This window comes from Nocardioides humilatus (genome assembly GCF_008373755.1).
Taxonomy (GTDB): Bacteria; Actinomycetota; Actinomycetes; order Propionibacteriales; family Nocardioidaceae; genus Nocardioides; species Nocardioides humilatus.
Genome location: NZ_VUJV01000006.1, coordinates 1 through 224,852, shown reverse-complemented (window position 1 = coordinate 224,852; position 224,852 = coordinate 1). Strand labels below are relative to the sequence as shown.

The following is a 224,852-nucleotide window of genomic DNA, read 5'->3' as shown; positions in this document are numbered from 1 at the left end:
CAGGGCACGGTCGCGGTGCTCGACGTCACCGTCGACGACCTTGACCACGCAGGTCCCGCAGAAGCCCTGTTGACAGGAGTACGCCAGGTCGGGAACCTGGTCGCGCACGGCAGCGAGCACCGACTGGTCGGCAGCGACCGGGATCGTCACGCCGCTGCGGCGCAGCTCGACGTCGAACGCTTCACCCCCGATTACCGGGGGCGCGGAGAACCGTTCGGAGTGCACTTCGAAGTCGGGGGCAGCGAGCCGGGTCCGGGCCGTGTCGAGCATGGCAGGGGGCCCGCAGACGTAGACCGCGTGCCCGCGGGGGACGTCGGCCAGGATCTCGTCCAGGTCGGGGATGCCGCACTCGTCATCCGGCCGCACATCGAGGGCGCCTCCGCGCAGTGTGGCGAGGCCGTCGAGGAACGGCATCGAGGCGCGGCTTCGCCCGGTGTACACCAAGGTCCAGGGCCTTCCCGAGGCCTCTGCAGCCTGCACCATCGGAAGGATCGGTGTGATGCCGATGCCGCCCGCGACGAAGAAGTACGCCGACGCCTCCGCCAGTCGAAACGCGTTGCGCGGACCGCGGATCGTGATCACGTCGCCGACTTCGAGATCGTCGTGGATCTCGCGTGATCCCCCGCCACCATCGGCCAGCCGGCGGACGGCGATCCGGTAGGAACGCCGGTCCGACGGGTCACCGCACAGCGAGTACTGACGCTGGCGTCCCGAGGGAAGAACGACGTCCAGGTGCGACCCCGGCTGCCAGGCGGTCAGTTCACCGCCGCCAGGGCAGCGCAGGGTCAGGCTCACGACGTCGTCAGCGACCGGGGTGATCTCGGCAACGACGACCTCACGCTCGAACCCGGTGCGTCGTACGGGTCGGGACCGGGCGAGCATCGGCTCCAACGGGCCGGTGACGACGCGCTTGTAGACCTCGGCGACGGCCAGCCCGGCACGCACGGCTGGGTGCGCCACCCGGTCATCGGGAAGCGGCGTGTCGCCCCGCACCACTCCTGCGGAAACCATGGCCGCCCCCTAGCGCTGTTCGGCCGCGCGCGCGGCCGGGGAGGTCGCCAGGTAGGCGATCGCGGCGTCGAGGCTCCCCATCTGGCTGGGGTGGAACCCCGGCCGGAGGTAGCTCGGCAGCTCGCCGACGAAGAACCAGGGGCCTGGGAGGAGCCGCTTGCGCACGGAGTTGAGCATCTGGACGGGCCAGGGCTTCCACCAGCGACTTGTCGGGTCCTGCCGCATCAGGTAGTCGGCAGTGATCATCCAGGACGCGAACAGGCCGAGGCTGGCCACCACCGACATCCGCACCCGTCGCGAGTAGCTGCCGTCGACGTGCTGGTAGACGTCGAACAGCACGTTGCGGTGCTCGACCTCCTCCGCGCCGTGCCAGCGGAGGAGGTCCTTCATCATCGGGTGCATGCCGACCTCGTCCCACGCCTCGGCCTCGAGCATCCACTGACCGACGACGGCGGTGAAGTGCTCCGCGGCCGCAAAGAAGGCGAGCCGCTCCTTGAGCCAGACTTCCTTGGCCCGGCCCTTCAGCTGGTGGTCGCCGAGGAAGACCTGCAGCAATGTCTCGAGGTTGCGGACCACGGGCTCGATGTCGATGCCCTCGGCCGCCAGGTGCTCGTGGTAGCTCTCATGGGAGGCCGCGTGCATCGACTCCTGGCCTATGAAGCCGACCGCTTCCTCGCGCAGTCGAGGGTCCTCGATGTAGGGAAGAGCTTCGGCGAGGCACCCGGCCATCATCTTCTCGCCGAGCGGAATGGCCAGGTGCATGATGTTCCAGAACTGGGTGGCGAACGGTTCCCCCGGGATGTAGTGCAGGGGCACGTCGGACCAGTCGAACTCGACGTCCCGCGGACCGATCACGTGAGCTTCCTGGGTGTACGGCGTCTTTGCCGCGGTCTTCTTAGCCATGGATCGACGGTAATGCTGCAACACTTCTTATTGCAATGTTGCACATCACAAAATCGAGAATTTGTTGCAGTAGGCTGTTCTCATGACGTCTCGCCTGTCCGACCTGATCGAGGCGCCCGCGGCCGACCCCGCCACGACGGAGATCTTGGATGCCGCGCTGGCGATCTTCACGACGTTGGGCATCAGGAAGACCAACATCGAGGACATCGCCCGGCAAGCCGGCGTCGATCGGGTCACGGTCTACCGCCGCCTGGGCACGAAGAACGACATCGTCAACGCAGTCCTCGCCCGTGAAGCCCAGCGTGTATTCGAACGGGCCGCCGCATCGGCCGGCAAGAGCGGCGACGTCGACGAGCGGGTTGCGCTGATCTTCACCGGCCTCGTGGGCGACCTCCGCGGAAACGCGCTGTTCAACAAGCTCATGTCGATCGAGCCCGACACCACCTTTCCCAAGGTGTCGAGGGGAGCGGGAGACCTGCTCAGGCTCGCCGTCGACTTTGCGACCACCATCCTGCTTCCCGATGTCGAGTCCGACGATCCGGACGCCCTGACCGCTCGGATCGAGATCGTCGCCCGCCTGGTCCACTCCCTCTTCCTTACCCCGGACGCCGCCGTGGAGCTCAAGACGCGTCAGCAGCTGCTCAGGTTCGCGCGGAAGTACGTCGTCCCGATCGTGACCGGGTGACCTGACCGATCCGTTCGTCGTAGGTCCGGCGCGCGTCGCGGTCCACGTCGAGGAACGCTCGGTCGCCGCGGAAGGCCCTGGTGAGCAGGTCGTTGGCGAATCCGGGGAGGTTGTCGTAGAGCCGGACGTTGTGCCGCAGTGAGGCTGGCGCGTAGGCGATCGCGTGGTTGCGGCGCACCGCCGTCACGACCGACCGCGCGACGTCCTCGGGCTCGAGGTTGCGGATCCCGCGCAGGCCCTTCGTGCCGGTCACCAGGTCGGTGTTGGTGAACGACGGCAGCACGGTCGAGACCCGGACCCCCTGGGACGCCAACTCTTGGCGCAGCGACTCCCCCAGCGCCAGCACGCCGGCCTTGGTGGCCGCGTAGACAGCGCCTCCCGGCGGAGGGCACTTGCCAGCGATCGAGGAGATGTTGACGATGTGGCCGCTACCGCGCTCCGTCATCCCGGGGAGGACTGCGCGGACGCCATTGAGGACGCCGACCAGGTTGACGTCGACCGTGCGGCGGTCGGTATCGGCGTCCAGGTCCAGGAACTGACCGATCGGCATGATGCCGGCATTGTTGACGAGCAGGTCGACTGCGCCGAGCCTGGCCTCCACCTCCTTGACGAAGCCGGCGAAGGATTCGGGGTCGGTGACGTCAAGGTGTCCCCCGACACCGCTCGCCGTCAGACCGATGGCAACGTTTTCAGCGAGATCTCCATCGAGGTCGCCGATCGCGATGCTGTACCCCTCGCGCAGCAGCGCGGCGGCGGTGGCCCGGCCGATGCCGCGGGCTCCTCCGGTGACGATCGCGACGGGCATCTCAGTTTCCTCCTGTGAAAGGGCCGCGAGGCATGTCCGCGGCGGGGAGCGCGATGCGTTCGAGGTGGACGGGGAGCCCGTCCTTGACGACGGGCATGGCGGTCAGGTCGAGCGGCCAGCGGTAGTTGTCGGGGACCGACCACGAGAAGCTGCGGAGCAGTTGGTGGAAGGTCGCCTTGACCTCCATCCCGCCGAAGTAGAGGCCGATGCACTTGTGCACGCCCCCACCGAAGGGCTCCCACGCGAGCCGGTGGGCCTTGTCCTCGCGGCGCTCGTCGGAGAAGCGATCGGGGTCGAATCGATGCGGATCGGGCCAGATCTTCGGGTCGTAGTGGTTGGCATAGAGCGGCACGACCAGATGGGTGCCCGCCGGGATGTGGTGGCCGAGCAGGACGGTGTCCTTCACCGCCTGGCGCGGGAGCAACGGAACAGGAGCGTGGAGCCGCAGGGCCTCCTTCATACACCGATCCAGGGCAGGTAGGGCGTCGAGATCAGACAGGGAGGTGACCTCGTCGAGCGAGTTGGCCTCGTCGCGGAGGCGCTGTTGCCACTCGGGGTGCCGGGCCAGGTAGTAGGCCATCGTGGCCATCGTGATGGTCGAGGTGTCGTGCGCGGCCATCAGCACGAAGATCATGTGGTTGACCACGTCGTCGTCGGTGAAGGAGTTGCCGTCCTCGTCCCGGGCCCGGCACAGGTTGGCGAACAGGTCGTCGCCGCCGGCGTTGCGCTTGTGGTCGATATGGGTGTGGAAGAACTCCTCCAGCACCTTGCGCGCCCTCAGCCCGCGGTCCCAGCCCAGGCCGGGCACGGGCTTGCGGATGATGCTGGCGCCGGCGCGGACGGCGGCGATGAAGGCCTTGTTAAGGCGGGCGGCCTCGGAGTCGGTCAGGTGGACTCCGACGAAGACGTCGAGCGCGATGTCGAGCGTGAGTTCCTTGAGGTTGTCCTGCATCCGGAAGGACGGGCCGCTGCTCCAGCGACGCAGTCGCTGTTGGACGGTGGGGATCATCCGGGTGAGGTAGCCCTCGAGCTCTTGTCGGCCGAAGGCGGACTGCATGACGCGGCGGTGGGCGTGGTGCTCGTCGAAGTCCATGAGCATCACGCCGCGCTCGAAGAACGGCCCGATGTAGTACCCCCAGGCGGGTGCGTTGGCGAACGCCCGGTCGCGGTTGACGAGGATCTGCTCGGCTGCGTCGGGTCCCTGGGCGACGACGGTGGTCAGGCCCAGGTTGTTGATCAGGGACAGGTCGCCGTAGGTCTCCCGCAGCCGTGCGTACTCCCGGAGCCGGCTCTCGTGGGTGCGGAACCGCAGTGCCTGGGTGACCAGGTTGGTCCCGTCCCCGCGAATCGTCTTCAGCCCGCTGCCGGCTGGGACGTCGAGTGCGATGCTCACCGTGCCGCCCTCGTGGTCGTCATGCCTCGGCCTGCTCGGCGTACCGCGCCCGCAGCTCGCGCTTCAGGATCTTGCCGGCCCCGGAGATGGGGAGCTCGTCAACGAAGTCGACGCTCCGTGGGGTCTTGTAGCCCGCGATGTGCTCCTTGCAGAACGAGGCCAGCTCCTCGGCGGTCGCGACGGCGTTCGGGGCGAGCACGACGCAGGCGTGCACCCGCTCGCCCCACTGCTCGTCGGGCAGCCCGATCACCGCGGACGCCAGCACGGCGGGGTGCTTGCTCAGCGCCGTCTCGACCTCGGCGGAGTAGACGTTCTCTCCCCCGCTCACGATCATGTCCTTGATCCGGTCGACGACGTAGACGAATCCGTCGTCGTCGAGGTAGCCGCCGTCCCCGGTGTGCATCCATCCGTCTTTCAGCGCCGCGGCGGTCTCCTCGGGTTTGTTCCAGTAGCCGAGCATCACGTTGCCGCCGCGCACGCAGATCTCGCCCACGGTGCCGGTCGGGACCGCGATGCCGGACTCGTCGCGGATCTCGACCTCGGTGTGCGGCGCGGCTTTGCCGGCGGAGCGCAGGTAGCGCCCGTGGTGGTCCTCGTGCGTCAAGAGCGTCGCCGCCGGCGCCAGCTCGGTCATGCCGTAGGCCTGGATCATCTGCACGTTCGGCAGCACCTCCATCGTCCGCCGCAGCACTCCTTCGGCGATGGAGGAGCCGCCGTACATCACCCGCTCGAGAGAGGACAGGTCGTACTGGCTGATGTCGGGGTGGTCGACCAGCATCTGGATCATGGTCGGCACCAGCAGGACGTCGGTGACCGAATGGGCCTGGATGGCGTCGAGGACCGCTTTAGGCTCGAAGAACGGCACCATGACGTGGGTGCCACCTCTCGCCGTCTGGGACACCCAGGCGGCGAGGTCGGCCAGGTGGAACATCGGGGCGGCGTGAAGGAAGACGGAACCGGGCGGCAGGAACCTTCCGGTCGTCATGCAGCCGAACGACGAGGTCACGAGGTTGGCGTGGCTGAGCATGACGCCCTTGGGGAATCCGGTGGTGCCACCGGTGTAGAAGAGCCCAGCGAGATCGTCACCCTCGCGCCGTACGTCGGGAGCCGGGCTCGATGAGGCAACGAGCTCCTCGTAGGACACCATTCCCTCCGGCGTCGGACCGTCCCCGCAGTGCACGAGCGTGGCGAGCTGGGGCCACTCCGCGGTCAGCGCCGGCACCATCGGCGAGAACGCGTCGTCGACGAGCAGCACCCTGGTGTCAGAGTCCCGGAGCGAGTAGGCCACCTCGGTGGCGCTCCAGCGGATGTTGACCGGGTTCACGACCGCCCCGGCCCACGGCACCGCCAGCAGGTACTCGGCGTAGCGGTCGCTGTTCATCGCGAGGATGGCCACCCGGTCACCCTCGGCGACGCCCAGCGATCGGAGACCGGACGCCAGCCGCGCCACGCGGTCCCCCTGCTCGGCGATGGTGCGGACCCGGTCGCCGCAGATCGTGGCGATGGCTGCCGGCTTCGCCTGCAGCGCCCGGTGCAGTCCCTGGGTCAGATACATCGAGGTCCTCCTCTGTTGGGGGCGCTCCCGCCCTCATGAGAGCCAATGTAACGCTGCAACACTTTCTGTTGCAATATTTCCTGCAACATTTCTTCGCAAAACGTTGCATGCTTGCTAGGCTCGCTCCGTGGCCTCCCCCAGTTCGAAGTCCCCCATCGGCGACGGCGACCTCCCCGAGGGTGACCCGACGGTCGACCGGATCCTCGATGCCGCCCTCGAGCTTTTCGCCGAGGTGAGCGTCCGCAAGACCACGCTGGAGGACATTGCCAAGCGCGCCGGAGTCGACCGGGTCACCGTCTACCGGCGACTGGGCTCGAAGAACGACGTGGTCCAGCACGTCATGGCGCGCGAGTCGCGACGGATCTTCGAGCGGATCGCGCTGACGGCCAGCTCCGTCGAGGACCCTGCCGAACGCGTCGCTCGCGGGTTCGCCCAGATCGTCGTCAGCCTGCGCGACCACCCCCTCTACCACCGGATGATCCGCACCGAACCCGAGGCCACGTTGCCCAGGGTGACCAGAGAGGCCGGCGATCTGCTGGCCATGGCAGTCACGTTCGCCGCCGAGCACCTGGTGCCCGAGCAGCCCGGCCCCCGGGACCTCGACGCCCAGATCACCCGCATCGAGATCGTCGTGCGGGTCATCCACTCCTTGGTCATGACCCAGCTCGCCGTCGTCGACCTGTCGTCGGAGAAGAAGCTCGCCGCTTTCGCCCGCGACTACATCGCCCCGATCGTCAACATCCCTTCCCGGTGAACGACCACGCGGAGCCCGCCCTCAGCGACGGAGCCAGGCTCGGACTGCAGCTGACCACGGTCGACAAGGCCGTGTTCGCGGCGCTCATGGCGCCCCTGCGCCTGTGGTCCTCCCCAGTGTTCGAGGGGATGCAGCGCCTGCCGGAGACCGGGGCCGCCCTCCTCGTCGGCAACCACACCATGTACGGGATGCTCGACGCCCTCGTCTTCGCCGAGCACGTGCAACGCCGCCATGGCCGGGTGATCCGGGTGCTCGCCGAGGACGTCCACTACACCGTCCCCGGCCACCGCGACGTGATCACCCGCTGGGGTGCCGTCCGCGCGAGCCGCGAGAACTGCCGCACCATGCTGGCCCACGACGAGCTCGTCATGGTCTTCCCCGGAGGAGCGCGTGAGGTGACCAAACGCAAGGGCGAGAAGTACCGGCTGATGTGGAAGGGCCGCACCGGCTTCGCGCGGATGGCCGTCGAGGCTGGCTGCCCGATCATCCCCGTCAGCTCAATCGGCGTCGAGGACAGCTTCGACATCGTGCTCGACGCCGACAGCCTGGCGCTGCGCCCGCTGCGGCGGCTCCTGGAGTCGCGCGGCTTCCGCTGGAGCGAGCTGGCCGTGCCGATCGCGCGCGGCATCGGCCCGACGCCGATCCCGAGGCCTGAGCGCTACTACTTCAGGCTCGGCGCACCGATCGACACCAGCCGGTACGCCGGCCGCGCCGACGACGCGGCGCTGGGCGCCCTCCGCGACGAGGTCCACGGCGCGGTGCTCGACGGGATGCACGCCCTCTTCGCTCAGCAGTCCACAGACCCGGGTCGGCGCTTCGCCGGCCGCGCCCTCGAGACAGCCGCTATGCGCGCCAGATTCGGTCGCCGGAGCGCGTGACGGCGATGTTGGGCACGGTGGCGACGGCGGACATGCGGGTCAAGGCGAGCACCAGCTCAGCGATGTCGCCGACGGCAAGCATGTCGGCGGGATGCAGCTCACCCCGCTTCCAGGCGGTCATGTCGGTGTCCACATAGCCGGGAGAGATCGCCGTCGCACTGACGTGCCGAGCAGATTCCTCGATCGTGACCGACTCGCAGAACGAGATCAGCCCAGCCTTGGTGGCGCCATAGGCGGCCAGTCCGGGCTCGCTCACCACGCCGGAGAGAGATGCGATCGCCACGATCCGTGCCCCACGGTCCGGATCGGCCGAAGCGGTCGCCCGCAGCAGCGGTAGGGACTCCTGGACGAGCGTGATCGGCCCGCGGAGGTTCACGTCGAGCATCAGGTCGAGACCCTTCTGGTCGATCTCGCCCATCGGCCTGCTGACGCCGACACCGGCGCCGATCACCAGCAGGTCGAGGCGCCCGAACCGTTCGTCGTGCGCGTGCACGAGCTCGCGAACCTGGCGCGAGTCCGACATGTCAGCGGCACGGGTGTGAACCGCGCCGGGACCGCCAAGGTCTGCAGCCACGTCGGTCAGCGGTGCCGGACTCCTCGCGGCGAGTGTGAGATCGAATCCTTCACTCGCGAGCCGGAGTGCGATCTCACGCCCGATTCCGCGCGAGGCTCCGGTGACCAGCGCTGCGCGCCGCGGCTGCCGATCCTTGTCCACGGTCGTCCTCGTCCCGATCGTGTTGTCAGAATCCGTCGGCGACACGGACGACCGTGCGGCCAGTGAGCTGGCCGCGCAGGATGGAGCGAAGCGCCGTCCCGACCTCGCGCACGTCGACCTCGGAGATCAGGTCGTCCAGGTGCCGCGGACGCAGGTCGGTGGACAGCCGCTGCCAGAGGGCCCGTCGGGTGGCGATGTCGGCTTGGACGGAGTCCATGCCGAGCAGAGCGACGCCGCGCAGGATGAACGGCAGGACGGTCGTCGGAAGGTTTGGGCCGCCGGTCAGGCCGCTGACTGCCACGGCGCCGCCGTACTGCGTCGTGCTGAGCACGTAGGCCAACGTGTCCCCGCCGACGCAGTCGACCGCGCCCGCCCACTGCTCCTTGCCCAGAGGACGAGCAAGGGCACTCGGGTCCTCCGGCAGACGCCCGATGACCGAGGCCGCGCCGAGCGTGGCGAGGAGGTCGGCTGCCTCTGCCTTGCCGCTCGAGGCGACGACGTCGTACCCGAGTGACGACAACAGGTCGACGCTGACCGAGCCCACGCCACCCGACGCGCCGGTGACCAGCACGCGTCCCTTGTCGGGGCTGACGCCGTGGTCCTGGAGAGCGGCGACGCTCATCGCCGCGGTGTAGCCGGCGGTGCCGATGGCCACGGCTTCCTTCGGCGTGAGGCCGTCGAGGGGCACGACCCAGCCGGCCGGGACGTGGGCCAGCTCGGCGTAGCCCCCGTCCTGGCTGATACCGATGCCGTAGCCGTGGGCGAGCACCAGGTCGCCGGGACGGAAAACCGGGTCGCTCGACGAGACCACCTCGCCGGCCAGGTCGATGCCGGGCACCAAGGGGTACGACGACACCGCGCCTCCCTTGGGCGTGACTGCCAGGGCGTCCTTGAAGTTCACGCCCGAATAGTGGACCCGGATCACGACGCCTTCGCCGGGAAACGACGACTCATCGAGCTTCTCGTGGTTCAGGGTGATGGCGCCGTTGTTGTCGCGCGCGACCATTGCGTTGTACATGCGATTGCCTTTCGACAGTGGTTACAGGGATTGGACGTGGATAGGGAGGCCGTCGCGGACCTGGGGAAGTCCGGTCGTCGCCCAGCGGAGCCGGTAGCCGACGGGCAGCGACCATCGGCTGGTCCGCAGCAGCTGGTGGAGGGTGGCCTTGATCTCCATCCCGGCGAAGTACATGCCGATGCACTTGTGGGCCGAGCTGCCGAACGGCACCCACGCGTTGCGGTGACCCTTGTCCTCTCGGCGCTCCTCGGAGAAGCGCTCGGGGTCGAAGTCGTAGGGGTTGCTCCAGTACTCCGGCATGTGGTGGCTGAAGTGCGGCAACAGGCCCACGATGGTGCCCTGGGGGATGAACCGGCCCAGCACCTGGGTGTCCTTGACCGCACTGCGGAACATCATGGGGATCGGCGGCGTCATGCGCAGCGACTCCTTCATGACCAGGTCGAGGGAGGTGAGCTGCTGCAGCTCGTCGTACGTCGCGTGCTGGCCGAGCGCCAGCGACTCGGCCCGGCAGCGCTCCTGCCACTCGGGATTCCTGGCCAAGTGGTAGGCCATCGAGGTCATGGTCGCCGTCGAGGTGTCGTGGGCCGCGAACATCAGAAAGACCATGTGGTTGACGATGTCCTCGTCGGTAAAGACCTCGCCGTCCTCGGACTCCACGTTGCACAAGACACTGAACAGGTCGGTCCCGTCCGAGGCCCGCTTGGAGGCGACCATGCCGCCGAGCTCGGACTCCAGGAACTGACGTGCCTTGATGCCGCGGGACCACTCGGTGCCGGGCAGGCCGTAGCGGGCGCCCGGCAGCGGCATGCGCACCACCGCACCCGCGGCGACGACGCAGTCGTTGAAGGCGCCGCCCATGGCCTGCGATCGCTCTCCGGCCTCCATGCCGAGGAAGGTCTGGGTGGCGACGTCGAGCGCGAGCCGCTTGAACGCGGGCGCCGCCTTGAGCTCACCCTGGGCCTCCCAGATGCCGAGGTGCTGTTCGATGGTGGGGTTCATTCGGTCGAGGTAGCCGACCAGGCGGTCCCGAGCGAACGCCGCCTGCATGATCCGGCGGTGGAACAGGTGCTCTTCGAAGTCCAGCAGCAGGACGCCGCGGTGGAAGAAGCGCCCGATCACGGGCTCGTAGCCGGGGCCGTTGGCGAAGGCCTTGTCCTTGTTCTGCTGGATCTCGGTCCACGCGTCGGGGCCTAGTGCCATGACCATCTTGCGACCGAGGCCCCGGCGCCAGGCGACCGGGCCGTCCGCTTCGTAGACCTCGCGGAGGTAGCGGTCCGGGTTGCGCAGCAGGGTCAGGGTCTCCCCCACGACCGGGATTCCCCCGGAGTGACCGGGCACGGGCTCGAGCCCGCTTCCTCGGGGCGGCATGGCCAAGGGGCGGTGCATTCCGGTGCTCATCGCGCGACCTCTTGAGGAGTCGGTGCAGGACGGTTGTGCAGCCGGCGGGGGTCGACGCCGACACGCCGCCAGCCGGCCGCCGCCCACGGCGTGTACAGCACGCGCAGCGGAAGCCGGTTAAACAGGGGGTTCAGCGCGCGGACGATCTTGGCGAAGCGTTGGAAGCTCCGCTCCTTGCGGTCGTCCCAGGGCAGGTCGCAGATCTGCCGCATCTGCGGCGGCACCGTCCCGACCACCACGATCTGGAGGTAGGCGTTCAGCGGAGCCGACAAGAACCGCCAGAGGAACTTGGGCATCCACCGCGGGCCCGGCACGCCCTTGCGCAGGTAGCCGGTGGCGTAACGGATGGTGGCGTTGGGCCGGAAGTGCTCGAGCATCGACTCCCAATAGGCGCAGAACTCCGCATAGGTCTGCGGCTGGCTGCGGGCGCTGACGCCGTACAGCTCGTACCAGGTCTTGCTCTCCTCAAAGATCTGCGCCTTCTCCGCCTCGGACAAGCGGCGGATGAAGGTGTCGGTCGTGTAGAGAACCTGGTCCACGAAGGTCGCGTGGCCCCAGTAGAAGAGCTCGGGGTTGAGAGCGTGGTAACGCGAGCCGTCGGACATCGTGCCCTTGATGTGGCGATGGAAGTCACGCACCTTGCGCCCCCACCCGTACGGGTCCTCGCTGTACACCGCGCTCAGGATCGGCGGACCAGTGCGCTTGGCCCGCCCGATCGTGTCAGTGAAGAAGATCGAGTGGTCCTCTGTCCCTTGCGCGAGCTGCTCGATGGAGTTCTCGGTGCCGGCGACCCGCTGGAAGCCGAACAGGTGCGTCCGCCAGTCCCCGAAGAACTTCCAGATCAACGACTCCGCTCCGAGACACGGCGCCGATCCCAGGTCGTCGGGAAGATCGGTCGGCATGGCAACGCCCTCGCGCACACCCTCGTCGAAGGTGCGCGGCGCATCGGGTCCGGTCGTCGTTGACATACCTCAACGCTAGGAATGCCGGCCCTCGGACTGAATGACCCGAGAAACCGCGAATTTGATACTTTCCGCCAATGACCGTCCGCCCCGACTGGGACTTCCCGCGCAGCCCCGCGGCCACGCGGGACGTCGTCCATGTCAGCGCGGCGTACGGCGTCCCGGAGGTGACCGTCCTGGGCGGCACCGGCCTCACGGTCGACCAGCTGCAGGACGCCGGGCTGCTCGTCGAGGCCGAGCAGGAGCTCCGGGCGATCCGCAACCTCCTCTGGGAGCTCGGCGACCGCCCCGGCCTCGGCCTCGAAGCGGGTCGCCGATTCTCCATCGGAAGCGCCGGAGTGCTCGGCTTCGCCCTCCTGTCGAGCCCCACCGCACGGGACGCGACCCGGATCGTCGTCCGCTACTCCACCCTCAGCCCGGCGTACGCCGACCTCACCCTCGAGGAGAACCCCGACGGCGCCGTCTTCCGCTACGACGTCACCCAGGTCCCGCCCGACGTCGTCGACTTCCTGGTCGAGCGCGACCTCGCCGCCCTGTCCAACATCCTGGGCATGATCGCCGGACCGCTGATCGGCCTGGTCGTCGGTCGGATCGACGTCGCCTTCAGCGAGGAGCGCCGCCGGCTCGTCGCCGAGCTCCTTCCCGCCTTCGAGGTCGTCGGCGGCCAAGCGCACACGTCCATCTGGGTACCTCCCGGGGTGCTGGACTTCGCACTCCCCCAGGCCGACCCGCACACCGCCGAGCTGTGCCTCCAGCAGTGCGCCGAGCTCGCCGAGCGACGCCGGTCCCGGCGCGGCGTCGCGGCGCAGGTGCGCACGTTGCTCCTCCGCTCACCGGGCGAGATGCCCGACCTCCCCGAGGTCGCACGAGAGCTCATGCTCAGCGACCGCACGCTCTACCGCCGGCTCGAGGAGGAAGGGACGTCGTTCCGGGACCTGCGCAACGAGGTCCGCGAAACCCTCGCCACCGAGCTGCTGACCCGTGCCGGTCTGACCGTCAACGAAGTCGCCCAGCGACTCGGCTACAGCGAACCGGCCGCCTTCAGCCGTGCCTACAAGACCTGGACCGGCGACGTCCCCTCGCGCGTCCGTGCCCCATGAACCGTGGCAGAAACCATCAAGGAACTGGTCGAATCTGCCCTTCGGGTCGAGCACTGCTCCTGCGTAGCGTGAGGCTGGCCCCTCACCGCCGAGCAGAATCCCGGAGTGAACGATGACCACCACCGTCAACACCCTGACCGGTGTCCGCTACCACGCCGCTGATGGCATCGGCCGGATTACGCTGGCGCGGCCCGAGGCTTCCAACGCCGTCGATCTACCGACAGCATCATCGCTGGGAGAAGCAGTCCGGGCGGCCGTCGCCGACCCGGACGTCCGCGTGATCCTGATCGACGCTGAGGGCCCGCGCTTCTGCGCCGGCGGCGACGTCGCCGCCATGGCCGCAGCCGACGACAAACCGGCGGCCGTCCGCGAGCTGGCCACAACCTTCGACGCTGCCCTGCGCGAGCTCGACGCGGCCGAGAAGCCCGTCGTTGCCGTCGTCCGCGGCGCAGTGGCCGGCGCCGGGCTCGGAATCATCCTGGCCTGCGACCTCGTCGTCGCGGCTCAGAGTACGAAGCTCCTCACGGCGTACACCTCGGTGGGCATCACCCCCGACTGCGGCGTCTCCTGGCTGCTGCCTCGTGCCGTCGGTCAGCAACGAGCGCTCGAGCTCGTCCTGACCGGCAGGCCGTTGTCGGCCGATGACGCTCAGGCATGGGGACTCGTCACGACGGTCGTGGAAGACGCCGCGCTCGAGACCGCAGCGGAGGAGGTCGCGTCGCGCCTCGCGGCGCTCTCACCCTTCGCAGCAGGACAGGCACGCCGCCTCATCCGCTCGTCCTGGAGCGCCACCAAGGCTCAATCCTCCGAAGACGAGATTCGTACTGTCACCGAAGCGATCAGCCGCGTCTTCTCGTAGCTCTCCGCGTGGTCACCAACGTGTAAGCCGCCCGGAAGCACGAGCGTGTACTGCCTCAGTGGTCCGGTGCCCATGCTCGTGAACATTTTGGCTGGCGCACCTGAGCCTGCGCGGCGCGGGGTTGCGCCGTCACACGTCTTCACCTTCGTTCACCCGCTCCGCGGTCCGCAAACTGGTCCGCAAGACGTCCACAAAGTGCTCTCGCCAACTAACGGTCGAATCCGCGTTTGCGCAGGTCAGACCGCATATGGCTCCCATCAGCTAACGCCACTAGCGCCGCGGGAGTAGTCCGAGCTCTACTACGACATCTAGGACACAACCTGCCTCTGACCTGGGCGAATAGGTCGGAGGTGGACGCAAGTCCGTTGGAAGGGCCGCCGAGCATCACGCTCGGCGGCCCTTTCTGTGTCTAGCTCCGTAACGCTTTCCAGACGTCCCGGGCCTAGACAGGTGCCTGTGACGAATATGGATGGGCACGATCGGCCACAGGCTTCGACGACCTCGTTGCACCGCGCCGGGTGGTGGCTCATCGCGCACGCGGCGCTCATGGTCGGCTACCTGGTGCTCGCCTCGACCGCCGGTGCTGGCTACGAGCGGGCTTTGGAGGCCGCGGCGGAGCACGCAAGGGTTCCGGTCAACACGATCCCCGCGTCGGCGACCGCAACAGTCGTCCAGGACTTCCCGCTCTACCACCTGCTGAGCGTGCTCTACCTCTTGTTGCCGCCGGTGGCGATCGTCCTCGCCTCCCGGCCCCTGCGTGCCATCGGCGTTGCCGGCCGGGTCTCGTGGCGTTCGGCCCAGACAGGCCTGGCCGTCTGGTGGGTCTTCATGGCCTTGAACCTCGGCACCTTCGCCGACCCCGACCGGCTCCCCCCGCTGGTGCGCGACCTGGACGTGCTCGCGGTTCCGTTGCTGACGGTGATGTCGATGCTCGTGGCAGTGTCTGTCGTCGCTGACGGCGAAGCAGCTCGCACGGTCGGTGTCGCCCACACTGCCGCGCGGGTGTCCACGGTCCTTGGTGTCGTCCTCACTGTTCTGTTTGCGGTGACGCTGGTGACGAGCGGATTCGACGAGCCAATCCCTCCGATCGTCGCGGTGATCCCGGCATTCGTCCTCGGCGTCGCACTGGTGCGCGGCCGGCGCGGGGCGAGCGCGGACTGACGGCGTCGGTCCGCTGTCAGCGCGGTGGTCGGCGGTTTGCTGAGTGCCGCACGTTTGCGATATCGGGAGGATGATGGCGTAGCGTCGCTAGTTCCACGGCCGACCCGGGTCAGCACACCCCCGGTTCTTGCTCGGCTGGGAAGGACTCGGGAACATGTTGAAAGATCCGCCCTTCACCCGCGCAGTTTCTGACGCCGGGCCTGCGGCACCATTGGACGCCGATACTGCGGTCCTGGAGTGGCGTCGCAACGGCGACATCCTCGAGGGCTTGGTCGAGATCGAATCCGACGGGGAGACCGTGCGTGAGTGGTTGCCCGCCCTCGACATGGCGCCCCACGACATCTAGGTCGCACCCAGGTCATCGAAGATTTCTTCGCCACGCCCCGACTCGCGTCGCGGTGGAGGGGTATCGGCACTTCGAGGCGCCCCACCCCGGTCGAGCAAGAGCCGGGGTGGGGCGTCTGCGATTTGTATTGCAACCCGGGTTGGATTCTGGAAAATATGTGCAAGCGGCCCCGGACCGCTTGCTCAGGTCCGGGGTCGCTTCTACGACGTCGGGTTCACGTTGCCCGCCAATGCGTCGACGTACGGGGTCGGCGAGGCGATGGGCGCGGCGCGGTTGTTGAAGGCGTCGGGCTATCCCGGCCCGTGACGCCACAGACCATGTCGTGGTCGGCCACGCCGGCCAGCAGCGACTCTTAGTCGCCCGCGACCTTGTGCGTCGAATCGCACCAGGGCGCTCGCTGGGTCAGGCCGCACAGGCACACGGCGACGACCGCGCGGCCGACCTCGTGGCGGTTGCCGTCCTCGTCGCGGACGAAGCCAGCGCCGCGCACCAGCGCCGGACCGCCGGGCACCACCGTGATCTCACACTCGCTCACGCGACGTTCTCCCCTGCCTCCGCCAACAGCGTGGACTGCCCGTGCGTCCAGGCATCCACCATCCGCTCCGCCACCACCGCATCGAGATGGACGCAGGCGGCGGCACCGAAGAGCACATCGGACTGCAGGTCGGGCTCGGCGCCGACCAGCGCCCCGCAGATCCCGCGTGACGCGAGGTGCTCGTGCACGGCGTCCGCCTCGACGTGCTCGTCGAAGTAGTGTCCGACCGCCTCCGGCAGCTCCAGCCGGTCTGCGCCCTGGAGCAGTCGGCGACACGGCAGCGAGCTCGTCATCTCAAACGCTGCCAAGTGACCCATGGCCGCACCCCGGAGCCGCCGGTGCAACCCGAACAAGGACATCGCGTTGTTGACCGCCAACGTGTACGACGGGACGCGGTTGACGTAGGCGCCGAAGGACGACTCGAGCCCGGCGGCGGCGAGCGCCTCGGCGAAGAGCCTGCTGTGCAGGCGTTCAGGCCGACCGCCTCCGAACTCGTCGTACTGCAGCTCGGCGAGCGCAACCTTCGCCGGGCCGTCCAACCGAGGCAGTGCCCACGCCTGCGGATCGCTCTCCTTGAGGTGGTAGAGGCTGCGCTGGACGAGGAACTCCAGGTACTGGTCACGCGTCGCCTCCCGCTGGAGGAAGAGCGGCAAGGAGGTCCCGCTGTCGAAGGAGGCGATGGCCGCAAGCTGGTCCGGCACCCCATCGGCCTGCTCGGCGCGAGCGACGAGTGGAGCGCAGGCGCCGCGCAGCTCCGCTTCGAACTGCTCCTCGAGCGCGCGCCGCAGGGCCAAGAGCGGCGGCGACCACTCCAGGGAGTCGTCGACGCCTTCGAAGCTCCGGTAGTGAAGCTCGTAGAGGAGCCAGAGGCTGAGGTGGAAGTCCTCCTCGTCGGTCGCCTCCACGTCCCGACGCACCTCGCCGTCGGCGCGCAGCGCGCGCACGACATCGGCGCTCAATGGCCCCCTCGGTTCGGGAAGTATCACGGCCGCTCCCTCACGCACGCACATCACCCACCTGTCGCCCCGTTTCAACTGCGGCCCGGCAGGACCGCGTGATCCCCTGTTACCCAATCCGCGGTACGTCAAGTCGTTCGCGGCCGCAGGCTCGCGGCACACGTGCGCCGTATTCGTGAGGCTCCCTCGGGTACCCGCTGGGCATGCGTACTGACCACTCGACCACGGCCTCCGGGATCTTCGACCTCGTCGCCGCCGTCGGCCAGCGCCACGTCGCACGCAGCGATCTGCCTGCCGAGCTCCAGCCCTTCGTCAGGGAGGCGCTCGGTCGTGGCCTGCTGGCCGAGGACTGCCGCGACCACCTCTTCGCCTTGATCTGAGTCAGTGGCACAGACAGCACGGAGGGCGAGGCCTCCCGGACCCCGCCCTCCGCGGCCTCGGTCAGGCCTCGATCGCCTGGCGGTCGTCGCGGTCCAGCCCGTTCGCGGAGATCGTGATCTTGCGCGGCTTGGCCTTCTCCGCCACGGGCACGAGCAGCCGTAGGACGCCCGCGTCGTAGCTGGCCTCGATCCGGTCGAGGTCGAGATTGTCACCGAGGACGAGCTGACGGCTGAAAGCGCCACGCGGTCGCTCCGAAGCCAACAGCTCCCAGTCGCCGTTGCGGGGCATGCGCTCGGCGCGGACGGTGAGGACGTTGCGCTCGACGTCGAGGTCGATCGATTCCTTGGCCACGCCCGGCAGGTCGAACTCGATGACGAACCGGTCGCCCTCCCGCCAGGCGTCCATCGGCATCACAGCAGGACGAGTCGCCGTGCCGAGCAGGCTCTGGGTCAGGCGGTCGAAGTCACGGAACGGGTCGGTGGTGCGCAGCAACATGGCGTTTCCTCCTGGTCTGTTGGTATGGGTTCGACGGGATGTCTTACCTCTATCGCTTGTTATAGATATCCTGATTCGTGGTTGTCAAGATCAGGAGGAGAGCGATGAGGAGTGATCCGCACCGCCGAGGGGTGTTCGCGATCTCGGTCGCCGCCGACATGGCGGCGATGAACATCCAGAACCTGCGGGTCTACGAGCGGCGCGGTCTCATCGATCCCGCCCGGAGCGCCGGTGGTAGCCGGCTGTACAGCCCCGCCGACATCGAGGTGCTGCAACGGATCGGCGAACTGCTCGCCGACGGGCTCAACCTGGCCGGCATCGCCCGGGTGCTCGAGCTCGAGACGGCAGTCGCGCGGCTGGAGGAGGACAACGCTCGTCTGCGGCGCCGACCGCGGCCCGAACCTGCCTAGTGGCCCCGGCATCAGTCGCCGGGCCGGGATGCGCCCCCACGTGAGCGGGTATCTCCCGTTGGTGGAAACTACTGATGCCCTCGAACCCGAGTGTGAGACCGAGCCTGGAGCGACGACGGAGGTCGCTCTGTTCGGCGGCATCGAGGTCACCTGGGATCCCCGCGTGCTGCGCCCGCGTCCGTGGACCACAGCCCAGAGCCACTGGGTCGCTGCCCTCTCGCCGGCATGCCCGGACGGGCCGATCCTGGAGCTGTGCTGCGGCGCCGGTCAGATCGGCGTCCTGGCCGCTTCGTTGACGGGCAGGACCCTCGTGCAAGTAGACCGTCACCCGGTGGCCGCCACCTACGCCCGCCGCAACGCCGGCGCCGCCGGAGTGCTTGCCGACGTTCGCGAGGCGTGGATGCAGGAGGCGCTCATGGAGGACGAGCAGTTCGCTCTGGTGATCCTCGACCCACCCTGGGTCCATTCCGCGCGCGTGGACGACTTCCCGGACGATCCGGCCGATGCCATCGACGGCGGGGTCAACGGCACTGCCCAGCTCGTCCTCGGGCTGGGGATCGCACTGCGGCACCTTCTACCTGGAGGCCACGTCATCGCCCAGGTCGGCGATCACGAGCAGGTCGACGTTCTCCGGGCGGTCATCGAAGGTCAGGCTGGCGCGCATGTGCGGTGGGCGATCCACGAGGTGCGCGACTACCTACCCGGCGGACTGCTCGTCGATGTCGGGCCGCGGCGGGTCAACGAACCACCGATGGCGCCTTCGACGACGACAAGGTGATGCGCGAGACCGCTTGGCAGCAGTTGCCGGCCGCGCAGCCACGACCGGAGGTCGGCGGAGAGATCGAAACGGTCGTGGTCGGCGGCGGCATCACTGGACTGTGCGCGGCGCTCGGGCCGACTGCCCGAGCGGACCCCTCGATACGGTGGTCCCGTGAGGGCATTGCTATTGGAGAACATCCACCCGGCCGCGGTCGAGGTGCTCGAAAGCCGCGGCTACGAGGTCGACCTGCGCCCCGGGGCCCTGGCCGAGGACGAGCTGGTCGCCGCGCTCGCCGGTGTCACCCTCCTGGGGATCCGGTCGACGACGACCGTCACCGCGCGGGTCCTCGAGGAGTCGCCCGACCTCCGGGCGATCGGCTGCTTCTGCATCGGCACCAACCAGGTCGATCTCGCGACGGCAGCGGGACGGGGCGTCGGCGTCTTCAACGCGCCGTACTCCAACACCCGCAGCGTCGTCGAGCTCGTGATCGGCGAGATCATCGCCCTCGCCCGACGGCTGCCGGAGAAGACCCAGCGGATGCACGACGGCATCTGGGACAAGTCGGCTCGCGGCAGCCACGAGGTGCGGGGCCGCACGCTGGGGATCGTCGGCTACGGCAACATCGGCACCCAGCTGTCGACGGTCGCCGAGGCCCTCGGGATGCGGGTCGTCTTCTTCGACAAGGCGGACCGTCCGGCCCACGGCAACGCGCGCCGGCTGACGTCGCTGGCGGGCCTGCTCGCCGAGGCCGACGTCGTCAGCCTCCACGTCGACGGGCGCCTCGGCAACGCCGGTTTCTTCGGAGCCGACGAGTTCGCCGCGATGAAGCCGCGCTCGCTCTTCGTCAACGCCTCGCGCGGCATGGTCGTCGACTACGAGTCGTTGCGTGACCACCTCGAGTCCGGTCACATCGCCGGCGCCGCCGTTGACGTCTTCCCCGCCGAGCCCAAGGCGCAGGGAGACCCGTTCGACTCCGTGCTCCGAGGCCTCGACAACGTCATCCTGACGCCGCACATCGGCGGATCGACCCAGGAGGCCCAGGAGGAGATCGGCTGGTTCGTCGCCGAGAAGCTCGCGAGGTTCGCCCTCGAGGGCAGCACCGCGCTCTCGGTCAACCTGCCCGCCGTCGTCCCGCCGGCGTTGACCGAGGGGCACCGGCTGGGGCTCCTCCACCACAACGTCCCCGGGGTGCTCGCCGACCTCAACGCCGCGCTCGCCTCGGCCGGCGACAACGTTGTCGACCAGACCCTGTCGACGCGCGACCAGCTCGGATACGTCGTCACCGACACGTCGGCGCCGCTGTCGACCGAGGTCGTGGAGCACCTTCGCCGCACCGACTACTGCGTGTGGGCGCGCACCTGGTGACGACCCCTCCCAGGGGAATCGCGGCCGTTGAGCGTTGAATGTCACGGATCGCGCACTTGGTGCGATAGTCACTGAACCATGACATTCACTCAATGTCATGTTACGATGACATTCGTGGACAACTACATCATCAACGACTGGGCCAGGATCGGCCTCGTCGTGCGCGACGTCCGCCGCGCCCGGAAGGTCACTCAACGCGACTTGGCAGAGGCCGCCGGCGTGTCGCGCGGGTGGCTGATCCGGCTCGAGGCCGGTCATCCGAACCCTGAGGCGGCGAGCCTCATGCCGGTGCTCCGAGCGCTCGACCTCGAGCTCGTCGTCCGACCGACAGCCCGGAGCACGCAAGATGTCGAGGACGAGTCGGCGCTCGAGGAGATGCTCCGTGGCGACTGACCGTCTCCACGTCCTTCTGGACGGCACGACGGTCGCGCAGGTGGAGCGGGGCGCCCGCGGGGGTCTGCGGCTCACCTACAGCGACCCGGCAGCCATGCGTCATCCGCTCACGCCCGCGCTCCTTGTCAACGCAGCGGCCCATCGCGGCAAGCCGGTCGAGGCGTTCCTCGAAGGTCTCCTCCCCGACGACGCCGCCGTACGCCAGCGGTGGGCAGCCGATCTCGCTGACAGCCTGGGGCGTCCCGTGCCACCGACGGCGTTCGACCTGCTGGCGTCGATGGGTCAGGACTGCGCCGGCGCCGTCCAGTTCGCCGACGACCACCTGCTGCCCGACCTGCAGGCCCGCACAGGATCCTACGAACCGGTCGACGACCAGAAGATCGCCGCTCGCCTGCGATTGCTCCGCGACGACACGAGCGGGTGGACGATGCCGGCCGAGCACTGGAGCCTCGCCGGCGCCCAGTCCAAGTTCACGCTCGCGCTGCTCGACGGACGTTGGCACGAGCCGCACGGCTCGGTCGCGTCGACCCACATCGTGAAGCCCGGCGTCGCACGGATGCGCCATCAAGCCGTTGTCGAGTTCGCAACGATGCGTCTGGCAGCCAGGTTGGAGCTGCCCACGGCGTCGGTCACCCTCGGCGACTTCGGCGACCAGGAGTCCGTGGTGGTGAAGCGCTTCGACCGTCGGGTCCTCGACGACGGAAGCGTCCGAAGGCTCCATCAGGTCGACCTGTGCCAAGCCGCCGGACGTCTGCCCAGCGAGAAGTACGAGGCCAGGGGCGGTCCGAGCAGCCGCGAGCTCGCCCAGCTCATCAGGCGCGTGTCTTCAGACCCGGAGCATGACGTCCGACGCTTCAGCGACGCCCTCCTCTTCAACTACCTCGCCGGGTGCCCCGACGGCCACGCGAAGAACTTCGCTCTGCTCTACGCGGGCGCGACCGTGCGGCTCGCCCCCTTGTACGACCTCGCCACCGGACTCCCCTACGCACGGCTCGACTCCGACACGACCGCCGCGTTCCACATCGGCGGCGTTCGTCGGTTCGGCGAGGTCTACGAGAAGCACTGGTTGGCCCACGCCCGCGAACTGGGCCTCGACCCGGCGGAGCGACTGGACCGCGCACGCACCCTGGCGCAACGGATCCCCGAGGAGCTCCGCGCCGTCCTCACCGACGAGGTCGGCGGCGACGTCGGCCGCCGTCTGTGGGCCAGGATCTCCGGGAGGCCGGGCAGGCTCACATCCCGAGCGCGCGAGGCGGTCCGCAGGACGAACCGGTGAGCACGGCGGGCTGGAGCTCAGTCAGTTGATGATCTCGGCCCGCTCGGCGGTCAGGACTGTGATCCGGTCGCGCCACGCCTGGAGCTCCTCCGGCGCGAGCCGCGGCCAGTCGGAGACCTCGCCGACGACCTTGATCGGCTCGGCGCTGCGGTAGGACCGGGTCGGGTTGCCGGGGAACTTCTTGTCGGTCACGTTGGGGTCGTTCTCGAACTCCCCCGTCGGCTCGACGAGGTAGACGCGCGGTTCGGCGTCACCCGCTGCCAACTCGGCCGCGAGGCCGGCGCCGCCGACGAGGGCGGTGAAGTAGATGTGGTTCATGACGATCTCGGGTCGGTAGTTCGACCGGAACCCCGCGGTAAGCAGGTCGCCCTCCCGCAGGTCCGCCTTCGTGCCGTGGAAGAAGGGGCCCTCGTCCAAGACTTCGCTCACGGCCCCATCGTAGGAGTCAGGTGGTGCGGTCGAACGGTACGGCGATCCGCGTCGGTTCGACCTTGCCGCGCAGGACGACCGGCTCCGACTCCGTCCAGCCTGCCGTCGCGGCGTCGTCGGCCTGGTCGAGGAGGGCGGCATTGGCGATCACCCGGATCCGCAGCGACTTGGCGATGTCGGTGAGACGCGCGGCCTCGTTGACCGGGTCGCCGATCACTGTGTACTCGTAGCGCTCCGCGGTGCCGACGTTGCCCGTGACGACCTTGCCCCCGGAGACGCCGATCCCCGCGAGCACGTCGGGCAGCTCCTCGTGGAGCCGGGTGTTGAGCGTCCGCGCCGCGGCCAGGGCCAGACCGGCGTGGTCGTCGACCCGGAGCGGTGCGCCCCACACGGCCATCGCCGCGTCGCCCTGGAACTTGTTGATCCAGCCCTGGTGCTCGTGCACGACCTCGATCACGATCTCGAAGAACCTGTTGAGCACAGCGATCGTCTGGTGGGGGTCGCCGGACTCGGCCAGGGCCGTCGACCCGATGAGGTCCACGAAGAGCACGGCGACGTCGCGCAGCTCGCCCTCGAAGGACGGCGACTCCGACAACGCAGCGGTCGCGACGTCGGTGCCGACGTGCTTGCCGAAGAGATCGCGGATCCGCTCCCGCTCCTCCAACCCCGACGCCATCGCGTTGAAGCCGGCCTGGAGCACGCCCAGCTCGGTGGAGTCCCACACCCGCACCCGGGCGTCGAGCTCACCGACCTCGACCTTCCCGAACGCCACGATCAGGTCCTCCACAGGCTCGGCGGTCGCCCGCGCCACCATGAAGGTCGCGAGCAGGCCGGCCAGCGCCACACTCACGGCAAGGATCAACGTGGTCTGGGCGAAGCCGCGCAGGTCGGTCACGGACGGGCGTGAGATCACGATCAAGCTGGTGAGGGCGAGCCCCAGCAGACCGGTGCCGCTGCTCATCAGCCAGGTGAAGACCAGCCGCTTCGCCAAGGCGCGGTCGAGGCGGCGCCGCGGGACCTGCTCGGCCAACGCTCGGCTGGCCATCGGGCGCAGCGCGCGCTCGCCCGCCAGGAACGTGACGGTCGAGGCGAACAGCCCTGCCAGCGCAAACCCCAGACCGACCGAAACACCGATGAGTGCGTCGTAGGAGCCGGCGTACAACGCGGCGATGAGTGCCCCGAGGAGCCAGAGCCCGGCGATGCGCTGGGCGAAGATCAACGGTGCGTCGAGGAGCCGGCGCTGGGTCTTCACGTCCGCGGCGCCGCCGTCCGCGACCCACGCGGTGACCGGCGCCAGGATGCGCGAGCCCATCCGGATGCCGTAGACCGTCGCGAGGAAGGCGTAGGCACCGGCGAGTGCGGTCGTGCCCCAGAACACCTCGGGCGACCTCGCCTCCGGCGGGAGCGGGAGCACGAAGAGCACCAGCATCCCGGCGACGGCGGCGCTGACGACGTCGATCCCGACGAGGAGTAAGGCGGTCGAGTAGCGGAACCGGCGGGTGACCTCGAGCTGTCGAGCAGCCAGCGAACCCAACAGGTTCGGCCGCGGGATCATGCCCTGACGGTAGCGGTAGCCCGCCGGTGAAGATCGCCGGTTCGGCTAGCTCGCGAACGCTTCGTCGTACTGCGCCCGGAGCTCGTCGGTCGCCAGGCCCGACAGCCCGCAGATCGACACCACGCCGTTGGTGGCGCCGACGATGTAGGTCTGGCCGACGGCGAAGTCGACGGGGACCTCGCTCATGTTCATGTCGGGCTCGTCGACCGTGACGAGGTCGGTCTCCGGGCTGGTGTAGAAGTGCGCCGCCTCCAGCGTCACCACGCCGTCCTCGATGCTGGTCACCGTGCCCTCGAAAGCCACCTCGACGGCCCTCACGTCGCTGAGATCCGGGGCAGCGCACTTGGCGGCCGGCCCGGCCGCGAGCGCGAGCTCGGTCACGGTGGGCTTGGCCAACGGCGCGTCGTCGCCCTTGCGTCCGCCGTCGCCGCCGTCGTCATCGCCGAGGAGGGCCACACCGGCGACCGAGCCGCCGACGATGACCGCCGCAGCAGCGGCATAAGCGAGGTAGCGACGGTTCGAGCGCGGGCTGGTGGTCGGGGTCTGGTTCACGGATGCCTCCAAGACTGCGGCCAGCCGGTCAGGTGTGATCGGCGGCAGGGCGTGAGCGGGGTCGGACGCGTGCAGCACGTGGCGGGTCGCGTCGTCCGGCGTCGAGCCGGGGGTGCTGTCCGTCATGTCCTTCTCCCTTCTGTCACCCGTTCATGTCCGGGACCGGCACCTGGCTTACGCAGCTGCTCCTCGAATTTCTGCCGCGCCCGGTGCAGGCGGACGCCCGCAGCATTGGGATTGATGTCGAGGACCACGGCGATCTCCGTCGGCGTCAGCTGCTCCCACGCCCAGAGCCGCAGCAGCTCGGCGTCCGCAGGCCGCATCCGGGCAAGCGCGTCGTGGACCTCGTCGAAGGACGGCTCCTCAGGGGAGGCCTCCCTGGGTGGGTCCACCGCAGCGATCCGGGTCGCCAACCGGAGCTGACGCCGCGCACCGCGCTGAGCGTTGGCCAGGCAGTTGCTCGCGACCCGGTAGATCCATGGCGCGAGGTCGTCCGGCGCCTCGTCGAGGCGTCGCCAGAGCACGAGCATCACCTCGGCGAACACGTCCTCGGCCGTCGCGTGGTCCGTACGACGGGCGAGGTAGCGCCGGACCGGCTCGACGACCTCGAGCGCACGGCGCTCGAACAGCGCGTGGCGCGCCGTGGTCTCCATGGTGCTCACTCTGGACTATGTCCGGCAACGGCACGCTTCTTACCCCCGGGCTCCGCTAGATTCCCGGCGTGTCGGCAAACGCGGCAGCCGCCGCTCCTCTGCGCCAACCGCGCATCGCCATCATTGGCGCCGGCATGTCCGGCATCTGCCTCGGCGCGCTCCTGCTGAAGGGCGGCATCAGGGACTTCACCGTCTATGAGAAGGCCCCCGCGGCCGGCGGCACCTGGCGCGACAACACCTACCCCGGCATCGCGTGCGACGTCCCCTCGCGCTTCTACCAGTACACCTTCGCGCCGAACCCCGAGTGGAGCCGGTCGATGGCTCCCGGCGCCGAGATCAACGCCTACTTCACCAAGGTCGCGCGCGACACGGGGGTCCACGACCGGATCCGCTTCGGCGCCGAGGTCTCCGACATCAACTGGCTCGACGGGCAGTGGTCGGTGACCACCGCCGACGGCACCAGCGAGACGTACGACTTCGTGGTCTCGGCGACCGGGATCCTGCACCACCCGCGCTATCCCGACCTCGACGGCCTCGACACGTTCGGTGGAGCGATGTTCCACTCAGCGCGCTGGGACCACTCGGTGCCCCTCGACGGACAGCGCATCGCCATCGTCGGCACCGGGTCGACCGGCGCCCAGATCGTCAGCGACCTCGCCGGTCGTGCCGAGGAACTGGTGGTCTTTCAGCGGACGCCGCACTGGGTCATGCAGCTGCGCAACCCCGAGTTCTCCCGGGTGACCCGCTGGCTGCACCGGCGCTCGGCGGCCTACGACACACTGACCTACCACGGCAGCCGGCTCTTCATCGAGTCCTTCTCCCCCGCGCTCCTCCACCCGGGCCGCGCCCGCAGGTTCGCGACCTGGCTGATCAGACGGCAGCTCAACAAGATCGAGGATCCGGTCCTGCGCAAGCAGCTGACGCCGGACTTCGAACCGATGTGTCGCCGGTTGATCATCTCCACCGGCTACTACGACGCGGTGCAGCGTGACGACGTCCAGATCGTGGCGAGTCCCATCGATCGCGTCGAGCCGGACGGCGTACGGACCACCGACGGAGTGCTGCACGAGTGCGACGTGCTGGTCCTGGCGACCGGGTTCGACTCGCACGCCTACCTCCGCCCGACCGCGGTGACGGGGCCGAGCGGTCACACTCTCGACAAGGCGTGGGCCGGCGGTCCCCGCGCCTACCGGACCGTCGCCGTCCCCGGGTTGCCCAACTTCTTCATGTTCATGGGCCCGAACTCACCGGTCGGCAACTACTCGCTGGTGGCGATCGCCGAAGCCCAGGCCGGCTTCATGCTGGCGTGGATCGAGCGGTGGCAACGCGGCGACGTCGACACGATGGCACCGTCGGCCGAGGCGACCGATGCGTTCTACCGCGACGTCGACGCGGCGATGCCCGACACCGTCTGGGCCACCGGCTGCACCAGCTGGTACGTCGGCCAGGGCGGCCGGGTCGAGCTCTACCCCTGGGCGCCGAAGCAGTTCAGAGCGATGCTCGCGAAGATCGAGGACGAGGACTTCGAGACGACCGCACGCTCGTGACGCTCAACAGGTGGTCGACTGCACGCGCCGCGGACTGGCAGGCACCCTCCATGGTGATGGTCCAGCCGGTCTGCAGCCAGTCGCCGGCGAGGGCGAGGCCGTCGACCTGCGTCTCGACCCCGGGGCGGACGCCGAAGCTGCCGGGGTGCTGCGTGATCGTCGACCGCGGCATCCGAACGACATGCGAGTGCAGCACCTGCGCGTCGCGAGCCTCCGGGTAGTACCGCCGGAGCATCTCCATCTGCCTTCCAGTGATCTCGGCGTTGCTCAGTCCGATCAGGTCGTAGGACGCTGACACCGTGGTCGAGTAGAACCAGCTTCGCTCCGGGGAGCGGCCATGCATCCGCTGGCGGTCCCAGACCTGCTCGAGCACGCCGAGACCGTCGTACAGGACCTCACCCCACTCCTGCATGCCGATCGACCGGTCGAGGTAGAGGTTGACGCTGACGATCGGTACCGGCTGCAGGATCTCGGCCGCCCGGTAGACCTCCTCGTGGCCCGGCACCTGGTCGAGCAGACCCCTGATGCTCCAGACCGGGACGGCACAGATGACGGCGTCGGCCGGCACGCGTTCACCGTCGGTCAGGGTCACCCCGGTGACGGCGCCGTCCTCGACGTCGATGGATCGCACAACCGCGCGGTGCCGGACGTCGACACCGCGCTCGGCGAACACGCGGCGCGCCCCGGCGAGGTAGAGCGTGTCGAGGTCGACGGTCGGGTAGCCGATCGAGATCGGCGTGCGCAGCTTGAGCGCTTGCTTCGCACCCGTTGCCATCAGGTCGGCCAGCGGCTTCGCGGCGCTGAGCTCGGGTTTGTCGCCGGTCAGGCCGATGGTCATGCCGTCCCACAACGCGTGCTGCACCGACCGGGGCATCCCCAGCCGGTCGAACCACTCGGCCGCGGTGATCGCGTCGAGGTCGTGTGGCTGCCGGAGCGACTGCGCCATGAGTCGCAGGGTCGCCGCCGCCGCGCGCAGTCGCTCGCCCACCGTGATCCCGGGCACCCGTTTCAGGAACTTGTCGACGTTGTGGAGCGACGTGCTGGTGGTGTCGTCGCCAGGAAAGCGGTAGCCCAGCCGACCCGGAAAGCAGACGTGCTCACGGGTGCCGACGCTCTCCAGGTAGCGGAAGACGTTCTCGTAACCGCTCGCGAAGACGTGCTGGCCGTTGTCGGGAACGTCGTCGACCGCGGGTTGCGGCATCGCAATGGTTCGACCGCCGAGCGAGCCGCGCCGCTCGAGAAGCGTGACTCGCTGCCCGGCCTCGGTGAGCCATACCGCCGAGGCGAGGCCCGCCAGGCCGCCCCCGACGACCACGAAGTGACGCTGCTCGCCGGTCATGCCTGCTCGCGGCCCCTGGCGATGACCGCCCGGCGGTTGGCCTCGAGGTCGGTGACCTGCCCGCCGCTGACCCATGCTTCGGCCACGGCCGACTCGTTGAGCCAGGAGTCGTGCCCGTCGAGGAGCTCGTTCTCGGCGTACGTCTTCAGGATCCGGCGTACGGCGGCCTGGTTGCCCGAGACGATGTCGGCCGCCAGTCGTCGGGCGACTCCCAGGAGGTCGGCGTGGGGCACGACCTGGTTGACCAGGCCCCACTCCAGTGCAGTCCGCGCGTCGATGAAGTTGCCGGTGGCGCTCATCTGGCGGGCTCGACGAACACCGATCGCCTGCGGCAGCAGCACCGACAGTCCCCACCACGGCTGGAGGCCGACACGAGCGTGGGTGTCGGCGAATCGCGCGTTCTCCGACGCGATCAGGAAGTCACAGGCGAGCGCGATCTCGAATCCACCGGTGATCGCGAACCCGTTGACCGCACCGATCAGCGGCTTGTCGACCGTGCCGAACGGGCCACGGTCGGGCACCGGCATGTCCGACGTCGGAGCCGTCTCCATCAGGCGCTTGTCGCCGGCAGCCACGGCCTTCAGGTCGAGCCCCGCGCAGAAGGCCGGGTCGGCACCGGTCAGCACGAGCACGTCGACCCCGTCGTCGGCATCCATCGCCGCCACCGTCGAGGTCAGCGCGTCGAGCAGGTCGCCGTTGAGGGCGTTGCGGGCGTCGGGCCGGTTGAGGGTGATGGTCGCGACCCGGTCAGCGACCTCCAGCAGCACCAGTTCAGTCATCAGCGGTTCCTCCTCGCGCGGGCCAGCGTGACGGCCGGCTCGGAGTCCACGAACTTCGCCTTGGCGAGCGTGGCGACCCCGTTGGCGTAGACGCCGGCGTCGTTGATCAGCGGGTCGACCGCGTCCGGCATGACGAGCCGGCCACAGGCGCCGCGAGCCAACCGATCGACGTCGGCCGGACCGTCGTGCCGGAGCGCGTCGAGCGCGAGCTCCCAGGTCAGCGAGTCCCACAAGGACCCGCCGTGGTGGACGATGCGCAGCGGACAGACGTCCTGCAGCAGCACGTTGGCGGCGCCGTCGAGCGCGGCCGTCGCAGCCGGCTGCACCAGGTCGTCGACCAGCGAGTAGATCGACGTGACGTCCACGTCGCCCGGCGTCTCGTCCCCCGCGTTGAGAGCGGTGACGAAGTCGGAGCCCTTCGCCATCTGCCACGCCGCGGCCGGGCACAGCCGTGCGACACAGATGCCCGTGGCCGTGAGGGTGCCGTGACCGGGACCGGAGAGCAGGATCTCGTCGTCGGTGATCCGACGGACCGACGCCCACCACTTCACCGATCCCCGCTGCTCGAGCGTGCCCTGGCTGTGGCCGATGGTGTCGACGTCGCGGCCGGTGAGGCGGTGCAGCTTCTGGACGGCGTAGGCGACGTACTCGGTCGCGACCTGGACGTCGCCCCACGACGCGGCCGGCAGGGTCACGACGCAGGCGTCGTAGCCGGCGGCCGCGAGGGCGGGCACGTAGTTCCAGCCCCAGTTCTGCTGGCCCGTCTGCCCGGTGCCGTGCACGAGCAGGACCGGGTCGCGGCGGGGGTGGCTGAACTTCGGGCAGTCCAACGCAGCCGCCAGCTTCGCCACGGGCACCGTGAACGCAGGGTCCACAGGAGCCCGCCGCGCCTCACCCGGAGCTGCGCCGACGACCGACCCGAGGAGCAGTGCCACCGTGGCGAGGACGAGGGACGACCGTCGGCGCATCACCGAGGTGACCTCAGAGGCCCATGCTCTTGGCGATGATCAGCTTCATGACCTCCGACGTACCTCCGTAGATACGCGTCACGCGGGTGTCGGCGTAGAGGCGGGCGATCGGGTATTCGTTCATGTAGCCGTAGCCGCCGTGCAGCTGCAAGCAGCGGTCGATGACCCGGCCGGCGACCTCGGTGCAGAACAGCTTGGCGGACGCGGCGTCGACGGCGGAGAGCTCGCCAGCGTCATGGGCCTCGATCGCGCGGTCGACGACAGCCTCGGCGGCGTCGACCTCGGCCTGGCAGGCGGCCAGCTCGAACTTGGTGTTCTGGAACGAGGCGACCGTGGTGCCAAAGACCTTGCGCTCCTCGACGTAGGCCTTCGTGAAGCCGATCGCGGCCTTCGCCTGGGCGTAGCCGCTGACCGCGATGCCGAGGCGCTCCTGCGGGAGGTTCTGGCCGAGGTAGGAGAAGCCCTCGTTCTCCTCGCCGAGCAGGTCCGCGGCCGGGATCCGGACGTCGGTGAAAGCGAGCTCGGCGGTGTCGGAGGTCTTCAGCCCGAGCTTGTCGAGCTTGCGACCGACCACGTAGCCCGGCGACTTGGTGTCGACGGCGAACAACGAGATACCGAACCGGCGGTTGCTCTCCAGCGGCGGCGAGGTGCGCGCACACACGATCACCCGGTCGGCGTGGACGCCGCCGGTGATGAAGGTCTTCGCGCCGTTGAGCACGTATTCGTCACCGTCGCGCTTGGCGGTGGTCTGCATGCCCGCGAGATCCGAACCGGCGCCCGGCTCGGTCATCGCGATCGCCCACATCTCCTCACCAGCGATGAAGCCCGGCATCCAGCGCTGCATCTGCTCGGGCGTGGCGAGCTTCTGCAGGTAGGGCAGGCACAGCTCGAGGTGGACAGCGACGCCACCGAGCTGCACACCGGCGCGCGCGGTCTCCTCGGTCAGGATCGCCGAGAACTTGAACGACTCGACGCCGGCGCCGCCGTACTCCTCGGGGACCTCGATGCCGAGGACGCCGAGGTCACCGACCTTGGCATAGAGGGACCGGTCGACCAGGCCCGCGTCGTACCACTCCTGGTAGTGCGGGACGACCTCAGCCTCGATGAACTGCCGCATGGTCTTGCGGAAGTCCTCGTGCTCCTCGGTGAAGATGCTGCGACGCATGGTGCTCCTCTCACGACGGATGTGCGGGGCCATCCTGACACCATCACTGTCACAATGGGGAGCCGGTGCCCTCGGACACGTGCTTCGGCTCGCCAGCGATCACCTCGCGCGCAATGTCCGCGAGCCGTCGGTTGGCGCCACGGGCCCGTTCCCGCAGCCGCTCGAAGGCCACGTCCATGTCGACGCCGCCTTGCTCGGCCAGCACGCCTTTGGCCTGCTCGATCACCACCCGGCTCGCGAGAGCGCCCTCGAGTTGGGCGACGACGATGACGCTCTCATGGATCGCACGCTCCTGCAGCAAGCCGATGGTCGCGACGTCGGCCAACCCCTGGGCGATGTGCCCGTCGTCCTGCGACAGTGTGCCCGGGCGGGTGTTGAACAGGTTGAGCGCTCCGATGGTCACCTCACGCAGTCGCATGGGGAACGTGTGCACGGCGCGGTAGCCGACCTCCAGAGCCACGGGGGCGAACGTCGGCCAGCGCTCCGCGTGGTCGGCAAGGTCGTCCACCGACAACGGCACGCCCGTGCGGTAGCAGTCCAAGCACGGACCTTCCCGGGACTGGATCTGGAACAGCTCCAACAACTTCGTCTGCTCGGTGGTCGAGGCCATCACGTGCAGGCTCCCCCGCTGGTCGCTCAACAGCAGACCTGCCTCGGAGACATCGAGGAGACGGACCGTGTGACCAACGAGCCGGTGCATCAGATCGGCGACGTCGTAGTCGGAGACGAGCGTGTCCGCCAGGTCGACGAAGGCACTGGCCAGGGCGTGTTCTCGGTTCATGCTTCACTCTTCTCGTACAGGCCCACCGGGCCCAGGTGGGTCGGGATCAAGCCTGAGTCGTCGTTGGACGATGTCAGTTGCAACGGCATACACGGTCTGTCCGGTCGTGTAGGCGTGAGCGCGGAGTCGGGCGAAGGCGTCCTCGACACCGACCCCCAGCTGGACGACCAGCATCCCGGTGGCCTGGTGGACGTCGCGAGACCGGCTTCCTTCGAGGTCACCGGCGTCGTCGTGGTCGTTGGCGCCCGCCCGGAGCGAGAGCAGCGCGAGCGTCGCGGCGTCCACGGCCCGGAGGAGGGCCCCGAGGTCGTCAGCGGAGAGTGGCCGAGTCGCCCATCGGTAGGAAAGGCACACCCCCGCCGTGATGGCACCCACCTGCATCGGGATGGCGAACAAGCCCCCGACCGGGAGGTGCGCGATCTCCTCGCTGAACACCGGCCACCGGGCCGTCGCCCCGCTGTCGGCCAGGTCGGCCACCAGCACCGGGCGGCGGGCGAGGAACGCGTCCTGGGTCGGTCCCTCGCCGAGGCTGTACTGGATCCGCTCGAGCTCATCGACCACGGGATCGCTCGCGCACCAGATCTCGCGGGTCTGATCGGACAACATCTCGGTGAAGGCGGCGCCGTCGATAGGAGCGGAGTCCACGAAGGTCCGGCAGATGACGGCGACCGCAGGACTGTGCCCGGAATCCTCATCCTTGGCCACCGCCGTACACCTCGATGTAGGTCGTACCGCTAGCGACATGTGCGGCCTGGACACCGCAGTGTCGGAGCTGCCGCCCAGGTGGGCGGACCTTCCATTGGACATTAGGTGCCACCGGACTACGCTGTCCAACAACGGCCGGCGCACATCCACCACCGGCTTGGTCGATCGCCCCCGGACCCCGGGTGACGTCCTTCCCCCTTCGGGAGCGTCCCCATGCAACAGGTCCGCAGCACCCCCACCGCCACCCGAACACGGTTCAACGTGCGCATCGACGCCCCCGACGGAGGGTGGTCGATCCTGAGCGTCGCCGGCGACCTCGACCTCAGCGCCGCACTCGGACTCCAGACCTTCCTGGCGACGCAGGAGGACGCCGGCCGAACGACCCTGCGGCTGGATCTCAGTGAGGTCACGTTCATGGACTGCTCGTGCCTGCGGGTCCTTTCGGACGCCCACGTGCGGTTGTCGGCGCGTGGCGGCGGACTCGAGATCTTCGAGGCCAGCAGGTCGGTCAGCAGGCTGCTGAGAGCCACCGGCCTCCTGCGACTCCTCAAGATCGGCGACACCAGGTGACCGCGACGACGACCGAGAGACGTGACTTCACGATCGCCTACACGGACCTCGCCCGCGACGTGGCCGACGCCGGGCTGCTCGGCCGACGCCACCTCTACTACTGGGCCGCGATGGGCGCCGCCGTCGCGGCGTTCGTCGGCGTATGGGTCGGTTTCGCGCTGCTCGGGGACTCATGGTTCCAGTTGCTGATGGCGGCCGCCCTCGGGCTGGTCGTGACCCAGTTCGGGTTCCTCGGCCACGACGCTGCCCATCGGCAGATGTTCGCCTCTCCCACCTGGAACGCCTGGACGGCTCGCATCCTCGCCGGCGCGTTCGCCGGCCTGAGCGTCAGCTGGTGGCGGACCAAGCACAACTTGCACCACAAGGGACCCAACCGCGAGGGGACCGACCCCGACATCGCCGCCGGTGCGATCTCCTTCACCCCGGCCGCCGTCGCTGCCCGGACCGGCACCTCCGCGTGGTTCGTACGCCGCCAGGGCTGGTTGTTCTTCCCGCTCCTGACCTTGGAGGGTGTCAATCTGCACGTCGCCAGCATCCGGGCCACCCTCGACCGCACATCTGCCGAACCCTGGCGGCGCCTCGACCTCGGCTTGGTCGTGGTCCGGCTGGGGTCCTACGTCGCCGTGCTCGTCCTGTTCTTGCCGATCGGAATGGCCGCTGCCTTCCTCGCCGTCCAGCTGGGGGTGTTCGGCTTCTGCCTCGGCGCAGCGTTCGCGCCAGCCCACAAGGGCATGCCGATCGTGCCGGCAACCATGATGCTCGACTTCTTCCGACGGCAGGTGCTCGTCTCGCGCAACGTCCGCGGCAGCTTCGCAGTCGACATCTTCATGGGAGGTCTCAACTACCAGATCGAGCACCACCTCTTCCCGAACATGCCGCGCTGCAACCTCAAGCGCGCGCGCCCGCTCGTGCAGGCGCACTGCGCTCGAGCCGGGATCGCCTACGTCGAGGTGGGTCTGATTCGCTCCTATGCGCTCGTCGTCGACTACCTCAACAACGTCGGCCTTCGCGCTCGCGATCCGTTCGACTGCCCGCTGGCCGCCCAGTTGCGCGGCTGAGCGGCTGAGCGGCTGAGCGGTGCCTAGCGGTGCCTAGCCCCCGAGCGGATAAGTTGGGTACTCGACCCCCGAGATGCTCTGCACGACCCGGACGACCTGGCACGAGTAGCCGAACTCGTTGTCGTACCAGACGTAGAGCATCGCCTGGTCGCCGTCGACCAGCGCTGCGTTGGCGTCGATGATCGAGGAGGCACGGGAGCCGACGAAGTCGCTCGACACCGCGTCATTGGCGGTCGTGTAGTCGAGGCAGCGGCTGAGCGGACCCTCGAGCGAGGTCTGGCGCAGGTGCGCCAGGACCTGGTCGCGATCGGTCGCCGTCTTCAATTGCAGGCTGAGGATCGCCATCGACACGTCGGGCGTGGGCACCCGGATCGAGTTGCCCGAGATGCTCGCCTCGAGGTCCGGAAGGACCTTCTTGACGGCCGAGGAGGCACCGGTCGCGGTCAGCACCATGTTGATCGGCGCGGACCGGCCGCGCCGGTCGGCCTTGTGGTAGTTGTCGAGCAGGTTCTGGTCGTTGGTGTAGGAGTGCACCGTCTCGACGTGAGCCCGGATCAGGCCGAACTGGTCGTCCATCGCCTTGATCGTCGGGACGATCGCGTTGGTCGTGCACGACGCGCAGGACAGGATCTTCTCGTCGGCGTCGACGCCGAGGTGGTTGACCCCGTGGACGATGTTGGGGATGTCGCCCTTGCCGGGCGCGGTGAGCAGCACCTTGGCGATGCCGGGGCGCAGGTGGCGCTCCAGGCCCGCGCGGTCGCGCCAGACACCGGTGTTGTCCACCAGGATCGCGTCGTCGATGCCGTAGGCCGTGTAGTCGATCTCGTCGGGCGAACCCGCGTAGATCACCTGGATGGCGGTGCCGTTGGCGATGATGATGTTGTTGGCCTCATCGACCTGGATGGTCCCGTTGAACTGTCCGTGGACCGAGTCACGGCGCAGGAGCGAGGCGCGCTTGGCGAGGTCGCCCTCGCCGCCACCGCGGACCACGATCGCGCGCAGCCGCAGGCCGTTGCCGGCACCGGCCTTCTCGACGAGGAGCCGGGTCACGAGCCGGCCGATCCGGCCGAAGCCGTAGAGGACCACGTCCCGCGGCGCGGCGCCCCCGGGCTTGTTGTCGCCCGCGATGTCGCTCAGGGCGTCCGCCACGAAGTCGGGGATGCTCAGCCCGCGGCCGTCGGCGTCGTAGGCGGCATGGAGCCGCGCGAGGTCGATCTTGACCGAGCTGATGTCGAGCGCGCTGACCGCCTCGAGGAAGGGGAACGTGTCGCGCACCGACAGCTCCTCGCCGCTGACGCGACGGGCGAAGCGGTGGGTCTTGATGATGCGGATCGCGTCCTTGTCGACCAGCGAGCGGCTGTGCAGCACGACGGTGACGCCCTTGTCGCGATTGAGCGCACCGATCAGCGGGATCGATGCCTCGGCCACCGCCTCCCGCTCGTTCCAGTCGGCAAGGGTCTCTTCGTACGTCGGCATGGCGCGCATTCTTCCATTCCTCACCGGTGCCCCTCGTCGCCTCCTGCTGAGCCTGAGATCAACGTCACCGCGCTGACGTGGCGCCTGGCACTTCAGGCCGCCGGGCGACATCGAGCACCGGCGCGACCACCTCCACCACGCCGACGATCTCGGCCCCAAGACCGATCCAGATGACGCCTCGGTCGTTGCGGAGCACCAGCCGCCCGAACTGCCGGTCGACCACACCGGCGACGAGGACGCCCTTCTCGCGGGCGACCACGACGTCGGTCCGCAGCGGTCGGCGAGTCGGATCGAGGACGACCTCGGTCCCGGCCAGCCAGCCGCGGGTGCGGACCAGCTCGCCACCCAGCCGGATGGTCAGCGGACGATCAGGGTCAGCGGCAACACGACGGTCCTGGTGAGGCCGGGGCGACCCGGCCGGCGCGTCGAACGGCAACGACTCCTGGCCCGCAACCTCGCCATGCGAACGCATGTTCGAATGCTAGCCGATCGCGCGGTCCTCCTCCTCGGCGCGGCCCAGCAGCAACATCTGCTCGCTCTCGTTGCGCGTGAGCGCCGCGGCGTCACGGAAGGCCGCGGCCGCTTCGAGGTGGCGCCCCGCGCGCGCCAAGAGATCACCGCGGACGCTCGGCAGCAGGTGGGAGCCGGCCAGCGCACCGTCCGGGATCGCGTCCAGGACGGCCAGGCCGGCCTCCGGGCCGGACGCGCGACCGTGAGCCACTGCACGGTTGACCTCGACGACGGGCCCGGGAGCGGCACCGGCCAGTACGTCGTACAGGCGGGCGATGCCGGGCCAGTCGGTCTCCTCCGGGGTGGCTGCCCGTGCGTGCCGCGAGGCGATCGCGGCCTGCAGGTAGTAGCGGCCGACCGGTCTGCCGCGCGCGGCGAGCGCCTCTGCCCGCGCGAGCGCGGCGAGTCCCCGACGGATGAGCAGCTCGTCCCACAGGCTGCGGTCCTGGTCGTCGAGGAGTACCGCCCGCCCCTCAGCATCGGTGCGGGCCGCACCGCGCGAGGCCTGCAGCTCCAGCAGGGCCTGGAGACCATGGACCTCCGGCTCGTCGGGCACCAGGTCGGCGAGCATCCGGGCCAGCCGGATCGCCTCGTTGGTCAGCTCAGGGCGCATCCAGTCGTCGCCAACGGTCGCGGTGTAGCCCTCGTTGAAGATCAGGTAGATGACAGCCATCACGTCGTCGAGACGCTCGGTGCGCTCCTCGCCGACGGGCAGCTCGAACTCCGCGCGCGCCTCACTGAGCGTCTTCTTCGCTCGCGAGATGCGTTGGCCCATCGCCGTCTCGGCGGCGAGGAACCCACGTGCGATCTCCGTGGTCGTGAGGCCGCCGACCAGCCGCAGGGTCAGCGCGGCGCGCGACTCGGGAGTCAGCTGGGGGTAGCAGGACAAGAAGATCAGCCGGAGGACGTCGTCCTCGATGAAGTCGACCTGCGAGCTGAGGTCGGGCATGCCGTCCTCCTCTGTCAGGGCGTGACCGATCTCTTCGGTCTTGCGGCGCAGGTTGTCGGCGCGCCGGAACGTGTCGACGGCGCGGCGCTTCGCGGTGGTCATCAACCACGCGGCCGGGTTGGCGGGGACGCCTTGGGACGGCCACTGCTCGAGCGCGCTCACGAGCGCGTCCTGGGCCAGGTCCTCGGCGAGGTCGAGGTCCCGGGTCATCCGGGTCAGGGCGCCGACCAGGCGACCGGACTCCTCCCGCCAGACGGCGGTGATGGAGTCCGTGGTCGGGTCGGGCATGCGGCCAGCCTAGAAGGCTGGCCGCGCCCGTCCGTCGTACGACTCAGGCGTCAGCCGGGGTCGGCGGCTCGTCGGAGATCTGCCGCAGGGTGGCGACCATGTTGCACTCGGGCCAGTACTTGGCGTGCAGCTCGGCGAACTCCTGCTGCCCGGCGATCGCGTCCTCGACGGTGTCGTACTGCAGCAGCGCCCAGCCACCGACGACCTCCTTGGCCTCGGCGTAGGGGCCGTCGACCCGGGTCGTCTCCCCCGTGCGCACCACGAAGTTGACCGTGTCCTCGGTGCCGTAGAGCCCGCCCCCGTCGAGGAAGTGGCCCTTGCCGGCCTGCTCGCCGATGTAGACGTCCATCGCCTCGAACAGCGCCTGGGGCGGCATCGGGCCGCCCTCTTCCATCCTCACGAATCCCATGAACCGCGGCATTGCTTGCTCCTCATCGTTGGGGCCTCCCCTTGCTCGGTGGCCGTCTCACCCCCACGTCGAACTGCATCCTTGCCTTTCGACATCGCTCTCGAAAGTTTTTTCCGGCGTCGCCAGCGATCGGACTTTCCGGGCCCCTCTTGAATAATATGTAGACTGGTCTATTGTTGAACCATGAAGGCAACCACGAAGGGCGACGCGGCCAAACAACGGTTGGCCGCGTCGATGCTCGAGCTGATCCAGGTGCACGGCTACGCGGGGACCGGGCTCAACGCGGTGCTCGAGCACTCCGGTGCGCCACGGGGCTCGCTCTACTTCCACTTCCCGGAAGGCAAGGAGCAGCTCGGTGAGCGGGCCCTCTCCCTCGCCGCCGACCACTTCGAGGCGTTGATCGTCGGCGCGCTCGAAGGCGCCGGACCCGATCAGGGCATCGGCGAGATCATCGAGCAGACCCTCGACGGGCTCGCGGAGCTGCTGCACGCCAGCGACTACCGCATCGGCTGTCCCGTCTCGGTCGTCGCGCTCGAGATGGGTTCGGAGAGCGAACGTCTCCGGTCGGTGTGCGAGCAGGCCTACGAGTCGTGGACCGCGCCGCTGCAGCGGTTCCTTCTCGCCCGCGGCCACGACGAGGCCTGGGCGCGGACGACCGCGTCATCCACCATCAGCCTGGTCGAGGGAGCGCTGATCGTCTCCCGGGCGCGGCGCGACACGCAGCCGCTACGCGATGCCGCGCACACGCTTCGGGCCGTCCTGGACGTCGCACCGGCTCCGACCCAGGCACGTCGATGACAGCCGGCGTGCGGCGCGCGCTGGTCTTCGGCGCGACCGGATTCATCGGCCGGTGGCTGGCGCTCGAGCTGCTGTCTCAGCAGGTGCCGGTCGTCGCCGCCGTACGGAGCGAGGCGTCCGGCGAGCAGCTCGCCGCGTGGCTGCGCGACCACGGCATTGCGTCCGAGGTCGAGGTGCTCCTCGTCGACTTCTCGGCCGAGGACCTCGGTCTGGACCTGCAGGCCCTCGACGGGGTCACCGAGGTCCACAACCTGGCGGGCGCGTTCCGCTTCGGGATGACAGCCGAGGAGGCCTACCAAGGCAACGTCGTGTCAGCCCGGCGCATCGTGGAGCTCGCGTCGCGCCTCCCCGGCCCGCCGCGCGTCGTGCACGTCTCCGGCTATCGCGTCGGGAGCCACGGCGAGCCGCCGACCGCTGCCGAGACGGAGGCCGCCTATCGCCGGCTCGGCGCCTACGAGGCGTCGAAGGTCGAGGCCGACGTCGTGGTGCAGCAGACCGCCCGCGAGCTCGGCGTGCCGTTCACGATCGTGAACCCGTCGACGGTGTCGGGCGAGAGCGCCACCGGTGAGTCCGACCAGTACCTCGGCCTGGCCACCACGCTGCGCGACCTGTGGCGCAGCGCCCTCCCCGCCCTCCCCGGCAACGCGGACACCTTCATCCCGGTGGTCACCGTCGACCACCTCGCACGGTTCATGGCCCTGGTGCCGACGGTGCCCGAGGCGTCCGGCACGTCTTACTGGGTGCTCGACGACGACACCCCGCAGCTGCCCGACCTCCTGCGCACCGTCGGCGGTCGCTACCAGGTCAAGGTGCCGACGATGTCGATGCCCGTCGGCCTGATCAAACGGCTGCCGAGGCGCCTTACCGGCGCCGACCCGGAGACATTGAGCTTCCTCGACACCACGCGCTACCCCGTCGACGAGGCCGAGGCGCTCGCCGCCGAGCACGGGTTGTCCCATCCCGAGACCGTGCCGGCGCTGCTGCGCTGGGCCGACCACCTCGCGGCGTACCGTTTCGGCGAGGTGTCCCCTGGCGGCCCGGCGCGCGGCTTCGCGTCGTACGCCGGCATCCACACGTTCATGCTGGGCGAACCGACCGCGGGCACCGTGGTGCTGCCGGCGCTCCCGGTCAACGCCGACACGTGGGCGGACGTCATCGCGATGAGCGACCTGCAGGTGCGGGCCCTGGACCTCCCCGGCCTCGGCATGAGCTCAGGCGGCGAAGGTGACTGGCTCAGCTGGCTCGACGCGGTGGTCGGCGAGGGGGTCGACCACCTGGTCGGTCACTCGGTCGGCGCCGGGCTCGCGCTCGAGTTCGCCGCGGCTCACCCCGACCGGGTCGGCCGCCTCACCCTGGTGGCGCCTGCCTTCCTCCAGTCCCGATCTGGTCTTCTCCAACGGTGTCGACCCCTCGCGACGGCCTTCCTGCGCACCGCCAGCGCACCCAAGCTGGCGCGGACCTTGCTCGGCGATGTCGGATCGAGCGACCAGCTCGCGACCAGCGCCGCCGACCTCCGACGGCGCGGCGTGGCCCGGCGGGTCGCCCGACTGCTCTCCAGGGGCGCATCGAGTTCGCGTCGATCCCACCTGCGGAAGTCGCTGCGGGACTACCCGGGCCAGGTGCACCTCGTCGTCGGCGAGCACGACCCGTTGGCCCCCGACGCCCAGGAGGGCGCCGGCCGAGTCGACATCACCACGATCCCTGGCGCAGGCCACTACCCGCAGCTCACCCATCCGGCTCAGCTCATCGGCGCCCTGGAGGCCGCAGTCCGGACGTCCTCCTGAAGGTCCTTGCGATCCCCTTGCGAGTTCGCAAAATCAGGGTCATCCCGCTACTGGACGCGGCAGTTGATCAATAGCCTGAAGGCATGGACGGCGACGTCGAGTTCACGACCGTGGGCTCCGCGCGGGTCGGGTTCGCAGTGCACGGCACCGGCGACCTCGACATCGTCTACGCCGCAGGGCTCTCCAGCCACCTCGACGTGACGATGGAGCAGCCGCGCTACCGGCGCTACATCGAGGAGCTGATGGCCTACGGAAGGGTCATCCGGTTCGACCGACGCGGCACGGGAGTGTCCGACGCGGTGCCGCACGACGTCGAGCCAACGTGGGAGACCTGGGCCGACGACCTCGCCGCCGTGCTCGAGGCAACGTCGAGCACGCGCGCGGTGGTCATCGCCACCAACGACGCCGGCCCGGCAGCGATGCTCTTCGCCGCGACGCACCCCGAGCTGATCGTCGGCCTCGTCCTGTTCAACACCACCGCGCGGTTCCTCGCGGACGACGACTACCCCGGCCACACTGCCGAGACCGCCGACTTCGTCGTGCAGGTCCTCCAGGACACCTGGGGCTCCGAGAGCTCCGTCGCGATCGTTGCGCCGAGCCTCGTGTCCGATGCTCCGTTCTGCCGCTGGTACGCCCGCTTCCAGCGCTCGGCCTGCTCCCCCGGCGAGTTCGCGCAGAGCATGCGCCGGGTCCTCAACATGGACTCCCGGGCGGTGCTGCCCGAGGTCCACTGCCCGACACTCGTGCTGCACCGTAAGGAGTACTTCACCGTGCCCATCGAGCAGGGAGAGGCGCTCGCGAGCCTCATCCCCGGCGCCGAGCTCGCCACCGTGCCCGGGGGCGATGCGCCGATCTGGGCGCAGAACATGCAGGAGAGCACCGAGCGGATCGGCGCCTTCCTCGGTCGTGCGCCAGCCAGCCAGCCCGACAACCGCGTCTTCTCCACCGTGCTCTTCACCGACATCGTCGAATCAACGCAAGCCGCCGTCGAGATGGGCGACCACCGGTGGCGGCAGATGATCGACGCCTACGACGCCGTGGCCCATGACGCCGTCGAGAACCACGACGGGCGGTTCATCAAGGCCACCGGGGACGGCACGCTCGCGACGTTCGACCGACCGACGCGGGCTCTGCAGTGCGCCTACGAGCTGAGCGAGCGGGCAGCCTCGCTCGGCCTGCTGCTCCGCTCCGGCGTCCACTCGGGCCCCATCGCCATCCGGGAGGACGGCGACATCAGCGGAGTGGCCGTCCACGCCGCGGCGCGGGTGCGCGACATGGCGCACGCCAACGAGGTCCTCACCTCCGAGGTGCTGGTCGACCTGGTGACCGGCGACGACTTCGAGTTCTCCCCTCGCGGCGAGCACGAGCTCCGTGGCCTCGACGGCACCTGGCCGCTCTACGCGGTGGCGCCCACCTCTTAGGACGGCGCGGCGATACGGTGCGAGCCATGACTGGTCGCGCCGGACTGCTGGACGAGCTGTCGACGCTGCTCAGGGCCGACTCCATCAGCGAAGGCATCGACACCCCCGGGCGGGCCCGGCTCGCGCGTGCCGTCATCGCAACGGTCGTCGTCGTCGCCAACGTCGTGGGCGCCGCCATGGTGCTCGCGCTCACCCTGGTGGTCATCCCGCTGCCCGAGGTCGACGACGTCTCCCCCTTCTCCTACGTGCTCGCTGCAGCCGCCTACGTCGTCGTGGCCGTGGCGATCGGCGTGGTGGTCGGCATCCGCGGCCAGCAGGAGATCATCGCGTGGCTGGCCACCGGCGGACCGGCCTCCCCGGCGGTGCGGGCCAGCATCCTCGGGATGCCGTTGAGGCTCTTCCGGCTCCAGCTCACCCTCTGGTTGGGAGGCGCCGTCGCGTTCGGGACCTTCGTCGCGACCCTCGGCGCCGAGCGCGGTCTCTGGGTGGGACTCATCGTCGCCCTCACCGGTCTGACGACCGCCTCGCTCGCCTACCTCCTCGTCGAACGGCTGACCCGACAAGTGGCCGCGCGGGCGATGGTGGGCGCGGAGCCGAGCGACCTCGAAGGTGGGCGGGGTGTCGCCGTACGAGGCGTCCTCGCCTGGGCTCTCGGCAGCGGCATCCCGGTCGCGGGACTGCTCATCCTGGCGGTGCGGACCTTGCTGCCCTCGGAGGTGACGCGCACCGAGCTCGCCGTCGCGACGGTCGTCCTCACCGGGACCTCGCTGGTCGTCGGCCTGCGGTCCGTCACCCTTGCCGCTCGCGCGACCGCCGACCCGGTGGTCGGCGTCGCTGCCGCGATGGCACGGGTCCACCGAGGCGACCTGGCGGCGCGAGTCCCCGTCTACGACGGCACCGAGATCGGTCGCCTCCAGCTCGGCTTCAACGAGATGGTCTCCGGCTTGGAGGAGCGCGAACGGATCCGTGCAGCCTTCGGCACCTACGTCGACCCGGCCATCGCCGAGCACGTCCTGCGCGAAGGGACCGACCTGGCCGGCGAGGAGCTCGAGCTGTCGATGCTCTTCGTCGACATCCGCAACTTCACCGGCTTCGCCGAGCAGACGACCGCACCTGAGGTCGTCAGCACGATCAACCGGCTCTTCGAGCGCGCGGTGCCCGCCATCCGCGAGCACGGCGGCCACGTCGACAAGTTCGTCGGCGACGGCCTGCTCGCGGTCTTCGGCGCACCTCGCCGGCTCGACAACCATGCCGACGCCGCGGTCGCCGCGGCGCTGGCCATCGCGGACGCAGCGGAGGCCGAGTTCGCCGGATCGCTGTCCATCGGGATCGGCGTCAACACCGGCACCGTCGTCGCCGGCAACGTGGGCGGCGCCGGTCGGTTCGAGTTCTCCGTGATCGGCGACCCGGTCAACGTGGCTGCGCGGATCGAGTCCGCGACGCGGCAGACGGGCGACACGATCCTCGTCTCGGCACGCACCTGCGACCTCCTCGACGCCACGGACATGCAGGTCGTGGAGCGTCCGGCGATCGAGCTCAAGGGCAAGTCCGGCGCCGTCTCGCTCTTCGCGATTACGCGGTCGGCGTGAGCATGTGAGGGGAAGCACGCTGTCGAGCACTTGAGGCGAGGGGTACTGGGATGGTCACCTTGTAGCAGCACATCCAGCGCGACCAGGAGCCTCCCATGCCTGACATTTCCGACCTGACCAGCAAGGGTCAGGACTTCGTAGCCAAGGCCGTCGGCGCGGCCGACTCGATCGTCGACGCTGCCCGCGACGCCGTGAAGGACAAGGCTCCCGCGTTCGAGAAGGTGGCCGACCTCGTGCCGGCTCCCAGCGACGTCGTCGACCAGGTGACGGCCACCGCCAACGAGCTGCTCGATCTCGCGATCGACGTCCAGAAGAAGGTCGTCAGCGCCCTCACGGCCAACGCCTGATCCTTGTAGGTTCCTCGGCATGACCGAGGTGACCATCACGCACATCGGCGGGCCGACCGCTCTCCTCGAGTTCGGCGGCTGGCGGATCCTCAGCGATCCCACGTTCGACCCGCCGGGCAAGCGTTACTTCTTCGGGTGGGGCACGACGTCGCGCAAGCTCGTCGGCCCGTCGATCGCCGCTGCCGACCTCGGCCCGATCGACGCCGTGCTGGTGAGCCATCACCACCACGGCGACAACCTCGACCCCTCGGCCGCTGCGCTGCTCCCGACGTGGGGCACGACGCTCACCACGAAGAAAGCAGCCGCCAAGCTCGGCGCGCACTGCCGTGGCCTGGCCGCGTGGGAGACCACGACGCTCGAGGCACCCGGCAAGGAGACGATCACCGTCACGGCCACGCCCTGCCGGCACGGTCCTGTCGGCAGCGATCCGATCACCGGCCCCGTCGTCGGTTTCTCGCTCGCGTGGGCCGGACAGGAGCACGGCGAGCTCTGGGTCACCGGCGACACCGTGCTCTACCCGGCGCTGCGCGAGGTGCCGTCCCGGTTGAAGGTCGGCACGATGCTGATGCACCTCGGGTCGGTCCGGTTCCGCTACCTGTCCGGCTGGTTCCGCTACACGATGGACGCCCGCGAGGGCGCCGAGCTGATCGACCTGGTGCAGCCGACCCACGTCGTGCCCGTCCACTACGAAGGCTGGTCGCACTTCCAGCAGGACCGCGACGCCGCCGAGCCGGTCATCGCCGCATCACCGCACGCCGACCGGGTGCGGTGGGTCGACCCCGGTGCATCCGTCACCCTTCAGGCCTGAAGGCCGGCAGCACGAAACGCTCGACCAGGTCTCGCTCGTCGTTGGCGTCAGCGAGCGGCCAGGTGACCAGGCTGAGGACGACCCGCACCAACCACGGACCGGCGAGCGGCCCGTCAGCCTCGACGCCACCGAGCAACTGCGCAGTCTGGGCCATCGCCGTCGACGAGCCGAAGTAGTCGTCGGCTCCAGCAGTACGACGATGCGCCAGCCACTCCCGGAGGGCGGCATCTGCCCGGATGGCATCCACGGCCGCGAGGACCGCCTCCACCACGCGGGCCGCGCCGTCCAGTCCCGTGGTGCGCGCCTCGATCTGCCCGAGCACGCTCACCGACGCGTCCGCGACCACCGCATCGAGGAGCGCCTTCGAACCGCCGGTGATCCGGTAGAGCGTCGCGCGCGAGCAGCCGGCCCGGCGCGCGACCGCGTCGGCCGTGAAGCTGTCGACACCTCGGTCGACCAGCAGGCTGCGGGCGGCCGCGCGGATCCGGGTCTCGGCAGCATCGCGCCGACTGCCGCCGGTCAGCCAGTCTTTTGCCTCGGTCACCACGCTCGATCCTCCCGTTTCAATTCGTCTCACTATGAGACGGTCGTCAGTCTGGTCGAGATCGTTTCTGAGCGTCAACGGATGCTGATATGAGACGGTGGAACGTACGCGGAGCCCACGTGAGTCCCACTTCATGCCAGGGCCTTGTCGCGGCCGTCCGGACTCCCGGATCATCGTCGGCGACAGGAGGACCCATGCTGCCGACGCCGTCGATCGACGACCTGCTCTCCCCCGCCCACGTGCGGGATCCCTACGAGCTCTTCACCGCACTGCGCACCACGGCGCCCGTCTTCCGCGTGCCCGACAGCGACCTCTACCTGGTCTCGACGTGGGACCTCGTCGAGGAGGCGTCGGCGCGGACCGAGGACTTCTCCTCCCACCTGGTGGAGGTGATGGTCAGCGACGGCGGCACCGTCGGCTCGCTCAACATGGACGGCCACGGCACGCTGGAGCACGTCTTGGCGACCGCAGACGGCGCCGCGCACAAGCAGCACCGCACGTTGGTCCTGCAGACCCTCGGCAAGCGGATCCGGGCACTGACCGCGGCTGTCGACGACCTTGCCGGCCAGCTGTGGCAGACCTACGCCACCGACGGCAGCATCGACTGGGTCGAGGCCGTCGCGGACCGACTTCCTCTCGCGATGGTCGCGCAGCTGATCGGGCTGCCCGACGAGGACCTGCCGCAGCTCCTTTCCTGGGCCTACGACAGCACCGAGCTCCTCGGCGGCCTGGTTCCGGCCGACCGGGTCGACGCGCTGGCCCTGGCGTCGATCGAGCTCTACACCTATCTCGACCAACAGATGGGCGAGGCGATCCGCGAGCCGCAGGACGACCTGCTCGGCACCCTGGCGCGGTCGTGTATCTCCGGCGAACTGGAGTCGGCGACCGCCGTACTCATCTTGCTGCAGCTGGTCGGAGCAGGAGGTGAGTCGACCGCCGGGCTGATCGCGACGGCGGCCCGCAAGCTCGCCGAGGACGACGCGCTGCAGGAGCGACTGCGGCGTGAGTCCGAGCTGCTCGACCGCTACCTCGACGAGTGCCTCCGGCTCGAGTCACCCTTCCGCGGGCACTACCGCCACGCGGTGCACGACACCAGCCTCGGCGGCACGGCGATCCCGGCCGGGAGCACGCTCCTGCTGCTCTGGGGGTCCGCCAACCGCGACCCGGAGCGGTTCGCCGACCCCGAGCTGCTCGACCTGGACCGCGAGGGGATCCGGCAGCACCTCGCGTTCGGCAAGGGCGTGCACTTCTGCGTCGGCTCCTCGCTCGCGCGGATGGAGGCAACGGCCACGCTACGCGTGCTACTTGACCGCACGGAGTGGATCAGCCTCGACCCGGACCGCCCACCCGCATGGGTGCCGAGTCTCTTCGTCCGACGCCACGCGAGCCTGCCGCTGCGGTTCCGCTAGCGACCGGCTCAGCCAGCGTGCGGCCGATCAGTGCGAGGCGACGCGGGCGTTGACCGCGCGCAGCACCCACCCGGGCGCCATGTCGCTGGCGGCCAGCATCGTCTTGGCCTGGCGACCGACAGCCCGGTGCACGCCCCGCGGCAGTCGGCGACGCGGCGCCGTGATGGCAGCCAGGATCGCGTCGGCGACGTCAGGCGCGGTTAGGCGGACCCCGAGCGACCGGCTGCTACCGATGTCCATGCCGTCGACCATGCCCGTGTTGACGAAGAGCGGCCACAGCGCCGTCAGCCGGATGCCCTGGGCGCGCCACTCGAGGTCGAGTGCCTCCGTCAGGCCCCGCACGGCGAACTTCGTCGCCGAGTAGGTGGCGAGCTCGGCCTGCCCGTAGATGGCCGACGCCGAGCAGAGGTTGATCACCTGGGCCTGCCCGGAAGCGACGAGGTAGGGGTGAGCGGTGTGGCAACCGTTGAGGACGCCCCCGACGTTGACGTCGACCATCAGCCGCTGCTTTGCGAGCGGGATGTCCTCGAACGGGCCGGACGACAAGATGCCGGCGTTGTTGATGAGGACGTCGAGCGCGCCGCCGCTCGACGCGGTGAACTCGGCCAGGCGGGCCGCCCACTCGTCGGCATCGGTCACGTCGAGGCGTCCGGTGACGAGCAGGCCGTCGGCCACGGCCGCGCCGTGCTCCTCGGCCAGTGAACCCAGGCCGGCGACGTCGACGTCGTAGGCGCCGACCCGATAGCCCTCCTCGAGCAGTCGCTGCACCGTGGCGCGGCCGATCCCGGCCGCCGCTCCCGTGACGAAGACAGACGTGGTCATTCACCCTCCCGAATTAGTGAACACATGTTCGCTGAAACTATCGAGGTTCGCGTTCGTCGCGGTCAATGACCGGCGCCTGTGACACCGCGCACTGATGCCTGGTCCCGGCGTTGGGCGCGGATGGTCAGGTAGGAGGCAATGGCCGCGAGGACCGCACCCACCGTGCTGCCAGCAGCGAGCAGCCAGCGACCCACATCGCTCGCGCGCTCGCTGGCGGAGCCCGCAACGGCGAAGGTGACGTCGTAGGAGTTCGTCTCGATCGCTTCCTCCTCGGGTTCCGAGACGGACAGTCGAGCCACGGGGAAGATCTCCAGCGTCGCTTCGGCCGTCCCCGCTTCCTTGCCCGTCACGATCCATGTCCAGGTCGTCGGCTCGGAGGGGCTGTAGTTGAGCTCGCGCCACCCGGCGGGCGAGATCGTCACCGTCCCGTCGCCGACGGAGAGGCGGGTCTGGACGTGGCACTTGACGCCGACCCCGTCCTGCTTCGGGCCAACAGATGACGGTGCTCCGGGAGCGCTGAGCGAGACGGTGAAGCGATATTGGTCGCCGACCTCCAGCGAGACCTGGTCGTCGAACCGCACGATCGCCGTGTCGACATCCTTCAGGGCCCCTCCGCACCGCCGCTTGAGGTCGTCGAGCGTGTTCGGCCCGTCCCCCGTGGCCAACGGGCTCGACGGCGTCGCGTCCGGACGGGGGTCAGGATCAGAGTCCCCGGCCGTCCCGGCCAGCAGGATCGCCGCGACGAGAAGGAACGCGGAGAGCACCGCTGCGACGACACCCACGGCGAGGCGCGCCCCACCCCCGGACCTGGGCGGCCCGGCCCCGAGACCCTGGTGAGACGGCTGGGTCACGTTGCACCCCTGGAGCTGAGAGGTAGATCGAGGGTATTGCCCCCGAGGCCGGGCGTCAGCCCCGCATCTTCGCCAACCGGGCGCGCAACGCATCGCTGCGGTGGGCGTTGCCCAACAGATCGACGTAGGTGTCGCCGTAGGCCCAGAGCAGCGCGTCGTCCAGGCGGCGTACGGCGCCGGGCGGGTAGCGGTAGTCCATCGCGGCCTTCAGCGCCTCCGCGTCGATCGACCGTACGACGTCGCCCAGCTCGGTGAGCGAGCCGATCCCGAGCTCGAGGACCAGTGCCGAGATCCACGCGTAGTGGTCGGTGCGGGACCAGTCGGAGTCGGCGTACTGCCCGGCCAAGAAGGCGGCCAGCTCGCGCGGCGTGATGCGGGGGTCGTCGTCGGGCTCGGTCGGCGCCGCGTCGCCGGCGCCGCGTGCGCGCAGCCGGTCGCGGATCGTGGAGAACTCGCGATCAGCGAGCTCGAGCAGACCGGCGGCGAGCGTGAACCGGCGGTCGAAGTCGGAGGCGTGCTCGTCGGGGATCGAGCCCTTGTAGCGGATGTCGTGCTCGAACTCCGCCCACGCGTGTTGGAGAACCGTCCGGATCTGGATCTGCGCCTGCCGCCCGACGAGCGACTCGAAGCCCGCCTGCCCCTCCTTGGAGGGATCGAGACCGACGAGCAGGTGCCGGCTCGCGTAGCCGAAGCGGCCCTCCCCCGCCGTCTCCCGGCCGAGGTCGCGGTCGTCGTGGACGACGACCTGGTCGGCGAGCAGGTCGGCGACCGCCTGGACGTCGCTGTGCACGTAGGTGATGACGCGCAGGCCGATCTGGTCGGTGATGTCACGCAGCGGATCGGGGTAGACCGGCCGGCCGCCGACCTCCCTGGCCGCCTTCGCCGCGAACGACGCCACCGACTTGGCCCGGCCACTGACGGTCAGGTAGTTGATGCCCGCCTCGTCGAGGACGGAGGTGACCAGGTCGACGAACCGATCGGTCGCCTCCTGGAGCTCGGGCTGGATCTTGCCGTAGTCGCGCGCGGCCGCTGACGGCTTCTGGATCCACTGCATGCCCCCACCCTGCCCTACGCGGCACCGCTGAGGAGAGCGGCCCGGTTGCGCCACGACCAGCGCAGCACCGTCAGGGCGAAGATCCAGGTGACCACGACGATCGCGGCCTCGAACGCGCCGCCGAATCCCTTCGCGAAGATGCCGTGCTCGAGGTCGTAGAGGAGGTCCATGCAGCCGAGGTAGAGCGCCGCCGACCCGGAGCAGAGCAACCAGAAGAGCGCGGCCGGCTGCCGTCGCGCGAGGGTCACCAGAGCGGCTGCGCAGGCGATGCCGAGCCAGAGGTCGGCCAACGGGAAGGCGTTCTCGAAGTCGTAGTAGGCCTGGTTGTGCTCGCTCGCGATGGAGTCACGATCGACGAACCACAGGGACCAGTAGGTGATGTCGAGGATGACCGCGATGACGAGCATCCCCTGGATCGTTCGGCGCACGTGGCGAATCTAGCGGCCCTTCCACACGGGTTGGCGGTGCTCGGCGAAGGCGACGACGCCCTCGGTGGCGTCCTCGGACAAGACGGCACGCGTGGCGAGGTCGAGCTGGCGCTGGAACTCCTCCTCACGGCTCCACCCCGGCGCCTGCTCGATGATCTCCCGACTGACCGCGACCGAGATCGGTGCGTTGATCACGATCTGCTGCGCGAGGTCGAGTGCGGCGTCGAGGACCTTCCCCGGTTCGGCGATCCGGTTGACGAGCCCGAGCTCGGCCATCCGCGCCGCGGGCATCGGGTCGCCCGTCAGCGCGAGCTCGACCGCCACGTTGCGCGGCAGCCGCTGGCTCAGCCGCAGCACGCCGCCCGCAGCCGCGACCAGGCCGCGCTTGACCTCCGGGATGCCGAACTGGGAGTCCGACGACGCGACGATGAGGTCGGCGACGAGCGCGAGCTCGCAGCCGCCAGCCAGCGCGTGACCCTCGACCGCGGCGATCACGGGCTTGCTGATCGGCTGCGCGGCGATGCCGAGGGGTCCGCGCCGTTCGGTGATCGCGAACTCCCCCATCGCCGCTGCCTTCAGGTCCATGCCGGCGCAGAACGTGCCGCCGGCGCCCGTGAGCACGGCGACCCGGACGGAGTCGTCGTCCTCGAAGGCGTCGATGACCTTCTCGAGGAGCTGCGCCGTGGCCAGGTCGATGGCGTTGCGGCGGGCGGGTCGGTTGAGGGTGATCACCCGCACCTGGCCGCGATCCTCGACGAGGACCGTCGGCTCGGGACACGGCGGCACCTCGTGCCGATCGCGGTCCTCGATGGTGACGTCCGAACCGGCGACCGTCACCTGCCACCCGATCGGATCGGCGCTGGCGAGCTCGACGGCGACCGAGGCGTCCTTGGTCCGGACGAGCGCGCGGGCACCGTCGGGCGTGACCCCGCTGACGATGGCCGCGACCGGCTGGCCGTCGCGGTCGTACTGGACGGTCGCGGCCTCGATGGTCGCGGGGCCCTGGTAGCCGACCAGGGCGCGACGGGTCGGCTCCGGCGGGACGACCGGCGCGAGCGCCCGGTAGGGGTGGGCGGGCGGCGTCGCGGAGTAGATGCCGAGGGCGTGCTTGGTGAGGTACCAGCCCAGCGAGGTCGACAGGCCATAGCTGTCCGGGTCGTCGCGGAGCCGCTGCACCAAGGTGGCGACCGCGTGGCCGCCGTAGTTGTTGCCGGGCCCGCCGGCGAAGGTCAGGCCGCCAGTGACCGAGAGCGGCCGCGCCGGGTCGCCGACGGGAAGCCCGAGCTCGTGCGCTGCGATCTGCACGGCCGACGGGAAGCAGGAGTAGAGGTCGACGTGCTTGACCTGGTCGATCTGGAGGCCGGCTTCCGCGAGCGCCGCCTTGCCGATCGCGCGGATCGCCGGTGACGCGGTGAGGTCGCCGCGCTCCGAGACGAACCACTCGTCGTAGGCCGCCGCACCGGCGTGCAGGAAGACCCACTTCTCCTGGGGTACGCCGGCCGCCTCCGCCGCCGCGGCGCTGGTCATGATCAGGCCGCTCGCGAGGTCGACCTGGAGGTTGGCGCACAGCAGCTTGGAGTACGGCGCCGAGACCAGCCGGTTGCTGTCGCCGGTGTCGGCCAGCTCTTCTGCCGTCATCGCGGTGGGCTGCCAGGCGTAGGGGTTGTCGGCAGCGATCTGCGACAACCCCGCCCAGAGCTCGGTGATCGTCGCCTGATGCTCGGCGATGCTCGCGCCCGATCGGGCCCGCAGCGCCGACTCGATCAGCCCGTAGGTGTAGACGGGCGCTCCGAGGCCAGCGTCGGCCTCCGCCTGGTTGTTGGCCTCGCGCTCGCTCCCGAGCACGCGGGTCGGCGTCACGTCCGCCGCCTGCTGCGGCCACGTGACCTCGATGCCCGACTTCTGAGCAGCCGCCAGGGTGGCGCCCGCCTCGGCGCCGCACACGAGGACCACCGACGCGTCACCGTCGGCGATCGCCTGACCGGCGGCGTTGATGAGGGCCTGTCCGGCGTCGCCCCCGAAGCGGGCCGACTGAATGGTCTCCTGGGGCTGGGCGCCCACACGTTCGGCGACGAGGGCCGCCTGGTCGCGGTAGGTCCACGACGTGGTGGCGACGGCGTAGACGGCGTCGGCCCCGCTGAGCAGACCAGCGCCACCCGCGTCGGCCTCGGCCGCGCGCAGTGCCTCCACAGCCAGCTCGACCGGGTCCTTGGTCGGGTCGGGCACCCGCTGGACGACCTGGCCGGCTCCGACGATGACCGGGGTCCGCGGGTCCAGGACCGCGCCCGATGCGTGGTGGACGATCCCGGCGGCAGCCCGGGCGCTCGCATCGACCTCGGTCGTCGCGAGCCGGGCGAGTGCGGCGAGCGAAGCCTCCAGTGCCTCGCCGATGCTGGTGGACACCGATCCACCCATGGGGCCACGGACCGGGTCGCCGCTGAGCCCGCAGTCGAGCGTCACCGCGGTGCCGCCCTCGGCCGGGTCGAGCGCGAAGCTCATCACCAAGACGATGCCCATCGGACCCTCGCCCGTGATCGTGATCCCCTCGGCGTCGGCGCGATCGACGGTCCAGGCGACCTCCGCCGGGATGCCCATGATCTTGACCTGCTCGACGAACGTGAGGCCCTCGACCGCGGCCGCGGGCGGGGTGCCACGCCACCCGGCATGCATCTCCATCCAGGCGGGCAGCTGACCCAGGTCACCGAGGAGCGCGCGCACCCGATCGGGATCGGCTGCGACCAGCACCTGCGCGCGGACCTGTCGGTCGTGGCCTGCCACCGCATCGGCCACGGGCCGCTCGTCGTACGTCATGCCGCCCACCCTAACCACAAACAGTCAGTCGTGACTGTTTCTTCTGTCACGTTCGCGTCGGGACCCGCCGGAGGTCGAACCGTCCACGCCCCTACGATCACTGCCATGACGATCGACCAGATGTTCCGTCTCGACGGGAAGGTCGCCGTACTGACCGGCGCTTCCTCCGGCCTCGGCGTGGCCTTCGCCCAGGCGCTGGCCGAAGCAGGCGCCGACGTCGCCCTCGGCGCCCGCCGGGTCGACCGGCTCGCCGACACGGCCAAGCTCATCGAGGACGCCGGTCGCCGCAGCGTCTCGGTCGCGACCGATGTCGCCGACCCCGACGCCTGCACCGCCCTCGTCACGGCGGCGATGGAGGAGTTCGGCCGGGTCGACATCCTCGTCAACAACGCCGGCGTCGGCACCGCCGTGCCCGCCACCCACGAGACCCCCGAGCAGTTCCGCCAGGTCATCGACATCAACCTCAACGGTTGCTACTGGATGGCACAGGCCTGCGGTCGCGTGATGCAGCCGGGCTCGAGCATCATCAACATCTCCTCGATCCTCGGCATCACGACCGCCGGACTCCCGCAGGCCGCCTACGCCGCGTCGAAGGCCGGCCTGATCGGCATGACCCGCGACCTGGCCCAGCAGTGGACCGGCCGCAAGGGCATCCGGGTCAACTCGATCGCGCCGGGCTTCTTCGCATCCGAGATGACCGAGCAGTACCCGCCGGGTTATCTCGAGTCCCTCATGCCCCGCGTGCCCGCCGGTCGCAAGGGCGACCCGCGCGAGCTCGCCGCGGCGGTCATCTTCCTCGCCTCCGACGCAGGTGGCTACGTGACCGGTCAGACCATCGCGGTCGACGGCGGCATCACGATCACCTGAGGGATCACAGCACCTGGGTGCCGTACATCTCCCCCAACGGGTCGGCGATGAGCTCGATGCGGGCGCCGTCGGGGTCCTGGAAGTAGACCGACACCTCGCTGTGGATCACGTGGTCGACACCTGCCGCGGTGAGGCGGGCGACGATCGCGTCCCACTTCGAAGGTTCGACGGAGATCGCCATGTGGTGGAGCCCGCCGAGGACCTCCGCATAAGGACCTACCCCGAGACGCGGGAAGTCGAAGAAGGCGAGCAGGTTCTGGTTGCCGATGTCGAAAAAGAAGTGCGTCGAGCCCGGGTAGTCGCGGTTCTCGATCAGCTCGGTCAGCGGGAAGCCGAGCAGGTCCTGGTAGAAGGCGATCGTGCGCTCGACGTCGCTGCTGATCAGGGCGGTGTGGTGCACGCCCCGGGCCGTCGACGGCGGCCGCTGCCCCAGGGGCCGCAGGTGCAGCTGACGGAGCCGCTCGCGCTCGTCCGCGAACGCCTCGAGCTCTGCTGCGCTGTGTCGCGCCTCGTCGGTCATGACCGGTTCACCGCCACAGCCGAGCGGAAGAGCGCGACGAACGCGTCGTCATCGAGCTTCTCCCCCTCGAAGATGTCGATCGCGCGGCGGGTGCCGCCGTCGAGGCTGGAGTTGTAGAGGCCGGTCGGGTCCGGGACGGAGGCGCCCTTGGCCATCGTGACCTTGACCTTGTCCTTGTAGGTCTCGACCGTGCAGATCAGGCCGTCGGCGGAGAAGGTCGGCACCCCGTCGGGGTTGGACGCCTTGCGCCACTTCGCCTCTTCCACGACGTCGGGTACGGCCTCCTCGATGAGGCTGCGCACCTTGTCGACCGTCTCGGCCCGCCAATCTGCATCCATGAGATCGAACCTACTGACCCGGCTGCTCGATCCGGAAGACCGACCCCGAACCGACCTCGATCCCGCCCCGCATTTCGGCATACCAGTCGACGCGCCGACCCCGGACCCGCACCACCTTCGACGCGAGTGGATCGACCCTCGTGACGCCATCGATCTGCTCGATGAGGAAGTTGCCCCAGTAGAACGTCACGCGGCCGTCGTTGGGGTTCGTGATCCGGATCCGCCCCGGCCTGGCCGCCTTCACGACGCGGACGTTCTTGAGGTGGGTGATCGAGATGGTGAGGGTCCCCGGCACCATCGACTCGTAGTCGCAGGCGAAGTAGGTGATCGTGATCTCGTCGGGTGCATCGGTGTCGATCCCGACCCGCAGTACCCCTCGGTCCTCGTCGAAATACACCCAGTACGGCGCGTCGTCGGGGCGCGGCGCGAGGCGACACACGGTCAGGTCTTCGTCGCCGTCGGGGTCGGAGTCGTTGCGGAGCACGTCGACCGGGCGGGACTCCCCCTCGCTCATCGCCACGTGGTCGTCGACGGTCACCGGCGGTTCGGCCGACGCCGGCGCCGCGAGCGAGAGCCCGCTGGCGGCGAGCGACAGCGCCAGAAGGCGGACGGTCCGGCGAGGGGTCAGCAAGGCGGCTCCCGAGGTACGACGATCAGGCTGGACACGCTAGGTGAGCCGCCACCGTTCGCGCCGGAGAACGGCGAGAGTGGTCACTCCCGGATGCGACTCAGAGGAACGCGTGCCCTTCGCCCCGGTAGGTAGGGACCGTGCCGACCACGTTGCCGTCGGCGACGAGCGCCAACGACGCGACACGCTCGCACAGCTCGCCGGCCTTGGCGTGGCGCCACCACACCCGGTCACCGAGCGCGAGACCGTCGGCGACGGCACCACCCGCGAGCGGCGTTTGCGCTTCGCCGGCACCCTCGGCCGGCAGCAGCGACAAGCCCTCGGGCCACACGGGGACGGGCTGACGGTCAGCGCCGGGCGGGCCCGATGCGATCCAGCCGCCTCCCTGCACCGTGACCATGCCCGGGGCGGGCCGACGGACGACGGCAGTGGCGAAGTACGCCGCCGGGGCCGGTTGGAAGGCCCGGTAGTTGTCGAAGAGCGTCGGACCATAGAGTCCCGAGCCGGCCGCGACCTCGGTGACCGCGTCCTCGCTGACCGTGCGCTCGATCGATCCGGTCCCGCCGCCGTTGACGAACTCGAGGTCGGCCACGGACCGCACCGCCGCAACGGCCGCGGCACGCCGCCGGGCCAGCTCCCAGGCCGAGGCAGCCTGCACCAGGCGCGTCGGTAGGCGGCGCAGCCGGTCGGGCCCGTCGTCCCCCAGCCCGGCGATCTGGCCCTCGTAGCCCATGACCCCGACCAGCCGGAATCGTGCGTCGCGGGCGACCTCGCCAGCGAGGGCCCCCAGAGCACCCGCGTCGTGGGTCGGCGAGCGCCGCGCCCCGAGGTGGAGGCGTCCCAACCGGAGCGCTGCATCGAGCTCGAGGCAGATCCGCACCGGCGCGGCCGCTGGCGGGAGGTGGACGCGCAGGAAGTCGAGCGACTCGATCGAGTCGACCATCAGCGTCACCCGCGCCGCGAGGCGTTCGTCGGCCGCCAGGTTCTTCAGAGCCGAGCGGTCGGCCGTCGGATAGCCGACGACCACGTCGTCGACGGTCTCCGCGAGCCAGAGGGCTTCGGGCAGCGTGAGGGCGAGGACGCCGGCGTAGCCAGGCACGCGAAGGACTTCGTCGATCACCCACCTGCAGCGCACGGACTTGGAGGCGACCCGGATCGGCTTGCCCGACGCCCGCACCACGAGGTCGTCGGCGTTGGCGCGCAGCGCGCCGAGGTCCAGGACGGCGAAGGGCGGATCGAGGTGCGCCGCCGCCCGGTCCAGGACGTCTGCCGCTGCCTGCCCGGGCCGGACGGCGGCCAACGAGGGCAACGTCTTCGTCGTCATGGATCCAGCATGACTCCTTCCAGGACAGATGTCCAGGTCACTTGACCTGATAGGACTTCACGCCTCATCCTGGGACGACACGAGAGGAGCCGACGTGACCTGGACCAATTGGGCGCGCACCGAGACCGCCACCCCTGTCCGCATCGAGTCACCGGCCAGCACCGACGAGGTCGCTGGGTTGATCAAGTCCGCCATCAGCGACGGCCTCGCGGTCAAGGCGGTCGGCTCCGGACACTCCTTCACGGGTGCAGCCGTCGCCCCGGGCGTCCAGATGCGCCTCGACGCCCTCGACCGGGTGCTCGAGGTCGACCCGGCGACCGGCCTGGTCACCGTCGAGGCGGGCATCGCGCTGCACCGCCTCAATCCCCTGCTCGCCGAGCACGACCTCGCCATGGAGATCCTCGGCGACATCGACCGCCAGACGATCGCCGGTGCGATCTCGACGGGCACGCACGGCTCCGGCACCGAGTTCCGCTCGATCTCCCACCAGGTCCGCGCGCTCGAGCTCGCGCTCGCCGACGGTTCCGTGGTGACCTGCTCCCCCACCGAGCAGCCCGACCTGTTCGCCGCCGCCCGCGTCGGGCTGGGGGCGTTGGGTGTGATCACCAAGGTGACGCTGCAAACCGTTCCACTGTTCGCCCTCGAGGTGCGGGACGCTGCGATGCCCCTGACCGAGGTCCTCGACCGCACCCATGAGCTCGCCGGCGCCCACGACCACTTCGAGTTCTTCTGGTTCCCGTGGACCGACACCGCGCTGACCCGGACGTTCACCCGGCTGCCCGGCGACGCGTCGCTGGCACCACTCGGTTGGTGGAGCCGCGAGGTCGACGACAAGCTGATCACCAACGTGGGGCTCGAAGCGCTGTGCCGGGTCGGCGCGCGTTACCCGTCTCGGGTGCCGACCCACAACCGCCTCATCACCCGGGCAGTGTCGGACCGGACCTTCACCGACCTGTCGTTCAAAGTCTTCGCGTCCCATCGCAACGTGCGGTTCCGGGAGGGTGAGTACGCCGTCCCGCGTCCCGCGCTGGTGCCGACGCTCCGTGAGCTCAAGGCGTGGATCGAGAAGCACGAGGAGTTCGTCGCCTTCCCGTTCGAGGTCCGCTACGGCCGGAGCGACGACATGTGGCTCTCCCCCGCCCATGAGCGCGACGTCGCCTACATCGCCTTCCACCAGTACCACCGGATGCCGCACGAGCGCTTCTTCGCCGCCTGCTTCGACATCCTCGCTGCCGCCGGCGGACGCCCGCACTGGGGCAAGATGCACGACATGGCAGCTGCCGACCTCGCCGAGCGCTACCCGCGGTTCGCCGACTTCGTCGCGCTGCGCGACCGGCTGGACCCGAACGGCGTCTTCGCCAACCCCTACCTCGACCGCGTCCTCGGCCCGGCCGGGCGATGAGCACTCCCCCGCGCGCGGCGCGCCGTGCCGCCCTCGGGGCCTTCTCGATCCAGGGGTTCACGTTCGCCTCGCTCGCGACGCGGCTGCCCGAGGTCAAGGACGACTTCGGACTCGAGGACGCGCACATCCTGCTGCTCCTCGCGGCGGTGGCCGTGGCATCGGGCCTGGGCTCGCTGCTCGCCGGCCTCTACGCCGGAAGGCGCGGCAGCGCGGCAGCGCTCCGTCACGCGTCGGCACTCGCGTCAGTGACGGTCGTCCTGCCCTCGCTGATGCCCGACGTCGCGACGCTCGTGCTCGCGACCTGCGTCTACGGCGTCTTCCTCGGCGCGGTCGACGCGGCGATGAACATGCAGGGCGTCGCCGTGCAGGACGCCTACGGACGGCCGATCATGACCGGCTTCCACGCCATGTGGAGCGGGGCCGCCGTCCTCGGCGCAGTCCTCGCATCGGTCACTCTCGAGCTCGACCTCGGGCTGTTCCTGTCGATGGCGCTGGTCTCGCTCATCGGCCTCGCGGTCAACGTCGCGCTGCTCGGTGCGCTGCTCCAGCACGCCCCGATCGACGAGCCAGCCGTCACCACTGCCGATCGCCCCGCGCACCACGTGCCGTGGCTGCCGATCGTGCTGCTCGCCGTACCGACGACAGCGATGTGGCTCGCCGACTCGGCCACGTCGGTGTGGAGCGGGATCTACCTCACCGACGGACTCGACGTCGCCGCGAGCGCCGCGCCGATCGCCTATGCCGCCTACCAGCTCGTCCTGCTGCTGGTGCGGTTGGTCGGCGACCGCCTCGTCGCGCACCACGGCGCGGTCCGCGTCATCCGCGTCTGCGGGATCGCCAGCACCTGCGCTGCCGCCCTGATCGTGTGGGCACCGAACCTCGCCGTCGTCTACGTCGGCTTCGGCCTGCTCGGCGGTGGGCTCGCGCTGGTGCCGCCGCTCTCCTACGTCGCGGCTGCCCACCACGACGTCGAGGGTGGCGCCACAGCCATCGCCCGGGTCAACCTCGCCAACTACGCCGGTTATCTGTTGGCCGCGTTCACCATCGCGCTGGTGGCCGAGGTCGCCGGCAACAGGTGGATGTTCCTGGTGCCCCTCGCTGTCGTACCGCTCCTGCCCTTGATGGCGGCGCGGTTCTCCTCGCAGGTAGCGAGGCCGAGTGGGGCAGGCCGTGAGATCGTTCGGCCGTGACTGAGCCGACCTGGACTCCGGACGGGGTGTCGATCTACGCATTCCTCCGCAGCCAGTCCGACGAGGTCGGACGACTTCCCGACGGGCTCTCGCTACCCGACGAGCGACCCACACCGGGAGCCATCTCCTGGGCGCCGGGCGCCATGGACGGCGTCATGGGCCACCACGCCGGCGCCGGTCAGGCGACGCGCCAGGCAGGCTCGATCGCCGAGCTCGTGGTCAAGGCCTGCGGCCGACCGACCAAGGCGCGGCTGCGACGGCTGTACCGGGCCATCGACGATGCCGACGTGCTCGCGGTACTCGACCCGACGATCGAGCGCGTCGTCGCCGCGAAGCCCCAGCGCCACCAGCTCCACGACGTGGGCCGCTGGCTCGCCACCACCGCAACCGATCGCGGTGCTGTCAAGGTGGGCATCGCCCTGCTCGGTGTCTCGGGCCTCGAACGCGACGTCGACGTGGTGCGGGTCCTCGGTGCCCACGATGAATTCACGCTCTACGCCGCCGTCGCGCTGAAGAACGGTCTCGTCGACCCCGACTCAGAGTTGTGGGCACTCGCCGCGATCGTCGACGGCTGGGGTCGGATCCAGTGTGTCGAGGCGCTCAGCGCGACCGAGGATCCAGCGATCCGCGGATGGATCCTTCGCGAGGGCTACCGCAACTCGATCATGTACGAGTACCTCGCCTACATCGCTGCGACGACGGGGGGACTTGTCGCGGCGCTGCAGACGGTCGAACCCGATCGATCGCTTCTGACCGCCGCTGGCGAGATCCTCGGCGCCCTGGTGATGGGCGGCCCAGCGCGTGACCTCCACGACTACGAGCAGGGAGCCGAGGCGGTCGAGGCCTACCTGTCGCTGATGCGCACGCGCGCGGAGACGATCGGTGACTTCCAGACCGTCACGGCCCTTCACGGTTTCCTCGAGGACCAGGACGACTGGGACGACCTGACGGCGATGGGCTGGACCGCGACGCGCCGATCCGCGTTCGAGGCGTGGTGCGATGCGATCCTGGCCGACCCGCGCTGGGACGACCTGATCACGGTCGGGTTGCTCTCCACAGATTCTGGTGAGTTCCATCGTGCCGACGAGGCTGCACGCCGCAGGGGCATCGACACCTACGAGATCCACAAGCGCCGGATCATGACGGATCCACTCGGGTCGTCGTGGTTCCGCGCGTGGCAGCAGGCTGACTCGGACCGCGCCGCCGAACTGGCTCAGTTGGCTGTCGATCTGCTCCCGCTCGAGGAGATTGCGTCGGGCCCCGCCGACGAGCTCGGCCTCGGCCAGCCCTGGCGAGCACACGGCGCGCTGGACTGGACGCTGCAGGCGCTCCGCGACCACCCAGGCGTCGGCCAGGACCTGGTCATGACCGGCCTCCGGAGCCCGGTCACGCGCAACCGCAACATGGCTCTCCATGCACTGAAGGAGTGGCCGACCAGCCTGTGGCCCGTCGAGTCCGCGGCGGCGGTCGCCGATCTGCGTGCCACCGACCCGAACGCGAAGACCCAGGAGTTCGCCGGCGAGATCCTCCAGCGACTCGAGAGCGGGTCATAACCGCCAGTCGACGGCACTCTCCGGGTCGGGCTCGTAGCAGCACCTGAGTCCGGTGCGGACGTAGGTCGTCAGGTGCCGGGCCACGACCGGGTCGGCGGCGTGGATCGCATCGAGCGCCGTGGCGATCGCCTTGCGCACCGTGACCCGCGCCCGTTCCGCGCCGCTGCCGGTCACCCGTGCGCGGCCACCGAGACCGGTCGCGGCAGACACCTCGGCGAGCAACGCCTCGCGCTCGGCCGTCAGCTCCTCGCCACGGGACGCGTCGCCCCAGGTGTCGGCTTCGTCGAGTTCGCTGTCGATCTCCTGGAGCCGGCGACGGTACGACGCCAGGGCCTGTGCGTCGACGACCTCACCGAGTCCGCCCTGGTCGACGGTCTCGGCGCCGCCGGCCAGGCGCAGCGCCTCCAGCTCGACACCGGGTCGCGACACGAGGGCGTGGAGGTGCTCGAGCCCGCGGCGAGCCGGAATTGCGGTCTCCTGGTCACCCCGGCCGACCAACCAGACCCCGGCGGGACCCGGACGCAGGGTCATCGTCGTGGACCGGACGGCGTCGGGTGCCGCGGCTCCGCCGGTCGCCTCCAGCCGCTCGCGCCACCAGGTCGCACCGATCCGGCGGTAGGTCGCGAGCGCCTTCTCCCTCAGCGCCGCACCCCGCTCGTGATCCCCGAGCCGCTCACACGCGCGGGCGAGGGTGTCGTCGGTGACCCCGTGGAAGACCAACGCGCCGGAGTTGATCACCGCACGACCGGCGTAGGGCATCAGCAGCGGCGTGACCGTCTCGACGAGCTCGAGGAGGTCGGTGCGCAGCGCCACGTCGAGCAGCAGCTGGAGCACCAACAGGTAGTTGTGGTCGCGAGGCAGCTGGGCCAGCACCCTCGCGTCGAAATGGGCGGTCAGACGGCGCGCCTCGTCGGGCAAGCCGAGGCCGAGATAGATCCAGGCGATCTCGGCGAAGATCTCCCGGATGCCCTCCTGCTCGGCGATCTCCTCGCCGGCCCGCGCTCGAGCCAGCACCGGGTCGCTGCGGTCACCGGACTGAACGGCGGAGTAGCCGATCGCCGCACTCAACGCGAGCTCCCCGTCGGGCAGCTCGTCGGCGGTACCTGCCGCCATCGACACCAGGGGTTCGATCGTGTCGGTGCGCCCGCGCATCAGGTCGAGCATCAGGCGGCGAGTCGCCGCGAAGAACAGGGACCGGCGTGACTCCTCCCCCAGCCGCTCGAGCGCTCGCAGCTGCCGATTCAGCTCGGAGACGTCGAGGGTCTCGGCTGCCACGGTGAGCAGCCACAGGTGGGCCGTCGTGCGCGCGTCGACGTCGCTGAGGTGGGCGGCCGCGTCGGCGAGCTTGTGGGCGAGGTCGACCCGGACCTCCAGCTCGTCCGGCCCCCAGTGGGTCGCGAGCGCGGCGTCGAGGGCATCGGCGAGGACGATCGGATCACCGGAGGCCTCGGCGTGCTTGACGGCCGCAACGGCGAAGGGAGCCGCCCGGTTGCGCTGACCTGCATAGGCCCACAGGCGCGCGAGAGCGGCACCCAGGAGAGCGCGGTCACGATCGGACTCGCTGGCTTCGTAGGCCTCGAAGAGCACGGCGGGGATGTGGCCAGGCTCGGTGCCGAAGACGTAGGTACCGGCGAGGTCGAGCGCCGCACGGGTGCGCGGGCCGACCTCGCCGGTGTCCATGACCGTCATCGTGGCATCACGGGCGGAGCAGCGACACTGCCTCGCCGTGGCGCGCCACGAGCGCCTCGTCCCAGTCGCCGGTGCAGTAGACGCTGAGCTCGGTGACGCGGCCCTCGTCGTCGAGGTCGACGAGGAACGCCTCGCGGCAGTACCACTGCTGCCCGCCGTCCTCCCAGCGCTCCTCGACCTTGAGGGTGTATCCCGTCGGGCCGGCGAGGACCTTCTCGACCCGGGTGCGGCCGCCCGGCGGGTGCATCCCGTTCTTGGCCGAGATCAGCGCCTCGGCGCCCTGCACGTGGATCCGCCAGTGCGGGAGGGTGATGTCGGCGAACACGTCCGGCGCGAACAGTCCTTCGGTGGCTCCCGTCTCGCAGTAGGCGACGAAGCGTCGGACGCTCTCCTGGACCCGGGCGTCGGCCTCGGTGGCGACGGCGGTCATCACACGGCCCCGGCGGCAGCGAGGTTGCCCTCGACGACGGCCATCGTCGCCTCGAGACCCTCGGTGGGGCTGAACTCCACGAGGCTCGTGCCGGCCGCGATCAGCGGCAGGTGACCCGGGCCGGCGTAGTAGGCGTCGCCGGCACCGTAGGTCTCCTCGTGGTCGGCCCAGCGGAAGGTGATCTGGCCGCTCTGCACGACGCCCCAGTGGGCGCACTGGCAGCGGTCGTCGGGGAGGCCGGCGAAGAGTGGACCGGGGTCGACGTCCTCCGGATAGGACTCGAAACCGACGGTGTAGCCGTCGAGGTCGGCGTAGCGACCCTGGAGGACGGGCAGGTCCACGCTCACGGGCGTGGTCATCTTGTTGGCACTGGGCATCACTGCCTCCTTGGGGAGTGGGTTGGAGTGGCTCTCAACCAGGAGGCGTGACTTCCGGAGTCACATCGTGACGTGGGCCCTCGCGAGCGTGACGAGCTGCGCCTCGACGTCGTCGAACGGCTGCGTCGACCGCCTCGCGCGGGCCTGGACGAGGGCGCCCTCGACGGCGCTGATGACGAGACCCGCGAAGGACGGCGCGGCACCGCGCGGCATGCCCGAGGACACGAGCGCATCGGCCAGTGCGGCCGTCCAGGCGGCGAAGACCTCCCCGGCCGCGGCGACGACCGCCGCGTGCTCGGGACCCGCGGTGGCGGCGGCCACGACAGGACAACCGAGCCCGAAGTCGCTCTCGACAAGAGCGCTCCTCGACGACGCCACCACGAGGGCGACGATCTCGTCCGGCGTCCGAGGCTGAGCGTCGGCACGGAAGGTCATCACGTCTCCGGCGAGCCGCACCGAGGCCTCGACGAGCTCGTCCTTCCCGCCCGGGAAGTGCTGGTAGATCGACCCGCGGGCGGTGCCGCTGTGCGTGAGCAGCTCAGCCAGTCCCGTGCCCGCCACACCGTTGCGGCGCACCAGCTCGATCGCGCCGATGACCAGCCGCTCGCGTGGACCAGCTGTCACGAAGGTCACCTCCCCGAAGCGACCGATCTCTTGTACGGTCGATCTCAGCAGCATAGACCAATCGGTCTATCGATGAGCGGAGTCAACGATGAGCCTTGTTCCCCCACGCCTGTCCCGAGCCCTGGTGGCGACAGCCAAGAAGCCGATGGACGCGTCGATGGACGCGTCGGCCTTCGACGTCGTGGACCGCCCGGTCCGCGACGGCGACTTCGACGTCCTCGCCGGCCACCGGCACATGCTGCTCGTCACCTACAAGCGCGACGGCAGCGCCGTACCGGCGCCGGTGTGGTTCGCGCGCGAGGGCGAGCGGCTCTACGTCTGGACCGAGGTCAACGCCTACAAGGCCAAGCGGCTGCGCCGCGACCCGCGAGCACTGATCGCGCCGTGCGGCCCGACCGGCAAACCGCTCGGGGATCCGGTCGCCGCGACCGGGCGCGTGCTGGAGGACGAGGCCGAGCGCGCCCATGCCGCAAAGGTGATCCGCTCGCAGTGGTCGTGGTGGCAGCGCGCGTTCGAGCGAGTGAGCCGCCCGATGACGGCGGTGCACTACCTGGAGCTCACCGCCGCCACCGATTGAGGCGCCGCCCCGTCAGCGACCCTGGTGAGTCCTGGGCGGCGGCGACGGCTGGGTCGAGATCGGGCCCGTCGCGTCCCCCACGGCTGTGGCCATGATCGTGATCTCGTAGATATCAACGGCTCCGGCGACGAGACCGCACTCGACCTCGATATCGCCACCGCCAGTCGCCAAGAGACCGTTCAACGTGATGGTCGCGTTCTTGATCGGCGTCATGACGTTCGCGAAGCGATCTTGCCCGAAGTAGCCCCCGCTCGGCGTCCGCAGGTAGCAGTTGAAGTAGCCGTTCGAGGAGTTGTTGTAGCCCGAGAGGGAGGCCTCGACAGCGTAGTTCCCAGCGGGCACGGTCAGACTGCCGACGGTGCTGGTGCCGACGAGCGTGGTGTAGGTCGGGTCTTGGGAGTAGAAGACCGCGGGCATTGCCGGCTCCGCCCAGGCTGCGTCATCACCGCCGACGTTCGTCAGCACCTGACCATCAGAGCCGCCGATCCCGCTGATGTCGTCGGCCTCGACCTCGGTCGAGTAGCCGTTGATCGTGGCCTTCACCTTCGCCTTCGCTGCACTGCTGTTGACGAAGGCGACCTGGTTCTTCTGCCCGATGTCCGTGGTGATCGTCGCAGTGCTCGTGCCGCTCGGAGCCCAGGACACCGTCTGGCCGCTCGAACCTGCCGGGTTGCCCGACGGGTAGAAGCTGAGTGTGCCGCCCGCGGCGCCCGTCACGGTCACCGTCATCCGGACCGTCGTCGCGTTGGTGGGCACCGTGGTGCTTCCTCCCGACACGGTCACGAGCTTGGTCGCGCTCGCGTTGACGCTGCTGTTCAGCACCTGTTTCGACGGCACGAGCGGGGTGAAGTGGACGTCGACGCTCGGCGAAGAGGCGTCCGAGACTCCGACCAACAAACCCGCACCTAGCGCGATCGCTCCGACGGCCACGCCCCGGCGTGCCCAAGTTCCGCTACCTGATCCACCTGCCCGGCGCGCACGCCGACCCAACGAAAACCCCATGATGCGACCTCGGTCCGATCGCCGGGCCCGGATGGCCCGGGATACCTCCCAGTGCAGACCTCCTTACTCAAGGGGTCAATCCGTCGGCCGGACGATTCTGCCCGTCACGGGCCATCGACGGCATAGATCCGCCACTGGTCGGGGATGCCCTTGAGCACGTGCTCACCTCGGTCGGCGAACCCGATGCCGGAGCCGGCGACGAGGTCCTTGACCGTGCCGGAGACCAACACCTCACCGGCGCCGGACAGCGCGCCCACCCGTGCGGCGATGTGGACCGCGATGCCCGCGACGTCGTCGCCGACCAGCTCGACCTCACCGGTGTGCAGGCCGACCCGCACCTCGATGTCCAGAGCCCGTACGGCGTCGGTCATCGCCGACGCACAGCGGATCGCGCGGGCGGGACCGTCGAAGGTCGCGAGCATGCCGTCCCCGAGGGTCTTCACCTCGTTGCCCCGGAAGCGGACGAGCTCGCGGCGCAACACCTCGTTCTGCGCATCGAGGAGCTCACGCCACGCCCGGTCGCCCATGGCCGATGCCCGCTTCGTGGAGTCGACGATGTCGGTGAACATCACCGTGGCCAGCACCCGGTCCACCTCCACCGTGCGGCGGCTGCCGGTCAGGAACTCCTCGATCTCGTCGATCAGCGCGTCCCCGTCGCCCGCGAAGATCGCGTGGTCGATGCCGTCCAGCTCGACGTAGGTCGCCCCGGGGATCTGGCCGGCCATCCACTTCGACGCCTGGTAGTTGACCGCCCGGTCGCCGCGCCGATGCAGGACCAGGGTCGGCACCTCGACGGTCGGCAGGATCGCCCGCACGTCGATGTCGAGGAACATCCGGAAGAGCTGGTCGAGCATCGCCGGCGTCGCGGCGTAGCGCTGGAGCCGCGCGTAGAGCTGACGAGCGAGCGGGATGTCGGCGAGGCTCGGCGCCATCACATCGAGGATCGCGCCTTCGTAGAGGAAGGGCGCCATCTCCTGCGACGACTCCATCAGGTCGTCGACAGGGGTGGCCCAGGGATAGTCGGGAGCCCAGGTCGAGCGAGCCATGCCGCCGTACAGGACCAGCGCGCTGACCAGCTCGGGGTGGGACGCCGCGAACAGCACGGACATCGGCACCCCCTCGGAGATGCCGATGATCGCGGCCCGCTCCGAGCCGGCGGCCTCCATGACCGCGCGTACGTCGTCCATCCGCTCCTCGAGGGTCGGCGCTCCGACCACGGGGTCGGAGAGTCCGCTCCCCCGCTTGTCGAAGAGGATCAGTCGGGCGAAGGTCGAGAGCCGCTCGAGGATGTGGACGGCCGTCGGGATCTCCCAGATCAGCTCCACGTGGGAGACGAACCCGGGCACGATCACGATGTCGATCGGCCCCTCGCCGACCACCTGGTAGGCGACCGAGACGTCGCCGGACCTGGCGTAACGCGTCTGCGGCGTCATCAGGCGCGGCTCGGCCAACCGTTGTCGCCGATGTAGTAGGCGGCCGAGGTCAGCACCGCGGCGATGAGCAGCGTGAAGAGCAGCCCACCGGCGAGCGGGAGGAACCAACCGGGTGCGCGCTTCGAACGTACGGCGACGATCTTGACCACGATCGCGCCGAACACGATGCACCCGAGGATCTCGTGCACGATCGTCCGCGCCGGCACGTGATAGCCGGTGTCGGTGACGCCGGTCTCCCAGCCGACGGACCACAGGCAGTGGTAGCCGACGAAGACGGAGAGCAGCAGGACCAGCGTGCCTCCCGCCCGGTGCGCCTTGCCGAGCCAGCTCGGCGCCTTGATCGGGAGCTTGCCGTAGATCCAGAGCGCTCCGATCACCTGACCGACCGCCAGCACCCCGATCACGACGGCGACCACCGTCTTCATCGCGAGCACGTTGCTGTAGCCGAGGGTCGTGGTGCCATCGAGCGTCGGGTCGTGCACCTTGCTGAAGATGCCGAGGAGCAGGGCCACCACTCCACCGACCGCGAACGCGGTCAGCGGGACAGCCATGCTCTTCGGCGCGGTGGGAGGTGCCGCGGTGTCCGCCATGGGCACAGGATGCTCTGATCCGCGTCCGTTGGGAATGGCCCGCAGTCGCTCAGGTCTCAGGGGCTCACCAGGGTCGCCTGCGCGGTGGTGAAGCCGACGGCGACGGAGATCCCGTCGTTGACTCCGTCACTGCCGGGCAGGCCGTCGGCCCCGACGAGGTCGACATCAGGCAGGAACACCCCGCTGAAAAGCGCGTTGCTACGGAGCTCGTCCGCCGTGACGACCAGATCGTCGTCGGCGTCGAAGAGCTGTTGAACGGTGGCGCCGGGCCCGCTGCAGGAGGCCGGTCCCGGGCCGGGGCAGTCACGATCGACGACGACTTGGAAGAACTCAGCGAACTTCGGCACGACGATCGCGTCGAATCGCGCGGCGCTGATGCCACCGTTGATCTGCCCACCGATGCAGCCGCGCCGAAAACACTTGGCGGCGATCACGGCCTTGGTCAGCCGGAGCCGGAACGGCCCGGTGCCGAAGTCGAGGCGGACCGGGACCCGGCCCGGGACCGTCTTCACGATGTGGTCCTGGATGACGGCCGCCAGCCGCCGGGAGTGCAGCTGGTCACTGGGCAGCACGAACGTCCCAGCACCCGAAAGGTCCGGATCGGGCGTCGGATCGCCGTACCAGACCTGCCAGTGAGCGGCATTCGAGTCGGCCAGCGAAGCGGTCCGCAACGAGTGCAGCATCACGATGTCGCCGTGTGCCAGGTCTGCCGCCAACACGTCGTCGACGGCCAAGCCCGCCCCCGACAGCGCCGCCATCGCCCGGCCCATGGCGTTGTCACGATCGCCATCGCCGTCGACGTCGACCGCGAGGCCATCGGCCTGGGCGACGGTGGTGCCGACCCACATCGAGTCTGCGACCATCCCGCGGCCGGGTTGTGGGGGCTTGGCGGCAGCGACGTCGGCGCGCGCGTGGCCGAATTGGGCCGCGACGAGTGCGGCGAGGAGGGTTGCGGTAGTGATCATCCGTCCGGGCATGGCATCCCCTTGGTCTCTCCTCGAGAATTCCACAGAATCATCCGCAGGGCGAGAGGGACGATCGTCGGTGCCATGCTCACCTCATGAAGCTCCCCTCGCTGCCCAGCCAGCGCGACGTCTTCCTCAAGACGCTCGACGCCCACCAGGCCGTCTACGAGAAGAGCCACGGCGTGCTCGGCCACCGGCTCCTCGCCGGCATGCCGACGCTGCTGCTGCGCACGACCGGCCGCAAGACCGGCCAGACCCGCACCACGGCGCTCGTCTATGCGAAGGACGCCGGCCGGCACCTGGTCGTCGGGTCCAACGGCGGCCACCGGCGCGACCCCGCCTGGATCCTCAACCTCGAGGCGAAGCCGGAGGTCGAGATCCAGGTCGGCGTACGACGATCAGCGGTGACGGCGAGCGTCGTACGCACCGACGACCCGGACTACGAGCGGCTCTTCGCCCTCTGCAACAAGGCCAACCGCGGCACGTTCGCGAAGTACCGCACCCGCACCGAGCGGCCGCTGCCGATCGTGGTCCTCACGCGCCGCTGACGACGGCGCCATCCCCGGCTCAGGTGAGGTGGATGCCGAAGACGTCGAAGTCGAAGAAGATCAGCGCCGGCCACGCCGCGACGTGTAGCGCGTAGGTCGCCATCTTCTCGATGCCGATCGCATGGACCGTGTCGGCGTGACCGTCGGCCCAGAACAGACCGATCAGCACGTAGAACGCGAGGATGAATCCGGCCGCGCTGATCCACTCACCCAGCGTCATCGGCTTGTCGTCCGTCGCAGCGGCGGCCCTGGTCTCCGTCTCCATGACCGCGGAACTTACTACAGTGCTGTAGTAATTGCTAGCGCGCCTTGATGGAGGCGTAGAGCGCCCGGATGTCGTCGCCGAGCTCGGCGAGCTCGACGTACGGCGCACCCCAACCGGCGCCGTCGACGTAGGCGAACGACATCATCCCGCCACCCATGACACCCTGCTGCACGATCTCCATCCCCGCCGCTCGAGCACGCTCGATCGATGCGGCCAGGTCGGGCGTCTCGAAGCAGATGTGGTGCAGTCCAGGCCCTGATCGGGCGAGGAACTCGGTGTAGATGGACTCCCCCGCCACCGGCTGGATCAGCTCCAGCTGGAGGTCGCCGATGTAGGCCATCGAGACGTGTGCGGTGAAGTCGGCCGGCTGCCCACGGTAGGTCGCCTCCTCAGGACCGAACCTCACGTCGGGGATCCGCAGGAACGGCCCAGCGCCGAAGTGCTCGCGGTGGAAGGTCTCGGCAGCAGCGATGTCCTCGACCACCCAGCACACCTGGATGATCGGACCGGAGGCGATGGTCATGCGCTGACCCTAGAGGGATCAGATCGCGGCGGCGCCGCTCTCCCCCGTGCGCACCCGGTGGACCGACTCGATCGGGCTGACCCAGATCTTGCCGTCGCCGATCTTGCCCGTGGCTGCGGAGTTGCGGATGGTCTCGACGATCTGGTCGACCTCGGGGTCCTCGGTGACGATCTCGATGCGGACCTTGGGGACGAGCAGCACGTCGTACTCGGCACCGCGGTAGACCTCGGTGTGGCCCTTCTGGCGGCCGTAGCCACTGACCTCGGTGAGGGTCATGCCCGTGACCCCGAGCAGCTCGAGCGCCTCGCGCACAGTCTCCCAACGGTGGGGACGGATGACGGCGGTGATCATCTTCATGGCGTGATCCTGTCGCTTCAGTTGGGTCCGCCGCCACCGAAGTGAGGACGGCCGCCGCCGCCGGCGGCGGCGTGCAGGTCATAGGCGGTCTCCGCGTGGATCACCAGGTCGACGCCGGAGGACTCGTGGTCCGCATCGACCCGGAAGCCCATCGTCTTGTCGAGGATCCAGACGATCGCCGCGGTCATGGTGAAGGAGAAGACCAGGGTGGCCCCGGCCGCCACCAGCTGCTTGCCGAGCTGGTCGGCTCCCCCGCCGTAGAGGAGGCCGTCGACCGACGTCACGTCGGAGGAAGCCAGGAAGCCGATCAGGATGGTGCCGACGAGGCCGCCGACGAGGTGGACGCCGACGACGTCGAGCGAGTCGTCGTAGCCGAACCGGTACTTGAGACCGACGGCGACCGCACAGATCGCACCCGCGGCAATGCCGATGACCATCGCCCCGAGCGGCGTCACCGTGCCGCAGGACGGCGTGATCGCGACCAGGCCGGCGACCGCGCCCGATGCCGCGCCGAACGACGTTGCGTGGCCGTCGCGGACGCGCTCGACGGCGAGCCAGGCGAGCAGGCCGGTGCAACCGGCGAGCAGGGTGTTGACGAAGGCGACGGCAGCGAGCCCGTTGGCACCGAGCGCCGAGCCGGCGTTGAAGCCGAACCACCCGAACCACAGGAGGCCGGCGCCGATCATGACCAGGGTCAGGTTGTGGGGCTTCATCGGCTCACGGCCGAAGCCCAGGCGCTGGCCGAGCACCAGCGCCGCAGCCAGGCCGGCCGCACCGGAGTTGATCTCGACCGCGGTGCCGCCCGCGAAGTCGAGGGCGTGCAGCTGGTTGGCCATCCAGCCACCCACATGACCGTCCGAGCTGAAGTCGAAGATCCAGTGCGCGACGGGCGCGTAGACCAGGACCGTCCACACGGCGCAGAAGACCAGCCAGGTGCCGAAACGGGTGCGGTCGGCGATCGCGCCAGCGATCAGCGCGACGGTGATCACGGCGAACAGGCCCTGGAAGATCGCGAAGAGGATCGTCGGCAGCTCCACGCTCTCGACATCGACCAAGCCGTCGAAGAAGAGGTACTGCGTCGGATCGCCGAAGAGGCCACCGACGACGTCGTCGCCGAAGGCGATCGAGTAGCCGACGATGACCCACACGACGGTCACGACGGCGAGCGCGCCGAAGACCATCATCATCATGTTGAGGACGCTCTTGGCGCGCACCATGCCGCCGTAGAAGAACGCCAACCCTGGCGCCATCAGGAGCACGAGGGCGGAGGACGTGAGCAACCAGGCGGTGTCACCTGCGGCAGTCGGATTCACCGGAACAGATTCGGGGGCGCGTGTTTCGTCCTCGTAACAGGCTCATCGCTTGTGTTACGTGTGCGTTAACAGCCGTCCGCGAGCTGACCGGCGGCGTCCGCCAGCAGCTCGACGACCTGGACGCCGAAGTCGATGCCCAGCGGATGAGGAGCGCCTGAAGCGGCCGCGGCCACCAGTTCACGCACCGCCTCACCGAACGCGTCGTGCAGCGCCCCCTCCGGCCGTGGCGGCATCGGCAGCACGCCCGCATCACCCCACACCGCGGCGTCGAAGCCCGCGGCCGCGGGCGGCGCGAAGACCGACAGCGTCGCTGTGCTGGTCGCTCCACCAGCGTGAGCGAAGGTCAGGATGACCAGGTCGGCGGGACCGCCGCTCGCGCGCACGGACTCGATGGGCCCGAGTGCGGCCGACAGGGTCGAGACGGCGTGCGGGCCGATGTCCCACAAGGCGCCCTGTTCCTGGCGCCACTGCGAGGCGCCGAACGGATTGCCGTCCGTGTGCAACGCACTGAACCAGCGCAGCCAGCCGCCCCGCCAGCCGCCCGTGCGCTGGACCTCGGCGAACCACGCCTGCTGAGAGCCGATGAACCGGTCGGTGAAGAACACCACCGAGGAGACGCCCGACCCGTCGACGGCGTCACGGAGGCTCCGTGCGCGATCGGGATCGGTGGCGACCGGCTTCTCCAGGAGCAGGTGCCGACCGGCCCTCGCGGCCCGCGCCGCGAGCTCGGCCTGGACGCCAGGCGGTACGGCGAAGGCGACCGCCTCGACGTCCGCGATCAGCGCGTCGACGTCGGGGTAGGCAGGCACCCCGAGCTTGCTCGCGAGCATCGACGCCCGCTCCGGCGACCGGCCCCAGAGCCCGACGAGATCGACGCCGTCCAAGCGCGCCAGTGCGGGGCCGTGGACCTTGTCGGCCCACGGCCCCGTACCGATCAGTCCGAACCTCATGGCAGCACTCTGCCTCAGGGCCCGGTCTCAGCCGGCGTCAGCCGGTGCGGACCTCCAGCGTCTCCGGGTCGACGGGGACGAAGTCGACCTTCTCGCGGACGCCGCAGTCGGGGCAGCACCAGTCGTCGGGGATCTCGGTCCAGGCCGTTCCAGCCGCGAAGCCCTCGTGCTCGTTGCCCGCCGCGACCTCGTAGACGTAGCCGCAGCCCGGGCACTTGGCCGCGAGGATTTCAACCTGGAAGTCCTGGACGGTGATGTCGGCATCGACCTGGACGCCGTGCTCCACCGCGCCGTACTTGGCGAAGTACTTGGCACGCTTGCGCGGCGCGATGTTGGCCAGCGTGACGTCGCCACCGAGGTGCGCGACGACCTTGTCGTCCATCACCGCTCGCCAGACCGGCGGGAAGAGCGCCATCACGATGCAGCCGGCGTAGCCCATCGGCAGGGTCGGCGACTCGTCGAAGGCGCGCAGCGTCTGGTAGCGCCGGGTCGGGTTGGCGTGGTGGTCGCTGTGGCGCTGCAGGTGGTAGAGGAACACGTTGGTCACGATGTTGTTGCTGTTCCACGAGTGCGTCGGGTTGACCCGCTCGTAGCGCTGCTTGCCCTCGGGACCGACCTTCTGGCGCAGCATCCCGTAGTGCTCGAGGAAGTTGACGACCTCGAGGAGGGAGAAGCCCACGACGGCCTGCAGGACGAGGTAAGGCGCGATGCCCCAACCGAACACGGCGACCAGCCCACCGAAGAGGACCACGGACATCAGCCAGGCGTTGAGCACGTCGTTGCCCAGGTGGAACGGGTGGGTGTCCTTGCGGCGGTAGCGCTTGGACTCCAGCTCCCACGCGCTCTTCAAGGAGCCACTGACCGTGCGGGGCCAGAACTGGTAGAAGTTCTCGCCCAGTCGCGAGGACGCGGGGTCCTCGGGCGTGGCCACGCGGACGTGGTGACCGCGGTTGTGCTCGATGTAGAAGTGGCCGTAGAAGCTCTGTGCGAGGGCGATCTTCGAGAGCCAACGCTCGTTGGCCTCGCGCTTGTGGCCCAGCTCGTGGGCGGTGTTGATGCCGATGCCGGCGATGCAGCCGATCGACAGTGCGAGACCGACCTTGTCGACGACCGAGAGGCTCAGGTCAGCGACCAGCTTCGGGCTCAGCGTGTCGGCGATCCAACCCGTGGCACCGACGAGGTCGGCGACCCAGGTGACCGGGTTGACCCCGGCGATCATCGCCATGGCAGCGACCAGGCCGGCGTACTGGATCGGGAGGTAGGCGTAGGTGATCCACCGGTAGTACTTGTCGTTCTCCAGCGCCTCGATCAGGTCGTCCGGCGGGTTCTCGGAGTCGAGACCCAGCACCACGTCGAGGATCGGGATGATCACGAAGACCAGGATCGGACCCAACCACAGGGCAGCGCTCCAGCCCAGCAGCGTGTAGCCGGCGAACGCGAGGAACGCGATGCTCGGCACGACCAGGCCGAACAGCCACAGGTAGCGCTTCTTGTCCTTCCAGCCCGTGCCGTCCACCTCGGGGACCGCCATGACCGGGTCGGTGCTCGAAGTCGTCATCGACTCTTCGCCTCCTTCGTCCGCCGCTTCCACGGCATCTCGATCGAACTTGACATCAGGCTAGTATTTGTAAACCTCGTTTGACAAGAAGATGTGATTTGTAAAACGTCGTCGATTCCTTTGCCGTGTCCATCGGTGACTTTGTCCGCGATCGAGCGTTGGGGGTCACAATGAGTCACATGCACGCCAGCAACGCAGAGCTCCTCCACGCCGTCGACCTGACGGCGCTCGGTGCGCGTCTGCGTGCGGCGCGGTTGGCGCGTGGCTGGACCCAGACCGACCTCGCCGGCGGCGAGGTCTCGGTCGGCTACGTCTCCCGCATCGAGAGCGGCACCCGACGGCCCAACCTGGCTGTGCTCACCAGCCTCGCCTCGCGCCTCGGCACCCCGATCGAGCAGCTCCTCCTGGGCATGAGCGCGACGCAGTACGACGACATCCGGCTCGGTCTCGACTACGCCGAGCTCGCGCTGGAGACCGGCGAGGCGGTCGACGCCGAGCGCCAGGCTCGGGAACAGCTGGCCGTCGCCGAGGAAGCATCCCTCGCCGACCTCAGCCACCGCGGCCGCTACCTGCTTGCTCGCGCGCTGGAGACCAACGGTGACCTCGACGGCGCGATCCTCGAGCTCGAGACGCTCGTCGCGTCCGCTCCCGGCCCGATGGTCATCACCGGCGGCATCGCTCTGGTGCGTTGCTACAAGGAGACCGGCGACCTCTCGCTTGCGATCGAGGTCGGCGAGCGGCTCGAGGCAAGGATCACCGACGCGGGTCTCGACCACTGCGACGAGGCGGTGCTCTTCGCGGTCAATCTCGCCGGCACCTACATCCGCCGCGGCGACCTCCACAAGGCATCGCGCATCTGCGCAGAAGCCGTACGGCGCGCCGACGAGCTCGGGTCAGCGCGTGCTCGCGCGGGTGCCTATTGGAACGCCAGCCTGGTCCAGGCCCAACGTGGCGACACCTCCGCAGCTGCTCCCCTGGCGTCCCGTGCGCTCGCCCTGCTTTCGGAGGGCAACGACGCCCGCAACCTCGCTCGCCTTCGCGCCAAGCTCGGCGAGCTCCAGCTCCAGCTCGACCCGCCCCTGATCGACGAGGCACAGCGCAACCTCCGACGCGCCCGCGAGGAGATGTCGGCGTCGAGCGCGAGCGAGGTCGACCTGGCTGCGACGGACATCCGCATCGCCCAGTCGCACGTCATGGCGGGTGAGCCAGAGGTCGCGCTCGAGCTCACCGGCCGAGCCGAGGAAGCGGCTGGCCCGCGCGCGGCAAGCGTGCACGCGGAAGCCCGGGTCGTCCGCGGGCAGGCGCTGGCCGCGCTGGGTCGCGGCGCCGATGCCCACGCGTCCTACACCGAGGCGATGCACATCCTCACCGCAGCCGGCGCCGACAGGTCGGTCGCTCAGCTCTGGTTCGAGCTGGCCGGGCTGATGGAGGAAGCGGGCGATCTCGACCGAGCGCGAGAGGCCTACCGCAACGCCGCGTCGACGACGGGCCTGACCTCGCGGCGCTCGATCGCGCGAGAGGTCCCGACCGGGATCTAGGTCAGCAGCACTCGAGCATGCGCTGGGGCGAGACCGGCGCGGCCTCGGCGGGCGCGGCCATGGCCACAGTGGTCGCCAGCGTCGTGACAAGACCCGCGATGGTGAGCTTGAGGGCGTTGCGCATGGGAGTTCCTCTGATCGAAGGGAGCCGACGTTTGCCCGAGAGGTCGCTTCACCTTGTCACATTTAGGCATATTGGCAAGGCAAATCTTGTGCTAGCGTCTGCGCACCGGGACGACAATCGGGCCGAGCGGCCGACTCACGTGCTCCCCCCACGCGTGTCGATCGCCCGGGAGTTACGAACGTTCCGGCCGGGCCCATGACCCGGCGCTCGACCCCTTGCCGTTGGAGCCGGCAAGGGGTCGAACAGCTTTTACGACGGGTCGAAGCGATAGCCCATGCCGGGCTCGGTGCGGAAGTACGCCGGGCGGGCCGGATCGGCTTCGAGCTTGCGGCGCAGCTGGGCCATGTAGAGGCGCAGGTTGCCCTGGGCGGTCTCATAGCCCGGGCCCCAGACCTCCAGGAGGAGCTGCCGGTGGCCCATCAGGCGGCCCGGGTTGCGGAGGAGCACCTCGAGGAGGTGCCACTCGGTCGGGGTGAGCCGGACCTCCTCGCCCCGCACCAGGACCCTGGTGGCAGCGAGGTCGACCGAGACGTCCCCGAAAGCGACCGCCGGCTCCTCCTCGGGCTCACCGGCTCGGCGCAGCATGGCCCGCAACCGGGCGAGCAGCTCATCCATCCCGAAGGGCTTGGTGACGTAGTCGTCGGCTCCGGCGTCCAGGGCGTCGACCTTGTCGGCGCTGTCCGTGCGTCCCGACAGCACGACGATCGGCACCGTCGTCCACCCCCGGAGCCGGGCGATCACTTCCGCCCCGTCCAGGTCGGGCAGGCCCAGATCGAGCACGACGAGGTCAGGCGCCTCGGTCCTCGCCGCCTGCAACGCGCTCTCACCGTCGGCCGCCGTCGTCACCTCGTAACCCCGAGCGGCGAGGTTGATCCGGAGTGCCCGCAGGATCTGCGGCTCGTCGTCGACGACGAGGACGCGGGTCATGCCGCCGCCTCGGCGGGAAGGGTGACGACCATGGTCAGGCCGCCGCCCTCGGTGTCGGTCGGCACGACCGAGCCGCCCATCGCCTCCACCAGGCCGCGAGCCAGGGCGAGGCCGAGGCCCAAGCCGGTGCCGCTGTCGCCGAGGCGTTGGAACGGCTGGAAGACCTGGTCGCGCGCGGCCGCCGGGATACCTGGACCGCGATCGATCACCCGCAGCTCCACCGTGCCTGCCGCGGCGATGACGCGGACGACAGGCGTCTGCCCCTCGGGCGCGAACCGCTGGGCGTTGGCCACCAGGTTGGCGACCGCCCGCTCCAGGAGCACGGCGTCGACGTTGACCTCAGGAAGCCCCTCGGGGACCTCGAGGACCACGCTGCGCGACTCGACACCGAGATGGTCGAGCGCTCGGGCGATCACGTCCTCGACGGCCGTCGGCCGTGGGTGGATCGGGAGCGCACCGGCCTGGAGCCGACTCATGTCCAGCAGGCTGTCGACGAGACCCGCGAGCCGGTCGAGGGCACCGTCAGCGGCTTCCAGCAGCTCCCGCCGATCCGCCTCGCCGAGGTCGACGTCGTCGGAACGCAGGCCCGAGACGACCGCTTTGGCGGCGGCCAGCGGTGACCGCAGGTCGTGGCCGACCGCTGTCAGGATGGCGGCGCGCAGGCGGTCGGCCGCCTCGATCCGGGCGGCCTGAGTCGCCGCTTCGGCACGCCGCTCGGACACACCGACCAGCCAGCTCACCATGATCGCCACCAACGCGAACGCCGCGAGGGCGACCACGTTGCTCGGCTCACCGATCGTGAGCGAGTGGTAGGGCGGGGTGAAGAAGAAGTTGAGGAGACCGATCGAGAGCGCGGAGGCGAGCAGTCCGGGGCCGATGCCTCCGAGCAGCGCGGAGCCCACCACGGCGACCAGGTAGACGGGGACGTCACCCGCGAGATTGATCGAGTCCCGGGCCGGCAACAGGGCAACGGTGGCGGCGCCGGGACCGCCGACGGCGACCGCGTAGCCCCACCCCTGGCGCCGAGCGCTGAGGCTCCCTGACCGCATGTCCGTCATTGTGCCGGGAACCGGGCCCCTCCGAGGACGAGGGCGCAGCCGGCGTACAGCGCGAGACGGACCAGGTCGCCGCCGGTGAAGGTCAGCTGGCCGAGGTCGTTGACGCCGAAGCCGGTGCACAGCGCCCAACCGGTGATCCCCAGAAGGAGGGCCCCGGGACGGCCGACGACGGAGGCGAGTACCCCCGTCACCACCGCCAGCGTCGCGACGAACGCGGAGGTCGGCATGCCGATCGCCACCAACGCCGCCGTGACGATGAACAGGCCGGCGCCGCCCGCACCCACGCGGACCTGGTCGACCTCGAGAAGACTGGACTCAACCACGCCCCCAGCAAACCGCGACGCTGACCCGAAACCGATGGCCCTCACAGGATCCTGACGCGGTCCGGCGTTAGGGAGTCGTTAGGGGCGGCCGAACCGGCACGCGAGACCCCTTTCATGGAGGCGTGAGCACCGAACTGGACGTCCCGACGGGCGACCGCACCGACGAGCACCCGACCGAGAAGCCCCACGCCTGGTGGAAGGTCATGTGCCTGACAGGCGTCGACTACTTCTCCACGCTCGGCTACCAGCCCGGCATCGCTTTCCTGGCTGCCGGACTCCTCAGCCCGATCGCGACACTGATCCTGGTCCTGCTGACGCTCTTCGGTGCGCTGCCCGTCTATCGTCGCGTCGCGGCCGAGAGCCCCCACGGGCAGGGCTCGATCGCGATGCTCGAGCGGCTCCTCCCCTTCTGGCGGGGCAAGCTCTTCGTCCTCGGCCTGCTCGGCTTCGCCCTCACCGACTTCATCATCACGATCACGCTCTCCGCCGCGGACGCGAGCGTCCACATCATCGAGAACCCGCACGTGCCCAGCGTCCTCGACGGGCAGGAGCTCTGGATCACGCTCGGCCTCGTCGCGCTGCTGGGGGGCGTGTTCCTCAAGGGCTTCCGCGAGGCGATCGGCGTGGCCGTCGTACTCGTCATCGCCTACCTGGTGCTCAACGCCGTCGTCATCGCCGTGGCCGGCTTCCACGTGCTCCAGCACGGTCACGTAGTGACCGACTGGACCACCTCCTTGACCGCCGAGCACGGCAACATCGGACTGATGGTCGCGGTGGCCCTCACGCTCTTCCCCAAGCTCGCACTCGGCATGTCGGGGTTCGAGACCGGGGTCGCGGTGATGAGCCACGTCGAGGGCGACCCCGACGACCGCCCGCGGAAACCTGCCGGCCGGATCCGCAACACCCAGCGCCTGCTGACCACTGCGGCCATCATCATGAGCGTCTACCTCATCGCCTCCAGCCTGGTGACGACCCTGCTGATCCCGAAGGCGGAGTTCGAGGACGGCGGCAGCGCCAACGGGCGCGCGCTGGCCTTCCTCGCCCACCAGTACCTCGGCGAGTCCTTCGGCACGGTCTACGACGTCTCGACGATCCTCATCCTCTGGTTCGCCGGCGCATCGGCGATGGCCGGCATGCTCAACCTGATCCCGCGCTACCTCCCCCGCTACGGCATGGCGCCGGAGTGGGCGGGCGCGATCCGGCCCCTCGTCGTCATCCTGACCCTGACGGCGTTCCTCATCACGTGGATCTTCGACGCCGACGTGGACGCCCAGGGCGGTGCCTACGCGACCGGCGTGCTGGTGCTGATGACCTCAGCTGCGGTCGCCGTCACCCTCGCCGCACGCCGTGCCGGACAGCGCAAGCTCACCGTCGCCTTCGCCGCCATCTGCCTGGTGTTCGTCTACACGACGATCGACAACGTCCGCGAACGGCCTGACGGGGTGAAGATCGGCGCCTGCTTCATCGGCGCGATCGTCCTCGTGTCGCTGCTCTCGCGGTTGCTCCGCTCGCTGGAGCTGCGTGCGATCGAGATCGACTACGACGCGCGGTCGGAGTCGTTCATCCGTGACGTCGCTCGGCGCCGCAACATCCGCCTCGTCGCCAACGAGCCCGACGCCCGCGACACCGAGGAGTACGTCGCGAAGATCCGCCAGCTCGTCGACGACCACGACCTGCCCGACGCCGGCGACATCATCTTCGTCGAGGTGACCGTCAAGGACTACTCCGACTTCGAGAGCCGGATCAGGGTGAAGGGCGAGGTCCTGCACGGCGAGTACCGCGTGCTCACCGTCGAGGCCGCGTCGATCCCCAACGCGTTGGCCGCACTGGTGCTCGACATCCGCGACCGGACCGAGGTGCGCCCGCACATCTACTTCGAGTGGACCGAGGGCAACCCGCTGCTGCACCTGGGCCGCTTCCTGCTCTTCGGGGTCGGCGATGTCGCACCCATCACCCGCGAGGTCCTGCGTCGCGCCGAACCCGACCGCGTCAGGCGGCCGCACGTCCACGTGGGCTGAACCGGAGAGAGACGCAGAGGAAAAAAGGCGCCGGGCCGTGACCTCTGGGGGGGTCGGCCACGGCCCGACTTGTCCCATCATTACACACCCGGATGACGAACATGTCATCACCCTCGGAGGTAAACACTCATTCCCAAAAAACTCTGTCGACGACCGCGCGGGCGCGTCGGGTGACCCGCAGGTAGTCGTTCACCATCGCGTCAGACTGGTCCAAGGGATAGCCAAGAATCCCCGCGACAGCCCTCCGCTCCCGCGACGGACGCGGCATCTGGTCGACCGGTTTGCCGCGCGCCAGGGTCGCTGCGTTGCGCACCCGGCTGGCCGTCCGCCAGGCCTCGGTGAGGACGTCGGCGTCGTCGCGTGAGATGAGATCGGCGGCGACCGCGGCGTCGAGCGCCGCCAGGGTCTGCGCCGTGCGCAACCCCGCGACCTCGGCGCCGTGGCGCAGCTGCAGCAACTGCACCGTCCACTCGATGTCCGCGAGCCCGCCCCGCCCGAGCTTGAGGTGCAGGGCAGGATCGGCACCGCGCGGCAGGCGCTCGGTGTCGATGCGCGCCTTGATGCGACGGACCTCGATGACGTCGTCCTGCGACAGTCCCGCCGCGGGGTAGCGGAGCGGGTCGATCAGTGCGGTGAACCGCTCGCGCACACCCAGGTCACCGACCACGGCATCGGCGCGCAGGAGAGCCTGGGCCTCCCACACCTTCGACCACTTCGCGTAGTAGGCGGCGTAGGCGTCGAGGGTGCGCACGAGCGGCCCCTGCTTGCCCTCGGGACGCAGGTCGGCATCGACCACGAGCGGCGGATCGCCACCCGGGAGAGCGAGCGTTCGCCGTACCTCTTCGGCGACGGCCTTGGCGTAGGACCCGGCCTGGTGCGCATCGACGCCCTCGTCGGGGTCGTGGACGAAGAGGACGTCGGCGTCGCTGCCGTAGGACAGCTCGAAGCCGCCGTAGCGACCCATCGCGACGATCGCCATCCGCGTGGGTGCGGCGTCGAGGCCACGTTGCTCCCGCACCGACTCCCCCACTGCGGCGAGGGTCGCTTCGAGCGTGGCGTCCGTGATCCGCGACAACGCGCTGCCGACCTGGTCGACGTCGATGCGTCCGAGGACGTCGCCGGCCGCGGTCTGGAGCAGCTCACGACGGCGTACGGCGCGGATCGCGCGGATGGCGCTGTCGAGCTCGCCCTGCCGAGCACCGGTGGCGAGCATCTCCTCCGTCATCGCCTCGGCGGTCGGGAGCTCGAACTCTTCACCGAGGAGCTTGATCCCGTTGGGCTCGCGCTCGAGCAGGTCGGAGCAGTAGCGCGAGGTGGCGAGCAGGTGAGCGAGCCGCTCGGCGATCTCGCCCTCGTCGCGCAAGGTGGTGAGGAACCACGGGGTCCGGCCGAGCGCTTCGCTGATGCGACGGAACCCGAACAGCCCGGCATCGGGGTCGGCGCCCTCGGCGAACCACTGCAGCATGGCCGGCAGGAGCGCGCGCTGGATGTTGGCGGTCCGGGTCACGCCGGCGGTCAGCGCCTCGAGCGAACGGAGCGCCGCCGCCGGGTCGTCATAGCCGAGCGCGGCGAGCCGGGCGTGTGCTGCTTCGGACGAGAGGCGGACGTCGTCGCCGGGGATCCGCGCGACGGCCGACAGCAGGGGCCGGTAGAACAGCTTCTGGTGCAGCCGGCTGACCTCGCGGCGATGGTGCTGCCAGGTGCGGACCAACCGCTTGTCGGGCTCCTTCATGAAGCCGAGGCTGCGGCCGAGGCGCCGCAGGGCCAGCTCGTCGTCGGGCACCAGATGCGTACGACGGAGCCGGTGGAGCTGGATCCGGTGCTCCATCTGGCGGAGGAACGCGTAGGCGTTGTGCAGCGCCTCGCCGTCCTCGCGTCCGACGTAGCCGGCCTCGGTCAAGGCGGTCAGAGCGCTGAGCGTCGCCTGGGGACGGATCCGCTCGTCGGTCCGACCGTGCACGAGCTGGAGCAGCTGGACGGCGAACTCGACGTCGCGCAGCCCGCCGACACCGAGCTTGAGCTGACGGTCGGCCTCCTTGGCCGGGATGTGCTCGACGACCCGTCGGCGCATCGCCCGGGCGGCATCGACGAAGCCGTCGCGATCGGCGACCGACCACACCATCGGCTGGACCATCGCAACGAACTCCCGTCCCAGCGCCAGGTCGCCGGCGGCCGGGCGCGCCTTGAGCAGGGCCTGGAACTCCCAGGCCGCAGCCCAGCGCTCGTAGTAGCCGCGATGGCCGGACAGGGTGCGGCTCAGCGCTCCGGCCTTGCCCTCGGGACGGAGCGCCGCATCGACGGGCCAGATCGTGCCCTCGGCGGTCTGGACCGAGCACACGTGCATGAGGTGCGAAGCCAGCTTCGCGGCCGTGCGCGCGGCAGCGACGTCGTCGGTGCCATCGACCGCGTCGTGCACGAAGATCACGTCGACGTCGGAGACGTAGTTGAGCTCGTGACCGCCGCACTTGCCCATCGCGATCACGGAGAGTCGGACGGTCGCGGCTTCGTCACCGAGGTGAGCGCGGGCGACCGCGAGCGCCGCGTCGAGGGTGCCCGCCGCCAGGTCAGCGAGCTCCGCGGCGGTGTCGTCGACACTCAGCCCGTGGGCCAGGTCGCGGGCGGCCAGCGGCAGGAGCAGCCGGCGGTAGGTCACCCGCAACGCGTCGGTCGCCTCCGCGTCCGGCAGCGTCGCCACCGGAAACGAGGCGCTCGGGTCGGCGCCCACTGCCTCCATCAGGGCCGCCCGGACCGCCCACGCGGCCGGACGGGTCGTGCCGAGCGTGGGGTCCCGCAGCACCTGCCAGTGGTCGGGGTGCGCGACCAGGTGGTCGGCCAGGGCGGCGCTCGCGCCGAGGACGCAGAGGAGGCGCATCGCCGTACCCTCGTCGGCCGCGAGTGCAGACAGCAGCGCGTCGCGGTCGTCGACGGCGTCGGCGACCCGGATCAGCGCGGCGAGCGCGGCGCTCGGCTCGGCCGAGCGGCCGAGGATGGCGACCAGCTCCAGACCGGCGTCGCCGAGGCTCGCGAGGTCCTCGAGCGCACGATCAGCATCGGCGAAGCCCGACCGCAACAGCTCGCTGCGTAGCGTCGCCCGGTTCATGCGGTGAGAGTAGCGGCGAAGGCCTTCCCCAGATCTCGCCACGAGCGCTCGAGGTCGGCGTCGGCGGCCTCGACCTCGACGAGCCCCGCGTCGGCGCGCGGCCCCGGCTCGTCACTCGCCCACTCCCGCACCATCGCCGGCGTCGCCTCGGGATGCCACTGGATGCCCCACACCGTCGGCGCGAAACGCAGCGCCTGGACCTCACCGTGCTCGGTCGCCGCCAGGAGAACGGCACCCGGGGAAGACTCGAGCACGAGGTCCTGGTTCCACTGGACCGCTTGCCGAGGCGTCGCGAGCCCGGAGACGAGCGCGTCGGTCGCGGCGTCAGCCGTCCACCCCACGTCGAGCACGCCGATCTGGCGTCCCCGCGGGTTGCGGTCGACGGTCCCGCCGAGCGCGACGGCGACGATCTGGTGGCCGAGGCAGATCCCGAGCGTCGGTACGCCGTCGCGGGCCGCCGCACGGACGAGCTCCTTCGTCGGCGCCAACCAGGCGTGCTCGTCGTCGTCGTTGGCCCCCATCTGGCCGCCGAGGACCACGAGGCCGTCATGCCCGGCGAGGTCGTGCGGCAGCACGTCGCCGGCGTAGGGGCGTCGTACGTCCAGAGCGACGCCCGCCTCGGTCAGCCAGCCGCCGAAGCGGGCCGGTGGGCACTCGTCCTCGTGCTGGATGACCAGGACCCTCATGCGGGCGCTCCTAGAGGACGGGCAGCATGCGGTCGCGCTCGAACGCCGAGACCTGTCCGCGGTATTCGTCCCACTCCGCGCGCTTGTTGCGCAGGAAGTAGTCGAAGACCTGCTCGCCCAGGGTCTCGGCGAGCAGCTCGGAGCGCTCGGCGATCTCGATGGCCTCGTTGAGGTTCTTGGGCAGCGGCGCGATCCCCAGGCTGCGACGCTCGCGCTCGCTCAGCGCCCAGACGTCGTCCTCGGCCTCGCGGGGCAGGTCGTAGCCCTCCTCGATGCCCTTCAGACCGGCGGCGAGCACTGCTGCGAAGGCGAGGTAGGGGTTGCACGCGGCGTCGATGGTGCGCAGCTCGACGCGGGTCGACTGGCCCTTGAGCGGCTTGTACATCGGCACCCGGATCATCGCCGAGCGGTTGTTGTGGCCCCAGCAGACGTAGGACGGCGCCTCACCGCCGAACATCATCCGCTTGTAGGAGTTGACCCACTGGTTGGTGACGACGCTGATCTCGGGGGCGTGGTGGAGCACGCCGGCGATGAACTGACGGCCGATCTTCGACAGCTGGTATTCGGCGCCGGCCTCGTAGAAGGCGTTCTGGTCACCCTCGAAGAGCGAGACGTGCGTGTGCATGCCCGAGCCGGGCTGCTCGGTGAAGGGCTTGGGCATGAAGGTCGCCCAGATGCCCTGCGTGAGCGCGACCTCACGGATGACCGTGCGGAAGGTCATGATGTTGTCGGCGGTCGAGAGCGCATCGGCGTAACGGAGGTCGATCTCCTGCTGACCGGGACCGCCCTCGTGGTGGCTGAACTCCACCGAGATGCCCATGGCCTCGAGCATCGTGATCGCCTCACGACGGAAGTCCGAGCCGTCGGAGTGGGCGGCGTGGTCGAAGTAGCCGCTGCGGTCGATCGGGACCGGCTCGACGCCCGGCCGCGGCTCGTCCTTGAAGAGGTAGAACTCGATCTCGGGGTGGGTGTAGAAGGAAAAGCCCTTCTCCCCCGCCTTGCCGAGCGCCCGCTTGAGCACGTTGCGCGGATCCGCGTAGGAGGCCGAGCCGTCGGGCATCACGATGTCGCAGAACATCCGCGCGGTGGCCGGCCCCTCACCCCGCCAGGGCAGGATCTGGAAGGTCGCCGGGTCGGGCTTGGCGAGCATGTCGGACTCGTAGACGCGAGCGAATCCCTCGATCGCCGAGCCGTCGAAACCGATGCCCTCGGCGAAGGCACCCTCGAGCTCGGCAGGCGCGACCGCCACCGACTTGAGAGACCCGAGCACGTCGGTGAACCACAGCCGGACGAACCGGACGTCACGCTCCTCGAGAGCGCGGAGAACGAAGTCTTCCTGCTTGCCCATGAGTGAAGCCTAGGGGGTGGGGACGTTCGCCTCGATCTCGGCCAGCCACGCCGCCGCGCTGGCGTCCGACGGCATCCGCCAGTCGCCCCGCGGTGACATGGTGCCGCCGTTGCTGACCTTCGGACCGTTGGGCAGCGCGGAGCGCTTGAACTGGCTGGCGAAGAACCGCTTCACGAAGACGACCAGCCACTTCCGGATCGTCGCCAGATCGTGGTCGTCCTTCCAGGCGTGCCAGGCGAGGAAGGCGATCTTGCTCGGCCGGTGACCGTGGCGCAGCACGTGGAAGAGCGTGAAGTCCTGGAGCGCGTAGGGCCCGACCGTGTCCTCGGTCGCCTGGGGCTTCTCGCCCGGCCGCGTCGGGATCAGCTCCGGGGTGATCTCCTGCGCCAGGATCTCGTCGAGGACGTCGTTGGCCTCCGGTGCGAAGTCCGCGTGGGTCGCGACCCAGCGGATCAAGTGCTGGATGAGCGTCTTCGGCACGCCCGCGTTGACGTTGTAGTGCGACATCTGGTCGCCGACGCCGTAGGTGCACCAGCCGAGGGCGAGTTCGGACAGGTCGCCGGTGCCGAGGACGATGCCGCCGCGGTGGTTGGCCAGGCGGAACAGGTAGTCGGTGCGGAGCCCGGCCTGCACGTTCTCAAACGTGACGTCGTAGGTCTCCTCCCCGTCGCTGTAAGGGTGGTCGAGGTCCTTGAGGAGCTGCTCGGCCGCCGGTTTGATGTCGATCTCCTCGAAAGTGCAGCCCAGCGCCGTCGCCAACCGGGTGGCGTAGGACTTCGTGGTCGCACCGGTCGCGAAGCCCGGCATGGTGATCGCGTGGATGTCGCTGCGCGGCCGGCCGAGGCGGTCCATGGCCTTGGCGGCGACGATGAGGGCGTGGGTGGAGTCGAGACCACCGCTGACCCCGATGACGACCTTCGGCTGACCGATGGCAGCGAGCCGCTGCTCGAGGCCGGACACCTGGATGTTGTAGGCCTCGTAGCAGTCGAGCGCCAGCCGCTCCGGGTCGTCGGGGACGAACGGATAGCGGTCGACCTTGCGCCGCAGGCCGATGTCGCCGGTCGGCGGGGTCAGCTCGAACCGGATCGTACGGAACTCCGCGCCGCCGAGACCGCGCCGGTTGTCGTCGTGACTCCCCTGCCGCAACCGCTCCTGGCGGAGCCGGTCGAGGTCGACGTCGACCACCGTCGCCCGCGGGCCGTCAGGGAACCGCTCGGTCTCCCCCAGCAGGTCGCCGCACTCGTAGACCATCGTCTGGCCGTCCCACGACAGGTCGGTGGTCGACTCTCCCTGGCCCGCCGCCGTGTAGAGGTAGGCGGCGTTGCAGCGCGCGCTGGCCGACTGCACCAGCAGGCGGCGACCCTCCGACCGGCCGACCGTCACCGGGCTGGCGCTGAGGTTGGCCAGCACCGTGGCACCGGCGAGCGCGGCTCGCGCGCTCGGCGGGACCGGCACCCACATGTCCTCGCAGATCTCGACGTGGAGGCGGAGGCCGCGCAGGTCGGAGGCGCTGAAGATCAGGTCGGGACCGAAGGGGACGTCCTGTCCGGCGAGCTCGATCGAGGCACCGGCGAGGTCGTCCCCCGGCGCGAACCAACGTCGCTCGTAGAACTCGCGGTAGTTCGGCAAGGAGGACTTCGGTGCGACACCCAGCACGCGCCCGCGGTGGATGACGACCGCGCAGTTGTAGATCCGGTTGACGTGCTCGAGCGGAGCCCCGACCACGATCACCGGCAGGAGGTCCGCCGACGCCGCGACCAGCTCCTCGATCGCTGTGCGGACCGAGCTGAGCAGGACGTCTTGCAGGAAGAGGTCATCGACGGCGTAGCCGCTCATCCCCAGCTCGGGGAAGACCGCCACTGCGACACCCTGCTCGTGCAGCGCACGGACCTGCTCGAGCGTGCGCGCGGCGTTGGCTGCCGGGTCGGCGAGCGCGACCGGGACGGTGCACGCCGCGACGCGAGCGAAGCCCTGCGCGTAGGCCGAGTAGAAGTCCACGAGTGAAGTCTAGGGACGTAGGCGCCGATGACTACGCCGCAGCGGTCCGGTCCACCCCTTCATGACCTCTTTGACGACCGGCGGGTCCAGCATCTCGCCCTGCCTCTGGTTCGACGACCAGCTCGAGGACGCGGCCCATTTCTACACCGGGATCTTCCCCAACTCCTCGATCGGCCACCTGGCTCGCTACAACGAGGCGGGCCACGGTGAGGCAGGAACGGTGATGGCCGGCGAGTTCACCCTCGACGGCGTCCGGTTCCGCGGGATCAACGGCGGGCCGGCCCACTTCGGCTTCACCGAGGCGATCTCGTTCACGATCACCTGCCGCGACCAGTCCGAGGTCGACTACTACTGGGACGCACTCACCGACGGCGGCGAGGAGTCGCTGTGCGGGTGGCTCAAGGACCGCTACGGCCTCTCGTGGCAGGTGGTGCCGACCCGGCTCTACGAGCTGACGTCGGATCCCGATCCCGCTCGCGCCCTGGCCGCCACCCGCGCCATGCTCGGCATGCGCCGGATCGTCGTGGCCGAGCTCGAGGCAGCGGCCGACGCCGCGCACGGGTCGGGGCTAGATTCACCGCCATGATCATCGTGACCACGAACGACGTCCCCGGGGCGACCATCGTCAGCACGCTCGGCGAGTGCTTCGGGCTCACCGTGCGCTCGCGCAACATCGGCTCCAACATCGGTGCGGGCTTCAAGTCCCTCGCCGGCGGCGAGCTGAAGGGCATCACCCAGCTCCTCATCGACTGTCGGCGCGAGGCCCTCGGCCGACTGGCCGCCGAGGCCCAGGCTCGCGGCGGCAACGCGGTCGTCGCCTTCCGCTTCGAGACGACCGAATACGGCGGCACGTCGGTCGAGGTCTGCGCCTACGGCACGGCCGTCCTGCTCGACCCTGCCCCACCGGCCCTGCCGACCCCGCCTGCCCCGCCCACCCCGTGACCCAAGACACAGCGCCGGCCGGGCAGGTCCCGGGCTAGCGTTGGCGTTGTTCCTGACAGTCCGTGGACCCGCAGCAGGCGGGCCGCGAGATACCCCGAACGGAGCTCATCGATGAGCGAGGAGACGACGGCGCCGTACGGCCCGACGATCAAGCGCATCCGCACCCACCACCTGCGCGAGATGAAGGAGCGCGGCGAGCGCTTCTCCATGCTGACGTCCTACGACATGCTCACGGCGCAGGTCTTCGACGAGGCCGGGGTCGAGGTCCTCCTGGTGGGCGACAGTGCGTCCAACAACGTCCTCGGCAACGCGACGTCGCTGCCCATCACGGTCGACGAGCTGATCCCGCTCACCCGGGCGGTGAGCGGTGCGGTCGACCGCGCGATGGTCGTGGGCGACCTGCCCTTCGGCTCCTACCAGGCGTCGCCGGAGCAGGCCTACCTCACCGCGGTGCGGTTCATGAAGGAGGGCGGCGCTCACGCGGTCAAGCTCGAGGGCGGGGTCGAGATGGCCCCGCAGATCGACCGGATGGTCAAGGGCGGCATCCCCGTCATGGCCCACATCGGCTTCACCCCGCAGTCCGAGCACACCCTCGGCGGCTACCGCGTCCAGGGCCGCGGCGATGCGGCCGAGCGGGTGCTGCGCGACGCCGAGGCGGTCCAGGAGGCCGGCGCGTTCGCCGTCGTCATGGAGATGGTGCCCGGCGACGTCGCTGCGGAGATCACCCGCAAGCTGCAGATCTCCACGATCGGCATCGGCGCCGGCAACCAGTGCGACGGACAGGTGCTGGTCTGGCAGGACGCCTTCGGGCTGCGGACGGGGCGGATGCCCCGCTTCGTCAAGCAGTACGCCGACCTCCGGTCTGTCCTCCTCGATGCTGCTCGTTCCTACGACTCCGAGGTGAAGTCGGGCGCCTTCCCGGGGCCCGAGCACACCTTCTAGGCAGATCCGGCCACGAGTCGGGACGTTCGGTCCTCGCGACGGCTGGTGCGCCGTCGTAGGTTGGACGCCATGCGCAAGCTCGGTGCCCCCGTCGCCCTCCTCGCCCTCGCCCTCACGACCGCCTCGGTCCTTCCTGCCACGGCGTCGCCGTCGCAGCCGAGGGACGCTTCGGCATCAGCCGTCAAACACGATCCCGATGCGCGGCGCGCCGAACCACCTCGGTTGCGGGTCAAGACGATCGCGAGCGGGCTGGACGTCCCGTGGGACGTGCGATCGATCGGTGACGGGCAGCTGCTCTTCACCCAGCGCGACTCCGCAACGCTGACGCTGATCGACCAGGATGCTGTCCTGCACGACGTGCAGTTCCCGAGCAACAAGGTGTGGGTCTCGGGCGAGACCGGCCTGCTGGGTCTCGCGATCGACCCCGACTTCGCGACCAACCACCGGATCTACACATGCCAGGGCTGGAAGCTGCCTGAGGGCAAGAAGGACATCCGGGTCATCGCGTGGCAGCTCAACGAGTCGCTGACGGCCGCCACCCAGCCCGACCTCCTCATCAAGGGCATCCAGACCGTGACCGGACGGCACGGCGGGTGCCGCCTCCTCATCGACCAGGCCGGATCGCTGCACGTCGGCACCGGAGACGCCGCGGTCACCAAGAACCCGCAGAGCCTGCGCTCGCTCAACGGCAAGACGCTGCGCCTCGACCCTGAGACCGGTCAGCCGTGGCCGACCAACCCGTGGGTGCACGCCGACAACCGGAAGAAGCGGTTCATCTTCACCTACGGGCACCGCAACGTGCAGGGCCTCGCCCAGCGCGCCGACGGCAGCCTGTGGTCCGTCGAGCACGGCACCTACCGCGACGACGAGATCAACCTGCTCGGCCGCGGTCGCAACTTCGGGTGGCAGCCGGGTCCCAACTACGACGAGTCCCCGCCGATGACCGACTTCTCGCTCCCGGGCAAGCAGTGGGCCGCGCGGTGGAGCTCGGGCAACCCGACCATCGCGACCTCCGGCGCCGACTTCGTCGCCGGCAACGGCTGGGGCGCCTACTCCGGCACGATGGCCGTCGGCTGCCTGGGCGGAGAGCGGCTGATGTTCGTGAAGTTCGACGACACCGGTCACCTGGTCCGCACCTGGGCACCGCAGCGGATGAAGGACTTCGGCCGCATCCGCGGCGTCACCGCCTACCGCGGCGGCCTGCTCGTCACGACCTCCAACGGCGGTGGGGGCGACTCCGGGGTCGACAAAATCCTGTTCGTCCGACCCCGGGCCTGAGCCCGAGTCGGTGGGCTCAGGGTGACCGATAGACCACTCTCAGCCCACCAACTCGTCTCAGACCAGCCCGCGGCGCTCCAGCAGCGGGTCGATCGGCGCGGGACGGCCGCGCCACTCCTCGTAGGAGGCCAGGGGGTCCTTGGTGCCGCCAATGCCGATGACGTACGTGCGATAGAGGTCGCCGTTGGTGCGGGTGAGGCCGCCGCTGGCCTTGAACCAGGCGACCGTGTCGGCGTCGAGGACCTCGCTCCAGATGTAGGAGTAGTAGGCCGAGGCGTAGCCCGAGCTCATGCTGTGCGCGAAGTACGGCGTCGAGTAGCGAGTCGGCACAGCGGAATTGTCGAGCCCGACCGCTGCCAGTGCCTCGGCCTCGAAGCGAAGGACGTCGTCGATGGAGGTCGGCACCTGGTCGGGGCCGAGCTCGTGCCAGGCGAGGTCGAGGAGCGCGGCGGCTAGGTACTCGCTCGTGCCGAAGCCCTCGTTGAACGTCGAGGACGCCTCGATCCGCTCGACGACCTCGGCCGGGATCGGCTCACCGGTCTCGTGGTGGACTGCGTAGTTGGCGAGCACCTCCGGCCAGAGCATCCACATCTCGTTGACCTGTGACGGGTATTCGACGAAGTCGCGGAAGACCGCGGTGCCGGCGAAGCGCGGGTAGGTCGCGCGGGCGAGCAGCCCGTGCAGCGCGTGCCCGAACTCGTGGAAGAGGGTGCGCGTCTCGTCGTAGGTCAGCAGCGTCGCCTCGCCCGGGGCCGGCTTCGGCACGTTGAGGTTGTTGAAGACGACCGCGGTCTCGTTGCCGAGCAGGTCGGAGCGGTTGACGAAGCTGCTCATCCAGGCACCGCCGCGCTTCGAGTCGCGCGTGTAGAGGTCGAGCAGGTAGAGGCCGACAGGCGTGCCGTCCTCCTCCTTCACCTCGAAGACCCGGACCTCGGGGTGGTATCCCGCGAGGTCGGAGCGCTCGGCGAAGGTGAGGCCGTAGAGCTTGTTGGCAGCGAAGAACACGCCGTCCTGGAGCACCCGCTCGGCCTCGAACCAGGGCCGCAGCGCGGCCAGGTCGACGGAGTAGTCGGCGGCCCGGACCTGCTCGGCGTAGAACGGCCAGTCGTGGGCCTCGACCGGGAAGCCGGCCTTCGCCGACAGTGCCTCCTGCTCCTGGCGGGCGTTGCGCGCCGCGGGCGGTGCGAGCCGGCCGAGCATCTCGCGCACGGCAGCCGGGGTGCCGGCCGTGTTGTCGGTGGTGACCAGCTCGGCGTGGTTGGCGAAGCCGAGCAGCTGTGCCTTCTCGGCCCGGAGACGCAGCACGTCGAGAACCGTCTGGCGGGTGTCGTGGGCTCCGCCTCTGCTCCCCCGGCTGCGCTGCGCCTCGGAGAGCCGCCGCCGCACGTCACGGTCGGTCAGCGCGGCCAGGTGGGGGTGGGCGGTCGGCAGCACCAGCGTCAGCAGCCACTTGCCCTCGAGTCCGCGCGAGGCCGCGGCGGCAGCCGCGGCTGAGACCTCGCCCGGCGTCAGACCGGCCAGATCGGCCTCGTCGTCGATGACCAGCGCGAGGTCGTTGGTGTCAGACTGGAGGGTGATCTCGAAGGCGGCCTCCTGGGCTGACAGCTGCTCGTTGAGCTTGCGCAGCCGCGCCTTGTCGTCCTCGCCCAGAGCGGCACCGGCGAGGGTGAACTCCACGACGTAGCGCTCCACCAGGTAGCGCGCCTCGGGGTCGAGCGCTTCGCGCTGCTCGTGCACCGCGAGGAGTCGCTCGTAGAGGACGGGGTCGAGTGCGATCGCGTCCGTGTGGGCAGCGAGCTTGGGCGCGTAGGACGCCCGCAACTCGTCGATCGTCGGGTTGGTGTCGGCGCTGGCCTTGTTGCCGAACAGCCGCAGCACCCGAGCGAGCGGCTCCCCACTGCGCTCCAGCGGCACCAGCGTGTTGTCGAAGGTCGCCGGAGCCGGGTCAGCCGTGATCGCAGCCACCGCTGCCAGCTGCGCGGCCATGCCTTCGTCGAGCGCGGGCGCGAAGTCGTCGTCGGTGAAGTCGGCGAACCGCGGCAGCTGGTAGGGCAGGTCGCTGGCGTTGAGCAGGGGGTGCATGGCGTCCACCTTATGCAGTGGGTCCAGCCCTTGACGGGCGGTCAGGGGCGGTTGCGACCCAGGTCGTCATGGGCCTGCACCCACTCCTCCGCGACGACCGCGGACCCGAGCGACAGCTCGCCGGCGAGCACCGTCGCAGCGATGATCTCCGCCAGCTTGTAGACCTTGCCGGTGCCGTAGCAACCCATGATCTCGAGGCACTCCCGCTGGGTCGCCAGGCCGGTGCCGCCGCCATAGGTCGCGATGATCAGGGACGGAAGGGTGACCGACGCGTAGAGGTCGCCGTTGGGCAACAGCTCGGTGAAGCCATACATCGCCGAGCTCTCCGCGACGTTGGCAACGTCTTGGCCGGTCGCGATGAAGATCGCGGTGATGCCGTTGGCCGAGTGGTTGCCGTTGTTGTTGGTGACCGACATGATCGAGCCGAGCTGGCCGCGGAGCCGCGCCGCCCAGAGCTTGTCGGTGGAGACGTTCATGTGCTCCTGCACGAGCGCGGCCGGGAGGGTGATCTCGGCGACCACGCGCTTGCCGCGCGTGTGGAGCATGTTGACGATCGACGTCTTCTTGTCGGTCGCGAACTGGCCCTCGAGCAGGAAGTGCAGCTCGCCGGGGTAGTTCTGCTTGATCCAGGCGCACGCCGCGAAGGTGGCCTTGCCGGTCATGTTTTGCCCGGCGGCGTCGCCCGTCGAGTAGTTGAACCGCGTGTAGAGCAGCTTGGAGACCGAGAACTTCTGGATGTCGAGCAGCTTGCCTGAGCTCGTGGTCGTCTCGGCCGCTGCCGCGATCGGCTCGAAGTTGTCGTCGAGCCACGAGGAGAACGCCCGCGCTTGCCGCGCGTTGTCGAAGCTGAAGACGGGCGCGCGCTGCATCCGGTCGTCGATCACGGTCGCCGTGATGCCACCGGCCGCGCGGCACAGCTTCATCCCACGGCTGTACGACGCCACGAGGGTGCCCTCCGTCGTGGCGAGCGGCACCAGGAACTCCCCCTGAGCGTGCTCGCCGTTGACGAGGAGCGGTCCGGCCAGGCCCATCGGCACCTGCGCGACGCCGGTGAAGTTCTCGATGTTGCCCGGCAGCACGGCCGGGTCCAGGGAGTAGTTCGCCACGTGCTCCAGAGCGGAATCGGTGCGGTCGCGCACCAGCTCCTGGCGGGCCTTGATCGCGGCGGCTCCGTAGTCGTCCTCGCGGTCGCGCGGGATCTTCAGGTCAGACATGGTGAGGAGGATGTCATGCCTGGTTCCAGAGTGTGTCCCAGCTGAGTCATTCGTGTTGCCTGCCTGTGGATCTGGTCTCCGTAGCGTTCTGGTCATCGGGAAAACCACCTGAACTTGACCGCAGCGGAACGGCTGCAAACCACAACCAAGGAGACAGAACGATGCAGTCCAAGACCCGCAAGATCCTCGTCCCGCTCGCCACCCTCGTCGCCGCCGGCGCCGTCGCGGTCGGTTCTGGTGCGACCTTCACCAGCACCACGGGCAACACCATCAGCGCCGTCACCGCCGGCACGCTGACCCACTCGAACTCCAAGGCCGACCAGGCGATCTTCAACCTGACGAACATGAAGCCGGGCGACACCCTCAACGGCACGCTCTCGCTGACCAACACCGGTTCGCTCGCCGCCACCTTCGGCCTGACCGAGGTCTCCTCGAGCAACGGCTTCACCGGCTCGAACCTGACCCTCGACATCATCGACGTCACCGCCAACACCACGGTCTACACCGGCACCTTCGGCGGTCTCGCCGACGGCGTGAAGCAGGACCTCGGCACCTGGGCCGCCGGCGCCACCCACAACTTCAAGTTCGTGGTCAAGCTCGACCAGTCCACCCCCAACGCCGACCAGGGCAAGACGGCCAACGCGGTCTACAGCTGGTCCTCGGTGCAGACGGACGGCTCGACCTACAACCAGTGATCTCGACGGCGAGGCGCTCACCTGGGGGGAGCGCCTCGCCGCGAGGCATTTCTGATCCACCTGCACGACCCGCACAACCCGCACGACCCGCCAGCGACAGGAGCCCATCGTGAGCAAGAACCCGCACCGCCGCCGTACCAGCGCTCCGCGCCGGGTCGCCGGCTGGACGCTCACCACCGCGATCGTCCTCGTCACGCTCTTCTGCACGGCCTGGATCGCGCCCAGCCTCTTCGGGTTCAGCCGCTACGTCATCACCGGCGGATCGATGACCGGCACGATCGACAAGGGCTCGGTCGTCTTCGAGAAGCCCACCTCGGTCGAGGACCTCGAGGTCGGCGACATCATCACCTACCTGCCCCCGGCCGACGCCGGCAACGAGTCGCTGGTGACCCACCGCATCATCAAGATGGAGCCCGCCGAGGGCGGCGGGGTCCTCTTCACCACGAAGGGCGACGCCAACCCGAAGCCCGACCCGTGGCACTTCAAGCTCGTCGACGAGAAGCAGGCCGTCGTCCAGTACAGCGTCCCGCACGTCGGCTGGGTCTTCATCGCCCTGGCCGACCGCACCACCCGGATGCTCATCATCGGCATCCCCGCCTCGCTCATCGGTCTCCAGGCCCTCAGCCAGCTCTTCGGCGCCCTGCGCCGCAGCGAGAAGGACGATGCCGAGATCACCGCCGACGCCGGCGAGGGCACCTCCGAGGAGATCGACCCGACTGTTACCGACCTGTTGGAGTCGGACCGGCTCGCTGTTGCCGACGCGTGACCTGACGCTCCCTAGCGTTTGAGACAACAGAACTACCAAGGAGAAAAGACATGCCGAGCCGCCCGCTGACTCTGATGGCCATCACGGCCGTCGTCGGGGTTGCGGGCTTCGGCATGCCCTCCTTCTCGAGCGCCAGCTTCAACGCCACGACCGGCAATGCGTCGAGCACCGTCTCCGCTGCCAACGACTGGACGCCCCCGACCGTCTCGGTCAACGACCCCGGCACCGTCGTCAAGGACACCGTCACGATCACCGCGACGGCCGCCGACACCCGCTCGGGCATCAACAACGTCGTGATCCAGTACTTCGCCCCCGGCGCAGCCGGCTGGACGACGATCTGCACGGCCACGACCGCGCCGTACTCCTGCTCCTGGAACACCAAGTCCGGTGTCGACGGCAGCTACAGCCTGCGCGCGATCGCGACCGACAACGTCGGCTACATGACCTTCTCCGACGAGGTCTCGACGCAGGTCGCCAACAACCTCCTCGTCGTGCTCAGCGACCCGGGCGACATCGTCAAGGGCAGCGTCAACCTCACGACCACCATCTACAACGCGGGCCTCAGCGTCCCGATCGTCAAGGTCGAGTACGCCGTCACCGGCACCACGACCTGGAAGAACCTCTGCACCACGTTGGTCATCGCCCCCTACACCTGTGTGTGGAACACCGCGGGCGCCGCCTTCACGCAGGGCGAGTCCTACGACCTGCGCGCCACGGCCACGATCGGTACGACGAACACCACCTCGGCCGTCGTGACCGACGTGCTGATCGACAACGTCGCACCGACCGTGACGATGACCGACCCCGGCACTCCGCTGCGCGGCACGGCGACTTTCGCGGCCACCGCGACCGACGCCGACGCCGGTATCGCCCAAGTGCAGCTGCAGTACCAGAGGTCGGGCACCTCCACCTGGACCACCTTCTGCACGCCGACCGCCGAGCCCTACAGCTGCCGCTACAACACCACGCAGCTGGCCGACGGCACCTACGCCTTCCGAGCGGTCGCCACCGACGCCATCGGCAACGCGACCACCTCGGCCACCGTGACCAACCGGGTCATCGACAACACCGTCGCGTCCGTCTCGATGGAGGACCCGGGTGCCTACCTCAGCGGCACCGTGACGCTCACCTCGACCGCCTCATCCACCGCCGGCATCGCGTCGGTCCGGATCGAGCGGGCCGTCAACGGCACCAGCACCTGGACCACCGTCTGCACCGACACTTCCTCGCCGTACACCTGCTCGTGGGACACCACGGCGGTCGCCGACGGTCTCTACGACCTGCGGGCCGTCATGACCGACAGCCGCGGGGCGACCACCACCTCCACGATCGTCAGCGCCCGCCGGGTCGACAACAGCCCGCTCAAGGCCTACGACGTGCAGGCCACCAACGGGGCATCGGCCGGCAAGCTCGCTGCGACCGACACGCTCAAGCTCACCTACTCCGAGCAGATCAACCTCACGACCGTCCTCGCCGGCTGGAACGGCAGCTCCACCTCGGTCGTGGTCCGCCTCCGCGACTCCATCGCGGCCGGCTCGAGCGGCAACAACGACACCGTCGACATCCTCAAGGCCGTCAACGGCACCGTGATCCCGCTCGGGACGATCAACCTCAAGGGCAACTTCATCAAGAACAACAAGACCGCGCAGTTCAACGCGACCATGGTCGCCACGAACACGACGGTCAACGGCAACACCGCGACCCTCATCACCCTCACCCTCGGCACCCTCGCCAACGGCAGCGGACTCCGCGCCGGCGCGGCCGCCAACATGGTGTGGACCCCGTCCGCCTCCGTCACCGACCTCACCGGCCGGGCCTGCTCCACGACGCCGGTCACCGAGCTCGGCGCGCTGGACAAGGACTTCTGATGAGGAAGGCAACGGCCCTGCTCACGGGCGCGCTCGCGGCCCTGCTCACCTTCGAGCTGGCCAGTGCCAGCCAGGTGGCGGGCTACGGCGTCGCACTCGTCGGCAGTGTCGCCCTAGGCACCGTGCTCGCCGCCGTCCGTTTGTGGGGGGCGGCGGCGTGCACGGCTGACATGCGGATGGCGACCGGCCTGCTGGCCGGGCTGACCCTCTGCGGGCAGGTGCTGACGAGCACGTTCGGAGGGCCCGGCCTCGCTCCAGCGCACTGGACCGCGACCGCCGTGGCTGTAGTCGTCATGTCGCTGACAGTGCTCGTCCTCGTGGGGTTCACCGGGGCCGCGCCGCAGCGCACCCAGCGGTCGGAGCATCCGTATGCTCTCTGAGGTGACCCCCACTCTCCTGCTGGTCGAGGACGACGACGGCATCGCCACTCCCCTGGTCAGGACCCTCGAGCGCGAGGGTTACGCCGTGGAGCGGGTCGCAACCGGAGGCGACGCACTCACGCGCGCGGCGGGTCAGGGGATCGATCTGGTCGTCCTCGACCTCGGCCTCCCCGACATGGACGGCCTCGACGTCTGCCGCCGGCTGCGGGCCGACGGCTACGAAGCCGGCATCATGATCCTCACCGCGCGCGGCGGCGAGCTCGACCGGGTGGTCGGTCTCGACGTCGGCGCCGACGACTACCTCGGCAAGCCGTTCGCACTCGCTGAGCTCCTGGCCCGCACCCGCGCCTTGCTCCGCCGCTCGGCCCGCGCCGCCACCAACGGCGACGCGCCGACCGAAGCGGCTACGCCCGAGACGGGCGGCGGCCTCCGCGTCGACGTCCAGGGCCGGCGCGTCTGGGTCGACGACACCGAGGTCGCGCTCACCTCCAAGGAGTTCGACCTCCTCGCCCTGCTCCACTCCGAGCGCGACACCGTCCTGACCCGCGAACGCCTGATGGATGAGGTGTGGGACGAGAACTGGTTCGGTTCGACCAAGACGCTCGACGTCACGATGGGTCGCCTGCGCCAGAAGCTCGAGGACAACAGCGCACCGGTCTCGATCGTGACCGTCCGCGGCGTCGGCTTCCGTCTCGAAGCAGGCTGAGGTGCGCGAGCGCCTCGTCGCCGCCTTCGTCGGACTGACGATCGTCGTCGTCGGTCTCTACGGCATCCCGCGCGCCTACGTCCTTGCCGACCTGGTCCGCGACCAGGAGCAGAGCCGGATCGACCGCACCGCCGACCTGGTGTCGGTCGCCGTCGAGGAGCGCCGCGACGCTGACCTCAAGGTCGACGTCGACTTCCTCGACTCCCTCGCTGACGACGGCGAGGGCATCATCGTCTGGGCGCCGTCCGGCAAATCAGTCCGTACGACGGACTACAGCGACCCCAGCGGCAACGACATCTCCGCGCGGGTGGAGACCGACGGCGGCACGGTGATCGTGACCCTCGAGGGCGACCGGGTCGGTGACGACATCGCCGAGGCCATCCTCCCGCTGGTGCTCCTGGGCCTCCTCCTCGTGCTCCTCGCCGGCGCCGCGGGCTACCTGTTGTCACGTCGGATCGCCCGCCCGTTCCAGGACCTCGCCGTGGCCGCCCGTGGCCTCGGCGCCGGGCAGTTCCACCCCGACCTCCCCGACTCCAAGGTGCCCGAGGCGCGCGAGATCGCAGCCGGCCTCCGCAGCAGTGGGCGTCAGCTCGACGAGCTGCTCCAGCACGAGCGCGACATCGCCGTGCACGCCTCCCACGAGCTGCGGACCCCGATCACCGCGTTGCGCCTCGAGCTCGAGGACCTGTCGCTGTGGCCCGAGACCCCGGAGAGCGTCAACGCCCAGCTCCAGCTCGCGATCGGGGAGCTCGACCGGTTGTCCGCAGCCGTCAACGACCTCCTCGCAGTGTCGCGGAGCCACAGCGCGGCGGCCGAGATCGACCTCGACCTCGATGCGCTCATCGCCGACACCGTCGCCCGAGTGGCCGAGCTGGGCCGGCGCGTCACCCACGTGCCCAGCGGACCGTTGCCGACCCACCTCGACCCTTCCCCGGTCGTGAAGGCACTGGAGCTCTTGGTCGGAGGCGGCAGCGAGGTGCGCGCCAGCGATCGCGGCACCCACCTGGAGATCTCGATCACGACGGGTGGCCAGGACGCCGCCGTCGCCTCGCGTCACCGTGGCCCAGCGTCCGACCTGGTCGCCGCGGCCGGCGGGTCCCTGACCCAGACCACGGACGGCGTTCTCGTGCGCCTGCCGAAGCGACCCGTTGCCGACCACTGACCGGCTTGGCTTCGTCAGCGCCGTGGGTAAAGATCAGCCCGTGGCCCCGACGACGAGCACCGCAGCAGACGTTGCCATCGCCCGCTACCGGGCCCTCGAGCAACCGGGGGGCCGCGACCTGCAGGCGCTGGCCGAGCTCGCCGCGCTGGTGTGCGACGTCCCCAACGCCGCGATCAACCTGATCACGCGTGACCACCAGCACCAGATCGCAGCGGCCGGCATCGACCCGTCGGTGTGCTCCCGCGACGACTCGATGTGCGCCGTCGTGCTGGACAGCATCGAGCCCGTGGTCTGCTCGGACGCGAGCGAGGACCCGCGCTTCGCCACCAACCCGTTCGTCTCCGGCGAGATCGACAAGGTCAGGTTCTACGCCTCGGCGCCCCTGATCACGCCCGAAGGCACCATCATCGGGCGGCTGTGCGTCTTCGACACCGAGCCGCACGAGCTCACCCCCGACAAGGCGATCCTCCTCAACGGGCTCGCCGCGCGCGTCCTCGACGTCCTCGAGCTGCGGCTGCGCACCCAGCAGCTCGAAGAGTCCCTGCAGGAGCTCACCCGCACCCAGGAGGAGCTCACCCGCTCCAACGAGCTGCTGTCCCTCTTCGCCGGCCAGGTCAGCCACGACCTGCGCTCGCCGCTGACGGCGGTGCTCGCCAACGCCGAGCTGCTCGCGACCGAGCCGGCCGTCACCCAGGATCCGGCGGTCGCCGAGCTCGTCCACGCCACCACCAAGGCGGGCCACCGGATGGCTGCGATGATCGACACGATCCTCGGCTACGCGAAGGTCGGCGCCTCACTCGAGCGCACGCGAGTGCGCCTCGACGCGGTGCTGGACCACGTCCTCGACGACCTCTCCCCCCTCCTGAAGGACCGGTCGGCGCAGGTCGAGCGGGCCGCGCTGCCCGAGGTCGCGGGCGACGTGGACCAGCTCTACGCCGTACTCCTCAACCTGCTGACCAATGCCGTGAAGTTCACCCCCGGCGACCGCACCCCCGTGATCACCGTGGATGCCGCGCGCACCGGCAACAATTGGCGGGTCTCCGTGACCGACAACGGCCGCGGCATCCCCGCCGACCAGCGTGAGTCGGTGTTCGAGCTGCACAGCCGTGTCGACCGGTCCGTCGAAGGCTCCGGCATCGGCCTCGCGACCGCCCGCCGTGCGGTCGAGGCACACGGTGGGCGGATCGGCGTCGAGGACGCGACCGACGGCGGCACCACGGTGTGGTTCACGCTGCCGGCGTGACCACCTCCGCCACCCTCGGCATCAGTGGAAGGTGTGGATCCGGACCGGCATGTCGGTGATCACGGGTGAAGCGGCGCCGCTCAGGTTGCAGAGCACCACCCTCAGGGTGCTGGCCGACGAGACCTGGGTCGCGTAGAGGAAAACGCCGTTCGGCATGTCGCCCTTGGGGGTGATCACCGCGGCGTCCCCAGCCGTCGCGCCGCCGATCGACAACGTCGACTCGGTACACCTGCCGTTGGAGATCGACCCGTAGGACACGGTGCCATTGCTCGTCCCGCCGCCCGCGATGTCGGACATGGTCAGGCTGTCGTTGGCAACGTCGCTTCCGGTCAGGCTGCTGTTGGCGACCTCGGCCGAGCCCACCGCTCCATCGACGACCTCGCTGGAGCCGACAGAGTTGCTCGCCAGGTCGTCAGAGAAGAGGCTGTTGTCGCTGATCTCCCCGCTGTCGATGCTGTTGTCCGCGATCTCCGTCGCGTTGACCGAGTCGGTGGCGAGATCGTTGAAGGTCAACGACTCGTTGAGAACATCGAGAGATCCCACGGCTCCGTCGAGGATCTGGCCGGCTCCGATCGAGTCCGCGGCGAGGTCGGCGCCGGACAGGCTGCCGTCGAGGACCTGGGCACTGGTGAGGCTCTCCGCCTGGATGTCCTGCGCCCACACGCCACCGTTGAGGATCTTGCCGGTGTTGACCGCGTTGACCGCGAGATCGGCGTTCTTCACCTCGCCGTCGACGATGTCGGTCGAGAAGACGGTGTCAGCGGCGTAGGCCGTTCCGGTGCCGAGCGCGAGTACGAGCGCTGCCGTGGACGCGATGTTGGCGTAGCTGAGCCGGGGCCGGGGCACCCGGCGCAGCATCGAGAGAGCAGACATGACGGAACCTTCCGAGTGGGGGCGGTGACCACGCCCATCGTGGCCATCGGCGGCTCCGTGCGGGGACCGTCTCACCGGCAATTGAGCCAGACTTGAGACCTCCTCAGCGGAACGTCACGACCCGTACCGGCATGTTCGTCACGGCCGGCGAGACCGACCCGCTGAGGTTGCAGATCACTGCCCTCATCGAGCTTGCCGAGACGACCTGCGTGCCGTAGACGAACACGCCGTCGGGCATGTCGCCCTTGGTGGTCAGCACCACGACGTCGCCGGCGGTCGCCCCAGAGATCGTGAGAGTGACCTCGGTGCACCTGCCCTGCGCAATCGAGCCGAAGGAGATCTGGCCGTTGGCCCCGCCGCCGGCGACATCGGTCATGGTGAGGCTGTCGTTGCCGACGTCCGCGCCGCCGAGCGAGCTGTCGGCGACGTCGAACGAGGTGAGCGAGCCGTCGGCGACCTCGCTGGTGCCGACCGAACCGACGGCGAGATCGGTGCTGATGATGCTTTCCGTGACGATCTCGCCACTGCCGACGCTCTCGTCCTGGATCTCACTCGCGCCGACACCGTCGGTGTGGATGTCCTCGGCGGTCACCGTCTCGTCGATGATGTCCGAGCTGAAGACCGAGTTGATCTTGAGCTCGGTCGAACCGACCGAGTCAGGAAGCAGGTGCCAATCCGCGATCGAGTTGGCCGCCAGATCAATCCCCGAAAGGCCACCGTCGGCGACCTGCTGGCCGGTGATGGTCTCGTCCTTGACGTCTTGGCCCCAGACGCCCTGGTTGATGATCTTGCCGGTGTTGACGGAGTTGGTCGCGAGGTCGGCGTTCTTCACCTCGCCATCGACGATGTCTGTTGAGAAGACGGTGTCGGCCGCATAGGCCGTGCCGGTGCCCATCGCGATCACCAGAGCAGCGGTCGAGGCGATGTTGGCGTAGGTCAGCCGGGGACGCGGCAGACGCTGGGCGAGGCGAAGAGGAGACATAGCGGTGCCTTCCGTGAGGGGTCGGTGCCCTCATCCTCGCGACGGCCTCAGCCGAAGGGAAGCGGGTCCGGGGCGAGCGAGACCGCCCTGGCCCGCGCTGCGGTGAGGCCGCGGCGGTGGTGCTGGCGGCAGAGCACCTCGTAGGAGACGACGCTGGGCTCGTCCTGGGGCACGTCCTGGGGTACGTCGACGTCTCCCACCACGATCACCTCACCCTCGGTGACCATCACACCGTCCTCGGTGCGGGCGTTGTGGGTCGCACGCTTGCCGCACCAGCACAGCGCTTCGACCTGCAGCAACTCGGTGCGGTCGGCCAGCTCGACGAGGCGGGCCGAGCCCTCGAAGAGCCGGGTGCGGAAGTCGGTCAGGATGCCGAAGCAGAAGACGTCGATCTGGAGCTCGTCGACGATCTTCGCCAGCTGGTCGATCTGGTCACGCGTGTAGAACTGCGCCTCGTCACAGACGAAGTAGTCGATCCGGGCGCCCTGCGTGAGCGCGTCGACAGTCTCGCGCCAGAAGTCGTAGTCGGGCGTCACCTCACGGGCCTCGGCGGTGAGGCCGAGCCGGGAGGAGACCGTTGCCACGCCTGCCCGGTCGTGGGAGGTGTAGAGCCGACCGATGCGGCCCCGGGCCGCATGGTTGTGGTTGGTCTGCAGCGCCAGCGTCGACTTCCCCGCGTCCATCGTGCCCGTCCAGAAGGTCAGCTCTGCCACGCGGTGGATCCTGCCAGAACTACTCCGGGCGCTCGGTGCTGGACTCCACGGGCGCTTCCGCGCTCGCCTCCTCGGAGGTCATCGAGGCGCTGTCCTCGCCGCCGAAGGTGAAGAGCGGAAGGAGCCCGAACGACGGAAGGGCGACCCGGTTGTCCTCGGAGATGGCGACCGTCGCGATGTCGGTGCACTCCCCCGAAGGCACGACGCACCGCGCGAGCCCGATGTGGTCGTCGCCGCCAGCACCGCCCAGGTCGTCCTGCACCTCGGTGATGACCATCAACGTCTCGTTGTCGAGCCACTCATAGCCGACAGCGTCGCTGGTGGTCCCGACGTCGAGCCCGACCTGACGACCCGACCGCACGTCCCAGACGATCGGAGCGTCGATGCCGGCCGCCCACCGGGCGTCGGGCGACAGGGCGCCGACGGTGCCGATCTCCCTGTAGCCGAGCAGGGTCCCTCCGTCGGGGCCGATCACGTCGGTGCCGAGGTCGCCACCACTCGGCGTCTCCACCCACGTCACGGTGGTGCCCTCTTCGGCGTCGATCACCAGCACCGGCTCGTTCTTGTCACCGAGCGTCTTGGTCTCGCCGGTCACCACGTCGACCACCGTCGTGCCCCGCGCATCCACCCGGTAGACCGTCGACCCGTCGATCGCGAGAAGGAGCCCCGTGTCCAGCGGTTCCTCACCATCGGGGTCGACATGCACAGAGTCGACGAACATCGCACCGGTGGAAATGTCGCGCACCACAAAATCGAGCTGACCCTCGTGGTCCTCGATCCACCCCACCCGGGTGCCGTCAGAGTCACCGATCAGCATGGTCAGCGCGCCGTCGAGGTCTGCCGCAGTCCCGATCCGCTCGCTGCTGGTGCCGTCGAAGACGTAGACGCCGTAGTCGTCACCGATGTATGCGATGTCGTCCTCGGTCCGCGTCATGCTGATGACGTCGACGCCCAGGTCGTAAGTGCGGTCGGGCGTGTGCAGGACGCTCCCCTCGGTCCACAACGGCGCGTCGGTCCTGAAGGTGGTGTCGGAGAAGTCGGCCTTGTCGTCGCGATCGCTGCCGGCCAGCAGCACGGTCCCCGTGGCGATGACTGCCACGACGGCCAGTCCGACCGCTCCGGTGAGCACTCGCCGTCGCCGTACGGCCCGGTCGCCGGCCGAGGTGATCGCATCGAGGTCGGGAGACACGAAGTCCTGGTCGACCATCCCGGTCACCTCGTCCATCAGGTTCTTCAGCTTCTCGGTCATGCCGCACCTCCTGCGGGCATCAGGTCGTCGAGGTCCACGGCATCACCCAGCAGGATGCGCAGCTTGGCGAGCCCGGCCGAGACCTGGCTCTTCACGGTGCCGACGGCGCAGTCCATCGCCGCAGCCGTCTGTGCCTCGGTGAGGTCGTCGTAGAACCGCAGCACGATCGCGGCTCGCTGGCGCGGCGGCAGCTGCTGGAGAGCCTGCATCAGCGCGGTCCGGTCGGCGACGTGGTCGGCGTGGCCGGCATGGGTGCCCTCCGGCACGACACCGGTGGGGCGCTCGCCCTTCCAGCCCTTCCTGCGGAACCAGGTGATCGCGGTGTTGGTGATCACCTTGCGGGTGTAGGCCTCGGCGTTGCCGGCGTCACGCAGCCGCGGCCAGGCGACGTAGGTCTTGGTGAGGGCCTCCTGCACGAGGTCCTGCGCGAGCCCGACGTCACCGACCATCAGATAGGCCGCACGGTGCAGCGCCCCCGATCGCGTGGCGACGAACTCTGCGAACGCAGCCCGGTCCCGAGCCATCCCGCCTCCTCAGCAGCAGCGGGGCTGGGTGCCCCGTCAACCACCCTGACGACGCGAGGTCACCGAATGGTTCGGTCACAGCACATCACGCGTGCCATCCGGGGCTACTCCAAGAACGTCACAACTCGCTTGACCTGCGTGGTCTGCCCGTTGCCGGTCAACGTAAAGGTGACCGAGCAGCGCAGGCTGCCCCGCGCCGCGACGACCGCCTTCCCGTCCGCGTTGAGCTGGAGGAGGAGGTTGCCCGCCGCCTGCGAAGCCAGGGTCACACCGCCCGTCCCGACGACCTTGGTGGTCGTGGCGGTCGCCGACACGGTGACCGGGAACCTGCTGTTGTTCGTGAGGTTGAACGTGCCGACCCCGTTGGCGTCGAGCTGATAATCCGCGGTCGTAGGTACGACCACGTTGGGCTTTGCCGGCTGCACCTTCGTCAACGACTCGCAGATGCTCAGGGCGTCGACAGCCACGACGTCACCGGTGTCGACTCGTGCGATGTCCGCGTCCTGCCCGCAAGAGATCGTGTCGACGGTGTTGTCGACCGCCTGAATGGTGTCGTTGCCGTTGCCACCGAAGACCTGGTCAGAGCCTTCCTGACCATCGATCGCGTCGTTGCCGCTCCCGCCGTTGAGCTCGTCGTTGCCGGCGCCGCCGTAGATCTTCTCGTCCGCGGACGAACCGGTGACGTCATCGGCTCCGTCGCCCCCGCGCAGGATGGTCACGCCGTCGCTGCCACTCCCCTGGATCACGTCGTTGCCCCCACCGCCGTCGACGACCACCGGGCCATCGGCGAACTCGACCCGGAGGAAGTTAGGCCCGTCGTTGCCCGTCATGGTGAGCGAGCCGAAGTCGCGGAGGTCGGGTGCGGTCGCGTTCTCCACGTCGCCGAGCGGGCCGATGTTGTCCTTCTCGCCCGCCGGGCCGTCGTTGGCGAGGTTGTCCAGGGCGATCTTGAAAGAGGTGTCGTTCTCGCGGTAGCCGACGTAGGACGCCATGTCGACCCCGTCGCCGCCGTTGACGACGTCACGACCGCCCTGGGCCCAGAGCGTGTCGTTGCCGGCATCGCCGTTGACGATGTCGTTGCCGTCCGTCAAGGAGTAGGAGCTGCTCCCGCTGTCGCCGTAGACCTCGTCGTTGCCGATGCCGCCCGACACGGTGTCGTTGCCGTCACCACCCATCACCCGGTCGTTGCCGGCGTCGCCGAGGAGGGTGTCGTTGCCACCGTCGCCGCGGACCTGGTAGTCGTCGCCCGCACCACCCTCGACCCGGTCGACACCGGAGTCACCGGAGACGTAGTCGCGTCCGCCGTCGCCGTAGATCTTGTCGTTGCCCCCGCCGCCGTTGATGTCGTCATCGCCATCGCCCGCGTGCACCTCCAGTGGCACCACGATGCCGTCCGCGGCACTCGCGTAGTCGTCGCCCGAGCCGCCGTGGACGACGATCTTGACCACGCCCGCGCAGTCCAGGTAGGTGGTGCCGCCGTACAGGAACACACAGCCGGCGGGGGCCGAGGTCCACCCGGCGTTGCCGAACGTCAGGTTGCCCGGCGTGTTGCTCGACGGCGACACGATGAAGTTGAGCGGGACCGTCCCCACCGTCACGGTGAACAGCCCACCGCTGCGCGTCAGCGTCGGTCCGGCCGCGGCGTGCGCCGCAGGTCCCGTCGCGACGAGGCCCACCCCGCCGACGAGCGCGACGACGGTGGAGGCAAGCAGTCGAAGTGTTGGTCCCATGCGTCGAAAGTAAAGACGGGTCTTTACCTGAGCATCGGAGAACGACCCGATTGGGTCCTCCGGTCTAGACCGGACGCGAGCCGCGTCGGCGTCAGTCGACCAGGATCGGGATCAGCATCTCGTCGTCGGTCAGAGAACCGTGCATCCCGATGAGCTTGGTCTCGTAGGGGAACCCGTCGGTCGACAAGACGGCCGCGTCACCCCGGCAGGCGACCACGACGTCACCGATGCGCGGCAGCACGGCCGGGTCGACAGGCCCGAACCAGCCACGACCGACGGCCTCGGCGCGGGTCATCACCTCGGCCCGCTCCCCGAGCGTCTCGCGCCAGGTGGCGACGACGTCGGGCACGGCTCCACCGACGCAGTAGAGGTGCCGGAACCGCGCTTCGCCACCGATGAGGGCGATGCCCGACGCCAGGCACTCGTCCTCGGCCACGTCGATCCGGTTGTCGGCGGGTACGTCGACCATGCCGTGGTCGGCCACCACGAGCAGGCGACGGTCGCGCGGCAGCGCCTCGCGCAGCTGCTCGGCCTCGTGGTCGATCATCGCCAGCTGCTGGAGCCAGTGGCTGGAGTCGACGCCCCAGCGGTGGCCGGTCCAGTCGAGGTCGCCGTCGTAGACGTAGGTCAGCGAAGGCGGGTCGGCCGAGGCCGCCACGACTGCTGCGATCCGCTCGCCGACCCGGTCGACCCCGACGTAGTCGGCGCCGCGGTGGGCGGCGACGGTGAGCCCGCTGCCGTAGAACTCACGCTTGTTGACCACGCTCACCCGGACGCCCATGGCCTGGAGCCGCGAGAACGCCGTCTGGTGGGGTTGCCACTCCAGCGGGTCGATGTCGACGTCCCAGAGCAGGGCGTTGAGGAGGTCGTCGGTGCCTGGCACCCGGGTGGTGAAGCCGACCAGGCCGTGTCCACCGGGCACCATGCCGGTGCCGAGCGAGGTCAGGCTCGTCGACGTCGTCGACGGCACGCCGGCCGTACCGGTGGTCGAGGTCGCCAGCAGGGAGGCGAGGTAGGGAGCCACCTCCGCGTGCCGCCGCAGCAGGTTGGCACCCAGTCCGTCGATCAGGAAGACGACGTAGGAGGGTGCGCCCGGCAGGTCGAGCCCGGTGGGTGCCGGACCGAGCCCGTGACCGAGGGCGGCAGCGACGGCCGGGACGACGTCGCCCAGCGATCGGTCACCGTAGGCAGGCTCGCAGAAGCCGCCCACCGGCTGTGGCGCGCTCACCCGCGTGTGCGCGCGGACAGCGAGGCGGCGAAGGACAACAGACCCCCCACGGCGTCGTTGCCGTCGGCCGCCGCGGAGACGCGGAGCGAGAAGTCGTCAGAGGCGAGCGTGCCGGTGTAGCCGTGGTCGGCGTCGCACTGCGGGTCGTTGCAGCCCGCGGGCTCGAGGTCGACCCGGTGGACGGCGCCCCAGCCGATGGTGAGGACCGCTTCGGCGGGCGGCTGCGGGCCAGCGGTGGGGTTGGTCGTCATCCGGGTGACGACGACCGAGGTCACCGCGCTGAGGCTGACGGCCTCCGTCGACGTCGAGGTGTAGGGCTCGGGCAGGAGGTCGTCGCCGGCGTGCTCGTCGGTGTGGGCGAGGATCAACCGCGAAGGCGTCAGCACGATCACGCTCTGGTGGCGACGGACCTCGTCGCGCTCGAAGGTCGGCTCGTGGTGCACGTAGAACGACACGACCTGCTCGCCGCCGACGGCCTCGGTCACCGCGTCCGCGACGACCTCGGGGTAGTAGCCGGTGCGGTCGATCGCCGTCCGCAGCTCAGCAGCTCGGTCCCGGTCCTCGGAGGTACGGGCGCGCAGGTCAGGCATGACCGCATCCTGTCACGTCAGTCAGGGAGGGTCGCGCCGACGTCGGGCAGGCGTCGTACGAAGGAGTCCGGACGTGGGTCCCGCACCGGCGCCACGCGAGCCGCGGCCGTCAGCACCGTCACCCCGTCGACACCCGACAGCGCGAGGGACAGCTCCAGCGCGCTGACCTCGGGGAGGTCGTTTTGGAGGTGGGCGACCTTCGTGATCAGCTGCTCGATCGCGCCTACGTCGACCGGCCGTGCGCCGCGGTAGCCGAAGAGGAGCGGCGAGCTCTTCACCTCGCGGATCATCGACGCGACGTCGTGCTCACCGAGCGGCGGGATCCGGTAGGACCAGTCGCCGAGCAGCTCGATGATCGGGCCGGAGATGCCGAAGGAGACGACGGGCCCGAAGAGCGGGTCCTCGAACGACCGGATCGAGATCGGTACGCCGGCCGGTGCGTTCTTCTGCACGACGAACGCCGCCGCAGCCGGATCGGGGACGAAGGCCGTGAGCGTGCCCCAGGCCTCCTTCATCTCGCTCGCGGAGTCGATGTTGCGCCAGACGTGCTGGCGGTCGGGCCGCTCGCGCACGGAGGCGGCGGTCGCCTTGAGCACCACGTCCCAGTCGAGGTCCTTGGCGGCCGCCTGGGCCTCCTTGAGCGAGGCGACCGGCACGACCGGCCAGAGGTCGATGTCGTAGGTGGCGAGCAGCTCGGTGAGCTGCTCGCGGTCCAGCAGGACCTCCTCGGGGCGGTCGAGCAGGATCCGTTGCACCAGCTGCCGTGCCGCCGCAGGATCGACGTCGCCCGGGTCGGTGGGGGCGCCGTCGGGCGTCCGCAGCCACACGGCGTAGTCGACGACCCGCGCGAGGGCGCGGACAGCGGCCTCGACGGCCGGGTAGGAGGGCACCGAACCGCGGCCGGCAGTCGATCCCGCGACATCGGGCACCCGCAGCAGCTCGGGGATGCCCTCGGCGCCGAGGAAGGAGGAGACGAGCGGCTTGTCGGACTGCTCCCCCACGGCCGCCAACACGTTGGCGACCTCGTCGCCGGTCACGTGGAGGGGCGGGATGTAGACGGCGACGACCGAGTCGATGTCGGGATCGTCGATCGCCTCGTCGAGCGCGTCCTCGAAGTCCTCGGCCGTCGCGTCGGCGCCGAGGGCGACCGACCGGTTGACGACGAGGCCGACGGCGGCAGCCGCGTCGGCGGCCAGGAGCCCCAGCGCGTCGGAGTTGCCGACAATGGCAACCCGACGACCGCGCGGCAGCGGCTGGTGTGCCAACAGCTGCGCGACGTCGAACATCTCCTCCAGGGTGTCGACCTGGATCACGCCCGCCTGGCGGAACATCGCATCGACGGCCGCCTGCGGCGCGTCGATGCGACGCACCGTGTGCCCCATCGGGACGCCTTGGGTGGTGCGGCCGGAGCGCACGGCGACGATCGGCTTGCGCAGGGAGACCCGGCGGGCGATGCGGGAGAACTTGCGCGGGTTACCGATCGACTCGAGATACATCATCACGACCTCGGTGGCGTCGTCCTCCTCCCAGTACTGGAGGAGGTCGTTGCCGGAGACGTCGGCGCGGTTGCCCGCGCTGACGAAGGTCGAGATGCCGAGACCACGGTTCTTGACCTTCTCCAGGATCGCCGAGCCGAGGGCGCCGGACTGGCAGAAGAACCCCGCCCGCCCGCGGGCCGGCATGACCGAGGACAGCGAGGCGTTGACCGACACAGTGGGGTCGGTGTTGATGACGCCCAGGCAGTTGGGCCCGATCAGGCGCAGGCCGTAGGACCGGGACAGGCCAACCAGGTGCCGCTGCCGGCGGCGACCCTCGTCGCCGGTCTCGGCGAAGCCCGAGGAGATCACGATCAGGCCGTGGACGCCCTTGGCCGCGCAGTCGAGCACGACGTCGGTGACGGCGTCGGCGGGGACCGCGACGATCGCGACGTCGACCTCGTCGGGGATGTCGTTGACCGACTTGTAGGCCGGCATCCCGCTCACGGCGTTGGCCGACGGGTTGACGACGTAGACGCGACCGGCGAAGTCGGCGTTGACCAGGTTGCGCACGAGCAGCTGACCGATGGTGTCCTGCCGCCGACTGGCGCCGACGATCGCGACCGAGGCGGGATGGAAGAAGCGGTGGATCGAGGCCGACTCGGCGACGTGCTCCCGGTTGTGCATCACGCCGATGGCGGTGTCGGTGGGGTCGATCGGGAACTCGAGGGTGATCACGCCGTCGGCGTAGCCGCTCGCGACCCGGTAGCCGGCGTCGCGGAAGGTCTGGATCATCCGGCTGTTGTCCGGCAGCACCTCGGCCAGGAACCGCTCGACGCCGCGCTCGCGGCCCGCCTGGGCCAGGTGCTCCAGCAGGAGCTGGGCGATGCCACGGCCCTGGTGCTGGTCCTCGACCAGGAAGGCGACCTCGGCCTCCTGCGGGGCGACCACGTCGTAGCGCCCCACGGCGATCATCCGGCCCTGGAGCAGCATCACGAGCGCGACCCGCTGGTGGTGGTCGACGTGCGTGAAGCGCCGTACGTCGCGCTCGGAGAGCGTCGGCATCGGCGAGAAGAAGCGGTAGTACTTCGACTGGTCCGAGACGCGGGAGTAGAACTCGACCATCAGCTGCTCGTCGTCGGCCCGGATCGGCCGGATGTGCGCGGTCCGCCCGTCGCGCAGGATGACGTCGCTCTCCCAGTGTGCTGGAGGCGGCTTGATCTCCTGGGTGGGCGTCCCGTCCGTCACGGACTCAATCTAGCGGGGGCCCGACCCGGCGAGCCCTCCGGTGGACGGTCGGACCGGCCAGGGAGAATGGCGCCCATGGCACGGCGTACGACGACTCCCCCACCGGAAGACTTCGAGGAGCACATCCTCGACACCGACATCCGTGACGAGATGCAGTCGTCCTTCCTGGAGTACGCCTACTCGGTCATCTACTCCCGGGCTCTGCCCGACGCGCGCGACGGCCTCAAGCCGGTGCAGCGGCGCATCCTCTACACGATGAACGACATGGGCCTGCGGCCCGACCGCGGTCACGTCAAGAGCGCCCGCGTCGTCGGTGAGGTCATGGGCCGGCTGCACCCCCACGGCGACAGCGCCATCTACGACGCCCTGGTCCGGATGGCCCAGCCGTGGTCGATGCGGGTGCCCTACATCGACGGACACGGCAACTTCGGCTCGCCCGACGACTCCCCCGCGGCCATGCGTTACACCGAGTGCCGGATGGCTCCCGCCGCGACGGCGATGACCGACTCGATCGACGAGGACACCGTCGACTTCCGGCCCAACTACGACAGCCGTGAGCTGGAGCCGACCGTCCTCCCGGCGGCGATCCCCAACCTCATCGTCAACGGCACGACGGGCATCGCGGTCGGCATGGCGACCAACATGGCCCCCCACAACCTGGTCGAGGTCGTCCAGGCGCTGCGCCATCTCATCAAGCACCCCGGCACCGACGTCGACGGCCTGATGCGGTTCATCCCGGGTCCCGACCTGCCCACCGGCGGCAAGATCGTCGGGCTCGACGGCATCCGCGACGCCTACGAGACCGGCCGCGGCACCTTCCGCATGCGGGCGACCGCGCGCGTGGAGACGATCGGTCGCCGCAAGGGCATCGTGGTGACCGAGCTCCCCTACGGCGTCGGCACCGAGAAGGTCATCGAGCGGATCAAGATCCTGGTGCAGGGCAAGAAGATCCAGGGCATCGCCGACATGAAGGACCTCACCGACCGGCAGCACGGCCTGCGCCTGGTGATCGAGGTCAAGAACGGTTTCGTGCCCGAGGCGTTGCTCGAGCAGCTCTACAAGCAGACGCCGATGGAGGACACCTTCGGCATCAACAACGTCGCCCTCGTCGACGGCCAGCCGCGGACGATGGGCCTGAAGGAGATGCTGACGGTCTTCCTCGACCACCGCTACAACGTCGTACGCCGTCGGTCGCTCTTCCGTCGCAACAAGAAGGCCGACCGCCTGCACCTGGTCGACGGCCTCCTCATCGCACTGCTCGACATCGACGAGGTCATCCAGGTCATCCGGACCAGCGACGACTCGGCCGCGGCGAAGGAACGACTCATGTCGGTCTTCGACCTGTCCGTCGCCCAGGCCGACTACATCCTCGAGATGCAGCTGCGGCGCCTGACCCGCTTCTCCCGGATCGAGCTGGAGAAGGAGCAGGAGACGCTGCGCCGCGAGATCGAGGAGCTCGACGCGATCCTCGCCGACGAGAACCTGCTGCGCAGCGTCGTCAGCGACGAGCTCGCCGAGGTGGCCAAGACCTACGGCACGCCACGTCGCACCGTGCTGCTCGAGTCGGCTGGCACAGCGGCGGTGACGGCGGCGGCCGTGCCGCTCGAGGTGCCCGACGACCCTTGCTTCGCCCTGCTCTCCTCGACGGGACTGATGGCCCGCACCAACAGCGCCGAGCCGGTGGGCACGGGCGGGTCCCGCGCCAACCACGATGTCGTCGTCTCCGCCGTTGCGGCGACCGCGCGCGGCGAGATCGGCGTCCTCACCTCCGCAGGGCGGCTGATGAAGGTCGGCGTACTCGACCTGCCCGCGATCCCGCCCTCGGCCAACGAGTCCAACCTCCAGGGCGGGGTGCCGCTGACCGAGATCCTCTCCCTCGCCCCGGGCGAGCGGGCCCTGGCGCTGTGCACCCTGGCGACCGACGGCCCGGGGCTGGCCCTCGGCACCAAGCAGGGCGTCGTCAAGCGGGTCAACCCCGAGGTCCTCGGCAAGGACGAGTGGGACGTCATCGGTCTCAAGGACGGCGACGAGGTCGTCGGTGCCGTGCAGCTCCGCACAGGTGACGAGGAGCTGTGCTTCGTCACCTCCGACGCCCAACTGCTCCGCTTCTCCGCCTCCGGCGTGCGGCCGCAGGGCCGGTCCGGTGGCGGCATGGCCGGGGTCCGCGTCACCGACCGCGAACGGGTCGTGTGGTTCGGCGCGCTCGACCTGCCGTCCTACGAGGGCGCCGTCCTCGTCACCGCGTCGGGGTCGTCCACCGCACTCCCGGGCACCGAGCCGGGTGCCCTGAAGGTGACCGACTTCGCCGAATACCCCGGCAAGGGTCGGGCCACGGGCGGCGTGCGCTGCCACCGCTTCCTCAAGGGCGAGGACACACTGATCTTCGCCTGGGCCGGACCTTCGCCGGCACGCGGAGCCGCAGCGAGCGGCGCCCCGATCGACCTCCCCGAGGCGACCGGAAAGCGCGACGGCTCCGGGATCCCGGGCAGTCAAGCGCTCGCGGCGTGTGCCGGACCGTTGGCCAGCGTGCTGACCTCCCCTGTGTCAGGGTGACGCCATGACCCGTCGCTCCACAGTTGTCCGGCGCCTCGCCGCCGCGGTCCTGGTCGGTGGCGTGGCCACCGCGTCGTTCTCCGCCTGCTCCGGCGGGGACGACCCCGTCACGGAGAACAAGAAGCTCGACGACGACGGCGACGGCAAGGTCACGCCTGAGGAGGTCATGGCAGGCGCCAAGGCCAAGCTCGATGACACCAGCGGCGTCCAGGTCAGCCTCAGCACCGACGACGAGCCCAGCGACGGCGACTACCTCGCCTCGGCCGAGGGCGTCATCATCGCCGACCCTGCCGCCTTCGACGGCGAGGTCGCCGGCCGCGTCATGGGCGTCGACGCTGCCGACATCCCCGTGATCTCGGCCGACGGCACCCTCTACGTCAAGGTGCCCGTCCTCGGCTGGCAAGACGTCGACCCCAACGACTTCTGCGCCCCCGATCCCGCCCAGCTCCTCGACCCCGAGAAGGGCGTCTCCCCGTTGCTGACCGCGACCGAGGACCTCGAGGCCGGCGACAGTGAGCTCGGCGGCGACGACAACAAGGAGACGCTGACCCCGTTCACGGGCACGCTGCCCGGCGACGCCGTCCGCAACATCCTCCCCTGCGCCAAGGGTGACACCTTCGACGCGACCTACCGGATCAACAGCGACGGCGAGCTGACCCAGGCGGAGATCACCGGCGAGTTCTTCTCGGGCGAGGACGCGATCACCTACACCATCGATGTCGAGGACTACGGCGTCGAGCAGGAGATCTCGGCACCCGAATGACCACGGCACCGGACCGGCGTTCCCGGCTGCTGCTGGCCTTCTGCGCAGCAGCCGTCGCGTTCGCTGCGGTCGACACCTATGTCGTGGTGCTCGCGCTGCCCGACATGATGGCGGCCGTCAGCATCCCCGTCGACGAGCTCCAGCGAGCGGCCCCGATCGTGTCGGGCTTCTTGCTCGGCTACGTCGCGATGCTGCCGCTGATCGGCCGGATCGCCGACCTGCGCGGTCAGGTGCCCGTGCTCGCTGCCTCGCTGGTGGTCTTCGCGGTCGGCTCCCTGGTCACGACCATCTCCTACGACCTCACGACGATGGTCATCGGCCGCTTCCTCCAAGGTGCCGGTGGCGGCGGTCTGGTCCCGGCGACCATGGCGCTCGTCGCCGCGCTCTACCCGGTCGAGGACCGCGGGGTCCCGCTCGGCATCGTGTCGGGTGTCCAGGAGATCGGCAGCGTCATCGGGCCGCTCTTCGGCGCCGTCGTCCTCGCCTTCGGGTCCTGGCGCACGATCTTCGCGATCAACCTCGCTGTAGGGGTCCTGCTGGCGGTGGCGGTCCGCGCCTTGTGGCGTGCGGAGTCACCCGCCGACAGCAGCGCACCGAGACCGAGGCCCGACCTGCTGGGCGGGCTGCTGGCTGTCGCACTCCTGGGGGCGCTCTTCGTCGCCTTCGTGCAACCGGTCGAGCTCAAGCGCGACCTGACCTACGGCCAGCTCTTCATCCCCTACGTCGACGGCGGCAGCCGCTGGGTGACGCCGATCGGCCTCATCACCGCCGCGGCAGCGGTGCTGCTGCTGGCGAGGTGCCTGTTCGCGAAGCGCCCGCTGGTCGACCTGCGCGGCTGGTACCGCTCGGCCCGCGACGCCGATCTCGTCGGCGCCGCGCTCCTCGCACTGGCCCTGGCCGGAGTGGTGCTGGCCTTCGCGAGCGCTGATCCCGAGCAAGCGGTGTTCAACCCGAAGGGCGGTTGGTTCCTCCTCGGCTCGGCCATCGCGGCTGCGGCCTTCGTGCTCCACCTGGTCCGCGCCGATGCTCCGATCGTGCCGCGGGCGGCGTTGGCGGCGGTCCCTGCCTGGGGATCCCTGGCCGTCAGCTTCCTGATCGGCTGGGCCCTCATCGCCGCGCTGGTCGACATCCCGCTGTTCGCCCGTACGACGACCTTCCGCGACTCCCAGCTCGGTGCGGCCCTCGTGCTGTTGCGCTTCCTCGTCGCGCTCCCGGTCGGCGCGGTGGTGGGCGGCTACCTGGTCCGACGGCTCCCCGCGGGCGTCATCACCGCGATCGGCATGGTGCTCGCCTCCGGCGGCTTCCTCTGGATGGCGCAGTGGGACGCCACCAGCCTCGACGGCTTCGCGTCCAACGTGCCTCTCGTGCTCGGCGGCCTGGGCTTCGGGCTCGCCCTCGCTCCGGTCAACGCCGCCATGCTCTCCACGACCGCACACGACACCCACGGGCTCGCGAGCGCCCTCGTGGTGGTGGCCCGGATGGTCGGCATGCTGGTCGGCATCTCGGTGCTCACCACCTGGGGCCTGCACCGGCTCCACGTCGAGCACGTGGCCGACCCCGACCTCGGCCTCACCGACCTGGCGATCGTGCAGGAGCACTCGGTGTTCACGGGCGCTGCCGCGGCCGCACTCCTTGCCGGGGTCGTCGCCTTGCTGCTCTTCCGCCGCGCACCGACCCGAGGGCTGGACACCTCCGAGGTCCTGCGCACCGGCGGCTAGATAACCTTGGTCCGTGGCCAACTTCGACGACCTGCTTGCGGCGAACCGCGACTTCGCTGCCGATTTCGACCTCTCGGGCTTCGACGGCGTCGCTCACGCCGGCGTCGCGATCGTGACCTGCATGGACTCGCGCATCGACCCGCTGCGCACCGTCGGTCTCAAGCCCGGTGACGCCAAGATCCTGCGCAACCCCGGTGGCCGCGTCGACGATCTCACCCTCGACGCCCTGGTGATCTCGGTGCACATGCTCAACGTCAGCCGGATCATGGTCGTCCCTCACACCCGCTGCGCCGTCGCGAGCAACAGCGAGGCCACTCTGCGTGAGCGCCTCGACAACGCCACCGGTCTGGACACGTCCTGGCTGACCCTGCCCGTCACCGACGGCCAGGAGGTCTCGCTGGCGGGCGACGTCCAGCGCGTGAAGGCCCACCCGCTCATCCCCGACACGGTCACGGTCGGCGGGTTCATCTACGACGTCGACACCGGCCTGCTCCAGCAGCTGGTCTGACGCTCGGCGCCGCTCAGGCGTCGAGCGCCTCGACGTCGACCTCGTAGGCGCCCTGCACGATGAACTCCTTGCGAGGAGCGACGTCGGAACCCATGAGCAGCTCGAAAACCTGGGCGGCTTCCTCGGCGTCGTCGACGGTGAGCCGGCGCAGGGTGCGGTGGCGCGGGTCCATGGTGGTTTCGGCCAGCTGGTCGGCGTCCATCTCGCCCAGACCCTTGTAGCGCTGCACCGGGTCCTTCCAGCGGACGTTCTTCTTCTTCAGCTCCGCGAGCTTCCGCTGGAGCTCGTCGTCGGAGTAGGTGTAGACGTACTTCTCCTGGCCCTTGCGGGGGTTGGAGATCTCGATCCGGTGCAGCGGCGGCACGGCGGTGTAGACGCGCCCGGCGTGGACCAGCTCGGGCATGTACTTGAAGAACAGCGTCGCGAGCAGGCACCGGATGTGGGCGCCGTCGGAGTCGGCGTCGGCCATGAAGATGATCCGGCCGTAACGGGCTGCGTCGATGTCGAACGTCCGTCCGGAGCCGGCACCGACCACCTGGATGATCGAGCCGCACTCGGCGTTCTTGAGCATGTCGCCGACCGACGCCTTCTGGACGTTGAGGATCTTCCCGCGGATGGGCAGCAGCGCCTGGAACTCCGAGTTGCGGGCCAGCTTGGCGGTGCCGAGCGCGGAGTCACCCTCGACGATGAAGAGCTCGGTGCGCTCGGCGTCGGCCGCGCGGCAGTCGGCGAGCTTGGAGGGCAGCGTCGAGGACTCGAGGGCGTTCTTACGGCGCTGGGTCTCCTTGTGCTGGCGCGCCGCGATGCGGGTTTTGGCGGCGCCGGCGACCTTCTCCATCAGCAGCTTGGCCTGCGCCTTCTCAGCACGCTTGGTGGAGGCGAGGAAGTCCTTGAGCTGCGCGGCGACGACCTTGCGGACCGAGGCTCGTACGGCGGGCGTGCCCAAGATCTCCTTGGTCTGGCCCTCGAACTGGGGCTCGGCCAAGCGCACCGTGACGACCGCGGTGAGGCCCTCGAGGATGTCGTCCTTGATGACGTCGTCGTCGTTGACCTTCAGGGCCTTCGCTGCGCGCATGGCGTCGTTGAACGTCTTGGTGAGCGCCGCCTCGAAGCCGGCGACGTGGGTGCCACCCTTCGGCGTGGCGATCACGTTGACGAAGGAGCGCAGCTCGGTGTCGTAGCCGGTGTCCCAACGGGCGGCGATGTCGACCGTCAGCTCGCGCTCGACGTCCTGGGGCGTCATGTGACCCTGGTCGTCGAGCATCGGGACGGTCTCGGTGAACGTGTCGGTGCCGGTGATCCGCAGCACATCGGTGACCGGCTCGCCGTGGCTGAGCGCCTCGGCGAACTCCGAGATGCCGCCGTCGTGGCGGATCTTCTCCTCGAAGAGCTCCGGTCCGCGCAGGTCGCGCACAACCAGCTCGAGCCCCGGGACGATGTAGGCCGTCTGCCGCGCCCGGCCGACGAGGCCGTCGAGCTCGAACCGGGCGTCCTTGGTGAAGATCTGCCGGTCGGGCCAGAACCGGATGAGGGTGCCGGTGCGGTCCTTGCCGACCCGCTTGCCCTTGCGGGTGAGCCCGGACTTGGCCTCGAACGCCGCCTTCGGGCCGTCCTCGGCGAAGACCCCCGGGATGCCCCGCTGGAAGGAGAGACCCTGCTGGTTCGGGGCCCGGTCGACGTCGATGTCCATCCGGCTCGACAAGGCGTTGACAACCGAGAGGCCGACGCCGTGGAGACCACCGGAGGCGTTGTAGGAGCCGCCGCCGAACTTGCCACCCGCGTGGAGCTTGGTGGCCACGACCTCGACGCCGGGGAGGCCGGTCTTCGGCTCCTTGTCGGTCGGGATGCCGCGGCCGTCGTCATAGACCTCGACAGAGTCGTCGGGGTGGAGCGTCACCTCGACACGGCGGGCGTGACCGCCGAGCGCCTCGTCGACACCGTTGTCGATGATCTCCCACAAGCAGTGCATCAGGCCCCGGGTGTCGGTCGACCCGATATACATGCCGGGACGCTTCCGGACGGCCTCGAGCCCCTCGAGAACGAGCAGGTGAGCGGCGTTGTAGGTCTTGTCGGTGATGACGGTGCTCCTGGTTGAAACTGGGCTTTCCTGGGTATGAATCTACCTGCGACACGCCGAGGTTCGATGCAGGCACACGGGGATCCCGAGGGACACGATGTGGGGAACCCGACGCCGTAGATAACAAGGATGTTTCGCGACGTGAAAATAGAGTCACTCGCCGCCCTTCGCGTGCTTGGATGGTCGTGGGATTGACCACAAAGAACCGGGAATCTTGGGCCCGGTCGCTACGTTGATCCCGGCACCGACCGATAATTAGGTCGACCGACGAAAGTGAGGCCGACGTGACCACTGCAATCGCACCTTCCGCACCGCTGACGGCAGAAGACCGTTGCGACCGTTGCGGTGCCCAGGCCTACCTCCGCGTCGAGCTCGCCTCGGGCGGCGAGCTGCTGTTCTGCGCCCACCACGCCCGCGAGCACGGCGACCGGCTCAAGGAGATCGCCGTGGCCGTCCACGACGAGACCCACAAGCTGGCCAGCACCCCCGCCGTCGCGCCCGACGACGAGAGCTGATCCGTCCAACAGACCTCGCTGAGGGCCCCGGACACCTGTCCGGGGCCCTCAGCCTTTTCGTAGACAAACGTCTCGCCGACGGGAGGCCGTAGCCGATGGGTGTGGTGCTGGCGCTCGGCGCCGCGGTCGCCTACGGGTTGTCCGACTTCGTCGGCGGCCTCGCCTCACGCCGTACGACGCCGTGGCCGGTCGCCCTCCTCGGCGCGTTCGGCGGCCTGGTCAGCGCAGCGGTCGTCGCGGCCGTCCGCGGTGGCGATCCGGCGAGCGCCGACCTTCTCTGGGGTGCGGCGGCCGGTCTCGGGAGCGGCGCGGGCAGTGTCTTCCTCTATCGCGGGCTGGCCATCGGCCGGATGGGCGTCGTCGCTCCCGTGTCAGCGGTCGGCGCGGCCGTCGTACCGGTGGTCGTCGGACTTGCCACCGGCGAGCGACCGTCGACGCTCACGTTGGTCGGCATCGTGGCGGCGCTCCCGGGGATCTGGCTGGTCGCGCGAATGCCCGAGACCGACACCCGCACGGACACCGACGCGGCGCCGACGCACACCGGGTTCCTCGACGGCGTGCTCGCCGGGCTCGGCTTCGGCCTGCTCTTCGTGGCGCTCGGCCAGGTGCCGGAGGAGGCTGGCTTCTGGCCGCTGACCGTGACGCAGGCCGCATCGCTGGTGACGATCTGCCTGATCGCGAGCGGCCTGCGTGAGGCCTGGCTGCCGACCGCAGCGTCGGAGTGGTGGGGTGCGGTCGCCGGCCTGGTCGCTACCGCGGCCGTCCTGATGTTCCTGCTGGCCACTCAGAGCGGCCTGCTGACCGTCGCCGCAGTGCTGACCTCGCTCTACCCGGCCTTCACGATCCTGCTCGCCGCGGTCGTGCTCCGCGAGCACGTCTTCCGCGGGCAGGCCTACGGACTGGTCCTGTGCGGGGTTGCCGTCGCATTCGTCGCCGCAGGTTGACCCCGGGACCTTAGGGTTGGACCGAAGGATCGAGGACGGGACACCGGCAGGGGGGACGATGCTGGACGGCGCGCCAAGCGCAGAAGCGGTGAGCACGACGCCACGCCGACTCTTCGCCCTCCGGATCGTCACGGTCCTGAGCCTGCTGGCCGGCACCGTCTACCTCGTCTGGCGGTGGGGTTGGTCGGTCAACTGGGACTACTGGTGGATCGCGGTCCCTCTGGTCCTCGCCGAGACCTACGCCCTCATCGACGGCTACCTGTTCGGCTTCACGATCTGGCGCATCAAGCGCCGCGGCGCCGCTCCCCCGCCGAGCCCGGACGCCACCGTCGACGTGTTCGTCACCACCTACAACGAACCCGTCGACCTCGTCATGACGACCGCGCTCGCGGCCCTCGAGATCACCTGGCCGCACCAGACCTACATCCTCGACGACGGCGCCCGGCCAGAGATGAAGGCAGCGGCGGAGGCCGCAGGCATCGGCTATGTCACGCGCACCGACGACTGGGCCGATCGTCCGCGGCACGCGAAAGCCGGCAACCTCAACAACGCCCTGCTGCAGACCAGCGGCGAGTTCCTGATGATCCTCGACGCCGACCAGATCCCGAAGCCGGAGATCCTCGACCGCACCCTCGGCTGGTTCGACGACCCCGAGATGGCGCTGGTCCAGACCCCGCAGTGGTTCAGCAACGTCAGCGCCTCCGATCCGCTCGGCAGCCAGGCGCCGCTCTTCTACGGACCGATCCAGCAGGGGAAGGACGGTTGGAACGCCGCCTTCTTCTGCGGCTCCAACGCGGTGATCCGCCGCGAGGCGCTGATGCGCCTCGGCGTGACCGGCTACGTCAAGGCCGTCGAGTCGGCGGTTCGCGCCGCGCTCGAGGCGTCCGAGCGCATCCTGGCGCGCGCCGCGCGCCGCGCGCGGAAGGGCGACATCGACACCGCTGGCGCGATCAGCCAGGTGCGCGAGGGCGTGCGCACGGCGCTCGCCGACCTCGACGACGGTGCGGCTTACGGCGACGTCACGTTCCGCTTCCAGTCGACCGTGCGCACCGCGAGCCGATCAGTCGTCGACCGCGACCTGGCCGGGATCGCCGCCGACCTCGCCGAGCTCGGTTACACCGATGAGGTCGGCATCACCGCCGACCCGGAGACCGGCATCCCGATGGTTCAGGAGGACGTGCTCCACGAGCTGACCACCCGCGACCTCTCCCCGCTGGCGGCACTCGAAGAGGTCGCCCAGCTGATGCGCAAGGTCGACGTCACCCGCAGCGACGAGGCCCAACCCGTCATGCCGATGGCGATCGTGTCGGTCACCGAGGACATGGCCACCTGCATGGAGCTGCACGCCGCCGGGTGGAAGTCGGCCTACCACCACGAGATCCTCGCGACCGGCCTGGCGCCTGAAGACGTCGGCACGATGCTCAAGCAGCGGCTCCGGTGGGCCCAGGGCACCCTCCAGGTGCTCCTGAAGGACAACCCGCTCAAGAAGCGCGGCCTGACGGCGGGTCAGCGGTTGATGTACTTCGCGACGATGTGGAGCTACCTCTCCGGCTTCGCGGCTCTCGCCTACCTGCTGGCTCCGGTCCTCTACCTGACCGCCGGGGTGCTGCCGGTCCACGCCTACGGACTGACCTTCCTGGCCCTCTTCACGCCGTACTTCCTGCTCAACCAGCTCGTGTTCGGGATCGTCGGCTACGGCGTGCGGACCTGGCGCGGGCACCAGTACTCGCTCGCCCTCTTCCCGATCTGGATCAAGGCATGCACCACGGCCGTCGGCAACGTGTGGTTCGGGCGCGAGCTCGGCTTCATCGTCACGCCGAAGGTCCGCGAGGGCGGCCGACAACCCTTCCCCTGGCGGCTGATCTGGCCGCAGCTGCTCGTGATGGTCCTGCTGACCCTCGCCGTCTTGTCGGGTGTCGTCCAGCTGATGACCACTGACAACCTGAGCGTCATCGGCGTCGGCGTCAACACGATCTGGGTGCTCTACGACCTGATCGTGCTCAGCGTCATCATCGAGGCCGCGCTCTACCGCGCGCCCGAACCCGATCCCATTGAAGATGTGACCAACGAGGAGCTGGTGTCCTGATGCAGATCGAGCAGAGCGAGCGCGACGGCGTGGTGGTGCTTTCGACCTCCGGGCGCTTCAACATGATGTCGGCGCCTCGGGTCAAGACGCGGATCGACGAGACGGTGGCCGCCGGGTCCGCCCGGATCGTCGTCGACCTCTCCGAGGTGGATTTCATCGACTCCTCCGGTCTGGGTGCCCTCATAGGGGGGCTCAAGACCGCGCGCCAGGCGGGCGGTGACCTCCGCATCGCGGCTGCGGGTGAGCAGGTCGTCACCGTCCTCAAGCTGACCAACCTGGACCGGATCCTCACACCCTTCGACACCGTCGAGGACGCGATCCATGAGTGGTGACAGCTACGTCCTCCACGGGTTCGCCGTGCCCGAGGGGGTGGAGGCGCTGCACGACCTGCTCGAGCAGGTCGGCTCCGAGCACCCCGAGGTCGACTCGTCGGACCTGATGCTCTTCGAGACCGCGGTCATCGAGATCGCCAACAACGTCGTCGAGCACGGCCGGCCGCTGGGGAAGGTGCAGTGGCGATTCAGCCTCGACGTGCTCCCCGGCCAGCTCGAGGCCGTGCTCTCCGACTCCGGGGAGGCCTACCCCGGCGACATCGACTACGTCATGCCCGACGAGCTCGCCGAGTCCGGACGGGGCCTGCCGCTGGCCCGGGCGATCCTCGACGAGATCGACTACACCCGTGCGGGCGACGCCAATCACTGGCACCTGGTGCGTCGCCGCGCGGCGAGCAGCTGAGGAGGCACGGAGTGGACAACGAGGCGGAGGACGAGCGGCTCGCCGCCGTACGAGCCCTTAACCTGTTCAACACCCAGCCGGAGGAACGCTTCGACCGGGTCGTCCGGCTGGCTCAACACATCTTCAACATGCCCTACGTGGCGCTCAACCTCATCGGCGAGGAGGAGCAGTTCACCAAGGCCGCCACGGGCAACCTCTTCGGGGCACCGACCTCGAGCATTCCTCGGTCGCAGTCACTGTGCTCGCTGGCGATCGAGAGCGACCGGACCCTGGAGATCACCGACGTCCAGACCGACGAGCGGCTTACCGGGCACCTCGTCGCGGAGGAGGGCAAGGCCGGCTACTACGTCGGCGCTCCCCTGCGGTCGCCGGGTGGTCAGCGCCTCGGGGCCCTCTGCATGGTCGACACCGAGCCGCGCACCGAGCTGTCCGTGGGTCAGCACGCCATGCTCCGCGACCTGGCGAGCTGGATCGAGAAGGAGCTCGCAACGGGCGCCGACCTGGAGCAGGGCGCCGAGCTGCAGCGCAGACTCCTCCCGCGGACCATCCCCGACCTGCCGGGCTGGGACCTGGCAGGTCGATGCGTGCAGGCCGGCGCGGTCGGCGGGGACTTCTTCGACTGGCAAGAGCTCCACCGGTCCGGCGAGGTCCAGATCGTCCTGGCCGATGTCATGGGCAAGGGCGTGCAGGCTGCGCTGCTGGCCGCAGGCGTACGAGCGATCCTGCGCGGCACGACGCCCCACAACACCCTCGGCGCGAGCATCGAGCGGGTCGCGAGCGACATGGACGAGGACCTCAACGAGGTATCCAGCTTCGTCACGATGTTCGCTGCCCGGTTCGGCATCACCGACGGCGCGATGGACTACGTCGACGCCGGCCACGGGCTCGCCTTCCTCGTCGGCCCCGACCGCACCCTGCGGCTGTCCAGCGCCAGCCTGCCCATCGGTGCTCTCCCCGACGACCAGTGGGTCCCGGGACACGACGAGATCCGCCCGGGCGAGGCCCTCGCCGTCGTCAGCGACGGCTTCCTCGACGTCCACGGCAATGCGGCCGCGGTGCTCGACGTCGTCCGGGAAGCGCACGCGGTCACCGAGGACGCAGGCTCGATGGCGTCGTTGCTGGTCGTGCGCGGGATGGACCGCCAGACCACCGACGACGTCACGGTGGTCGTCGTACGGCGAGCCGCGGTCTAACGTGTGCCCATGGCACAGGTGACGTCAGCACCGACCGCGGTCGAGATCGCATCCCAGGTCCACGAAGGCACGCTGACCGCCCGGCAAGCCGCCGAGGACGCCCTCGCCCGGATCGAACGGTCGCAGAAGCTCACCAACGCCTGGCAGGTCGTGCGTCGCGATGCGGCGTTGGCCGAGGCCGACGCGGTCGACGGTCGCCCCGACCGCTTCGCGCTCCCCCTGGCCGGAGTGCCGATCGCGATCAAGGACAACGTGCCGGTCGCCGGCGAGCCGATGATGGACGGGTCGGCCGGGTCGGACCCGACACCCCAGACGCGCAACCACGAGATCGTGAAGCGGCTGCGCGCAGCAGGGGCAGTCGTCGTCGGCCTGACGCGGGTGCCGGAGCTGTGCATCTGGGGAGCGACCGACTCGGTCTTCGGCATCAGCCGCAACCCGTGGGACCCGGCCATCACCCCGGGCGGGTCCTCAGGGGGCTCTGCAGCCGCTGTGGCGTCGGGCGCCGTGCCCATCGCCCACGGCAACGACGGCATGGGGTCGATCCGCATCCCCTCGGCCTGCTGCGGACTGGTCGGCCTCAAGCCTGGCTACGGCGTCGTCCCGGCCGACCTCGGCGCCAACTCCTGGCACGGGATGGCCGAGAACGGACCACTCGCCACCACGGTCGCCGACGCCGCTCTGATGTTCTCGGTGCTGGCAGGCGAGCCGTCGTACGCATCGATCAGCGAGCCGGGCACGCTGCGCATCGCGCTCTCGACGAAGGCGCCCAGCGCCGGGCTCCCGGTGTCGAAGGAGTGGGCGGCGGGCGCCCGCCGGGTGGCCGAGCTGTTGCGCGGTGCGGGGCATCGGCTCGAGGAGCGCACGCCTCGCTACCCGGCGACCTTGATCTCGACGACCGGGATGGCCCTCTGGACAACCGGCGCGGCCGCCGACGCCGGCCTGCTCGCCGACATCAGCAAGCTCGAGAAGCGCAATGCGCGCCACGTCGGCATCGGCCGACAGCTGGCCAGGCGTGGCTTCCCGAAGCCGGGACCGCAGGAGGAGTGGCGGGCGCGCGCGACGGAGTTCTTCAAGGACACCGACGTGCTGCTCACCCCGACGCTGGCGCAGCCGCCGATCAAGGCGAAGTACTGGTCACGCGGCGGCTGGCTGGCCACGATCCAGGCCAACGCCCGCTACGCCCCCTTCGCCGCACCCTGGAACATGGCCGGCTGGCCTGCCATGTCGGTGCCCGCAGGTCTCGACGCCGACGGCCGGCCGCTCGGCGTACAGCTCGTCGGCAAGCCCGGCTCGGAGGCCGAGTTGCTCGCCCTCGCCGCTCAGATCGAGCAGCTCCAGCCCTGGCAGCGGATCTCTCCGCTCGCGCTCTAAAAAGCGTCGTACCTGACGTACGTGTCGTGTTCTTGCGAAATCACGACATCTACGTCAGGTACGACGGGCGCGCGAAGCGCGCTGATCAGTCGAGGTAGTCGCGCAGGACCTGCGAGCGCGACGGGTGGCGCAGTTTCGACATGGTTTTCGACTCGATCTGGCGGATCCGCTCGCGGGTCACGCCGTAGACCTTGCCGATCTCGTCGAGGGTCTTGGGCTGGCCGTCGGTCAGACCGAACCGCATCGAGACCACGCCGGCCTCGCGCTCGGAGAGCGTGTCGAGCACGGCGTGGAGCTGCTCCTGAAGGAGCGTGAACGACACGGCGTCGGCCGGGACGATCGCCTCGGAGTCCTCGATCAGGTCGCCGAACTCCGAGTCGCCATCCTCACCCAGCGGGGTGTGCAGCGAGATCGGCTCACGACCGTACTTCTGGACCTCGACGACCTTCTCGGGCGTCATGTCGAGCTCCTTGGCGAGCTCTTCGGGCGTGGGCTCGCGGCCGAGGTCCTGCAGCATCTGGCGCTGGACCCGGGCGAGCTTGTTGATGACCTCGACCATGTGCACCGGGATACGGATGGTGCGGGCCTGGTCGGCCATCGCGCGCGTGATGGCCTGTCGGATCCACCACGTCGCGTAGGTCGAGAACTTGTAGCCCTTGGTGTAGTCGAACTTCTCGACCGCACGGATCAGACCGAGGTTGCCTTCCTGGATCAGGTCGAGGAAGAGCATGCCGCGGCCGGTGTAGCGCTTGGCCAGCGAGACGACGAGACGCAGGTTGGCCTCGAGCAGGTGGTTCTTGGCGCGGCGCCCGTCCTCGGCGATCCACTCCAGCTCCTCGGTGAGCTTGGGCGTGATCTTGCCGCCCTTGCCGAGCTTCTCCTCGGAGAAGAGGCCGGCCTCGATCCGCTTGGCGAGCTCGACCTCCATCTCGGCGTTGAGGAGCGGCACCTTGCCGATCTGCTTGAGGTAGTCCTTGACCGGGTCGGCGGTCGCACCGGCGACCATGACCTGCTGAGCAGGCTCGTCGGTGTCGTCTGCCGCCGAGACCACGAACGATGACGTGGCGGTGGCCTCTTCCTCGTCCTTCTTGATCGTCGGGTCGCTCGCGAGGTCGTTCTCGAAGACGTCGTCAGCGATGTCGGGGAGGATCTTCTTGCCATCGGGCCCGACGGCCGGAGCGACCGCGACCTCGACGACCGGCTCCGCCTTCGCGGCAGCAGCCTTCTTCGCCGGAGCGGCCTTCTTCGCAGCGGGAGCCGCGGCGGCCTTCTTCGCCGGGGCGGCGGCGGCCTTCTTCGCAGCGGGGGCGGCGGCAGCCTTCTTCGCGGCGGGAGCCGGAGCAGCCTTCTTCGCCGTGCTCGCGGTGGCCGTCTTGCGGGTGGTCGTCGCCGCGACGGCGCGACCGGCCGCGGGCATGGCGACGGTGATGCCGAGGCCGGCGAGGTGGCCCAGGAACGACTTGAGGTGCGGCGCGGCGACATCGGCGGCGGCGCACGCCTGCCTGACGTCCTCCGGGCTCACGCTACCGACGGGAGCAGCCTGCTCGATCAGAGCGACGATGGACGGGTGCGCGAGAACCTCAGCGGGGACCTTGCGTGCGTTCGACGACACGAACACCTCTCGATACAACAGCGGAGACCAGCAGTAGGGCGCGGCCCAGCCCGGAGGCGTCAAGACCGCAGGTCACATTCTGCCATGCAGGTGCACACCACTCGCACAGGGTGGGGGTGACGCGCGTCTCCGGGGCGGCGAGGCCAGCGGGCGGGCCGACGGTCAGGCCGTCTCGCCCTGCGCGCTGTAGGGCGACGGCACGTCCGAGATGCCGGGGATGCTGGTGCCGCCTCGGGCGATGAGTGCCTTCTCCGAGCGCTGGACGACCTTGTAGAACTCGGCGCTGCGGCCACGCAGCGGCGGCGTGCTCGCCACGAGCGGCACCCGGCTGTGGGCGATCCGACTGGCCCGACTGACCGCCTGCCAGCGGGCCTCGTCCAGCGCGTTCCAACCGATCCCGTAGTGCGCGCGGACCACCGGCGGAAGGCTCCCCTGCACGACGGTCGCGAGAGCCGGCGAGGTCACCTGGCGCAGCGGGAGGTGGTAGCCGCTGGTGCCGGCGATGCTGCGGCCGATGAGTCGCGCCTCGTCGACGAGGCGGGGCTCCTCGGAGTGCAACCAGGTGTCGAAGGTGATCCGGAACGCCTGGTAGGACGCCGGCGCGGCCGAGCGCGGCATCCCGAACAGCTCGGCCCAGGTGACGAAGCCATGGAAGAGGTCCTCGCGCTCGTCGTTGGTCATGCGGCGCACCATCGCGTCGTACATGTGCTCGACGGAGTCGAGGGAGAAGGCCGCGGTCCACCACATCAGGCCGGGGTCGGCGGCGTCGTAGGACGCCCCCTTCGGGTGGGCGGCGCCACCGTCGACCTGCATCGTCCCCCGCACGGTCGTGTGCCGCTTCGCCGCGAAGGCCAGAGCTCGGTCGGCCTCCTCCTTGGTGCCGAGGAAGACCGCCTCCATCAGACGCGCAGTCAGGCCGAGGCGCGTGTAGGGCGACTCACGGTGACTGGTGTGCTGCGCCGTACCGACGAAGAGGCGGGGGTGGAGGCCGCCGATCACTAGCGCCCGCTGGCCCCACGTCAGTCCGACCGCACGCTGGCTGACGGCGCGGGCCACCATCGACTTGTCACTGAAGTAGCCGCTCATGTCGCCTCCACATTTCTGGCAAGGAGTCCCACCAGATTCGCTCCAGTGTGGCAGTGCGGCGCGAAAGTGGCAACGACATCTGCCAGAGTTGTGACCATGACGACACCGGGAACGACACCGGGCCGTGCGTACGGCGGCGTGCCTGCCGAGCAGCGCCAGGCCGACCGCCGTGACCGGCTGGTCGAGGCCGCCCTGGCGGTCATCGGCGAGGACGGCACGGCCGGACTGACCGTCAACCGCGTCTGCCGGACCGCAGGGCTCAACGAGCGCTACTACTACGAGAGCTTTCCGACGATGGAGGACCTCGTCGTCGCTGTCGCCGAGCACGCCGCAGGTCGCGTGCTCAGCACTCTCGCGGAGGCGATCGGTGCTGCCGCAGCCGACGCCCGTGGGCAGGCCACCGGTGTGATCGGCGCGGGCGTCGACCTCCTCGCCGATGATCCGGCGCTCCGCCGGCTCGTCATCGAGTCCGCCGGCCACCCGGTACTCGCCCGGATGCGAGCCGACCTCGCGCAAGTGCTCGTCGGCCTCATCGTCGAACGCGGACTCACCACCCTCCGGATCGAGCTCACGCCCGCCGTGCAGCGCGACGCCGACTTCGCGGCCCGGATGCTGCTGGGCGGACTGCTCGAGGTGCTGACCGACTGGACCTCGGGCACGCTCCCGCTGGACCGCGACGAGCTGGTCGAGCGGTGCGTCGAGACCTTCTTGCTCGTCGGCGACCATGCGACCGCCCTCTCGGGCGGCCGTTGACCCCCCGGCTAGCTAGCCGCCGGCGAGGGCGCGGAACCGCCCCACCTGGGCGGTGCGCTCGGCGAGCCGCTGGTCGTCGAGGCTGCGCGAAGGAGCATCCTGGAGCAGCTGCTTGGTCGCCGTGACGGCACCGTGCGCGTGTGCGGTGACGGCGTCGACCATGGCGGCAAGCGCACCGTCGAGCTCGCTGGCCGGGGCGACGACCTGGGCGATCCCGATCTCCCCCGCTTCGGCTCCCGACACGATGCGCGCCGACGCGCAGATCTCCAGGGCGCGGGCGTAGCCGACCGCCTCGACGAGCGGCTTGGTCCCGACGAGGTCGGGCACCAGGCCGAGCGCGGGCTCCTTCATGCAGAAGCGTGCGTCGTCGGCCACGATCCGGAGGTCGCAGGACAGCGCAAGCTGGAATCCGGCACCGATCGCGTGGCCCTCGACGACGGCGATCGTGATGAACCGCGGGCTGGCCAGCAGCGCGAACGGCTCCTGGTAGATCCCGATCTGGTCGATGATCGCCTGGTCCGGGAGACCGAGGGTGGCGATGAAGTTGCCGTCCTCCTCGGGCTTGGCCGGGTCGAGGAGCGACAGGTCGAGACCGGCCGAGAACGTGCCGCCGGCACCGCGCACCACGACGACACGGACGTCGTCGCCCAGCTCGCGCAGGATCCGCGCGATCCCGGCCCACATCCGTGGGACCTGGGCGTTGCGGACCTCGGGCCGGTTGAGCGTGATGGTCGCGACGACACCGTCGACCGCCAGGTCGAGGCCGGCGTGCGCCAGCTCCTCGGGCGTCACTCGCCGTCCTTCTCGAGGATGAAGACGTACGGCGTGGACCCGCGCAGGTCCATCACGCCGAGCAGGGTGTCGGCGTCGACGCGACGGAACACGTCGATGATCGGCAGGTGGTCGTAGACCATCGCGGCACTCACGACCCCGCGGTAGTCCACGGCGCGCAGCCGTGCGCGGTGCTTCTTCGTGCGGATCGCCGGCTTGAGCACACCCACCGTCGTGTGCGCCTTGGAGACGGCCTTCGCCGGCACCTTGGCTGCGACGCCGAGCGGCATCTTGCGCGGCTCGACCGGGAAGATGTCGCCGCCCGGGCTCTTGAACAGCAACGGGTGGACGTGATCGACATCGTCGAACTGCTTCCCGTACCACCCCGAGGCGGCCAGCAGCCCGTCCATCGGGTGGCCCGTGAAGAGCTCGCGACCGCGGTAGCGGCCCGACATCTCGGAGCACGCCACAGCAGGCAGCGAGTCGAACAAGGCGAGCGCGCTCTCGGGGGTCGCACTGAGCTCGAGCGCAGCGAGCTGCGCGGTCGCCTCGGTGGTGGTCGTCATCGGATTCCTCTCAGGCGCTCGCCAGGCGCAGCGCACCCGGAGCGGACTCGGGCACCACGGGTGCGTTGGGCATGACAGGCGCGACGCGCTCGTAGGACGAGCCGAGAGCCGGCCGCGGGTCGGCCTGACCCTTGTTGGGCCAGAAGGACATCGCCCGCTCCGCCTGGGCGGTGATCGTGAGCGACGGGTTGACGCCGAGGTTGGCGGTGATCGCGCTCCCGTCGGCGATGTGCAGGCCGGGGTAGCCATAGATCCGCTGGTAGGGGTCGATCACGCCGGTGGCGCTCGAGTCACCGATCGTGCAGCCGCCGATGTAGTGCGCGGTCGCCGGGATGTTGAAGATGTCGGTCGCGACGTTGCCGGCGTCGGCATCGGCGTGGCCGGCGTACTCCCGCGCGATCTCGTGGGCCAGGGGGATCCAGTCGGGGTTGGGCTCCCCGGTCCCCTGCTTCGTCTTGAGCAGACCACCCTTGCGGTAGGACGTGAGGGAGTTGTCGAGCGACTGCATCACCAGCAGGATCACCGACCGCTCCGACGCCCGCCGCAGGTTGAGGGACCGCAGCATCGTCAGCGGGTGCAGCACGACGCCGAGGAGGAACCGCATGAAGCGGAACGCTCCCCCGTCGATCATCGGCACCGTCTGCGCGAAGAGCGAGTTCTGGCCCTTGCCGTAGGTGCAGACCTCGACGTGGGTCTGCGGCTCCGGGTGGATCGATGACGTGATCGCGACACCCTGGGCGAAGTCGAAGCGGCTCTTGCTCTGCACGCCGATGATCGCCTCGGAGTTGCTGCGGGTGAGCTCGCCCAGGCGCGGCGAGAGCTCGGGCAGCGTGCCCTCGTCCTTGAGCTTGTGGAGCAGTTTCTGGGTGCCGAGTGCCGCCGCAGCGAAGACGACCTGCTGGGCCCGGAAGGTCTTGCGGCCCTTGCGGAGCTTGCCGTTGGCTCGCTCGGTCTCGACGACGTAGCCGCCGTCGTCATCCTTCTTCACCGACGTCACCGTGGTGAGCGGGTGCACCTCGGCGCCCTTGCTCTCAGCGAGGTAGAGGTAGTTGGTGGTCGTGGTGTTCTTCGCGTTGTGCTTGCAGCCGGTGAAGCACTCCGAGCAGTGGATGCAGCCCGCACGACGCGGACCGGCGCCGCCGAAGTAGGGGTCGTCGACCTCTTTGCCCTCTTTGCCCTCGTTGAAGAAGACGCCGACCTGGGTCTTGTGGAAGGTCTCGGCCACGCCGCGGTCCTTGGCGACCTGCAGCAAGATGTCGTCCTTCGGGCCGACCCGCGGGTTCTCGACGACGCCGAGCATCCGCTTGGCCTGGTCGTAGTAAGGCGCGAGCTCTTGCTGCCAGTCGGTGATGTGGGCCCAGGCCTTGTCCTGGTAGAAGGCCGGCAGCGGCTCGTAGAGCGTGTTGCCGTAGATCAGCGAGCCGCCGCCGACGCCGGCGCCACTGAAGACGAGGCACTTGCCGAGGGTGCTGATCCGCTGCGGACCGGTGAGGCCGAGCCGAGGCGCCCAGATGGACTTGCGGAGGTTCCAGTTGGTCTTCGGGAGGTCCTCGGCGTTCCAGCGTCGCCCGGACTCGAGCACGCCGACCTTGTAGCCCTTCTCCGTCAGCCGCAGCGCGGTCACGCTGCCGCCGAAACCCGATCCGACGACGATGACGTCGTAGTCGTACTTCTTGGTCGTCACTGACCCACCACCTCGTAGTCAGCAGGATCGAATTTCGCCTGCGCCTTGTACTGCACTGCGAGCGACGGCCAGTTGGTCGTCACCCGTCCGTTCTCGTTGCGGTACCACGACGCGCACTGGCTCCACACGCTGTCGTTGAGCCGCTCCTGGGTCCGCTCGTCGAAGTCCTGCTCCACCTCGGGCCGGACGACCAGCTGGCCGCTGACGTCGGCGAGGTGGTCGACGTAGTCGCCGAGGTAGCGCGCCTGGGTCTCGAGGAAGAAGATGATCGACCCGCCACCGGTGTTGGTGTTGGGGCCGTACATCACGAACAGGTTCGGGAAGTGCGGCACCGAGATGCCGTAGTAGGCCCGCGCGCCGTCGCGCCACACGTCGTGGAGGTCGCGGCCGCCGGCGCCCTTGATCGACATCGGCGCGAGGAACTCGGTCGCCTTGAAGCCGGTGCCCCAGATGATGACGTCGGTCTCGTGCTCGACACCGTCGGCGGTGACCACGCCGGTGGGCGTGATCCCGGTGATCCGCTCGGTCTCGACCTCGACGTTGGGCTGTGCCAGCGCCGGCAGGTAGTCGTTGGAGAAGAGGACCCGCTTGCAACCGAAGGTGTAGGTCGGCCAGATCTTCTCGAAGAGACCGGCCTTGGCCTTGGTCTGCTTCTTCATGTGGCGCTTGCACGTCCACTCGAAGTAGGTCGACAGGGCCTTGGAGTGGAGCAGCGCGATGCCGAGGCTCTCGGTGCGGGAGTACCAGTAGCCGCGCTCGACCTGCAGCGCCGCCGGCAGCTTCTCGAAGACCTGGTGGTGCAGCTCGCTGAACTCGCGGTCGGGGCGCGCGTGGATATAGGGCGCGGACCGCTGGAAGAGGGTGAGCTGGGCGACCTCGGGCTGGATCTCGGGCACGAACTGCACCGCGCTGGCGCCGGTGCCGATCACGGCGACCCGCTTGCCCGCGAGGTCGACGTCGTGGTCCCACAGCGCCGAGTGGAAGGCCGGACCCTCGAAGGTCTCCGCACCCTCGATGTCGGGGTAGGACGGGCGCGAGAGCTGACCCACGGCCGACACGAGTACGTCGACCACGACGGCGTCGCCGTGGTCGGTCTCGACCGTCCACTTGCCGGTGCTCTCGTCGAAGGCCGCGCTCACGACCTCCGTGCTGAAGCGGACGTGGCGGCGGACGTCGTACTTGTCGGCGACGTTGCGGATGTAGTCGAGGATCGCCGGCTGGCGGGAGAAGCGGTGCGGCCAGCGCGGGTTGGGCTCGTAGGAGTAGGAGTAGAAGGGCGACGGGACGTCGCAGGCAGCGCCCGGGTAGGTGTTCTCGCGCCACACGCCACCGACGTCGTCGGCCTTCTCGAAGACGACGATGTCGTCGTAGCCGCGCTTCTTCAGCTCGATCACGGCGGCCAGGCCGCCGAAGCCGGTGCCGATGACGGCAACAGAGGGAGATCTCATGACGTTCAGTCCTGTCAGCGGGCGTGGAGCCACTTGATCATGCGCGGAAGGAGGCGCACGACCCACGGCTTGCGGGCGAAGGTCAGCAAGTTCATCGGCGGCGCGTAGCGCTGGGTGGCGATGGCGCGCGGGCGGGTGAACTCGCGCAGGCCCTCGGGCCCGTGGATCCGACCGAAGCCGCTCTCGCCCTTGCCGCCGAGCGGCAGCGTCGCCATGCCGGCGAAGCCGAGGACGGAGTTGACCGAGACCTGGCTGGTGTCGAGGCCCTCGGAGATCTCCTCGGCGTGCTTCTTGGAGAAGACCGCACCGGCAAGGCCGAAGGGGGTGTCGTTGGCGAGCTTGACCGCCTCGTCGAGCGACTCCACGGTGGTGACAGTCAGGGTCGGGCCGAAGGTCTCCTCCTGAATGGCCGAGGAGGAGTGCGGCGGGTCGAGGATGACGACCGGCGAGATGTAGCGGTCACCAACGCTCTCGATGCCGCCGACGACAGCGGTGCCGCCGCCCGCGAGGGCGTCCTCGACGTGACGACGCACGATCGCGATCTGGCTCGGCATCGTCATCGGGCCGTAGGACGACTTGTCGTCCGAACCGGGGCGGATCTCCTTGACGCGCTTGGTGAGCTCCGCGAGGAACTCGTCGCGCACGACCCGCTCGACGTAGACGCGCTCGATGCCGACGCAGGTCTGGCCGCTGTTGCCCAGCGCTCCGAACGCGATCGCCTCGGCAGCCTTGGCGAGGTCGGCGTCGTGCGCGACGATCGCCGCGTCCTTGCCGCCGAGCTCCATGACCACAGGGATGAGCGACTCGGCACAGGCAGCCATCACCTTGCGGCCGGTCGGGCCCGACCCGGTGAAGGCGAGCTTGTCGACACCCGCCCGGCACAACGCGGCGCCGGTCTCGCCGAAGCCGGTGACCAGCGACAGCACGCCCTCAGGCGCGTCGGGGTTGGCGGCGGCGAAGGCGTCGACGTACCACTCGGCGATCGCGGGGGTGTATTCGCTCGGCTTGAACACCACGGTGTTGCCGGCAGCGAGGGCGGTCGCGATCGAGCCCATCGGGGTGAAGACTGGGTAGTTCCACGGACCGATCACGCCCACGACGCCGAACGGCACGTGCTCGAGGCGCGCGGAGAAGTTGGAGAGCAGGAAACCGGGCTTGCGCTTCTCGGGGCGGAGGTACTTGCCCGCGTGCTTGGCGTTCCAAGTGATGTGCTCGAGCGCGAGCATCAGCTCGAGGCGCGCGTCGGTGAGCGGCTTGCCGTTCTCGCGGTGCATCAGGTCGACCAGGTCGGCGCTGTGCTCGGCCATGTGACGCTTCCACGCCAGCAGGGCGTCCTTGCGACCCGCGTAGCCCTGGTCGCGCCACCACTTCGACGCCTCACGGGCGCGGGCGACGATCGCCTGCACCTGCTCGGCCGTGTGGATCGGGAAGGTGGCCACGACCTCGTCGTTGGCGGGGTTGGTGCTGACCAGCTGCTCGGTCATCGGATCTCCTTGATTGCCTTGATGGCGGCGTCCTCGAGGATGAGGCGGGCGCAGGTGTCGGGGTCGTCGTTGAAGGGAAGGTGCCCGCATCCGGGCAGGTCGAGGTGGCGCGCGTGGGGCATCGCGGCGCGAGCGCGGGCGCTCTGCGTGCGGTGGATCAGTACGACGTCCTTGGTGCCCCACGCGATCGTGACCGGGATCTTCGGGAGCTTGCCCTGGTCGTCGTCGGCGGAGAGCCAGTAGCGCCCGAAGTCGGCGCGCGCCGATTCGAAGGCGGTCGCCGCGGCAAGACCGTGCAGGTCGCCCTCCGCCATCGCGGGCGTGAGCAGAGCCGGCCGGCCGAACATCGAGCTCAACAGGAGCGTGCGCCCCGTGGGGGTCTGCACGACACGATCCAGGGCCGGACCTGCGGTTCGCGCCGCGATGCGCATCACTGTCAGCAGGCTCTGCGTCCAACGCAGCCCGGCGGTGCCCCAGAAGCCGACCGGGGAGAAGGCGGTCACCGCGGAAGCGACGCCGCGACGGCCGAGCTCCAGCCCGATCCCCCCGCCCATCGAGCTGCCGACCAGGTGCGGCCGCTCGATGCCGTTGTCAGCGAGCCAGCCCTCCAGCCAGTCGGCGTATCCGCGGGGCCCGGGGACGACGCCCTCGACCATCGGAGAGGCGCCGAAGCCCGGCAGGTCGATCGAGATGACCTCGTGCGACTCCGCGAGGCGGTCGAGGATCGGCTCGAAGCACTGCCAGCGGCTGCCGATGCCGTGCACGAGCACGATCGGGGTTCCTGACCCCCGGCGGTCGTAGCTGATCAACGCGATCCTCCTACCCGCCGCAGCCGCGGCAGCTCCATGTCGAGCCCGAGCGAATCGATCGCCAGGGTGGTGCAGTGCCGCACGAACTCCTCGCGCGAGGTGTGCCGTTGGCCCTCGCTCCACGCGAGGAACAGGGCGAAGACCGCGGCGGAGAAACCGATCAGGGTCCAGGTGCCCGATTCGGAGCGGAGCTCCTCGACGCGGTCGGGGAAGACCTCGCTGACGATCGCCAGGACGAACTCCGGCATGGCCGCCTGCGATCGTGGCCGCAGGGTGTCGTCGGCAGAGGACTCGCGGAAGAGGATGCGCCCGATGCGGGGGTCGTCCTCGACGACAGCGACCGCCGTCTCGAACGCGGTGTGCAGCGCTGCCGCGACGCCGTCGGCGGCCACGGCTGAGACGACGGCGGCCAGGATCGGCTCGCGCATCTGGACGACCGTCTGGTCGTAGACCGCCTCGAGGAACTCCTCGCGGGTCGCGAACAGCTCATAGAAGTAACGGGGACCGACGGCGGCCTCGCGGCACGCGGCACGCATGGTCAGCGCCGCGACACCCTGGGTGCCGAGCAGCTCCATGCCGGCATCGACGAGCCGCTGGCGCCGGTCGGCCTCGCGAGCGTCGGGCGTCTGGCCCTGCCAGAGGCGGCCCGCCGACGCGCCTGAGCCGGCGCCTGCGCCGTCGTCAGGCGTGGTCGTTGCCGTGGTCATGGCACGACCATACAGGAATCATGCGATTCCAGGAAGCAGTTGATTCCTACTTTTACCTTCGGCTTCAGAGATCGCGTGCGAGCGCCAGCCCGGCCGCTCGCCCGGAGAAGATGCAGCCGCCGAGGAAGGTGCCCTCGAGCGCGTTGTAGCCGTGCACTCCCCCGCCGCCGAAACCAGCGACCTCGCCGGCGGCGTACAGGCCGGAGACAGGGTTGCCGTCGGCGCCCATCACCTGGGAGTCGAGGTTGGTCTCCAGCCCGCCGAGCGTCTTGCGCGACAAGATGTTGAGGCGTACGGCGATGAGCGGGCCGTGGGCCGGGTCGAGGATCTTGTGGGGCTTGGCGACCCGCATGATCTTGCCGGTCCGCTCACGGCGACCGTTGTGGATCGCCATCACCTGGGCGTCCTTGCAGAACGCGTTGTCGACCTGGCGGTCGCGGGCCTCGATGGTCGTGCGGATCGTCTCGACGTCGAGCACGCGGCCGCCGCGCCCGAGCTTGTTCATGCCGTCGACCAGCTGCTCGAGGGTGTCGGCGACGACGAAGTCCTCGCCGTGCTCCTTGAACGCCTCGACCGGTCCGGTCGCCCCCTTGCCGATGATGCGGTCCTTGAGCATCAGGGGGATGTCCTTGTCGGTCCAGTCGGGGTTCTGCTCCGACCCCGACAGGGCGAATTCCTTCTCGATGATCGTCTGGTCGAGCACGAACCACGAGTAGTCGGCCCCGGTCGCGAGGATCTGCTTCATGGAGCCGATCGAGTCGGCACCGGGCACGCCGGACATGCCCTCGAGCCGCTTCCCGTTGGCGTCGAACCACATCGACGACGGACCCGGCAGGATCCGGATCGCATGGTCGGGCCAGACCGGGTCCCAGTTGTGGACGCCCTCGACGTAGGCCCACATCCGGTCGCGGTTGACGATCCGACCTCCCGCGGCCTCGGTGATGGCGAGCATCCGGCCGTCGACGTGGGCGGGGACGCCCGCGATCATGTGCTCCGGCGCGGGACCGACGCGATCGGTCGGCCAGTTGCGGCGCATGAGCTCGAAGTTGTGGCCGATGCCGCCGGAGCTGACGACGACAGCGGCCGCCCGCTCCTCGAACTCGCCGACGATGTCGCGGGACGACTTCACACCGCGAGCCAGGTCGTCGTCGGTGTGCAGCACGCTGCCCCGGACGCCGACGATCGCGCCGTCCTCGACGACGAGGTCGTCGACCTGGTGGCGGAACGCGAAGCGGACCAACCCCTGCTGCTCGGCCTTGAGGACCGGCTCGAGGAAGACTCGTACCACCTCAGGACCGGTGCCCCAGGTGAGGTGGAACCGGGGGACTGAGTTGCCGTGCCCGGTCGCGCGTCCGTCGCCTCGCTCGGCCCAGCCGACGAACGTGAGGGACTTGAGCCCGAGGTCGCGCAGGTACTGCCGCTTCTCGGTGGCGGCGAACCGGACGTAGGCCTCGGCCCAACGCTGCGGCCACACGTCCTCGTCGTCGAGGCGGTCGAACCCTGCTGAGCCCATCCAGTCCTGGAGAGCCAGCTCGTGGGAGTCCTTGATGCCCATGCGGCGCTGCTCGGGCGAGTCGACGAAGAAGAGCCCACCGAGCGACCAGAAGGCCTGACCACCGAGGTTGTTGCGGTTCTCCTGGTCGAGAACGAGCACCTTCTTGCCGGCCTTCGCCAGCTCGTGGGTGGCGACGAGGCCGGCGAGGCCCGCGCCGACGACGATGACGTCCGGCTGGAAGTCGCCCTGGGGGTGAGTGCTCATCAGATCTCCTCGGTGTAGTGCTCGACGAGCACGGTGAACAGGTCAGTACGCCGCGTTCGTGCGGCCTGCTGGTCGTCCTCGATCAAGCACTGGACCGTGGTGCCGTCGTGCGCGGCGACGAGCGCGTGCCCGAGCGCGTCGCGGTCAGTGATCCGGCGGCCGACGGTCGCCATCAGCCGGTCGAGCAGCGGCAGCAGGGTGGCGAGGATCGCATCCTCACGTGCCGCCACCACCTGCTTGAGGATCGGGTTGCGCAGCGCGTGGGCCGTGAACTCGGCAGTGACGCGGTACCACTCGTCATCGACAGGTACGGCGTCCGCGACGTGCGCCACGGCGTCACGCAACGTCGCCAGGTTGGCCTCGTCGGGTGCGGCGAGCAGCTCCTCGAGGTCGTGGAGCAGCTGCGCCGAACGCTGCTCCCACATCGCCAGGAAGAGCTCGTCGAGCGAGTCGAAGTTGGAGTAGAAGGCCCCGCGGGTGAAGTTCGCACGGGCACAGACCTGCTCGACCGAGGTGGCGCCGTAGCCCTGCTCGGCGAAGGCCTCGAGCGCCGCGTCCAGCAGGCGCTGGCGCGTCTCCGCCCTCCTGCGGGTCAGGGGCTTCTCGGTCACGATGCAGAACTGTATCCGATACATACCTGTATCGAAAGGCTTACCTCGCCCCTAGGCTCTCCCCCATGCCCCGCGAGATGACAGTCAGCGACAGCGTCGTGGTCGCGGCCCCGGCCGACGAGCTCTACGCCCAGATCAGCGACCCGACGCAGATGGCGCGCTGGAGCCCGGAGAACACCGGAGCCTCGGTCCCCGAGCCGGGCGCGCCGGCGCGCGTCGGCATGACCTTCGTCGGCTCCAACAAGCGCGGACCGGTGCGGTGGGTGACCAAGTGCGTCGTCACCGCAGCCGACCCGGGCCAGCGCTTCGCCTTCGACGTGCGCGTCTACGGCGTCGGCGTGCCGGTGCTGCCGATCAGGATCGCCAGCTGGGAGTACCGCTTCGAGCCGGTCGAGGACGGCACCCGGGTCATCGAGACCTGGACCGACGGACGACGCCGGTGGCCGGATGCGGCGACGCGGATGTTCGACCCGATTGCGACGCGGAAGCCGAGCTTCGCGGAGTTCCAGCGCGGCAACATCAAGCGGACGTTGCGCAACCTGAAGGCCGACTTCGAGAGCTGACCTCAGCCCTCCTTGGCTGCGGCCTTCTTCATCTTCTTGTAGTCGCGCACCTTCTGCAGCGAGTCGGGGTCGACCACGTCGGCCACCGAGCGATAGCCCTCGAGGGCGTAATCCCCCGCCACCGCCTCCCAGCCGTCCGGTCGGATGCCGACCTGTTTGGCCAGCAGCGCCACGAAGATCTGCGCCTTCTGCTTCCCGAAGCCCGGCAGCTCCTGCACGCGCTTGAAGAGCTCCTTGCCCGTGGTGGGCTCCGTCCAGAGCCGCGTGACGTCGCCGTCGTACTTGCTCTCGACGAGCGCGGCGAGCTCCTGCAGCCGCGCCGCCATCGACCCCGGGAACCGATGGATCGCCGGCGGGGTGCTGCACATCTCCTTGAACGCCTCAGGATCGGCCGCGGCGATCGCCGCCGGGTCCAGGTTGCCGAAGCGGCTCAGGACCTTCCAGCCGCCGCGGAACGCGTGCTCCATGCCGTACTGCTGGTCAAGCATCATCCCGACCACCACCGCGAACGGGTGCTGGTCGAGGACTTCATCGGCTTCCGGCAGCCCGGTCATCTGGAAGGACATGACGACCATCTTGCAACACGTCCGCGGGTGATCTGCCTCCCGGTTCGTTGACGAGCACGCCCTCACTCGCGACATTGGAATCTCCAGGGAACCGCGCGCGGCAGGTTCGGGCTCCGGCGGTGCGTGCAACTGCACAAAGGAGACCATCGTGAGCGGCGAGATCGAGCAAGAACTGGACCGACTCCGACAACTGGTTGGCCGGTTGGAGCGGGCGAACACCGCTCTCACACACCGAATGAAAGAGCTCGAGTTGCGCCAACCGGCGACGGCACCCAACGTCGAACCCGGCTCGACACGGGAGGCGGCTCCGAGCCGGCGGGGCCTCGTGTGGTTGGCGGGCGCCGGGATGGCTGGAGCGGCAGCGGCGGTCGTCGCCCGGCCGACCGCCGCTCACGCCGACGGCACTCCAGTCGTCCTCGGCGCCGTCAACTCCGCCGATCTGCCGACCGAGATCAAGCTCAACTCCGGCCCTTACGGGAACCACCCAGCGTTGGTGCTGAGGGGGGAGGACAACGAAGGGTACGCCTCGCTGGGCAGCGGATCGATCGCCGTGTACGGGGTGTCGGCCGTGAGTTATGGGCGCGGCGTCTACGGCGAGACCGCGCACGCCGGAGGCATCGGGGTAGTTGGCAGAAGCTCCGGAGGCCGATACGGCGTGCAGGGCACCTGGCTGAAAAACCCCGATGAGTTGCCCGGAACGGCCGGTGTTTGTGGCGAGAACCTCAATACGAGCTCGAATGGAATCGGAGTCATCGGTTCGCACGCCGGGTCGGGGTGGGGGGTGTGGGCGACGTCCGTGTCTGGAGTTGGCCTCTACGCCGACGGCGGCACCGGGTCAGGCGCCGAATGCGTCACGACCGGTGGGCGCGCGGACCAGTTCGGCGTCATCGGACGGGTCACGTCCGAAACACCTCAATATGGGAGCGCCGGCGTGCGCGGTATCAACAACGCCAGAACCGACGCCGGTTACGGCGTCCACGGATCGCACGACGGCACGGGTGCAGGCGTCTACGGGACGTCTGGTGGTGGCATTGGCGTGAGTGGACGAGGGAAGAATTGTGGAGTGGCCGGCTTGTCCTTGAACGACGCGACCCACTCTGCTGGCGTTGTTGGCGACATGCCCTTGCCTCACGTGACGAAGGGCGCCGGTGTCCGGGGCTATCACGGCGGCAGCGGCCGAGGGGTCTGGGCGAAGTCGAGTGGCGGGCCGGGTCTCCTTGCTGAGAGCACTTACGCAACCGGCGCCGAATGCGTCGCTACCGGGAACGCCGACAAGACCGCTGGTGTCCTCGGACGACTCACCTCGACCACACCCGGCGCGTCGAGCGCCGCCGTGCGCGCGATCACGAATTCCACCACCAACGCCAGTTACGGCGTCCTCGCATCGCACGCCGGCACCGGCACCGCGGTGTACGGCCAATCCGTGGGAGGCGTGGGGGTCCGCGGCTTCGGCGGCACCGGCCGCGGTGGCGTGTTCACCGGCGCCGCAGCTCAGGTCAACCTCACCCCCGGAACCGTCGACACCCATCCGACCAGTGGGACCCGTGGCGATTTGTACGTCGACAGCACCGGCCGCCTCTGGTTCTGCAAGACCGGAGGAACGACCGCGACCTGGGCCGAGGTCGCCTGAATCCCGCGCTGCTACCACCGCCGCGCTCGCGGCCCTACGCTGACGGGTGTGAGTCCGTCCCCCGAGGTCGTCGGGACGGCGCCACTGCTGGTGGTCCCGGGCAGGCCAGTTGGGACGCCGTCGTACCGACGCGAGCTCGGGCAGACCGCGTGGGTGGTGGTCGTGTCGGGGCTCGTCGCCGGCGTCGCGATCGGCCTGCTGCTCCGGGCCGCGATGCTGGTGCTGCGCCTGGCCTCACCAGCCTCGACAGGGCTGACGTCGGACGACGGGTTCGAGATCGGCCGGTTCACCCTGTTCGGCGTCTACAACCTGGTGATGCTCGGCGTCGCGCTCGGCGTCGTGGGCGCTGCGGCCTACATCGCCGTGCTGCCCTTCCTCGTGGGACGACCGTGGGTCCAGCGGCTCACCGTCGCGGTCACAGCGATGCTGCTCGGGGGTTCTGGCGTCATCAACGACCACGGCCGCGACTTCCGCGATCTCGACACAGAAGTTGCGGTCGCACTGTTCCTCGTCTTGCCGTTCGTCGTCGGATTGCTGGTGCCCGCCGTCGTCGAACACGTCGGTCGCCACGCGGAAACCGGCCCGCCGTGGCTGCCCGTTCTCGTGCTGGCGTTTCCCCTCGCTGCCCTCGCGGGCGCGTTCCAGCTCGTCGTCATCGCGGTGCTGCTGCCCGTCCGCCGCGCCTTCCTCGACAAGATCCTCGCCAGCCCTGCCCTGCTGTGGCTGTTCCGCCTTCTGTTCGCAGCGATCCCGGTCCTCGCCGTACCCGCACTTGTCGCTGACCTGCGCGCGGTGCTGTAGCCACGACTGAGTACGACAGCCGCACACGAGTGGGGCCTACGGGACGGTGGAGAGCAGTGCCCTGAGGTCGGCGGTCATCGGGAAGTCGTCGGACAGGCGGCCCTGGGTGGCCTCGACGAACGTCTCGGGCGACAGCTCGACCCGCCCCAGGTCGCCCTCGACCACGACCACGCCGCCGTCGACGGCAACCGTCACCGGCTTCTCGAGCTCGCCCAGCACGAAGCGGCCGAAGGTGACCCGCCACGCCGTACGCGCGGCACGGTCCGCCTCGGGGACAGGGACGAAGACGTCGTCGCCGTGGGTGGCGTATTCAACGGCGAAGTGGAAGGTCTGCAGCCCGGCGGGGTAGGCGCCGACCATCGTGTCGACCGAGCCGTCCCTGCCCCGAGCACGCAGGTCACGTCGGTTGGCCACCTGCGCCTCGCGCCACTCTCCCACGAGCTCGTCGGTCGGCACCGAGTCGTAGACGTGGATCTGCCAGTCGTTGAAGGCGGCGATGTCCTTGATGCCGGCCTGCTCGGCGGCCCGGAACATCTCCTGGACCGTGCCATCGAGGTTGGCACGGGTGTAGTCCTCCAGGCCCTTGAGGTGGGCGACCATGTCGCGCACCGTCCAACCCGCACAGCGGCTCGGCAGCGACCAGTCCGGCTCGCTCGTGAAGAACCGATGGACCCGGTCGGCCTCGCGGTCCAGCAGGTCGAACGGGTCGAGCCCGTCGAGGAGCGACTCGTCAGCCATGGATCGACGTTAGTACGTTCGAGGGGTGACCGGCCCTACTTCTGCGTCCTGGTGGTTCCGTGCGAAGGACGGCCGGCAGACCCTCTGGCAACCGCCCAACCCGGCGCTGATCGTCTGGATGGTCGCGTGGGCGCTCGGCCACCTCGACCTCTCCAGCGCCCACGAGGCAGCGCTGACGGGCGTGCGCCACGGAGCCCTCATCGCGTGGGCACTCGATGAGGTGGTCCGTGGCGACAGCCCGTTCCGACGGGTGCTCGGCGCGGTCGTCCTCGCGTTCCAGGTCGTCGCTATCGCCTAGTCGTCACCCGCGCAGGGCGGAGGCGAAGATCGCGGGGAGCGCCCGCCACCGGGGCCGCGCAGCGAAGCGGGCGAGCCGCCGGCCGGTGGTCGCGGCGGTCCGGTTGTCGACGAACCACGGTGGCTTCGGCGAGATCGAGGCCTCCCCGTGCAGGACCGACCGGGGGAAGGGCCGGAAGGGGCCGTGCACGACGGTGCGTTCGGTGCGGTCGAGAAGCAGCGCGTTGTGGACCACGCCGCGCCCGCTCTGGATGTCGTCGAGCGTGTGGCCGGGGAAACCGCCCCACGTCGCGTGCGGCGTCAGGTAGCCGACACCGGTCCAGACGTTGACGCCGATGGTGCCGTAGCGGAGTCGGACGACCTGCTCCTCCAGCCTCGCGCCGAGCTGGCGCTTCGTCCGGGGGTGGACGATCACGTTGGCGCCCAGCGTCCCGCGCAGCTTGTCGTTGGCCGCGGTCACGGCGCGCTCGAGGAACGCGGCGCCCGTCCCGGGCAGTTCGGCCACTCCGAGGACCGGCCCGAAGTACTCGGTCGAGAACGCCGTCTCGGTGTCGTCATCGAGGTCGAGCCCGGTGATCAGGGTGCGCTCGGCGACCCCCCCGACCGCCTCGGCCGTCGGGTGCACCGCACGGGCGTCGGCGACGCGGGTGGCACAGCCGGGATACCAGGCTGGACGCTCCGGCGCCGCGGCAAGGGCCGCCCGGAGCTCGGTGAGGAACGCGTCCTTCTGCGCCCAGTCGCTGCTCAGGACCACGATCTGTCCGGCGATGCAGTTGTGGCCGCTGTTGTGGAGTCGCTGGGTGGCGATGTGTTGCGCCTGAAAGCGGAGGTCGGCCTTCGACCACTTGCCCGGTACGACGATGACGGGCGCCACTCCCCCGAGCTCGCTCGAGATCGGCTTGGTCAGCAGCGGGGTGCCCGCCGCCTTGTTGGCCACGCCCTGCTCGCCCGGACCCCAGACGATCGCGTCGTGGGTCTGCTCGCTGCCCGTCATGTGCACGGCGGCGACGTCGGGGTGGTGGGCCAGCGCGTTGCCGGTCTCGAGGTCGCACGTCAGGACCTCGACCGCGCCGATGGCGATGAACGGCGCGAAGATCGTGGTGAAGACGTCCTTCAACCCGTTCATGATCGGGTTCAGCTTCAGAGCCGCGACCCGGTTGTCGGCATACAGCACGTAGAGCACGTCCAGCGGGGCGATCGAGCTGATGTTGCCCGCGCCGAGGACGAGCGCGGTGCCCTGGGTGTCATGCGGCTTCCGCAGGCCGAGGCCGGCTGCGGCACCGGCGTCCGCCTCCGTCACCCCCGGCTGCATCCACAGCTCGGCCCGATAGCCGTTGAGCAGCAGGCGGTCGAAGGTGTTGTGGGGCAACACCTGGAAAGCGAGCCGGTCGCCCTCGACGGACCGGGTGCGGAATCCCGCGAGCACGTCACGGCCGTCCTCCATCCGTCGCAAGGTCTGCTGGAGCGCACCCACGTAGGCCTGCACGGCCCAGGGTCCGCTGACCCACTCCTCGCCGATCAACGACGACCCGGCGGGCAGCTGCTTGATGCTCGCTGCCACCTCGACCCATTCCTCGGCGTGCTGGTCGACCAGCGCCATGAACTCGGTCAGGAGCTCGCGTCGCCGCGTGAGCGACGTACGGGCCCAGGCGATCTCGCCGTCGAGCAGCCGCGCTGCGATCGCGTCGGCGTCGGTCTGCACTGTTGTCTCGAACATGTCGTCCTCAGCTCGTCGCGCGGATCAGGTCCGCTGCCTTCTCGCCGACCAGCACGGTGGGCGCGTGGGTGTTGCCGTGCGGAATGGTCGGGAAGACCGAGGCGTCCGCGACCCGCAGGCCGACCACGCCGTGCACCCGCAGGTCCGGGTCGACCACGCCGTCGACCTCGGTGCCGATCCGCGCAGTGCACGCCGGGTGGAAGGTGTGGGACACGTTGCGGCGGATCTCGGCCTCGATCTCCTGGCGGGTCTGCACGGCGGCGCCGGGGTGGATCTCCTTGGTCGTCAGCGCGCGCAGCGGTCCGTAGGCGGCCGCCTCCCGAGCGCGCTCGATGCCAGCGACCATGGAGTCCATGTCGGCCCGCTCGGCGAAGTAGTTGAAGGTGGCTCCGATCTGGGCCTTGGGGTCCGCGCTCCGCAGCCGGAGGTGACCCCGGCTCGTCGAGCCCACCAGCGACAACGCGAAGGCGAACGCAGGTTTGTCGTGAGTCGCGAAGCCGTTGTCCCAGAAGTACGCCGGCGCACCGAACATCTGGACGTCCGGGGCGTCCTCGCCGGACCTGGTGTGGAAGAACGCGCCCGCCTCACCGATGTTGGACGTCAGCATGCCGCGGCGCGCGGCGAGGTACTTCACCAACTGGACCGGCGACTCGGCCCCGGCCAGCGTGCCCCTCGCGGTCGTTTCGTGGTTCGTCAGGTAGAGCGGGTGGTCCATCAGGTGCGCCCCGACGTTCGGGTTGTCGACGACGGATGCGATGCCGTGCTCCGCGAGGTGGTCGGCGGGGCCGATACCGGAGAGCATGAGCAGCTGCGGGGTGTTGAACGCACCGGCCGAGAGCACGACCTCGCGGTCAGCGGCGTAGAACTCCACCTTGCCGTTGACCTCGACCTCGACCCCGACCGCACGCCCGTTCGCAACCCGGACCCTGTGCACATGCGCTCCGCTGAGCAGGGTGAAGTTGGCGCGCTTGGTCGCCGGCGTCACGAAGCCGTCGGCGGTGGTCCAGCGCATGCCGCGCTTCTGGGTGAGCTGGTTGTAGCCGGCACCGAGCTGGTCGGCCCCGTTGAAGTCGTCGTTGCGCGACAGGCCGGTCGCGCACATGGCCTCGATGAGGGTCTCGGTCAACGGGGTCGGCGTACGCGGGTCCTCGATGTGGAGGGGGCCCGCGTCGCCGTGGTACTCGCTCGCCCCACGGGAGTTGCGCTCGGACCGCTTGAAGAGCGGCAGCACCTCGTCGTAGGACCAGCCGGTCGCGCCACCCTTGGCCCAGGAGTCGTAGTCGTGCCGACTGCCGCGGATGTACATCATCGCGTTCATGGCGCTACAGCCACCGAGGAGCTTGGCGCGCGGGTGGTAGATCACGCGGCCGTCCAGGTGCGGCTCCGGCTCCGTGTAGACCTCCCAGTCCAGGTCGGTCTTGAACTGGGTCGGGAAGGCTGCGGGGACCTTCACCCTCATGGGCTTCTTGGCCCCGCCGGCCTCGATGAGAAGAACCCGCGTCGACGGATCCTCCGAGAGCCGGCCGGCAACCACGGCTCCAGCGGAGCCGGAGCCCACCACGATGTAGTCGTAAGTACGCATGTCACTTCCCTCGAACGTCTGGACTGTTCGAGAAAGGTGTCATCGGGGCTGGTCCGGACGCTTGTCATTGCGTCCATCGTCGATCGGGTCCATTGTTTGCCAGTCCAAGAAGTGTGGCCAGGGCCTCACCCGCTCCCGGAGGTGTTGGTGTCGGAGAACAATGCGCTGACCTCGTGGGTCGGGGACTTCGTCGACTACTGCGGCAAGCCCGCGGTGGCTGCTGACTTCGTCAACCGGATCGACGACGTCATCGCCACCCAGATCCCCGAGATCGCCGGCGACGCGATGCTGGTCCAGGACCTGCACAAGAGCACCGGCGCCCAGTGGCGCTCGTTCCTCGCCCACCTGTCGGAGGAGCACCGGCTCGTGCTGCCCAGCGCGGCGGCCGATCTCGCTCGGTCCCTCGCACGGCGTGGGATGGACCTCGCGATCCTCCTCAAGGTCTACCGGGTCGCGCAGCAGGCGGTCTACCAGTTCCTGATCGATGTGATCGACGCCGTCGGGAAGGAGCACGCGCCCGCCCGGGACGAGGTACTCGTCTTCATCTGGAGCCGCGCCGGGCAATGGATGGACGACTCGGTCGAGAGCCTGATCCAGACCTTCTACGAGGAGCGGCAGAACCTCAACGACGGCGTCCTCATCCGACGCCAGGAGACGATCGAGGCACTCCTCGGCGACGCTCCCCCGACGAGCGACCAGGCGTCCAACGCCCTCAGCCACGCGCTCCAGCACTGGCAGACCGCTCTGCTCGTGTGGTCGAGCGAGTCCAGCGGTTCGGCGACCGAAGCGATGCTCGACGTCGCCAACGCCGTCGCGCAGGCGCTCAAGGCGCCGCGTCCGCTGACGATGGTCGCCGGAAGCCGCGACCTGTGGTGCTGGGTGGCGACGCCGACCAAGCCCGATCTCGGCCTGCTGGCCCCTCTCGAGGCCCTGCTGAAGGAGACCGGGACACACCTGGCGGTCGGGCTCCCGGCTCCGGGCGTCGGTGGCTTCCGCTCCAGCCACGACGAGGCGCGTTCGGCCCGTGAGCTCGCCCTCGAGGTGCCCGGCGTCACCGCTCTCGTCCGCTACGACGAGGTCGAGCTGCTGTGCATTCTCGCGAGTCAAGACACCCTCGCCCGCCGCATGGTCGCCCGCGAGATCGGTCCGCTGGGCGCCGCCGACAAGAACCTCGCCCTCGTGCGCGAGACCGCGCTCGTCTACCTCACGACGCTCAACGTGGAGGCGACCGCGGAGCGCCTCTTCGTCCACAAGAACACCGTGCGCTACCGCATCGCGAAGGCCGAGGAGCTCCTCGGCCACCCGCTGACCGAACGCTCGACCCAGGTCGAGCTGGCCCTTCGTTGGGTCGCGTTCTTCGGCAATCCCGCCCCTGCTGGATGAGGCCGGCGTTGTGCGCTAGGCCAACCGCGCCGCCGCACTTGGGACGCGCGCACGAGCGCTGACCGGCCCCGCCCGGCCAGGCTTCGGGGTATGACGAAACTTGGCCTGGCCGACCGGATCTTCCTCATCCAGGAGTCCGCGGAGACGCCGCAGCACGTCGCCGGCCTCGCGGTCTTCTCACTGCCGGACAGTGCTCCCGACGACTACCTCGAGCGCCTGATCGCGACGTTCCAGTCGACGCGCGACTTCGCTGAGCCCTTCAACCACGTGCTGGCCCACCCGGCACTCAGGTCAGTGGCGCCGTCGTTCGTGCGGCTCGCCGACGAGGACGTCGACCTCGAGTACCACGTGCGGCACAACGCCCTGCCTCGCCCCGGAGGTGAGCGACAGCTCGGCGTACTCGTGTCGCGCCTCCACTCCCGGCCGCTCGACCTGACCCGCCCGTTGTGGGAGGTGCACCTGATCGAGGGTCTCACCGGAGGCCGTTTCGCGGTCTACATCAAGCTCCACCACGCGCTCTTCGACGGCATCGCCGGGGCCCGGCTGCTGCAGAAGATGCTCAACACGGACCCGACCGACCCGACGCTGACGCCGCCGTGGACGATCGGACGCCGGCGCGGGCAGTCCTCCCGCGCCGACCGATCCGTCGCGACGGCCGCGAAGAACCAGCTGGCGACGGCGAGCGGCTTGGTGCGCCGTACGTCTCAGATGGTCCGCGACATGGTGCTGCCCTCCGACCCCGACCTCGCGGCGCCGTACCGGATCCCGGATCTCGCGGTCAACGGACGCGTCGGACAGCAGCGTCGGGTGGCCACCCAGACGTTCGAGTTCGACCGCGTGCGGGCGCTGGCCAACCGGGCCGACGTCACGGTCAACGACGTCTTCCTCGCCATCTGCGCGGGCGGCCTGCGCCGCTATCTCGACGAGGTCGGCGCACTCCCGGACGCCGGGCTGGTCGCGGGCACCCCGGTGTCGGTCCGCAGCGGAGCGACCGACGCCTCCAACAACGCCTTCACCATCGCGACCATGAACCTGCGCACCGACATCGCGGACCCGGTCGAGCGACTGCAGGCGATCCACCGGTCGAGCAAGGCCACCAAGGAGTCGATGGACGGCCTGACCAAGCAGGCCGCGATCAGCTTCGGCGCGCTCTCGTTCGCGCCGTACGTCGTGCAGGGCCTGGTCGGTCTGGGTGGCCGGATGAAGCCGCCCTTCAACCTGGTCATCTCCAACGTGCCGGGCCCGATCGAACCGCAGTACCTGGCGGGCTCGCCGCTGGAGATGATGGCGCCCCTCGGCGTCCTCAGCCACGGCCAGGGTCTCTTCATCGCCGCCTTCACGATCGCCGGGAAGATGGGCCTCGGCTTCGTGGGCGACCGCGACAGCCTTCCGCACCTCCAGCGGCTCGCGGTCTACACCGGCGAGGCCCTCGACGAGCTCGAGAAGCAGGTGGCACCCGCCCCGGTGCGCCGGCTCCGGGCCAAGTCCGCCCCGAAGCAGTAGTCACTCCCTCAACCGCCATCCAGGAGCACCCGTATGTCCTCGCAGCCGACCACCGTCGTCGAAGCCTTCGCCTCCACCGTCGCCCGGTCCGGCGACCGCACCGCCCTGCGCTGGCGGGAGGCCGACGGCAATTCGTCGTCATGGACCTTCCACGAGCTCGCCGATCGCGTCGCCCGAGCCACCGCCGGCCTCCGCGACCTCGGTGTCCGGCCCGGTGACCGGGTGCTGCTCATGCTGCGCAACGTCGCCGAGTTCCACGTCGCCGACCTGGCCGTCCTCTTCGCGGGGGCGACACCGGTCTCGATCTACAACTCCTCCTCCCCCGAGCAGGTCGCCTACCTCGCCGGCCACGCGGGCGCCCGTCTGGCGATCGTGGAGGACGCCGGTTTCCTCGCCCGGTTCGACGCCGCCCTCGACGACCTGCCCGACCTCACGCGCTTCGTCGTCGTCCGCGACGTCCCCGCGCGCGACGACGTCACCGCGTTCGCGAGCCTGCTCGAGGCGGCGCCGGCTGACCTCGTCGAGGCCGCGTCGGCTGTCACGCCCGACGACCTCGCGACGGTCATCTACACCTCGGGCACCACGGGCAACCCCAAGGGCGTGATGGTCACGCACCGCAACGTGTGCGCCGAGGTGGCTGCTCTCGCCGCCGAGTTCGCGACCGACCTGACCGGCAAGCGGATCGTGTCCTACCTCCCGATGGCGCACATCGCCGAACGTGCGATCAGCCACTACCTGCTGGCCTTCGAGGCCGTCGAGGTGACCTGCTGCCCGGACCCGGCCCAGCTCTCGACCTACCTGGCCGACGTCCACCCACAGGTGCTGTTCGGGGTGCCGCGGGTGTGGGAGAAGCTCCGCGGCGGCATCCTCGCGGCCGTCGGGCGCGATGCCGCCAAGGCAGCGTCCTTCGCCGCGGCCATCGAGGTCGCCAAGCCGATCGGACTGGCGCGCAGCTGGCAGGCCACGACGCCCGAGCAGGACGCGATCTGGGACGAGGTCCAGGCCGGTGGTCTCGCCGCTGTCCGTCAGCTGGTGGGGCTCGACCAGGTCGAGTTCGCCATCACCGGCGCCGCGCCGATCCCCGACGTGGTCATCGAGTGGTTCAACGCGCTCGGCGTACCGCTGGCCGAGGTCTACGGCATGTCCGAGAACACCGGCGCCATGACCCTCGCTCTGCGCAAGATCAAGCCGGGCACCGTCGGCAAGGCCGTCCCCGGGGTCGAGGTCGCTCTCGCCGAGGACGGCGAGGTCATCTGCCGCGGCGACGTCGTGACTCCTGGCTACCTCGACGACCCCGAGAAGACGGCGGAGGCCATCGACGCCGACGGCTGGCTGCACACCGGCGACATCGGCGTGCTCGACGACGAGGGCTACCTGCGGATCATCGACCGCAAGAAGGAGCTCATCATCACTGCCGGCGGCAAGAACATCAGCCCGGCCAACCTCGAGGCGGCACTGAAGACGATCCCGCTGGTCGGCCAGGCGTTCGCGGTCGGCGACGGGCAGCCCTACGTCGGCGCGCTCGTCCTGCTCGACCCCGACGTGGCGCCCGTCTGGGCCGCCGCCCAGGGCCTCACGGAGCTGCCGCTCCCCGACCTGGCCGAGCAGCCCTCGGTGGTCGCCGAGATCGAGCGTGCGGTCGACGAGGTGATGGCCGGGTTCAACGGCGCGGAGCGGGTCAAGAAGGTCAACGTCCTCGGCATCGAGTGGTTGCCCGACTCCGACGAGCTCACCCCGACCTCCAAGCTCAAGCGCCGCGTGATCAAGGAGAAGTACGCCGCCGAGATCGCCGCGCTCTACAGCTGAAGCCGGCTGACCATCGCCGCGACCGCGTCCCCCCGGTCCTCCGGGGGGACCATCGCGTTGCTGACGATGAGTCGGCACAACACATCCGCGACAGCGCGCCGGTCCGCGACCGGCAGGTCGGCCCGGAGCCAGCCCACGAGGTCGGCCAACCGCTCGACGCCGTGCGCGAGCGTGAGGGAGGTCAGCGCGATGAAGCGATCCGGCTCGGACGCTGCGCTGAGCGCACCGGCCAACGACCGGGCGACCTGGGCGAGCAGCACGTCGACCGCCGCAGCCAGTGCATCGGTCGGGTCTTCGTAGGCGCCGACGACCGTGAAGGCCGCGTCGAACGCGAGGTCGATCTCGCGGACGACGTAGGCCTCGGCGACGGACTCGCGCGAGCCGAACCGGTTGTAGAGGGTCTGGCGGCTCACCCCCGCGGCGCGGGCGAGTGCGCCCATCGTCACTCGGGCCCAGCCGCGTGCACGCACGAGCTCGACGACGTCGCTGGTGATCAAGGCGTCAGTCACCCGCCGACTGTCGCAATCCCCGAGCACCGGGCGACAGTGTCTCCCGTCCAACTCCGGCGCTAGGACTGTGCCGATCGCCCAACGGCCGACGGCGTGGTCGCGAAGTGCAACCAGGTCCGGTAGCGCCAGGAACGGTAGTCCTCCATGGTCCAGCCCAGGGTCCGGGTCATGTGGATGTAGGTCTCAGAGTTGGCCAGCAGTGCCACCGTCGGGATGACCCAGTCGAGGTCGACCTCGGGATGGAGGAGCCCGTCGGCGTACAACTTGCGCCAGAACGCCCCCCCCTGCTTCATCGTGTCGATCCGTGCCGCCTGCGCGGCGGCAGCGAGGAGCGGCTCCTCCCCCTCGGCCTGCATCGCCACGGCCTGGACGGGCGCGACCCGGTGCATCAGGTCGGCGACGCCGGTGGACTCGGCAGTGAGCCGCTCCTCGAGGGTCGGCGCGTTCATGAGTACGGCGACCCAGTCGCGATCGGCGAGCGGGACGTGCGCGGTGTCGCCCACGACCGCGACATCGACCACCCGCTTCATCAGCTCGGCCTTGGACGCGAAGCGCACGTAGATCGTGCGGTCCGACACCCCCGCGGCTGCGGCCACGTCGCTCAGCGTCGTGCCCTGGTAGCCGCGCTCGACGAAGAGGTCTCTCGCCGCGGCGACGATCTTCTGCTCCGTCCGCTCGGCGCGTGACGGGGCAGACACAGCAAGGTCGTTGACATCGGCGCTCACAAGTTGCAGTCTAACTGCATTATCAGTTTGCAGTCTAACTGCAACTTCATTCCAGGAGCTCTGATGACCACCACCGCCACCCCTACCGGCACGGTCCCGGCCCTCGCCGGCGTCCACCACCTCAAGCTGCCCGTCAGCGACCTGCGCCGCACCCAGACCTGGTACGAGTCGCGCCTCGGCTACCGCCTCAGCCAGGAGTGGCGCGACGACGGCGAGCTCACCGGCATCGGCATGGAGCACCCCAACGGCGGCCCGAGCATCTCCTTCCGGCTCGACCCCGATCGAGCGCAGGGCGCGGCCGGCTTCGACTACTTCGCGATCGGCGTGCCGGACAAGCAGTCGATCCAGGCCCTCGCCGACCACCTGACGAGCCTCGGCGAGCAGCACGCGGGGGCCCACTTCGCGACGTTCGGCTGGATCCTCCCGATGCTCCACGACCCGGACGGCCACGAGGTGCGGTTCTACACCCACGAGCACCACGACGACCCGCCCACCGACGGAGTCATCACCATCAATGACGCGGTCGCCACTGCCCGGCGCCGCGCGGCCGAGCTCGGCGAGATCTGAGGGCCGGCCATGATCACCGTCATCGACGCGCGAGCCATCGGCCGCCTGGTCACCGCATCCGCGCTCACCCTCGTCGGCTACATCGTGGTCGCCGTCTCCCTCGGCGCCGACTTCGAGGGCGACCTCGAAGCCGCAGCCGAGCGCGAGGACGTCGCCGTCAACCAGGTGTCGACCGCAGCGCAGGCGCAGATCACCCACGATCACCCGGTCTATGCGCTCCTGACCGGGCTGTTCCTCTTCGTCCCACCGCTCCTGCTGCTGCTCGCCGCACGCCGCGTGCGCCGGCAGGCGGCCGGACCTCTCAGCACCGTCGCCTGGTGGTCGACGGTGGCCACCAGCGCCCTGTGGTGGGCCTACGTCGCGCTCGGGCTCGGCCTCTTCGCCGACCCCGACGACCTTCCCCCGCTGGTGCGGGACTTCGGTCCGCTGACGGTGCCGGTGGTGACGACGTTCTCGATGCTGGCCCTGGTGGCCGTGGTGCTCCTCGGCGAGTCCGTCCGACGGCACGACCGGGCCCGCAGGGCAGCCCGGGTCGCGACCGTCGTCGGCGTCCTGCTCGGCGCCCTCAGCCTGATCGGCCTGGTCACGAGTGGCGCGGCCGACCCCGTCCCGCCGATCCTGGTGGTGCCCGGCGCGCTGATCGTCGGCATCGCCCTGTGGCGTACGAAGGACGTCGGGACAGACCCCGCCGCGCGTCAGGAGACGGCGGCGCCGGCGAACGTGTAGTCGTCGAGGTCGAACCGACTGCTCGTCCACATCGTCTCGAGCGTCGGCGAGGCCCGGAACGGGACATCGCCGTTGACGTCGAAGTAGTAGCTGTTGGCGGTCGAGCACGACGGCTGGAAGAACACCTGGTGGCGACGGCGGCCGAGCATCCGCTCGAAGTAGCGGGTGTTGGCCTCCGGCGTCACCTCGACGCGGGTCGCCCCGACCTTCTCCGCCCGCCGCAGGCAACGCACGATGTGAGCCATCTGCGTCTCGATCAGGTTGAAGTAGGACGAACCGTTGTAGCCGTAGGGACCCAGGATCGCGAAGAAGTTCGGGAAGCCCGGCACGCTCACGCCCTGGTAGGCCTGGAAGCGGTGCTCGCCCCACCAGTCCTCGAGGTCCACTCCCCCGGCGCCGGTCACCGTGAAGGCGGGCATGTTGCCCTTCTCGAAGACCTTGAAGCCGGTCGCCAGGATCAGCACGTCGGCGTCGTGCTCGACCCCGTCGGAGGTCACGACGCCCGTGGCAGTGATCCGTTCGATGCTCTCGGTCTCGAGGTGCACGTTGGACCGGTTGAAGGCCTGCAGGTAGTCGTTGGAGAAGCTCGGCCGCTTGCAGCCCAGGGCGTACTTCGGCGTGAGCTTCTCGCGCACCTCGGGATCACGCACCGCCATCCGCAGGTGGGTGTGGCCGAGTCGCTCACCGACCCCGGCGACGGGCAGCAGGTTGTGGAAGTGGGCGGCGATCGGGAAGGTGAGCTCGACGAAGGTCTGGCTCGCGACCCGGGTCACCGCCTTCGCCCCCGGCAACCGCAGGGCGAGCCGAGCCGGGCCCGGGAGCCGGCGGTCGGGCTTCGGCAGGCACCAGATCGGCGTGCGCTGGAAGACGGTCAGGTGGTCGACCTTGCGTGCGATCGACGGGATCACCTGGACGGCCGACGCACCGGTGCCGATGATCGCGACGCGCTTGCCGGACAGGTCGACGCCGTGGTCCCACCGAGCGGTGTGGATGACGGTGCCGGCGAAGTCGGTGATGCCCTCGATCTCCGGCTTCTTCGGTTGCGTGAGCACGCCGGTCGCCCCGACCACGTGGCGGGCGGTGATCGAGTCGCCGTCCGCGGTGCCCAACGTCCAGAAGTCGCCCTCGTCGTCGAAGGTCGCCGAGACGATGCGGGTGTTGAGCCGCGTACGGCGGCGGACGTCGTACTTCTCCACGCAGTGCTCGGCGTAGCTCTTGAGCTCCTTGCCCGGGGCGTAGACCCGCGACCAGCCAGCCATCTGCTCGAAGGAGAACTGATAGCTGAAGCTGGGGATGTCGACCGCGACGCCGGGGTAGGTGTTCCAGTGCCAGGCACCGCCGACCCCGTCGCCCTCCTCGATCATGAGGTAGTCGTCGATGCCGGCCCTGTCGAGCAGGATCGCGGCACCGATGCCGGAGAATCCGCCGCCGATGATGGCGACCTGGTGATCGGGGTGCGTCATGCGGAGCGGTCCTCTCGGGTGCCGGTCGGGCCAGTCTGGTGGAGCGGCACGGCGATGCGGCGCAGCCGCTCCGGGGCGGGGATGACGATGGCGTCGACCTGGTGCTCGATGCCCTCGGCCGACCGCACGCCCTCGGCGGTCACGCCGTAGACCGGCCAACGGATCAGCTTGCAGTGGCTGCGCTGGAGGACGTCGTAGAAGCAGTCGCCGCGGCCCGTCGAGTGGGCGCCGAACCGGTCGTCGGGAGTCAGCAGGCGCCGGACCCAGGGGTCCTTGACCGCGAAGCGCAGGTGCGTCCGGGCGATGAGCCGGCGGGCCCGCGGCCCGGCGACCGGGACGTACGACGCCGCACGGACCGCGACTCCGAACGGCGTCGGCATCGCGGGCAGCACCCAGTCGGGGTCGTCGAGGAAGATCTTGACGCTGCGCGCGGTCCAGGCGACCTCGGGCAGCAACCGGACCGCGTCGTTGCCTCGCGAGATCACCGCCACCCGCTTGCCGGTGAAGTCGTGGTCGCGCCACTCCTCGCCGACGAGGACCTCGCCCGCGAAGACGGCCGCCAGATCAGCGGGATCGGGGCGCGTCACGAGGCCACCGGCTCGTGGGTGATCTCTTCGGTCCACGACTGCGGCTTGCCGAGGATCCGCGCCGGCACGAACGAGGTGACCTTCACCATCGGGTCGGCGAGGAAGCGGTGGTAGGGATGGGTGCGGTCGATGACCATCGCGGCCTGCGCCTTGAGCACGTGGTAGGCCGGGATCCGGTGGGTGAACTCACCTCGCCCGCCGATGGTCTTGTAGCGCTTCACCGCGTTGTAGAGCTTCTGCTCGGACATGCCCATCGCCACGATGTTGTCGCGCATCTTGTTGATGAGCGGCACGAACACCACGATCAGCCCGATCACGACCTGCGGCTTGAGGTTGCTGGCCGACTCGATGAGCAGCTTGTGCAGCGGACCGGCGCCGATCAGCTCCAGGACCTGGAAGTCGACGGTGATGTGGCGCGCCTCGTCGGAGTTGATGTGCCGGAAGACCTCGTGACAGACCGGGTCCTGCACCTCGTCGAGGAGGAACTTCACGAGCGCTCCGTCGAGTGCGCACTCCAGCAGCGGGATGAGCGTGGCGAGGGCACTGAGCGGCAGCGTGTCCCCGAGGCTGTCGAGCGTCTTGATCGCCATCTTCACGTTGATGTTGGGCTCGGGGACGTTGCCCTCGTCGTCGAGCATCCCCCAGCGCTTCATCAGCGCCAGCTCCGCGTTGGCGTGCTTCTGCTCCTCGGCGTGGAAGTACTCGTAGATCTCCTTGATCGCCGGCGTCGGCGCCTTCTTGGCGAGCGAGGCGAAGCCGCGCGCGCCGACGTGCTCGATCCACACCAGGTCGGCCATGAAGGGCCGCATCTTGGCGCGGGACTCCTCGGTCATCGTCTCGGCGCCCGGGGCGTCCCAGTCGATGTCGGCCAACGACCACTGCTTGTCCTTGATCGTCTGCAGCATCGCGTCGAAGTCGTAGGTCGTCATGTCAGCTCTCCTCGGTCGGGGTGGCGGTGGCGCCATCGGGTTCGGGTGCGAAGCGGCCGACCAGCCCGGCCACGCGGGCGTACGGCGCCGGTGCGAGCCGCTTGAGGCGCCACAGCGCCTTCGCGTCCAGCTGGGGCAAGACGTAGAGACGTCCCTTGTCGTGGGCGTCGAGCGTCATCCGGGCGACGCGGTCGGGCGAGAAGCCGGCGATGCCGGCGACCCGGCGGGCCATCTGCGCAGCGAGGGGGTCGATCAGCTCGCCGCCGAAGATGTTGGTCCGGACGAACGTCGGGCAGAGCACGGTCACCGCGATGCCGGTGCCGGCCAGCTCCGCGGCCAGCGTCTCCGAGAGGCTGACGACACCGGCCTTGCTGACGTTGTAGGCCGCCATCCGCGGCGCGGCGGTGAACCCGGCGGCGGAGGCGACGTTGATGATGCCGCCCTTGCCCCGCTCCCGCAGCAGTGGGAGGAAGACGTGACAGCCGTGGATGACACCCCACAGGTTGACGCCGAGCGTGCGCTGCCAGTCCTCGAGCGGAGCATCACCCACGACCCGGCCGCCCGCACCGATGCCGGCGTTGTTGACCACCAGGTCCGGCGTGCGGCCGAGCCACTGGGTCGCGGTGACCGCCATTCGTCGTACGAGCTGCTCGTCGGAGACGTCGCAGGCCACCGCGAGGCCCTCGCCGCCGATCCGCTCGATCATGACGACGGTCTCCTTGGCGGAGGTCTCGTCGAGGTCGACGCAGACCACCCGGCCGTGGCGACGCGCGAGCTCGAGGGCGAACGCCCTGCCGATGCCGCTGCCGGCGCCGGTGACGACGGCGTGGGTGTCGTGGGTTCTCTTGCTCATGCGGACTCCACTACGGAGAAGGAGCTGCGCCGCTCGGCGGCGTCGAGCTCGGCGACGATGAAATCGGAGGCACTCGCGAGTGCCGGGACGGCCTCGGGCACGACCCGGAGCAGTGCCTGGAAGACGTGCATCTGGCCCGGCCAGACCTCCAGCTCGCAATGGGCGCCGGAGACGTCGAGCGCGGTGGCGAGCGCTTCGGCGTCGCCCCTCAGGAACTCGCGGCCGCCGGCCTGGATCAGGGTGGGAGGGAAGCCCGAGACGTCGTCGAAGGTGAAGGTCAGCCGCGGGGCGGCGAGATCGGCGTCGGCGAAGTAGAGGTCGAGCAGCCGCTCGACGACCGACATCGGCGCCATCGGGTCGGGCCGGACCTCGGCGCACGCGCGGGCGAGCTCCAAGGTGGGGTCGACGAGCGGCGAGAGGAGGACCAACGCAGCCGGCGGCGTGGCTCCCTCGCGCAGGAGCTGGAGAGCGAGGTCGACGGCGAGGTGGCCGCCCGCGGAGTCGCCGGCGACGACGATGCGGTCGGGGTCGTGGCCCTCGCTCAGGAGCCAGGAGTACGCCGCCCGCACGTCGTCGGCCGCCGCCGGGAACTGGTGCGACGGGGCGAGCCGGTAGTCGCAGGCGAAGACCGGCAGCCCGGTGGCCTCCGACAACCGCGTTGTGATCCCCCGGTGGGTGCGGGCCGAGCAGATGGCGTAGCCGCTGCCATGGATGTAGAGGATCACCGCGTCGTTGCGACGGGCCTTCGGACCGCGCACCCACTCCCCTCGCACCGACGGACCGCGCCGCGTGGAGCGGTCCACCGGCACGATCCGGCTGCCGGGCAGCCGTGGGCTCGTCAGTGCGAGCGTGGTGGCGACGATCCGTCGTGCGACGAGGATGCCGGGACGGTTGGCCGGGATGACGGACGTGAGCGGCCGGAGGGTCAACGACGTGACCGTGGCAGCCGCATGGCTCCGCAACGACGCCCTTGCCGGCGGAGATTTCTGCTGGCGCATGCCCTCAGATTGCAATCTGAGGGCACCTGCCGTCAAGATGTATCCGTGGAATCGGCCAAAGTCACACCGCGGCGCTACGGCGGCAAGTCCGCCGAGCAGCGCCGTGCGGAGCGCCGGGCCCAGCTGGTCGAGGCCGCCCTCGAGATCTGGCAGGAGCAGGGCTGGGCCGCCGTCACCATGCGCGGGGTCTGCGCGAAGGCCGGTCTCACCGACCGCTACTTCTACGAGAGCTTCACCGATCGCGACGCCCTGCTCGGCACGATCTGGGACCAGATGCGCGACGAGACGCTCGGGATGCTCCTCGACGCGATCACCGGGGTCGCCGACCAGGACGCGCTCTCACAGCTGCGAGCCGCGGTCGATGCGGTCGTCCACCACATCGCCGACGAACCGGCACGGGCCCAGATCATCTTCGGCGACCACGACGGCAGCGCCGTCCTCGAGCAGCGACGCCGCGACACCGTGCAGATGGCGACCGACCTGATGATCGGCATGGCCACCCAGTTCCTCCGCGACGACGCCGACCTCAAGGCGCTGCGCATCAACGTGCTGCTGGGCATCGGCGGCTTCGTCGAGCTGATGCTCGCGTGGCGGTCGGGACTGCTCGAAGCCACGACCGACGAGATCGTCGGGCACCTCTCCGACGTCGGCGCAGCGCTCGCCGACCGCTTCCTCAGGCCGGGGCCGCCACCGGAGCGGTGATCATCGTCGGCATCAGTGCGTTGACCAGGGCGCGCAGCTCGTCGAGGACTCCCTCGCGGCCCACGGTCACACCGATCAGCGCCTGCTGGAAGAGTCCGTCGAGGATCGCGTAGAGCACGCTCGGAGGCATCGCGGGCTCAGCGCCGGCGAGCTCGGCATAGCGCGACACGATCCGCCAGATCATGTCCTCGAGCCAGCCGTCGATCTCGGCGGCCACCTCGCGCAGCCGGTCCTCGAACATGCTCTGGGTGCGGACGTCGTACCAGAGCCGGTGCATCGCGGCGTCGTTGGTGAGCGTCTCGACCAGCTTGTCCGCGAACCCCGCGGCGAGCTCGTCGGGCGTCGTCGAGTCGGCGACCACGCCGTCGTAACGCCGCACGCACACCGACTTCTGCTCGCGGACGCAGTAGACGATCAGCTCGTGCTTGTCCTCGAAGTAGTAGTGGACGACACCGTGGCTGAACTCGGAGTTGTTGGCGATCTCGCGCAGGCTCGCCTTCGCATAGCCCAGCTCCCCCAGGGTGAGGAGCGCCGACTCGGCGAGCGCACGGCGGCGTTCGTCGTACTTGTCAGCAGGCGGCTTGCGCCCCGCGGGCCCGGGCATGCGTCGAGAGTAGCCCTCCTGAGGGCCGATCTTGACACTCGTCAAGCAAAATCTTGACGGATGTCCAGAGATTTCTTGACAGTCGTCAAGACGGAAGGTGCAATAGGAGATGTCAACGACCAGTCCGGGGGGTTCTGGTCGCACGACGCGAGTTCTGCGGGGGTGTCGGGCGTGACGAGCTGAGGTGTTGGAGCCACCTCGGACTCCGCCCGACTCCCCGCAGAACGATTTTTGGGGTCGTCAGGACTTCCAGCCGAAGGCGAGCGCGCCTCCGACGATGAGCACGAACCAGAGCGGGAACGACAGCCCGCCGATCCACACGAGCCGCTTCGGGTGCGCCGACCACCACCGGCAGCACAGCACGAAGAGGACCAGCCAGATCACGAGCATGGCGACGATCCCCCACCAGGGCGCGATCAGCCCGCTGGCGCCGTAGAGGAAGAGCGACGAGACGATCAGGATCATCCCGAGGAACGGGGTGAAGGAGAGGTCACCGCGTCCTTCGACGACCGGCTTGATGCGGCGCCGGCGATTCAGACCTGCCACCTGCTAGTCGCTCTCCGCGTCGTCGTTCCACACCGGGTCGTGGTCCCACGCCTCGGTGCGCTCGGCCGCCTTCTCGAGGGCACGCGACGCCTCGCCCTCGGTCTCGAAGGGCCCGAGCCGGTCCTTGTTGGGGCAGCCCTCTTCGGGCTCCACGACGTGGTGCTTGAGGCAGAACCAGTAGGACATGACCCCAACCTACCGGCGCGACGCACTAGGGTGTCGCGTGGACGGGCCGACCGGGTGACCGCGTGATCCGACCTGGCAACAGGGCGGGTCCCGAGGAAAGTCCGGGCTCCACAGAGCAGGGTGGTGGGTAACACCCACCCGGAGCGATCCGCGGGAAAGTGCCACAGAGAACAGACCGCCTCACCTTCCGAGGAGAGGTAAGGGTGAAACGGTGGAGTAAGAGCCCACCAGCGCCCCGGGTGACCGGGGCGGCTAGGCAAACCCCACCCGGAGCAAGGCCAGACAGTGTGCGATCGAGGGCTGCTCGCCCGAGTGCACGGGTAGGCCGCTGGAGGCCGCCGGCAACGGCGGTCGTAGATGGATGGTCACCGATCACAAAACCCGGCTTACAGGTCGGCCCGTCCCCCACCTGTTCACAGTCGGTCCTTCACCGCTCCTCGGCGTGCTCCAGCGGGACGTCGGCGGTCGCGGAGTCGAGCTCGCCGAGCCACTTCTCGAGGTTCGGGATCTTCTCGACGAGCTTGATCGCTCTCACCGGCGTGCCCCGGGCCGCTCGCCGCTTGTTGAACTGGGTCCAGTCGCCGTCGGGGAGCACCAGCAGGATGCCGTCGTACGACGGGTTCTCCAGCACCTTCACCGACTGGAGCCGGATCTGGTCGACCCGGTCGGCGGTCAGCTCGCCGGTGTAGAACTTCGCGACGATCGCGATCCGCCGGCCGCTCGGAGAGATCAGGACCCCGTCGACGCCGCCGCCCGTGGTGGATCCGTCGGGCTCGGCCGAGCTCCATCCAGGGAACAGGCCGAGGAGCTGCTTCTTCCGCAGCTCGACCTCACGCTCGAACTCCGACGTCTCCAGGAGCCGGTCGGCGACGCGGACGTAGCGCGCCACCTCGGCGTCGGTGGCGACCTTCGACCGAGCGGCCATCTGCATCAGCGAGTGGCTGGTCGCCTCCAGCTGGAGCGGCGACATCTCGCTCGCGAACGCATCGACCGTCCGCTCGATGACGTGCTCCTCCTCGGTCATGTCGACCTCGTGGCCAGCGACGACCCACCGCAGTGGCACCTTCCCGACCAGAGCGAGGATCGACGCGAGCGCGCCGACCGTCACGAGCGCGACCGTGCCGCCCTGGTTGGTGGTCTCGAAGACAGCGACCACGCCGGCGCCCAACGCGCCCAGGCCCACCACCGCGCAGAGAGCCCGGCGACCTCGGCCAAGATCGACCGCGGTCCGCCGCTTTCGTTCGATCATTTGCATCGGGGAGCTCGATTCAGACGACGACTGCGTTGCTGGTGGGTCAACCTAGGGGAGTTCGCAGCGGCCGCGGGCGGGAAACCGGATGTTCTGCATCCAGGCGGCCCCGCACCGATTACGGTGCACCTACTCTCCGACACGGCTGGAAGGGCGGAGCCACGTGGCCCGGTTCGCTCAGAGGTCGAATGACGACGGTCGACCGTCCACGACGCTTGCCGTCGTGGCGACGGTGCTGATCGGGATCCTGCTGACCGCCACCGCGTCTTGGGCGGCCGATCGCGCGGACGAGAGCAGCGAGCGACGGCTGCTCGAGACCCAGGCGAAGCAGGCCGCAGCGGTGCTGTCGACGGCGATCTTCGTGATCGAGCAGCCCCTCACCACGGCCCTTCAGGTGCAGGCAGCTGCTGGCCCGGACGGCAACCCCTCGGTGTTCCGGCGCACCTTCGCCGTCAGCATGGGTGAGGAGGCGTTGTTCGTCACCGCATCGTTGTGGCACAAGGACCCCCGGGGCTTCGAGCAGCTGGCGGCGGTGGGTGCCCAGCCGGGCATCGAACCTCAGACGCCGAGGATGCAGGACCTGCTCGGGCGAGCGCTCGACACCTCGACCTCGGTGGTGCAGCGGGTCGAGGTCGGCGACCGGACCCGGATCGCGTATGCCCGCGCCGATCCAGAGACCGGCTTCGTCGTCTACACCGAGCGCGCGATCCCGAAGAACCGGCGCGCCCGCGTCGATAGCGACTCCGCCTACGCCAACATCCACTACGCGATCTACCTCGGCGAGGAGACCACGCTCGGCTCCCTGACGACAACCGACATGGATCCGGCCGACCTGCCCCTGGGCGACCCCACCTACGCCACGACGATCCCGTTCGGCGACACCGTGCTGACGTTGGTCGTTCAACCGACCGATCACCTCGGCAGCCCGCTCGGCCGCCACCTCCCGGCCCTGCTGCTGATCGGCGGTCTCCTGCTGACCTTCGCCACCGCGCTCATCGCGCGCCAGCTCTTCGGCGCGCGGCTTCGCGCCGAGGCCGACGCCACGACGATCAACGACCTCTACGAACAGGTCCACCAAAGGTACGACGACGAGCGCGAGATGTCGCTCCGTCTCCAGCGCGCCCTGCTTCCGCAGGTCAACCCATCGATCCCCGAGCTGGAGATCGCTTCTCGCTACGTCGCCGGCACGCAGGACATCGAGATCGGGGGCGACTGGTACAGCGTGATCGAGCTGGGCGAGCACCACTTCGGTTTCGTGGTCGGCGACGTCTCGGGCCACGGCATCGACGCCGTGGCCACGATGGCGCGCGCCAGGTTCACCCTGCGCGCCTACCTGCTCGACGGCAACGCACCGCACGAGGCGCTGGCGAAGGCCTCACGCCAGTTCGACGTCGCCGAGGACGGGCACATCGTCACCGCGGTCGTCGGCCTGGGCGATCGCTCCACGGGCGAGGTGACCTTTGCCAACGCGGGTCACCCACTCCCCCTTGTGCTCGCTCCGGAAGGCAGCGTCTACGTGCCGATGCCGGTCGGGCCTCCGCTCGGCGTCGGCACGACCGACTACGAGCCGGCGACCTTCACGGTCCCCGTCGGCGCGACCCTGCTCGCCTACACCGACGGACTCGTTGAACGTCGCACCGAGGACATCGAGCTCGGGATGCAGCGACTCCTCGATGCTGCCGACCACCACGCGGACGAGCAGGTCACCGAGCTGTTGTCCTCCCTGCTCGAGGACATGCGCAGCAACGAGGCGCCCGACGACATCGCCCTGCTCGCTCTCCACCGGCTAGCGACCAACAACGTCAGCTGACCCGCCGTCGACACCTCCACCGCCGAGCTTCCAGTCCGCCATCACGTGGCAGTTGCCGGGCTCGTACCAGTGCAGCTCGAGTCGGTCCGCGCGCCCGCGCGCAGGAAGGGCGTCGGCGAGGAGCTCCCCCGTAGACGCGGCCGTCACCGCTTCGGAGCGCTGGTCGAGCGTGACGTGCGGATCGACGCCGTAGATCCCGGCATACGGCGGGCAGTGTGGGAAGGCCGACCAGATCGCCTGGGTCAGCGCAGCGAACGGCGCCGACGGCTCGGGCGGGACATGGAGGCAGCCGTCGGGAAACTCGCGCACCTCCCCCAGCACGTAGTCGATCGGAGTCGTCTCGGCGGCGATCGCCGCCACTTCCGCGAGGTCGTCCGCGGTCGGAGCGGTGACGAAGGGCGCCAGGATCGTGAGGTGGGCGTGGGTGAAGGCGGGATCCGACGACACCCAGCTTGGTTCGTAGTGCTCCCACCGGCCACGGACGAACGGCTCCAGCTCAGGCACAGGTACGACGAGCACCGAGTGCCCCGTCCATGCCGTCACGCCGAGATCGTGGCACGGCGAGGCGGGCGATAGGTTCCCGGCATGGCCGATCGCAGCTTCACGACCGGATCCCCCGTCCCGAGTCCGGACCCGTCGGTCCGCGCCGCCGCCGCCGAGCGGCTCGCAGGCCTGGCGACCCCCGCGGGCGCGCTGGGCCGTCTCGGCGACCTCGCCGTATGGCTGTCCGCCGCACAGGGCGAGGTGCCGCCGCGGCCGCTGGACGACGTACGGCTGGTGATCTTCGCCGGTGACCACGGCGTCGCGAAGCACGGCGTCTCGGCCTACCCGCCGGAGATCACCGGCGCGATGGTCCGCACCTTCGTCATCGGCAAGGCGGGCGTCTCGGCCCTCGCCGCCGCTCACGGCGTGCACGTCCGGGTGCTCGACCTCGGTGTCGACGACGACCTCGAGGGCGTGCCCGACGAGGTGCGCGCCCACAAGGTGCGCCGGAGCAGCGGCGCGATCCACCTCGAGGACGCGCTCACCGCCGAGGAGGTCCAGCAGGCGCTCGCCGCGGGCCGCGCGATCGCCGACGAGGAGATCGACGCCGGCGCCCAGCTCCTGCTGAGCGGCGACATGGGCATCGGCAACACGACCCCGGCGGCTGCCCTCATCGCAGCCGCCCTGGGTCTCCCGGCCACCGAGGTCACCGGCCGCGGCACCGGCGTCGACGACGCCACCTGGGACCACAAGGTGCAGGTCGTGCAGCAGGCGCTCGACCGCGCCGGCGACCGCACCCAGGACCCGGTCGAGACCCTCCAGGCGCTGGGGAGCGCCGACCTGGCCGCCACTGCGGGCTACCTCGCCCGGGCGGCCGAGCGCGGCGTGCCGGTGCTGCTCGACGGGCTCATGTCCGTCGCGTGTGCGCTGACGGCCGACCGGCTCGCTCCCGGTGCCGCTGCGTGGTTCGCCGCCGGCCACCGGTCGACCGAGCCCGCGCAGTCCCTCGCCCTCGCCAAGCTCGGCCTCGAGCCGGTCCTCGACCTGGGCCTCCGGCTCGGCGAGGGATCCGGAGCGGTCGCCGCGGTGCCCGTCCTGCGGTCGGCCGTGGCCGTCCTCCGCGACGTCGCGCTGCTCGCCGACCTCCTCCCGCCCGAGTGAGCGAGCACCGGTGAGCGAACGCGGTCCGGCCGTCGTTGGTCGCAGCCTGCGCCTGGCCATCGGCACGCTGACCGCCATCCCGGTCCCCGCCGTGACCCGGGTGAGCCCCACGATCGCGACCGGCGCGATGGTGCTGGCACCCGTCGCCGCGCTCCCCCTCGGACTCCTCGTCGGCGCGATCGTGTGGGCCGGCGCCCAGGCGACCATCCCACCGCTCGCCGTCGCCCTCGTGGCGCTCGGCGCGCTCGCGCTCGGCAGCCGCGCGCTCCACCTCGACGGTCTGTCCGACGTCGCCGACGGGCTCACCGCGTCCTACGATCGCGAGCGGTCGCTCGCCGTCATGAAGAGCGGTACGGCGGGCCCCGCCGGCGTCGTCGCGATCGTGATCGTCCTCGGTGCCCAGGCCGCCGCGCTCGCCACCTACGTCGACGACGTGCGGTCCGCGGTGATCGCGGGGCTCGCCGTCTGCGCGTCGCGCGCCGCACTGTGGATCACCTGCGCCACCGGGGTGCCGAGTGCGCGGCCTGATGGCCTCGGCTCGACCTTCACCGAGCGCGTCCCCGGCTGGTGGACCCTGCTCGGCTGGGCCGGCCTGGTCGCCGCCGCCCTCCTCGTCGACACCTGGCGTGGCCCCGTCGCCGTTGCCCTGGCCGCACTCGTCGTGCTGCTGCTCGTCGGACGCGCCGTCCGTCGGTTCGGCGGCGTCACCGGCGACGTCTTCGGCGCCGCGATCGAGCTCGCGTTGGCGACGCTCCTGATCGGCCTCGCCAACGCTTAGAGCTTCAGCACCCGTCCCGCGACGACGAGGTGCACCTCGTCGGACGCTGCGGCGATGCGCTGGTTGATGGTCCCCAGCAGGTCGCGGAAGAGCCGGCCCGAGCGGTGCTCGGGCACCACCCCGAGCCCCACCTCGTTGGTGACGATGACAACCGGGCCGACAGCCGTCGCCAGCGAAGCGACGACCTCGTCGGTGCGCGCTCCCACGAAGTCGTCGATCTCCCCCGCCGGCGCCTCCCACAGCTCCGCGCCCGACAGGATCGCGTCGAGCCAGGTGCCGAGGCAGTCGATGAGCACCGGACCGGTCGCGCCGGCGACGGCGGCAGCGAGGTCGCTCGTCTCGAGCGTCGACCACGAGGTCGGTCGCCGCTCCTGGTGGCGCGCGATGCGCGCGTGCCAGTCGGCGTCGTCGTAGGACGGCCCGGCAGCGACGTACGTCGTGTGTGGCTCGTGGGCGAGCAGGGACTCGGCATGGGCGGACTTGCCCGACCGGACCCCGCCGGTCACCAGTACGACGCGCGCGATGTCAGCCAAGGCGGAACTCCACCTTGCGCGCAGCCAGGTCGGCGACCTCGAGCCGCACCGTCACGTCGGTGCCGAGCGGGAGGTCGGCCGCCCCGACGACCGGCGCCTCGACGCCCATCTCCGACAGCATCACCACGCCCTTGCGCGGGTCGTCCTCGCGGACGCTCGTCACCACGCCGGCGAACTCCTCGCCGACCCGCCCCGAGAGCAGACCGGCCTCGATCACGTCCAGGACCGCCCTCCCGTAGGAACCTGCACGACGCCCGGACGCCTCGAGCGCTTTCGGCAGGTCGGGCAACGCATCCCGCCCCCAGTCCGGAACCGGGGTGCCCGCACAGAGAGCGACGCAGACCTCGCCGGCGTAGCGGTCGCCCAGGCGGCGCAGCGGCGCTGTCACGTGGGCGTAGGGCGCCGCGATCGCCGCGTGCACGTGCTCGGCCGGCACCTCGCCGTCGAAGGCGAGGTAGCCGCTCCCGCGCAGCAGCCGCGTGCACGCGACCACCATCGCCTGGTGCGCGGGGAGGCTGGTGTCGAGGGACCGGATGAACTCCGGGTAGGTCGTCGCCGGGTCCCACGCGATGCCGAGTCCCTTGGCCACGTGGTGCAACCGGCTCACGTCGCGAGGATCGGCCGGCGGAAGCGTGCGGAGCAGGCCGATCTTGCCGTCGATCATCAACGTCGCGGCGGCCATCCCGGTGAGCAGGGAGATCTGCGCGTTCCAGAGCTCGACGGGCGACTGCTGGCGGAACTCCAGCCGGAAGTCACCGTCGTCGTTGACCTCAATCTCCTGCTCGGGCAGTGGGAGCGAGATCCCGCCCCGGGCGTGCTCCTGCTGCTCCCGCAGCCGACCCACCTCCCGGAGGAGCTGCAGCACCTCGCCGGCGGTGCCGTCCTCCAGCGCGGCCTGCGCGCCGACGTAGGACCAACGCTCGCGGGACCGGACCAGCGCCCGCTCCACCTTCGTTCCTGTGGGGACGCCCTCCGTGTCGAGCCGGATCGTCCACAGCAGGGCGGGGCGGACCTGGTCGGGCAGCAACGACGCGGCCGCCTCGGACAGCTCGGGTGGGTGGAGCGGGATCCGGGTGCCCGCGCCGTAGAGGGTCTCGCCGCGGGTGTGTGCCTCGACATCGATGGGGTCGCCCGGATGGACGAAGGCGGCCACGTCGGCGATCGCGTAGTGGACGACGTAGCCATGATCGGCGCGCTCCAGGTGGACGGCCTGGTCGAGGTCCATCGAGCCCTCGGGGTCGATGGTGATGAACGGGAGGTCGGTGCGGTCCAGGTCGGGGAGCACCGGCTCTGCGGCTGCCTTGATCGCGGCCGCGACCACCTCGGCAGGAAAGGCGCCGGGCAGTTCGAGCTCCTGCTCCACCTGGGCGAGCGCGGCCCGGAGCGCCGCGGAGCTCTCCTTGACCCGGACCACGAGATTGCTCGGCATGAGCCCGAGGTTAGGACACGACCACGACTACTAGGCTGGGGGCACCATGTTGATCCTGCTGCCGCCGAGCGAAGGCAAGTCCGCTCCGAGCCGGGGTCGCCCGCTGGAGCTCAAGGAGCTCTCCCAGCCGTCGCTGACACCGGCGCGCGAGCGGGTGCTCGACGCCCTCGTCACGCTCTGCCGCGACCAGCCCGACGACGCCGCGACCGTGCTCGGTCTCTCCCGCACCCAGCTCGACCTGGTCGCCCGCAACGCGTCATTGGCCGAGGCCCCGACCGCGCGGGCCGACCGGATCTACGACGGCGTCCTCTACGACGCGCTCGACCTCGCCACCCTCTCCCCCGGCGCCAAGCGCCGCGCCGCCTCGCGGCTCGCGATCACCTCGAGCCTCTTCGGCGTCGTACGGGTCGGCGACCGGATCCCCGCCTACCGCCTGTCGGGCGATGCCACCGTGCCCGGGCTCGGCTCGGTCGCCGGGTGGTGGCGCGAGTCCCTTGGGCCGGCGATGGTCGAGTCCGTCGGCCGCGGCTTGCTGGTCGACCTCCGGTCGAGCATGTACGCCGGCTTCTGGCGTCCGCCCGTCGAGCTGGCGCCGCGGGTGGCGACCGTCCGGGTGCTGCACGAGGTCAACGGCAAGCGCCAGGTCGTCAGCCACTTCAACAAGGCCACCAAGGGCCGACTGGTCCGCGCGCTGCTCGAGGACGGCGGCGACCCCCGCACCCCGGCCGCGCTGGCTCGACTGCTGGGTGACCTCGGCTGGACCGTCGACGTCGGTGAGCCCACCAAGAAGGGCACCCAGCTCGACGTGGTCGTCTCCGAGGTCTGATCGGCGGGGCGACGCGCTCAGCGGCCGTGACGCATCTTCTCGATGATGGCATCGTCCTCGAGCTCACCTGCGAGCTGGTTGGCCTTCGTCAGGTCGACCCTCGGCGCGCCCGTGTCGGACGTCATCGTTTCGAAGGCGATTTCGCGCCGAACGGAGCGGCTCTCCCGGATCGCATCGTTGAGCGCGCGCTCGAACGACACACCGTGACCGGACATCCGCTCGCGAATGATCTGTTCGACATCGGGATCCAGCGTGACCGAAGTGCGCATGCGGACAGCATGGCATCGCGCGATGTGCCTTCCCGCCGGATTTACCAGCGGCCGTTGTCGAGCAGCGACCGGTCGCCCGGCGGCAGCGCGTTGAAGAGGCGCATCGCGGCGCGGTAGCCCGAGCCGTCGGGGGCGGACTTGTCGGGAAAGAACGACACGACGCTGACCGACGCCGGGCTGAGTTCCATCCGGAAGACCGCGTCGAGCGGGGCCTTGAGGACGTGGGCCACGAGGGTCTTGATCGGCGTGACGTGGCTGGTGACGACGACGGTGCGGCCGGCGTGCTGCTCCAAGACCCTCGCCAGTCCGGCCAGGACCCGCTCCTCGACCGCGCGGAACGACTCGCCGCCCGGCGGCGCCGAGTCGGTCGAACCGAGCCAGGCCTCGAAGCTCTCCTTGTGCTGCTCGGCGACCTCGAGGAAAGTCAGGCCGTCCCACGCACCGAACTCCATCTCCGCGAAGCCGGGCTCCTCCTCCAGCGGCAAGCCCAGCTCGGCGGCGATGATCTCGGCCGACTCCCGGGTGCGGCGCACGGGCGAGGCGACGACCGCGTCGATCTTGTCCTTGAGCCCGGACAGCCATACCGCGGCAGCGCGGACCTGCTCGCGCCCCTCCTCGCTGAGCCCGGGGTTGTCACCGCCGAGACCGCCCGAGAAGCGCTTGCCGGAGGTGTGCGGCGTGACGCCGTGGCGCACCAGGATCAACGTGGTGGGCGCGCCGAACGGCTTCGGCGCCTCGCCCGCCTGGTCAACGCCGATGGCAGACGACGGGCTCTCGATCTCCTCGATGAGCGATTCGTCCTCATCGGACGCCTCTGCCGCGACGGTGATGCCGCTCCGCTTCCCGTCGAGGGCCTCGTTGGCGAGTCGGTCGGCGTGCTTGTTCTGTTCGCGCGGCACCCAGGTGTAGGTCGTGCCGGTCGGCGCGAGGCGGTTGGCCCGCTCGGCCAGCGGCACCATGCCCGGGTGCTTGATCTTCCACCGGCCACTCATCTGCTCCACGACGAGCTTGGAGTCCATCCGGACCTCGATCGCAGCACCGGGCGCGTAGGCAACGGCGAGCTCGAGACCAGCGATGAGACCGGAGTATTCAGCCACGTTGTTGGTCGCGACACCGATCGTGGTGCCGTCCTCGGCGATGACCGCACCGGTGTCCGCGTCCTTGAGCACGGCGCCGTAGGCCGCCGGCCCGGGGTTGCCCCGCGAGCCGCCGTCGGCCTCGATGACGACCGAGCGGGGACCGCCCGACCGACCATCTGGCCGACCGGCCACGGTCAGAGTCCGCTCTCGCTGGTGCGCACGAGGATCCGCTGGCACTCCTGGCACCGGACGACCTCGTCGTCGGCCTTGGCCCGGATCACGGCGAGCTCAGCCGGGTCGAGGCTGATCATGCAGCCACCGCACTGGCGGGCCCGCAGCTCCGACGCGGCGACACCAGCCTTGCTCGCGCGCAGCTTGTCGTAGAGGCCGAGCAGCTCAGCAGGCACGTCGGCTACGACCGGCACCCGGTCGCCGGCGACGCGAGCGAGCTCGGCGTCGATGTCGGCGTACTTCTCGTCGCGGGCGGCGGTGACCTCGGCCAGCCGCTCGTCGGTCTCGGCAAGGTCGGTCTGCATCGCGGTCAGCTCGGTCTGGGCGGCCTCGAGGTCCTCCATGACCTCGAGCTCCTCGTCCTCGAGCGTCGTGATGCGGCGCTCGAGCGACTCGAGCTCGTGCTGCATGCGCTCGAGGTCCTTGGGGTTGGCGATCAGGCCCTGGTCCATCCGGTCCTGGTCGCGCTTGCGACGCGCGCGCACCTGCTCGACGTCGGCGTCGGCCTTCTCCTGGGCGGAGGTGAGGTCGTCGACGACGATCTGCTGGTCGCGGCTGCGGCCGAGTACGTCGGAGCGACGCACGGTGAGCTCAGCGATCTGAGCCGACTCCGGGAGGTGGGCGCGCTGGTGCCGAAGCTGGTCGGCGGCGGAGTCGAGCTGCTGGAGATCCAGCAGCCGCAGCTGCGCGGAGGGGTCGGCCTTCACTGTGCTGCCACCGTCGTCATAGGCGCATTGTCCAGGGGTCGGTGCACACCGTGCTCACCCGGGTCTCCACGTCGTTGCCCAGCGCCTCGTCGAGGCGGGCCGCGACGACCGGGAGCCAGGTCCATTCGGCCGCCCAATGGGCGATGTCGACGAGCGCCGGGCCGTCCTTCTCGACGAATTCCGCCGCGGGGTGATGGCGCAGGTCGCTGGTCACGTAGACGTCGACGTCGGAGCGCGCGACCTGGTCGAGGAGGAAGTCGCCCGCCCCGCCGCACACGGCCACCTTCCGGACCGCGCGGTCCGGGTCACCGGCGACGCGGACGCCGTGGTGGGTCTCCGGCACCGCGGCCGCGACGGCCTGCGCAAACTCGGCGAGGGTCGTCTGCGGCCGCGTGCCCACCCGGCCCGTGCCGGTCGTGACCAGGCCCGGATCGGCGAGCTCGACCACGTCGTAGGCGGGCTCCTCGTAGGGATGGGCGGCGAGCATCGCCGCGACGACGTCGCTGCGCAGGCGCCGCGCGAGGACGACCTCGATGCGGATCTCGGCGACGGTCTCGATCTCGCCGACCGTGCCGATCGTCGGCTCCGCGCCCTCGAGCGGGCGGAAGCGACCCTCTCCAGGCGTGCTGAACGATGCGAAGTCGTAGTCACCGATCGTCCCGGCTCCGGCCTCGGCCAGCGCTGCCCGGACCGGCGCGGCCGCGTCGGCCGGCACGAAGACCGTGAGCTTGTCGAGCGGTTCCGCTGCAGCCCGGACCAGCGGCTCGAGGTCGGTGAGACCGAGCGCGAGGGCCAGCGCCTCGGAGACGCCACCCACGGCCTGGTCGGCGTTGGTGTGGGCGGTGAGCAGCGCACAGCCGGCCGCGGCGAGCGTGGCGAGGGTCCGACCCTTGGGCGTGGTCGCCGCGAACCCGTGGACCGGCTTGAGGAAGAGCGGGTGGTGGACGACCAGCAGGTCGGCCTTCCAGTCGGCTGCCTCGGCCGCGACCTCCGGCGTCGGATCGACGGCGAACATGACCTTCTTGACGTGCTGAGCCGGGTCGCCGTAGACGAGACCGACCGCGTCCCAGGCCTCGGCCGTGGCGGGTGGGTACCAGTCGTGGATCAGGCTGACGACGTCGGCGAGGGCTGGCATGTCCGTCAACCTACTGGGCCTCCGCACGGGTCGCGCCGGGTTGGTAGGGTCGCAGGGCCAGTCGACCTCCATGCAGATGGCGGTCAGGGAACCCGGTGAGAGTCCGGGACTGACGCGCAGCGGTGTGGGTGACGGGCGGGGCATAGATGTCACTGGGACTCAGCTTTCGGGCTGGGACCTGGGAAGGCGCCCCGTGCCGAGTGATCCCGAGTCCGAAGACCTGCTGGCCCTTGCGGTAGCCGCCGCGAGGTCATCCGCGGGCGACGCGTAAAGCCCGAGACCTTGCGAGGAGCGCCGTGAGCGCTATCGATCTCGGGCCGTCCGCCACGGCGCGGACGCGCCCCGACCGGTGCCCCGGCGTGCTGCGTCCGTGGCCCGCCGACGACGGTGCGCTCGTGCGGATCCGGGTGCCCGGCGGGCAGCTGGACACCGCGTCGCTGGTCGCGCTCACCGCCGTCGCCGCGGAGTACGGCGACGGGCGGGTCCGCGTCACCGGCCGGTCCAACCTGCAGCTCCGTGCCCTCCCCCGGGTCGACGCGACGTTGCCGACTGAGGTCGTCGCCGCGATCGAGGCGACCGGCCTGTTGCCTTCCCGAGCCCACGACCTCGCCCGCAACGTCCTCTGCTCGCCGCAGACGGGTCGCGCGGGCGGACTCGCCGATCTTCGTCCGGTGGTCGCCGACCTCGACCGCGCCATCTGCGCCTCCCCCGCCCTCGCCGGCCTGCCCGGGCGGTTCCTCTTCACCCTCGACGACGGACGTGGTGACGTCCGCGGTCGCCACGTCGACCTCGGCCTCGACGCCCTCGACGAGTCTTCCGCTCGCCTGCGGGTAGGCCCGGGGCTCGCCGACATCCTGCGGCTGGACGAGGCGGCCGGCGTACTGGTGGAGCTCGCGGAGGAGTTCGTGCGCAGTCGCGGCGACGCGCCCGACGCGCCGTGGCACCTCGACGAGGACTTCGCACGTCAGGACCGCACCGACGTCCCCCTGCCCTACGGCCCCGTCCCCGGCGGCGACCACGTGGCCGTCACCGACGGCATCGACCCGACGACGGCGGCCACCTGGGCCGCCCAGACCTCCCAGGTGGTGATCACCCCATGGCACGGCGTACTGATCTGAGCCCGACGCTCCCTCCGACCCTGAGTCCCCCGCCGCGGCTCTACGACTACGTGGCCGACGGCCCGGCGATCTACGTCGACTCGTTCGCCACGATCCGGCGCGAGTCCGACCTCTCCCGTGTGCCACCCGAGGCGGAGAAGGTCGCCGTACGGATGATCCACGGCAGCGGGCAGACCGACCTGGTCAAGGACCTCGTCATCCACCCCGACCTCGCGCGCGCCGGGCGCGCAGCGCTGGCCGCCGGAGCCCCGATCCTCTGCGACGCGCGGATGGTCGCGATGGGCGTCACGGCCGGCCGGCTGCCGGCCGGCAACGAGGTGCTCTGCTTCCTCAACGACCCGTCCGTGCCGGACATGGCGGCGGCTTGGCGGACCACCCGCACCGCTGCAGCGGTCTCGCTGTGGGAGCCCTACCTGGAGGGCGCCGTGGTCGCGATCGGCAACGCGCCGACCGCGCTCTTCCACCTCCTCGAGATGCTGGTCGCGGGCGGCCCGCGCCCGGCAGCGATCGTCGGTTGCCCGGTCGGGTTCATCGGCGCACGCGAGTCGAAGGAGGCGTTGGCCTCCCTCGCGACCGACCACGGGATCGACGTCCCGTTCGTCACGGTCCGGGGTCGCCGCGGCGGTTCGGCGATGGCCTCCTCCGCGATCAACGCACTCGCCCAGGAGGCCGAATGAAGGGGCGCTTCTCCGTCGTCGGCATCGGCCCCGGCGACCCCGAGCTGATCACCCGCAAGGCCGCACGCATCATCGGCGAGGCCGGCGTCGTCGCCTACCACGCGGGGGTCCGCAAGCAGTCCCACGCACGGCGCATCGCCGCTGACCTCATCCCGACGGGCGCCGTCGAGGAGGAGCTGCGCTACCCGGTCACGACCGGCACCACCGACCACCCCGGCGGCTACGTCGGCGCGTTGGCGGACTTCTACGACGAGTGCGACGACCGGGTCACCGCTCACCTCGAGGCGGGTCGCGACGTCGTCCTGCTGGCCGAGGGCGACCCCCTCTTCTACGGCTCCTCGATGTATCTCGTCGACCGCCTGCGGGACCGGTTCGAGACCGAGGTCGTCCCGGGAGTTCCGGCCTACGTCGCTGCCACCGCCGGGCTCGCCCTGCCGCTCGTGCGACAGACTGACGTGCTGACCGTGCTGCCCGGCACCCTGCCCGAGCCCGAGCTCGCGCGCCGCCTCGCCGACACCGACGGGGCGATCATCATGAAGCTCGGACGGACCTTCCCTGCCGTCCGCAACGCCTTGGCGGCCGCCGGTCGCCTCGAGGGTGCCCGCTACATCGAGCGTGCGTCCATGCCCGAGGAGCGCTGGCTCCCTGTTGCCGAGGTCGACCCCGCTACCGTCCCCTACTTCTCGCTGATCGTCGTGCCAGGCGACTCGGGGCGAGAGGCGACGGGCGAGCGGATGCGGAAGACGGATGCCTCGGTTTCGAGGCTCGCTGCGCTCGCACCTCACCCAGCGGACGCCCGCGAGACCAAGGCCGCCGAGCTCCTCGTCATCGGGTTGGGTCCGGGACCGGACGGCTGGCTCACCCCGGAAGCCTCTGCAGCACTGGCCGAGGTCGACCACGTGGTCGGCTACGCGCCGTACGTCAACCGGGTCCCGCAGCGTGCGGGCCTGACGCGCCACGCCTCCGGCAACACCGTCGAGGTCGACCGAGCGCGCTTCGCGCTCGACCTCGCACAGCAGGGCGAGCGGGTCGCGGTGGTGTCCGGCGGCGACGCGGGGGTGTTCGGGATGGCCGCGGCGGTCTACGAGGCGGCCGAGGGCGAGCAGTACGCCGACGTGCCGGTTCGTGTGCTCCCCGGCGTCAGCGCGATCCAGGCCGTCGCGGCCCGGGCGGGCGCGCCGATCGGTGCGGACTTCGCGGTGGTGAGCCTGTCCGACCGGCTCAAGCCCTGGCCGGTGATCGAGCGCCGTCTGCGGGCGATCGCCGAGGCCGACCTGGTGCTCGGCATCTACAACCCGGCGTCACGCTCGCGGCGCGAGCAGGTGGTCGAGGCCCAGAAGCTGCTCCTCGAGCACCGCTCCCCCGACACCGTCGTGATCGTCGGGCGCGACGTCGGCCGCGCAGAGGAGTCGCTCGAGGTCACCACCCTCGCCGCCCTCGACGCCGACTCGATCGACATGAAGTGCCTGCTGCTGATCGGCGCGTCGACGACGCGGGTGACGCGGTCCGGTGCCGTCTGGACGCCGCGGTGGGTCGAGTGATCCGGGTCATCGGCATCGGCGCCGATGGCTGGTCCGGCCTGGCCGACGGGGCACGGGAGCACCTGCGTGCCGCGGAGGTCCTGCTCGGCGGCGACCGTCACCTCGACCTGGTGCCGCCCGTCGAGGGCCAGGTCCGTCGGGCGTGGCCGCGGCCGTTGTCCGACCTCCCCACCCTCCTCCAGGAGTACGACGGTCAACGGATCGTCGCCCTCGCCTCCGGCGACCCCTACCGCTCGGGCATCGCCACCACCCTCGGCGCGCTGGGCATCGCGGTGGAGGCCCACCCGGCCGTCTCGTCGGTCAGCCTGGCGCGAGCCCGGATGCGCTGGTCGGCCGAGTCGTCGGAGGTGGTGACCCTGGTCGGACGCGACGTCGACACCCTTCGCCGCGAGCTCGCTCCCGGTCGGCGGCTGCTCGTCCTCTCGTCCGACGAGACCACGCCGTCCATAGTTGCGAAGCTGCTCCGCGAGGAGGGCCTGACCGCGAGCCGGATGACCGTCCTGGGCGATCTGGGCTCGGCCGAGGAGACGCGGATCGACGGCACGGCTGACGACACCTGGACCGATGGCCTGCCCCGGCTCCACGTGCTCGCCCTCGACCTGGACGGTCGCGCCTCCGACACCACCTCGTGGGCCCCCGGACTCCCGGACGACGCCTACGAGCACGACGGGCAGCTGACCAAGCGCGACCTCCGGGCGAGCGCGCTCTCCCGGCTGGCCCCACGACCACACGCGCTCCTCTGGGACATCGGCGCCGGAGCGGGATCGGTCGCGATCGAGTGGCTGCGCGCCCACCCGCTGACCGAGGCGGTCGCGGTGGAGAGCAACGTGGAGCGCGGTGAGCGGATCGTCCGCAACGCCGCCCGCCTCGGCGCTCCTCGCCTCCAGGTGGTGACCGGTCGTGCCCCCGAAGCCCTGGTCGGGCTGCCCACGCCCGAGGCCGTCTTCGTCGGCGGTGGCGCCAGCGAGCACGTCCTTGCGCTCGCCCTCGACGCGCTCGCGCCGGGAGGGCGGTTGGTCGCCCACGGCGTCACCCTCGAGACCGAACAGCTCCTCGCCTCCTCCTACCACCGGCACGGAGGCGAGCTGACCCGCATCTCGGTCGAGCACGCGGCCCCGCTCGGTGGCCGCACCGGCTTGGAGCCACTCCGGACCGTCACCCAATGGACCTTCCAGAAGGAGGCACGATGAGCGTCCACTTCGTCGGCGCCGGTCCCGGCGCAGCCGACCTGATCACGCTGCGCGCCGCCCGCCTGCTCGCCGAGGCTGACGTCGTCCTCTACCCGGGCACCTACATCGACGCCGAGGTGCTCGGCCACTGCCGCCCCGATGCCCGGCTCGTCGACACGCAGAAGCTCGACCTCGACGAGATGACCGCCGTCATGGCCGACGCCCACGGTGCAGGCCTCGACGTCGTACGCATGACGTCGGGTGACCCCTCCCTCTACTCCGCGCTGCACGAGCAGGGACGACGCCTGGACGCGGCCGGGGTGCCGTGGGACGTCACCCCCGGCGTGCCCGCCTACGCCGCAGTGGCCGCGCTCATCGGCCGCGAGCTGACCGTCCCGCTGGTCGCCCAGTCGGTCGTCCTCACCCGCACCCAGGCGCGCTCGACGGCGATGCCGGAGGGCGAGTCGTTGTCGGCGTACGCCGCCACCGGGGCGACCCTCGTGCTGCACCTCGCGATCACCCGGACCCGCGACCTGATGGCGGAGGTCGCGCCCCACTACGGCACCGACTGCCCGGTCGTCGTCGTGCACCGCGCGACCCAACCCGGCGAGGTGGTGCTGCGCGGCACCGTCGGCGACATCGCCGACCAGGTCGAGGCGGCCGGCCTGCGCCAGGCCGCGGTGATCCTCGTCGGCCGCGCTCTCGCCGATGCCGGCGCGGGCGAGTCCTGGCTCTACTCCGTGGGAAGGACCCGCGCATGACACCGTCGCAGCGCAGCTATCCCTTCAGCGCCGTCGTCGGCGCCGATGTCGACGCACCCGGCGGGCCCGACCCGATGGCGCTCGCCCTGATCCTGACCTCGATCTCGACCGAGGTCGGCGGCGTCCTCGTGCGCGGCGAGAAGGGCACGGCGAAGTCCACGATCGTGCGCGCGTTGGCGGCCGTGCTGCCGCCGGTCGAGGGTCACCAGCCGCGCCTGGTCGAGCTGCCGATCGGGGCAACCGAGGACCGCGTGCTCGGCTCGATCGACCTGGAGAGCGCGCTCTCCGAGGGCCGGGCTGACTACCAACCCGGCCTCCTCGTGAAGGCCCACCGCGGCATCCTCTACGTCGACGAGGTCAACCTGCTCCACGACCACCTCGTCGACGTGCTCCTCGACGCGGCCGCGATGGGGCGGGTCACCGTCGAGCGCGACGGCATCTCCGTCGAGCGCGACGCCCGCTTCGTCCTCGTCGGCACCATGAACCCGGAGGAGGGTGAGCTGCGCCCGCAGCTGCTCGACCGGTTCGGGCTGACGGTCGAGGTGGCGGCGCCGCGCGAGCCCGCGCTGCGCGCGGAGGTCGTACGACGACGCATGGCCCATGACGCCGACCCCGACGCCTTCGCTGCGGCCTATGCCGACAGCGAGGCAGCTCTCGAGGCACGGATCGCGGCCGCCCGGAAGAGCCTGCCCGAGGTCGTGCTGTCCGACGCGGCTCTCCTGCGGATCGCGGAGGTCTGCGCGGCGTTCGAGGTCGACGGTCTTCGCGCCGACATCGTGATGGCCCGCACGGCCGTGGCCCATGCCGCGTGGCAGGGGCGGGAGGTCGTCGTGCTCGAGGACATCGAGGTCGCCGCCCGCCTCGCCCTCCCCCACCGACGGCGGCGCAACCCGTTCGACAGCCCCGGCCTCGACGACGACCTCCTCGACCAGGCGCTGGGCGAGGACGACCTCGACCCCGAGCCGGACCCGGATCCGGATCCGGATCCAGATCCCGACGGTCCTGGCGATCCTGGTCCAGGCTCGACGGACGACGGGACGTCCTACGACGCGCACCCTCCACATTGCGAACCGCATGACGCTCCTGACGACGCCAGCCCCTCCGCGCCGACGGGAGGCACGACGGCGACCGCTGCGTCGCCGTACCGGACGAAGAAGTTCGCGGTCCGCGGCATCGGCAGCGGTGAAGCGGGCCGCCGATCCCGTGCGATCACCGACACCGGCCGCCGAGTCGGTGCCGAGCGGCCCACGGCCGGCGGCGGATCCCTGCACCTCGTCGAGACCATCCGGGCGGCGATCCCCCACCAGCACGCCCGCGGGCGGACCTCGGGGCCGCTGCGGCTCACGACCGAGGACCTCCGCGTTGCGGTCCGCGAGGGACGCGAGTCCAACCTGGTGCTCTTCTGCGTCGACGCCTCGGGGTCGATGGCGGCACGGAAGCGGATGGAGCAGGTGAAGACCGCCGTGCTCAGCCTGCTGCTCGATGCCTACCAACGGCGCGACAAGGTCGGACTGATCACGTTCCGGGGCGACCAGGCCGACCTCGCCCTCCCGCCGACGAGCTCGGTGGACATCGCAGCAGCGCGACTCGAGGGGCTGCCGGCGGGTGGGCGCACGCCGCTCGCCGAGGGGCTCCTGGAGGCGACGAAGATCCTCGAGCTCGAGCGGATCCGCGACCCACGGCGCCGCGCGCTGCTCGTGGTCGTGACCGACGGTCGCGCAACCGCGGGCAAGGACGCCGTCGAGCGCTCACGAGCGGTCGCGGCCGGACTCGCCGCGACGGGCGTCGCCTCGATCGTCATCGACTGCGAGAGCGGCCCGATGCAGATGGGGCTCGCCCGGGTGCTCGCCGACGTGCTCGGCGCCGAGCACGTCCCCGTCGCGGAGGTCAGTGCCGAGGCCCTGGTCGCCGTCGCCCGCGGGAGGGCGGCATGAGCACCGCGCTCTATGACGTCATCGCCCGGCGCCGTGACGTCCGAGCCGAGTTCACGGGCGAGCCGGTGCCCGACGACCAGCTGCTGCGGGTCCTCGAGGCCGCCCACCGGGCGCCGAGCGTGGGCATGAGCCAGCCGTGGGACTTCGTGGTCGTGCGCGACCAAGCGACCCGTGGGGCCTTCCGCGACCACGTCGCCACCGAACGGGACACCTTCGCTGCGTCCCTCCCCGAGGAGCGGCGCGGCACCTTCGACAAGATCAAGATCGAGGGCATCTGCGAGTCGTCGATGGGCGTGGTCGTCACCCACGACCAGCAGCGCGGCGGCACCCATGTGCTCGGTCGGCACGCGATCGCGGACACCGGGCTCTTCTCGACCGTGCTCGCCATCCAGAACCTCTGGTTGGCCGCGACCGCCGAGGGCCTCGGCGTCGGGTGGGTGTCCTTCTACCGCGAGGAGTTCCTGGCCGACCTCCTCGACATCCCCGAGGGCGTCCGGCCGATCGCCTGGCTCTGCCTGGGCACGGTCTCCCACCTGGAGACAGTGCCCGATCTCGAACGGCACGGCTGGCGCGCCCGCCGACCGCTCACCGACGCGATCCACCACGAAGGCTGGAGGGCCTGATGCCACAGGGACAGCCACTCGTCACGCCGGAGGACGGACTCTCCACGAAGCAGCGCCGCAACCGGCCGCTGGTGATGGTCCACACCGGCGACGGCAAGGGGAAGTCGACCGCCGCGTTCGGCCTCGCCCTGCGCGGCTGGAACCAGGGCTGGAGCATCGGCATCTTCCAGTTCGTGAAGTCGGCCAAATGGCGGCTCGGCGAACAGACCGCCTTCGAGCAGCTGCCCGCGGGTTTCGGCAGCATCGAGTGGCACAAGATGGGCTCGGGCTGGTCGTGGTCGCGCAAGGGCGGTAGCGAGGACGACCACGCCGCCGCAGCCGCCGAGGGCTGGGCCGAGATCAAGCGACGGATCGCCGCCGAGGAGCACGACCTCTACCTGCTCGACGAGTTCACCTACCCGATCAACTGGGGCTGGATCGACATCGACGACGTGATCGAGACCCTCGCCAACCGGCCGGGCCACCAGCACGTCGTGATCACCGGCCGTAGGGCCGACGCGAAGCTCGTGGAGGTGGCCGACCTGGTCACCGAGATGGCGAAGGTGAAGCACCCGATGGACGCCGGCCAGAAGGGCCAGAAGGGCATCGAGTGGTGACCCTCCCCCGCTTCGTCGTCGCTGCACCGGCCACCGGCCAGGGCAAGACGACCATCGCCACCGGTCTGATGGCCGCGCTGCGGCGGGCGGGTCACGAGGTCAGCGGCCACAAGATCGGCCCCGACTACATCGACCCCGGCTACCACGCACTGGCGTGCGGCCGCCCCGGCCGCAACCTCGACCCGCACCTGGTCGGCGAGTCGACCGTCGCGCCACTGCTCCTCCACGGCGCGCAGGGCGCCGACGTCGCGGTCATCGAGGGCGTGATGGGCCTGTACGACGGCCGCATCGGCACCCGCGGCTTCTCCTCCACCGCTCACGTTGCTGCGCTGACCCGCACCCCGGTCGTGCTCGTCGTCGACATCTCCCGCTCGTCACGCTCGATCGGCGCCGTCGTGCACGGGATGGCGACCTGGGACCCCACGATCGAGATCGCCGGCGTGATCCTCAACCAGGCCGGATCACCGCGCCACGCAGCCGAGGTCCGCGACTCCATCTCGCTCCCCGTCCTGGGCGTCGTCCCGCGCGACCCCGACCTCGCCACGCCGTCGCGCCACCTCGGCCTGGTCCCTGCCGCCGAGCGCGCGGAGGCCGCCGCCGTGGTCGACCGGCTCGCGGAGCGGATCGCGGAGACGATCGACCTGGACGCCGTACTCACGCTCGCGCGGAGCGCGCCGGAGTTGGACGTGGAGCCCTGGTCGCCGACCCCGCTGGTTGAGATGCGAGGCGCGCCAGCGCCGAGCCTCGAAACCAAGGCGCCCCGCGTCTCCGTCGCCGGCGGCCGCGCCTTCACGTTCCGCTACGCGGAGACCGCCGAGCTGCTCGAGGCCGCGGGGTGCGAGGTCGTGGCGTTCGACCCGGCGACCGACACCTCGCTGCCGGCTGGCACCCGCGGCCTCTACCTGGGCGGCGGCTTCCCGGAGGTCCACGCCAAGGCGCTCTCCGACAACGTCGACCTGCGCGACGAGATCCGGACGGCGGTGCTCGACGGCCTCCCGACCGTTGCGGAGTGCGCGGGTCTCCTCTACTTGTGCCAGACCCTCGACGGTGCCCCGATGGCCGGCGTCCTCGACGCCGACGCCGTCATGACCGAACGGCTCACGCTGCGCTACCCCGAGGCGACGGCTGTCAGCGACTCGCTCCTGACGCGCGTCGGCGAGGTCGTCACCGGACACGAGTTCCACCGCACCACCGTCACCCCCGGCGCCAGTGCCACGCCCGCGTGGACGGTCGAGGGAGACCAGGTCGGCTTCGCCTCGCCGACGCTCCACGCGTCCTACCTGCACACCCACTGGGCCGGCCATCCCCAGCTCGCGCGGCGCTTCGCGGAGGCCGTCCGTGGATGATCCGCTCCGGCACCCCCTCCGCCATCATGGCGACGTCGAGGTCGGCGACCTCCTCGACCTCGCGGTCAACGTCTACGCCGGCCCGCGACCACCGTGGCTCGACGCCGCGCTGCGCGCCTCTCTCAGCGAGGTCGGCGCCTACCCCTCGAGCGACCGGGCGCGCGCCGCTGTCGCCACCCTCCACGGGCGTCCCACCGACGAGGTCGTGGTCACCGCCGGCGCAGCCGAGGCCTTCACCCTTGTCGCCCGCCTGCGTCCGTGGCGGAAGGCGGTCGTGGTGCACCCGCAGTTCACCGAGCCGCACGCAGCACTCAAGCAGGCCGGCCACCAGGTCTGCGAGGTCGTCCTCGCGTCGCCCTTCACGCTCGACCCAGCTGCCGTCCCCGACGACGCCGACCTGGTGGTCGTCGGCAACCCGACGAACCCGACGGGCGTGCTGCATCCCGCCGCAGCGATCCGCGCCCTGCTCCGCCCCGGACGCACGGTCGTCGTCGACGAGGCCTTCATGGACTGCGTGCCGGGCGAGCCGGAGTCGTTGGTGCGCGATCGCCACGACGGTCTCGTGGTGCTCCGGTCGCTGACCAAGCACTGGAGCATCCCCGGCATCCGCGCCGGCTACCTCACCGGCGATCCGGCGACGGTCGCGGCGCTCGCCGCGGGCCAGGTGCCCTGGTCGGTGTCGACCACCGCCGCCGCGGCTGTCGAGGCGTGCTGCACGCCGGAGGCTGCCGAGGAGTCCCGCCGGCGGGCTGAGGAGATCGCCGACTGGCGCAAGCAGCTCGAGGCCGGGCTCGACGAGCTCGGTGTTCGCTTCCTGGAGTCGACCGCCTCGTTCGTGCTGGCACGGGTCGGCAACGGGGTGCACGCGCGACTGCGGGAGCGGGGCGTCGCCGTACGACGTGCGGACACGTTCCCCGGCCTCGACGGCTCGTGGGTGCGGATCGCCGTACGCCCGCCGGAGACGACCGAGCGGTTCCTGGAGGAGCTCAGGGCGCTGGGGTGACCACCAGCACCGGCGTGCGCCGCAGCACCAACGAGAGGACGCCGGCCACGGTCAGCAGCAACGCCACGAAGGCCGCGGTGAGCGCCCAGCCACCGCGGGCGAACGCCGCACCACCGAGGCTGCCGAACACCGACGAGCCGAGGTAGTAGGCGAAGAGGTAGAAGGACGCGGCCTGCGCGGTGCTGACTCCGCCGGCGTGCGCCCGGGCGGGCACCCAGCCGCTCGCGACGCCGTGGACGGCGAAGAATCCGACGGTGATGAGCCCGAGCCCGGCGACGACCGCCAGCAACGCGTCCGGCAACGTCACGCCCACTCCCACGATCGCGACGAAGGCGCCTGCCGGCATCACCGCACGCCGGCCGAACCTGTCGGCGAGGCGACCGAACAGCGTCGCGCTCACGGTGCCGAGCGGGTAGACGAGGAAGACCAGGCTGGCAGCCGCCAAGCCCAGGCCGAACGGCGGCTCGGCGAGCCGGAACCCGACCGCGTTGAACGCCGCGACGAGAGCGCCGACCGTGCAGGCGCCGACGCCGTAGAGCGCGAGCAGCGCCGGGTCCGACAGGGCGCGGCGCCCCATCCGGACGGCCGTGCGCACGTCGGACGGGCCGGGGCTGAAGTGACGCGAGGGCGGCAGGAGAAGACGGACGGCGACCGCACACCCGATCCCGAGCAACGCCGCCGAGACCAGCGCCCAGCGCCACCCGGCGACCTCCCCGACCGGACCAGTCACGAGCCGCCCCGCCATACCGCCGAGTGCGGTACCGCCGATGTAGAGACCGGCGGCGCGGGCGTGCGTGGACGCGTGCAGCTCCTCGCGCAGGTAGGCCGTTGCGACCGCCGGCAGACCTGCGAGGGCAACGCCCTCGAGGAACCGCAGCGCGAGCAGCGCCTCCCACGTCGGCGCGACTGCGCACGCGAGGGCGAGGGAACAGGACAACGCGAGGGAGAGATGGATCAGCTGGGTGCGACCGATCGCGTCGGAGACCGGACCCGCGACCAGGAGGGCGACCCCCAGGCCGAGCGTCGTCACCGACAACGCCATCGTGCTGGATCCGCTGGAGACGCCGAACTCGGTGACGAACTCCGGCAGGAGGGCCTGGGCGCTGTAGAGCAGTGCGAAGGTGCCCAACCCGGCAGCGAACAGCGCCCCGACGACACGGCGGTAGTCGGGCATGCCCGGGTGGTAGCCGGGTTCGGTGCGGTCGAGGGCGAGCGTGCTCACGACGCCGACTCTCCCCGGCCGGAAGACATACGTCCAATGCAATCTGTCGTCAATCTTCATGCGCTCTCTGCATGAGGTGTGCGACCCTCGAAGCATGCTGATCCGCGATCTCGCGTGGCTGCTGACCGTCGCCGAGCACGAGCACGTCACCGAGGCGTCCTACGCCCTCGGCGTCAGCCAGCCGACGCTGTCCCGAGCGTTGGCGCGGATGGAGGACGAGCTCGGTGTCCGCCTGTTCGAGCGGGCGGCGGACGGCGTCCACCCCACGCCGTACGGCGACCTCGTGGTGGGCGCCGCCGCTGACGTCGTCGCTCGCTACGCCCAGCTCGTCGACGAGCTCGCGAGCGCCCTCGACCCGGAGACCGGCGTGGTCCGGCTGGCGTTCCTCGACTCGATCGCCAGCTCGCTGGTCCCTCAGCTGCTCCGCGACTTCCACGAGCGCTATCCGCGCGTCCGGGTGCTCCTCTCCCAGGAGCCGGGGCACGAGATGCTCCGCGACCTGATGTCGGGCGCCGCCGACCTGGCCATCATGTCGGCGCGACCCGAGGGCGCCTTCGGCTGGCATCCGGTCCAGGAGGACACCCTCGTGCTGGTCGTGCCCCCACGGCACCGCTACGCCGGCCGAAAGCGGGTCCGTCTCACTGACCTCGCTGACGAGGAGCTCGTGACCACCCCGCTCGGCTTCGGCTATCGCACCCTGCTCGACGGGCTCCTCCGAGCCGCTGACGTCGCCCCGACGATCTCGTTCGAGAGCCAGGACCTCGCGACCATCGAGGGACTGGTCGCCGCGGGCCTCGGTGTCGCGATCGTCCCGGAGATGTTTGCGGGCGCATCAGGCACCGTCGGCATCCCCATCGCGAGCAGCGCCGCACGTCGCACGATCGGCCTGACGTGGCGCCTCGACCGCGACTTGCCGCCACCCGCGGCGCGTTTCCGCGACTTCGTCGTCGACACGTGGAAGTGAGCATCGGACAGGCTGCCGCCGCGCCCGCGCGATGCCCTAGGCTGCGGCTTGCGGGCACGAGGAAGTCGGTGTGAATCCGGCACAGTCGCGCTACTGAGATGCCACTCCTGGTGGGTGGACGAGTCAGACCCGAGGGTCCGCACAACTCCACCCCAACTGACAGGGACGCAGAATCCCTGAGGAGGAAACATGTCGCAGTCGTCTGCTGCTCCCCTCGCCCCCGCCGTCGAGCTTCCGGCCATCCCGCTGCTCCAGATCGGCACCTGGGTCGTCTTCTACGGCCTGCTCGCGATGCTCGCGATCTTCTTCGTGAGCGCCGACCAGGGCGCGATCTCGCTGCCCGCGGGCAACGCCGTGCACGAGTGGGTGCACGACGCGCGCCACCTGCTCGGTTACCCCTGCCACTGAGCCGGGACCGACATGATCACGCACAACCCTGGGCGTAAGCCTGCCCTGACGCCGGCCGCGTTCCTGATCCGCGGCCTCGTCGCCGGCCTTCTGGCCGGACTCATCGGCTTCGCCGTCGCCTTCGCGTTCGGTGAGCCGCACATCGACGACGCCATCGGTCTCGAGGAGGCCGCTGCCGCCCACCTGACGCACGAGGAGATGCAGGCCGAGGAGGCCGAGGCCGACAAACCCGGCATGGTCGAGATCTCCCGCGACAACCAGAAGAGCTGGGGCCTGCTGACCGGCATGGCCGTCGTCGGTACGGCGCTCGGCGGCCTCGCCGCGCTCGCCTCGGCTTCGGTCATCGGCCGGCTCGGCCGCGTGTCGGCGCGCGGCTCGACGCTGCTCGTCGGCGGCATCGGCTTCGTGTCGGTGGCCCTGGTGCCGTTCCTCAAGTACCCCGCCACGCCCCCCGCGGTCGGCAGCCCCGACACGATCGGCCACCGCACGAGCGACTACTTCGCCCTGCTGCTGGTCTCGGTGCTCGCGGCGATCGCTGCCGTGGTCGTCGCACGGCGGCTCTCCGGCAGGTTCGACGGTGTCAACGCGGCACTGATGGCGGCCGGCGGTTACGTCGTGGTCGTCGTCGTGGCCGGTCTGCTGCTGCCGAGCGTCGATGAGCTCGGCACCTTCCCCGCCGACACGCTCTGGTACTTCCGCCGCGCCTCCCTCCTCACCCTCGCCTCGATCTGGGCGACGATCGCCGTGGCGCTGACCCTGCTGGTCGGCAAGTTGTACGACGACGCGACCGCCGACGCCGAACGGCGAGCGCTGGCCGCGAGCCTGTGACCACAGCGGCCAGCCGGGCAGCCGGATTGCTGCTCGGCTACGCCGCAGACCGCGTCTTCGCCGACCCGCGACGGGGGCACCCCGTCGCGGGTTTCGGCACGGTTGCCGCTGCGCTCGAACGCCGGTGGTGGCGCGACGAGCGAGCAGCCGGGGTGGCCTACACCGCGACGCTGGTCGGCGGTGCCATCGTCCTCGGCGTCACGGCCGAGCGGACTCTCCCCCGGACGATCACGACCGCGATCGCGACCTGGGCAGTCCTCGGTGGCACGTCGTTGGATCGCGAAGGCCGAGCGATCCAGCAGCAGCTCGACGCCGGACACCTCGCGGATGCCCGGGTCCAGCTCACCCACCTGGTGGGCCGCGACACCTCGCGCCTCTCCGAGTCGGAGGTCGTGCGCGCGACGGTCGAGTCGCTCGCCGAGAACACCTCCGACGCCGTCGTCGCACCCCTGGTCTGGGGAGCCGTCGCGGGCGTGCCCGGCCTCCTCGGCTATCGCGCCGCCAACACGCTGGACGCGATGGTGGGGCACCGGTCGGCGCGCTACGAGCGATTCGGCTGGGCGTCCGCGCGGCTCGACGACGTGCTCAACGTGCCCGGATCCCGACTGACCGCCGCATTGGCCGTCGCGCTCGGCGAGGACCGGGCGGGCGCCGTCGGTGCGTGGCGCCGGGACGCAACCGGACACCCCAGCCCCAACGCCGGCCCCGTCGAGGCGGCCTTCGCCGGTGCGCTGGGCATCCGCCTCGGCGGCACCAACACCTACGGAGCCGGCGACGACCAGTGGGTCGAGCACCGCGCCATCCTCGGCGACGGCCGCGCGCCGGTCCGCGGGGACCTCGCCCGCGCCCGCCGGCTCGCCCGCCACGTGGGCATCGCCGCTGCTCTGGTCACCGCCTGCGGCGCACTCGCCCGCCGTCGTACCTGACGTTTCGGTCCCTGATTCACCGAATTCGGGGCCGAAACGTCAGGTGCGATGGCGATCAGAAGCCGAACACGCCGACGAAGCCCGGCAGGTAGCTCCGCAGGTAGATCATCACGGCCACGCCTGAGACGACGACCGCGCCCGTCGCGAGACCGACACCGAGTGGCCGCTCCCGCCAGGCCCACGCGCCGCCGCCCAGCAGGCCGGCGAGCAGCGGCGGCACCGCCATGATCCCGGCGACGTAGTAGCCGAGGCTCGCATACGAATCGGCCCGCTCGCGTGGCGTCATGCCCGAGAGCTCGGTCCAGGTGAGGACGAGGACGACCACGGCGAGGATCAGTTGCGGCACCACGAGCAGAGCGGTCGTGATGAGCAGCCCCCGCGTCGTGCGGGTCTGGTCGGCGCCGGTCGGGTGGTCGGTTGCGATCGTCATGCACCTAGCGTGTTGGTCGCGGACCGATAACGGATGAGTAGCGCTACTCAAACGAGCGCACCCGAATGGATCGGCGCGAGTGATGATCACCCATGGCCGCATTCGCGCTCCGTCGTCGGTCGCCCTGGTTGATCGGCGCGACGATCGTCGTCGCGCTCGTCGTTGTCCTCGGCCTGCGCAGCTGCCAGGGACAGGTCATCGAGGTCGACGGGGTGACGGTCCTCGTGGGCGAGTACGACGGCGGTGCCTCCGACATCAGGGCCGGCGGGGTGCTCGAGGTCGTCGGCGGCTGCCTGGGCGCGGAGGGCCGGGTCTACGTGTTCCCACACGGCACCGAGGTCGTCGATGAGGACCCGTTGACCATCGACATCCCGGAGTGGGGCGAGGTCGCGGTCGGCGAGGAATTCCACGTCGCAATGGGGTCGGCCGAGGGGCGGGAGGCCGACGGAGCGTCGCCCGGCTCGTTCGAGATCGCCGGCGTCGACGTCCCTGCGGACTGCGCTGCCTACGACGTCTTCGTGGCGGGATAGCCAGCGCATGAAGCGCTCAACGCCGACCCTCATTGCCGTCCTCCTCGGTTCGGCAGTCGTTCCCTACCCCGACGGTCCCGCGGCTGCTTCCTGTGCCGGCCCCACCCTCTCGATCGTCCCCGACACAGCGATTCCCCGCGGGACGTCGACCGTCGCGGGCCGTCACTTCAACGATGGGTGCAACGACGTCGGCAGCTGCACCGTCGGCTGCAGTCGGCACTGCGATGAGCCCGAGCCAGTCGAGCCACTCGATGACGTCGAGCTGCGACTGGTCCAACGCGGTCGCACCTGGACGCTCGGAACCGTCGATGCCGACGGTTCCGGCGACGTGTCGTGGACGATCGAGGTCCCGAGCACCGCGCGACCGGGGCCCGCCACGCTCGTCACCGACCAGACACGACCGGTGCGCGTCGTGCTCCGCTGACGCGGACCCGGTCAGTCGCCGGCGATGTATTCGACCATCGTCACGGTCGACACCACCTCGCCGTCGACCCGGGACAGCTGTTGGATCGGCATACCGGGCAGGTCCTTGGCGAACCAGAAGACGTCTTCCTCGTCGCCGTCGCGCACCGTGTAGCGCAGGCAGTCGAGGAGGCCGATCGGGGTGTCGAGCGTCTCGGGCTCGATGGTGGTCGCCTCGGCCGCGAACGACGCGTGCCGCTGCAGCCCGAGCCACGGCATCTCATTGCGGACCGGCTCGCCGATCGGCTCGCCGTCCAAGCTCTCGCGAAAGCGCTCGAGAACCGCCGTCTGTTCCTCGACCTGGACGAACCTGCTGATGAGGAAGTACGGCGCCTCCCCGGCCTCCTCGACGACCCGCCGCAGGGTCTTGCCCACCTTGGTCGCCGCGCGGATCTGGTCGCCGGTGAACGGGGTCGGCGCGTGGCCGGGCTCGAGGACGTGGGGGTCGATCGGCTCCGTCATGGCGGGAGCATCGCAGATCCCGCCGAAAAGAAATTGCGGATGCGGTGTCGAAATCGGTGGTCGCCGTTCGTGGAGGAGATGAAGCACCACCCACCCACCAGCAAGGAGGCAGGACCATGTGGACCACCGACCAGAACAGCCAGCACCTCTCCCACGACCTGCCGTGCTCGGGCTGCGGCCACGCGGTGCACACCTACCTGCCGTGCAGCGACACCTGCGCCTGCCAGGTCACCGCGCTGCCCGGCGGTTTCCCGCTCGCCGCGTGAGGGTCAGCCCAGCTGTGCCGGCATCTGCCCCGTCTCGAGTTCGATCCGACCGGGCAGCTCCAGAAGGTCGGCCCGCTCCTCGTCGGTGAGATCGTCGCCCGTGATCCCGACGAGGAAGCCGTCGCCCTGCGGCAGGGTGCCGTACATGACAACTCGCTCGGCCAGGATCGAGCCCTCCTCCCATTGCCTGACCTCGTCCTGACCCGCACGCAGGCTCCACCGGACCCGCTCGACGCGCAGCTCGGCGGAGTCGACGAAGCCCCGCTTCGTCAGGATCTCCACGCCCTTGTCGGTGGCAGCTCCGACGACCATCTGGTCGGTGTCGGGGTCGTACCAGCTGCCGGAGAACTCCGCGTCCTCAGCATCGACCAGGCCGGCGAGCCGGTGGGACAGGTCGAAGTACTTGTCCGGCGGCGCATTGATCGGATGGGGCCCGGCGGAGTCGATGGTGAGCCGACCACTGGTGCCGTCGGCCTCCGCCGGGGAGTCGTCGGACGTATCGGACCCACAGGCCGTGAACGCGAGCGCGACGACGCACACGAACACCCAGATCGCCGTACGTCTCATCACGGTTTCAAAGATAAAGGCGAAAGTCTGGTCGCAACGGCAACCAAACCCCCCAGAATCGCGTCATGAACGGTGTGCAAGCGCGACGACTCCTCTGGCCCCTGCTCGCCCTCACCGCCTCAGCCGCCACGGCGCTGACGCCGACCCTCACCCCCGCGGCGCACGCCGCAGCCCCGACCAACCTCGGCTCCGCCGTGGACAACACACCCCACGGCTGGCAGGTCGACGACCTCGGCAATGGCCGCTACGCCGTCTCGTGGACCTCGCCCAAGTCTCTCCCTCTCAGCTCCGACCGCCCGACGATCGTCGGCGACGATCTCGCCTTCGGCTCCCCCACGATCGGTGCCGACGGACGGACCGTGACCGCCGTGGTCACCGCCGACCAGGCCCCGACGCCGACCGACCTCGACGTCGTCCTCTCCGGTGACCGCCTCGACGAAGCAGGGTTCGACCCGGGCGTCGGCACGGTCGACGACACCGTGCCGCGGCGCGTGACCACCGAGCTCGACGCCAGCGACCCCGGCAAGCCCGGGCCCTACGCGACCGTCACGAGCGACTACGAGTGGGAGCCGCTCAAGGTCGCCGGCATGAAGGAGCCGATCGAGATGGTCGGCCACGTCGTCGAGCCGGCCGCCGACGCCCCGACCGGCCCGCGGCCGCTCGTGCTGTTCCTCCACGGCCGTCACAGCGTCTGCTACAACCCGGTCGACCCTGACGACTGGGGTGACGACAGCTGGCCGTGCAAGGCACCGCTCGAGGAGATCCCGAGCCAGCTCGGCTACGACTACATCCAGCAGACCCTGGCCTCGCAGGGCTACGCCACGGTCTCGATCCGGGTCAACGGCATCAACGCCCAGGACTGGCAGCTCCCCGACGGCGGCTCCGACGCTCGCGCGGCCGTCGTCCGCGCCCACCTCGACCGGTGGGTCGACCTGGCGGCCGAGCACCAGGTCGACCTCGACCAGGTCATCCTCGTCGGCCACAGCCGTGGTGGCGAAGGGGTCGACCGGGCGTCGATCCAGATCCCGGCGACCGCGCCGTACCGCATCGCCGGCCAGGTCCTCCTCGCGCCGGTCGACTTCGCCTGGCACACGGCGCCCTATGTGCCGACCCTGACCGTCCTGCCCTACTGCGACGGCGACGTCTACGACCTCCAGGGCCAGCGGTTCACTGACGTGGGTCGTGACATCGCCAAGGACGACACGTCCCTCAAGAGCTCCGTGCTGGTGATGGGTGCCAACCACAACTTCTTCAACACCGAGTGGACCCCGAGCACCGCGGCGGCGCCGTCGTGGGACGACTGGGGCGGCGACGCCGACGCCACCTGCGGCCGCAAGCACCCCGACCGCTTGTCCCCGCAGGGTCAGCGCAAGGTCGGCCGGGCCTACGTCGCGGGCGCCGTCCACCTCTTCACGGGCGACGACAGCTACCTGCCGATGTACGACGGCTCCCCCGTCACCGTCGACTCGATCGACGACGCCTACGTGCTGAGCCACGCGGTCAACGGCGGCCGGGACGAGCGCCGTCCGGGTTCGCAGGCCCGCCCCACCATCGCGACCGGCGACGCCGATGCCCGGCTGTGCAACGGCATCGCGTCGTGGTCGGCAGCGTCGTTCGCCATCTGCGGCCGGAACAACCAGAACGTCACGCCGCACTGGCCGATGGACGGTGAGGCCGTCCCGACGCGGAAGTTCCTCGAGTTCTCGTGGCAGTCCGCTGGTGCGACGGGCGGGCTCCGTTTCGACACGCCGCTCGACCTGTCGAGCGACCGGCTCGAGCTGCGGACGATCGCCGACCCCGCCTTCGCGTCCCCCGAGGTGCAGGTCCGGATCACCGACGGGTCCGGCCAGTCGGCGGTGCTCGAGCCGCTCGCCGGCACGCAACCTCAAGCCCTTCCCGAGGTACCGGGCGCAACCAAGCTGTGGGCGACCACCGTGATCGTCGACGCGACCGGCGCCGGCGGCGTCGACCTCACCGACATCACCGCGGTCGACCTGGTCGCCGGCTCCCCCGAGGGCCACGTGTGGATCGCCGACGTGGCAGCGGCACCCGACGTCCTGCCGGCAGCACAGACCCAGCGCCTGCCGCAGCTGCGCGTGAAGAGCGTTCAGGTCGATGAGGGCACGGGCGGCACCAAGGTCGCCCGCATCCCCTTCACCATCACCGGCAAGGTGACCGCGCCTGCACGTTTCTCGGTCTTCACCGCAGGCCAGCAGCGTGGCCAGGTCCAGCGCCTGGTGGTCGACGTCGCACCCGGTCAGAAGTCGGGCACGATCCCGGTCACCTACGAGGCCGACGACCAGTGGGGCTATGACCAGCAGATCCAGGTGGCTCTCTGGCCGATGTCGGGCATCGCGACCGACGACTACCTCGGCGAGCTCTTCGTCGTCGAGGACGACCCGGCGCCTACCTTCGACATCGATGCCCCGGCCAGTGTCCGCGAGGGAGAGACGATCACCATCAAGGTGACGATGAGCAGCCCCATCGCGCTGGACCAGTACCTCTGGGCCCAGACCGTCCGCACCCGCGGCGAGGACCTCCGCGGCACCGACGTCCCCGCCAAGTGGCTGTCGACCCACGGCAACGCCTCTGACGCGAGCCGGCCGCTGTGGAAGCTCTACGTCGGCCTCTACGGCCAGATCCGCGCCGGGCGGACCTCCGCGAAGCTCGAGCTCCCGACGTTCGACGACCAGCGGGCCGAGGGGGCCGAGTACGTCGCCCTCAAGGTGGACCTCGGCAACGGCGAGGCGCAGCGGTTCCGGATCAAGGTCGTCGACAACGACTGACGGGCGCGGTCGTCATTGCCAGCGGGGTCCATGGGCCTCGCTGGCGATGACGACTCCAACAGCGCCGCGCTCCGGCAGAATCCCCGCCGTGGCCCACTCACTCCGCCTGCTCGTGATCGGACTCCTCCTTGCCTGCTCGGCATGCGGGGCGACGAACGATCCGGTAGCAAGCGATCCGTTCCCTTCGGCCACCCTGCCGACGGACCCGCTTGCCACGGAGGGCTCGACCGGGTCGACATCGACGGCCGAGCTCACGGACCAGGTGCTCTTCGACCGCCCCTGGGTCGTCGAGGAGGGCGTGTGGTTCCTGACTGCACGCGGTTACCCGCGGTTCCGCGGCGGTCAGACATCGCGCGTCCTCAACACCACCGAGCCCGGCAGGATCGTCATCAACGCACCGGCGCTGTACGGGAAGTACGCGGTACGGATCGAGACCCACACGGAGCGACCGCCGATCCCTGAGTGGTGCGAGGACGTCGTCGAGGTCTCACTCGAGGTGAGGCGCGCCATTTGGATGGGCAGCTTCGAATCGTTCTCGCGTTCATGGCGGCTGCCTGCCGGCGACTACCGCGTCCGCTACTGCGCGACCGGTCTCGACCTCGCCGCCGCCGAGACCGCCGAGGACGAGTTCGACGGGAACGACTACCGGCTCTACAGCGGGCGGCAGCTCTTCCAGCTCTGGCAGGCGCCGTACGACGAGGAGCGCGACATCCGCATCGGATCGGACTACGTCAGGTCTCAGCTGTCACCCGAGGACTAGCACGTCTCCTGGTTCGCAGGCCAGGGCGTCACAGATCGCGGTCAGCGTCGAGAACCGGATCGCCTTCGCCCGGTTGTTCTTGAGAACGCTGAGGTTGACCACGGTCACTCCGGTGGCGTCAGCCAGCGCTGCGAGCGTCATGCCACGCTCGTCGAGCAGTGCCTCTAGCCGGGTAATCACGCGATGGTCGTCGGCCGGCATCAGACGAGTCCGTCGCTGTCCTGGACCAGACGCAGGCCCTCGCGGAAAGCATGCGCGAAGACCGCCAGCAGCGCGGCGACGAGGAACCAGGGCGCCGCGGGCAGCACAGCTCCCACGAAGTAGTAGGAGTAGTCGTTTCCGCCGCGCCCACGAGGCGCCGCTTTCAGGACCGCGATGTCCGCCCAGGCGGCTATCAGCGCGTGGGCGAGGATGCCGACGGTGATCACGAGCGCAGAAGTCCGGAGTCGCCGCGCAGCCTTGTCGTCGAACACCTGGCCCCTTTGGATGTCGATGACGACGATGAGGAGGAGCCAGGCCACCGCGGCCATGGTCAGGCCCCCGACCACCGTCGGCGCGGCGTCGAGAACCGACAACCCCAGTGAAGGGTGCTCGATCTCGACGCCGCGCGCGCGACTCCGGATCTCGCGGTGCAGGGAGTCGGCGGTGGCGACGTCGATCACCTTGAAGAGGACCGCGAGGACCCCAGACATCCCGCAGACCCCGAGAAGTCCGCGCGCGAAGAAGAAGCCGGGACTGCGTCGATAGGTGCCCACCGCGTCACCATATCGAAGATCGATACTATCGAGTATCGATATGGCCAAGGACCCACGCGACCGCTTCGGCGACCTCGCTCACCGTCTCCACCCCCACCGGTCCGGCAGCCCGGCGCACGATGACGACCGGAACGCCGAGCTCGGCGGCGGCCTCCATCTTGGGCCACGTGTAGCTGCCGCCGGAGTCCTTGGTGACGAGCACGTCGGCTCTGTGGTCACGCATCAGGGCCAGCTCACCGTCGAGCAGGTAGGGGCCGCGGGAGGTCAGCAGAGTCCAGGTGGGCGGGAGGTCCATCTCCGGCCGGTCCACGACCCGGGCGAGCACCGCACGGTCAGCGAGGGGCGCGACGAACCGGCCGAGCTCCTGACGACCCACCGTGACGAACGGCCGCTCCCCCAGGCGAGCCGCAGCAGCGGCCGCCTCCTCGTGGGTGTCGACCCAGGTCCACGACGGCTGCGAGCGGTCCGACCACCCGGGCCGCTCGAGCCGGAGCAACGGCGTGCCCTCGGCCGGGCAGGCCGCGGCGGCGTTGGCGGTCATGCCGGCGGCGAAGGGATGCGTGGCATCGACCACGACGTCGTACTCCCGAAGCGCGGAGCGCAGGCCGTCGACTCCCCCGAACCCACCGATGCGCACCGCTCCCACGGGCAGCCGCGGCTCGGCCACCCGACCGGCGAGCGAGGTCGTCACGGCGAGCCCGTCCTCGACCAGTGCGAGGGCGAGCTCCCGGGCCTCGGACGTGCCGCCGAGGATCAGCACCCTCATCCGGCGAGCTCCAGCAGCGCGTCGACGTCGAGGTGCTCCTCGACCAGGTCGCCGAGCAGGTCCAGCCGCCGCTCACGTGCCTGGGGGAAGGAGACGGTCGAGTCGATGCCCAGCGCTTCGCGCAGGTACGACGACCGCACGTCGTCGTCCTCCAGCGACCCGTGCACCATCGTGCCGGTCACGGTGCCCGCCCGGGACTCGCCCGTCACGCGACCGTGGTGGATCTCGTAGCCCGCCGGTTCGTGCAGCCGCAGGGTCTTCTCGGGTCGGAAGATCGTGGTGAGGTCGAGCAGCCCCAGCCCGGTGACCGCGGCTCCGGCAGGTCCTTCCACGCCGTCGGGATCGGCGATGCTGCGTCCGAGCATCTGGCACCCGCCGCAGATCCCGAGCACGGGGCGTCCCGCTTCGGCGTGGGCGAGGATCGCCCGGTCCAGCCCGCGCAGGCGCAGCCACTCCAGGTCGGCGAGCGTCGAGCGGGTGCCCGGCAGCACGACCAGGTCGGCGTCGGCGAGCCGAGAGGGGTCGGAGACGAACACCACGTCGAGGCCGGGCTCGAGCCCGAGCGCGTCGAGGTCGGTGAAGTTGGAGATCCGCGGCAGCCGGATGACGGCGACCTTGCGCGCTCCGTCGACGGAGCGCCGCCCGTCGAGGTCGAGCGCGTCCTCGGAGTCGAGCCACAGGTCCGGGTGCCAGGGCAGCACGCCGTAGGTGGGACGTCCGGTGCGCGCCTGCAGGTCGAGGAGGCCGGGCTGCAGCAGGTCGACGTCGCCGCGGAACTTGTTGACGACGTAGCCCTTGATGAGTGCCCGGTCGGCCTCGTCGAGGAGCATCACGGAGCCGTAGGCCGACGCGAACCAGCCGCCCCGGTCGATGTCGCCGACCACGATCGTCGGCACCTGGCCGTGCTGGGCCAGACCCATGTTGACGTAGTCGGACGATCGCAGGTTGATCTCGGCCGGGCTGCCCGCGCCCTCGGCGATCACGAGGTCGTAGCGCGAACGCAGGTCGTCGAACGCCTCGAAGGCCGTTGCCGCGAGCCGGGCGCGACCGTCGTGCCAGTTGCGCGCCGACACCTCGCCGTCGGGCTGTCCCATCCGGACCACGTGGCTGCGGCGGTCGCTGCCCGGCTTGAGGAGCACCGGGTTCATCGCCACCTCGGGCGCAGCGCCCGCAGCGAGCGCCTGCACCCACTGGGCGCGCCCGATCTCGCCCGCGGCGCCGTCGGCACCCACAACGACCATCGAGTTGTTCGACATGTTCTGCGCCTTGAAGGGCGCCACCTTGATGCCACGACGGGCCGCGGCACGGCACAGGCCGGTCGCGAGGACGGACTTGCCCGCATCGGACGTCATGCCGGCGACGAGCAGAGCGCTCATCGGCGGAGCAGGTAGATGTCCATGACCCAGCCTGAGGAAGCGCGAAGCCGCTCCCGAGCCGCCTCGATCTCGCCGAGCACGTCGCCGACCCGTCCGGCCACGAGTTCCTCCTCGGGGGTGCCGAGGTTGCCGCCCCACCAGATCCGCCAGTCCTCGAGGCCGGGGAGGTCGACGACCCGGTTGAGCATGACGACGAGGTTGTTCTGACCGGCAGCGACGGCCTCCATGACCGCGCGCGCCGTGGTCACGTGCAGCGGCCGGGCGACGTCGTGCAGCACCACCTGGTGCCGCGCGGCGAGCAGCTGGACCGACGAGATCCCGGGGATCACGTCGACCTCGAGGTCCATCCGCTTCCGCAGCGAGTCGATGACCCGGATGGTCGAGTCGTAGAACGCCGGGTCACCCCACACGAGGAAGCCGGCGTCGCCGGGATGCTCAGCCAACGCGGCGACGTACTTCTCCACCCGCGCGTCGTGCCAGGCCTGGACGGCGGCGCGGTAGTCCTCGTCGGGGCCGGTGAACTCGGCGCGTCGCTCCCGCGGCGCGTCCTGCACCTTCACGACGACGGCGGGCGTGTCGAGATGACGGTCGAGCAGTCGCTCGCGAGCGACGACCAAGGGGTCCGGCATGCCGGACTTCACGGTGCCGGACTTGTCGGTGACGAGGAAGAAGTCGACGGACCGCATGGCCGCCACGGCCTCCAGGGTGACCATGTCGGGATCGCCCGGGCCGACCCCGATGATCCGGATGCGCCTCATCGATCCTCCAGCTCGCCCTCGACCTCCAGGTAGACCGCCTGGAGCGCGGCCATCACGTCCGCGTCCGGCTCGGCCCACAGCCCGCGCGAGGCCGCCTCGTGCAGGCGCTCCACCATCCCACGCAGGGCCCACGGGTTCGAGCGCCGGAGGAACTCCTGGTTGGTCGCGTCGAGGACGTACTCCTTGGCCAACGTCTCGTACATCCAGTCGTGCACGACGCCGGCGGTGGCGTCGAACCCGAAGAGGTAGTCGATCGTCGCGGCCTGCTCAAAGGCCCCCTTGTAGCCGTGCCGCTGCATCGCACCGATCCACCGGGGATTGACGACACGGGCGCGGAACACCCGGTTGGTCTCCTCCTGCAGCGTCCGGGTCCGTACGGCGTCGGGGCTGGTCGAGTCGCCCACGTAGGCCTTCGGGTCCGCGCCGGTCAGCGCACGGACCGTCGCGATCATGCCGCCGTGGTACTGGAAATAGTCGTCGCTGTCGGCGATGTCGTGCTCGCGGGTGTCGATGTTCTTGGCCGCGACCTTGATCTGCTTGTAGCGGGCCCGCATGTCCTCGGCGGCCGGCACCCCGTCGAGGTCCCGGCCGTAGGCGAAGCCGCCCCAGGCCGTGTAAACCTCGGCCAGGTCGGCGTCGTTGCGCCACGATCCCGACTCGACGACCTGGAGGATGCCGGCGCCGTAGGAGCCCGGCTTCGATCCGAACACGCGCGTCGTCGCGCGGCGTTCGTCACCGTGCTCGGCGAGGTCGGCCAGCGTGTGCGCGCGCACGAAGTTCTGGTCGAGCGGCTCGTCGAGAGCAGCCACCATCCGCACCGCGTCGTCGAGCATCGCGACGACGTGCGGGAAGGCGTCGCGGAAGAACCCGGAGATCCGCACGGTCACGTCGATGCGCGGTCGGCCCAGCTCCTCGAGCGGGATGACGGTCAGCTCGTGAACCCGCTTGGACGCCTCGTCCCACACCGGACGCACGCCGAGGAGAGCGAGCACCTCAGCGATGTCGTCACCCGAGGTGCGCATGGCCGACGTACCCCACACCGAGAGGCCGACCGAGGTCGGATAGCTGCCCTCGTCGTCGACGTAGCGCTGCACGAGCGAGTCGGCCATGGCCTGCCCGGTCTCCCAGGCCAGACGCGACGGAACGGCTCGCGGGTCGACGGTGTAGAAGTTGCGACCCGTCGGCAACACGTTGACCAGACCGCGCAACGGCGACCCGGACGGCCCGGACGGCACGTAGCCGCCGGCCAGCGCGTGCAGGAGGTGGTCGAGCTCGTCGGTCGTCCGGCCCAGTCGCGGCACGACCTCGGTCGCTGCGAAGGTCAGCACCTGGCGCACCTCGGCCGACCCGTGCAGGTCCTCGACCCAAGCCGGGTCCCAGGCGGCCTTCTCCATCGCCTCGACCAGCTCGCGCGCCTCCGCCTCGACGCGGTCGACCTCGGCGGTCGCGGCGTCGGGCGCCAGCCCGAGTGCAGCCCGCAACCCCGGCACCGCGTGCGAGCGACCGCCCCAGACCTGCGCGGCGCGCAGGATCGCGAGCACCAGGTTGACCCGCGCGTCCCCCTCCGGCGCCTGGCCGAGCACGTGCAGGCCGTCGCGGATCTGGACGTCCTTGATCTCGCAGAGCCAGCCGTCGACGTGGAGCAGGAAGTCGTCGAACTCCTCGTCGTCGGGCCGCTCCTCCAGCCCGAGGTCGCGGTGCAGCTCGGCGGCGTGCATGAGCTGCCAGATCTCACCGCGGATGGCCGCGAGCTTGCTCGGGTCCATCGCGGAGATCTTGTCGTAGTCCTCCAGCAGGCCCTCGAGCCGGGCGATGTCGCCGTAGGCCTCCGCCCGCGCCATCGGCGGCACCAGGTGGTCGACGATCGTCGCGTGCGCACGGCGCTTGGCCTGGGCGCCCTCACCGGGGTCGTTGACGAGGAACGGATAGATCAGCGGCATGCTGCCGATCGCCGCATCGGTGCCGCAGGAGGCCGACAGCGCGGCGTTCTTGCCCGGCAGCCACTCCATCGAGCCGTGCTTGCCGAGGTGGACGACGGCGTCGGCACCGAAGCCATGCTCGACCCAGCGGTACGCCGCCAGGTAGTGGTGGCTCGGCGCCAGATCGGGGTCGTGGTAGATCGCGACCGGGTTCTCGCCGAAGCCCCGCGGCGGCTGGATGAGGAGCGCCACGTTGCCGGCCTGGATCGTGGCGAGCACGATCTCGTTGCCGTCGTTGACGAAGAGCGAGCCTGGGGACTCTCCCCAGGCCTCGACCATCTCGTCGCGCAGGTCGGCGGGGAGGTCGGCGGTCCACGCGTCGTAGTCGGCCTTGCAGATCCGGACGTGGGCGTCGGTGAGCTGCGCCTGGGTGAGCCACTCCTCGTCCTGGCCGCCGGCCGCGATGAGGGCATGGATGAGCGCGTCGCCCGCCTCGGTGTCGTCGTCCATCGCGAGCACCCGGGTCACCACGTTGTCGGGGTTGTCGACGCCGAGGTCGTAACCGGCGTCACGCAGGCGCCGCAGCAACCGAACGGTGGAGACGGGCGTGTCGAGGCCGACAGCGTTGCCGACCCTCGAGTGCTTGGTGGGATAGGCGCTCAGCATCAGGGCGAGCCGCTTCTCGGCGTTGGGGACCTTCCGCAGCCGGGCGTAGTTGACCGCCAGGCCGGCCACCCGCGCGCAGCGCTCGGCGTCGGCGACGTAGGACGGCAGGCCCGAGGGGTCGAGCTCCTTGAAGGAGAACGGCGCGGTGCTGATCCGACCGTCGAACTCCGGGATCGCGACCTGGTTGGCGTAGTCGAGCGGCGTGACGCCCTCGTCGGACGCCGCCCACTCCTCGCGGCTGCTGGTCAGGCACAACCCCTGCAGCACCGGGATGTCGAGGGCCGCGACGCGCTCCACGTCCCACGTCTCGTCCTCACCCCCGGCGCTCACCGCGGCCGGCGTGCTGCCGCCCGCGGCCAGCACGGTCACCACCAGCGAGTCGAGCTCGCCGAGCAAGTCGAACAGCTCGTCGGGCGCCGCGCGCAGCGAGCCAGCGAAGATCGGCACCGCCACGGCCTGCCCGGTCGCGTCGATCGCGTCGCAGAGCGCGTGCACGAAGTCGGTGTTCCCGCTCGCGTGGTGGGCGCGGTAGAAGAGCACGCCCACCCGCACCGACGCGCTGACCGCCGGACGCTCGACGATCCCCCACGCCGGGATCACCTCGGGCGCCTCGAAACCCTCCCCGGTGAGCAGCACGGTGTCGGACAGGAACCGGTGCAGCTGGTCCAGGTTCCGCGGTCCGCCCTCCGCGAGGTAGCGGTGCGCCTCCGCTGCGAGGCCCACCGGGACCGTCGAGAGCTCCATCAGCTCCGCGCTCGGGGTGAGCTCACCCCCCAGCACCACGAGCGGCCGACCCGTGGCACGCAGCGCGCCCAGCTCGTCGTCGTACTGCTGCGGCGAGCCGAGCAGCCGGATGACGACCAGCTGCGCATCGGAGGCCCGCTCGACCAGGTCGTCGCGGTCGGTGCGCGAAGGATTGGCCCACACGTAGTCGGCGCCGCTGGACCGTGCCGAGAGCAGGTCGGTGTCGGACGTGGAGAAGAGCGCGATGCGCATGGACTGCCCAAGCCTCCTCGGGGTTCTCGCCCCTCATCGGATCGACGCCCCGTGGCCAGTGTCTGGCTGCCCCCGCACCAGCGGGGATCACAGTGGCGGAACCGCCCCGGACTCACACCGGGTTCCTGCTCCACGGGACCTGTGGTGCTGACCCTACGGTGGTCCCCGTGGATGTCGACGCCCAGCCCAACCCGTGGCCCAGCCCTCGACCGTTGGTGCTGCCCGACGGGCTGACCCGCGAACAGCTGCTGGCGGCGGTCGGCGACGCCCGGGACGCGGGTGGCGAGCTCGACCTCGAGGGGCACGGCAGCTCCGGGGTCGCGGTCCTGAGCCTCGCGATCCACCAGCGCCGGTTGGGCCTGGAGATCGCGCACGTCGCCTGCCTCGACGCCCGCGGCGGGGTCGACCCGGTGAGCGGCCAGCCTCTCGTCGTACCTCCGGCACCGAAGGTGCCCACCCAGGTCACGCTCGTCCCCGGCCGTGACGAGGAGTCGATCATCTGGACCGATCAGACCGCCGCCGCCTTCCGCGCCGCCGGCTGGGCGGTCAGCTGACGCGCACGAGCGCCCAGCTGCCCTGCAGGCCCTTGAGCTCGAACTCACCCGCGGGCTCGCACCGGTAGGGCGAGCCGGCCAGCAGGTCGGCCACCGTCCGGGTCACCAGGATCTCCCCGGCTCCAGCCTTTCCGGACACGCGCGCTCCGACGTGCACCGCGATCCCCGCGATGTCGTCGCCGCGCAGCTCGATCTCGCCGATGTGGGCTCCGGCTCGGATCTCGACACCGAGGAGCCGCAGCGAGCGACCGATGCCCAGGGCGGCCGCGACAGCGTCGCTCGGCCGCTCGAAGACCGCGAGGTGGCCGTCGCCCATGGACTTGCACACCCGACCGTTGTGGCGCTGCACCTGGCGCGACACGGTGCTGTCGACCTCGTCGAGGAGCGCCGTCCACTTGAGGTCCGGCGTCGCGGAGAGTCGCTCCGTCGAACCGACGACGTCGGTGAACAGGACCGTCAGCAGCCGCCGTTGGGCGTGGACTGGCTGGTCGCCCCTGATGAACGCCTCGGTCTCGGCGAGCTTCTCGTCGACGTGGTCGCAGAAGAGCAGGTGGTTGTCGGAGTCGTACTCGACCAGACGTGCCCCGGGGATCTCCGCGGCCATGAACCTGGCGCCAGCGAGCGGGGTCCATCGATCCCGGGTGCTGTGCAGGATCAGCGTCGGTGCAGTGATCTCGGGCAGCACCGCGCGGACGTCGGAGGCGAACGCCATCTCCGTGTAGGCCCGCGCGGTCGCGGGGCTCACCCGGCCGGCAGCCGCCATCCACTCCTCGAGCGCGTCGTCGTCGGCCAGGCTCGGCGCGAGCACGTCGAGGATGCGGGCAGGGCCGAGCCCCTGCCCGGGACGGTCGTACTCCTTGGCGAGCTGCTCGATGACCTCGACCCGCACGCCTCCTTCCCAGCCCGGCGCCACGCCCGGGAACGGCGTGGTGGAGGTGAGGACCAACCGGGAGACCCGATCTGGGTGGGTGACGGCCATCTGCAGCACCGCTTGGCTGTCCCACGCGTTCCCACTGACAGCCGGATTGTCGAGATCGAGCTGGTCCATCACCGCCAGCAGGTCACCGACCTGGTCCTCCAGCGTCGGCACCGCACCCGGGGGCAACGGGTCCGAGTAGCCCATCCCCCGTCGGTCGATCAGGATCCGCGTGCAGAACGTCCCGGCCTCGCGCATGAACCTGGCCAACCGTGGTTCGTCGAAGACCGACGATGCCGTGACCGTGCCGCCCACCCATGAGATCAGCGGCGGCCCCTCGCCGAAAACCGCGTAGCCGATGTGGGCACCGCCCCCTCGAGGGGCGTAGCCGATGCGCGGGGCGGCCGGCACGGCTAGTTGACCTGCCGGTCGCGCCCCTCCCAGTAGGGCGCACGTAGCTTGAACTTCTGCAGCTTGCCCGTCGCCGTACGGGCCAGCTCCACCGGGAACTCGACCGACGTCGGCGCTTTGTAGCCCGCCAACCGCTGCTTGCACCACGCGATCAGCTCGGCCTCCATCGCCTCGCCGCCTGCGGTGCCGGGCGTGAGCACGACGAGCGCCTTGATCGTCTCGCCCCACTTCTCGCTCGGCACCCCGATCACCGCGACCTCGGCCACGGCCGGGTGGGAGAAGAGCGCGTCCTCGACCTCGATCGACGAGACGTTCTCGCCGCCCGTGATGATCACGTCCTTCTTGCGGTCAGCGATGGTCAGGTAGCCGTCGTCGCCGAGGTAGCCACCGTCGCCGGTGTGGAACCAGCCGTCCCTGAGCGCTGCCGCGGTCTCCTCGGGCTTCTCCCAGTAGCCCTCGAGCACCACGTTGGAGCGCGCGAGCACCTCGCCCGAGCCCTCTTCGGACTCATCGAGTTTCAGCGTGACGCCGATCGCCGGGGCGCCGGCGCGGGTGAGCTTCTGGGCGCGCTCCTCGGGCTCCAGGTGGTCCCACTCGGCGCGGCGACGGTTGACCGTCAGGACCGGGGAGGTCTCGGTGAGCCCGTAGATCTGGATGAACTCCCAACCGAGCTCCTGCTCGACCCGCGCCACCGTCTTGGTCGGCGGCGGGGCGCCGGCCATCACGATGCGCACCTTGTCGCGACCCGGGATCTCACCCTCCCAGTCGGGCAGTGCGTCGAGTACGGCGGCGGCGACCGCCGGCGCAGCGCACATCATCGTGACGCCATGATCACGGACCCGGCGCAGGATCTCGGCGCCGTCGACCTTGCGCAAGATGATGTGCTGCGCGCCGACACCGGTCATCGCGAAGGGCATGCCCCAACCGTTGGCATGGAACTGCGGCAGCGTGTGGAGGTAGACGTCGCGGTCGCTGATCGTCGTGTGGAGGCCGAACGTCACCGCGTTGGTCCAGATGTTGCGGTGCGTGATCTGGACGCCCTTGGGCCGTGCCGTCGTGCCGGACGTGTAGTTGATCGTGGCGGTCGCACCCTCGTCGTGCTCCCAGGCCCGCGGCTCGGTGCCCGCGTCGGCGTAGAGGTCGGTGTCGGTGCCCAGCACGAACTTGTGCTCGGCGCCCACGCCCATCAGGTCATCCTCCAGCTCCGGGTCGACGTAGAGGACCCGCGCACCCGACTGCTCGACGATGTACTGGATCTCGTCGGGCCGCAGGCGGAAGTTGATCGGCACGAGGATCCGACCCCATCCGGAGACACCGAAGAACGAGGTCAACAGCCGGCTGCTGTTGTGACTCACGATCGCGACGCGATCGCCCGCGGCGATCCCCATCTCGTCGAGCCGGGCGGCCTGGCGCCGAGCGAGGTCCCCGATCTGCCGATAGGTCAGCTCACCCTGGCTCGCGGCGGGCTGCATCGGCTCGTCGATGACACCGACCCGATCGCCGTAGACGGTGACGGCCCGATCGAGGAAGTCACGGACGCTGAACGGTACGAACATCGATCCTCCGGGAGGGATGAGGTGTGACGACGGCAACTGTATTGCGATCGAGGGTTGCGTGTGGGTTGCGGACCGGGGAGGCCGGGCGCGCCCTGTCGCTAGGGTCGGCACATGTACCTGGAGTTCGTGACCGACAAGCAGGACTACGCGCGCCTGGCCCTGGTGTCCTGGGGCGCGACGTTCATGACCTGCGGCTACCTTCTCCCCTGGGCGATCGCGACGACGCGGGGAAAGTCCAACGCGGAGGTCATCGGCGCCATCAACTTTTTCGCCGGCTGGACCGTGATCGGATGGTTCGTCGCACTCGGAATGGCTGTCGGCAGCCACCGAGTCGCAGGCGTTCGGGTCTGGTCGCCACCCGGGACCTGACTTCATAATCGGAGGATGTTCCGCCGGCTCCTCCGCTTCGTTCTCGGGTCGGTCCTCGCGGCGAGCAGCACGCTCGCCGTCGTCGCGCTCGCGCCACCGGCCCACGCCTCGCCCACGACGTTCGAGTTCACCGGTCTCGGTGACGGCACCTCGTGGAACGACCAGATGAACTGGTCTCCCCAAGGCATCCCGCACTCGCTGGACAGCATCGTGATCCGCCAGCAGCCGGGCGGTCCGGTCAATGTCACCGGCGCGGTGCCGACCACCCTCGCAGGGATCACCGTCGAAGCCGGCGGGAGCATCGACGGTCAGCCGCTCAACGCGGCCACCGTGCACTGGACGGGCGGCACGATCTACAACGAGATCACCGCGCTCAACCTCCTGCAGGTCGACGGTCCGAATCTGAAGAAGCTGGAGAGCAAGGACACCAGCGACCCCCACGCCGGAAAGCTGATCATCGAGGACCAGGCCCTCATCAGCGACGGTGAACTCCGGACGATCAAGGGCACGATCGTCAACAACGGCACCCTCGCCTCGGTCGGCGGACCCAGCTCCTCGGTGCTGGTCAACGGCAACTTCGGTTCCAGCGCCAAGGGCACCTTCGTCAACGACGGCACCGTCACTGCGTCGAGCGGCACGACGATCCAGCTCCGCAACTTCAACCTCGAGGTCGCTGGTCTGCTCGGCGGTGGACCGCCCGGATTCAACGGAGGCACGGTCCAGGTCAGCGGCACCGCCCTGCACCTGACCACCACCGCGGCGATCGACGACCACGTCGTCATCGACGACGCCACGGTGACGATGGCTGAGGGCAACGTGTCGCTGCGTAGCGGATCGACCCTGACCGTGGCCGGCTCAGCGTCGACCACCCTGGCCGGCGCACCGCGATTCACGGGCACCGGCACCCTCCAGTGGCTCGCCGGCACCGTCACCGGCAAGGGCTCCCTCGCCTCGGGCGTGACGATGAGCGTCGAAGGGGTCGGCCCGCACAAGATCGACGCCCCGGCTGTCAGCCCGTTCACGGTCGAGCCGGGCGCAGTCGTGGTGCAGCGCGGCGGGCCGGTCAGCCTCGGCATCCACACGACCGTCACCAACCAGGGCCGCTGGCGGGTGCGCGACGCGAGCTCGACCATCACCGGGCTCTCCTGCTGCGTGCCTGGCTCTACGGCGATCTTCGACAACGTCGGCACCGTCGAGGTGCAGGCCGGGAAGACCCTCACGCTCGGGTCGCCGGGGATCGACTTCCGCCAGAGGACGGCCGGAGGGATCATCGCCGACGGCGCCGCGGGCGGTCGCGTCGTCATGCTCGGCGGCGACAGCGAGCTGATGGGCGGCCACGTCACCGGGGTCGAGCTGGTGCTGGGCGGCAATTCCGCCGTCGAGCTGTCCGGCACGATCAACATCGATGCGGGTGCGGCCGTCCGGCAGACCGACAGCACCGATGTCACCGGGACTGCCACCTTCGGCGGAGCCGGCACCTACCGCTGGTCGGACGGCACGATCACCGGCGACCTGATCTTCGGATCGTCGCTGACGCTCAAGATCGACGACCCCGACGCGCCCGGCGCCAACAAGGCGCTGCTCCCCGACGCCACGACCGGCGGCAGCCTCGACGTCCGCGGCCCCAGCACCATCGCGACGACGCTGCCGATCCTCGTGAGCTCCACGTCGTCGAAGCTCTCGACGATCGTCAACAAGGGCACGATGAAGTGGACGACGGGCACCATCGACTCCACGGGTGTGGCCGGCACGTTCACCAACGTCGGCACTCTGCAGGTCGCGCCCGGCGCGGAGGCGCCCGCGACCGAGCGACTCGACGCCTCGTTCGTCAACAAGGGCACGGTCGAGCTCACCAAGCGTGGTCAACTGACGATCACCGGGGCCTTCACCCAGACCCAGGCGGGCACGACTCGCCTGTCGGTCGCGGGCAAGACGGCCACCACCCGCGACCGGCTCGCGGTCGGCGGCGCGCTCAAGCTCGACGGCACCCTCGCTCTCAGGCGCAAGGGCACCCAACCCATCAGCGGCTACACCTTGATCGCCGGCGCCTCGAGGTCCGGGAAGTTCGACAAGGTCACCGGGCTCGGCGGCTTCCCTGCCGGCTACCACGTCGGCTACAGCGCGACCGGGGTCAAGCTGCTGGCCTGAGGCTGCTGGCGGTGAGCGATCAGCCCCGGTCGAGCGTCAGCAGGTGAGTGCCGTCCTGGTGGTCGCCGATCAACCCGTAGGCGAAGAACCGTCCGACCGCCGGGGCAGGTGCGTCCGGGTCGCTGTGCGGTCGCGGGAAGCAGTCCTGGCGAAGCGACACGGACACGACGTCGGCGTCCTGGTCCCACTCGACCAGCAGCTCGTCGCACTCGGTGCGGTCACAGTCCTCCCGCCCGCACTTCCAGAAGCTGGCGACCGGCTCGCCGTCCTTGAGCCGTACGACGACCAGGGCGCTGTGCGCCGGCGGCTGACCACCGGGGCCCCAGTAGTAGAACTGGAAGCGTCCGCGGTCCTGCAGGTCGCGCACCTGCACCTGCATCAGCACCCGGACGTCGCGATTCTTGACGGTCAGCTTCGTGATGTCGATGACGGCGGGCGCACCGCCGCTGTCGTCCGCGACGCTGCCACGCTCGGCGACGGCAGCGGTCGACGTCGTAGCGGCGATCAACCCACCCAGCAGGAGACCCAGGAGCACTCGTCTCATCACACGTCCTTTTCTCGATGTCACGACTGAACGACGGACCCGAGGAGGATGAGGTTGCAGTACGAAACGCAGCGACGCAACAGGAACGGAGAACCTCAGCCGCGCTCGAGCGCCAACGGGGCGTCGTCGACGCTGTCGTAGACGTCACCGATGCGGCCGGAGACGAAGAACCGACCACCGGCGGGCGGCGGGGCATCGGGGTGCGTCCGCGGCGGCGGGAAGCATCGCTGCGGCGCCGTGATCCAGACGAAGTCCTTCAGTGCCCGCCACTTGACCTCCAGCCGCGGACAGGGTGCTCGCACACAGTCCTTCCACCCGCAGTCGTAGAAGCGTCCGCGGGTCTCACCGTCGACGCGGTCGACGACGACGAGCAGGCTGGCCACCAGGTGTCCCCCGCTCGCGCCGCGCCAGTAGTTGAAGGTGAACTCACCCTTCTGGCGCAGCTCGGCCACGTCGGCGCGCATCGTGAACCAGTGATCGCCGTTGGTGACGGTCAGCCGCGTGACGTCGATCCGTTCGGGGGCATCACCGGCCGGATCAGCCAGGCTCCCGCTCTCAGCAACGGCGTTCGGCGTCATCCCACCGACGATGAGGAGACCCAGCACAAGGCTCCAAAGAATTCGACGCATCACAGCCTCCATCTCGATGTCACACCCGGATGACGCACAGGAGGCATCCGAGGTTGCACGAAGGAAGCGGTGGGCGCAACAGGGATCGAACCTGTGACCACCTGCTTGTAAGGCAGGCGCTCTACCGCTGAGCTATGCGCCCGAGGCCGCTCGTGCCGAGCAGCGGCGACAGGCTACTTGGTCCCGACGGTTCCAGCCGAACCGCGGGGGCCCGAAATGAGTCGAACCGCCAGCGTCTCGGGTCGCCAGCGGTTCAACAAGCAGTCACTTTAACCACGCCTGCTGCGGCCGTCCAAGACCCTGCTGTGAATCCGTGAGAAAAATCATCCGAATGGACTAGTCCGCGGCGGCGCGGAGGTGCTTCAGGTGCTCCTCGAGGTCGCGGCCCTCGTTGCGGTCGTTGTGCACCGCCCAGGCGATCGTGCCGTCACGGTCGACGACGTAGGAGGACCGGTGCGGCGTGCCGGTGGTCTCGTCGAACACCCCGAAGGCCTGCGCGACCTCGCCGTGGGGCCAGAAGTCGCTCAGCAGCGGGAAGTTGAGGCCGTCGGCGTCGGCCCACGCGCGCAGCGTGTAGATCGGGTCGCACGAGATCGCGACGACCTCGGTGTCGAACGTCAGGAACTCCGCCAGCCGCGAGCGCACCTCGTTCATCTCCCCCGTGCACACGTTGCTGAACGCGTAGGGGTAGAAGAGGATCAGCACCGCCTTGCTGCCGCGGTACGACGACAGGCTGATGTCCTGCCCGAACTGGTCCCTGAGAGTGAAGTCGGGGGCGATGTCGCCGACGGCGATGCCGGGCCCTGCCGAGGCGTCGGTCACGGGGTCTCCATCTGCGCAAGCTCGCGCTTCAGCACCTTGCCCGTGGCGTTGCGAGGCAGCTCGTCGAGGAAGATGACCTCGCGCGGGACCTTGTAGCGGGCCAGGTTGGCCTTCACGCAGTCCTTGACCTCGGCCTCGGTGATCGTCACGCCCTCGGCGCAGACGACGAACGCGCGCAGGCGCTTGCCGAAGTCGGGGTCGTCGACGCCGACAGCGGCGACCTCCGCCACGCCCTCGAGCACGGCGATGCAGTCCTCGACCTCCTTGGGGAAGACGTTCTCACCGCCAGACACGATCATCTCGTCGTCACGGCCCTCGACGTAGAGCCGGCCGTCGGCATCGAAGCGACCGACGTCGCCCGACGACATCAGGCCGTCGATCATCTCCTTGCCGCCACCGCCGGTGTAGCCCTCGATCTGCAGCTCGTTGCCCACGAAGATCCGGCCGGACTGGCCGACCGGCAGCTCGTTGCCGTCGGCGTCGAGGATCTTGACCACCGTGGCGTGCGGGATCTTGCCCGCGGTCCCGGGTGCCTCGCGCAGGTCGGTCGGGTCGGCAATGCTCGCCCACGCGACCTCGGTCGAGCCGTAGATCGAGTACAGGTTGTCGCCGTAGCGGTCCATCCATCGCTCCGGCAGGTCACCGGGGAGTGCGGATCCGGAGGAGGCGACGGCCTTGAGCTGGGGCAGCCGGTACTTGTCGAGCGTGTCGGTCGGCAGCGCCAGGATCCGCTGGAGCATCACCGGGATGACGACGAAGGAGTCGCAATCGTTCTCGGCGAGCTGCTGCAACGCGGTCTCGGGGTCGAACTTGCGGTTGAGCACCATCGTGGTGCCGAGGAGCATGGCCGCCTGGTAGTGCGCGAAGCCCCACGTGTGGAAGAGCGGCGCGGCGATGTGGCAGGTCCAGCCGGACTTGAGCGGCATCCGGGAGAGCAGCGCGACAGCGGCCGGGATGCCCGCCTGCGGGCGCGGCGCGCCCTTCGGCGTGCCGGTCGTGCCTGAGGTCAGGATGATCGTGCGCGGGTTGCGGGTCGGCGGCGTCAGGTCGGCGGTCGAGCCGGCGGACCGGATCATCCCCTCGAGCGTGTCAGGACCAGCCTCGCCGTCGGTCCAGCCGATCACCTGGTCGGCGATGTCCGCGCCGTCGAGCAGCTCGGTGAACTCCTCGTCGTAGACGACGACGGCCGGCTTCTCCCGGGCGATGACCTCGCGCAGCTGCGGGCCCGCGAACGCGGTGTTGAGGTAGAGCACGTCGGCGCCGAGCTTGTTGACCGCGATCGACGCCTCGATGAACCCGCGGTGGTTGCGGCACATGATGGCGACGCCGTCGCCCTCCTTGACGCCGCGCGCCTGAAGACCGTGGGCCAACGCGTTGGTACGGGCGTGCAACTCGCCGAAGGTCACCTTGCCGAGCTCGTCGATGATCGCCACCCCGTTGGGGTTGCGCAGCGCCAAGGTCTTGAAGCCGCCCGCGGGAGTGGTGCCCCACTTACGCAGCGTCGACGCCATCCCGTAGAGGGTCTTGGGCCCGTAGGGCCGCACGATCCCGGACTGCGTGAGCGTCTTCAGGCTGACGGCAGCGTCGCGCGCCCGCGAGGACTTCGATCCCATGAGGGCGACGCTACCGCCTGGTAGGTGCGGACGTGACAGCCGACCGACTCAGCCCACTGTCTTCGGGGCGACGAGCTTGGTCGCGACCCAGTCGCTGCTCACTGCCGCCGTCGTGGTGAGGGCCAGCCCGGCGATCGGCGCCGCCTCGGCGATGTCGGCCGGGTCGACGGCGTTGGGGCGCCCGACCTTCGGGGTCAGCAGCCAGATCACGCCGCCACCGACAAGGTCGGTGATGGAGTCGAAGAGGCCGTCGACGAGGTCGCCGTCGTCGTCACGCCACCAGAGGAGGACCGCCTCGACCACGTTGCCGTAGTCGCCGTCGACCATGTCGCCGTCGATGGCGTCCTCGATCGACACACGGAGGGCGTCGTCGGTGTCCTGGTCCCACCCGAGCTCTTGGACGACCATGCCCGCCTTGAATCCGAGCCGGTTAGCGGGTCCGGTCTCGGCCGTACCGCCATCCGCGGTCGCGCTCACGGGTGCCTCCAGTCCTTTACGTCTCGGGGTAGGTCCCCGCGTTGTGGGGAGTAGTCCAGCGGAGTTGGGGCGACCGCGCAACCACCGTCCACCAGCGGGTCGCCCTGGCTACCGCTGGGTAGATTTTCCGCGAGGCCGATCGGTGCCACGATGGCGGGGTGACCGGAGACCCCGAAGCAACCACTGCAGCCACCTCCAGCGCGGCGTCCACCAGGCCCGCACCCGCCCCCGCTGTCATCCACGAGGGTCTACCGACCCAGCTCCCCGACATCGACCCTGACGAGACCCAGGACTGGATCGCCTCCTTCGACGCCCTCGTGGCCGAGCGTGGCCGCGACCGTGCGCGCTACGTGATGCTGCGTCTGCTCGAGCGTGCTCGCGAGGCAGCGGTCGGCGTCCCGGCACTGCGCAGCACCGACTACATCAACACGATCCCGCCGGAGCGGGAGCCCTGGTTCCCTGGCGATGAAGACACCGAGCGCCGGATCCGCGCGTTCATCCGTTGGAACGCGGCGGTGATGGTGTCCAGCGCCAACCGCAAGGGCCTCGAGGTCGGTGGCCACATCGCCACCTACCAGTCCTCGGCCAGCCTCTACGAGGTCGGGTTCAACCACTTCTTCAAGGGCAAGGACCACCCGGGCGGTGGCGACCAGATCTTCATCCAGGGTCACGCCTCCCCCGGGATCTACGCGCGCGCCTTCCTCGAGGGCCGGCTGGACGAGCAGCAGCTCTCCCGCTTCCGGCAGGAGGTGCAACACGGCGTCGGTGTCGGACTGCCGTCCTACCCGCACCCCCGGCTGATGCGGGAGTTCTGGGAGTTCCCGACCGTTTCGATGGGTCTGACGGCGCTCAACTCGATCTACCAGGCCCGGTTCAACCGCTACCTGCACAACCGCGGGATCAAGTCCACGGACGAGCAGACCGTGTGGGCGTTCCTCGGCGACGGTGAGATGGGTGAGCCGGAGTCGCTCGGCGCCGTCCGGATCGCTGCCCGCGAAGAGCTCGACAACCTGGTCTGGGTCGTCAACTGCAACCTCCAGCAGCTCGACGGTCCCGTCACCGGCAACGGCAAGATCATCCAAGAGCTCGAGGCCAACTTCCGCGGCGCCGGCTGGAACGTCATCAAGGTGATCTGGGGCCGCGAGTGGGACGATCTGCTCGCCCGCGACGTCGACGGCGTACTGGTCAACCAGATGAACTCCACGCCGGACGGCCAATTCCAAACCTTCTCGGTCGAGGACGGCGCCTACAACCGTGAGTTCTTCTTCGGCCCGGACCCTCGGCTGCGCAAGATGGTCGAGCACATGAGCGACCGGCAGATCGAGAAGCTGCCGCGCGGCGGCCACGACTACCGCAAGGTCTATGCCGCGTTCGACGCCGCGACCAAGCACGCCGGCCAGCCGACCGTGATCCTGGCGCACACCGTGAAGGGCTGGACGATCGACTCGCTGGAGGGCAAGAACGCCACCCACCAGATGAAGAAGCTGTCGATGGCGGACCTGAAGAAGTTCCGCGACCGCCTCTACCTGCCGATCTCCGACCGCGACCTGGAGACGACGTACGCCGAGAAGGGCACCGCGCCGTTCTTCCACCCCGGCATGGAATCGCCGGAGATCGAGTACATGCTCGAGCGGCGCCGCGCGCTCGGCGGCTCGCTCCCCCAGCGCGTCGTGCGGTCGACCCCGCTCGAGCTGCCCGCCGACAAGGTCTACGACGACCTCAAGCAGGGCTCGGGCACCCACAAGATCGCCACCACCATGGCGATCGTGCGGCTGCTCAAGGACTGGATGAAGGACCCGGCGATCGGCAAGCGGATCGTGCCGATCGCTCCCGACGAGTACCGCACGTTCGGTATGGACTCGATGTTCCCCTCGGCCAAGATCTACGACCCGGCCGGCCAGACCTATGAGCCGGTGGACCGCAAGCAGCTGCTCGCCTACAAGATGTCGCCGCAGGGCCAGATGCTGCACGAGGGCATCTCCGAGGCGGGCGCTGTGGCGTCCGCGACCGCGGCCGGATCGGCGTACTCGACCCACGGCGAGCACATGATCCCGTTCTACATCTTCTACTCGATGTTCGGGTTCCAGCGGACCGGCGACTCGATCTGGGCGATGGCCGACCAGCTGGCTCGCGGCTTCCTGGTTGGCGCCACCGCCGGCCGGACGACGCTGACCGGCGAGGGCCTCCAGCACGCGGACGGCCACTCCCCGCTCATCGCCGCCACCAACCCGGCTGTCGTGCACTACGACCCGGCCTACGCCTACGAGATCGCGCACATCATGCGCAGCGGCCTCGAGCGGATGTACGGCACCGGAGGCGCCGAGCAGCAGGGCGAGGACGTCATCTTCTACATCACGGTCTACAACGAGCCGGTCACGATGCCCGCCGAGCCGGCCGAGGTCGACGTCGAGGGCATCCTCAAGGGCATCCACCAGGTCGGCACCGCCCAGGGCGACGGGCCGCGCGTGCGGCTGCTTGCCTCGGGCGTGGCGCTCCCGTGGATCGAGGAGGCCGCGCGCCTGCTGCGCGAGGAGTGGGGCGTCGCAGCCGACCTGTGGTCGGTCACGTCGTGGAACGAGCTCGCCCGCGACGCCGTCGCGGCTGAGGACTGGAGCCTGATGCACCCGTCCGAGACCGCCCGGACGCCCTATGTCACCGAGAAGCTCGCGCCGTCGACCGGTCCCGTGATCGCGGTGTCCGACTACATGCGGGCCGTCCCACTGCAGATCGCCCGCTGGGTGCCCGAGGACTACCGGGTGCTCGGCGCCGATGGCTTCGGCTTCGCCGACACCCGCCCCGCGGCTCGACGGTTCTTCCGGATCGACGCGCAGTCGGTCGTCGTACAGGCGCTGCAGGCGCTCGCCGACGCCGGCGAGATCGACCCCGCCGTCGTGGAGAAGGCGTTCACGCAGTACCGGATCGACGACCCCACGGCGACCTCCGGTCTCCTCCAGGAGGGCGGCGACGCCTGACGCGTTACGCCGTGCCCACGCTGACCAATGCTGCCGGCGGGGGCGCGGCGTGGCCGTTGCGGAGCAGCCGGCGGAACTTCGCACGGTTGTAGCTCGCCGGCTCGCTGTTGGTGACGAACTCGTCGAGGAGGCGCGAGAACTCCTCGGGGTGGTCGCGGTGCGGGAAGTGCCCGCTCTCCGGGAGCACCGTCACCGTGGAGTCGGGCGCGAGGGCCGCCGCGTTGCTGGCGTGGCGCACCGGGATGACCTGGTCATCACGGCCCCACACGACCGCCATCGGCATCGAATCGGTGAGGTAGGCGCGGTCAGACATCGTGACGATCTGGCCGCGCCAGTCGATGACCGCGCGGACCAGGTGGCGGATCGCGAAGCGGGTACGGCGGTCCTTCCACGACTCCACGATCGTGGCGACCTCGTCGAGGTCGCGGGTGTACTTGCGCAGCGGGCCGCCGCCGTAGGACGCCAGCGCGCGCAGCCCGGCCGTCTCGACGTGCCGGATGCCCGGCAGCGTGAGCAGACGCATCACGCCCTCCCAGCCGGGTGCCTGGATGAGCTTGATGAAGGGCGAGACCTCCGGTCCCATGCCACCGGAGGACACGAGCATCACCCGCTGGGTGCGCTCGGGGAACTGGTAGGCGAACTGCATCGCGACGCCACCGCCAAAGCTGTGGCCGACGACGGTGACCTTGTCGATCCCCAGGATCGTCATCAGGTCGCGCATGCCGTTGGCGTAGCCGCCGAGCGTGTAGTCGGCGCGCGGCTTGTCCGAGAGCCCGTGGCCGAGCAGGTCGGGCGCGATCACGGTGTACTTCTTCGCCAACAGCGGGATCACGGCGTCCCACGTCGTCCGGTCGCAGGCCAGGCCGTGCAGGAGCAGCAGCGCCGGGCCGGAGCCGGTCTTGATGTAGGCGCGCCGCTTGCCATGGACCGTGACGAACTCGACCCCGTCAGGTGTCGTTTGCTGCTTCGACATCGCTAGCCCTCCCCCGGTTCACCAACGTCTGGTCGAGGATTCAATCACGCTCCGGAGCAGCCGAAACAGACCCCTCATGTAACGGACTCCTCACATATCTCCCGCTGGCAACCCTCGCCTCTCTAGGCTTCAGGGGTGTCCCGTCCCCCCAACCCTCGGGCGCGCGCGGTCAAGGCCCTGCGCGGCGCTGCCGGACGGCTCAGTACGGCGGCCGCGCGCCGCATGGAGACCGACCTCCCGTGGTACGCCGACCTCGGCGCTGAGGAGCGCTCCTGGATCGGTCTGATCGTGCAGGCCGGCATCGGCGACTTCATCGACTGGTACAAGCAGAACAGCATGCAGATGTCCTTCGGCCAGGTCCGGGAGGCGTCGCTCTTCAACGCCTCGCCCCGGGCGCTAGCCGGCACCATCTCGCTGCACCAGACCGTCGACCTGATCCGCCTCAGCTTCGAGGTCGTCGAGCAGAACCTGGACGCGATCCTCGACCCCGACGACGTCGCCGACGTCCAAGAAGGCGTGCTGCGCTACGGGCGCGAAGCCGCCTTCGCGACCGCCGAGGTCTACGCACGCGCCGCGGAGGTGCGTGGCGCGTGGGACGCCCGTCTGGAGGCGCTGGTCGTCGACGCGGTCCTGCGCGACGAGACCGACGACGACGTGCTCTCCCGCGCGAGCGCGGTCGGCTGGGGCGCGCGCGGCGATGTCGCTGTGGTGCTGGGCGCCGTGCCGCAGAACCGGACCGAGGCGGGAGTGATCGACGCCGTACGTGACGCCGCACGAGCGGCCGGGATGGATGCGCTCGGCGCTGTGCAAGGTCACCGACTCGTGGTGATCCTCGGCGGGGTGAGCGACCCGGAGAAGGCCGCGGCCACCGTCGTCAGCCACTTCGGCGAAGGGCCGGTCGTCGTCGGGCCCGTCGCGGCCGACCTCGGCCACGCCTACCTGTCCGCCCTGGCAGCGGCGGCGGGCCTCCGCGCCGCACCTGCGTGGCCGGAGGCACCTCGACCGGTGCAGAGCGAGGACCTCCTCCCCGAGCGGATCCTCGCGGGAGACGAATGGGCGCGCGTCGAGGCACTGGAGGGCATCTACACACCCCTCGCCGATGCACGCGGCACGCTCGTGGAGACGTTGTCGGCCTACTTCGCGCACGGCACGTCGATCGAGCCGACAGCGCGAGCGCTGTTCGTCCACCCCAACACGGTGCGCTACCGACTGGGCCAGGTGGCGGACCTCACAGGACTCACCCCGTCGCAGCCCCGGGACGCGCTCGCGCTCCAGATGGCGCTGGCACTCGGTCGTTTGTAGGGTCTCCACAAAGGGGTCCGGGCGAGTTCGTGAGCGCCGGAGGCGCGATCCGGGCCTCCGGCGAGGCACGCTGGTTGTGTGCTCGTCATCGTTGCCCCCGGACAGGGCGCTCAGACCCCCGGCTTCCTCCGCCCCTGGCTTGAGGATGCGACGTTTGCCGCGCGCCTCGACTGGTTGTCCACGGTGGCGGGCATCGACCTCGCCCACTACGGCACCGAGGCCGACGACGAGGAGATCCGGGACACCCGGATCGCCCAGCCGCTGTTGGTTGCCTCCACCCTGGTCACCGCGCTCCAGCTCTTCCCGCACCCCGCCGACGCCTACACCAAGCTCGGTGCGGTCGCCGGTCACAGCGTCGGTGAGATCGCGGCTGCCACGGGTGCCCGGGTCATCAGCGCCGAGCAGGCGATGGTCCTCGTCCGTGAGCGGGGCAAAGCGATGGCTGACGCCGCTGCGGTGACCCCGACCGGCATGACGGCCGTCCTCGGCGGTGACCGCGAGGAGGTGCTCGCCACCATCGAGCGCCACGGCCTGGTCGCCGCCAACGACAACGGGCCGGGGCAGATCGTCGCCGCCGGCACCATGGAGCAGCTCGCCGCCTTCGCGGCCGACGGACCGGCGAAGGCGAAGCTCCGGCCGCTGTCGGTCGCGGGCGCCTTCCACTCCACGCACATGGCGCCTGCCGTCGACCACGTCGCCGGGCTCGCCCGCTCGGTATCGGTCCACGACCCGCGCACCCGCTTCATCTCCAACCGGGACGGCAGCGTCGTCCACGACGGCACCGAGGTCCTCACCCGCATCGTCGGCCAGATCGCCCGCCCCGTGCGGTGGGACCTCTGCCTGGAGACCATGGCCGACCTCGGCGTCACCGGCATCCTCGAGATGCCTCCGGCCGGCACGCTCACCGGCATCGCCAAGCGCTACTTCCGCGATCGCGGCATGGCCGTCGAGACGTTCGCGCTCGACCACCCCGACCAGCTCGACGACGCCTCGGCGTTCTGCGACAAGCACGGCGAACAGTCCGAGATGGAGACCTCGCCGACGTGGCGGATGGTCGTCTCGCCCGTCAAGGGTGTCTTCCACCGCGACGAGTTGGCTGGCGACGCAGACCAGCTGGCGCCCGGCGTGACCATCGGCGACGTGGCCAGCCTGCGCGACCGGATCACAGTCCGTTCCGCGCACGGCGGCCAGATCGTCGAATGGCTGGTGGAGGACGGCGACATCGTCACTCCTGGCCAGCCGCTGATCCGCCTCCACCCGGAGGGTGGCGCGGCGTGACCACCCTGAAGGTCGAGCAGGGGTCGGCGTACGCCGGCATCCTGGGCGTGGGCGCCTACCGCCCGGCTCGGGTCGTCCCCAACTCCGAGATCGTCGACGCCATCGACTCCAGCGACGAGTGGGTCCAGCAGCGATCCGGCATCAAGACGCGCCGGTTCGCCGACGAGAGCGAGACCGTCGTCGCGATGTCGGTGAGCGCGTCGCGGGACGCGCTCGAGGCCGCGGGCATCGACCCGCGCCAGGTCGACTGCGTGATCGTGGCGACCGTGAGCCACCTGCTCCAGACCCCCTCGGCCGCGACGATGGTCGCCCACGAGCTCGGCACCGACGGAGCCGCCGCATTCGACGTCTCCGCTGCCTGCGCCGGGTTCTGCCACGGCGTCGCGATGGCCAACGACCTGGTGCGCGGCGGCAGCGCCCGTTACGTCGTCGTGATCGGCGTCGAGCGACTCTCCGACATCACGAGCCGGACCGACCGCGGCACGGCGTTCATCTTCGCCGACGGCGCGGGCGCCGTGGTCGTCGGCCCGAGCGAGACGCCGGCCATCGGCCCGGTCGTCTGGGGCTCCGACGGCGAGCAGTACGACCTGATCCGGCAGAAGGAGGACTGGCGCGACGCGATCGCCGCCGACGCTCCGGAGATGCCGCACCTGGTCATGCAGGGCAACGAGGTCTTCCGCTGGGCGTCCTTCTCCATGGGCAAGGTCGCGCACCAGGCCCTCGACCGCGCCGGCGTGACGATCGACGAGCTCGACTGCTTCATCCCGCACCAGGCCAACAACCGCATCACCGACGCCCTGGCGCGGTCGATGAAGCTGCCCGCCCACGTCAAGATCGCCCGCGACGTCATCGACTCCGGCAACACCTCCGCGGCATCCGTGCCGCTCGCGCTCGAGCGGATGATCCGCGACGGCGACGCGAAGTCGGGCGACGTCGCCCTCCTGATCGCGTTCGGGGCCGGACTGTCCTACGCGGCCCAGGTCGTCACCCTCCCCTGATCCCCCAAGCACCACCCACCACCCCCAAGAAGATGAAGCAGGAGAACAGATGAGCACCGAAGAGATCCGCGCAGCCCTCGCCGAGATCGTCAACGAGGTCGCCGGCGTCGACGCCGACGACGTCCAGCTGGACAAGTCGTTCGTCGAGGACCTCGACGTCGACTCGCTCTCGATGGTCGAGGTCGTCGTCGAGGCCGAGGAGAAGTTCGGCGTCACCATTCCCGACGACCAGGTCAAGAACCTGAAGACCGTCGGCGACGCCGTCTCCTACATCGAGTCCGCCCGCGCGGCAGCCTGATCGTGACCGCCCGCACCCGCGTCGTCGTCACCGGCCTCGGCACCACCAACCCGCTGGCCGGTGACGCGGCCACCACCTGGGAGAAGATGCTCGCCGGCGAGTCCGGCGTGCGCCCGATCGAGGACCCGCGTTTCGCGGACCTCGCGGTCCGCATCGCAGGTGTGGCGGCAGTCGAGCCCACCGACGTCCTCGACCGGGTCCGGGCACGCCGCCTCGACCGGTCGTCGCAGTTCGCCCTGATCGCAGCGACCGAGGCGTGGCACGACGCCGGCCTCGACGTCGCCCAGGCAGCAGGCGAGCTCGACGGCGACCGGGTCGGGGTCGCCATGGCCTCGGGGATCGGCGGCGTCCAGACGCTGCTGAGCAACTACGACGCCATGCTCGAGAAGGGCCCGCGACGGGTCTCCCCGCTCGCCGTACCCATGCTCATGGCCAACGCCCCCGCCGCGACCATCAGCCTGGAGATCGGCGCCCGTGCGGCCGTCAACACGCCGGTGTCCGCGTGCGCCTCCGGCAACGAGGCGATCGCCCTCGCAGCCGACCAGATCCGGCTCGGCCGTGCCGACGTCGTGCTGGCCGGCGGCACCGAGGCGGCCATCCACCCGCTGCCGGTCGCCGCGTTCGCCAACATGATGGCACTCTCCAAGAACGAGGGCGACCCAACGACGATCTCCCGCCCCTGGGACACCGCGCGGGACGGGTTCGTCCTCGGTGAGGGTGCGGGTGCGCTCGTGCTCGAGTCGCTCGAGCACGCGCAGGCCCGCGGTGCGCGGATCTACGCCGAGGTCCTCGGCGCCGGCATCACCGCCGACTCCCACGACATCGCCCAGCCCGACCCGCAGGGTCGTGGCGGCACCCGCGCCATCCAGCGTGCGCTCGCCGACGGCGACATCGACCCCGCCGACGTGGCCCACGTCAACGCCCACGCGACCTCGACCCCGCAGGGCGACGTCGCCGAGGCGCTCATGCTCCACGCCACGCTCGGCGGCCATGCCTCCGACGTGGTCGTCAGCGGCACCAAGTCGATGACCGGGCACCTGCTCGGCGGCGCGGGCGCGCTCGAGGCCGTGGCAACGGTCCTGGCGCTCCACCACCGCCTCGCTCCCCCGACCATCAACCTCGACAACCTCGACCCCCAGGTCGAGCTCGACATCGCGACCAAGCCACGGGACCTCCCGCTGGGCGACATCGTCGCGCTCAACAACTCCTTCGGCTTCGGTGGCGCCAACGTCGCCGTCGCATTCGGATCGGTGGGCTGAACCATGACCGCTCTCGACCAACGTCCTGAGACCGTTGCATCGGCGGTGGCCAAGCCGGCCAAGGTCGACCGGTCCGAGGACCCCCGCAACCCGGTCCTCCGGCTCGCGGCTCTCCTCGACGACGGCTCGCTCGAGCTGATCACGCCCGACGACGACTCGGGCATGGTCGCCGCGGTCGGCACCGTCGACGGCACCCGTGTCGTCGCCTTCTGTTCCGACGCCACCGTGATGGGTGGCGCGATGGGCGACCTCGGTTGCCGCGTCGTCGTCGACGCCTATCACCGGGCGCTCGTCGACCGTGTGCCGATCATCGGCCTGTGGCACTCCGGCGGTGCCCGGCTTGCCGAAGGCGTGCTGTCGCTGCACGCGGTCGGGCGCATCTTCCAGGTCATGACCCAGGCCTCGGGAGTGATCCCGCAGATCTCGGTCGTGCTCGGGCCTGCCGCCGGCGGCGCCGCCTACGGACCTGCGCTGACCGACATCGTCATCCTCGGACCGGAGGGCCGGATCTTCGTGACCGGTCCCGAGGTCGTCCGTTCGGTGACGGGCGAGGACGTCGACATGCTCCGCCTCGGCGGACCCGAGCCGCACGGACGCCGCTCCGGCGTCGTGCACGTGGTCACCGAGTCCGAGGACGAGGCCCTTCAGCGGGCCCGCGACCTCGCCGGCCTGCTCGGTTCGCAGGGCAGCATGCTGCTCGACCGGATCGAGGACCGGGACCTCGAGGGCCACCTCCCCGAGAACACCAAGCGTGCCTACGACGTCCACCCCCTCGTCGAGGGTCTGCTCGACGACGGCTCGATGCTCGAGCTCCACGCGCGCTGGGCACCCAACATCGTCACCGCTCTCGGCCGCCTCGGCGGACGCACCGTCGGCGTGGTCGCCAACAACCCGCTCCGCCTCGGCGGCTGCCTCGACTCGCTGTCGGCGGAGAAGGCAGCCCGCTTCGTGCGGATGTGCGACGCCTTCGGTGTGCCGCTCGTCGTGATCGTCGACGTCCCCGGTTACCTGCCCGGGGTCGGCCAGGAGTGGGACGGCGTCGTACGCCGCGGAGCCAAGCTCCTCCACGCCTTCGGCGAGTGCGTCGTCCCCCGCGTCACCCTGGTGACCCGCAAGACCTACGGCGGCGCCTACATCGCGATGAACTCACGCTCCATCGGCGCGACGAAGGTCTTCGCCTGGCCCGGGGCCGAGGTCGCCGTCATGGGCGCGGTCGCGGCCGTGCGCATCCTCCACCGACGCAAGCTGGCCGAGGTCTCCGCAGACCTGCGTCCGCGGGTCGAGGCCGAGCTCGCCGCTGAGCACGAGCGGATCGCCGGAGGCGTCGACAAGGCGGTCGAGATCGGCGTGGTCGACGAGGTCGTCCAGCCCGCCGCGACGCGCACCGCCATCGCGCGAGCCATCAGCGACGCCGTACAGACCAGCGGCGTGAGCCGCGGGCAGCACGGCAACATCCCACTCTGAGTTCGTCGATGAGCTCGGGCTGCTCGCTCGTCGAGTAGCCCGAGCCGCTAGGCGAGGGCGTATCGAGACGCGGTGACATGCCCGCCCTGCTGTGGGTGCGCACGTCACCGGGTTTCGATACGCCGGACCGCGGCTTCGTTCCTCAGCCGCGCCGGCTACTCAACCTGGTAGGCCCTCGCGACTGCCCTCGTTCCTCGGGCAGTCGCTGGCCTACACAACCTGGTGGAGCCAGCGGACAGGCGCGCCCTCGCCGGCGTGCCGGAAGGTCTCCAGCTCGTCGTCCCACGGCTTGCCGAGCAGCTTGTCGATCTCGTTCTCGATCGTGACCTCGCCGAGCGCGGCACGCACCACGGCGGCCTTCAGACGGTCCTCGGGGATCATGATGTCGCCGTGGATGCCGGTGACGGCGTGGAAGACACCCAGGTCAGGCGTCGAGGAGAACCGGGCGCCCTCGGTCGATGAGGTCGGCTCCTCGGTCACCTCGAAGCGAAGGTGGAGCCACCCACGCAGCGCCGACGCGATGGCGGCCCCTGAGCCCGGCTTCCCGCTCCAAGAGAACTCGCAGCGATAGGTGCCGGCCTGGGCCGGCTGCGGCGTCCAGTGGGGGTTCACGGGGACGCCAAGGACACCGCCCACGGCCCACTCGACATGAGGGCACAACGCGGACGGCGCAGAGTGGACGTAGAAAACGCCCCTGGTTGCACTGTTGCTGGTGGTCACCACGACACTCCTCGTTCTGCCCTTCCTCCGGCGTGAGCTACGCCTTCCCCAGCGGTCTCTTCTCGGAGGTCAGACCGGTGCCCGTGAGAGCGGTGCATCGAAGTGACAAATGTGTAGTTGTGCCACCCATTGTGACCCATGGGGCGCTTGCGCACCAGTAGTCGACGCGGCCCGGCGAAAATCACGTCAAACGGGCCGATTTCAACGCCGAACCGCGTCGAGCGCCATCAGGTCGCTGAGGACCGCCGCCGGGATCCCAAGACCGCCCAGGTGGCTCTCGCCGTCGATCACCGACATCGTCGCCTCCGGCAGTCGACCGACCACGTGCTCGCCGTGTCGGAAGGGCACGATGTGGTCGGCGTCGCCGTGCCACCAGCGCACCGGCACACGGACATCGGCCAGGTCGAACCCCCACTCGCGGGTGAAGAGCACCAGGTCGGACAACGGAGCCGACGTCTGGAAGCGACTCCCGTTGAGAAGGTCGTCGAGGAACATCGCCTTGAACTCCGGCCGCGACAGCAGGTTCTTGTCACCGGGCGGCTGGAAGCGCGCGTAGAGATCGAGGCCGGCACCGGCGAGCGGCTTGACCGTGCGGATCGCGGCCGTCAGGCCGACACCGAGCGGCACCCGGCAGGCGGCGAGCAAGGGCGCCAGACGTACGGCGAGCTGGATCGGCCCACCGTCGACGGCATCGACCCCGCGCGTGGGAGCCACTCCCCCGAGAACGCCGACGCCCACCACACGGTCCGGCAGGGCAGCACCGGCGGCCAGCGCGTAGGGCCCGCCCCCGGAGAGGCCGATGACGCGGACCGTGTCGATGCCGAGCGCGTCGAGCAACAGAGCGAGGTCCTCGGTCCAGTCCAGGACGTTCGGATAGAGGTACGGCGTCGACGACCCGATGCCGGGGCGGTCGATGCCGATGATGCGCAGACCGTGCTCCTCGGCGTAGGTCCTCGCGTCGACCGGGATCTGCCGACGCGCGCCGGGCGTGCCGTGCATCCAGACGATCGCCGGGCCGGTGTGCGAGCCGTACTCGGCGAAGCTCAGGCGCCGGCCGTCCCGGACGGCCACATTGCCCTCGAGGGTGGGCCTACGGAGCTGTTGACGCTGCGACATGCCGCGAGTCTGACACGCTGCGTGGTCACACTCACCGGTGTCCTATCGTTCGACCATGACGTCCAGGTCTCTCGAGATGCCGCACCGTCCGACCCGCGCCAAGCGCTCGAAGCTGCCGCGGATCCTGACGATCGTCGGCATCGTCCTCCTGGCCATCGGCTGGGTGGTCTGGTACCTCAAGACCCCCGACGGACTCACCACCTCCAGCGAGACCGCAGAGGGTGGCGGTGCCGTCGGGCAGGACGTCTACGTGGGCATGTGGGCCGTCAGCGACGAGTTCGACCGCACCATCCACATCGACAAGATCGAGGTGGACGTCGACTCCGACGCCGACGTCTCCGTCGAGGCGAAGGTCTGCTCCGGGGGCACCGTCAGCGTCACGACCGATGCCTCGCCGTTCTGCACGTCCCTGGTGGACGCGAAGGACGTGGACTTCACCGAAGGCGACTCGATCGTCCTCGTGGTCAGCGCTTCCGCACCGACCACGGTCCACATCGGACAGCTCGAGGTGAGCTATCACGACGGTATCCGGTGGGCGACATCCGAGGCCGGCATCGAAGGAGCGACCCTCACCTTCGCCCAGGGCACGCCGGGCGAGGTCGACCAAGGCGACATCAACACGCCGACCGATCGGCCCGAGCAGGACCCGGATGCCGACTCGGACGACGACAAGGACGACGGCGACGCGACGAACGATGCACCGTCAGACGCGCCCTCTGACGTCGTCCCGTCCGAGACCACGTCGGAGACCGACGACGGCGGCTCAGGCACCAGCCTCTGAGCCCACCGCACTCGTCAGTCCTTGACGCGCGCCTCCAGCGCCTCGGCACGATCGGCGGCGTCGGTGAGCTCCTCGGCGTCGATCGCGTTGGTGCGGTGGAACCAGCTGAGCGCCTCGCGCTCGCGGCCCGCCGCCTCCAGCGTGTCGGCATACGCGTAGCGCAGCCGCACCGACCATGACTCACGGCTCTTGCTGTTGATCGGAGCGAGCTCCAGCGTGCGCAGTGCCGCGTCCATCTGGCCGAGGTCCCGGCGCGCGCCGGCCTCGACGATCGTCATCTCCGCCTTGGCGGCCGTCGAGAATCGTGCCACCGACGGGCTCTTCGCCAGCTCGAGCGCTCGTTTGGCATTCCCGAGGGCGCGGTGACAGTCGGCCATGATCGGCAGGTAGGCCGTTGCACCGTTCATCCGCTTCGCGGCCCGCAGCTCGGCGAGCGCTTCTGCGTAACGGCCAGCGGCGTAGGCCGCTTCGCCGGTTGCCTCGCGCACCACAGCGAGGCGGGGCGCACGGCTCCGCGCTGCCAACGTGTGCTGGTAGGCGACCTCAGGCTCGTCGTCGATCATCGCGCCGGCAGCAGCGAGGTGCCGTGCGACGCGGAGAGCCAGCTTCTCCGGGAGGCTGCGCAGCTGAGCGCGGACATCGGCAGCGAGTTCCTTGCCGGTGATGTCCTCAGGGAGCGGCGGACCGTCGTAGACCTGCTGTGCTGCGGTGCGCTCAGCTGCATCCGGCTTCTCGGACGGACGCTTCTTCGGTCCGGGACCGCCCGCACGCTCGGGTCGGCGCTGGCCGGCGGCGCGGCTGTCGCGCCGCTTGTCCTCGCCGGCTCCACGGCCTCCCCGCGACTGGCCCTGGCCTCCGCGGGACTTGTTACCCTCGCCGCGAGCGGCTGGACCGTCGCTACTGCGACGCGGACCGCCGGAGCGTCCTGATCCAGACGCTCCGGGCTTGCTCCGTCGTTGCTCTGCCACGACGACTCACTCTCTTCAGATTGAAACTCGTTGTAAATAGCGTAGAGGCCACCCGGGGGTGGCCTCTACTCAAAGATTGTCCGGCGGCGTCCTACTCTC

General features: G+C 70.0%; 222 protein-coding genes, 1 tRNA gene, 1 other RNA gene and 2 riboswitches (1 of these 226 running past the window's edge). Of the genes, 99 read left to right on the top strand and 125 right to left on the bottom strand.

All coding sequences use genetic code 11. The annotated features are described in order from the left end of the window. Both F0U44_RS17350 and F0U44_RS17345 read right to left on the bottom strand, forming a co-directional pair. A protein-coding gene (locus tag F0U44_RS17350) for a PDR/VanB family oxidoreductase (RefSeq protein WP_149729618.1) crosses the window boundary here: on the bottom strand, positions 1-1,011 show its 5' portion. It extends 75 nt beyond the left edge of the window; 1,011 of the gene's 1,086 nt are visible here — the first part of the coding sequence; the start codon lies at positions 1,009-1,011; the stop codon falls past the left edge of the window. 9 nt (positions 1,012-1,020) lie between these two features. Continuing rightward, positions 1,021-1,914 (bottom strand): metal-dependent hydrolase, encoded by an 894-nt coding sequence (locus tag F0U44_RS17345; RefSeq protein WP_149729617.1) that lies wholly within the window; start codon positions 1,912-1,914, stop codon positions 1,021-1,023. Positions 1,915-1,996: 82 nt separating this feature from the next. Here F0U44_RS17345 and F0U44_RS17340 point away from each other — a divergent pair, with 82 nt between their 5' ends. Beyond that, positions 1,997-2,599, top strand: a complete 603-nt coding sequence (locus F0U44_RS17340) for a TetR/AcrR family transcriptional regulator (RefSeq protein WP_149729616.1) — start codon at positions 1,997-1,999, stop codon at positions 2,597-2,599. Here F0U44_RS17340 and F0U44_RS17335 read toward each other — a convergent pair. The 3 genes from F0U44_RS17335 to F0U44_RS17325 are packed head-to-tail and all read right to left on the bottom strand — an operon-like array spanning position 2,556 to position 6,352. Then, the gene (locus tag F0U44_RS17335; RefSeq protein WP_149729615.1) at positions 2,556-3,404 is read right to left on the bottom strand and encodes an SDR family oxidoreductase; all 849 of its coding nucleotides are present in this window, start codon (positions 3,402-3,404) and stop codon (positions 2,556-2,558) included. The two genes, F0U44_RS17340 and F0U44_RS17335, sit on opposite strands and share 44 nt — an antisense overlap. Before the next feature lies 1 nt (position 3,405). Beyond that, entirely contained in the window at positions 3,406-4,797 is a 1,392-nt protein-coding gene (locus tag F0U44_RS17330) for a cytochrome P450 (RefSeq protein WP_149729614.1), read from the bottom strand. Positions 4,798-4,816: 19 nt separating this feature from the next. Beyond that, on the bottom strand, positions 4,817-6,352 hold the full coding sequence (locus tag F0U44_RS17325) for an acyl-CoA synthetase (protein ID WP_149729613.1): 1,536 nt from the start codon (positions 6,350-6,352) through the stop codon (positions 4,817-4,819). Between the two features lie 127 nt (positions 6,353-6,479). On the opposite strand from F0U44_RS17325, the gene F0U44_RS17320 reads away from it, so the two are divergent. Together F0U44_RS17320 and F0U44_RS17315 are read left to right on the top strand one after the other, a co-directional pair. Further along, positions 6,480-7,106 (top strand): TetR/AcrR family transcriptional regulator, encoded by a 627-nt coding sequence (locus tag F0U44_RS17320; RefSeq protein WP_149729612.1) that lies wholly within the window; start codon positions 6,480-6,482, stop codon positions 7,104-7,106. Then, positions 7,103-7,984 carry a lysophospholipid acyltransferase family protein gene (locus F0U44_RS17315; protein WP_223163733.1) on the top strand — a complete coding sequence of 294 codons (882 nt, stop codon included), beginning with the start codon at positions 7,103-7,105 and terminating at the stop codon, positions 7,982-7,984. Before F0U44_RS17320 ends, F0U44_RS17315 begins: the two co-directional genes overlap by 4 nt. Here the strand turns inward: F0U44_RS17315 and F0U44_RS17310 are convergent. The 4 genes from F0U44_RS17310 to F0U44_RS17295 are packed head-to-tail and all read right to left on the bottom strand — an operon-like array spanning position 7,950 to position 12,083. Beyond that, positions 7,950-8,699: an SDR family oxidoreductase gene (locus F0U44_RS17310; protein WP_149729611.1), complete on the bottom strand. Its 750-nt coding sequence runs from the start codon at positions 8,697-8,699 to the stop codon at positions 7,950-7,952. The two genes, F0U44_RS17315 and F0U44_RS17310, sit on opposite strands and share 35 nt — an antisense overlap. A gap of 25 nt (positions 8,700-8,724) precedes the next feature. Next, positions 8,725-9,717, bottom strand: a complete 993-nt coding sequence (locus F0U44_RS17305; protein WP_149729610.1) for an acrylyl-CoA reductase family protein — start codon at positions 9,715-9,717, stop codon at positions 8,725-8,727. A gap of 21 nt (positions 9,718-9,738) precedes the next feature. Beyond that, entirely contained in the window at positions 9,739-11,115 is a 1,377-nt protein-coding gene (locus F0U44_RS17300) for a cytochrome P450 (RefSeq protein WP_149729609.1), read from the bottom strand. Beyond that, positions 11,112-12,083, bottom strand: coding sequence for an oxygenase MpaB family protein (locus tag F0U44_RS17295; protein ID WP_149729608.1), 972 nt, complete (start codon positions 12,081-12,083; stop codon positions 11,112-11,114). The genes F0U44_RS17300 and F0U44_RS17295 overlap by 4 nt, the downstream gene beginning before the upstream one ends. Before the next feature lie 71 nt (positions 12,084-12,154). Here F0U44_RS17295 and F0U44_RS17290 point away from each other — a divergent pair, with 71 nt between their 5' ends. From F0U44_RS17290 to F0U44_RS17275, 4 genes are all read left to right on the top strand, one after another. Beyond that, a complete protein-coding gene (locus F0U44_RS17290) occupies positions 12,155-13,177 on the top strand; it encodes an AraC family transcriptional regulator (protein WP_149729607.1) in 1,023 nt (340 codons plus the stop codon). Between the two features lie 112 nt (positions 13,178-13,289). After that, on the top strand, positions 13,290-14,036 hold the full coding sequence (locus F0U44_RS17285) for an enoyl-CoA hydratase/isomerase family protein (protein ID WP_246160588.1): 747 nt from the start codon (positions 13,290-13,292) through the stop codon (positions 14,034-14,036). Between the two features lie 504 nt (positions 14,037-14,540). After that, positions 14,541-15,197, top strand: a complete 657-nt coding sequence (locus F0U44_RS17280) for a hypothetical protein (RefSeq protein WP_149729606.1) — start codon at positions 14,541-14,543, stop codon at positions 15,195-15,197. A gap of 154 nt (positions 15,198-15,351) precedes the next feature. Next, positions 15,352-15,543 (top strand): hypothetical protein, encoded by a 192-nt coding sequence (locus tag F0U44_RS17275; protein WP_149729605.1) that lies wholly within the window; start codon positions 15,352-15,354, stop codon positions 15,541-15,543. 352 nt (positions 15,544-15,895) lie between these two features. Here the strand turns inward: F0U44_RS17275 and F0U44_RS17270 are convergent, their stop codons facing one another. Both F0U44_RS17270 and F0U44_RS17265 read right to left on the bottom strand, forming a co-directional pair. Then, a complete protein-coding gene (locus F0U44_RS17270) occupies positions 15,896-16,078 on the bottom strand; it encodes a CDGSH iron-sulfur domain-containing protein (RefSeq protein ID WP_149729604.1) in 183 nt (60 codons plus the stop codon). Further along, positions 16,075-17,037 carry an iron-containing redox enzyme family protein gene (locus F0U44_RS17265; RefSeq protein WP_246160586.1) on the bottom strand — a complete coding sequence of 321 codons (963 nt, stop codon included), beginning with the start codon at positions 17,035-17,037 and terminating at the stop codon, positions 16,075-16,077. Before F0U44_RS17265 ends, F0U44_RS17270 begins: the two co-directional genes overlap by 4 nt. Before the next feature lie 200 nt (positions 17,038-17,237). On the opposite strand from F0U44_RS17265, the gene F0U44_RS23075 reads away from it, so the two are divergent. Then, positions 17,238-17,414: a hypothetical protein gene (locus F0U44_RS23075; RefSeq protein WP_188113537.1), complete on the top strand. Its 177-nt coding sequence runs from the start codon at positions 17,238-17,240 to the stop codon at positions 17,412-17,414. 61 nt (positions 17,415-17,475) lie between these two features. Here the strand turns inward: F0U44_RS23075 and F0U44_RS17260 are convergent, their stop codons facing one another. Continuing rightward, entirely contained in the window at positions 17,476-17,910 is a 435-nt protein-coding gene (locus F0U44_RS17260) for an Hsp20/alpha crystallin family protein (protein WP_149729602.1), read from the bottom strand. A gap of 104 nt (positions 17,911-18,014) precedes the next feature. Between F0U44_RS17260 and F0U44_RS17255 the strand changes: the two genes are divergently transcribed. The 5 genes from F0U44_RS17255 to F0U44_RS17235 all read left to right on the top strand — a co-directional run bounded on the left by F0U44_RS17255 (position 18,015) and on the right by F0U44_RS17235 (position 22,114). Beyond that, positions 18,015-18,320 carry a MerR family transcriptional regulator gene (locus F0U44_RS17255; RefSeq protein WP_149729601.1) on the top strand — a complete coding sequence of 102 codons (306 nt, stop codon included), beginning with the start codon at positions 18,015-18,017 and terminating at the stop codon, positions 18,318-18,320. Positions 18,321-18,360: 40 nt separating this feature from the next. Beyond that, complete coding sequence (locus F0U44_RS17250; RefSeq protein ID WP_188113536.1) at positions 18,361-19,098, top strand: methyltransferase; 738 nt, start codon at positions 18,361-18,363, stop codon at positions 19,096-19,098. A gap of 153 nt (positions 19,099-19,251) precedes the next feature. Continuing rightward, positions 19,252-20,445 carry a phosphoglycerate dehydrogenase gene (serA, locus tag F0U44_RS17245; RefSeq protein ID WP_149729599.1) on the top strand — a complete coding sequence of 398 codons (1,194 nt, stop codon included), beginning with the start codon at positions 19,252-19,254 and terminating at the stop codon, positions 20,443-20,445. Positions 20,446-20,559: 114 nt separating this feature from the next. Beyond that, positions 20,560-20,838 (top strand): helix-turn-helix domain-containing protein, encoded by a 279-nt coding sequence (locus F0U44_RS17240; RefSeq protein WP_188113535.1) that lies wholly within the window; start codon positions 20,560-20,562, stop codon positions 20,836-20,838. Beyond that, complete coding sequence (locus tag F0U44_RS17235) at positions 20,828-22,114, top strand: HipA domain-containing protein (RefSeq protein ID WP_188113534.1); 1,287 nt, start codon at positions 20,828-20,830, stop codon at positions 22,112-22,114. The genes F0U44_RS17240 and F0U44_RS17235 overlap by 11 nt, the downstream gene beginning before the upstream one ends. A gap of 21 nt (positions 22,115-22,135) precedes the next feature. On the opposite strand, the gene arr is transcribed toward F0U44_RS17235, so the two are convergent. From arr to F0U44_RS17215, 4 genes are read right to left on the bottom strand one after another with little or no spacing between them, the layout of a single operon-like run. Further along, on the bottom strand, positions 22,136-22,543 hold the full coding sequence (gene arr / locus F0U44_RS17230) for an NAD(+)--rifampin ADP-ribosyltransferase (RefSeq protein WP_149729596.1): 408 nt from the start codon (positions 22,541-22,543) through the stop codon (positions 22,136-22,138). Positions 22,544-22,559: 16 nt separating this feature from the next. Beyond that, on the bottom strand, positions 22,560-24,098 hold the full coding sequence (locus tag F0U44_RS17225) for an adenylate/guanylate cyclase domain-containing protein (protein ID WP_149729595.1): 1,539 nt from the start codon (positions 24,096-24,098) through the stop codon (positions 22,560-22,562). A gap of 45 nt (positions 24,099-24,143) precedes the next feature. Beyond that, on the bottom strand, positions 24,144-24,776 hold the full coding sequence (locus F0U44_RS17220) for a hypothetical protein (protein ID WP_149729594.1): 633 nt from the start codon (positions 24,774-24,776) through the stop codon (positions 24,144-24,146). Further along, a complete protein-coding gene (locus F0U44_RS17215; protein WP_149729593.1) occupies positions 24,773-25,303 on the bottom strand; it encodes an RNA polymerase sigma factor in 531 nt (176 codons plus the stop codon). Before F0U44_RS17215 ends, F0U44_RS17220 begins: the two co-directional genes overlap by 4 nt. 68 nt (positions 25,304-25,371) lie before the next feature. Between F0U44_RS17215 and F0U44_RS17210 the strand changes: the two genes are divergently transcribed. Beyond that, positions 25,372-26,850 carry a flavin-containing monooxygenase gene (locus F0U44_RS17210; RefSeq protein WP_223163732.1) on the top strand — a complete coding sequence of 493 codons (1,479 nt, stop codon included), beginning with the start codon at positions 25,372-25,374 and terminating at the stop codon, positions 26,848-26,850. On the opposite strand, the gene F0U44_RS17205 is transcribed toward F0U44_RS17210, so the two are convergent. The 6 genes from F0U44_RS17205 to F0U44_RS17180 are packed head-to-tail and all read right to left on the bottom strand — an operon-like array spanning position 26,792 to position 32,587. Continuing rightward, positions 26,792-28,189 carry a hydroxysqualene dehydroxylase gene (locus F0U44_RS17205; RefSeq protein ID WP_149729592.1) on the bottom strand — a complete coding sequence of 466 codons (1,398 nt, stop codon included), beginning with the start codon at positions 28,187-28,189 and terminating at the stop codon, positions 26,792-26,794. The two genes, F0U44_RS17210 and F0U44_RS17205, sit on opposite strands and share 59 nt — an antisense overlap. Further along, positions 28,186-28,968, bottom strand: coding sequence for an enoyl-CoA hydratase (locus tag F0U44_RS17200; protein WP_188113533.1), 783 nt, complete (start codon positions 28,966-28,968; stop codon positions 28,186-28,188). Before F0U44_RS17200 ends, F0U44_RS17205 begins: the two co-directional genes overlap by 4 nt. Continuing rightward, positions 28,968-29,936 (bottom strand): alpha/beta hydrolase family protein, encoded by a 969-nt coding sequence (locus F0U44_RS17195; RefSeq protein WP_246160630.1) that lies wholly within the window; start codon positions 29,934-29,936, stop codon positions 28,968-28,970. Before F0U44_RS17195 ends, F0U44_RS17200 begins: the two co-directional genes overlap by 1 nt. Before the next feature lie 13 nt (positions 29,937-29,949). Continuing rightward, positions 29,950-31,101 carry an acyl-CoA dehydrogenase family protein gene (locus F0U44_RS17190; RefSeq protein ID WP_149729590.1) on the bottom strand — a complete coding sequence of 384 codons (1,152 nt, stop codon included), beginning with the start codon at positions 31,099-31,101 and terminating at the stop codon, positions 29,950-29,952. Positions 31,102-31,150: 49 nt separating this feature from the next. Then, entirely contained in the window at positions 31,151-31,882 is a 732-nt protein-coding gene (locus F0U44_RS17185; protein WP_149729589.1) for a GAF and ANTAR domain-containing protein, read from the bottom strand. Between the two features lie 3 nt (positions 31,883-31,885). Continuing rightward, positions 31,886-32,587: a GAF and ANTAR domain-containing protein gene (locus F0U44_RS17180; RefSeq protein WP_149729588.1), complete on the bottom strand. Its 702-nt coding sequence runs from the start codon at positions 32,585-32,587 to the stop codon at positions 31,886-31,888. A 213-nt stretch (positions 32,588-32,800) separates the two neighbouring features. Here F0U44_RS17180 and F0U44_RS17175 point away from each other — a divergent pair, with 213 nt between their 5' ends. Together F0U44_RS17175 and F0U44_RS17170 are read left to right on the top strand one after the other, a co-directional pair. Then, positions 32,801-33,157, top strand: a complete 357-nt coding sequence (locus tag F0U44_RS17175; protein ID WP_149729587.1) for an STAS domain-containing protein — start codon at positions 32,801-32,803, stop codon at positions 33,155-33,157. Beyond that, on the top strand, positions 33,154-34,215 hold the full coding sequence (locus tag F0U44_RS17170) for a fatty acid desaturase family protein (protein ID WP_246160584.1): 1,062 nt from the start codon (positions 33,154-33,156) through the stop codon (positions 34,213-34,215). The genes F0U44_RS17175 and F0U44_RS17170 overlap by 4 nt, the downstream gene beginning before the upstream one ends. Positions 34,216-34,248: 33 nt before the next feature. Here the strand turns inward: F0U44_RS17170 and F0U44_RS17165 are convergent, their stop codons facing one another. From F0U44_RS17165 to F0U44_RS17150, 4 genes are all read right to left on the bottom strand, one after another. Further along, positions 34,249-35,691, bottom strand: a complete 1,443-nt coding sequence (locus F0U44_RS17165; RefSeq protein WP_149729586.1) for a glyceraldehyde-3-phosphate dehydrogenase — start codon at positions 35,689-35,691, stop codon at positions 34,249-34,251. Between the two features lie 64 nt (positions 35,692-35,755). Further along, the gene (locus tag F0U44_RS17160; RefSeq protein WP_149729585.1) at positions 35,756-36,163 is read right to left on the bottom strand and encodes a hypothetical protein; all 408 of its coding nucleotides are present in this window, start codon (positions 36,161-36,163) and stop codon (positions 35,756-35,758) included. A gap of 9 nt (positions 36,164-36,172) precedes the next feature. Further along, on the bottom strand, positions 36,173-37,438 hold the full coding sequence (locus tag F0U44_RS17155; RefSeq protein ID WP_149729584.1) for an RNA polymerase sigma factor: 1,266 nt from the start codon (positions 37,436-37,438) through the stop codon (positions 36,173-36,175). Between the two features lie 43 nt (positions 37,439-37,481). Further along, positions 37,482-37,859, bottom strand: a complete 378-nt coding sequence (locus F0U44_RS17150) for a YciI family protein (protein WP_149729583.1) — start codon at positions 37,857-37,859, stop codon at positions 37,482-37,484. Between the two features lie 171 nt (positions 37,860-38,030). On the opposite strand from F0U44_RS17150, the gene F0U44_RS17145 reads away from it, so the two are divergent. The 6 genes from F0U44_RS17145 to F0U44_RS17120 all read left to right on the top strand — a co-directional run bounded on the left by F0U44_RS17145 (position 38,031) and on the right by F0U44_RS17120 (position 44,594). Next, entirely contained in the window at positions 38,031-38,645 is a 615-nt protein-coding gene (locus tag F0U44_RS17145) for a TetR/AcrR family transcriptional regulator (RefSeq protein WP_223163731.1), read from the top strand. Beyond that, positions 38,642-40,429 (top strand): alpha/beta fold hydrolase, encoded by a 1,788-nt coding sequence (locus F0U44_RS17140; protein ID WP_149729582.1) that lies wholly within the window; start codon positions 38,642-38,644, stop codon positions 40,427-40,429. Before F0U44_RS17145 ends, F0U44_RS17140 begins: the two co-directional genes overlap by 4 nt. Positions 40,430-40,512: 83 nt before the next feature. After that, positions 40,513-41,850, top strand: coding sequence for an adenylate/guanylate cyclase domain-containing protein (locus F0U44_RS17135; RefSeq protein WP_149729581.1), 1,338 nt, complete (start codon positions 40,513-40,515; stop codon positions 41,848-41,850). Between the two features lie 26 nt (positions 41,851-41,876). Continuing rightward, positions 41,877-43,439, top strand: coding sequence for an adenylate/guanylate cyclase domain-containing protein (locus F0U44_RS17130; RefSeq protein ID WP_149729580.1), 1,563 nt, complete (start codon positions 41,877-41,879; stop codon positions 43,437-43,439). A gap of 95 nt (positions 43,440-43,534) precedes the next feature. Next, positions 43,535-43,786 carry a hypothetical protein gene (locus tag F0U44_RS17125; RefSeq protein ID WP_149729579.1) on the top strand — a complete coding sequence of 84 codons (252 nt, stop codon included), beginning with the start codon at positions 43,535-43,537 and terminating at the stop codon, positions 43,784-43,786. Positions 43,787-43,805: 19 nt separating this feature from the next. Continuing rightward, positions 43,806-44,594 (top strand): MBL fold metallo-hydrolase, encoded by a 789-nt coding sequence (locus tag F0U44_RS17120; RefSeq protein ID WP_149729578.1) that lies wholly within the window; start codon positions 43,806-43,808, stop codon positions 44,592-44,594. Here F0U44_RS17120 and F0U44_RS17115 read toward each other — a convergent pair. Further along, on the bottom strand, positions 44,578-45,138 hold the full coding sequence (locus F0U44_RS17115) for a TetR/AcrR family transcriptional regulator (RefSeq protein ID WP_223163730.1): 561 nt from the start codon (positions 45,136-45,138) through the stop codon (positions 44,578-44,580). The two genes, F0U44_RS17120 and F0U44_RS17115, sit on opposite strands and share 17 nt — an antisense overlap. Before the next feature lie 194 nt (positions 45,139-45,332). Here F0U44_RS17115 and F0U44_RS17110 point away from each other — a divergent pair, with 194 nt between their 5' ends. Then, positions 45,333-46,547, top strand: a complete 1,215-nt coding sequence (locus F0U44_RS17110; protein ID WP_149729576.1) for a cytochrome P450 — start codon at positions 45,333-45,335, stop codon at positions 46,545-46,547. 27 nt (positions 46,548-46,574) lie between these two features. Here the strand turns inward: F0U44_RS17110 and F0U44_RS17105 are convergent, their stop codons facing one another. The 5 genes from F0U44_RS17105 to F0U44_RS17085 form a co-directional block, all read right to left on the bottom strand. After that, complete coding sequence (locus F0U44_RS17105) at positions 46,575-47,369, bottom strand: SDR family oxidoreductase (RefSeq protein ID WP_149729575.1); 795 nt, start codon at positions 47,367-47,369, stop codon at positions 46,575-46,577. Positions 47,370-47,431: 62 nt separating this feature from the next. Next, positions 47,432-48,220: a hypothetical protein gene (locus F0U44_RS17100; RefSeq protein WP_149729574.1), complete on the bottom strand. Its 789-nt coding sequence runs from the start codon at positions 48,218-48,220 to the stop codon at positions 47,432-47,434. Positions 48,221-48,275: 55 nt separating this feature from the next. After that, positions 48,276-49,274, bottom strand: coding sequence for a GTP pyrophosphokinase (locus F0U44_RS17095; RefSeq protein ID WP_149729573.1), 999 nt, complete (start codon positions 49,272-49,274; stop codon positions 48,276-48,278). 14 nt (positions 49,275-49,288) lie between these two features. Beyond that, the gene (locus F0U44_RS17090; protein ID WP_149729572.1) at positions 49,289-49,702 is read right to left on the bottom strand and encodes a hypothetical protein; all 414 of its coding nucleotides are present in this window, start codon (positions 49,700-49,702) and stop codon (positions 49,289-49,291) included. 9 nt (positions 49,703-49,711) lie between these two features. Then, a complete protein-coding gene (locus F0U44_RS17085) occupies positions 49,712-52,513 on the bottom strand; it encodes a type II toxin-antitoxin system Rv0910 family toxin (protein WP_149729571.1) in 2,802 nt (933 codons plus the stop codon). A gap of 105 nt (positions 52,514-52,618) precedes the next feature. Here F0U44_RS17085 and F0U44_RS17080 point away from each other — a divergent pair, with 105 nt between their 5' ends. Next, positions 52,619-53,380 (top strand): SDR family NAD(P)-dependent oxidoreductase, encoded by a 762-nt coding sequence (locus F0U44_RS17080; protein WP_149729570.1) that lies wholly within the window; start codon positions 52,619-52,621, stop codon positions 53,378-53,380. 4 nt (positions 53,381-53,384) lie between these two features. Here the strand turns inward: F0U44_RS17080 and F0U44_RS17075 are convergent, their stop codons facing one another. From F0U44_RS17075 to F0U44_RS17060, 4 genes are all read right to left on the bottom strand, one after another. Further along, the gene (locus F0U44_RS17075) at positions 53,385-53,900 is read right to left on the bottom strand and encodes a VOC family protein (protein ID WP_149729569.1); all 516 of its coding nucleotides are present in this window, start codon (positions 53,898-53,900) and stop codon (positions 53,385-53,387) included. Then, positions 53,897-54,238 (bottom strand): DUF1801 domain-containing protein, encoded by a 342-nt coding sequence (locus F0U44_RS17070; protein WP_149729568.1) that lies wholly within the window; start codon positions 54,236-54,238, stop codon positions 53,897-53,899. The genes F0U44_RS17075 and F0U44_RS17070 overlap by 4 nt, the downstream gene beginning before the upstream one ends. Before the next feature lie 10 nt (positions 54,239-54,248). Beyond that, entirely contained in the window at positions 54,249-54,869 is a 621-nt protein-coding gene (locus F0U44_RS17065) for an Ig-like domain-containing protein (RefSeq protein WP_149729567.1), read from the bottom strand. Between the two features lie 97 nt (positions 54,870-54,966). Continuing rightward, positions 54,967-56,190 carry an alanine racemase gene (locus tag F0U44_RS17060; RefSeq protein WP_149729566.1) on the bottom strand — a complete coding sequence of 408 codons (1,224 nt, stop codon included), beginning with the start codon at positions 56,188-56,190 and terminating at the stop codon, positions 54,967-54,969. 94 nt (positions 56,191-56,284) lie between these two features. Between F0U44_RS17060 and F0U44_RS17055 the strand changes: the two genes are divergently transcribed. The 3 genes from F0U44_RS17055 to F0U44_RS17045 are packed head-to-tail and all read left to right on the top strand — an operon-like array spanning position 56,285 to position 60,335. Then, entirely contained in the window at positions 56,285-57,592 is a 1,308-nt protein-coding gene (locus F0U44_RS17055; protein ID WP_246160582.1) for a D-arabinono-1,4-lactone oxidase, read from the top strand. Then, the gene (locus tag F0U44_RS17050) at positions 57,589-58,782 is read left to right on the top strand and encodes an MFS transporter (RefSeq protein WP_149729564.1); all 1,194 of its coding nucleotides are present in this window, start codon (positions 57,589-57,591) and stop codon (positions 58,780-58,782) included. Before F0U44_RS17055 ends, F0U44_RS17050 begins: the two co-directional genes overlap by 4 nt. After that, positions 58,779-60,335, top strand: a complete 1,557-nt coding sequence (locus F0U44_RS17045; protein WP_149729563.1) for a hypothetical protein — start codon at positions 58,779-58,781, stop codon at positions 60,333-60,335. Before F0U44_RS17050 ends, F0U44_RS17045 begins: the two co-directional genes overlap by 4 nt. Here F0U44_RS17045 and F0U44_RS17040 read toward each other — a convergent pair. From F0U44_RS17040 to F0U44_RS17025, 4 genes are read right to left on the bottom strand one after another with little or no spacing between them, the layout of a single operon-like run. Next, positions 60,330-62,015: a hypothetical protein gene (locus tag F0U44_RS17040; RefSeq protein WP_149729562.1), complete on the bottom strand. Its 1,686-nt coding sequence runs from the start codon at positions 62,013-62,015 to the stop codon at positions 60,330-60,332. The two genes, F0U44_RS17045 and F0U44_RS17040, sit on opposite strands and share 6 nt — an antisense overlap. Before the next feature lie 16 nt (positions 62,016-62,031). Further along, a complete protein-coding gene (locus F0U44_RS17035) occupies positions 62,032-62,454 on the bottom strand; it encodes a hypothetical protein (RefSeq protein ID WP_149729561.1) in 423 nt (140 codons plus the stop codon). Further along, the gene (locus F0U44_RS17030; protein WP_149729560.1) at positions 62,454-62,831 is read right to left on the bottom strand and encodes a cupin domain-containing protein; all 378 of its coding nucleotides are present in this window, start codon (positions 62,829-62,831) and stop codon (positions 62,454-62,456) included. Before F0U44_RS17030 ends, F0U44_RS17035 begins: the two co-directional genes overlap by 1 nt. Positions 62,832-62,891: 60 nt before the next feature. Further along, positions 62,892-63,455: a TetR/AcrR family transcriptional regulator gene (locus F0U44_RS17025; protein WP_188113532.1), complete on the bottom strand. Its 564-nt coding sequence runs from the start codon at positions 63,453-63,455 to the stop codon at positions 62,892-62,894. A gap of 88 nt (positions 63,456-63,543) precedes the next feature. Between F0U44_RS17025 and F0U44_RS17020 the strand changes: the two genes are divergently transcribed. After that, positions 63,544-64,032, top strand: a complete 489-nt coding sequence (locus tag F0U44_RS17020; RefSeq protein WP_149729558.1) for a PPOX class F420-dependent oxidoreductase — start codon at positions 63,544-63,546, stop codon at positions 64,030-64,032. A gap of 12 nt (positions 64,033-64,044) precedes the next feature. Here F0U44_RS17020 and F0U44_RS17015 read toward each other — a convergent pair whose 3' ends face one another. From F0U44_RS17015 to F0U44_RS17000, 4 genes are all read right to left on the bottom strand, one after another. Next, positions 64,045-64,926, bottom strand: coding sequence for a hypothetical protein (locus F0U44_RS17015; protein WP_149729557.1), 882 nt, complete (start codon positions 64,924-64,926; stop codon positions 64,045-64,047). A 212-nt stretch (positions 64,927-65,138) separates the two neighbouring features. Then, positions 65,139-66,467, bottom strand: a complete 1,329-nt coding sequence (locus F0U44_RS17010; RefSeq protein WP_149729556.1) for an adenylate/guanylate cyclase domain-containing protein — start codon at positions 66,465-66,467, stop codon at positions 65,139-65,141. After that, the gene (locus tag F0U44_RS17005) at positions 66,467-67,057 is read right to left on the bottom strand and encodes a DUF6529 family protein (protein WP_149729555.1); all 591 of its coding nucleotides are present in this window, start codon (positions 67,055-67,057) and stop codon (positions 66,467-66,469) included. The genes F0U44_RS17010 and F0U44_RS17005 overlap by 1 nt, the downstream gene beginning before the upstream one ends. 56 nt (positions 67,058-67,113) lie before the next feature. Beyond that, on the bottom strand, positions 67,114-68,034 hold the full coding sequence (locus tag F0U44_RS17000) for a hypothetical protein (protein ID WP_149729554.1): 921 nt from the start codon (positions 68,032-68,034) through the stop codon (positions 67,114-67,116). A gap of 83 nt (positions 68,035-68,117) precedes the next feature. Here F0U44_RS17000 and F0U44_RS16995 point away from each other — a divergent pair, with 83 nt between their 5' ends. Next, positions 68,118-68,570 carry a nitroreductase/quinone reductase family protein gene (locus tag F0U44_RS16995; RefSeq protein ID WP_149729553.1) on the top strand — a complete coding sequence of 151 codons (453 nt, stop codon included), beginning with the start codon at positions 68,118-68,120 and terminating at the stop codon, positions 68,568-68,570. Between the two features lie 19 nt (positions 68,571-68,589). Here the strand turns inward: F0U44_RS16995 and F0U44_RS16990 are convergent, their stop codons facing one another. From F0U44_RS16990 to F0U44_RS23825, 6 genes are all read right to left on the bottom strand, one after another. Next, positions 68,590-68,835 (bottom strand): hypothetical protein, encoded by a 246-nt coding sequence (locus F0U44_RS16990; RefSeq protein ID WP_149729552.1) that lies wholly within the window; start codon positions 68,833-68,835, stop codon positions 68,590-68,592. A 34-nt stretch (positions 68,836-68,869) separates the two neighbouring features. Next, positions 68,870-69,358 (bottom strand): VOC family protein, encoded by a 489-nt coding sequence (locus F0U44_RS16985; protein WP_149729551.1) that lies wholly within the window; start codon positions 69,356-69,358, stop codon positions 68,870-68,872. An 18-nt stretch (positions 69,359-69,376) separates the two neighbouring features. Further along, positions 69,377-69,715, bottom strand: coding sequence for a P-II family nitrogen regulator (locus F0U44_RS16980; protein WP_149729550.1), 339 nt, complete (start codon positions 69,713-69,715; stop codon positions 69,377-69,379). Positions 69,716-69,732: 17 nt separating this feature from the next. Continuing rightward, positions 69,733-71,028 carry an ammonium transporter gene (locus tag F0U44_RS16975; protein WP_149729549.1) on the bottom strand — a complete coding sequence of 432 codons (1,296 nt, stop codon included), beginning with the start codon at positions 71,026-71,028 and terminating at the stop codon, positions 69,733-69,735. Between the two features lie 65 nt (positions 71,029-71,093). Continuing rightward, a complete protein-coding gene (locus F0U44_RS16970; RefSeq protein ID WP_149729548.1) occupies positions 71,094-71,978 on the bottom strand; it encodes a Gfo/Idh/MocA family protein in 885 nt (294 codons plus the stop codon). A gap of 37 nt (positions 71,979-72,015) precedes the next feature. After that, positions 72,016-73,536, bottom strand: a complete 1,521-nt coding sequence (locus F0U44_RS23825; RefSeq protein WP_149729547.1) for a fatty acid desaturase — start codon at positions 73,534-73,536, stop codon at positions 72,016-72,018. 179 nt (positions 73,537-73,715) lie between these two features. On the opposite strand from F0U44_RS23825, the gene F0U44_RS16960 reads away from it, so the two are divergent. Next, positions 73,716-75,074, top strand: coding sequence for a helix-turn-helix domain-containing protein (locus F0U44_RS16960; RefSeq protein WP_188113531.1), 1,359 nt, complete (start codon positions 73,716-73,718; stop codon positions 75,072-75,074). A 1-nt stretch (position 75,075) separates the two neighbouring features. Here F0U44_RS16960 and F0U44_RS23770 read toward each other — a convergent pair whose 3' ends face one another. From F0U44_RS23770 to F0U44_RS16945, 4 genes are all read right to left on the bottom strand, one after another. Further along, positions 75,076-75,198 (bottom strand): hypothetical protein, encoded by a 123-nt coding sequence (locus tag F0U44_RS23770; RefSeq protein ID WP_281292648.1) that lies wholly within the window; start codon positions 75,196-75,198, stop codon positions 75,076-75,078. 249 nt (positions 75,199-75,447) lie between these two features. Beyond that, complete coding sequence (locus F0U44_RS16955; RefSeq protein ID WP_149729545.1) at positions 75,448-76,125, bottom strand: response regulator; 678 nt, start codon at positions 76,123-76,125, stop codon at positions 75,448-75,450. Further along, positions 76,122-77,174: a sensor histidine kinase gene (locus tag F0U44_RS16950; protein ID WP_223163729.1), complete on the bottom strand. Its 1,053-nt coding sequence runs from the start codon at positions 77,172-77,174 to the stop codon at positions 76,122-76,124. The genes F0U44_RS16955 and F0U44_RS16950 overlap by 4 nt, the downstream gene beginning before the upstream one ends. Before the next feature lie 5 nt (positions 77,175-77,179). Beyond that, positions 77,180-77,506, bottom strand: a complete 327-nt coding sequence (locus tag F0U44_RS16945; protein WP_149729543.1) for a hypothetical protein — start codon at positions 77,504-77,506, stop codon at positions 77,180-77,182. 122 nt (positions 77,507-77,628) lie between these two features. Between F0U44_RS16945 and F0U44_RS16940 the strand changes: the two genes are divergently transcribed. Then, the gene (locus F0U44_RS16940) at positions 77,629-79,524 is read left to right on the top strand and encodes an APC family permease (RefSeq protein ID WP_306461721.1); all 1,896 of its coding nucleotides are present in this window, start codon (positions 77,629-77,631) and stop codon (positions 79,522-79,524) included. A gap of 127 nt (positions 79,525-79,651) precedes the next feature. On the opposite strand, the gene F0U44_RS16935 is transcribed toward F0U44_RS16940, so the two are convergent. The 4 genes from F0U44_RS16935 to F0U44_RS16920 are packed head-to-tail and all read right to left on the bottom strand — an operon-like array spanning position 79,652 to position 86,656. Beyond that, positions 79,652-82,624, bottom strand: a complete 2,973-nt coding sequence (locus tag F0U44_RS16935; RefSeq protein WP_149729542.1) for a bifunctional [glutamine synthetase] adenylyltransferase/[glutamine synthetase]-adenylyl-L-tyrosine phosphorylase — start codon at positions 82,622-82,624, stop codon at positions 79,652-79,654. Beyond that, the gene (locus F0U44_RS16930) at positions 82,621-83,310 is read right to left on the bottom strand and encodes a type 1 glutamine amidotransferase (RefSeq protein WP_149729541.1); all 690 of its coding nucleotides are present in this window, start codon (positions 83,308-83,310) and stop codon (positions 82,621-82,623) included. The genes F0U44_RS16935 and F0U44_RS16930 overlap by 4 nt, the downstream gene beginning before the upstream one ends. 10 nt (positions 83,311-83,320) lie before the next feature. Beyond that, complete coding sequence (locus F0U44_RS16925) at positions 83,321-84,658, bottom strand: glutamine synthetase family protein (protein WP_149729540.1); 1,338 nt, start codon at positions 84,656-84,658, stop codon at positions 83,321-83,323. Positions 84,659-84,667: 9 nt separating this feature from the next. Next, positions 84,668-86,656 (bottom strand): NAD(+) synthase, encoded by a 1,989-nt coding sequence (locus F0U44_RS16920; RefSeq protein WP_149729539.1) that lies wholly within the window; start codon positions 86,654-86,656, stop codon positions 84,668-84,670. A gap of 61 nt (positions 86,657-86,717) precedes the next feature. Between F0U44_RS16920 and F0U44_RS16915 the strand changes: the two genes are divergently transcribed. The 4 genes from F0U44_RS16915 to F0U44_RS16900 all read left to right on the top strand — a co-directional run bounded on the left by F0U44_RS16915 (position 86,718) and on the right by F0U44_RS16900 (position 89,818). Next, complete coding sequence (locus tag F0U44_RS16915; RefSeq protein ID WP_149729538.1) at positions 86,718-87,242, top strand: VOC family protein; 525 nt, start codon at positions 86,718-86,720, stop codon at positions 87,240-87,242. Next, positions 87,239-87,598, top strand: a complete 360-nt coding sequence (locus F0U44_RS16910; protein WP_149729537.1) for a YbjQ family protein — start codon at positions 87,239-87,241, stop codon at positions 87,596-87,598. Before F0U44_RS16915 ends, F0U44_RS16910 begins: the two co-directional genes overlap by 4 nt. Positions 87,599-87,709: 111 nt before the next feature. Then, positions 87,710-88,540 (top strand): 3-methyl-2-oxobutanoate hydroxymethyltransferase, encoded by an 831-nt coding sequence (panB, locus tag F0U44_RS16905; RefSeq protein ID WP_149729536.1) that lies wholly within the window; start codon positions 87,710-87,712, stop codon positions 88,538-88,540. Positions 88,541-88,609: 69 nt separating this feature from the next. Then, a complete protein-coding gene (locus F0U44_RS16900; RefSeq protein ID WP_149729535.1) occupies positions 88,610-89,818 on the top strand; it encodes a PQQ-dependent sugar dehydrogenase in 1,209 nt (402 codons plus the stop codon). Between the two features lie 57 nt (positions 89,819-89,875). On the opposite strand, the gene F0U44_RS16895 is transcribed toward F0U44_RS16900, so the two are convergent. Both F0U44_RS16895 and F0U44_RS16890 read right to left on the bottom strand, forming a co-directional pair. Then, the gene (locus F0U44_RS16895; RefSeq protein WP_149729534.1) at positions 89,876-91,900 is read right to left on the bottom strand and encodes a M3 family metallopeptidase; all 2,025 of its coding nucleotides are present in this window, start codon (positions 91,898-91,900) and stop codon (positions 89,876-89,878) included. Positions 91,901-91,941: 41 nt separating this feature from the next. After that, the gene (locus F0U44_RS16890; protein WP_149729533.1) at positions 91,942-93,114 is read right to left on the bottom strand and encodes a hydroxymethylglutaryl-CoA reductase; all 1,173 of its coding nucleotides are present in this window, start codon (positions 93,112-93,114) and stop codon (positions 91,942-91,944) included. A 161-nt stretch (positions 93,115-93,275) separates the two neighbouring features. Here F0U44_RS16890 and F0U44_RS16885 point away from each other — a divergent pair, with 161 nt between their 5' ends. The 7 genes from F0U44_RS16885 (at position 93,276) to F0U44_RS16855 (ending at position 99,934) form a co-directional block, all read left to right on the top strand. Next, entirely contained in the window at positions 93,276-93,809 is a 534-nt protein-coding gene (locus F0U44_RS16885; protein WP_149729532.1) for a TasA family protein, read from the top strand. Between the two features lie 109 nt (positions 93,810-93,918). After that, on the top strand, positions 93,919-94,575 hold the full coding sequence (locus F0U44_RS16880; protein ID WP_188113530.1) for a signal peptidase I: 657 nt from the start codon (positions 93,919-93,921) through the stop codon (positions 94,573-94,575). Positions 94,576-94,625: 50 nt separating this feature from the next. After that, entirely contained in the window at positions 94,626-96,443 is a 1,818-nt protein-coding gene (locus tag F0U44_RS23765; RefSeq protein WP_149729530.1) for an Ig-like domain-containing protein, read from the top strand. After that, the gene (locus F0U44_RS16870; protein WP_149729529.1) at positions 96,443-96,823 is read left to right on the top strand and encodes a hypothetical protein; all 381 of its coding nucleotides are present in this window, start codon (positions 96,443-96,445) and stop codon (positions 96,821-96,823) included. Before F0U44_RS23765 ends, F0U44_RS16870 begins: the two co-directional genes overlap by 1 nt. A 1-nt stretch (position 96,824) precedes the next feature. Further along, positions 96,825-97,529, top strand: a complete 705-nt coding sequence (locus tag F0U44_RS16865; protein WP_246160580.1) for a response regulator transcription factor — start codon at positions 96,825-96,827, stop codon at positions 97,527-97,529. Position 97,530: 1 nt separating this feature from the next. Continuing rightward, entirely contained in the window at positions 97,531-98,691 is a 1,161-nt protein-coding gene (locus F0U44_RS16860) for a histidine kinase dimerization/phospho-acceptor domain-containing protein (RefSeq protein ID WP_149729527.1), read from the top strand. A 40-nt stretch (positions 98,692-98,731) separates the two neighbouring features. Further along, positions 98,732-99,934, top strand: coding sequence for a sensor histidine kinase (locus tag F0U44_RS16855; RefSeq protein ID WP_188113529.1), 1,203 nt, complete (start codon positions 98,732-98,734; stop codon positions 99,932-99,934). Between the two features lie 21 nt (positions 99,935-99,955). Here the strand turns inward: F0U44_RS16855 and F0U44_RS16850 are convergent, their stop codons facing one another. From F0U44_RS16850 to F0U44_RS16810, 9 genes are all read right to left on the bottom strand, one after another. Next, on the bottom strand, positions 99,956-100,807 hold the full coding sequence (locus tag F0U44_RS16850) for a hypothetical protein (RefSeq protein WP_149729525.1): 852 nt from the start codon (positions 100,805-100,807) through the stop codon (positions 99,956-99,958). Positions 100,808-100,910: 103 nt separating this feature from the next. After that, on the bottom strand, positions 100,911-101,789 hold the full coding sequence (locus tag F0U44_RS16845; RefSeq protein WP_149729524.1) for a hypothetical protein: 879 nt from the start codon (positions 101,787-101,789) through the stop codon (positions 100,911-100,913). 47 nt (positions 101,790-101,836) lie between these two features. Further along, complete coding sequence (locus F0U44_RS16840) at positions 101,837-102,502, bottom strand: thymidine kinase (protein ID WP_149729523.1); 666 nt, start codon at positions 102,500-102,502, stop codon at positions 101,837-101,839. A gap of 19 nt (positions 102,503-102,521) precedes the next feature. Beyond that, entirely contained in the window at positions 102,522-103,751 is a 1,230-nt protein-coding gene (locus tag F0U44_RS16835) for a hypothetical protein (protein ID WP_149729522.1), read from the bottom strand. After that, positions 103,748-104,275 (bottom strand): SigE family RNA polymerase sigma factor, encoded by a 528-nt coding sequence (locus F0U44_RS16830; RefSeq protein WP_149729521.1) that lies wholly within the window; start codon positions 104,273-104,275, stop codon positions 103,748-103,750. Before F0U44_RS16830 ends, F0U44_RS16835 begins: the two co-directional genes overlap by 4 nt. Positions 104,276-104,379: 104 nt before the next feature. Next, positions 104,380-106,005 carry a calcium-binding protein gene (locus F0U44_RS16825; RefSeq protein ID WP_149729520.1) on the bottom strand — a complete coding sequence of 542 codons (1,626 nt, stop codon included), beginning with the start codon at positions 106,003-106,005 and terminating at the stop codon, positions 104,380-104,382. 91 nt (positions 106,006-106,096) lie between these two features. Continuing rightward, positions 106,097-107,233, bottom strand: coding sequence for an alkaline phosphatase family protein (locus F0U44_RS16820; protein ID WP_246160578.1), 1,137 nt, complete (start codon positions 107,231-107,233; stop codon positions 106,097-106,099). Continuing rightward, on the bottom strand, positions 107,230-107,823 hold the full coding sequence (locus F0U44_RS16815) for a DUF5998 family protein (protein ID WP_149729519.1): 594 nt from the start codon (positions 107,821-107,823) through the stop codon (positions 107,230-107,232). Before F0U44_RS16815 ends, F0U44_RS16820 begins: the two co-directional genes overlap by 4 nt. Positions 107,824-107,840: 17 nt before the next feature. Continuing rightward, positions 107,841-110,546, bottom strand: coding sequence for a bifunctional acetate--CoA ligase family protein/GNAT family N-acetyltransferase (locus F0U44_RS16810; RefSeq protein ID WP_149729518.1), 2,706 nt, complete (start codon positions 110,544-110,546; stop codon positions 107,841-107,843). 75 nt (positions 110,547-110,621) lie between these two features. On the opposite strand from F0U44_RS16810, the gene F0U44_RS16805 reads away from it, so the two are divergent. Genes F0U44_RS16805 through F0U44_RS16790 form a run of 4 tightly spaced genes read left to right on the top strand, consistent with a single transcriptional unit; the run spans position 110,622 to position 116,088 of the window. Further along, positions 110,622-113,099, top strand: a complete 2,478-nt coding sequence (locus F0U44_RS16805) for a DNA gyrase/topoisomerase IV subunit A (RefSeq protein WP_149729517.1) — start codon at positions 110,622-110,624, stop codon at positions 113,097-113,099. 4 nt (positions 113,100-113,103) lie between these two features. Further along, positions 113,104-113,862: an LppX_LprAFG lipoprotein gene (locus F0U44_RS16800; RefSeq protein WP_149729516.1), complete on the top strand. Its 759-nt coding sequence runs from the start codon at positions 113,104-113,106 to the stop codon at positions 113,860-113,862. Then, positions 113,859-115,580, top strand: coding sequence for an MFS transporter (locus F0U44_RS16795; RefSeq protein WP_149729515.1), 1,722 nt, complete (start codon positions 113,859-113,861; stop codon positions 115,578-115,580). The genes F0U44_RS16800 and F0U44_RS16795 overlap by 4 nt, the downstream gene beginning before the upstream one ends. A 13-nt stretch (positions 115,581-115,593) precedes the next feature. Continuing rightward, complete coding sequence (locus F0U44_RS16790; protein ID WP_149729514.1) at positions 115,594-116,088, top strand: beta-class carbonic anhydrase; 495 nt, start codon at positions 115,594-115,596, stop codon at positions 116,086-116,088. 13 nt (positions 116,089-116,101) lie between these two features. Here F0U44_RS16790 and F0U44_RS16785 read toward each other — a convergent pair whose 3' ends face one another. Then, positions 116,102-118,207 (bottom strand): DNA gyrase/topoisomerase IV subunit B, encoded by a 2,106-nt coding sequence (locus F0U44_RS16785; protein ID WP_149729513.1) that lies wholly within the window; start codon positions 118,205-118,207, stop codon positions 116,102-116,104. Positions 118,208-118,449: 242 nt separating this feature from the next. Between F0U44_RS16785 and F0U44_RS16780 the strand changes: the two genes are divergently transcribed. The 7 genes from F0U44_RS16780 (at position 118,450) to F0U44_RS16750 (ending at position 125,009) form a co-directional block, all read left to right on the top strand. After that, a complete protein-coding gene (locus F0U44_RS16780) occupies positions 118,450-118,680 on the top strand; it encodes a DUF7455 domain-containing protein (protein WP_149729512.1) in 231 nt (76 codons plus the stop codon). Between the two features lie 95 nt (positions 118,681-118,775). Further along, complete coding sequence (locus tag F0U44_RS16775) at positions 118,776-119,624, top strand: EamA family transporter (RefSeq protein ID WP_149729511.1); 849 nt, start codon at positions 118,776-118,778, stop codon at positions 119,622-119,624. A gap of 88 nt (positions 119,625-119,712) precedes the next feature. Then, positions 119,713-121,710, top strand: coding sequence for a glycosyltransferase family 2 protein (locus F0U44_RS16770; RefSeq protein ID WP_223163728.1), 1,998 nt, complete (start codon positions 119,713-119,715; stop codon positions 121,708-121,710). After that, positions 121,710-122,042 (top strand): STAS domain-containing protein, encoded by a 333-nt coding sequence (locus tag F0U44_RS16765; RefSeq protein ID WP_149729509.1) that lies wholly within the window; start codon positions 121,710-121,712, stop codon positions 122,040-122,042. The genes F0U44_RS16770 and F0U44_RS16765 overlap by 1 nt, the downstream gene beginning before the upstream one ends. Then, positions 122,032-122,445, top strand: coding sequence for an ATP-binding protein (locus F0U44_RS16760; RefSeq protein WP_149729508.1), 414 nt, complete (start codon positions 122,032-122,034; stop codon positions 122,443-122,445). Before F0U44_RS16765 ends, F0U44_RS16760 begins: the two co-directional genes overlap by 11 nt. A gap of 11 nt (positions 122,446-122,456) precedes the next feature. Beyond that, positions 122,457-123,638, top strand: a complete 1,182-nt coding sequence (locus tag F0U44_RS16755) for a PP2C family protein-serine/threonine phosphatase (RefSeq protein ID WP_188113528.1) — start codon at positions 122,457-122,459, stop codon at positions 123,636-123,638. Positions 123,639-123,647: 9 nt separating this feature from the next. After that, a complete protein-coding gene (locus F0U44_RS16750; protein ID WP_149729506.1) occupies positions 123,648-125,009 on the top strand; it encodes an amidase in 1,362 nt (453 codons plus the stop codon). A gap of 85 nt (positions 125,010-125,094) precedes the next feature. Here F0U44_RS16750 and F0U44_RS16745 read toward each other — a convergent pair whose 3' ends face one another. Continuing rightward, complete coding sequence (locus tag F0U44_RS16745; protein ID WP_149729505.1) at positions 125,095-126,627, bottom strand: RNA polymerase sigma factor; 1,533 nt, start codon at positions 126,625-126,627, stop codon at positions 125,095-125,097. A gap of 156 nt (positions 126,628-126,783) precedes the next feature. Continuing rightward, on the bottom strand, positions 126,784-127,707 hold the full coding sequence (locus F0U44_RS16740; RefSeq protein ID WP_149729504.1) for an oxygenase MpaB family protein: 924 nt from the start codon (positions 127,705-127,707) through the stop codon (positions 126,784-126,786). Positions 127,708-127,803: 96 nt separating this feature from the next. On the opposite strand from F0U44_RS16740, the gene F0U44_RS16735 reads away from it, so the two are divergent. Then, a complete protein-coding gene (locus F0U44_RS16735) occupies positions 127,804-128,460 on the top strand; it encodes a TetR/AcrR family transcriptional regulator (protein WP_149729503.1) in 657 nt (218 codons plus the stop codon). A 12-nt stretch (positions 128,461-128,472) separates the two neighbouring features. On the opposite strand, the gene F0U44_RS16730 is transcribed toward F0U44_RS16735, so the two are convergent. From F0U44_RS16730 to F0U44_RS16690, 9 genes are all read right to left on the bottom strand, one after another. Beyond that, positions 128,473-129,252, bottom strand: a complete 780-nt coding sequence (locus F0U44_RS16730) for an enoyl-CoA hydratase/isomerase family protein (protein ID WP_149729502.1) — start codon at positions 129,250-129,252, stop codon at positions 128,473-128,475. Beyond that, positions 129,249-129,797 (bottom strand): DUF4334 domain-containing protein, encoded by a 549-nt coding sequence (locus tag F0U44_RS16725; protein ID WP_149729501.1) that lies wholly within the window; start codon positions 129,795-129,797, stop codon positions 129,249-129,251. The genes F0U44_RS16730 and F0U44_RS16725 overlap by 4 nt, the downstream gene beginning before the upstream one ends. A 10-nt stretch (positions 129,798-129,807) precedes the next feature. Then, positions 129,808-131,481 carry a GMC oxidoreductase gene (locus F0U44_RS16720; RefSeq protein ID WP_149729500.1) on the bottom strand — a complete coding sequence of 558 codons (1,674 nt, stop codon included), beginning with the start codon at positions 131,479-131,481 and terminating at the stop codon, positions 129,808-129,810. Next, positions 131,478-132,929 carry a flavin-containing monooxygenase gene (locus F0U44_RS16715; RefSeq protein WP_149729499.1) on the bottom strand — a complete coding sequence of 484 codons (1,452 nt, stop codon included), beginning with the start codon at positions 132,927-132,929 and terminating at the stop codon, positions 131,478-131,480. The genes F0U44_RS16720 and F0U44_RS16715 overlap by 4 nt, the downstream gene beginning before the upstream one ends. Before the next feature lie 14 nt (positions 132,930-132,943). Further along, positions 132,944-134,413 (bottom strand): aldehyde dehydrogenase family protein, encoded by a 1,470-nt coding sequence (locus tag F0U44_RS16710; RefSeq protein WP_149729498.1) that lies wholly within the window; start codon positions 134,411-134,413, stop codon positions 132,944-132,946. After that, positions 134,410-135,222 carry an alpha/beta fold hydrolase gene (locus F0U44_RS16705; RefSeq protein WP_223163726.1) on the bottom strand — a complete coding sequence of 271 codons (813 nt, stop codon included), beginning with the start codon at positions 135,220-135,222 and terminating at the stop codon, positions 134,410-134,412. The genes F0U44_RS16710 and F0U44_RS16705 overlap by 4 nt, the downstream gene beginning before the upstream one ends. Then, positions 135,219-135,929, bottom strand: a complete 711-nt coding sequence (locus F0U44_RS16700) for a TetR/AcrR family transcriptional regulator (protein WP_149729497.1) — start codon at positions 135,927-135,929, stop codon at positions 135,219-135,221. Before F0U44_RS16700 ends, F0U44_RS16705 begins: the two co-directional genes overlap by 4 nt. A 64-nt stretch (positions 135,930-135,993) precedes the next feature. Continuing rightward, the gene (locus F0U44_RS16695) at positions 135,994-137,688 is read right to left on the bottom strand and encodes an FAD-binding dehydrogenase (RefSeq protein WP_149729496.1); all 1,695 of its coding nucleotides are present in this window, start codon (positions 137,686-137,688) and stop codon (positions 135,994-135,996) included. Beyond that, positions 137,688-138,299 (bottom strand): TetR/AcrR family transcriptional regulator, encoded by a 612-nt coding sequence (locus tag F0U44_RS16690; RefSeq protein ID WP_246160576.1) that lies wholly within the window; start codon positions 138,297-138,299, stop codon positions 137,688-137,690. The genes F0U44_RS16695 and F0U44_RS16690 overlap by 1 nt, the downstream gene beginning before the upstream one ends. Positions 138,300-138,364: 65 nt before the next feature. Here F0U44_RS16690 and F0U44_RS16685 point away from each other — a divergent pair, with 65 nt between their 5' ends. Then, positions 138,365-138,862 (top strand): SRPBCC family protein, encoded by a 498-nt coding sequence (locus F0U44_RS16685; protein WP_149729494.1) that lies wholly within the window; start codon positions 138,365-138,367, stop codon positions 138,860-138,862. Positions 138,863-138,864: 2 nt separating this feature from the next. Here F0U44_RS16685 and F0U44_RS16680 read toward each other — a convergent pair whose 3' ends face one another. After that, the gene (locus F0U44_RS16680) at positions 138,865-139,428 is read right to left on the bottom strand and encodes an HhH-GPD-type base excision DNA repair protein (RefSeq protein WP_149729493.1); all 564 of its coding nucleotides are present in this window, start codon (positions 139,426-139,428) and stop codon (positions 138,865-138,867) included. Between the two features lie 148 nt (positions 139,429-139,576). Here F0U44_RS16680 and F0U44_RS16675 point away from each other — a divergent pair, with 148 nt between their 5' ends. After that, complete coding sequence (locus tag F0U44_RS16675; RefSeq protein ID WP_149729492.1) at positions 139,577-141,058, top strand: hypothetical protein; 1,482 nt, start codon at positions 139,577-139,579, stop codon at positions 141,056-141,058. 48 nt (positions 141,059-141,106) lie between these two features. After that, the gene (locus F0U44_RS16670) at positions 141,107-141,859 is read left to right on the top strand and encodes a hypothetical protein (RefSeq protein WP_149729491.1); all 753 of its coding nucleotides are present in this window, start codon (positions 141,107-141,109) and stop codon (positions 141,857-141,859) included. 36 nt (positions 141,860-141,895) lie between these two features. On the opposite strand, the gene F0U44_RS16665 is transcribed toward F0U44_RS16670, so the two are convergent. After that, the gene (locus tag F0U44_RS16665; RefSeq protein WP_149729490.1) at positions 141,896-142,597 is read right to left on the bottom strand and encodes a maleylpyruvate isomerase family mycothiol-dependent enzyme; all 702 of its coding nucleotides are present in this window, start codon (positions 142,595-142,597) and stop codon (positions 141,896-141,898) included. A 25-nt stretch (positions 142,598-142,622) separates the two neighbouring features. Here F0U44_RS16665 and F0U44_RS16660 point away from each other — a divergent pair, with 25 nt between their 5' ends. Then, the gene (locus F0U44_RS16660; RefSeq protein ID WP_149729489.1) at positions 142,623-142,895 is read left to right on the top strand and encodes a hypothetical protein; all 273 of its coding nucleotides are present in this window, start codon (positions 142,623-142,625) and stop codon (positions 142,893-142,895) included. A 3-nt stretch (positions 142,896-142,898) separates the two neighbouring features. Here the strand turns inward: F0U44_RS16660 and F0U44_RS16655 are convergent, their stop codons facing one another. Further along, positions 142,899-144,611, bottom strand: coding sequence for an aldehyde dehydrogenase family protein (locus F0U44_RS16655; protein WP_149729488.1), 1,713 nt, complete (start codon positions 144,609-144,611; stop codon positions 142,899-142,901). Positions 144,612-144,618: 7 nt separating this feature from the next. Then, positions 144,619-146,193 carry a GMC family oxidoreductase gene (locus tag F0U44_RS16650; protein ID WP_149729487.1) on the bottom strand — a complete coding sequence of 525 codons (1,575 nt, stop codon included), beginning with the start codon at positions 146,191-146,193 and terminating at the stop codon, positions 144,619-144,621. Positions 146,194-146,340: 147 nt separating this feature from the next. Between F0U44_RS16650 and F0U44_RS16645 the strand changes: the two genes are divergently transcribed. The 3 genes from F0U44_RS16645 (at position 146,341) to F0U44_RS16635 (ending at position 150,885) form a co-directional block, all read left to right on the top strand. Beyond that, a complete protein-coding gene (locus F0U44_RS16645; protein WP_149729486.1) occupies positions 146,341-147,576 on the top strand; it encodes a PucR family transcriptional regulator in 1,236 nt (411 codons plus the stop codon). 90 nt (positions 147,577-147,666) lie between these two features. Next, positions 147,667-149,079 carry a WS/DGAT/MGAT family O-acyltransferase gene (locus F0U44_RS16640; RefSeq protein ID WP_149729485.1) on the top strand — a complete coding sequence of 471 codons (1,413 nt, stop codon included), beginning with the start codon at positions 147,667-147,669 and terminating at the stop codon, positions 149,077-149,079. Positions 149,080-149,112: 33 nt separating this feature from the next. Next, a complete protein-coding gene (locus F0U44_RS16635) occupies positions 149,113-150,885 on the top strand; it encodes an AMP-dependent synthetase/ligase (RefSeq protein WP_149729484.1) in 1,773 nt (590 codons plus the stop codon). On the opposite strand, the gene F0U44_RS16630 is transcribed toward F0U44_RS16635, so the two are convergent. Continuing rightward, positions 150,876-151,394 (bottom strand): TetR/AcrR family transcriptional regulator, encoded by a 519-nt coding sequence (locus F0U44_RS16630; RefSeq protein ID WP_149729483.1) that lies wholly within the window; start codon positions 151,392-151,394, stop codon positions 150,876-150,878. The genes F0U44_RS16635 and F0U44_RS16630 overlap by 10 nt on opposite strands. 59 nt (positions 151,395-151,453) lie before the next feature. Next, a complete protein-coding gene (locus tag F0U44_RS16625) occupies positions 151,454-152,119 on the bottom strand; it encodes a TetR/AcrR family transcriptional regulator (protein WP_188113527.1) in 666 nt (221 codons plus the stop codon). A gap of 63 nt (positions 152,120-152,182) precedes the next feature. On the opposite strand from F0U44_RS16625, the gene F0U44_RS16620 reads away from it, so the two are divergent. Both F0U44_RS16620 and F0U44_RS16615 read left to right on the top strand, forming a co-directional pair. Beyond that, positions 152,183-152,686, top strand: a complete 504-nt coding sequence (locus F0U44_RS16620; protein WP_149729481.1) for a VOC family protein — start codon at positions 152,183-152,185, stop codon at positions 152,684-152,686. A gap of 9 nt (positions 152,687-152,695) precedes the next feature. Further along, on the top strand, positions 152,696-153,412 hold the full coding sequence (locus tag F0U44_RS16615; RefSeq protein WP_149729480.1) for a hypothetical protein: 717 nt from the start codon (positions 152,696-152,698) through the stop codon (positions 153,410-153,412). Here F0U44_RS16615 and F0U44_RS16610 read toward each other — a convergent pair. From F0U44_RS16610 to F0U44_RS16590, 5 genes are read right to left on the bottom strand one after another with little or no spacing between them, the layout of a single operon-like run. Continuing rightward, on the bottom strand, positions 153,382-154,875 hold the full coding sequence (locus F0U44_RS16610; RefSeq protein WP_149729479.1) for a flavin-containing monooxygenase: 1,494 nt from the start codon (positions 154,873-154,875) through the stop codon (positions 153,382-153,384). The genes F0U44_RS16615 and F0U44_RS16610 overlap by 31 nt on opposite strands. Beyond that, complete coding sequence (locus F0U44_RS16605; RefSeq protein ID WP_188113526.1) at positions 154,872-155,462, bottom strand: NAD(P)/FAD-dependent oxidoreductase; 591 nt, start codon at positions 155,460-155,462, stop codon at positions 154,872-154,874. Before F0U44_RS16605 ends, F0U44_RS16610 begins: the two co-directional genes overlap by 4 nt. After that, a complete protein-coding gene (locus tag F0U44_RS16600; RefSeq protein ID WP_149729478.1) occupies positions 155,459-156,391 on the bottom strand; it encodes a ferritin-like domain-containing protein in 933 nt (310 codons plus the stop codon). Before F0U44_RS16600 ends, F0U44_RS16605 begins: the two co-directional genes overlap by 4 nt. 1 nt (position 156,392) lies before the next feature. Then, positions 156,393-157,244, bottom strand: coding sequence for an SDR family NAD(P)-dependent oxidoreductase (locus F0U44_RS16595; RefSeq protein ID WP_149729477.1), 852 nt, complete (start codon positions 157,242-157,244; stop codon positions 156,393-156,395). Further along, positions 157,241-158,242, bottom strand: coding sequence for an alpha/beta hydrolase (locus tag F0U44_RS16590; protein WP_149729476.1), 1,002 nt, complete (start codon positions 158,240-158,242; stop codon positions 157,241-157,243). The genes F0U44_RS16595 and F0U44_RS16590 overlap by 4 nt, the downstream gene beginning before the upstream one ends. 45 nt (positions 158,243-158,287) lie before the next feature. On the opposite strand from F0U44_RS16590, the gene F0U44_RS16585 reads away from it, so the two are divergent. Continuing rightward, positions 158,288-158,944, top strand: a complete 657-nt coding sequence (locus F0U44_RS16585; protein ID WP_223163725.1) for a TetR/AcrR family transcriptional regulator — start codon at positions 158,288-158,290, stop codon at positions 158,942-158,944. Here F0U44_RS16585 and F0U44_RS16580 read toward each other — a convergent pair. The 3 genes from F0U44_RS16580 to F0U44_RS16570 form a co-directional block, all read right to left on the bottom strand. Continuing rightward, positions 158,916-159,548 (bottom strand): TetR/AcrR family transcriptional regulator, encoded by a 633-nt coding sequence (locus F0U44_RS16580; RefSeq protein WP_149729474.1) that lies wholly within the window; start codon positions 159,546-159,548, stop codon positions 158,916-158,918. The genes F0U44_RS16585 and F0U44_RS16580 overlap by 29 nt on opposite strands. Positions 159,549-159,788: 240 nt before the next feature. Further along, a complete protein-coding gene (locus F0U44_RS16575) occupies positions 159,789-160,094 on the bottom strand; it encodes a hypothetical protein (protein WP_149729473.1) in 306 nt (101 codons plus the stop codon). Between the two features lie 3 nt (positions 160,095-160,097). Beyond that, the gene (locus F0U44_RS16570) at positions 160,098-160,280 is read right to left on the bottom strand and encodes a hypothetical protein (protein ID WP_149729472.1); all 183 of its coding nucleotides are present in this window, start codon (positions 160,278-160,280) and stop codon (positions 160,098-160,100) included. Positions 160,281-160,322: 42 nt separating this feature from the next. Here F0U44_RS16570 and rnpB point away from each other — a divergent pair. Then, positions 160,323-160,685, top strand: an RNA gene (gene rnpB / locus F0U44_RS16565) — RNase P RNA component class A. A gap of 22 nt (positions 160,686-160,707) precedes the next feature. Here rnpB and F0U44_RS16560 read toward each other — a convergent pair. After that, complete coding sequence (locus tag F0U44_RS16560; protein WP_149729471.1) at positions 160,708-161,529, bottom strand: hypothetical protein; 822 nt, start codon at positions 161,527-161,529, stop codon at positions 160,708-160,710. Positions 161,530-161,752: 223 nt separating this feature from the next. On the opposite strand from F0U44_RS16560, the gene F0U44_RS16555 reads away from it, so the two are divergent. Then, positions 161,753-163,339: a PP2C family protein-serine/threonine phosphatase gene (locus F0U44_RS16555; RefSeq protein ID WP_188113525.1), complete on the top strand. Its 1,587-nt coding sequence runs from the start codon at positions 161,753-161,755 to the stop codon at positions 163,337-163,339. On the opposite strand, the gene F0U44_RS16550 is transcribed toward F0U44_RS16555, so the two are convergent. After that, positions 163,316-163,882 (bottom strand): 2'-5' RNA ligase family protein, encoded by a 567-nt coding sequence (locus tag F0U44_RS16550; protein WP_149729469.1) that lies wholly within the window; start codon positions 163,880-163,882, stop codon positions 163,316-163,318. The genes F0U44_RS16555 and F0U44_RS16550 overlap by 24 nt on opposite strands. A 42-nt stretch (positions 163,883-163,924) precedes the next feature. Here F0U44_RS16550 and cobT point away from each other — a divergent pair, with 42 nt between their 5' ends. Together cobT and F0U44_RS16540 are read left to right on the top strand one after the other, a co-directional pair. Then, a complete protein-coding gene (gene cobT / locus F0U44_RS16545; protein WP_149729468.1) occupies positions 163,925-164,983 on the top strand; it encodes a nicotinate-nucleotide--dimethylbenzimidazole phosphoribosyltransferase in 1,059 nt (352 codons plus the stop codon). 10 nt (positions 164,984-164,993) lie between these two features. Further along, the gene (locus F0U44_RS16540; RefSeq protein WP_149729467.1) at positions 164,994-165,761 is read left to right on the top strand and encodes an adenosylcobinamide-GDP ribazoletransferase; all 768 of its coding nucleotides are present in this window, start codon (positions 164,994-164,996) and stop codon (positions 165,759-165,761) included. Here the strand turns inward: F0U44_RS16540 and cobU are convergent. Together cobU and F0U44_RS16530 are read right to left on the bottom strand one after the other, a co-directional pair. Next, positions 165,758-166,294, bottom strand: a complete 537-nt coding sequence (gene cobU, locus F0U44_RS16535; protein WP_306461720.1) for a bifunctional adenosylcobinamide kinase/adenosylcobinamide-phosphate guanylyltransferase — start codon at positions 166,292-166,294, stop codon at positions 165,758-165,760. The two genes, F0U44_RS16540 and cobU, sit on opposite strands and share 4 nt — an antisense overlap. Continuing rightward, positions 166,287-167,723 carry an RNB domain-containing ribonuclease gene (locus F0U44_RS16530; RefSeq protein WP_149729466.1) on the bottom strand — a complete coding sequence of 479 codons (1,437 nt, stop codon included), beginning with the start codon at positions 167,721-167,723 and terminating at the stop codon, positions 166,287-166,289. Before F0U44_RS16530 ends, cobU begins: the two co-directional genes overlap by 8 nt. A 46-nt stretch (positions 167,724-167,769) precedes the next feature. On the opposite strand from F0U44_RS16530, the gene yaaA reads away from it, so the two are divergent. Beyond that, a complete protein-coding gene (gene yaaA / locus F0U44_RS16525; RefSeq protein WP_149729465.1) occupies positions 167,770-168,549 on the top strand; it encodes a peroxide stress protein YaaA in 780 nt (259 codons plus the stop codon). A 17-nt stretch (positions 168,550-168,566) separates the two neighbouring features. On the opposite strand, the gene F0U44_RS16520 is transcribed toward yaaA, so the two are convergent. Genes F0U44_RS16520 through F0U44_RS16505 form a run of 4 tightly spaced genes read right to left on the bottom strand, consistent with a single transcriptional unit; the run spans position 168,567 to position 171,970 of the window. Then, positions 168,567-168,818, bottom strand: coding sequence for an antitoxin (locus F0U44_RS16520; protein WP_149729464.1), 252 nt, complete (start codon positions 168,816-168,818; stop codon positions 168,567-168,569). 41 nt (positions 168,819-168,859) lie between these two features. Further along, positions 168,860-170,089 carry a bifunctional RNase H/acid phosphatase gene (locus F0U44_RS16515; RefSeq protein WP_149729463.1) on the bottom strand — a complete coding sequence of 410 codons (1,230 nt, stop codon included), beginning with the start codon at positions 170,087-170,089 and terminating at the stop codon, positions 168,860-168,862. A gap of 2 nt (positions 170,090-170,091) precedes the next feature. Then, positions 170,092-170,835 carry a zinc ribbon domain-containing protein gene (locus F0U44_RS16510; protein WP_188113524.1) on the bottom strand — a complete coding sequence of 248 codons (744 nt, stop codon included), beginning with the start codon at positions 170,833-170,835 and terminating at the stop codon, positions 170,092-170,094. 16 nt (positions 170,836-170,851) lie between these two features. Further along, positions 170,852-171,970, bottom strand: coding sequence for a Nif3-like dinuclear metal center hexameric protein (locus F0U44_RS16505; protein WP_149729462.1), 1,119 nt, complete (start codon positions 171,968-171,970; stop codon positions 170,852-170,854). Positions 171,971-172,012: 42 nt separating this feature from the next. Beyond that, a riboswitch (cobalamin riboswitch) is annotated at positions 172,013-172,212 on the top strand. Positions 172,213-172,266: 54 nt separating this feature from the next. Between F0U44_RS16505 and F0U44_RS16500 the strand changes: the two genes are divergently transcribed. Genes F0U44_RS16500 through cobC form a run of 10 tightly spaced genes read left to right on the top strand, consistent with a single transcriptional unit; the run spans position 172,267 to position 182,738 of the window. Further along, positions 172,267-173,088 carry a ferredoxin-like domain-containing protein gene (locus F0U44_RS16500; protein WP_246160573.1) on the top strand — a complete coding sequence of 274 codons (822 nt, stop codon included), beginning with the start codon at positions 172,267-172,269 and terminating at the stop codon, positions 173,086-173,088. Then, positions 173,067-173,765: a precorrin-8X methylmutase gene (locus tag F0U44_RS16495; RefSeq protein WP_149729461.1), complete on the top strand. Its 699-nt coding sequence runs from the start codon at positions 173,067-173,069 to the stop codon at positions 173,763-173,765. The genes F0U44_RS16500 and F0U44_RS16495 overlap by 22 nt, the downstream gene beginning before the upstream one ends. Continuing rightward, complete coding sequence (gene cobJ, locus F0U44_RS16490) at positions 173,762-175,306, top strand: precorrin-3B C(17)-methyltransferase (RefSeq protein WP_149729460.1); 1,545 nt, start codon at positions 173,762-173,764, stop codon at positions 175,304-175,306. Before F0U44_RS16495 ends, cobJ begins: the two co-directional genes overlap by 4 nt. After that, positions 175,294-176,496: a precorrin-6y C5,15-methyltransferase (decarboxylating) subunit CbiE gene (gene cbiE, locus F0U44_RS16485; protein ID WP_306461719.1), complete on the top strand. Its 1,203-nt coding sequence runs from the start codon at positions 175,294-175,296 to the stop codon at positions 176,494-176,496. The genes cobJ and cbiE overlap by 13 nt, the downstream gene beginning before the upstream one ends. Next, positions 176,493-177,236, top strand: a complete 744-nt coding sequence (gene cobM, locus F0U44_RS16480) for a precorrin-4 C(11)-methyltransferase (protein ID WP_149729459.1) — start codon at positions 176,493-176,495, stop codon at positions 177,234-177,236. Before cbiE ends, cobM begins: the two co-directional genes overlap by 4 nt. Next, entirely contained in the window at positions 177,233-179,170 is a 1,938-nt protein-coding gene (locus F0U44_RS16475; RefSeq protein ID WP_246160571.1) for a VWA domain-containing protein, read from the top strand. The genes cobM and F0U44_RS16475 overlap by 4 nt, the downstream gene beginning before the upstream one ends. Continuing rightward, a complete protein-coding gene (bluB, locus tag F0U44_RS16470; protein WP_149729458.1) occupies positions 179,167-179,793 on the top strand; it encodes a 5,6-dimethylbenzimidazole synthase in 627 nt (208 codons plus the stop codon). Before F0U44_RS16475 ends, bluB begins: the two co-directional genes overlap by 4 nt. Further along, positions 179,793-180,389 (top strand): cob(I)yrinic acid a,c-diamide adenosyltransferase, encoded by a 597-nt coding sequence (cobO, locus tag F0U44_RS16465; RefSeq protein WP_149729457.1) that lies wholly within the window; start codon positions 179,793-179,795, stop codon positions 180,387-180,389. The genes bluB and cobO overlap by 1 nt, the downstream gene beginning before the upstream one ends. Beyond that, a complete protein-coding gene (locus F0U44_RS23585) occupies positions 180,386-181,735 on the top strand; it encodes a cobyrinic acid a,c-diamide synthase CobB (protein ID WP_246160569.1) in 1,350 nt (449 codons plus the stop codon). The genes cobO and F0U44_RS23585 overlap by 4 nt, the downstream gene beginning before the upstream one ends. Next, positions 181,728-182,738 carry an Rv2231c family histidinol phosphate aminotransferase CobC gene (gene cobC / locus F0U44_RS23580; RefSeq protein ID WP_246160567.1) on the top strand — a complete coding sequence of 337 codons (1,011 nt, stop codon included), beginning with the start codon at positions 181,728-181,730 and terminating at the stop codon, positions 182,736-182,738. The genes F0U44_RS23585 and cobC overlap by 8 nt, the downstream gene beginning before the upstream one ends. Here cobC and F0U44_RS16450 read toward each other — a convergent pair. Beyond that, complete coding sequence (locus tag F0U44_RS16450) at positions 182,722-183,960, bottom strand: MFS transporter (RefSeq protein WP_246160565.1); 1,239 nt, start codon at positions 183,958-183,960, stop codon at positions 182,722-182,724. The two genes, cobC and F0U44_RS16450, sit on opposite strands and share 17 nt — an antisense overlap. 94 nt (positions 183,961-184,054) lie before the next feature. On the opposite strand from F0U44_RS16450, the gene F0U44_RS16445 reads away from it, so the two are divergent. The 4 genes from F0U44_RS16445 to F0U44_RS16430 all read left to right on the top strand — a co-directional run bounded on the left by F0U44_RS16445 (position 184,055) and on the right by F0U44_RS16430 (position 187,086). Further along, complete coding sequence (locus F0U44_RS16445) at positions 184,055-184,924, top strand: LysR family transcriptional regulator (RefSeq protein WP_149729454.1); 870 nt, start codon at positions 184,055-184,057, stop codon at positions 184,922-184,924. A 189-nt stretch (positions 184,925-185,113) separates the two neighbouring features. Next, entirely contained in the window at positions 185,114-185,332 is a 219-nt protein-coding gene (locus F0U44_RS16440) for a CbtB domain-containing protein (RefSeq protein WP_149729453.1), read from the top strand. Between the two features lie 12 nt (positions 185,333-185,344). Next, the gene (locus tag F0U44_RS16435) at positions 185,345-186,160 is read left to right on the top strand and encodes a CbtA family protein (RefSeq protein WP_246160563.1); all 816 of its coding nucleotides are present in this window, start codon (positions 185,345-185,347) and stop codon (positions 186,158-186,160) included. Continuing rightward, the gene (locus F0U44_RS16430; protein WP_149729452.1) at positions 186,157-187,086 is read left to right on the top strand and encodes a cobalamin biosynthesis protein; all 930 of its coding nucleotides are present in this window, start codon (positions 186,157-186,159) and stop codon (positions 187,084-187,086) included. The genes F0U44_RS16435 and F0U44_RS16430 overlap by 4 nt, the downstream gene beginning before the upstream one ends. A gap of 55 nt (positions 187,087-187,141) precedes the next feature. Here the strand turns inward: F0U44_RS16430 and F0U44_RS16425 are convergent, their stop codons facing one another. Next, positions 187,142-187,516 carry a hypothetical protein gene (locus F0U44_RS16425; protein WP_149729451.1) on the bottom strand — a complete coding sequence of 125 codons (375 nt, stop codon included), beginning with the start codon at positions 187,514-187,516 and terminating at the stop codon, positions 187,142-187,144. Between the two features lie 92 nt (positions 187,517-187,608). Between F0U44_RS16425 and F0U44_RS16420 the strand changes: the two genes are divergently transcribed. Continuing rightward, entirely contained in the window at positions 187,609-188,046 is a 438-nt protein-coding gene (locus tag F0U44_RS16420; RefSeq protein ID WP_149729450.1) for a hypothetical protein, read from the top strand. A 7-nt stretch (positions 188,047-188,053) separates the two neighbouring features. Further along, positions 188,054-188,470 (top strand): hypothetical protein, encoded by a 417-nt coding sequence (locus F0U44_RS16415; protein ID WP_149729449.1) that lies wholly within the window; start codon positions 188,054-188,056, stop codon positions 188,468-188,470. Positions 188,471-188,481: 11 nt separating this feature from the next. Here the strand turns inward: F0U44_RS16415 and F0U44_RS16410 are convergent, their stop codons facing one another. Continuing rightward, entirely contained in the window at positions 188,482-188,970 is a 489-nt protein-coding gene (locus tag F0U44_RS16410) for a hypothetical protein (RefSeq protein WP_149729448.1), read from the bottom strand. A 116-nt stretch (positions 188,971-189,086) separates the two neighbouring features. Here F0U44_RS16410 and F0U44_RS23065 point away from each other — a divergent pair, with 116 nt between their 5' ends. After that, positions 189,087-189,236, top strand: coding sequence for a hypothetical protein (locus tag F0U44_RS23065; protein ID WP_188113523.1), 150 nt, complete (start codon positions 189,087-189,089; stop codon positions 189,234-189,236). A gap of 3 nt (positions 189,237-189,239) precedes the next feature. Here F0U44_RS23065 and F0U44_RS16405 read toward each other — a convergent pair whose 3' ends face one another. Beyond that, positions 189,240-189,806, bottom strand: coding sequence for a hypothetical protein (locus tag F0U44_RS16405; protein WP_149729447.1), 567 nt, complete (start codon positions 189,804-189,806; stop codon positions 189,240-189,242). A 62-nt stretch (positions 189,807-189,868) separates the two neighbouring features. Between F0U44_RS16405 and F0U44_RS16400 the strand changes: the two genes are divergently transcribed. Together F0U44_RS16400 and F0U44_RS16395 are read left to right on the top strand one after the other, a co-directional pair. Next, complete coding sequence (locus F0U44_RS16400) at positions 189,869-192,589, top strand: alpha/beta hydrolase (RefSeq protein WP_149729446.1); 2,721 nt, start codon at positions 189,869-189,871, stop codon at positions 192,587-192,589. An 88-nt stretch (positions 192,590-192,677) separates the two neighbouring features. Further along, complete coding sequence (locus tag F0U44_RS16395) at positions 192,678-193,349, top strand: hypothetical protein (protein WP_149729445.1); 672 nt, start codon at positions 192,678-192,680, stop codon at positions 193,347-193,349. Here the strand turns inward: F0U44_RS16395 and F0U44_RS16390 are convergent. The 6 genes from F0U44_RS16390 to cobN are packed head-to-tail and all read right to left on the bottom strand — an operon-like array spanning position 193,335 to position 200,585. Next, positions 193,335-193,529: a helix-turn-helix domain-containing protein gene (locus F0U44_RS16390; RefSeq protein ID WP_438616495.1), complete on the bottom strand. Its 195-nt coding sequence runs from the start codon at positions 193,527-193,529 to the stop codon at positions 193,335-193,337. The two genes, F0U44_RS16395 and F0U44_RS16390, sit on opposite strands and share 15 nt — an antisense overlap. Before the next feature lie 20 nt (positions 193,530-193,549). Beyond that, positions 193,550-194,104 (bottom strand): DUF2975 domain-containing protein, encoded by a 555-nt coding sequence (locus F0U44_RS16385; protein ID WP_149729443.1) that lies wholly within the window; start codon positions 194,102-194,104, stop codon positions 193,550-193,552. A gap of 25 nt (positions 194,105-194,129) precedes the next feature. Next, positions 194,130-194,870, bottom strand: a complete 741-nt coding sequence (locus F0U44_RS16380; protein WP_149729442.1) for a cobalt-precorrin-6A reductase — start codon at positions 194,868-194,870, stop codon at positions 194,130-194,132. Beyond that, positions 194,867-196,246, bottom strand: coding sequence for a cobyric acid synthase (locus F0U44_RS16375; protein ID WP_149729441.1), 1,380 nt, complete (start codon positions 196,244-196,246; stop codon positions 194,867-194,869). Before F0U44_RS16375 ends, F0U44_RS16380 begins: the two co-directional genes overlap by 4 nt. Beyond that, positions 196,243-197,004: a precorrin-6A synthase (deacetylating) gene (cobF, locus tag F0U44_RS16370; protein WP_149729440.1), complete on the bottom strand. Its 762-nt coding sequence runs from the start codon at positions 197,002-197,004 to the stop codon at positions 196,243-196,245. Before cobF ends, F0U44_RS16375 begins: the two co-directional genes overlap by 4 nt. Then, positions 197,001-200,585, bottom strand: a complete 3,585-nt coding sequence (gene cobN / locus F0U44_RS16365) for a cobaltochelatase subunit CobN (RefSeq protein WP_149729439.1) — start codon at positions 200,583-200,585, stop codon at positions 197,001-197,003. The genes cobF and cobN overlap by 4 nt, the downstream gene beginning before the upstream one ends. Positions 200,586-200,621: 36 nt before the next feature. Beyond that, a riboswitch (cobalamin riboswitch) is annotated at positions 200,622-200,757 on the bottom strand. Here cobN and F0U44_RS16360 point away from each other — a divergent pair. Beyond that, positions 200,753-201,139, top strand: coding sequence for a hypothetical protein (locus F0U44_RS16360; RefSeq protein WP_149729438.1), 387 nt, complete (start codon positions 200,753-200,755; stop codon positions 201,137-201,139). Its footprint overlaps the riboswitch before it by 5 nt. Here F0U44_RS16360 and F0U44_RS16355 read toward each other — a convergent pair. Together F0U44_RS16355 and F0U44_RS16350 are read right to left on the bottom strand one after the other, a co-directional pair. Beyond that, positions 201,132-202,466 (bottom strand): adenylate/guanylate cyclase domain-containing protein, encoded by a 1,335-nt coding sequence (locus F0U44_RS16355; RefSeq protein ID WP_149729437.1) that lies wholly within the window; start codon positions 202,464-202,466, stop codon positions 201,132-201,134. The two genes, F0U44_RS16360 and F0U44_RS16355, sit on opposite strands and share 8 nt — an antisense overlap. 2 nt (positions 202,467-202,468) lie before the next feature. After that, positions 202,469-204,022 carry an AMP-binding protein gene (locus tag F0U44_RS16350; protein WP_149729436.1) on the bottom strand — a complete coding sequence of 518 codons (1,554 nt, stop codon included), beginning with the start codon at positions 204,020-204,022 and terminating at the stop codon, positions 202,469-202,471. A gap of 111 nt (positions 204,023-204,133) precedes the next feature. Here F0U44_RS16350 and F0U44_RS16345 point away from each other — a divergent pair, with 111 nt between their 5' ends. After that, a complete protein-coding gene (locus F0U44_RS16345; protein WP_223163724.1) occupies positions 204,134-204,391 on the top strand; it encodes a superinfection immunity protein in 258 nt (85 codons plus the stop codon). Positions 204,392-204,406: 15 nt separating this feature from the next. Beyond that, entirely contained in the window at positions 204,407-206,539 is a 2,133-nt protein-coding gene (locus F0U44_RS16340) for a hypothetical protein (protein ID WP_149729435.1), read from the top strand. 19 nt (positions 206,540-206,558) lie between these two features. Here F0U44_RS16340 and F0U44_RS16335 read toward each other — a convergent pair whose 3' ends face one another. The 6 genes from F0U44_RS16335 to F0U44_RS16310 form a co-directional block, all read right to left on the bottom strand. After that, positions 206,559-207,083, bottom strand: a complete 525-nt coding sequence (locus F0U44_RS16335) for a hypothetical protein (RefSeq protein WP_149729434.1) — start codon at positions 207,081-207,083, stop codon at positions 206,559-206,561. A 95-nt stretch (positions 207,084-207,178) separates the two neighbouring features. Beyond that, the gene (locus tag F0U44_RS16330; protein ID WP_149729433.1) at positions 207,179-207,661 is read right to left on the bottom strand and encodes a hypothetical protein; all 483 of its coding nucleotides are present in this window, start codon (positions 207,659-207,661) and stop codon (positions 207,179-207,181) included. A gap of 121 nt (positions 207,662-207,782) precedes the next feature. After that, positions 207,783-207,854 (bottom strand) — tRNA-Val (locus F0U44_RS16325). Positions 207,855-208,048: 194 nt separating this feature from the next. Beyond that, the gene (locus F0U44_RS16320) at positions 208,049-208,534 is read right to left on the bottom strand and encodes a peroxiredoxin (RefSeq protein WP_149729432.1); all 486 of its coding nucleotides are present in this window, start codon (positions 208,532-208,534) and stop codon (positions 208,049-208,051) included. Beyond that, the gene (locus F0U44_RS16315) at positions 208,531-210,147 is read right to left on the bottom strand and encodes an AMP-binding protein (RefSeq protein WP_149729431.1); all 1,617 of its coding nucleotides are present in this window, start codon (positions 210,145-210,147) and stop codon (positions 208,531-208,533) included. The genes F0U44_RS16320 and F0U44_RS16315 overlap by 4 nt, the downstream gene beginning before the upstream one ends. A gap of 48 nt (positions 210,148-210,195) precedes the next feature. Beyond that, positions 210,196-210,624 (bottom strand): DUF3052 domain-containing protein, encoded by a 429-nt coding sequence (locus F0U44_RS16310; protein ID WP_149729430.1) that lies wholly within the window; start codon positions 210,622-210,624, stop codon positions 210,196-210,198. A gap of 236 nt (positions 210,625-210,860) precedes the next feature. On the opposite strand from F0U44_RS16310, the gene aceE reads away from it, so the two are divergent. After that, entirely contained in the window at positions 210,861-213,596 is a 2,736-nt protein-coding gene (aceE, locus tag F0U44_RS16305; RefSeq protein WP_223163742.1) for a pyruvate dehydrogenase (acetyl-transferring), homodimeric type, read from the top strand. 4 nt (positions 213,597-213,600) lie between these two features. Here the strand turns inward: aceE and F0U44_RS16300 are convergent, their stop codons facing one another. After that, the gene (locus F0U44_RS16300) at positions 213,601-214,569 is read right to left on the bottom strand and encodes an alpha/beta fold hydrolase (RefSeq protein ID WP_149729428.1); all 969 of its coding nucleotides are present in this window, start codon (positions 214,567-214,569) and stop codon (positions 213,601-213,603) included. Positions 214,570-214,704: 135 nt separating this feature from the next. On the opposite strand from F0U44_RS16300, the gene F0U44_RS16295 reads away from it, so the two are divergent. The 6 genes from F0U44_RS16295 to F0U44_RS16270 all read left to right on the top strand — a co-directional run bounded on the left by F0U44_RS16295 (position 214,705) and on the right by F0U44_RS16270 (position 221,168). Then, positions 214,705-215,871, top strand: a complete 1,167-nt coding sequence (locus F0U44_RS16295) for a PucR family transcriptional regulator (protein WP_246160561.1) — start codon at positions 214,705-214,707, stop codon at positions 215,869-215,871. 78 nt (positions 215,872-215,949) lie between these two features. Beyond that, positions 215,950-217,149: an acyltransferase domain-containing protein gene (locus F0U44_RS16290; RefSeq protein WP_149729427.1), complete on the top strand. Its 1,200-nt coding sequence runs from the start codon at positions 215,950-215,952 to the stop codon at positions 217,147-217,149. Beyond that, positions 217,146-218,147 (top strand): beta-ketoacyl-ACP synthase III, encoded by a 1,002-nt coding sequence (locus tag F0U44_RS16285; RefSeq protein ID WP_246160559.1) that lies wholly within the window; start codon positions 217,146-217,148, stop codon positions 218,145-218,147. The genes F0U44_RS16290 and F0U44_RS16285 overlap by 4 nt, the downstream gene beginning before the upstream one ends. 49 nt (positions 218,148-218,196) lie before the next feature. Continuing rightward, positions 218,197-218,445, top strand: a complete 249-nt coding sequence (locus F0U44_RS16280) for an acyl carrier protein (protein WP_149729425.1) — start codon at positions 218,197-218,199, stop codon at positions 218,443-218,445. A gap of 2 nt (positions 218,446-218,447) precedes the next feature. Further along, entirely contained in the window at positions 218,448-219,704 is a 1,257-nt protein-coding gene (locus F0U44_RS16275; RefSeq protein ID WP_223163723.1) for a beta-ketoacyl-[acyl-carrier-protein] synthase family protein, read from the top strand. A gap of 3 nt (positions 219,705-219,707) precedes the next feature. Continuing rightward, the gene (locus F0U44_RS16270) at positions 219,708-221,168 is read left to right on the top strand and encodes an acyl-CoA carboxylase subunit beta (protein ID WP_149729423.1); all 1,461 of its coding nucleotides are present in this window, start codon (positions 219,708-219,710) and stop codon (positions 221,166-221,168) included. Positions 221,169-221,378: 210 nt separating this feature from the next. On the opposite strand, the gene F0U44_RS16265 is transcribed toward F0U44_RS16270, so the two are convergent. Continuing rightward, positions 221,379-221,888: a DUF3145 domain-containing protein gene (locus tag F0U44_RS16265; RefSeq protein WP_149729422.1), complete on the bottom strand. Its 510-nt coding sequence runs from the start codon at positions 221,886-221,888 to the stop codon at positions 221,379-221,381. 201 nt (positions 221,889-222,089) lie between these two features. Next, positions 222,090-223,004 (bottom strand): alpha/beta fold hydrolase, encoded by a 915-nt coding sequence (locus F0U44_RS16260; RefSeq protein WP_149729421.1) that lies wholly within the window; start codon positions 223,002-223,004, stop codon positions 222,090-222,092. A 55-nt stretch (positions 223,005-223,059) separates the two neighbouring features. Here F0U44_RS16260 and F0U44_RS16255 point away from each other — a divergent pair, with 55 nt between their 5' ends. Next, positions 223,060-223,785, top strand: a complete 726-nt coding sequence (locus tag F0U44_RS16255; protein ID WP_149729420.1) for a hypothetical protein — start codon at positions 223,060-223,062, stop codon at positions 223,783-223,785. Between the two features lie 14 nt (positions 223,786-223,799). Here the strand turns inward: F0U44_RS16255 and F0U44_RS16250 are convergent, their stop codons facing one another. After that, complete coding sequence (locus tag F0U44_RS16250; protein ID WP_149729419.1) at positions 223,800-224,753, bottom strand: tetratricopeptide repeat protein; 954 nt, start codon at positions 224,751-224,753, stop codon at positions 223,800-223,802. Between the last annotated feature and the right edge of the window lie 99 nt (positions 224,754-224,852).

What these genes read in the sequence shown, in the direction of transcription:
- F0U44_RS16530 (WP_149729466.1), bottom strand. Translation starts at nt 167,723, where the DNA reads ATGCCGAGCAATCTCGTGGTCCGGGTCAAGGAGAGCTCCGCGGCGCTC.
- F0U44_RS23770 (WP_281292648.1), bottom strand. Translation starts at nt 75,198, where the DNA reads ATGCGCAACGCCCTCAAGCTCACCATCGCGGGTCTTGTCACGACGCTG.
- F0U44_RS17010 (WP_149729556.1), bottom strand. Translation starts at nt 66,467, where the DNA reads ATGACGCCGCAGACGCGTTACGCCAGGTCCGGCGACGTCTCGGTCGCC.
- bluB (WP_149729458.1), top strand. Translation starts at nt 179,167, where the DNA reads ATGAGCACCGCGCTCTATGACGTCATCGCCCGGCGCCGTGACGTCCGA.
- F0U44_RS16935 (WP_149729542.1), bottom strand. Translation starts at nt 82,624, where the DNA reads ATGAACCGGGCGACGCTACGCAGCGAGCTGTTGCGGTCGGGCTTCGCC.
- panB (WP_149729536.1), top strand. Translation starts at nt 87,710, where the DNA reads ATGAGCGAGGAGACGACGGCGCCGTACGGCCCGACGATCAAGCGCATC.
- F0U44_RS16375 (WP_149729441.1), bottom strand. Translation starts at nt 196,246, where the DNA reads ATGAGCGCTCTGCTCGTCGCCGGCATGACGTCCGATGCGGGCAAGTCC.
- F0U44_RS16680 (WP_149729493.1), bottom strand. Translation starts at nt 139,428, where the DNA reads ATGTCCTTCCAGATGACCGGGCTGCCGGAAGCCGATGAAGTCCTCGAC.
- F0U44_RS17205 (WP_149729592.1), bottom strand. Translation starts at nt 28,189, where the DNA reads ATGACCGGCGAGCAGCGTCACTTCGTGGTCGTCGGGGGCGGCCTGGCG.
- F0U44_RS17075 (WP_149729569.1), bottom strand. Translation starts at nt 53,900, where the DNA reads ATGACCGACGAGGCGCGACACAGCGCAGCAGAGCTCGAGGCGTTCGCG.
- F0U44_RS16440 (WP_149729453.1), top strand. Translation starts at nt 185,114, where the DNA reads ATGTCGCAGTCGTCTGCTGCTCCCCTCGCCCCCGCCGTCGAGCTTCCG.
- F0U44_RS17345 (WP_149729617.1), bottom strand. Translation starts at nt 1,914, where the DNA reads ATGGCTAAGAAGACCGCGGCAAAGACGCCGTACACCCAGGAAGCTCAC.
- F0U44_RS17160 (WP_149729585.1), bottom strand. Translation starts at nt 36,163, where the DNA reads ATGCGTTCGCATGGCGAGGTTGCGGGCCAGGAGTCGTTGCCGTTCGAC.
- F0U44_RS17300 (WP_149729609.1), bottom strand. Translation starts at nt 11,115, where the DNA reads ATGAGCACCGGAATGCACCGCCCCTTGGCCATGCCGCCCCGAGGAAGC.
- F0U44_RS16835 (WP_149729522.1), bottom strand. Translation starts at nt 103,751, where the DNA reads ATGACCGAGAAGCTGAAGAACCTGATGGACGAGGTGACCGGGATGGTC.
- F0U44_RS17040 (WP_149729562.1), bottom strand. Translation starts at nt 62,015, where the DNA reads ATGGACACCGGCGAGGTCGGCCCGCGCACCCGTGCGGCGCTCGACCTC.
- F0U44_RS23075 (WP_188113537.1), top strand. Translation starts at nt 17,238, where the DNA reads ATGCGTACTGACCACTCGACCACGGCCTCCGGGATCTTCGACCTCGTC.
- F0U44_RS17130 (WP_149729580.1), top strand. Translation starts at nt 41,877, where the DNA reads ATGACTGGTCGCGCCGGACTGCTGGACGAGCTGTCGACGCTGCTCAGG.
- F0U44_RS16990 (WP_149729552.1), bottom strand. Translation starts at nt 68,835, where the DNA reads ATGGAGACGGAGACCAGGGCCGCCGCTGCGACGGACGACAAGCCGATG.
- F0U44_RS16620 (WP_149729481.1), top strand. Translation starts at nt 152,183, where the DNA reads ATGACCACCACCGCCACCCCTACCGGCACGGTCCCGGCCCTCGCCGGC.
- F0U44_RS16825 (WP_149729520.1), bottom strand. Translation starts at nt 106,005, where the DNA reads ATGGGACCAACACTTCGACTGCTTGCCTCCACCGTCGTCGCGCTCGTC.
- F0U44_RS16570 (WP_149729472.1), bottom strand. Translation starts at nt 160,280, where the DNA reads ATGTCCTACTGGTTCTGCCTCAAGCACCACGTCGTGGAGCCCGAAGAG.
- F0U44_RS23825 (WP_149729547.1), bottom strand. Translation starts at nt 73,536, where the DNA reads ATGACGACTTCGAGCACCGACCCGGTCATGGCGGTCCCCGAGGTGGAC.
- F0U44_RS16915 (WP_149729538.1), top strand. Translation starts at nt 86,718, where the DNA reads ATGACCTCTTTGACGACCGGCGGGTCCAGCATCTCGCCCTGCCTCTGG.
- cobF (WP_149729440.1), bottom strand. Translation starts at nt 197,004, where the DNA reads ATGAGGCGCATCCGGATCATCGGGGTCGGCCCGGGCGATCCCGACATG.
- F0U44_RS17005 (WP_149729555.1), bottom strand. Translation starts at nt 67,057, where the DNA reads ATGGCGGACACCGCGGCACCTCCCACCGCGCCGAAGAGCATGGCTGTC.
- F0U44_RS16650 (WP_149729487.1), bottom strand. Translation starts at nt 146,193, where the DNA reads ATGCGTACTTACGACTACATCGTGGTGGGCTCCGGCTCCGCTGGAGCC.
- F0U44_RS16925 (WP_149729540.1), bottom strand. Translation starts at nt 84,658, where the DNA reads ATGGGCAAGCAGGAAGACTTCGTTCTCCGCGCTCTCGAGGAGCGTGAC.
- F0U44_RS17190 (WP_149729590.1), bottom strand. Translation starts at nt 31,101, where the DNA reads ATGCGTCGCAGCATCTTCACCGAGGAGCACGAGGACTTCCGCAAGACC.
- F0U44_RS16255 (WP_149729420.1), top strand. Translation starts at nt 223,060, where the DNA reads ATGACGTCCAGGTCTCTCGAGATGCCGCACCGTCCGACCCGCGCCAAG.
- F0U44_RS16830 (WP_149729521.1), bottom strand. Translation starts at nt 104,275, where the DNA reads ATGGCTCGGGACCGGGCTGCGTTCGCAGAGTTCGTCGCCACGCGATCG.
- F0U44_RS17340 (WP_149729616.1), top strand. Translation starts at nt 1,997, where the DNA reads ATGACGTCTCGCCTGTCCGACCTGATCGAGGCGCCCGCGGCCGACCCC.
- F0U44_RS16725 (WP_149729501.1), bottom strand. Translation starts at nt 129,797, where the DNA reads ATGACGACCACCACCGAGGCGACCGCGCAGCTCGCTGCGCTCGAGCTC.
- F0U44_RS16560 (WP_149729471.1), bottom strand. Translation starts at nt 161,529, where the DNA reads ATGATCGAACGAAAGCGGCGGACCGCGGTCGATCTTGGCCGAGGTCGC.
- F0U44_RS16635 (WP_149729484.1), top strand. Translation starts at nt 149,113, where the DNA reads ATGTCCTCGCAGCCGACCACCGTCGTCGAAGCCTTCGCCTCCACCGTC.
- F0U44_RS16950 (WP_223163729.1), bottom strand. Translation starts at nt 77,174, where the DNA reads ATGCGGTCAGGGAGCCTCAGCGCTCGGCGCCAGGGGTGGGGCTACGCG.
- F0U44_RS16815 (WP_149729519.1), bottom strand. Translation starts at nt 107,823, where the DNA reads ATGCCTGACCTGCGCGCCCGTACCTCCGAGGACCGGGACCGAGCTGCT.
- F0U44_RS16910 (WP_149729537.1), top strand. Translation starts at nt 87,239, where the DNA reads ATGATCATCGTGACCACGAACGACGTCCCCGGGGCGACCATCGTCAGC.
- F0U44_RS17070 (WP_149729568.1), bottom strand. Translation starts at nt 54,238, where the DNA reads ATGGATGCAGATTGGCGGGCCGAGACGGTCGACAAGGTGCGCAGCCTC.
- F0U44_RS16415 (WP_149729449.1), top strand. Translation starts at nt 188,054, where the DNA reads ATGAAGCGCTCAACGCCGACCCTCATTGCCGTCCTCCTCGGTTCGGCA.
- F0U44_RS17255 (WP_149729601.1), top strand. Translation starts at nt 18,015, where the DNA reads ATGAGGAGTGATCCGCACCGCCGAGGGGTGTTCGCGATCTCGGTCGCC.
- F0U44_RS17140 (WP_149729582.1), top strand. Translation starts at nt 38,642, where the DNA reads ATGACAGCCGGCGTGCGGCGCGCGCTGGTCTTCGGCGCGACCGGATTC.
- F0U44_RS17175 (WP_149729587.1), top strand. Translation starts at nt 32,801, where the DNA reads ATGCAACAGGTCCGCAGCACCCCCACCGCCACCCGAACACGGTTCAAC.
- cobT (WP_149729468.1), top strand. Translation starts at nt 163,925, where the DNA reads ATGGCCGATCGCAGCTTCACGACCGGATCCCCCGTCCCGAGTCCGGAC.
- F0U44_RS16900 (WP_149729535.1), top strand. Translation starts at nt 88,610, where the DNA reads ATGCGCAAGCTCGGTGCCCCCGTCGCCCTCCTCGCCCTCGCCCTCACG.
- F0U44_RS16580 (WP_149729474.1), bottom strand. Translation starts at nt 159,548, where the DNA reads ATGCCCGGGCCCGCGGGGCGCAAGCCGCCTGCTGACAAGTACGACGAA.
- F0U44_RS17200 (WP_188113533.1), bottom strand. Translation starts at nt 28,968, where the DNA reads ATGACTGAACTGGTGCTGCTGGAGGTCGCTGACCGGGTCGCGACCATC.
- F0U44_RS16410 (WP_149729448.1), bottom strand. Translation starts at nt 188,970, where the DNA reads ATGACGGAGCCGATCGACCCCCACGTCCTCGAGCCCGGCCACGCGCCG.
- F0U44_RS16795 (WP_149729515.1), top strand. Translation starts at nt 113,859, where the DNA reads ATGACCACGGCACCGGACCGGCGTTCCCGGCTGCTGCTGGCCTTCTGC.
- F0U44_RS16260 (WP_149729421.1), bottom strand. Translation starts at nt 223,004, where the DNA reads ATGTCGCAGCGTCAACAGCTCCGTAGGCCCACCCTCGAGGGCAATGTG.
- cobO (WP_149729457.1), top strand. Translation starts at nt 179,793, where the DNA reads ATGCCACAGGGACAGCCACTCGTCACGCCGGAGGACGGACTCTCCACG.
- F0U44_RS16590 (WP_149729476.1), bottom strand. Translation starts at nt 158,242, where the DNA reads ATGCGCCAGCAGAAATCTCCGCCGGCAAGGGCGTCGTTGCGGAGCCAT.
- F0U44_RS16695 (WP_149729496.1), bottom strand. Translation starts at nt 137,688, where the DNA reads ATGAGCACTCACCCCCAGGGCGACTTCCAGCCGGACGTCATCGTCGTC.
- F0U44_RS16425 (WP_149729451.1), bottom strand. Translation starts at nt 187,516, where the DNA reads ATGACGATCGCAACCGACCACCCGACCGGCGCCGACCAGACCCGCACG.
- F0U44_RS16330 (WP_149729433.1), bottom strand. Translation starts at nt 207,661, where the DNA reads ATGACGCCGAACGCCGTTGCTGAGAGCGGGAGCCTGGCTGATCCGGCC.
- F0U44_RS17035 (WP_149729561.1), bottom strand. Translation starts at nt 62,454, where the DNA reads ATGACCGCCGTCGCCACCGAGGCCGACGCCCGGGTCCAGGAGAGCGTC.
- F0U44_RS17000 (WP_149729554.1), bottom strand. Translation starts at nt 68,034, where the DNA reads ATGCCCGGACGGATGATCACTACCGCAACCCTCCTCGCCGCACTCGTC.
- F0U44_RS17220 (WP_149729594.1), bottom strand. Translation starts at nt 24,776, where the DNA reads ATGACGGACAGCACCCCCGGCTCGACGCCGGACGACGCGACCCGCCAC.
- F0U44_RS16420 (WP_149729450.1), top strand. Translation starts at nt 187,609, where the DNA reads ATGGCCGCATTCGCGCTCCGTCGTCGGTCGCCCTGGTTGATCGGCGCG.
- F0U44_RS16520 (WP_149729464.1), bottom strand. Translation starts at nt 168,818, where the DNA reads ATGCGCACTTCGGTCACGCTGGATCCCGATGTCGAACAGATCATTCGC.
- F0U44_RS16270 (WP_149729423.1), top strand. Translation starts at nt 219,708, where the DNA reads ATGACCGCTCTCGACCAACGTCCTGAGACCGTTGCATCGGCGGTGGCC.
- F0U44_RS17095 (WP_149729573.1), bottom strand. Translation starts at nt 49,274, where the DNA reads ATGCAGTGGATCCAGAAGCCGTCAGCGGCCGCGCGCGACTACGGCAAG.
- F0U44_RS16765 (WP_149729509.1), top strand. Translation starts at nt 121,710, where the DNA reads ATGCAGATCGAGCAGAGCGAGCGCGACGGCGTGGTGGTGCTTTCGACC.
- F0U44_RS16300 (WP_149729428.1), bottom strand. Translation starts at nt 214,569, where the DNA reads ATGTCGAAGCAGCAAACGACACCTGACGGGGTCGAGTTCGTCACGGTC.
- F0U44_RS16400 (WP_149729446.1), top strand. Translation starts at nt 189,869, where the DNA reads ATGAACGGTGTGCAAGCGCGACGACTCCTCTGGCCCCTGCTCGCCCTC.
- F0U44_RS17155 (WP_149729584.1), bottom strand. Translation starts at nt 37,438, where the DNA reads ATGCCCGACCCGACCACGGACTCCATCACCGCCGTCTGGCGGGAGGAG.
- F0U44_RS17305 (WP_149729610.1), bottom strand. Translation starts at nt 9,717, where the DNA reads ATGTACAACGCAATGGTCGCGCGCGACAACAACGGCGCCATCACCCTG.
- F0U44_RS17050 (WP_149729564.1), top strand. Translation starts at nt 57,589, where the DNA reads ATGAGCACTCCCCCGCGCGCGGCGCGCCGTGCCGCCCTCGGGGCCTTC.
- F0U44_RS16710 (WP_149729498.1), bottom strand. Translation starts at nt 134,413, where the DNA reads ATGACCGAGCAGCTGGTCAGCACCAACCCCGCCAACGACGAGGTCGTG.
- F0U44_RS17325 (WP_149729613.1), bottom strand. Translation starts at nt 6,352, where the DNA reads ATGTATCTGACCCAGGGACTGCACCGGGCGCTGCAGGCGAAGCCGGCA.
- F0U44_RS16775 (WP_149729511.1), top strand. Translation starts at nt 118,776, where the DNA reads ATGGGTGTGGTGCTGGCGCTCGGCGCCGCGGTCGCCTACGGGTTGTCC.
- F0U44_RS17085 (WP_149729571.1), bottom strand. Translation starts at nt 52,513, where the DNA reads ATGACGTACGACGAGCGGCCCGTGGCCGATGCGGTGGCAGGCCACGAC.
- F0U44_RS16845 (WP_149729524.1), bottom strand. Translation starts at nt 101,789, where the DNA reads ATGTCTCCTCTTCGCCTCGCCCAGCGTCTGCCGCGTCCCCGGCTGACC.
- F0U44_RS16980 (WP_149729550.1), bottom strand. Translation starts at nt 69,715, where the DNA reads ATGAAGATGATCACCGCCGTCATCCGTCCCCACCGTTGGGAGACTGTG.
- F0U44_RS16345 (WP_223163724.1), top strand. Translation starts at nt 204,134, where the DNA reads ATGTACCTGGAGTTCGTGACCGACAAGCAGGACTACGCGCGCCTGGCC.
- F0U44_RS16380 (WP_149729442.1), bottom strand. Translation starts at nt 194,870, where the DNA reads ATGAGGGTGCTGATCCTCGGCGGCACGTCCGAGGCCCGGGAGCTCGCC.
- F0U44_RS17150 (WP_149729583.1), bottom strand. Translation starts at nt 37,859, where the DNA reads ATGCCGCGGTTCATGGGATTCGTGAGGATGGAAGAGGGCGGCCCGATG.
- F0U44_RS16985 (WP_149729551.1), bottom strand. Translation starts at nt 69,358, where the DNA reads ATGACCATCGCCTCCGGTCCGATCATCCAGGTGTGCTGGGTGGTCGAG.
- F0U44_RS16600 (WP_149729478.1), bottom strand. Translation starts at nt 156,391, where the DNA reads ATGACGACCTACGACTTCGACGCGATGCTGCAGACGATCAAGGACAAG.
- F0U44_RS17020 (WP_149729558.1), top strand. Translation starts at nt 63,544, where the DNA reads ATGAGCCTTGTTCCCCCACGCCTGTCCCGAGCCCTGGTGGCGACAGCC.
- F0U44_RS16595 (WP_149729477.1), bottom strand. Translation starts at nt 157,244, where the DNA reads ATGAGCAAGAGAACCCACGACACCCACGCCGTCGTCACCGGCGCCGGC.
- F0U44_RS16335 (WP_149729434.1), bottom strand. Translation starts at nt 207,083, where the DNA reads ATGAGACGAGTGCTCCTGGGTCTCCTGCTGGGTGGGTTGATCGCCGCT.
- cobN (WP_149729439.1), bottom strand. Translation starts at nt 200,585, where the DNA reads ATGCGCATCGCGCTCTTCTCCACGTCCGACACCGACCTGCTCTCGGCA.
- F0U44_RS16960 (WP_188113531.1), top strand. Translation starts at nt 73,716, where the DNA reads ATGCACGCCAGCAACGCAGAGCTCCTCCACGCCGTCGACCTGACGGCG.
- F0U44_RS17135 (WP_149729581.1), top strand. Translation starts at nt 40,513, where the DNA reads ATGGACGGCGACGTCGAGTTCACGACCGTGGGCTCCGCGCGGGTCGGG.
- F0U44_RS16495 (WP_149729461.1), top strand. Translation starts at nt 173,067, where the DNA reads ATGGCACGGCGTACTGATCTGAGCCCGACGCTCCCTCCGACCCTGAGT.
- F0U44_RS17120 (WP_149729578.1), top strand. Translation starts at nt 43,806, where the DNA reads ATGACCGAGGTGACCATCACGCACATCGGCGGGCCGACCGCTCTCCTC.
- F0U44_RS16805 (WP_149729517.1), top strand. Translation starts at nt 110,622, where the DNA reads ATGGCACGGCGTACGACGACTCCCCCACCGGAAGACTTCGAGGAGCAC.
- F0U44_RS16615 (WP_149729480.1), top strand. Translation starts at nt 152,696, where the DNA reads ATGATCACCGTCATCGACGCGCGAGCCATCGGCCGCCTGGTCACCGCA.
- F0U44_RS16995 (WP_149729553.1), top strand. Translation starts at nt 68,118, where the DNA reads ATGAAGCTCCCCTCGCTGCCCAGCCAGCGCGACGTCTTCCTCAAGACG.
- F0U44_RS17185 (WP_149729589.1), bottom strand. Translation starts at nt 31,882, where the DNA reads ATGAACCGAGAACACGCCCTGGCCAGTGCCTTCGTCGACCTGGCGGAC.
- F0U44_RS17275 (WP_149729605.1), top strand. Translation starts at nt 15,352, where the DNA reads ATGTTGAAAGATCCGCCCTTCACCCGCGCAGTTTCTGACGCCGGGCCT.
- F0U44_RS16685 (WP_149729494.1), top strand. Translation starts at nt 138,365, where the DNA reads ATGCCCCGCGAGATGACAGTCAGCGACAGCGTCGTGGTCGCGGCCCCG.
- F0U44_RS17060 (WP_149729566.1), bottom strand. Translation starts at nt 56,190, where the DNA reads ATGACGACGAAGACGTTGCCCTCGTTGGCCGCCGTCCGGCCCGGGCAG.
- F0U44_RS16445 (WP_149729454.1), top strand. Translation starts at nt 184,055, where the DNA reads ATGCTGATCCGCGATCTCGCGTGGCTGCTGACCGTCGCCGAGCACGAG.
- F0U44_RS23065 (WP_188113523.1), top strand. Translation starts at nt 189,087, where the DNA reads ATGTGGACCACCGACCAGAACAGCCAGCACCTCTCCCACGACCTGCCG.
- F0U44_RS16655 (WP_149729488.1), bottom strand. Translation starts at nt 144,611, where the DNA reads ATGTTCGAGACAACAGTGCAGACCGACGCCGACGCGATCGCAGCGCGG.
- F0U44_RS16350 (WP_149729436.1), bottom strand. Translation starts at nt 204,022, where the DNA reads ATGTTCGTACCGTTCAGCGTCCGTGACTTCCTCGATCGGGCCGTCACC.
- F0U44_RS16505 (WP_149729462.1), bottom strand. Translation starts at nt 171,970, where the DNA reads ATGCCAGCCCTCGCCGACGTCGTCAGCCTGATCCACGACTGGTACCCA.
- F0U44_RS16665 (WP_149729490.1), bottom strand. Translation starts at nt 142,597, where the DNA reads ATGGCTGACGAGTCGCTCCTCGACGGGCTCGACCCGTTCGACCTGCTG.
- F0U44_RS16890 (WP_149729533.1), bottom strand. Translation starts at nt 93,114, where the DNA reads ATGTCTGACCTGAAGATCCCGCGCGACCGCGAGGACGACTACGGAGCC.
- F0U44_RS17290 (WP_149729607.1), top strand. Translation starts at nt 12,155, where the DNA reads ATGACCGTCCGCCCCGACTGGGACTTCCCGCGCAGCCCCGCGGCCACG.
- yaaA (WP_149729465.1), top strand. Translation starts at nt 167,770, where the DNA reads ATGTTGATCCTGCTGCCGCCGAGCGAAGGCAAGTCCGCTCCGAGCCGG.
- F0U44_RS16640 (WP_149729485.1), top strand. Translation starts at nt 147,667, where the DNA reads ATGACGAAACTTGGCCTGGCCGACCGGATCTTCCTCATCCAGGAGTCC.
- F0U44_RS17145 (WP_223163731.1), top strand. Translation starts at nt 38,031, where the DNA reads ATGAAGGCAACCACGAAGGGCGACGCGGCCAAACAACGGTTGGCCGCG.
- F0U44_RS17285 (WP_246160588.1), top strand. Translation starts at nt 13,290, where the DNA reads ATGACCACCACCGTCAACACCCTGACCGGTGTCCGCTACCACGCCGCT.
- F0U44_RS17225 (WP_149729595.1), bottom strand. Translation starts at nt 24,098, where the DNA reads ATGATCCCGCGGCCGAACCTGTTGGGTTCGCTGGCTGCTCGACAGCTC.
- F0U44_RS16435 (WP_246160563.1), top strand. Translation starts at nt 185,345, where the DNA reads ATGATCACGCACAACCCTGGGCGTAAGCCTGCCCTGACGCCGGCCGCG.
- F0U44_RS17260 (WP_149729602.1), bottom strand. Translation starts at nt 17,910, where the DNA reads ATGTTGCTGCGCACCACCGACCCGTTCCGTGACTTCGACCGCCTGACC.
- F0U44_RS16955 (WP_149729545.1), bottom strand. Translation starts at nt 76,125, where the DNA reads ATGACCCGCGTCCTCGTCGTCGACGACGAGCCGCAGATCCTGCGGGCA.
- F0U44_RS16475 (WP_246160571.1), top strand. Translation starts at nt 177,233, where the DNA reads ATGACACCGTCGCAGCGCAGCTATCCCTTCAGCGCCGTCGTCGGCGCC.
- F0U44_RS17080 (WP_149729570.1), top strand. Translation starts at nt 52,619, where the DNA reads ATGACGATCGACCAGATGTTCCGTCTCGACGGGAAGGTCGCCGTACTG.
- F0U44_RS16800 (WP_149729516.1), top strand. Translation starts at nt 113,104, where the DNA reads ATGACCCGTCGCTCCACAGTTGTCCGGCGCCTCGCCGCCGCGGTCCTG.
- F0U44_RS16700 (WP_149729497.1), bottom strand. Translation starts at nt 135,929, where the DNA reads ATGACCACGGCAACGACCACGCCTGACGACGGCGCAGGCGCCGGCTCA.
- F0U44_RS17295 (WP_149729608.1), bottom strand. Translation starts at nt 12,083, where the DNA reads ATGTCAACGACGACCGGACCCGATGCGCCGCGCACCTTCGACGAGGGT.
- F0U44_RS16870 (WP_149729529.1), top strand. Translation starts at nt 96,443, where the DNA reads ATGAGGAAGGCAACGGCCCTGCTCACGGGCGCGCTCGCGGCCCTGCTC.
- F0U44_RS16760 (WP_149729508.1), top strand. Translation starts at nt 122,032, where the DNA reads ATGAGTGGTGACAGCTACGTCCTCCACGGGTTCGCCGTGCCCGAGGGG.
- F0U44_RS16340 (WP_149729435.1), top strand. Translation starts at nt 204,407, where the DNA reads ATGTTCCGCCGGCTCCTCCGCTTCGTTCTCGGGTCGGTCCTCGCGGCG.
- cobJ (WP_149729460.1), top strand. Translation starts at nt 173,762, where the DNA reads ATGAAGGGGCGCTTCTCCGTCGTCGGCATCGGCCCCGGCGACCCCGAG.
- F0U44_RS16895 (WP_149729534.1), bottom strand. Translation starts at nt 91,900, where the DNA reads ATGCACCCCCTGCTCAACGCCAGCGACCTGCCCTACCAGCTGCCGCGG.
- F0U44_RS17195 (WP_246160630.1), bottom strand. Translation starts at nt 29,936, where the DNA reads ATGCGCCGACGGTCGTCCCTCGTCCTCGCCACGGTGGCACTGCTCCTC.
- F0U44_RS17335 (WP_149729615.1), bottom strand. Translation starts at nt 3,404, where the DNA reads ATGCCCGTCGCGATCGTCACCGGAGGAGCCCGCGGCATCGGCCGGGCC.
- F0U44_RS16970 (WP_149729548.1), bottom strand. Translation starts at nt 71,978, where the DNA reads ATGAGGTTCGGACTGATCGGTACGGGGCCGTGGGCCGACAAGGTCCAC.
- F0U44_RS16735 (WP_149729503.1), top strand. Translation starts at nt 127,804, where the DNA reads ATGACGACACCGGGAACGACACCGGGCCGTGCGTACGGCGGCGTGCCT.
- F0U44_RS23765 (WP_149729530.1), top strand. Translation starts at nt 94,626, where the DNA reads ATGCCGAGCCGCCCGCTGACTCTGATGGCCATCACGGCCGTCGTCGGG.
- F0U44_RS17215 (WP_149729593.1), bottom strand. Translation starts at nt 25,303, where the DNA reads ATGGAGACCACGGCGCGCCACGCGCTGTTCGAGCGCCGTGCGCTCGAG.
- F0U44_RS17030 (WP_149729560.1), bottom strand. Translation starts at nt 62,831, where the DNA reads ATGCCCAGTGCCAACAAGATGACCACGCCCGTGAGCGTGGACCTGCCC.
- F0U44_RS16885 (WP_149729532.1), top strand. Translation starts at nt 93,276, where the DNA reads ATGCAGTCCAAGACCCGCAAGATCCTCGTCCCGCTCGCCACCCTCGTC.
- F0U44_RS16750 (WP_149729506.1), top strand. Translation starts at nt 123,648, where the DNA reads ATGGCACAGGTGACGTCAGCACCGACCGCGGTCGAGATCGCATCCCAG.
- F0U44_RS16715 (WP_149729499.1), bottom strand. Translation starts at nt 132,929, where the DNA reads ATGAGATCTCCCTCTGTTGCCGTCATCGGCACCGGCTTCGGCGGCCTG.
- F0U44_RS16610 (WP_149729479.1), bottom strand. Translation starts at nt 154,875, where the DNA reads ATGACGCACCCCGATCACCAGGTCGCCATCATCGGCGGCGGATTCTCC.
- cobM (WP_149729459.1), top strand. Translation starts at nt 176,493, where the DNA reads ATGAGCGTCCACTTCGTCGGCGCCGGTCCCGGCGCAGCCGACCTGATC.
- F0U44_RS16850 (WP_149729525.1), bottom strand. Translation starts at nt 100,807, where the DNA reads ATGTCTGCTCTCTCGATGCTGCGCCGGGTGCCCCGGCCCCGGCTCAGC.
- F0U44_RS16740 (WP_149729504.1), bottom strand. Translation starts at nt 127,707, where the DNA reads ATGAGCGGCTACTTCAGTGACAAGTCGATGGTGGCCCGCGCCGTCAGC.
- F0U44_RS16930 (WP_149729541.1), bottom strand. Translation starts at nt 83,310, where the DNA reads ATGAGGGTCCTGGTCATCCAGCACGAGGACGAGTGCCCACCGGCCCGC.
- F0U44_RS17105 (WP_149729575.1), bottom strand. Translation starts at nt 47,369, where the DNA reads ATGACCACGTCTGTCTTCGTCACGGGAGCGGCGGCCGGGATCGGCCGC.
- F0U44_RS17125 (WP_149729579.1), top strand. Translation starts at nt 43,535, where the DNA reads ATGCCTGACATTTCCGACCTGACCAGCAAGGGTCAGGACTTCGTAGCC.
- F0U44_RS16315 (WP_149729431.1), bottom strand. Translation starts at nt 210,147, where the DNA reads ATGGGATCGAAGTCCTCGCGGGCGCGCGACGCTGCCGTCAGCCTGAAG.
- F0U44_RS17165 (WP_149729586.1), bottom strand. Translation starts at nt 35,691, where the DNA reads ATGCCGACGTACGAAGAGACCCTTGCCGACTGGAACGAGCGGGAGGCG.
- F0U44_RS17110 (WP_149729576.1), top strand. Translation starts at nt 45,333, where the DNA reads ATGCTGCCGACGCCGTCGATCGACGACCTGCTCTCCCCCGCCCACGTG.
- F0U44_RS16280 (WP_149729425.1), top strand. Translation starts at nt 218,197, where the DNA reads ATGAGCACCGAAGAGATCCGCGCAGCCCTCGCCGAGATCGTCAACGAG.